This window comes from Micromonospora sp. WMMD729 (genome assembly GCF_049315225.1).
Classification (GTDB): domain Bacteria; phylum Actinomycetota; class Actinomycetes; order Mycobacteriales; family Micromonosporaceae; genus Micromonospora.
The window spans coordinates 4809839-5040524 of record NZ_CP186059.1; the positions used below are offsets into that span (position 1 = coordinate 4809839).

Consider the following 230686-nt stretch of genomic DNA (forward strand, 5'->3'; position numbering starts at 1 on the left):
TGGACAAGACGACCTTGACCAGTGCGAGGAACGCCAGCGACGGCACCGCGGCCACGGTCCAGCCCCACACCGACGCTTCGGCCTCCGCGACCTGGGCGGCGAGGGACAGCAGCGCGAACGCCACCAGGAGCGACCCGACCAGGCCGACCGGGCGACCGGCACGCCGCCGGGCACGGATCTCCAGCCCGAGGTAGATCGCCATCAGCTCGACCGCTACCGCGTTGGCCCAGCCGATCCAGTCGGGCTGGCCGTGGGCGACGGACAGGTCGTGTACGTGGGTGAAGGCGGCGGCACCGGCCATGGTGCCGATGGCGAGCAGGATCAGCAGGCGTACCGCCGATTCGGTGCCGTTGCTCATCGCCATTCCTCCAGCGGCTTCTCGCGGATGGTCAGGTCGATGCGGATGCGCCAGCCGTTCATGTCGGGCCGGCGGTTGACCATGTGCGCCACGCCGTGCAGGGCGGCGGCGGTCTGGTCGGAGGGGCCGACGAGCCGGATGCGCAGCGGTCGCCGGAGCCGGTCGATGATGCGGGTGAGGGGGTTCACGGCGGTTACCTCCGGGCCGGTCGGATGTCGGTGCGGATGTAGTCGGGTGGGGTGCCGAGCGCGGCGACCGCTTCGGAGAGGCAGCGCCACAGCGCCCATGCCTCGTCGGGGGTCAGGGCCATGCGTCGCCGGCCGGCACCGACCGCCAGATAGACGGGGTACGGGTCGGGCCGCTCCGGGTCGACGCGGACGGAGACGGCGGTGACCGGTTCGGGGGTACGCAGCCGGTAGAAGCGCCGGCCGTTCGTCGTGGCGGTCATCGGGGATCACCGCCGGTGTCCCGGTCGAGCAGGTTGCGCAGGGATTCGGGGAGCAGCGGCCCGGACGGCTTACGGGGCAGCGGGAGCCGGACCGGTTCGGTGGCGGTTTCCCGGCCGACCTGGGCGAGGATGTCCGACGCGTCGACCGGGGCTGGATACTGCCGGGCCATGTCGCGGATGTCGTCGTCGCTGACGTACGAGAACCGGACCCGCATCGGGTCGGGAGTGCCGTCGAGGATGACGTACCCGACGCCCTTCGCCCATCGGGGCATCTGGTCCGCGAGCGCGCCCCGCTTGCGGGCACCGTCGCCAAGAACCATGTCGACCTGCGACGCCTCGGTCAGACCCAGCGCGATCCGGGTCGGGAACAGGTCCCGGAACGGCAGTACGTCCTTGCGCGGGTCCTGCAACGCGGCCACCACCAGGACGCCGACGCCGGCACCCTGAGACAGCAGCAGCCCCAGCGACGACGCGATGCGCTTGCGCAGCTCAACATCTTGCAGGTACGCGGTCAGCGCGGCCATCTCGTCGATGACGACCACGACCAGCGGGTCAGCCTCGGTCGGGGCGTGGACGCGAACCCGGCCGGCAAGGCGGTTCTGCCGCTCCCGCAGCACCTCCACCGCTTCGTCGAGCAGGTCGGCCATGGCCTCGAACGACCTGCCGGCGAACCGGGCGAACATCGGACGGCCGAGAGCGAACTCCATCCCGCCCTTGGGGTCGATCACCCACAGCCGAACGAGGCCGGAGGCGATCCCCCCACCGAGCACCCGGACCAGCGACCACAGCACCGAGCCCTTACCGGACCGGGTCGCCCCGCCCACCAGGACATGCGTGGAAAGGAGGTGCAGCGACCAGGTACGCAGGTCTTCTCGCCGCGCCAGCGGTAGCGCGGTGAAGTCCGGCACCGCCGGCACCGCGAACGGCGGGACCACAGTCCGCAGCGCATCGGTCCGGACCAGCGCCAGGTAGACCAGCGTCGGACGATCCCGGAACCGGACCCGGTCGACGAGCCGCAGCACCCACGCGCCCCGACCGGTCCGGGTCGGAGGGTCGCCGGGACGCTCGGAGTAGACCCGCGCGTGCCGCCGGCCGAACGCGTACGCCAGGTTGGCGCTCACCGCCTGGAACTGCTCCGGTGTCTGCCCCCGGACCATGCGGACGGTCAGCACGTCGAGCGCCTGATCCGAACGCACCCGCAGCAGCTCAGGCAGGACCGGACGATGGTCGTACATCTCGGATAGTCCGCAGAGAGTCACGGCCTCCCGCCACGCCCGCCGGTAGACGAACACCCGCCGCCACGAGCCGAGCAGCGGACCCGCCAGCCAGGCCCACCAGGACGACTCGTCACGCCACCGCCACACCGCCGACGCCGCAGCCGCCAACACGAGCGGCACCACCAGGCCGGGCCAGTCGAACTCGACGTAGAGCCAGCACGCCAGCACCACCGCAGCCGTTGCCACCGGGTGCCGCACGCACCACCAGAGGATTCGCCCGGACCACCTCAGCAGCAGGCCGAGCAGCACCATCCAGAACGGCAGCTTGAGCTTCTTCGACCGGATCACCAGCAGATCCCCGGCCGAGGTCATCAACACCTCACCCCGAGGCCGCCCGATCACTTGGCACCACCGGCCAAGTTGAACCGGGCCTGACACACACCGCACCGGGGCCAGCCACGGCCAGCCCGACACCTACCCTTGGACACGTCTGCACCTCTCTCGACAGAGCAGGGGAAGAGACACCGGGGCGGGGCTGCCGTCCGCCAAGACCTGACAGCCCCGCCCTGACCAGAACCGGCTACGCCGGCGCCTTCTGGTTGACGCCCGCCGGGGCACGCAGCCCGGTCGCCCGCAGCGAGTACGCCATCCGGCCGTTATTCGCCACGTACGGCGTGACGGTCATCCCGTCGAACTCGACCGCCTCGAACAGGCCACCCGTGGGCGGCACCGGCTGGTAGTTGGCCGAGATCTTCACCGTCGTCTCCCGGGACCGCTTGCCAAGCTCAGGGTCGAGATCCATCACCCGGACCTGCCACACCCGCTGGCCGGTCACCTTGTCCTTGGCCGGCGACCGTCGGCCCGTCTTCTCGTCGTAGTCCTCGACCTTGCCCAGAGACTCGGGCACCAGCGCGCACCCAGCCGGGAACACGTCTTCGAACCGCACGGCGAACCGCGTTCCGCCTCGCAGAGCCATCGCTCAACCTCCACTTGTTAGCTTGTCTGCCAAGTGCGTTCCAAGGTAGAAGGCACTTGGCAGACAAGTCAACAGGCACGCGAGCGCGTCTGAGTTGCAGCAGATCGCGGCTGGACCGCCTCGCAGAACACTGGGCGCAGCCAAGCCGCGAACGACGACGGGCGGAGCCTCAAGGTCTATTTCGGATGGCGCTCACGCAGCCAGTGGCCCCGTTGCGCACGAGGCGGTCGAAGAAGTCGAGGAACAAGCCCGTGCACTCAACCAGGAACAGAACTCGCACTTAGTTGCGTAACTTGGTAGATGTAACGTCGGCGTGTTTGGCGACTTGCTAAGGAGGACTGCGTAAGGTGTCTTACGCGGCGAAGCTTTAGTTCTGAACGTTAGACGTTGAACGTTCAGCGCAACGCAATGCAGGAACAACTTGCAACCTGCCTAGCTGCTGCCGGTCGTCGCAGGCCGGCCCGGAGGAAGCCCTCGCGCGACGTGTAGCGACGATAAGCGAGGGCTCCCCCCGAGGAGGGATGGGCCTTTCTAGACGGAGGGCTCATCCCCCTCACCCTGGGCGTCGACCCCGACCGCCACCAGCGTCAACAGTCTGATGATCAGAGCAATCAGCTCGATCAGCGCGCCAACTCCAGTCGTTCGGGGTTTCCGCCGCCGGCTAGGTCCGCACGCTCTGCGGCCCCGGCCTTTTCGGTTTGGCATAACAATGACCTCCAATGAGTCGGCGAGACACCGGTCGCTTACTGCGGGGTAGTAAGCGACCGCTCGCCAGGTTGGTGATCACTGAAGTGCCATCGTCATGCTAGCGGTGCATCCGAAATTGACGGCACCGACTCGCGCGTGAAAGACGATGACTTATGAAGCCGCCGAGGCACCGACTCGGCGCGTGTACCGCGCACGACGGCAGGGAACAGAGATCACATGAACAACAAAGGCCGATCCGTCGACGAGAAGCATTCGCGTCCAGCGCATGTCGATGCCACGACGATCGAAGCGCTCGGCGAGTTGAGCAAAGCGCTGGAGACGATCCACCGCGTGCGCGGTCACCTGTACTCGGCGCATCAACTCGTCGGCGGTGCGGATCTCACGCTTGATCGGGTGGTGGGACTGCTACGTGAGGCTGGACATGACGAGGTGGCCGACCGGGTCGAGCACGAGCTGGTGGGCCGCAACGTCCTCCCGGGACGGTGGACGTTCCAGATCGTCGAAGAGTTCGACGATGGGTACTACGCCGCGTTCCAGGAGATCGAGCGAGATGCGCGGGAGAAGCTAGCCGGCGGTCGACGGCACATCTACGAGGCGGAGATGAAGGAGCGGCGGCGTACCCATGGGATGCCGGGTCACGAGGTTACGCCGCAGGAGTGACCGGCAGCCCGTTCGGGAGCATCGAGGCCAGGGCTTCGGCTCTGGCCTCGATGATCTTCATCCGACCCTCGTACTCGATGGGCTCGCGGTGGGCGGCTTGGCTGGTGACCTGACCCGGCCACTTGCGGTAGAGCAGACCGTGTTCGCGGGTGAAGTAGCCATCGCTGACCGCGCTCGCGGCCAGGAGTAGGCCGGTGTCCTCGGAGGCGGGCAGCGCCATCCAGCCGCCGAGCGCCAGGAGCAGATCCCTGCGGATGCACAGGGTCGCGGGGTGCACCTGGGACCGGTACCCGTTCGCCTGCCAGAAGGCCAGGACGGCACCGCGGGCGATGGTTCCGCCTTCCGGGTCCTTGTCCCAGCCGAGGGTGGACCCGTCCGGCATCAGGTCCAGGACGCGGGAGGTCGTCCAACCGATCTGCGGATGCGCCTCAAAAGCGGCGATGTCCCGGGCAAGGGCACCCGGCGTGAGCTGGTCGTCCGCGTCCAAGACCTTGACGTGTTGACCGGCGACACGGGAAAGAGCGAGGGTACGGGCAACACCTGGCCCGCCGGGACGACCGCCGCCGATGCTGATGCGAGGGTCGTCCGGCAGGACGCCGTTCAGCGCGCCGGTCTGCCCGTCCTCCTGGACGAGCCACTGCCAGTCCCACCCGTCCGGCATCTCCTGCTTGACCAGCGAGTCATACGCGCCGGTCAGATGCTCGATGCTCGGCGCGTGGACGGGCGTGATGACCGAGACGAGCTGCGTCAAGTTTTCCACCGTTGAAGTTTGTGGGAGTAGACCAACTCTGTCCGGTCCCCCGGCATGACCACGTCGGCCACCTCGACGACGCGACCCCCTGTGTCGATCGAGGTCTTGCGCACGGTAAGCACCGAGACGCCCGGGTCGATGTCCAGCAGCTCGGCCTCGTCCGGCGACGGCGGGCGCGCACGGATCTCGTCATCGATCCGGTCCACCTCGATACCGAGGGTGTGAAGCTGGTGCTGCGTGCCGCCCGGCCAGGGCTCCTTGCCCGCGTCGAGCAGGTCCGGGTTCGCCGCCACCAGGTCATAAGGCAGATAGGAGTACGACATGGTCAGCGGCGCGTTCTCATGCCGCGAGGTCGTCCAGTAGACCCGGCGCAGCAACGGCGTACCCGGTTCGACCTGCAAGGCTGCCGCCATGTCCGAATCCGCTTCCACGCGGGCGTACTCGGCGTGAAACTTCAGATCATCGACGGTCAGGCCGGTGTCGTGCTCGGTGGCCCCGGTCTTCAGCCGCTCCGACTCGTCGAGCACTGCCCGGTCCTTCTCCCACTGGTAGCGCTCGGCGTTGCGCCGCCGTACTCGCTGACGGGGTGCCCGTACGTAGGTGCCGCGCCCCTGCTCCGCGCGGACCAGGCCCCATTCCCGGAGCTGCCGGATGGCGTTACGGACGCTCGTGCGCGACAGGCCGGACGAGTCGGCCAACTCTGTCTCACTCGGCATCAGCGTGCCGGGGGCCAGCTCACCGCCCACGATTTTGGCCCGCAACTCTTCCGCGAGTTGCAGGTAACGAGGGCGCCAGTCCCGGCCTTGCACACCGGTCACCGTACCCCCTAGACGTTCCAACGTCTGCCAGGCGGTCCCGCCTGCGGGCCGCTCCGGCACCGGGGGCACGACGGGCACCGGGCGCTTCACGGGCCGGGTACTCGTCGACGGCATCCGACCGTTGGGCCGACGCTCAGAGGTGTTCATGGCACCCTTCCAGAGGCTGCCCCTTGGTCATCATCACCAGGCGGGCGTAGGTCAACTCGTAGATGAGCCGGTCGAGCTGAGTCCGGGAGAGCAAGACCGACTCGGTGGCACCGCTGCGGCTGGCGTCGAGCTTCACGGCCAGGTCGCGGCGGGAGAATCGGTCCGTCAGCAGTTGCACGCTGATCCAGCCGGTCCGCTCCCGGCCGATGGTCCGCAGCAGGCCCCGATGCATCGGGTCGTTCGGGCCGCACCCTCGGCACCAGCTCGGGCAGTCGGCGGGATTCACGGACGGAGTCGATCCGCGCTCGTTCGTGGCCTCGGGTTCAGTCACCGGTGGCCTCCGTGCGGTCGATCGCCTGTGCCGACAGGGAGCACAGTTGCTCGGCCAGTTCGACAGCCTGTGACAGGGAGAGTTCCACCCAGGCGATCCCGCCCCGGCTCGTCACGTGCATAGCGACGAGGGGCACGCGAGCGTCGGAGGCGACGAGGTACGTGACGACCTGGCCGCTCTGCCGGCTGTCGCCGAGGCGGTGCATCGCGCCACGGTGACGACGCTGCATGTGGGCCATCACCGGCGGCACCAGGTGGCCGCATCGCTCCGGCGCGCACCAGGCCGGATGACTGCCTCCGGTCGGCTTGCCCCCGTTGCTCACCGCCCCCACCGCCCACCGTTGCCCCGGTAGATCTGAGCCGGAGTCATCAGCGGCGCACTCCTAAGCAGCGGCAGTTTCCGGGTCGGCGCGTTGGCCCACGCCTGCAACGGCGTCAGGCAGGGGGCACAGCGGCCCGAGGTGGCCGCGTTCCCGCCGGGACTGGACGGCGGACCTGTGCGGGACCTCCAGACCGAGAACCAACGCCGACGATGAGAGCCAGACATCGCACCTCCACGGGTAGGCCGGGACCGGCGGTCAGCCACGGGGTGCGCAGTCGGCCACCGGTCCCGGATGAGGGCACGGCGCACCGTCCGACGCAGACGGGTCGGGTATCGCCGAGCCAACTTGTACGCGCAGCTACCGCAACCGGTCCGACAGGACGCCGCGCGTCACGTGCGACCAGGAGCAGCGCGACACCACCCCTGATACGAGCCGTCATCCTGACCGCACATCCGGAAACGTACCTACAAGTGGATGAGTTGTCTAGACATCGAAACGGGCTCCATGGTTGACACTTGATACGACAAGTGCCAGGTACGGTGGCCAGGTGCCCACCCCGCACTACGGACAGCCCCGTTACCGCGTGATCGCGGATCAGCTTAGGGAACGCATCGAAAGCGGCAGCATCCCACCGGGCGCGCTCCTGCCTACGGAGAGCGCCCTTACCGCTGAGTTCCGTGCGAGTCGGGGCACCATTCGTCAGGCCATAGCGGTCCTACGCAAGGAGGGCTTGGTCACGACCGAACACGGCCGGGGCACCTCCGCGAGTTCGATCATCCACGGGCACGGCGCAGAGCAGACCCACGAATCGGACACCGAGCAACGTGAGATTGCTGCCGATCCGGAGCTCGCAGCACTCTTCGGCGTCGAGACCGGCGCAACCCTGATCGGACAGCAGCGCGTCACTCGCCGCAATGGGATCGTCGAATCGGTCATCAGGAGCTATCGACTAGACGGCACCGCCGAGTAAATCTCCAGGATCCGGATGCCCCTCGGAAACTCGTCGAAGTCCCAGAATCGCCAAATCTGCCTGCCCGCGACGGCAGCGATGGCCGACTCTTATCAGTTGGTCGAACTAAGGTTCGGCATAAGAAAATGCGTGACCAAGAACCACATAGCAGCCATTGAGGCAATGATAAATGCAATGATCCACGTCTCATACCATCTAAGAAAGCTTCTCCACTGCGGCGGCGCTCGGAAGCTTTCCCCCACAATGGAGTTTACCAGTTCACATTCCTCACGCCTGTAATCCATCCAAGAGAACATCCCAGCGAGAATCAGGAGGATAGCGAAAGCCGCAGTAATGGAAAGAAGTAGCATTAGAGCGATAAGTCCCGCGTACGCGAAGCCCTGCGCAATACCCCAAGAGTCATAGCCGAGAAAGAGTCCGACAGTTGCTGTAGCTAGAGCCGTCGCGATCGTCTGATAAAGCGCTAGAAAGCGATAAGTGTTCTGGTTTGTCGCCTCGATCTGGCGAAGAATATAGCGATATCTCTCAAGTCGGACTTCATCACCCAACTGAAAGTCTTCTAGATTAGACCTGCTCATTAGCTTCCTCAATAAAAGCCACCTATAAGGACAGGCACAGGTCCAACTACGGCCGGTGCATCCGGTACGCGTCTACCCGAGCCTCCCCGACGCCGTCCACACACTCAAGAACTAGACGCTGGTCGCCTGATTCACCGAAATCCAGGCACTCAAATCCGTCAGCTAGAGCCAGCGGGTCGCAACCCCAAGCCATAAGTGCCGCCTCCAAAATTATTTTGGTTGAACCTACCTTCCCTGAGTAATACCACCACCTACGCGGATTCCACTTCCCTCGTTCCACTGACCCAAAGTCAGAAAATCGGTCATCTTTGGGCCGCTTCAAGACTTCCTCCGGGAAGAACCAATGAGGATAGTCGTATACAATCGCATGGCTAGGAAGCGTCACCTGCCTGCCCCTCGTCTGGTCGATATATACTGCCGTTCCATCTTCTCGATGGAAAACGTGCAACTCCCAGCTGGGAATCATGATGAATTCGTCGCATTCTCGAAGCATCGCGACGAGCGCAGCAGGAAGGATCTCGCCACCGTCCACAAAACCACAAGGCAGTAGGGGAACATCCGCGCCAACCGATCGAGCAAGATCGCCTGCGCCGTACCTGCTTCGCGCCGTCGCGAACTTGCTCCTGCGGACCAGTTCCGCTTGGGATTCAGCCCACCGCCGCAACTCGTCTGTCGTCGCCATTGGAAAGGCTGAAAAACGATCCGCTTTCAATGGCGCCCCACAGAAGGCCCCCAAGCAGTCATAGATGTGATATGCGTGGAAACCTCCGACATACACCTGCGCCCTAGGAGACGGCCACCACCAGAGATCCTGCACCGTTTCCGACTCTAGACCAGCGGCCAAAATGGCGCGGCCGATGATGTCCCCGTTATCATCCCGCAAATCACGCACGTGTTCGGCGAAGACATCCTCATACGCGTTATACATTGCCTGATCAGATGGAGAAAGCTCGCTACTCTGATATAGCCTGCGGAATAGCTCGCGCGGGGGCAGAGTCTTCCAATCATTACCCCGAAGCAACGTTTCGACAGCCTCCGACTCTTCGTCTGGCCCCTCGAGCTGAATGTCTACATCAGCAAGCGCGCAGAGTTCAAGGAGTAGGTTCCGAAGCATTCGGGTCCGAGATTCGTAGAGAATATCGGTTTGAAAGAGCCCGTCTTCGGATAACGGGTCGTGCTTCAGTTTTGCTCGAAGGACGGTGCCGCCACCATTTAGCCGCTCATTCTCGTCAGCGACTCGCAGAAGCGGCCGAGTGCTTAGACCATTCGGAAAAACAAGAATATGAGTCTCGGTAGCAGCCTCGAAGTGTTTGAGACTTTTGACCTCAACGTAGTCCGCAATCATAAATATAGAGAAGAAGCCAATCCCGAATTGCCCGGTAGACTTAAATCCACGAGACATGAGGCCCGGATACTCACTTGCCATTTCGGTAGATTGCCAATGGGAGTAACCGAAATCGGTAAGCGTTGAAACCAGTTTCTCTGCACTCATTCCTATGCCACGGTCTTCGACGGTCAACCAGTATGAGTCATTCTCCTTTTTCATACGAACTACTACGGATAGATCACTTCCCCCGAACAGACGCGATCTAGCGCGCACCGCATCAGCCGCGTTAGCAACCGCCTCCCTCAAGGCAACTTCAGGGCGATTTCCATACAACTCTTTGCCACCGAGACGGCTAACTACATCGCTAACTTGCGATACCTTAAGCGTTGCGTCTATCGGCCGCCACCCGGAGGTAGGAATGAACCGAGCAAGCCGGTCGGGAGACTCGGCTCCCGCGACCGATTTAACAAGGAATCTCGGCCTGTCCAGATCCGCACATAGTGCATCTACCTTGCCAAGTTCGCGATCGATAGTACCGATTGCGTCGAATGCCAGCCACCATGCTGCCGCTTCGCTTACCTGGAATACCTGATTTGACGTGTATTCCAAGCGGTCAGCAGTCACGCGCGGTCTAGTTAGGCGCTGTTGGAAGTACCAGTGATGACTTGATTCGCCCGTCGGTCGGCGGAATGCATGGAGATAGGTGGGAGCTCGCCTGCTATCGATGTGAACAGCGTCGGCTAAACGTAGTACACAGGCGATCTTCAGCGCGTCAACGTGCCAGCCGTCAGGATGTCGAGAGTACGAGCCTAGAACATTCGGGAAGTGGTTAGGGAGATCATCCACGTCGAACCAATGGCTGTGGGCTATTCGGCCAATGATTGGACCGAACGCAGTTCGGAGCTCAGTGTTCTCCAGGAGAGGAAATTCTCCACCACCTGGAATGCGAAACCGTTGAGAGGCAAGGCGCTCGGCCTGTTTCGCATGACGCAGTCGAAGTACAGTCGATATGGCCTCCTCGCGTGCCAACCTACGCAGAGATTCGTCGTCGGCATCAGCGGCGCTGACGCTTTTCAATTTCGCTAACGCCATTGTTGCAAGATCGTCGAAAATAGGGTCGGCGACAACATCTTCCACTCCGCCTGGCAATGCCGCCAGTCCCATCCCGAGATCATGCAGAAGAAACGCTCCTCCCATGACAAATGCTTCTGCCGGGTTAATTGGGAAGTCGTCGCCAGTCAGCAGCGAGGCTGTGTCCCACAGGGCGTCGATGTGATCGATCGAGTGATCGGTAAACATCGGCATCGATATTGAGATTTCTCCGGCAAGGTCGCGCACAACGGACCTAAATTGCAGGTACGAGGCACGAAGTTGTTCGCGCTCCACACTCCCAACCCCAGCACCCTCCGCACCTAAGGTTCTAAGCCATAGCTTCGACTGCATAAAATCAGTTGTCATATCGTCCCTGTCGATGCTGAAGCGAAATAACGATCTTAGGCGTCTCATCTTGGGATGGGTGTCCTTGATCTTCCTCCTTTGGGCCCTGAATCCCGGAGAGCTTTGTGGTATCAGACTCATCTTCGACGCGACTGAACTTGCGTGGCGGCAGGGTTGCAGCGGCCAGCGAAGGTAACTAACCGCCATCGCCATCGAGGACGGCAGCGGGAAGCTCCGTGGGAAGCTCCGCTGTTGCCGATTTGCTCTGTTCTGGATCAAGGCACCGCGCTTCGCGCGGTGCGGGGCGGCAAGCCCGGCCGGCGGCAAGCCGCCCCGGACGCCTACGGCACCGGGGCGGTAAGCCGCCGACAGCCACCGGGACACCGCCCCATCGACCAGAGGGACCAGGCCCAGCGAGGCCGTGACGGAAGCCGGCGGGTCGGACTGGTCACGTGGTCGGGGCTTCCGGCTGCCGCGCCAGTCCAACCCCGGGACTGGCTTGCCACTGGCTCATCCCATCGCGGCACCCAGCTCCACGGCCAGGACATGCCCGACCCTCCCCCGCCGCCGCCGGTCGCCTACACGGAACCCCACGCCCGGCCCCGTAGAGCCCCCACGACGGCGCAGCCCGGCCGACCCAAGGCTAGGCCAACTGAGCCAGCGCTCAGGCCGTCTCCAGGCCGTCCCAGGCCGTGGCCAGGCCGTCAAACGCCACCCAACGATGACCAAGGTCAACCAACGACGCCAGATAAACGGCCAGCTCAGAGCCTTGATCAGATCTCTGAACTGGTGGGCGACGGACGAGTCGACCTGTACGCCGGATTCTGTGGCCGGCGCGTACCCCGAAAGGTTTCGCGCCGGCGGCGGTCATCCATCTCGGCCTGCCGTTGCCGACAGGCTCTAGCGGCCTACCCGCAGACATCGGGCGGGCAGCCCTCAAGCGTCTGCGCCGGGTCGTCATCTTGCGGTGACGGCCCTTGCTTGGCCTTGCTCCGGGTGGGGTTTACCGAGCCACCCCGGTCACCCGGGGTGCTGGTGGGCTCTTACCCCACCGTTTCACCCTTACCGTCCCCGTTGGGGTCGGCGGTCTGTTTTCTGTGGCACTGTCCCGCGGGTCGCCCCGGGTTGCCGTTAACAACCACCCTGCCCTGTGGAGTCCGGACGTTCCTCGGCGACGGGCCGCAGCCCGCCGACGCGACCGCCCGGTCGACTCGTCCGTCGCGCCCCCATCCTAACGACGCCGCCGGCACGCCTATTGCCGCCCCGCGGGCGGGTGCCCGCGCAGACCTGCCCCGCAGTCGGGCGTTCGACAGACCCCGCCCGCAGGGCAGCGCGCCGTGGAGACGGCCATTGGGTAGCGAGCAATCAGTTCACGCTGATCGTCACGACACCGGTTCCGGCGTACGCCTTCGGCAGCTCGGTGAGGACCGGACGCCCGCTGGGCCACTCGGCGTCGGGACGTCCCAGCGCGGCGGCGTGGGCTAGCTGCCAGTCCACACCTTGACGTAGCAGACGCCCCACCAGCAGGGCGGTCGCGTAGCCCAGCTCGACGACCTCCAGCGCTGGTAGGGCACCGATGTGCTCTCCCAGGGCCGGGCGGGCGGAGGTGGCTGCGGCAAGGCAGAGTGCCGGCACTTGGACGTGCCGCCCCGCACCCCTGTGTGCGGTGACCACAAGCCCGGAGAGCGCCGGGTTGCCTGCACCGAGCGCGAGCAGCGCCGTGTGGTCGAGGATGACCGCGGCCTCGTTCACGCCGCCCGCCGGCCATCGTCGGTTAGAGATTCCGGGACGTTGCCGGCCTCGACGGCCGCCCAGACGTCCTCGCCCCGGGTGAGGTCGTCGGCGCTGAGGTCGGAAGCGATCTTGAGCCGGACGTACTGCTCAGCGCGCTCCGCGCGGTCGCGCAGTTCGTCGGCGGTGAGTGCCGCCTGGGTAAGCTGGGCGACGAGGTCCCGCATGGTCGTTCCACGCTCGTTCGCTAGGAGCGCCAAGCGGTCGCGTACCTCGGTGTCGACTTTGATCGTGGTATCCACGACCGGAGTATACGACCGGTATACCGCTGCCCTGTTCCTCCTCGCCGGTCAGCTCACGACGGGTTCGGCGCGCGTACTAGCCTCGTGGGGCTATGGATCTCTCCCACGCCGCGCTGCTGCTCGCCGCCGGTCTCGCCGCTGGCACGGTCAACGCGGTGGCCGGTGGTGGTTCGCTGATCACGTTCCCGGCGATGATCGCGATCGGGTTGCCGCCGGTGCCCGCCAACGTCAGCAACTCGGTCGCCGTGTTCCCCGGGTACGTGGCCAGCGTGGCGGGCAGCCGGCAGGACCTGCCGCGCCCCCGCGCGCTCGCCACCTTGGTACCCACCACGATCGTCGGCACGATTGTCGGGGCGCTGCTGTTGCTGGCGACTCCGGCCCGCGCGTTCGAGCTGGTCGTACCCTTTCTGGTTCTCGGCGCGACCGCGGTCCTGGCTTTCCAGGATCCGCTGCGCCGCCTGGTCGGTCACCCGCGGGACCTGTCGCCACGCCGGCGGACGGTCGCGGTCCAGACGATGGTCGCGCTCGGTGCGGTGTACGGCGGGTACTTCGGCGCGGCGCTCGGGGTGATGCTGGTCGCCGGCCTGGCGCTGGTGCTCGACGCGACCCTCGCCCGGGTGAGCGCGATCAAGAATCTGCTCTCGGCCGTGGTGGGCTTGACCACGCTGGTGATTTTCGCCCTGTTCGGCCCGCTGAACTGGGCGGCGGTCGCGGTGGTCGCGCCCGCCACCCTCCTTGGGGGGTACGCGGGCGCGCGGCTGGTCCGCCGGCTGCCGCCGGTGGTGCTCAAGACGCTGATCGTGGTGTTTGGTACGACGATCGGCCTCTACCTGCTCTACCGCGCCCTGCGCTGACGCGCCCCCAAGATCTGCGCAACTACCGGGAAACTGCTGCCTCGGACGGCGCTGAGGCAGCAGTTTCCCCGATAGTGCGCGGATCTTGCAGCGAGCCAGGCCCCTCAGTAGGCCTCGCCCACCGGCTCCTCGGGAGCGTGCTCGCTCTCTGCGGCGGCGCGGTTCCAGCGGGACCAGAGGACCCGCTCGCCGTAGCCGGCGGCCATCAGGTGCGCGAACGCCAGGTAGACCAGCACCCCGACGGCGAGCACCCCGAACCCGACCCAGAACGGCAGCGCCAGGGACTGCTCGGCGAGCTTGCCGGAGATGATCGGCGCGGGTGCGGCGGCGCCCCAGCGGACCAGGTTGAACGCGCCGGTGGCGAGCCGGCGGTCGCTGGAGCCGAGGCCGAGCGCCAGGTCGGTGAGGTTGGCGTTGGCCAGGCCCATGCACAGGCCGGCGAGCACCAGCACCACCAGCGCCTCGGCGGTGCTGGAGGACGTGGCGAAGAGGACCATGCAGACCAGCAGCCCGGCGATGGCCACACCGACGGTCTGCACCGCGCCGATCCGGTGGGCGAGCCGGTGTCCGATCACCAGGATGCCGGTGGCCAGACCGAGCCCCCAGCCGGTGAACGCGAGCCCCAGCGGGATCACGTCGAGGCCCAGGAAGAGCGGCGTGTAGCCGAGCACGACGAAGAACACGAAGTTGTACGCGGCGGTGACCGCGCAGAGCGCGACGAACGCCGGGCGGCGGTAGGTGGCGAAGATCTGGCCGAGGCGTACCGGGGCCTGGCGGTTTGTGGGCTCGCGCAGCTTGCGGGCGGCCACGCCGAGGGCGAGGACCATGAACACGCCGCACACGAAGAACGGCAGCCGCCAGCTCACCTCGCCGAGCAGGCCACCGATCAGTGGGCCGACGGCGAACCCGAGACCGAGGGCGGTCTCGAAGAGGCCGACCACCCACTCCCGGTCGACGGCCAGGTTGACCAGCACCACCATGGCGGTGGCGAAGAACATCGCGTTGCCGAGACCCCACACGCCGCGCAGCACGGAGAGCTGCACGATGTTGTCGCTGAACGAGGCGAGGATGGCGGCCAGGCCGACCACCGAGACGCCGGTGACCAGCACCGGCTTGAAACCGAACCGGCCGCTGGCGAGCGTCGCCGGGATCATCCCCAGAGCCATGACCGCGATGTACGCGGTGAACAGCAACTCGACCTGCCAGGCGGTGACCCCGATCGCCTCGCCGATGGCCGGCAGGATCGGGTCGACGACGGCGATGCCGGCGATGGCGAGGAAGGCCACCAGTGTGGTGGCGTAGATGGCACTGCGGTTTGGTTCGGATGACCGATCCACTCCGACTCCCCAATTAGCTGTATCGTACAGGTATTTACCCTGTATCCTACAGCTATGAGCGACGACGACGAGAGCACCCTCGGACTGATCGAGACCGAGGTGGCCCTGCTGATGCGCTTCGGCGAGGCCACCCGGCGGGCCACCGGCACCGCCGAGCACCGGGTGCTCGACCGCGCGGCGTACGTCATCCTGCGGCACCTCGACGCCGCCGGCCCGCAGAACGTCTCCGCGCTCGCCGCGCGCCTCAACCTGGACGGCTCGACGGTGACCCGACAGGTCTCCGCCCTGCAACGCGACGGCCTCATCGCCCGCGCCCCCGACCCCACGGACGGGCGCGGCACCGTCATCTCCCCCACGACCGCCGGCCTCCAGCGGATGGCCGCCGTGCAGGCCGCCCGCACCCGCCTCTACGGCGACATGCTGTCCGACTGGACCTCCGAAGACCGCGAAACCCTGGCGCGACTCCTAGGCCGCCTCAACCAGGCCCTGGTAAACCGCAACCGCCCCCGCTAACCGTCCCCCGCCTCGCCCCGCCCCGCCCCGGCCCGGCCCGGCCCGGCCCGCCCCGCCCCGGCCCGCCCCGGCCCGCCCCGGCCCGGCCCGGCCCGGCCCGGCGATCTTGCACTTTCTGTGCCGACAAATGCCGCACAATGCCCTATATCGACAACCGAAAGTGCAAGATCGGCGCGTGGGGCGCGGAGCGTGTGGCCGTGTTGGGGCTTGGGGGTGGTGGACGAGCGCTTTGGAGCTGATGCCGGCAACGAATCACTCCCGGGAGAGACCATCTCGATTCGTTTGTGACATCAGCTCCAAAGCGTCCTGCGCCCACCCGCCGGGCCGGCCCAGCCCGAGCCAGGCCAGCCCAAGCCGAGCCGGACCAGCCCGGACCAGCCCGGGTCAGGCCGGACCGGGCCGACACTCCAGACGCACCCGCCCGGCGGACCACGACCTGAGCAGCGGCAGCCGGGCGGGTCAGTGGTCAGGCGACCGGCTCGCGGGCGGAGTCGGCGTCGCGGTCGGCGCCCGGGGTGACCCGCGGGTCGCCCTCGTCGGCGAAGTAGTCGTCCGGTTCGGTGCCGTCGACGCCCTCGGGTGCCTTCACGGCCCGCAGGATCAGCGTCAGCAGGGCGGCGACGGCCAGGTTGACCAGCACCGCCACGATGCCCACGTAGATCGTCTTGGGCGTGTCGAACCCGAACTTCTCCAGCGGGAACGCCGAGCCGCCGAAGTGCTTCTTCGTCGGGCTGGCGACCTGGTACAGCATCCACATGCCGAGGCCCATGCCGGCGACCCAGCCGGCGATCAGGGCGGTCCGGTGGAACCAGCGGGTGTAGAGGCCCAGCGCCACCGCCGGCAGCGTCTGAAGGATGATCACGCCGCCGATGAGCTGGAGGTCGATCGAGAACTGCGGGTCGAGGAAGACGATGCAGGCGACCGCGCCGACCTTGACCACCAGTGAGGTGATCTTCGAGACGTTGGCCTCCTGCGCGGCGGTGGCGTCCTTCTTCAGGTACTCCTTGTAGATGTTGCGGGTGAACAGGTTCGCCGCCGCGATCGACATGATCGCCGCCGGCACCAGCGCGCCGATGCCGATGGCCGCGTACGCCACCCCGGCGAACCAGTCCGGGAACTGCTGGTCGAACAGCAGCGGCACGATCGTGTTGTTGTCCACGCTGCCGGCCGAGGCCCCCGGCAGCGGCTTCACCCCGGCCGCGATGGCCATGTAGCCGAGCAGCGCGATGAGCCCCAGCAGCAGGCTGTACGCGGGCAGCGCCGACATGTTCCGCTTGATCACGTCCCGGTTCCGGCTGGCCAGGACCCCGGTGATGCTGTGCGGGTAGAGGAACAGGGCCAATGCCGAACCGAACGCCAACGTGACGTACTGGAGTTGGTTGTTGCCGTTGAGCAGGATGCCGTCGTTCGGGTTCGGTGAAGCCTGGAACTTCGCGTCCGCGGCGTCGAAGATGTCGCCCCAACCACCGAGCTTGTACGGCAGGTAGATGACCGCCACCAGGATGACGATGTAGATCAGGCTGTCCTTGACGAACGCGATCAGCGCGGGCGCACGCAGCCCCGACTGGTAGGTGTACGCGGCGAGGATGGCGAACGCGATGATGATCGGCAGGTGCCGGGCCAGGGCGCTGTCGCCCGTCACGCCCATCGTCTTGAGCACCGCCTCGATGCCCACCAGTTGCAGCGCGATGTACGGCATGGTGGCGACGATCCCGGTGATCGCGATGAGCAGCGCCAGCACGGGCGAGTCGAACCGCCGCCGAACGAAGTCGGCCGGGGTGACGAAGCCGTGCCGGTGCGAGACCGACCAGAGCCGGATCAGCACCAGGAAGACCATCGGATAGATCACGATGGTGTACGGCACGGCGAAGAACCCGGCCGCCCCGGCCCCGAACATCAGCGCCGGCACCGCCACGAAGGTGTACGCGGTGTAGAGGTCACCGCCGACCAGGAACCAGGTGATCCAGCCGCCGAAGCTGCGCCCGCCCAGGCCCCACTCGTCGAGGTGTGCCATGTCCTTCGGCGCGCGCCAGCGGGCGGCCACGAAACCCATCGCGCTGACCAGCAGGAACAGCAGCGAGAAGACGATGATCTCGGTGAGATGGTCGCGCCACATCAGCAGACCCCTTTCGTTCGCGACTGCGGGGCTCGCAAACCCGGCTCACTCCTCGCGCTCACCGCATCCCCCGCTTCTTGGTCATCTGGTAGACCAGCGTCGTGGTGGAGACGCCGAGCAGGATCCAGGCCAGTTGCAGCCAGTAGTAGCGGGGGAAGCCGAAGATCCGGGGCGCGTCACTGTTGAAGAACGCCGGGACCAGCGGCACCACGATGGGGATCAGGAGCAACCAGTTCCAGGGGCTGTGGTCCTTCGCCCTGGACGACGCCGTGCTGGGCGCCTCCGGTTCGGGTGCAGCCATCTGACACACCTCCGGGGAGTCGAGGCTCTCGATGTAACGGCCGGAGGCTACGACTCTGTGACCGCCGTCACGATCAGGGTGCGGACGGCGCTGCGCCGAACGGCGCACGGGCTGCGCCGAACGGTGAAGGGAGGGTGGGTGCGCTGCTCAGGCAGCGGGCAGGTGCGCGGTGTCGTTGACCGTGCGGACGGCGATGCCGCCGTCGGGCCACAGGTCGAGCACCGAGATGCCGGCCGCGTCCAGGAACAGCCGGTGCAGGAAGCCGTCGGTGGCGGCGAGGGCGTCGCGCAGCGCCAGCTTGATCGGCGAGACGTGCGAGACGACCACCACGGTCTCCCCGGGGTACGCCTTCGGCAGCGCGTCGACGACCCGACGCACCCGTTCGGCCACCTGGGTGAACGACTCGCCGCCCGGCGGGGCGATCCGCGTCGAGGCGAGCCAGGCGTCCATCTCACCCGGCCACTGCTGGCGTACCTCGGCGAAGGTACGCCCCTCCCACTGCCCGAAGTCGCACTCGATCAGGTCGGCCTCGGTGCGCACCGGCACGGCACCGATCGCGTCGGCGATCGCCGCTGCGGTGGCCGTACACCGGGACAGGGGTGAGCTGAGCACGGCCGCGACGGACGGGGCGAGGGCGGCCACCCGCGCGCCGGTGGCTGCGGCCTGGGCCCGGCCACGCTCGGAGAGCGGCACGTCGCCGCGGCCGGAGTAGCGGCCCTGCTCGGTGTACGCGGTCTCGCCGTGCCGCACGAGGATCAGCCGGGTGGCGGTGAAGCTCGGGCGGGGCTCCCAGGAGGCCGGCGCGGTTGCCGGGTCGCTGCCGGTCGAGGTGTCGCCGGCCGGGGCGCTGGCGGATGCCGGGGTGCCGACGGCGGCCGGCGGAGCGGCGGGCCGGCCGGCGGCAGCGTCCATCGCGGCGTTGGCGAGCGCGTCGGCGTGCCGGTTCTCCTCGCGGGGGATCCAGGTGAAGCGGACCGCGCCGAAGCGGCCCACCAGCGCGGCCGCCTGCGCGGCGAGCGGACGCAGGCCGGGGTGCTTGATCTGCCACCGGCCGCACATCTGCTCGACCACCAGCTTGGAGTCCATCCGGACGTCCACCTCGGTGGCGTTCAGCTCGGCGGCGGCCCGCAGACCGGCGATCAGCCCCTGGTACTCGGCGACGTTGTTGGTCGCCGTACCCAACGACTCGGAGCGCTCGGCGAGCACCTCGCCGGTCTCCGGGTCACGGACCACCGCGCCGTAGCCGGCCGGCCCGGGGTTGCCCCGGGACCCGCCGTCGGCCTCGACGACGACCACGCGCGGCGCCACGACCTACAGGCCCGACTCGTTGGTACGGACCATGATCCGGCGGCAGTCCTCGCAGCGGACCACGTCGTCCGGGGCGGCCTTGCGGATGCGGGCCAGGTCGGCGCCGGAGAGTTCCAGTCGGCAGCCGCCGCAGCGGCCGGCGGTGAGCAGCGCCGCGCCCAGCCCGGTGTCCTCGCGGATCTTGTCGTAGAGGGTGACCAGCTCGGCGGGGAGGTCGGCCGCGAGCGGCTGCCGGGCGCTCCGCTTGAACTCCTCCTCCTTGGCGATCTCGGCCAACGCGTCGTCCCGGCGCTGCTCGGTGGCGGCCCGCTTCTCCCGGGCGTCGGCCAGGCGCTGCTCGACGCCGTCCAGGACGCCCTGGGCGGTCTCCCGCTGCTCCATCAACTCCAGCTCGGCGTCCTCCAGGTCACCCTGACGCCGGTTGAGCGAGGCCAGCTCGTGCTGGAGCGCCTCCAGCTCCCGGGCCGGGCCGGTGCCGGCGGCGAGCCGGTTCTGGTCCTTCTCCTTGCGGGCGCGGACCTGATCGACGTCCTTCTCCAGCCGGGCGATGTCCCGGTCCAGGTCGTCGACCGCCACCTGGGCGCGTACCCGCTCGTCCTCCAGCGCCGACAGTTCCCGGGCCAGTGCCTCCAGTTCGGCCCGCTCCGGCAGCGACCGGCGACGGTGCGCGAGCTGGGCGAGGTTGGTGTCGAGCGCCTGCAGGTCGAGCAGGCGGCGCTGGACCTGGGGGTCAGCCTTCACGGTCGGGCTCCTTGTCGTCCACAACGGGTGCGGCGGCGTGCACGGTCCACGGGTCGGTGTCCAGGTCGGACACCAGCGTCTCGACGCCCGGCGCCTCCCGCAGGAAGGCGGCCAGGTCGTCCAGCCACGGTCGTTCGGTCGCCCAGTGGGCGGCCTCGATCAGGGCGGGACCATCGGCGGCGACGTGCTCGCTGGCCGGGTGGTGCCGCAGGTCGGAGGTGAGAAACGCGTCCACCCCGGCGGCGGTCGCGGCGCCGAGGAAGCTGTCCCCCGACCCGCCGCTGACGGCGAGGGTACGAACCATACGCCGGGGATCGCCCGCGGCGCGAACTCCCCAGGACGTGACGGGAAGCACGGCGGCGGCGTGCCGGGTCAGCTCGGCGAGGGTCATCGGGGCGGGCAGGTCGCCGATCCGGCCGAATCCACGGTCGTCGCCGTGCGCGGGCGAGCCGGGCGTGGGCCGTTGCAGCGGGCGCAGCCCGGTCAGCCCGAACCGGGCCGCGAGGGCGTCCGAGACGCCCGGGGAGGCCACGTCGGCGTTGGTGTGCGCCGCGTACAGCGCCACACCGGCCCGGATCAGCTCGTGGACGATCCGGCCCTTGACGGTCGTCGGCGCGACCGACGACACCCCGCGCAGCAGCAGCGGATGGTGCGCGATGATCATGTCGGCCCCGACGGTCAGCGCCTCGGCGACCGTCTCGGGCACCACGTCGACCACGCAGAGCACCCGGCGGACCGGGCTGGTCGGCTCGCCCAGCACCAGGCCGACGCGGTCCCAGTCCTCGGCCCAGGCCGGCGGGTAGCGGCGCTCCACCTCGGCCACCACGTCGCTCACCGTGGGCGCGGATCGGCTTGTGCTCACGGCGGGCCAGCTTACCGGCGCGGAGGCCCGCAGGCGGTGACACCCGGCCCCGGCCGCGCCGGTCGGCGGTCCGGCAGGCCCTCGCCGGGCCGCGAACTGGCGACGCCGTTCGAGCCGCCGGGGCGGCAGCGCCGCCGACGCGCCGGCTCCGGCGGGCAGGCTCAGGCGGCGCGGTACGCGACGGTCCGCAGGGCGGCCAGCGGCATCGCCCAGGGGAAGGCGTGCAGGTGCTGCTCGCCCGTACCGGGTGGGTGCAGGGCGACCACGTGGTCACCGAAGAGCACCGTGATCCCCCAGTCCGCCAGCCGGGCCACGCCGGCCCGGAACGCCGGATGGGCGGCCATCGCGACGTTGGTGTACGGCACGGCGACGATCGGGATGCCCTTGCCCTGCGCCTCGACGAGCAGGCCGAGGGCGAGGGTGTCGGCGATGCCGGCCGCCCACTTGTTGACCGTGTTCACGGTCGCCGGACAGACGACCATGGCGTCGGCGGGCGGCAGCACGTCCGGGTCACCGGGATTCTTGTAGTGCGTCCGCACCGGGTGGCCGGTCTGCCGGACCAGGGCGGCCTGGTCGACGAACTTCGCGCCGTCCGGCGTGGTGACCACGCAGACGTCCCAACCGTCGCCCTGGGCCAGCTCGACCAGGCGGCCGACGTGCCGGGCCAGCGGCGACCCGCAGGCGATGACGTAGAGCACCGCACGGTGCTCGCTGGTGTGTGGTGCGCCGGTCGTCACACCGGCTCCGCGCTCATACCCCTACTCCCATCTGCTCAGCCAACTCCGCTATCGGAGAAGGTGGCGCACCCCGTGTGCGACGAAGGACGTCGGACATCACCTCGTGGGCGATCGGCCGGCAGCGGATCTCGGACGGCGCGAGCCGGTCACCGAGCAGCAGCATCTCGCCGGCGTTGGCCACGTCGCCGATCTGGGCGTACCCGCGGGCGATGTCGAGCAGGTGGTGGGCCCGGCGCTCGGGCAGCAGAGCGTTGAAGTCGGGCTCGGCGATGCGGAGCTGGTGGACCTCCACCGCGCGTCCCCCGTCGCCCAGCTCGACGGCGGCGGCGGCCCGGTGCAGCTCGACGTTGGTCGGGCCGAACGAGGTCCAGTAGTGGTTGTGGTCGCCGCCGAGCAGGGTGGCGGCCTCCTGCGCGCAGCTGATCAGGTCGTCGACGCTGGCCGAGTCGCCGATCCGGGACGCGGCCATCGCGCCCTGCAACAGCAGCATCCCGTAGACGGAGAGTCGAGCCGGTGAGACCTCGTTGCTGCCGCCGGGCGCCAGCCGGTTGGCGATCTGGACGTTCAGCTCGAGCGCCGGCCGGGCCCGGCCCATGGCGACCAGGGCGTTGCAGACCCGGGTGGTGGCGATCCCGGCCAGCAGCGGGTCGTCGGCGCGCTGCGCCACCGCCATCGACCGGTCGGCTGCCAGCCAGGCCAGCTCGAACTCGCCGAGCTTGCGCAGCACCGAGGAGGCGATCTGGTAGACCTGCCCGAGCAGGTGCGCGGCCTCCGGGGCCTGCGCGCCGGCGTACGCGGCGTCGGCCGCCTGCGCGTCGCGCAGCAGCTTGGGCAGCGCGCGGGTGAGCATCCCGTACCGGCCGTACTGGTAGGTGAGCCAGGCGTGGTTGACGGCCTTGCGCATGTCGTCCAGCGGGGGCGGGTACGGCACGGCGTCGAAGTACGCGCTCATCGAGTCGTACCGTTCCAGGGCGGCCCGGATCTCCTGCACCTCGACCTGGTCGATGCAGTTCAACGCGTCCGTACGCCGCTCCGGGTCCCGGCCCATGAGCAGTTGCACGTCCATCTGGAGGATGTCGGCGATCTCGTAGAGGACGGAGAACTTGTCCAGCCGGCGGACGCCCCGCTCGACCTTGTCGACCCAGCTCTTCGACTTGCCCAGGCGGTCCGCGAAGACCTGCTGCGACATCTTGCGCCGCCCCCGCCAGTAGGCCACTCGCCGGCCAATGGGTAGCTCGTCCATCTCCCCATCCCTCCCCCTGCCGCCGCCGTTTCGGGCGGGGCGCTGTCCGCGGGTGCGGCGATCAGTCGTTCGTCTTGCAGTTTTCGCTGGTCGCACAGCCTGTACGTCAGCCGGACAGCCAGTCCTCGTACTTTTCGTGCAAGTTGCACGAGCCGTTCGTCAACCTCAACGATCGTGGGTTACGGCAGTGACGGCGCTCGAACTGCGACCTGGCGTCCGCCGGGCCCGACCGAGGGGAGATGGCACACATGTGGGGGAACGTCGGACCACGCGTCGCCGAACTGTCGCCGCTGGAACGCGTCCGGCTGCGCCGGGTCGCCATCCGGTACGCCGTACACGGTTGGGAGGTGACGCCCGGCGCCTGCCTCGCCCGCAGCCGCTTCGTGTGCGGTCGGGCCGGCTGTCCCACGGTCGGCTGCCACCCTGCGCTGGAGAACTGGGAACTGGCCGCCACCACCGACCCGGCCCGGGTGGCCACCTGGTGGCGGACCCGCCCACACGGCGTGCTGCTGCCCACCGGGCGCACCTTCGACGTGCTGGAGGTGCCGGCACACCTCGGCCGGCACGTGCTCGACGCGGTGCAGACCCACCCCGCCGGCACCGGCGTACGCGGGCCCGTGCTGGTCACCCCCACCGGCCGATGGATGTTCCTGGTACGGCCCGGTGACCCGCTGCGGCCGGAGTTGGAGCACTGCTTCCACGTGGTCCGGCACGGGCCGGGTTCGTGGATCCCCGCGCCGCCGACCCGGCTGCCCGAGGGAACCGTGCGCTGGGCGGTCGCCCCGGAGCAGGCCCGCTGGCAGCTTCCCGACTCGTACCTCGTGCAGAACACCCTGATCGAGGCGCTGCGCGCCAGCGGGGTGACCCTCACCCACGACCTGCTCCCCGGCCACCTGCCGCTGCCCCGCCGGGGCAGGTGAGCCGGAGCCGGCCGACGATCCGATCCGGTGACCGACAACGTCGCCGGGCCACCGGTCCTCGTTGAGCAGGCGACGGCGCGAACGCGCGCCACGAACGGGGGAACGATGCCCACACACGACCGCTCGCCGTATCCCGGCGGCACCGAGCCGCCCCGCCGCGGCCAACGAGGGCACCGCTGGGCCGGCACCCGCCCGACGGGCTCCCGCCCGGGCCGCCCACGCCCCACCGGCACCCGCCCCGCCACCACCCACCGCCCCCTCCGCTAAACCCGCCCCACCCCCACCCCGCCGATCTTGCACTTTGTGTCGCGGCATTCCCCACCACAAGGGACGGATCGGCAACCGAAACTGCAAGATCGCGGGGAAAGGGGTGGGTCCGCGGGGGCGGGGAGAGGGGTGCGGGTCAGACCGTCTGCGGGAGGGTGGCGGAGTGGTACTGGCGGGCGTCGTCGGTGATGACCGCGTAGGTGTGGTCGGTCAGGCGGTCCAGCCAGCCGATCCCCGCCGCGCCCATGGCCAGGGCGGCGGTGGCGTAGGCGTCCGCGACACCCAGGTCGCTGCCGACCACGGTCACCGAGCGCAGCCCGCCGGCCGGGGCGCCCCGGCGGGGGTCCAGCACGTGCCGGCCCCGCTCGTACACCCCGGAGGTGGCCACCGCCAGGTCGGTGCCGGCGAGCACCAGGCAGGCCGCCGTCTCGTCCCACGGGTGCCGGATGCCGATGCGCCACGGCTCGCCGGTGGGCGAGAAGCCGCGTACGCGCACGTCGCCGCCGGCGTTGACGCAGTGGTTTGCCGCGCCGGCGGCGAGGAGCCGGTCCGAGGCGACCTGGGCGGCCCAGCCCTTCACGAACCCCGACGGGTCGAGTCCGCCGGTGGCGTACGCGTCGAAGAACCCGTCGGTGACGCCCCACAGGTCGGCGCACGCCTCCAGCACGAAGCGCAGGTCCGTCGACGCCTCGGAGAGCAGCACCTCGCCCTGGTCGAACCGGCACACCTCGCTGTCCGACTTGTACGTGCTGAACCGGCCGTCCACCTCGTGCATCCAGGCGAAGACGTCGTCGGCCAGTTCCCGCAGCCGCGCGGGACGCAGGTCCTCGGCGAGGTCCAGCGTGATGGTCGTACCCATGATGTGCTCGACCCGGCACAGCCCGGGCCGGGTCATCGCGGCCGGCACCTCAGAACGCCTGCTCGATGGCGGCCCGCAGGGACGTCTTGTACGCGTTGCTGGTGGCCGTCGCGCCGGACACGGTGTTGAGGTTGGCGCTCTGTTTCTTCACCACCTCGCCACCGGTGCCGTTGTAGGCGTTGCGGACGTCGCCGCTGTGGATGTCGGACTCGCCGCCGCTGGGCAGCGACAACGTCACCGCGTCGACGATCTTGTTGCCGGAGACCACGATCTGCACCTGCACGTACCCGTAGTCGTCGGCCGTGTCCACGGTCGGCCCGGTCACCCGGCGGGTGGTCGACTGCGGCGCCTTGGTGGTCTTCGGCGCGGTCGGCGCCTTCGCGGTGGTCTTCGTGCCGGACGGCTTGGCGGTCGTCTTACCGGGCTTCGGCGACACCGACGCGTCGGCGGTCTCGGACGGCTTCGGCGCCGCACCCGACGGGTCGGCGGCCGGGGCGACGCTCTCCTCGACCCCCGGCCCGCTGGGGTTGACCGGTTGCGCCGTCGGCAGGTTCTGGGCGACCTGGGTGGTGCCCGGCGAGCCCTTGAGCACCACCAGGGCGGTGGTGCTGGCGGCCAGGCCGGTGATCGCGAGCAACGCGCGACGCATGCGATGCCTTCCTACAGTTCGAAGGTGGCCAAGTGGATCTGCCGGCGAGGTACGCCGGCGCGGCGCAGCGCGCGCACCGACTGCTCGACGAGGCCGGACGGCCCGCAGAGGTAGACGTCGCGCCGGGCCACGTCGGGTACCAGTTGGCGCAACCCGTCCGGGCTCATGAGCTGGCGTGGGCCGGGGTCGTCGCGGGAGCCGATGACGTACCAGACCGAGGTGTCGCGTTCCTGGGCCAGCCAGTCCAGCTCGCGGCTGAGCAGCACGTCGGCCGGGGTACGGGCCCGGTAGATCAGGGCCGCGCCCGGCGGCAACTCCTCGAGCATGGCCCGGATCGGCGTGATGCCGCTGCCGCCGGCGATCAGCAGCGCCCGTTCGCGCAGCCGGTGCGCGGCGGTGAAGGTGCCCGACGGGCCCTGCGCCCACACCCGGGTACCCGGGTCGAGGTCGCGCAGGTCGGCGGTGTGCCGGCCGACGACCTTGACGGTGAGCCGCAGCCAGCGGCCGTTCGCGGCGGCGGAGACGGAGAACGGGTGCGACTGCCACCAGCAGCCGGAGGTGAGGAAGCGCCAGCGGAAGTACTGCCCGCCGAGCATCGCGAGCCGGCCCAGCCGCTCCCCGGTGAGGTAGATGGAGATGGTGTCCGGGCTCTCCGCGACCACGTCGGCGACCCGCAGCTGGTACCGCAGGTTGAACGCCAGCGGCGCGATCACCCGTCCCCACAGCAGCGCGGCGACCACCAGCAGGTAGAGCGCGATCCAGCCGGTGCGTACCGGGCCCGGCTTGTAGAGCTGCGCGCCGTGGCTGAACTGGTGCCCGTAGCCGAGCAACAGCACCAGATAGCTGGAGCGGTGCAGCAGGTGCCACAGCTCGTAGGGCAGCGCGCGCCGGATGGCCCGGACGCTGCTGAACCCGACCACCATCATGATGCCGGTGGCGACGAAAGCCGAGAGCATGTCCTCGTACCCGCCGAGCAGTGTGCCCACCTCGGCGAACACCGAGTGGTTCCGCAGGTCGGCGTACCCGACGAGGATCAGCGACAGGTGCGCCAGCACGGCGACCAGCAGCGTCGCGCCGATGTCGCGGTGCCAGCGGCCGATCTGCTCGCCGCCGATCCACCGTTCCAGCACGGGCAGGCGACTCATCATCAGCACCTGCACGAGCAGCAGGTACCCGGCGATCAGCCCGGTGATCCGGCCGCCGGCGGTGAGGGTCGAGGCGGTGCTGCGCAGCGAGCCGGCGGGGGTGCCCAGCCACCACGGCAGCACGCTGGCCACCAGCCCGACCAGCAGCAGCACGGCCAGCAACCGCCGGCCGCCGGGTCCGCGCCGCTCGGGGACCTGCGGGGGTACGGGAGCAGCCGACCGGCCGCCGTGCCGGGACGAGGTCCCGGTGCGGCGGCCGGCGGCGTGGGTGCCCGGGTACGTCACGCGTACAGCTTCATCGGGGCGTACTTCATGCGCGGGAACACCTTCTGCACCTCGGCGTTGGTGAGCCCGAAGCGGCCCTGCGCCAGGGAGCCGTAGACGTTGAACATGTTGTTGTATTCCGGCACGTCGCCGGAGTCCAACTTGCTCAGCCCGTTCCAGGTGCCCAGCAGCGATCCGGCCAGCTTCTTGCCGGACAGGACGGTGACCACACCGCCGTGGCCGTGGTCGGTGCCGCCGGTGTTCGAGCCGACCCGGCGACCGAACTCGCTGGACACCATGATCGTCACGTCGGCGGCCTGCGGGCCGAGGTCGGTGAAGAACGCCGCCATCGCGCTGGCCAGCTCGTTCAGCCGGCGGTGCAGCTGGCCGCCGCTCTGGGTGCCTTGGTTCTCGTGGGTGTCGTAGCCGCCCATGCCGACGGTGGCGACCCGGACGTTGGCACCGCCCTTGATGAGCTGGGCGAGCTGCTGGAACGCGTTGCCGACGCCCTCGTACTTGACGCCCTCGGCGGGCTGGTACGGCTTGGCGGCGAGCTTCTGCGCGGTGGCGAGCGCGCCCATGCCCTCCTGCACGGCCTCCTCGACCGGGTGGTTGATCCCGGTGAAGAGTCCCTTGATGGCCTTCTCGGTGGCGGCCCGGTACTTGTCGTCGCCGTTGAGCCGCAGCGAGCCGACGCTGTTCAGCGAGAGCGCGCCGTTGTTGCCGACCAGCGAGCGGGGCAGCGTGCTGCCGATGCCGACGCTGCGGAACGCGGTGCCCTTGCCGAGGTGGTCGACCAGGCCGTCGAGCCAGCCCCGGCCGCCGGTCTCGTTGGGCAGACCACCCAGGTTGCAGGCGTCGGCGGCCTGGAAGTGGCTGCGGGACAGCCGCTCGTCGGAGACCGCCGGGATGAAGCCGAGCTGACCGGCCTTGAGGAAGCTCTCCAGCGGCTTGAACGCGCTGGTCAGCTTGAAGCCGCGGCTCAGGGCCAGCGAGTCGTTGCCGAGCAGCAGGTCGGGCCGGGCCTTGGCGAGCACCGGGTCGTTGTCCGGCGCGACGAGGCTGAGCCCGTCCAGGCCGCCGTAGAGGAAGACGTGGATCAGCGTGCCGGTCTTGGTGGCCGCGAACGACGCCGAGGTGGTGACGAACTGGGCGGTGGCCAGTGCGGTGGCGGTGGCCGCGGCACCGGCGACGAACGTGCGTCGGGTGACGCCCCGCCCGTCCTGCTGGGCCTCCTCCAGGTCCTCCAGCCGGCGGTAACGGTCGGCCTCGGCCGCGTTCTCGGCGGCCACCAGGTCGGCCTCGGCGCGCAGCAGCGCCTCGGCCGGGTTGTCGGCCAGCCGTCGCACGTCGGGGCATTCGGGGTGCAGGGGGAAAGAGTTGTACACAGTCTTCTCCATCGGGTGCCTCACCGGAGGTGGTGCTGGGGGGAAGCGAGGATCGCCCGCGCGACGGCGGTGATGGCCCCGTTGAACGTGGCGTCGACCTTGGCGGTCGCCGCCACACCGGCCACGCCGAGGATGAGGTTCTTCTCCCGGGTGCTCAGCTTCTGGCCCACGAGCCGCAGGGACAGCGCGTCCACGTACGCCCCGGCGGTGGCCGGCGCCTTGACCAGCTTCTCCGGCGCGGTGTACGTGAAGACGGTGCGGTAACCGGCGACGATCTCGCCGGCCTCGTTCCAGCCGTTGACCATGGTGCCGGCCGAGGTCCACGCGACGTAGACGTCGGGGTAGCCGTCCGGGGTGGGTTGACCCATCGGGTACTGGCCCAGCTCGCGCAGCTTGTCGTGGATCTGCCGCAGGCCCCGGGCGAACGGGGTGCGCTTGTTGTCGCCGTTGTTGTTCTTCGGCGACGCCTCGGGCGAGACACCCAGGGTGCGGTACGTGGCGACCAGGTACTCCATCGGCCGGCGGACCTTCTGCCCCACCGCCGCCCAGAACTCGGACGAGCTGAACAGCGTCATCAACACCGGCTTGATCATGCCGTTGTTGCTGCTGTACGTCTTGGCCAGCCGGTCCACCAGGGACTTCGGCGGGGTGTCCGAGACGAACCGGGTGGCGAGGCTCTGCGCCACGTACTTCGCGGTCGAGGGGTGCAGCGCGATGTAGGTGATGTACTTGTCGATCGCCGCGTCCACGGCGGCGATCTCCTTGGCCGTCGGGTTGTTGACGTCCTTGATGCTGAACGTGTTGGCGTGGGTGAAGCCGAGGATCTTCACCTTGCCCATGTAGTGCTGGTTGACGCGCAGGACGTACTGGCCCTTGTCGTCGACGCCACGGCCGGTCTGGAGCATGGCGGCCTGCCGGACGTCACCCTCCTTGTAGCCGCCGTCGACGCCGACCGAGTACAGCTCGAGGTTCTCCCGGGCGAGGTTCTCGTTGATGGCGTCCTTGCGGGAGTCCTTCTGGTTCAGGTAGATCAGCAGCGCGGGGTGCTTGTTCGCCGCCACCAGCATCTCGGGGTAGCTGCCCAGCGCGTGCTTGCGTACCACGTCCTTGTCGAACGAGGTGCGGTAGACCTCACCACCGTCGAAGTCGGCGGCGACGTGCAGGAAGTCGTTCCAGAAGTCGACCATCACCTCGAAGAGCTGACGCTTCGACCAGATCTGCCGGGCCAGGGTGGCGTCGACCACCTCCCGCTCCGGCTGGGCGCCCATGTCGTTGAGCTTGTCCCGCTGGTCCCGCAACTGCTGCACGGAGAGCGACTGGGTGGGCAGCTCGGAGAGCTTCAGCTCGGCCTTGCTCGGCTCGATCTTGTCCGGGTCGAGCTGCGACCGGATCCACGCGTCGATGCCCTGCTTCTTGATGTCGGCGACCACCGCGGGCGTCGCGCCGAAGGTGGCCCGCCGGGCCAGGTGCAGGACCGGGTCCTTGGCGAGCACGGTCTTGACGGTCACCTCGGTCGCCGCGGCGGCCGCGGCCGGACCGGAGAAGGTACGACCACCGGCGGGGGCGTTCTTCTTCAGCGCCTCGCCGGCCCGCGAGCCCATGTAGCTCTCGTTCTGCTCGGTGTAGGTACGCACCGTGCTGGGCTGCTGGCCGCTGGGGCGCGCCGCGGTCCCGTCGGTCACCGTGTTGCCGGTCGCGTCGGCCGCCGCCTCGTCACCGAAGAGGTCGCGGAACTGCGGGGTCATGGCGAGCGCCGCGCCACCGGCCACGACGGCGGCGGTACCACCGATGGCGGCCATCGCCTTGCGCCGGCCGACCTTGCGGCCCGGCTCGTCATCATCGTCCAGAGTGGGCAGTCCGGCGCCGGCCGGGCGGGCCGGGGCGGGACGACCGAGGCCCTCCGGGCCGACCCACTGCGGCCCACGCGGGCCGGGGGCGGGCTGCGCGTTGTACGCGTATCCGTCGACGTACTGCTCGCGCGGGTCGCCCTGCGCCCGGTAGCCGCCCTGGTAGGGGTGGGGCGAGTCGTATCCGTACGACCCGGACGCGGAGGGGTCGCCGTACGTGTCCGGGGTGTGCTGCTGGCGTCCGTCCCAGCCGCGGTCGTCCCGCGGTCGACGTGGTGGCACATTCTGGTCGGCCATGTACCAATCCCGATTTCTGATGAGCGCCGGAAAGCTGCGACCGGGCAGGTGCGGCAGGTGCGGCGACTGTTGCCTGAGGGGGTTGCTACGGCAAGGTAACCAAGCGCTCAGGTGCCTTCAAGGTGGGCCGCACACGCCCGTGGGGGCACTTAAGACAGCCCTCACCACGGCATTCGTGGTCGGCGGGCAACGTGAGTCGGGCTCCGACCTTCTCAGCAGGGCCGACGCGCGGCAGCCGGGTACGGATCGGACCGCGCCGCCGTACGCGCCACGTTCACCGCTGTTCACCACCACAGGCAAACTTAAGGTTCGGATAAGCCGGACGTGAGGTGCTCTCACGCTGGGGAAAAGTAGGACGAGCAGGAGCGTGAGCCGCCGTCGCAGCGGGTATGCCGCCGAACCGCTGAACGCGTGAGGGGAAGGCAGCGCCATGCTCAGCAAAGAGGATCAGCGCAGGTTCGACCAGATCACCCGTCAGCTCCGGGAGAGCGACCCGGCGTTCTTCGCCCGGCTCGACCATCGGGTCCGGGCCCGTCGGGGCCGTTATCTGATGTTGTTGACCATCCTGCTGTGGGCGTCGCTCCCGGCGATGGCCGTGTTCGCCGGACGGCTGGCCGGTGCGATCTGCGCGGTGGTGCTGGTGGCCAACGCGGCGATCATGTGGCGGTTCCGCCGCCGCTGGACGTGACGGTTCACCCCGGGCCGAAGGCCCGGTACGCGCGGCGCAGCCGTTCCAACAGGCCCGGGCCACCGATGGCCGGCGCCGGCGGACCGAGCTGGCGCAGCAGGAGATCCGGCCCGGTCGCCAGCCGGGGTGGCCGGTCGGGCAGCGGCACGGGCGCCGTCCAGAACCGGTCCACCGCGTCCGTGACGGGCGTGCCGGCCAGCCCGGCGAGCGCACGGGACGCGCCGGCCGGTGGCCGGACGTCGACCGCCGACGGGCCCGGGTCCACGATGGAGACCGGCGCGGGCGACGCCGGGGCGCCGGTCGCCTCGGCGCGGCGGGCGCGCAGCCGGTCCAGCAGGTCCGCACGCGATCGACCCCGCCAGTGCAGCAGCTCGAACGGGTCCGCGTCGAACGCCTCGGCGAGCAGGTAGAACGTGGCCGCGAGGTGCTTGCACGGCACCGCGAAGTCGGGGCAGTTGCAGCGCTGCGTCAGCTCGTCCACGGCGGCGGGGAAGAGCGGGGCGCCCGCCGCGGCGAACAGCTCCTCCAGCTCGTCGGGCAGGTCCCCGGCGAGCAGTCGGGCGCTGAAGAACGCCTGCCCGGCCAACTCGTCCTCGATCCGGGACCAGAGCGCCTCCGGGAACGCCGCCAACGCGATGGCGACCTCGTACGGCCGGGGTCGGGAGCCCTGCACCTGGGCGGTGACCCGGCCGGGCGTGACGTCGAGCCGGAGCACCTGACCGGCCCGCGCGTACGACCGGCCCCGGGTCAGCCGGGTGCCGAGCGCGAACGACTCCAGCACCTCCAGGAAGCGCCGGGACCACCAGGACCGACCGATCGCGCCCCGGGTGCTGCGCGCCTTCAGTCCCCCGTCGACCTTGCGGGGGCGGCCGTAGTCGGCGAACCGGTCGCTCACTCCACCACCGCCCCGGCCTCCAGGGCGAACAGGTCCCGGAGCTGACCCGTGGACAGCTCGGTGATCCACTGCTCGCCGGTGCCGACCACCCGCTCGGCGAGGCTGCGCTTGTCCGCGATCAACGCGGCCACCTTCTCCTCGACCGTGCCCGCGCAGACGAACTTGCGGACCTGCACGCGTCGCCGCTGCCCGATCCGGAACGCCCGGTCGGTGGCCTGGTCCTCCACCGCCGGGTTCCACCACCGGTCCACGTGCACCACGTGGTTGGCGGCGGTCAGCGTGAGGCCGGTGCCGCCGGCCTTGAGGGAGAGCACGAACAGCGGCGGACCGTCGGCGGACTGGAACCGCTGCACCAGGGCGTCCCGCTCGGCCTTGCCGACGCCACCGTGCAGGAACAGCACCTCCCGGCCGAACCGGGCCGACAGGTGCCCGCGCAGCATCGCGCCGAACTCGGCGTACTGGGTGAACAGCAGCGCCCGCTCCCCCGCCGCCAGCACCTCCTCCAGGATCTCGGTGAGCCGGGCCAGCTTGCCCGAGCGCCCGTCCAGCGGGGAGCCGTCGCGCAGCAACTGGGCCGGGTGGTTGCAGACCTGCTTGAGCCGGGTCATGGTGGCCAGCACCAGTCCCCGTCGCTCGATGCCGTCGCTGGTCTCGATCCGGGCGAGCATGTCGTCGACCACCACCTGGTACAGGGCGGCCTGCTCGGCGGTGAGGTTGCAGACCACCTCCATCTCCAGCTTCTCCGGCAGGTCCGAGATGATCGACGAGTCGGTCTTGAGCCGGCGCAGCACGAACGGCCCGGTGATCCGGCGCAACCGCTCGGCGGCCTCGGCGTCACCGTGGCGCTCGATCGGCTCGGCGAACCGCTTGCGGAACGTCGCGGCCGGGCCGAGCAGCCCCGGATTGGCGAACTGCATGATCGACCAGAGGTCGGCGAGCCGGTTCTCCACCGGCGTGCCGGTCACCGCGACCCGCTGCCGGGCGGGCAGCGCGCGGACCGCCTCGGCCTGCCGGGTGGAGGCGTTCTTGATCGCCTGCGCCTCGTCCACCACCACCCGGTGCCAGTCGATGCCGGCCAGGTCGAGGGCGTCCCGGGCGGCCACCGAGTAGGTGGTCAGGACCAGGTCCGCGCCGTGCGCGGCCGTGGTGAACTCCGCCCCCCGCGCGCGCTCCGCGCCATGGTGTACGTGCACCCGCAGTCCCGGGGTGAACTTCGCCGCCTCGCGCTGCCAGTTGCCGACCAGCGACATCGGACAGACCAGGAGTGTCGGCCCGGCGTCCGGCGGGTCTCCGGCGAGCAGCGCGAGCAACTGCACGGTCTTGCCCAGCCCCATGTCGTCGGCGAGCACCCCGCCGAGCCCCAACGACCGCAGGAAGGCCAGCCAGGCCAACCCCCGCTGCTGGTACGGCCGCAGCGTGCCGGCGAATCCCGGCGGCGGGTCGAGCGGGGTGAGCCGGTGTTCGACCGCCCCGGCGAGCAGGTCCCCCAGCGCGCCGTCGGCGCTCACCTCCAGCACCGGCAGCGCCCCGGTGTCCTCGCCGTCGCTGAGCCCGAGACGCAGCAGGTCGGCGACGGTCAGCTCGCCGGCCGAGCGGAGCAGGCGCAGACCGGCGGCGAGCCGCCCCGGGTCCAGCTCCACCCACCGGCCGCGCAGCCTTACCAGCGGGGTCTTCAGCTCGGCCAGCGCCGCCAACTCCTCGGACGACAGCGGCTGGTCGCCGAGCGCGATCTCCCAGCGGTAGTCGACGAGCGCGTCCAACCCCACGCCGGCCTCGGTGCCGGCCACCGTGCCGGGCGCGGTACGGCTGCGGGCGCGCAGCCGAGCGCCGAGCCGCGCCGACGGGCGCTGCCACCACGAGGGCAGCAGCACCCCGAACCCGGCGGCGTGCAGCACCGGCGCGCCCTCGCTGAGGAACCGGTGCGCGCCCTCGATGTCCAACTCCATCGCCTCGGGAGCGGCGGTGCGCAGTGCGGCGTCCAGGTCCGGCCAGAGCCGGCTGGCCCGGCCCAACTCGGCCAGCAGGGTCTCCTGCGGGCTGCCCGTCCGACCGGCCAGCGGGTCCGACGTGTCCGCCCGCCAGACCTCGGCGGCGTCGATGTGCAGGCCCGGCTCGTCGGCGGCCTGCAACCCGAACTCCAAGCGCCAGCGGGCAGTGTCGGTCGAGGTGACCGGTGTTGGGATGTCGCCCGACGTACGGGTGGCCAGGATCGGTTCGGTGACCTCGTCGGGGGCCGGCTCGACCAGCCGGAAGCTGGCCCGTACCGCCCCGCCGGCCGCGTCGCGCTGCCACCCGTCCAGCTCGGTACGCAGCAGGTCCAGCGCCGCCTGCTCGACGGTGAAGTCGCGGTGGGGCCCGGCCAACGCGGCCAGCCAGGCCGGCGCGGGCCCGGTCGGGCGCACTCCCCGGCCCAGGGTGGTGCTCGCGAGGGCGGCCCGTGCGGCGGCGTCGGTGAGCGCGTCGAGCGCGTCCGCCACCAGGTCGGCGGCGGTCAGCTCGCCGTCGCCGGCCCCGGTCACCGAGGACGCCCCCACCTCGGCGGGCACGCGGGCAGAGGCGGCGCCGGCCGGCACCCGGGCAGCGGCTGAAGCGGCAGCGGGAACTGTGGCTGCGCGGGTGGCCGGCGGCAGGGCCAGGGCCAGCGAGCGGGCCCAGGCGGCGTCGGTGCCGGTCAGCAGTGGACGCCACACCGCCCGCGCGACGACCTGGGCCGGCCGCTCGTCGCCCGGGCGGGCCGCGCCGGCACCAGCCACGGCGACACCCGCCGGGCCGGCACCAGCCTCAGCACCCGCCGCGGCGGCACCGGCCAGGGCGGCGGCACCGGCCAGGGCGGTCGGGTCGGTCGGGGCGTGGACGCCGGGCAGGACGCGGCCCCGGGCCACCAGGTCGGCGGCGAAGTCGGCCAGCTCGGCGAGGTGGCGCAGGGTCGCCCCGCACACCACCGGGAGATCGTCCACGGCGCGGAGCAGGGGCAGGGCGTCGTCCGGGGCGTACCCCAGGGTGGGCACCCGCCACACGGCGAGGGTGAGCCGGCCGCGGACCGGGGGTGCGACGGTGGTCCGGATCAGCTCGGGTGAGTCGGTCGGCGCGCCCGCCCGGGTGGGCAGGGTGAGCAGCGCGGTGGCCGGGCGGGCCGGCTCGGCGGCGTCGGCGAGGGCCGCGACCAGGTCGGCGTGCCCGGCGGCGAACGGGTGCGGGCGCTCCCGGGGAGGCCGCCCGGAACGCGCGACGGCTACCGGCGCCGCACTGTCCTCGGCCCACACGGCGAGCCCGGAGCCGGGCAACCACAGCCCGTGGATGACCAGCACGTACTCCCCCTCGTCGCCGCCCCGGCCCAGGATAGGCGGCCCGGCGCGACAAGCCCGCGCCGATCTTGCGGTTGCTGTTGTCGAGATGCATGGTAATGCCCGTTACGCCGGGACAGAAAGTGCAAGATCGACGGGTCGGGGGCTACGGTCGCGTCGTGGTCGATCTTCTGGTGCTGGGTGGGTTGGGGGTGGATGTGCGGGTTCGGGTGCCCGCGCTGCCGCTGCCGGCCGCCGACTCGCACACCGTCGAGCCGATCGAGCTGCGGATCGGCAACACCGGGGCCGGGGTGGCGCTGGCCGGCCGGGCGCTCGGGCTGCGGGTACGGGTGGTGGACACCCTCGGCACGGACCCGGCCGGCGACGTGGTGCGGACGGCACTGACCCGGGCCGGGGTGCCGGCGGTGCTGGCCGAGGACCGGGGCGGCACCCGGCGATCGGTGAACCTGGTGGACCCGGACGGTGCCCGCACCTCCCTGTACGACCCGCGCCCGTGGCACGGCGACGGCCCGCCGTTCTCGCCGACCCAGCTGGCCGAGGTGGTCGTGGACGCCCGGCACGTCCACGTCTCGATCATGGACTGGACGGTGCCGCTGCTGCCCGCGGTGCGGGCCGCGCTCGCGCCGGGCGTGTCGCTCTCCACCGACCTGCACGACTGGGACGGCACCAACCCGTACCACCGTCCGTTCGCCGAGGCCGCCGACCTGGTCCTGGTCAGCGGGGTACGACTGGCCGACCGGGCCGGGACGCTCGCCGACGCGCTGACACCCCGGACCGTGGTCGTGACCCGGGGCGCGGACGGCGCGGAGCTGTACCCGGGCGACGGCACGCGGGTGCCGGTGCCGGCCGCCCCGCCGCCCGGGCCGGTGGTGGACAGCAACGGGGCGGGCGACGCCTTCGCCGCCGGGCTGATCGCCGGCCGGCTGCGAGGAGAGCCGCTGACGCAGGCGGCCCGGTACGCGGCACGGGTCGCCGCGGCGGCCTGCACCCACGACGGCATGGAGTACCCGTCGGGCCTGCTACCTGTCCACTGACCCGCCCGGGTCAGAGCGCGCCGGTCGAGCCGTCGGTCAGTTCGCGCAGGATGTCGGCGTGGCCGGCGTGCCGGGCGGTCTCCTCGATGAGGTGGACCAGGATCCAGCGCACCGACACCTCGCCGAGCTGCGGGTGCGGCACCACGTGGTCGAGGTCGAAGCGCGCGACGACCGTCCGGGACCGCGCACAGGCCCGCTCGTACGCCTCGACGAGCCCGTCGACCGTGTCCCGCTCGTCGAGGGTGAAGCTCGCCACCGCGTCCTCTTCCGAGGTCAGGTAGACGTCGCCCGGCTCGGGGGCCAGCAGCACCGGGAACCAGTTCCGCTCGACCAGGGTCAGGTGCTTGACCAGCCCGGCGAGCGTGGTCGCGGAGGGCACCAGCCGACGGGCGGCCTCGTCGTCGGACAGACCCCGCACCTTGCGCAGCAGCACCGCGCGGTGGAAGTCGAGGAACGACTCCAGGACGGCGCGTTCGTCGCCGACGCGGGCGAGCACCGGGCCGAGCGTCGGATCGATGGTCTGCTCTGCCATCCGCCGACACTAACCACGCGGCCGGTCCCGCGCTGCCCCGCATCCCGCTGCGAGGTGGCCGCACGACAGGCAGGATGGGCGCATGGCTTCATCCGTGCAGATTCCCCTCGTCGGCGGCACGGCGGACGGGCAGACCGTGACCGTCGAGCTGGACACCAACGGCCGCCCCCCGCTCACCCACCACCACCTCGGTACCGGTGGACTGGCCGAGGCGCAGATCTACGAGTTGGAAGCCGCCCGCGAGGAGTCCCGCGAGTGGCGCTACCGCTGGACCGGGCCGGCGGTGTGACCGTCGGTCAGGCCCGGGTGAGGGTCTGACTGCGCAGCTGGTCCAGCACCCCACGGGTCACCTCGGAGGTGCCCCGGGCCTGCTCGCAGACCTCGGCGACCCGGCGGGCGGTGGCCTCGGCGCGCTGCTCACGTTCGTCCCACAGACGGTCGACCTCGGCCAGCAGCGGCCCCTCCACCTCCCGTTCCACGCCCCGCAGGGCCGGCACACCGAGCCGCTGAGCCAGGTCGAAGACCTTTCCGGCGTACGGCAGCGGCAGGAACGGCGTACCCACCATCGCCGCGAAGATCAGGAAGTGCAGGCGCATGCCGACGGCCAGGTCGAAGTGGCGCATCAGCCCGAGCACCTGCTCCGGCGAGTAGGTGCCGTGCAGGATCCGCCCCCGCTCGGCGGCGACCATGTGCGACAGCACCCCGTGCGAGTGCCGGATGTCGTCGCGTTCCATCGGCACGAACAGCACGTACGCGTCGATCCGGTGCACCAGGAAGTCACCGATCTGGGCCAGCAGCCGGTGGTACCCGTCGACGTCGAGGCGTTCGGCGGCCCGTCCCGGCTCCCGGACGCTGATCCCGACCAGCCGCTTGCCCACCGGCACCCCCTCCTCGGCGAGCAGGTGCGCCGGGAAGTCGGCCGGCTGCAACAGGAACGCCGGGTCGGCGGTGACCGTGATCGGGTTGAGCAGTCCCGCCTCCTCCAGGACCATCCGGGACTCCTGGTCCCGGACGGTCACCTGGGTCGCGCCGGCCAACGTCTCCCGGACCATGCCGGTGTCGACCGCGTCGCTCAGCGGTCCGACCCCCACCGCGTACGTGATCAGCGGCAGGCCGCGTTCCTGGGCGACCCGGACGACCCGCAGGTAGCGGCGGGCCTCCCGGTCGTAGAGGATCCCGCCGCCGCCGAGGATCAGCAGGTCGAGCTGGGCCAGCACCAACGCGGAGTCGGTACGGCTAACGCCCTCCCACGGCACCGCCTCGACGTCCGGGTGGGCGGCCCGGGTGTGTTCCGGGTGACGGGAGAAGACGATGATCCGGGCGTTCGGCTCCTGCGTACGGAGATCGGTGAGCAGGCCGGTGAGGATCGCCTCGTCGCCGAGGTTCCGGCCGCCGTACGAGCCGAGCACACCGATGGTCAGTCCGGCGCCATGCGTCATCTCCTCGCTCCTCCCCAGGTGCGGTCCGCGCGGGTTTCCCGCTGGGCAGGTGAACACTCCCGGTTCAGCGCGGCGGGTCGATCCGCTTCGCCATCTGCTGCGACCTGACCTCGAAGCCCAGACTCCGGTAGAGGCCGATCGCCACGGTGTTCGTGCCGAAGACGTTCAACCCCAGCTCGGGTACGCCGAGTTCGGCCAGTTCGGCCTCGATGAGCTGGATCATCCGCCGTGCGTGGCCGCGTCCCCGGTGCTCCGGATGTACCTCGATGTTGTTGATCCACGCCTGTCGGGTGTCGGCGTTCGCCGGCAGGGCCACCCAGATCCAGCCGACCTCGGCGTCGTCGACCCGGGCCACGCGCAGCAGCACCCGCTCGGTGGCCGCGCCCGCCGGCAGCAGCTCGCGGAGCTGCTCCGCCGACCGCTCCCGGGCCGCCTCCGGCGACATGCTCCGGTGCGCGGCCAGGTCCTCGGCGTAACCGACCTCCAGCGGCTCCCGCAGCCGGGCCAGTTCCCGCTCGGTCATCGGCGTCAGTGTCAACTCCACCGCAGCCTCCCCTTCGATGTCTGATGCGGCACGTAGTGCAGCAGACCCACGCGGGACGTCGCCAGCGGGATACCCGCCACGGGGCCTCGACCCGCCCGATCTGCCGGTAAGTCCCGGGAAATGGGTTGTTCGTCGGGCCGGGCCCGGCGCACCGTAGCCGGATGCAGGGGACAGCGACACGGATCGGTTGGGGTGACCTGCCGGCGGCGGTCCGGGCCGCGGTGGAGGGCATCATCGGTGACCGGGTGGTCGAGGCGGTCTCCCAGCCGGGGGGCTACTCGCCGGGCACCGCCGACCGGGTTCGCACCGCCGGCGGGCGGCGAGCGTTCGTGAAGGCGGTCAACCCGGCCTTGAACCCGGACAGTCCGGTCATGCACCGCGCCGAGGCGCGCATCGCCGGGGCACTCCCGGCGTCCGCGCCGACGCCCCGTCTGCTGGGTTGCCACGACGACGGCGACTGGGTGGCGCTGGTCTTCTCCGACGTGGACGGCCGGCACCCGGCAACCCCATGGCGGTCCGACGAGCTGACCCGCGTCCTCGGCGCCCTGGAGGCGATGGCCGTCGCGCTCACCCCGAGCCCCGTCGCGCACGTGCCGACCGCCGCCGACCTGCTGGCCCGGGACTTCGCGGGCTGGCACCGGATCGCCGCCGACCCGCCGCCACGGCTCGACCCGTGGGCCCGCGCGCACCTCGACGAACTCCGCGCGGCCGCCGACGAGGGCGTCGCCGCGCTGACCGGGGACACTCTCTGCCACGTCGACGTACGGGCCGACAACCTGCTTCTCGACGCCGCCGGCAGGGTGACCGTGGTCGACTGGCCGTGGGCCTGCCGGGGCCCCGCCTGGCTGGACACGGCGCTGCTGCTGGTGAACGTACGGCTGCACGGCGGGCACGACACCGAGGCGCTGCTGCGCCGGCTGCCGCTCACCGCCGACGTCGACCCCGCCGCGCTCACCGGCGTGTACGCCGGGCTGGCCGGCTTCTTCACCGACAGCGCCCGCCGACCGCCGCCCCCCGGCATCCCGACGGTACGGGCGTTCCAGCAGGCCCAGGCCGACGCCCTGCTCCCCTGGCTGGCCCAGCGCCTGCCCTGACCCCTCGGCGGGTCAGCGTGCCGTGGCCGACCCCGACAACCCGTACGTGAGCTGCGTCAGGTCGACCAGCCGCAGGTCGCCGTCGAGTCCCTTGAGCGCGGCGGTCATCGCGCCGGCCGCACGGCCGGCCTGCAACCCCACCTCGGCGTCCTCGACGACCAGACAGCGCCCCGGTGGCACGTCGAGCAGCGCGGCGGCGCGCAGGTAGCCGTCCGGGGCCGGTTTGCCCTCGTCGACGTCCTCCACCGTCACCAACACCTGTGGCGCGATGCCGGCGGCACCGAGTCGGGCCTCGGCCAGCCGCACGTCGGCGCTGGTCACCACCGCCCAGGGCACCCCCGACCGGGCCAACGTCGACAGCAACTCAAGGGCACCCGGGGTGGCGGTCACGTCGGACAGGTCGTCGTACTGCAACGCCAACTGCCGGGCCGCCGCCACGGCGACCGCCGCGTCGTCGAGCGCGGGAAGGAGCCGGCGAATCGTCTGGTCGGCGGGTCTGCCGTGCGCGATCGCGAGCGCCGCCGCCGGCTCGACGGCATACTCGGACGCCCACCGCTCCCAGGCCCGCTCGACGGCGGCGTCGGAGTCGACCAGGGTGCCGTCCATGTCGAAGAGCACCGCGCCGATGCCGGACAGATCCACGTGTCCGAGCATAGAGCGGTGCCAAGCTGAGCGGATCACGCACGGTCCGCGCATCCCCGCCTCAACCATCCGCCGGGCGGGAGGCGTTTGTCCTGTGCGAGGGGGTGGGCATGGTCGAGTCGTTCCACGATTTCGTGGTGCACCGCACGGCGGCGCTGTCCCGGACCGCCTACCTGCTCACCGGTGACCACCAGCTCGCCGAGGATTTGGTGCAGACCGCGCTGGCCCGGACGTACCGGCACTGGCGGCGCGTTCGGCACGGCAATCCGGAGGCGTACGTGCGGCGGGTGATGTACCACCAGCAGGTCTCCTGGTGGCGGCGCCGTCGGATCGTCGAGCGGCTGGAGGCCGAGCCCACCGAACGCGCCGACGCCGATCACAGCGAGACCACGACGCTCCGGCTGACGCTGGCAGCGGCGCTGAACCACCTCACCCCACGTCAGCGGGCGGTGATCGTGCTGCGCTACTACGAGGATCTGACCGAGGCGCAGGTCGCCGAGGCGCTGGGCTGCTCGATCGGCACCGTGAAGCGGCACGCCCACGACGGACTCAGCCGGCTGCGCTCGGTCGCGCCGGAGTTGGTCGACGCCGCCACACAGAGGAGCACCCGATGACCGCCCGGCTCCGCGACGCCCTCCGCACCGCCGCCGAGGGCGTGCCGGCGTACCCGGTGTACGAGCGGGCACTCGCCACCGCCCGCCGCGACCGTCGGCGTCGGGTGGCGGCCGCAACCGGGGCGCTGTTGGTGCTCGTAGTGGCCGGTGTGGCGCTGCCGTTGGGGCGTACCCCCGCACCTGAGCCGGCCGCCACCGCGGACGCCGCGCTGCCCGACCGGATCGCCCTGCCGCCGATCGGCACGCTGCACGTCACCGACCGTCCCCGGCTCGGTCCCGCGTCGGTGATCTTCAGCGGCCCGGCACCGCGTCTGCACGGGTGGAACGACGTGAACGTCGTCGGCGTCGTCGACGCGGACTCCGACCGCTACCGGATCATGCGGATGGGTGGGGAGTCGCTGGCGGGCGGGTTGGTCCACCTGTCCCCGGACGGTCGTTACCTGGCCCGGCCCGAAGGGGAGCAGGACGATCCGGGCGTCGAGGTCATCGACCTGGTCACCGGGCGCACCCGGCGGCTGACGTCGAGAGTCGACGACAGCGTGGCAAGCACACCTGTCGCCTGGTCCGCCGACGGTGGATCGCTTGTGGTCCGCGACGACGTGCCTGTCGCGTTCGACGGGGCCACCTACACCTCCGTGCTGAGCGCGGTGACCGTCCGCGATAACCGATGGACCAGGCTGGCCGCCGGCGCGCAGGAGGCGCGCGTCGGGTCGGTCGTCGCCGCGGCGCCGGGCCGGCTCGCCTACCAGTACGGCCGCACGGTCGCGGTGACCGGCCTGGACGGCCGGGAGCGGTCCTCGTTCGCCCTGCCCGACGGGACCTGGCTGGCCGGTAAGGGCGCGTGGAGCCCCGACGGCGCGACGTTGACCCTGGCGAACCGCCGTTCCGGCACCGACGAGTGGACCCTGCGCCGCGTCGATCCCGCCACCGGACGGGACGTCGGGGCACTGCGCCTGCCCGCCGTCTCCGGGGTCGTGGCCATCCGGCTGCTCGGTTGGGCACCCGACGGGTCGGCGCTGGTGGCGGCCTACCAGCCGGAACCCCTCGCCCCTGACCGGCCCCTCGAGGAGTCGACGGACCCGCCGTCCACGCGTGACGGGGGCGTACGCACCGTACGGGTGCTGGCACTGACGCCCGGCGCCGCGGCGCCCCGAACCGTGCTGACCGCACCGGACCAGGTGGTCGACGTCGACGTCGCCGACCAGGTGCTCCGCAGCGGGCGCATCCGCGACGCGCGGCCACCCGGCGGGGTGGGTGGCCGCTTCTGGCTCTGGACCGGTCTCCTTGCGGTGCTGGTCACCGCGACCGTGCTGTATCAGAGCCGCCAGCGGATCGCGCTGTGGCTCGACGATCGGCGGGTCAGGCGGGCGCGCCGACCTGGTGCGTGAGGAAGGGCAGCACGGCGGCCGGCAGCGCCGGCGCGCCCACGATGTCGTAGTGCGTGTGACCGGGCAGCACGGCCAGCCGGGCCGCCGGCCGGTCGGTGCCGTCCCCGCCGGCGTCGCGGTGCCCGCCACCGAGCAGCCCGTAGAACTCCGCCATGTGCCCGGTCGGAATCGAGTCGGCGTCGGCGAAGACCAGCATCGTCGGCACGCTCAGCCGCGCCACCTCGGCCGACCAGTCGTAGTCGCGGCGCAGCAGGTCGCCGCTCTTGGCCCACAGCCGTGGCCAGTCCTGCGGGCGCGGGGCGACGCGTTCGTAGCGCAGGTGCGGTGGCGTGCCGCGCATCTGCGCGCCGACCCGCTCGTCCTGGCCGGCCATGGCGGCCAGCACCTCCGGATACCAGCCGGCGCGCTTGCACGGTGTGGAGACCAGCACCAGCCGGCGTACCAGCGCCGGGTGCTGGATGGCGGTCCGCAGCGCGACCCCGCCGCCCAGCGAGTAGCCCAGCATGTCGGCCGTGGCCAGGTCGAGGTGGTCGAGCAGCGCGGCGATGTCGTCGGCGAGCGTCTCGTAGCGCAGCGGCCGGTCGACGTCGGCCGTGCGCCCGTGCCCCTGCAGGTCGACCGCGAGGACGCGACGCCGCTGGGCCAGCGCCGGCAGGATCGGGGCGAACATCTCCCCCGAGCCGTAGCCGCCGTGCAGCAGCACCAGCGGCCGACCCGAACCGTGCGACTCGTACCAGAGCTGCAGCCCGTTGATCTGCGCGTAGACCACCCAGCCTCCCGCTCGTCGGGGTCACCCGTCCCGATCCAACACCGGACGCACGACGTCGACGAACGAAACCCGGCGATTCGTCCGTACCTCGATGGCCGCGAGCCAGCGTTCCCGGTGCCGGTCGCGCAGCGACGCCGCCGCGTCACCCGGCTCGGCCGCGAGCCGGCGCTGTTCGGCGTACTCCGTCGTCAGGCTGGCCACCACCGACCGGCCCGCCGCCGCGACGTCCGCCGGGCCTTCCAACAACACCAGGTTGTACGCCTCGTCCACGGCGCGCATCGCCGCGTACGTCTCGTCGTAGCCGGGCGTGCCCGCGTCCGCGCCCGGCTCGATCCACCGCCGGTCCAGCTGCCGGTAGGCCGCGTCGCAGGCGCCTAGGAACCCGACGTACGCGTCCCGCCGCAGCTCCTCGCGCCGGGTCGCGGCCCGGTCGACGCTCTCCTGTCGGGCGATGGTGAGCTGATGGGCGAGCTGCCGGCGGGTGCTGCGGGCGGCGATCAGCCCGGTCAGGGCGGCGGCGGCCAACGTGGACAGTGACGTGATCAGCGCAACGGCGACGGTGTCCTGCACGCGCCCATTCTGACGGTGCCCCGCGTGGCGCTCAGCGGGGCGGGTCCTCGCCGGTCAGCCCGTCCACCGACTCGCGGATCAGGTCGGCGTGCCCGACGTGCCGCGCGTACTCCTCGATGAGGTCGACCAGGACCCGCCGTAGGCTGGGCACCCGGCCGTCGGGCCACTCGTGCCGGGCCAACTGCTCCGGGCCGCCGTCGGCCAGCAACTCGGCCGCGGTGGCTCGGGACCGCGCCACGGCCTCCCGCCACAGCGTGTAGAGCTGGTCCGGGGTGTCCTCGGCGGCCGAACGCCACTCCCAGCCCGGGTTGGCGTCCCAGTCGACGGTGTCCCACGGGGGTCCCGGTGAGCGCCCGGCCAGCTTGAGGGAGAAGTAGAGGTCTTCGACCAGGGCCAGGTGCTTGAGCAGCCCGCCCAGGGTGATCGACGACGGGCCGAGCGTCGCCCGTAGGCCGGCGGCGTCGAGCCCACCGGTCTTCCAGGCCAGGGTGGCGCGCTGTCGGTCGAGGGAGCCGAGCAGGGTGGCGGTCTCGTCGCCCGCGATCGGCGGCTCGGGGTGACCGTTCCCGTCCACGTAGGTCATGGCCGTTGACAGTAACGGGCCGACCGGGAGTCAGCGGCGGTTGCGCTTGCGGAGTACGGCCCAGACGCCGCCGGCGACTGCCGCCGTGAACGGCAGCAGGCAGCAGAGGCTGAGGACGGCAAGGTGCCACGGTTTGATCGCGCCCATAGCCGCGAAGGCTATCGGGTGCGGTCAAATGGTTCCGCGCGGCGGTACGGTCGGCACCGAAGCCGACACGGACAGGAGCGCGAGCGATGCCGGGAACGCCAGCCGCGAGTCGTACGGCGGTGCTCGTCTGTCAGGGCCGCGCGGCGGCGGACGGCCTGGTCGCTCCCGGCCGGTTCGCGGATCCGACGGCCATGCGCCTGCTCCGCGCCGACGAGCGCGAGGCCGTCGATTGGGTACGCAACGACGCCGCGCCCCGGTCGTGGCGGCAACGGGTCGACTACGAGACGGTACGGGCCTGCGCCGAGATGATCGTGCCCCGCACGGTGGCGATCGACGACGCCGTACGCGCCCACCACAGCTCGCAGGTGGTGATCCTCGGGGCCGGGCTGGACGGTCGGGCCTGGCGGATGCCGGAACTCGCGGGTAGGTCGATCTTCGAGGTCGACCACCCGAACAGCCAACGCGACAAACGCGAACGCGCCGAGGGTCTGCCGGGTGCCCCGCCGACGTTCGTGGCGGTGAACTTCGGGCGTGACCGGCTCGCCGAGGCGCTGGCAGCCGCCGGGCACCGCCCCGACGAGCCGACGACGTGGATCTGGGAGGGCGTCGTGCCGTACCTCACGGTCGCCGAGGTCTCCACGACGGTCGCCGCGCTGGCCGCGTGCTCGGCCCCGACGAGCCGCCTGGTCGTCAACTTCCAGCTGCCCGGGACGGCCCTGACGCTGGGTCGCCTCGTCGCGCGGATGCTGATGGCGTCCACCGGCCGGCGCAGTTTCTGGGCGACCGAGCCGTGGCGCTCGACCTGGACACCGGCCGCGATGGCCGCTCTGCTCGCCCGACACGGCTTCACGGTCACCGACGACCACGACCTGCTCGCCACGGCGCGGGCCCTGGCCGTGCCGACCCGCAGGACCACGTCGCTGGCACGCAGCCGGGTGATGGTCGCCGATCGCGCGTGACGCTCGTCCCGGTCAGTCGACCAGCCGACCGACCAGCGCGGCGAGCGTGTCGGGATGCTCGTCGGTGACCAGGTGACCGGCGGCGGGGACGATGTCGACGCCGGCGTGCAGCCGCTGTTCGGCCGCCCTGCGCAGCCGGTCCGGAGGCAGGAACACGTCGTGGTCACCGCTCGCGATCACGACCGGTGCCCTGCTCGTCGCCGCCGGCACAAGATCATCGGTACTCACCGGACGGGCGTGTCGGGCGACAAGGGTCATCCACTCCACCAGTTCGGCGCGGGGCGTGCGGCCGGGCGCGGACAGCAGCCGCAGCAACCGGAGGCTCGACGCGGCCCGGGGCCGCGCCAGCCAACCCAGGAACGCCAGCAGGACACGAGGGGTGACCCGGAGCCGGCACAGCCCTCCGGGCGCCACCGCGACCGCGCCCCTGACGCGGGGATGTTCGGCGGCAAGCGTCACCGCGCCGCCGAACGAATGCCCGAAGGTCACGACCGGTCCGGTGGTGGCCTCCTCGACAACCTCGGCCAGCCACGCGCCGTACCAGGCGAGCCCGCCGTCGGCGACGTCCGCCGCGTCGGAACTCAGACCGGGCTGACCCGGGATATCGGCGGCCACCACCCGGTACTGCCGGGCCAGGGTCGTGAGCAACGGCAGGTAGGCGGCCGTGCTGAAGCGGTCACCGGCGACCAGGACGACCGTCACCGGACCCGCGCCGGCGGTGAGGAGGTGCGTGTCGTGACCGTGGGCGCGGATGACGCGTCGCTCGTGCGGAGTCGACCACGCGTCCACCTGTCGCGCACACCACCGGCGGATGCTGTCTCTGCCCTCGGGAGTGCGGTAGATGGACGTCACCGTTGCATCCTGCACCACGGTCGGTCCATGGGGGCACCACGCCGCCGCTGATCGCCATCGACCTACATCGACAGGAATGGATGTACATTGATGAGCGAATCGGTTCGGACGGTGGCGGGTCGCCGCCCGCCCACGGAAGGACGAACGTAGTGATACGCAACAGACTGCTTCCATCCCTGGTGGCGGCTCTCACCCTGGTCGGAACGGCGATCGTGGCGGTCACCACCCTGGCCGCCGCCCCGGCCCAGGCCGCGCCGGTCACGATCCCCAACGGCACGCAGTTCACCGACACCGCCGGCAATCTGGTGCACGCGCACGGTGGTGGGGTGCTCAAGGTCGGCGACTACTACTACTGGTTCGGCGAGAACCGCAACGCCAACAACACGTTCCGAGCGGTCTCCGTCTACCGCTCCACCAACCTGCGTGACTGGGAGTTCCGCAACAACGTGCTGACCCAGTCGTCGGCGGCGGAACTGCAATCGGCCAACATCGAGCGGCCGAAGGTCATCTACAACGCCAGCACCAACCGGTACGTGATGTGGATGCACAAGGAGAACGGCAGCGACTACGGCGAGGCCAGGGCCGCCGTCGCCTCCTCGGCCACCGTGGACGGCGCCTACACCTACCACGGCAGCTTCCGGCCGCTGGGCAACATGTCGCGGGACATCACGCTCTACAACGACGGCGGTACCGCCTACATGATCTCGGCCGGCGACGAGAACCGCGACCTGCTCATCTACCGCCTCAGCGCCGACTACCTCACCCCGGCCACGCTGGTCGGCAACTTCTGGAACGACGGCAACCGTGAGGCACCGGCTCTGTTCAAGCGCGGTAGCACCTACTTCCTGCTCACCTCGGGTCTGACCGGCTGGAGCCCGAACCAGGCCAGGTACGCCACAGCGTCCAGCATCTCCGGTCCGTGGAGCGGCATGACCAACGTCGGGGACTCGACCACCTTCCGCTCCCAGTCGGCCTTCGTGCTCCCCATCCAGGGCACGTCGACGACGAGCTACCTCTACCTGGGCGACCGCTGGGCCGGCGCCTGGGGTGGGCCGGTCAACGATTCCCAGTACGTGTGGTTGCCGATCGCCTTCCCCACCGCCACGACCATGAACCTGACCTGGTATCCCACCATCACCATCGACACCGCCGCGGGCACCGTCACCGGAGAGGCGCCGCTCTCCTACCGCATCACCAACCGCAACAGCGGCAAGGTGGTCGACGTGGTGAACATGTCCGTCAGCGACAACGCCGAAGTCAAACAATGGTCCTGGAACGGGGGCGCGAACCAGAAGTGGGAGTTCCGCGATGCCGGTAGCGGCTACTTCCGGATCGTCAACCAGAACAGCGGCAAATGCCTCGACGTCGCCGACGCCTCCACCGCCAACAACGCCAACATCATCCAGTACACCTGCGGCGGGGGCACCAACCAGCAGTGGCAGTGGGTCGCCACCGGCGACTACTACCAACTGCGCGCCCGACACAGCGGCAAGTGCCTGGACGTGGTGAGCAGCGGCACGACAGACGGCACCGACATCACCCAGTACACCTGCGGCACCGGCGCCAACCAGCAGTGGACCCGCACCCAGTCCTGACACCGCCGCCTGCCCTCGACACCGCTGAACGCGTACGGCAGGCTGCGCCGGTGGCGATCGACAGGAGCGGCGAGTTCTGGCGGGGCGAGGACTTCACGGACCTTGCCGACTATCTCCGCGAGTTCAAGCCCGGCGGTTACCCGGTGGCGCGGATCAGGGAGATGGTCTGCGCCCGGTGCGCGGGCAGGAGCTTCGACGTCCTTGTCGACGACGAGGAGGGTTGCGCCGAGGTGAGCTGCGCGGCCTGCGGTGCACGTGCCTTCGTCGCGGACAGCGCCGACTACTGGGAGGACGCCGAGCCGGGCGACTGCGCGTGCCCATGCGGCGGCGAAGTCTTCCACGTCGCCGTCGGCTTCGCCCTCTACGAGGACGGCGAGGTCCGCTGGATCAGCGTCGGACTGCGTTGTGTGCAGGACGGCACGATGGGCGTCTACGCCGACTGGCGGATCAACTACAGCCCCACTGATCATCTTCTTGACGGTGCCACCTGACTGTTCGCGGCAGGTTGCAGACACCTCAGACGAGCCATTCATGAACCGTCACAGGTCTTCATCGTCCTCGTCTGGTGGCAGGTCGCTCTGCCACCAGATCCGCATCAGGTACTGCTCATGCCAAGAATGTCACCAACCTGGCGGCTGGCTCACCGAGTCGGCTTCCGCTCCGCGCAGTCGGCGTACCGCCAGGTTGCGGCCAGGTCCTGGCTCGTGACGATCAGCCGTCCCGAGAGACAGACGACCTCGTGTCGGCACCCGTCTTCGTCCGGCAGCACCTCGTCCAGCATCACGTCCTGAAGCCGGGTGACATCGAGCCCATGGTCGGCGGGCTCGACGGTGACGCTGTGCACGCCGCTGTAGCGGATCGTCAGGTCTTCCTCGTGCTTCCAGCAGTTGTGCCGTAGGTGAAACTCCAGCCAGCGACTTCCGTCCGTCTCACCAGAGGTCAGGCGCGCGGGCTTCAGGTTCTTGACGCACCGCTGCCCGAAGAAGTCGTAATGGTTGGGGTCCACTGCGAACCTGCGCGCTCCTTCGGGCAACGAGTCGGCGAACGACGGCAACTGGCGCAGGTATGCCTCCGGATCCAGCGCCACGCCGTGGCTGGTCCGCTCCACGCTGACGTACCGCACTGCTGAACCCTCCCATTCCCAGCCGTCGCAGCCCTTGCGGCTGGCCTGCTCCTGCAGTCGCCCTGCGTCAGTTCGGGCCCACGGCCGTCGACCGGCTTGGCTGTACGGGTGGCTCTACCGGTTGCAGGGCCGGCGGCGTCTGTCAGTCGCGGTAATCCTCGAACTCCCACAGGCCGATCCGGCCGATCTTCTCCGCGAGCTCGGCCCGGCTGGTCTCTTCGACATTGCCGATCAACTTGCGCAAGGCTGCCTCGACGAGCGCTGGCGAGAACTCTGCCACGAACAGCCAGTGCCGCCCCACCTGGAAGGGCTGCCGGACCAGTAGGTCGGCCAAGGCGGCAGGGGTGCACGCAGTCATCTGGTACTGATCCTCACCTGGTTCGCCGACGACGCCGACGGACACCTCGACCAGTTGCAGGGTGTTCCGAGGATCGAAGAGTTCGTCGAATCTCAGGTCAGGGAACCGGACGCGTCGCACTTCCGCACGCATGCAGGCAAGCTACCGCCCCGTCCACCGATCGACACGCGGATTATCACTCGGTCAGTCACCCGCCCCGGTAGCTGTCCGCGTCGACAGCTACCCTCAGATCACGTTGTGCCAGGGGCCTGGGGTGCGGGGGAACGGCAATGATGATCGTGCTCTTCGACGATGACCGAGAGTGGTACATCCAGGGCCGCGTCTTCGAAGAGATTGTCGATTCAGTGCCCGCCGGGATGCTCCAGGACGATGATCTGCTCATGCACCTGCGGCCCGCCCGAGCGATGAGTTTTCTAGATCTGCGCCGCAGGGAACCAGATCGAGCCGAGCGTATCGGCGCCGCTCTCGCTGAGGGCGTCATCGAACGCATGCGGAACATCGACCAAAGCGATAGTGAGCTCGTCGGGTTCTACAAAGGTCTGTTGAAGACCGCTGCCAGGCGAGATGCCGACGACTGACGGCAGAGCCCACCGTCCTATCCCGAGGCTCTTGTCAGCGTCATGATCTGCTGGCCTTCCACCTGCCGGTGAGGGCACGGTTCGAAGCTGTCGCCGACCCGTTTCGTAGGCGAATCAGTAGCTGTCGGGGCTGACCTCGTGCATCGTTCCGTCTGGTCCCATGCGGTACCTCCGAGGCGGTCCCATGGTCTGGAGTGCCCGCGCATATGCGGCCGCACGGGCTGTCTCTTCCTCGCCGGCCGAGTCGGTCACGCGAAAGCCATGCAGATGAACGGCATCAGCGTGGATGTCGTCGGGGGAAGAACGGCCCTCGATGACGAACCCGAACAGCGCACGTAATGCTTCCTCGCCGAGGTCGAGGGGATGGAACGGCAGCGGGTAGGGGCCTTGGTCATGCCAGCCTGGTACGGGCTCGACGGGATGTTCACCGGCCCAGTACGGCAACTCGAAATCGTAGGGCTTGCCGATGTTCTCCTGGATGCCGCCATCGGGCGACAGGCTCAGCGATCTGATCAGCACGCCGTCCTCCCACACCGCGAAGCCGAGCCAGTCCACGACCGAGTGCATGCCGTGGACGATGATTCGTCGGCCCGCTCCAGCTCCGCGCAGGTGCTCCGGTAGCTCAGACGGGCGATCGAGCATGAACCGTCGGTCGCAGTACAGCTCCGCCCCGGCCAGCACCGTGGCGTACGTGAGGTCATCTGGCGGGTAGGTGCCGTCGAGCAACGTGTTGTCATCAGCGGGTTCGACCACGTAACCGGGGTGAACTTGACGTACCAACGCCTCAGTCTCGGCCCACTCCGACCGCGTTGCACCGCGCAGCGCCGGACGGATGTCGCCGTCGGCGAACGCCAGTAGGGCTGTCTTCGCGCCCACGTCGGTCCCTCCCGTTCTGCGGCAGGCCGCCTCTCGCACGCCGCCTGGCGGACATGATCGTCTAGCCAAAGGTGTCACAGACGTCCTGAGACCGATCTGTAACCGAGGTCCTCAGACCCGACATCGCCGGCAGCCCGGCCGCCCTGCCATGGGACTGCACGACCTGCGACACACCGTCGTATCCCTGCTGATGGAGTCGGGCGTTCCGCCGCACGTCGTCCAGGCCATCGCCCGGCACGCCGAGGTGAAGCTCACTCTCACGCCAACCTTGACGCGAGCCGTCAGTCGCTCGGCAACTCGACGGGGCGGCTCTCGTAGACCCGTTGCTGTCATCGCCCCAGGGAGTGATCTCTCCCGGGGCCTGCGGCCGCATCCGCGACGCCCGACCAGCCTCCCCAGTCCCACCACCGGCCACCGCCCCGACGGTCGAGCGGATCCTGTCGGTCAATGGCAGCTTCCAAATCGCCGGACAGAAGATCCAAGTCGGGAAAATCCACGCCCGCAAACTCGTCACCGTCGCCCTCGACGAGCACACCGTCACCGTCTACGACGCCGACACCCCGATCGCAGCCGTGCCTCGCCGCAGCACCACCGACCTGAACCGCACCAGAGCCAAACACCAGATCACCATCCCGGCTCAGGCTCAGGAGCCTCGCCTTCGTGCGTGACCCGGCAACGTGTCGTCAGCTATCGGGTTGACCTCAGCCCGAGCGCGCCGTGTTCGATGACGCCCGCAGGGAAGTCGGTGCGTCCTGACTCCTGCGTTGTCAGCGCGACCAGCTCGGCGCGCAGATCCACGGCAGGTTCACCAAGCACGATCGCGCTGAGCACAAGCTCGACCATCACCCGGTCGTATCGATCGGAGCTGCGACGGTAACGCGACGGGTCGGACTCCACCATCGCCGCTGAGATACGCCAACCACCGCCACCAACCGGCGAAAACGACGCTTCGAAGACCCCGTTGCCGGTCCAGCTGCGATGCAGGAAGGCGACCTGGTCCTCAACGAACACGTTCCACTTCTCGTCCATGTCGCGAGCCTCGTAACCGAACTTGATCCGTTCCCACTCCTCGTCGGACCACGTGCGAGTAGGTAGCTCGGCCATCGGCATCGGCGCCACGATCGGCAACACGTGCCGCAACGACGACCGGGTGACCAGGGACGGTTCGATCATCATCAGATCCTACGGCGGAGCGGCACTCGGGGCCTGACACCCTTACCACCGACCGCAAGCACCCGACCTATCGATCACGGCCCGACGTCAAACGTCCTGCGATGCCGTTCCGTCAACCATCATGCGAGACCAGGCATCGCCGGCAGTTCGGTTGTCCCGTCACGGCTGATGCTTGACACTCGCGTCCCACCTGATGCCTGACATGATCCTTAAGACGTGTCGCGGAAGCCTTCACGGTCCGTGCAAGGCGCGCATCGTGGCTGATCAGCTCGATCGATCAGTTCTGCGGTAAGGGCAAGAGTTGAACTAGGCCTACCGCAGCTTCCTCATTCGCCCAAGTGTGAACGGCGCGGACGGCCCACCGGCCAGCTGGTGTCGGAATCGGGGCTTGGTCGGGCATCGTCTCTTCACCGGGGTACGCAACCGTCAGCTCGGTTCCAGGGGTGACGGAATCTATAAGCACCGCCGGTCCGTCCGTCTCCCAGATGCCACATTGCGCCCAGTCGGCGGCCGGGTCGTCGAGAATGGACTTCGCGACGTTGATCAGCTCAGCCTCGGAGTCGGCGGCGAGCCAACGGACGAACGTCCGCCACTCCGGCAGATAGCAGGTTCTGGCGGGTTCGTCCGCCAAGACAAGTCCTTGCCGGCCGCTGCTACCGATAGCGATCACGCCTGCAAGGCCATCAACCTCGCAGGCGCGGTCGTAGTCATCCAGGGCGTCCCCGGTACCCGCGATCGTCCCGGCGGCCGTGCAGCCACCCCACTCGCTCAACACCGAAACCGGTACCGCGAGCAAAGGACCGCCCATCGACTCGACCCAAGCGGGGGAGGACTCTACCGAAGGCGTTGAGGTGGACCAGATGGCTTCCATACCGCTCAGTCTCCCGACCGACCGACGACGATGCAGCATCAGTCTCTGCAGAGACAGACGTCCGACCACGACTGGCTGTCAACGCACCGTCACCGATTGTACCCAGAATGACCGAGCACGCCGGCCTGCTGTCGTGCATGTGCTGGGGCGGATTCGTCAAGCATGTGGTGGGACTAGACACGCCGGCAGTCGGCTGTCGGTCCCGGGACCTGCCTGACACATCGGTCTCACGACCTGCGTGACACTCCGCCGTGGGCTTGCCTGTCGCCAGGCATCAGGGTGCCTACTGCCGGTCGACTCTTCCTAGCTCTGAGCGAAAGTCGCGTAGCTCGCGCGAGTTCCCTTCTTGGACCATCACGGCTTCTGCGATGCGGTGAGCGAGAGCCTCGTCTCCTGCCACCGCCGCCGCGAACGCTGCCGCCTGCAAGGGCGCAGTGCCGCCCGGGTATACCTGCCGGAACGGTCCCCAGGACCCCTGTTGGGCATGGACCTCGACCGCCCACCTGCCGAAGGCGTGGAGGTCTGCGGCGTGACACAGAAAGGCGACGCCAGGTCCGGCGACGTCGTCTACCAACTCTGCCAGCAACGGCCTCTCAGACGCGGGACGCGGGTACTCGTTGAGTTGGCGGATCGGCTCAAGGTGAGTCCACAGCGCCTCGCGGCGAAACTCCACCAGTGGTTCCGGCAGGCCCATGACCCGCACGCTGAGGAACACCTGGATCCCCTTCGTGGCAGGGTCGCCCCATCGAGGGGCATAGAACCGGATCTCTCGGAGGAGTCCGTTGTCCGTTCGTGTGCAGCTGTTGCCGTGGCGCTCGAAGCCAATCGGCGCCAGGACATCGCGATGAAGGCGGTTCACGGCACGTGGGACGCTCCAGCGACCGGGCACCCACAGATGTTAGGCCCCAGCCAACTTCTAGCCACGGCTGTCACCCAAGTCCCGCGACTGATCTTCACCGAGGGCCCGAGACCTGACAACGCCGGCAGTCGGCCGGCCGTTACCCAGCCGTCGTCTGACTGTGTCGGACTGCCTGGACGACCAATCCGGCGGCGACATCGGGGGAAGACCTGGGTCTCGTAGACTCGTTGCTGTCATCGCCCCGGGGAGTGATCTCTCCCGGGGCGTTCTGACTGGTGGGCGCGGCAGGTTTCGAACCTGCGACCCCTCGCTTGTAAGGCGAGTGCTCTCCCGCTGAGCTACGCGCCCCGGATCGCCCCGTGTGCGGCGGGCCGGTGGCTGGCAAGCCTACCTGCTCGCCTCCGACCCGACCGCACGCGTACCCCTATTGGGCCGTCGCGTCGGCGATGGCCTTGCGCCAGCCCTGCTGGTCGCGGGCCTCGCCGGGGCGGTTCATCTCGGCGAAGCGGACCACACCGGCCTTGTCGATGACGAAGGTGCCCCGGTTGGCGACGCCGGTCACGTCGTTGAAGACCCCGTACGCCTGGGCCACGCCGCCGTGCGGCCAGAAGTCGGCCAGCAGCGGGAACTGGTAGCCCTCCCGGTCGGCCCAGATCTTGTGGCTGTAGACCGAGTCGACGCTGACCGTCAGCACCTGGACGTCGTCGTTGGCGTACTCGTGGAGGTTGTCCCGCACCTCGGCCAGTTCGCCCTGGCAGGTGCCGCTGAACGCGAGCGGGTAGAAGACCAGCAGCACGGCGCGCCGGCCACGGAAGTCCGCGAGCCGGACCTGCTGGTTGTTCTGGTCCTTGAGCACGAAGTCCGGCGCTTCGGCGCCAACCTCGATGGGCATGCGGCTCTCCTCGGTGGCGTCAGGGTGGCGGGGCGAGCTTGTCACCCGGCGGGGGCGGCCGCCGGGCGTACGAAGCGGCGCGGGCTACTTCTTGCCCTTGGCCCCTCGGCGCAGCACCAGGCGGGCGCCGCTCCAGTCCCGGCCGGCGTTGACGGTCGAGGTCTGCTGGAGGCCGGCGGTGGGCGCGGACTCCGCGACCTCGCTCGGCTCGACGTGCCCCTCGCGCCCCGCCTTCGGGGTGAGCAGCCACACGACCCCGTTGTCGGCCAGCGGGCCGAGGGCGTCGACGAGCAGCTCGAAGAGGTCACCGTCGCCGTCGCGGTACCACACGAGCACCGCGTCGACCACCTCGTCGGTGTCCTCGTCGACCAGATCTCCACAGCGGTCGGTCAGGGCGTCCCGGAGATCCTGGTCGACGTCGTCGTCGTACCCCATCTCCATGACGACCATCCCCGGTTCGATGCCGAACCGGTCCGCCAGGCTGCGTACCCCGTCGGCGGCCTGACCAGCGGTCGCGCTCACTGTCGCGTGCCTCCTCATCTCGTCCCTGCTCGCGGCGTCGGACCGACGCCGTCAGGCAAAGTCCACACAGTTGTGGGTCTGCGCGCAAGTGGCGCACCGGGTGGAACGGAATTTACCGTGCCAGCAGCGTACGGGCACCGTCGGTAATGGCTTCCGGGGAGACCAGAACATGACGCGCTGCCGGACCTAATGGTACAAACGAGTCAACTCCGGCCACCCGCCGCGCTGCGCCCACATATCCACCATCCACCAGGGCGGCGATAACTCCCTCGCCGACCCCGCCTGACCGGCGTGTCTCGTCCACCACCAGCACCCGGCCGGTCGCCGCGGACTCCCGGATGATGTCGGCCACCGGCAGGGGCGCCAGCCAGCGCAGGTCCACCACGCGGGTGCCGACGCCCTCCTCGGCCAGCACGGCCGCGGCCCGCAGCGACATCCGCACCCCGTTACCGAAGGTGATGATCGTCAGGTCGTCGGCCGAGCCGACCCGGTAGACCCGGGCCCGGCCGATCGGCACGTGCCCGGCCACCCACGAGCCGGGCTCGGGATAGCCGGCCAGCCACTCACCGTCGCCTTCGGCGTACAGGTCACGGGTGTGGTAGAGCGCGATCGGCTCCAGGAACACGCACACGCTGCCGTCCACCGCCGCGCTCGCCAGACAGGTCCGCAGCATGGGCGCGGCGTCGTCCGGCCGCGCCGGCACCGCGACCACCAGACCAGGAACATCCCGGAGTACGGCCACCGAGTTGTCGTTGTGGAAGTGCCCGCCGAATCCCTCCTGGTACGCCAGACCGGCGACCCGCACCACCATCGGGTTGCGGAACGCGCCCCGCGAGAAGAACTGCATGGTGGCGGCCTCGCCGCGGAGCTGGTCCTCGGCGTTGTGCAGGTACGCCAGATACTGGATCTCCGGCACCGGCAGCATCCCGGCCAGTCCGGCGCCGAGGCCCAACCCGAGCACCGACGTCTCATCGAGCAGGGTGTCGAAGACGCGGGCCGGCCCGAACCGGTCGCGCAGGCCCTTCGTCACGCCGTACACCCCGCCCTTGGCGGCCACGTCCTCGCCGAAGACGGCCATCTGGGGGTGATCGAGCAGCCCGTCGGCGAGCGCCGCGTTGATGCTCTGCGCCAGGGTCATCGGTCCGACCAGCTCGGGCGGCTTGCCGCCGAACGCCTCCTCCCGGGCCGCCGCGCCCGGCCCGCTGGCCCGGGCGGCCGCGTCGGCCACGGCCCGCGCCACCCGCACCGGGCGGCGGGGGGCCAGCGCCGACACCACGTCGGCCGCGGAGGCCAGCTTGGGCTCGCCCAGCACCTCCTCGGCGAGCCGGCGTACCTGCCAGCCCGTCTCGTCGTACCGGGCCAGCAGTTCGTCGGCGGTCGCCACGCCCGCGTCGACGAGCAGCCGCGCGGTGGCGACCACCGGGTCCCGGTCCAGGTCCTCGGCCAGCTCGGCCGGGCTGCGGTACGCCGACTCCGCGTCCGCCCCGGCGTGGCCCATCAGCCGGACCGTGCGCAGGTGCAGCACGGCCGGCCGACGGTACCGGCGGACCCAGGCGGCGGCCTCCTGCGCCACCGTGTACGCCCGCACCGGGTCGGCACCGTCCGCGCTGAAGTAGCGGATGCCCGGCTTGGCGCGCAGCGTCGCCTCCACCCAGCCCTCCGGCGACCGGACGCTGATGCCCAGCCCGTTGTCCTCGCAGACGAAGAGCACCGGGATACGCAGGCCGCCGTGGTCGTACCAGCCGGCGGTGTTGAAGGCGGCGGTGGCGCTGGCGTGGTTGACCGACGCGTCGCCGAACGAGCAGACCACGATGGCGTCCGGTGGCCACGGGACGTGCGCCGCGCCGGCGCCGCTGCCGACCCGCACCCCCGCCCCGGTACGCCGCCCGGCGGTGTCCAGCCGGCGCAGCCGCTCCACGGCCAGCCCCATCCCGACCGCGCGGGGCAGGTGCGAGGCGATGGTGGAGGTGGTCGGCACGACGGCCAGGTCGGCCCGGCCGAACACCTTGTGCCGGCCGCCGGCGATCGGCTCCTCGCTGGACGCGACCATCCCCCGCAGCACGTCCCGGGCCGCCTCGGCGTACACCTCGAACCCACCGGTGGGGGTCGCGGACCCGGCCGGCTCGGCGTCGGAGGCCGGCTCCGGAGCCTCGGCGGCGGGTCCCGGATCGTCCGTGGCGGGCGGCGGGGCGGCGGTGGCGGCCTGGGCAGCCCGCACGCAGTAGAACGCCCCGGAACGGTAGTGCAGCAGCGCCGGGTCGGTGGGGCGCAGCGCGGCGGCGACCGCCGCGTTGCCCTCGTGCCCGGCCGAGCCGATGGTGTAGAAGCCCTCCCCGAAGCTGCGCAGCCAGCGCCCGGCCAGGTCGAGCTGCCGGCTGGCCACCTGCGCGTCGAACAGGTCGAGCAGTTGGGCGCCGGTCAGCGGGGCGTCGTCGGTGACCGGTTCGGCGAGGTCACGCCGTTGGGGTGCGGCGGGCAGCGCCGCCAGCGTCTCCCGGAACCGGTCGTCGAGATCTTGCGGGGTGGTCACGTCCGACAGCATTACCGACGCGGGCCACCGTCGCCCAGTGGGACACGGCCGGCGCGGGTCGACTCACTGCGGGTCGCAGGGCTCCGGACAACCGCCGTCGGACACCTTCCACACCAGGTCACGCAGGGTGGACAGCTCCTCGTCACGCAGGCCGGCAAGAAGTCGGGAGTCGGACATCACCTCGGCCACCCGGTCCCGTACGACGCGACCGTCCCCGGTCACCACGAGCGTCTTCTGCCGGCGGTCGGCCGGGTCGGTCCGGCGCTCGACCAGGCCGGCCTGCTCCAGCTTGTCGACCAACGCGGTCACGTTGGAGCGGTCACAGCTCAGTCGCTCGGCGAGGTCCCGTGCCGGCAGGGGACGGTCCGGGTCCAGCTCGTGCAGCGCCCGGGCCGCCGCCGGGGTGAGCCCCAGGTCGGCGAAGGCGGTGCCCTGCCGATGCCGCAGGGACGCCGTCAGGTGCGCCATCCGACGCATCACGTCGGCGGCCAACCCGTCGCGGTCCACCTGCCCGTCCGCCGTCTCCCCCGCCACCGCCACATCGTACGCACCGCGACGACCGCCCAGCTCAGCGATCAGGTCTTGCCGCGCCCGGGCTCCCGTCGGCGCATCCGCAACGGCCGTCGGGGCGGTCAAGATCCGCGCAACTTCGGTGAAACTGCTGCCTCGGCGCGCCTGGAGACAGCAGTTTCGGGTTAGTTGCGCGGATCTTGGACCGGGACCGTGGGGGCGTCAGGCGGGCAGGAACGAGAAGCGGACCTGGCGGGTCGGGTTGTCGCCGTTGGTGTCGACGAGGCAGATCGACTGCCAGGTGCCCAGGGCCAGCCGGCCGCCGAGCACCGGCAGCGTGGCGTACGGCGGCACGAAGGCCGGCAGGACGTGGTCCCGCCCGTGACCGGCCGAGCCGTGCCGGTGCCGCCAGCGGTTGTCGGTGGGCAGCAGCGCGTCGATCGCGGTGAGCAGGTCGTCGTCGGAGCCCGACCCGGTCTCGATGATCGCCAGTCCGGCGGTGGCGTGCGGCACGAAGACGTGCAGCAGACCGTCCCCCTCGGCGGAGACGAAGCTCTGGGCCTCGGCGGTGATGTCCCGGACGGCCGGCCGGGACCCGGTCTGGACGGTGATCACGTCACTGCGCATACGTCGCATTCTGCCGCAGCCGGCGGTCAGGAACCGCCGCCACCGCCACCGGAGTCCCCACCACCGCCGGAGAAGCCACCGCCACCGGAGTCGCCGCCGAAGAAGCCGCCGCCACCGGAGTCGCCGCCGAAGAAGCCGCCACCGGAGTCGCCGCCACCGGAGTCGCCGCTCCCGGGGTCGCCGCTGCCGGGCCAGTCACCGGCGCCGTAGTACGTCAACGGGACGCTGGTGTCGGCGTGCCGCCTGCGCGGACCGGGCACCCGACGAGGGCCCCGTCGGGGCGCGGGCGCGCGCAACCCGCCGCGCAACTGGACCGCGCCGAGGGCCATCGCCGCGACGCCGAGGATCGTGATCGGCAGCACGGCGGGATTCCCCGCCAGCAGCACCGGCGCGGAGACCAGCGCTCCGAGCGCGCCCACCAAAAGGATCATGCCGCCGCTCACCACCCGCCGACCGTTCATGTCCCGGACGGTAGCGAGCCCGGGCAACCGGTCGGCCGGAGCGGCCGTAGCGCTAAGTTACCGGCGGGTATCTGTGTTCAGCATCGCGTCCGGGGGACCTAGACGTGACGACGGGTGCCACCAGGGGGCAGGATGGCGCTAGAGACCTATCCCACACACAACCGAGGGAACGCCTGTGGCTACGGAACGCAAGCGCCCGGTGATCAGCGACGGCCTACCGAGCCAGCTTCCGGACATCGACCCTGAAGAGACCAGCGAATGGGTCGAGTCGCTTGACGGTGTCATCGACGAGCGGGGGGCCAAGCGCGCCCGCTACGTGATGCTGCGCCTGCTGGAGCGGGCCCGTGAGCGCCAGGTCGGGGTTCCGCCCCTGACCACCACCGACTACATCAACACCATCACTCCGGAACGCGAACCGTGGTTCCCGGGTGATGAGCACGTCGAGCGGCGCATCCGGGCGTACGTGCGGTGGAACGCCGCGATGCTCGTGCACCGGGCGCAGCGTCCGGAGATCGGCGTCGGTGGACACATCTCCACCTTCGCCAGCTCGGCGTCGCTCTACGAGGTGGGCTTCAACCACTTCTTCCGGGGCAAGAACCACCCGGGCGGCGGCGACCAGATCTTCTACCAGGGCCACGCCTCGCCGGGCATGTACGCGCGCGCGTTCCTCGAGGGGCGGCTCAGCGAGCACGAGCTCGATGGGTTCCGGCAGGAGCTGTCGCACCCCGGCGGTGGGCTGCCGTCGTACCCGCACCCGCGGCTCATGCCGGACTTCTGGGAGTTCCCCACCGTCTCGATGGGTCTCGGCGGTCTGAACGCGATCTACCAGGCCCGGTTCAACCGGTACCTGCAGCACCGCGGCATCAAGGACACCTCGCAGCAGCACGTGTGGGCGTTCCTCGGCGACGGTGAGATGGACGAGCCGGAGACGCTGGGCGCGATCGGCGTGGCCGCCCGCGAGGAGCTGGACAACCTCACCTTCGTGATCAACTGCAACCTCCAGCGCCTGGACGGTCCGGTCCGCGGCAACGGCAAGGTCATGCAGGAGCTGGAGGCGTTCTTCCGGGGCGCCGGCTGGAACGTCATCAAGGTGGTCTGGGGCCGTGAGTGGGACCCGCTGCTCGCCGCCGACACCGACGGCGCGCTGGTCAACCTCATGAACACCACGACCGACGGCGACTACCAGACCTACAAGGCGGAGTCCGGCGCGTACGTGCGGGAGCACTTCTTCGGGCGGGACGCCCGTACCCGCAAGATGGTCGAGCCGCTGAGCGACGACGAGATCTGGAACCTCAAGCGGGGTGGGCACGACTACCGCAAGCTCTACGCGGCCTACAAGGCGGCCACCGAGCACACCGGTCAGCCGACGGTCATCCTGGCGAAGACGATCAAGGGTTGGACGCTCGGCTCGCACTTCGAGGGCCGCAACGCGACTCACCAGATGAAGAAGCTGACGCTGGAGGACCTGAAGACCTTCCGCGACCGGCTCTACCTGGACATCCCGGACAAGGCGCTGGAGGACAACCCCTACCTGCCGCCGTACTACCACCCGGGTGAGAAGTCCGAGGAGCTGGCGTACCTGAAGGAGCGCCGGGAGCAGCTCGGCGGCTACCTGCCGTCCCGGCGGACCAGCACCAAGCGGCTGACCATCCCCGGTCCGGAGCGGTTCGCCGACGTCAAGCGCGGCTCGGGCAAGCAGAAGGTGGCCACCACGATGGCCTTCGTCCGCCTGCTCAAGGACATCATGAAGGACAAGGAGTTCGGCAAGCGCTGGGTGCCGATCATCCCGGACGAGGCGCGCACCTTCGGTCTCGACTCGATCTTCCCGACCGCGAAGATCTACTCCCCGCACGGTCAGCGGTACACCTCCGTCGACCGGGAGCTGTTCCTGTCGTACAAGGAGTCGACCACCGGGCAGATCCTGCACGAGGGCATCAACGAGGCCGGTTCGGTCGCCTCGTTCACCGCCGCGGGCTCGGCGTACGCCACCCACGACGAGCCGATGATCCCGATGTACATCTTCTACTCGATGTTCGGGTTCCAGCGGACCGCCGACGGGCTGTGGGCCGCGGCCGACCAGATGGCGCGGGGCTTCCTGCTCGGCGCGACCGCCGGGCGGACCACGCTCAACGGTGAGGGTCTGCAGCACGAGGACGGTCACTCGCTGCTGATCGCCGCCACCAACCCGGCGGTGGTCGCGTACGACCCGGCGTTCTCCTTCGAGATCGCGCACATCATGGAGAACGGCCTGCACCGGATGTACGGGGACGCGCAGGAGAACGTCTTCTACTACCTGACGGTGTACAACGAGCCGATCCTGCAGCCGGCCGAGCCCGAGGGCGTGGACGTGGAGGGCCTGCTCAAGGGCATCTACCGCTACTCGCCCGCGCCGCAGGTCGACGGCCCGAAGGCCAACGTCCTCGCCTCCGGCACGGGCATGCAGTGGGCGCTCAAGGCCCAGCAGCTCCTCGCCCAGGACTGGGGGGTGGCCGCCGACGTCTGGTCGGTGACCTCCTGGACCGAGCTGCGCCGCGACGCGGTGCAGGCCGAGGAGTACAACCTGCTCAACCCGGGCGCCGAGGCGAAGGTGCCGTACATCGCGCAGAAGCTGGCCGACGCGGACGGGCCGAAGGTCGCGGTCAGCGACTGGATGCGGGCCGTACCGGACCTGATCGCCCGTTGGGTACCCGGCGACTACACGTCGCTCGGCACCGACGGCTTCGGGATGTCGGACACCCGGCACGCGCTGCGCCGGCACTTCCACGTCGACGCCGAGTCGATCGTGGTCGCCACGCTGCGGCAGCTCGCCCGCAGTGGCGCGGTCGACGCCACCGTGCCGGCCGAGGCCGCCAAGAAGTACGCGATCGACGACGTCAACGCCGCCCCGGTCGGCGAGACCGGCGGCGACAGCTGATCCACCAGCACGACCGCAGAAGGGCCCGGCGCTGACGCGCCGGGCCCTTCTGCGTCGCCCCCCGCCGTTCACCGGGTCGATCATGGAGTTGTGGTGGGGGACGAAGCGGTGAAGTCACCTCGTTCCGGGCACCACAAATCCATGATCGACCCGATTCGGGGGCGGGCGCTGGGCGGGTGGGCGGTGGGCCGGCGTTCCTGGTGGGGACGCCGGGCCACCGCCGGGGCGGGTGGCGCGGGGAGGACGCGGCTCGTCAGCCGACGGCGGCCAGGTCGGTGAGCCGGGCCAACGAGTCCTCCAGGTCGGCGCCGACCCGACGCAGTCCGAGGCGCAGCAGGGCCGCCTTGACGGGCCCGGCCGGCCAGCGCACGACGATGAGCCGCACGATCGTCCCGCCCTCCTCCTCGTCCTCGGTGAGCTGGACGTAGATTTCGGTGCGCGCCTCCGCACGAGCACCGGCACCCTTGGCCCGCTCCCGCCAGCCGATCAGAGTCGGCTCCTGATAGGCGATCACCTCGGCCTCATGCGCCGAACCGCGCCCCGCCTGGACCAGTTGTCGCCGCCCGAAGCCCTCTCCCGAGAGCACTTCGGCCGCGCGAACCCCCGCCAGCCAGGCCGGCAACTGCTCGGCCCGCTGCACGACGTCCCAGACCACTTCCACCGGCGCCACCACGTGCGCACTACGTTCCACGAGGATCATTTCCGTCTTGCCTCCAGTGAGGACATCCCACGATATCGGCACTCTATGCGCCAAATCGGACTTACCTGGACGGGTTCGGAAAAAGACACGCCGATCAACCATTGCGGATTACGCCAGCCCGGCCTATGGCGCATTCATCGACAGCGTCCTAGAGTCCCGAACACGTTTCACGTTCACCGGGAGGGCGCATGTCGACCGCACCGATGCCCGAGTTCCCCGCCGGCTTCCGCTGGGGCGTCTCCACCTCGGCCCACCAGATCGAGGGAGCCACCACGGCCGAGGGACGAGGAGAGTCCATCTGGGACACCTTCGCCCGCGAACCGGGCCGGATCAGCGACGGCAGCAGCGGCGAGGTCGCCTGCGACCACTACCACCGGTCCGCCGAGGACGTGGCGCTGATGACCGGGCTGGGCGTCGGGGCGTACCGGTTCTCCATCGCCTGGCCCCGCGTACAGCCGGACGGCTCCGGGCCGACCAACGCCGCCGGACTGGACTTCTACGACCGGCTGGTCGACGACCTGCTGGCCGCCGGCATCGACCCGGTGGCCACCCTGTACCACTGGGACCTGCCGCAACCCCTGGAGGACGCCGGCGGCTGGCTGCACCGCGACACCGCCGCCCGCTTCGCCGAGTACGCCGACCGGACCGCCGCCCGCCTCGGTGACCGCGTCCGGCTCTGGATCACCCTCAACGAGCCGTTCATCCACATGAGCCTCGGCTACGGCATGGGTGTGCACGCCCCCGGCCGGGCGCTGCTCTTCGACGCCTTCCCGGCCGCCCACCACCAACTGCTCGGCCACGGGCTCGCGGTCGCCGCGCTGCGCAGCCGGACCACCAGCCCGGTCGCGATCGCCAACAACTACTCGCCCGTGCGGGTGCTCGGCGACAGCGACGCCGACCGGGCCGCCGGGGCCGCCTACGAGGCGTTGCACAACCGACTCTTCACCGATCCGCTGCTCGGACGCGGCTACCCCGACCTGCCCGGCGCCGACCCGGCCGTCGTCCGCGCCGGCGACCTGGACACCATCGCCGCCCCCATCGACGTGCTGGGGGTCAACTACTACAACCCCACCGGGGTACGGGCAGCCGAGGCCGGCTCGCCCCTGCCGTTCGACCTGATGCCCCTGGACGGCTACCCGCGCACCGCGTTCGACTGGCCGGTCGCCCCCGACGGGCTGCACGAGTTGCTCGGCTGGCTCCGCGACACGTACGGCGACGCCCTGCCACCCATCGAGATCACCGAGGGCGGCTGCGCGTACGACGACGAGCCGGACGCGCACGGGCAGGTGGCGGACCCGGAGCGGATCACGTACCTCGACGGGCACCTGCGGGCGGTCCGGGCCGCCATCGACGACGGGGTGGACGTACGCGGGTACTTCGTCTGGTCGCTGCTGGACAACTGGGAGTGGGCCGAGGGGTTCACCAAGCGCTTCGGTCTGGTGCACGTCGACTACGCCACCCAGCGTCGTACGCCGAAGTCGTCGTACACCTGGCTGCGGGACGTGATCGCGGGCCGCGCCCCGGGGTCGGCGCGGTGACCACCCTCGACCCGACGCCGGCGGCACTGCCGGCGGCGCTCGCCGAGCCGACCGTGCCGGTCCGGCGCGGCTGGATCGGCCTGGTCTTCGCCGCCAACCTGGGCGTGTGGATGGCGTTCTTCACCCCGATCCAGGTGCTGCTGCCGCAGCAGATCGAACGGATCGCGCCGGGCGACAAGGAGACCATGCTGGCCGTGGTCACCGGCCTGGGCGCGCTGGCGGCGGTGCTGGCCAACCCCCTGGCCGGCGCGCTGTCCGACCGCACCTGCCTGCGGATCGCCGGCCGGGAGTTCGGTCGACGGCACGTCTGGACCGCCGGCGGCGCGGTGCTCGGCGCGGCGGCGCTGGTGCTGCTGGCCCAGCAGCGCACCATCCTCGGGGTCGCCGTCGGCTGGGTCGCCGCGCAGGTGTGCTTCAACGCGATGCTGGCCAGCCTCACCGCCGCCATCCCGGACCGGGTACCGGTGACGCAGCGCGGCGGCGTCTCGGGCTGGGTGGGCATCCCGCAGGCGCTCGGGCTGGTCCTCGGCGCGGTGCTGGTCACCGCCGTGGTCACCGGGAACGCCGCCGGCTACCTCGCCATCGCGGTGGCGATCCTGCTGCTGTCGCTGCCGTTCGCGCTGTTCACCCCCGACGACCCGCTGCCCCGCGCGCACCGCCCGGCACTGCGGGTCCGCGCGTTGCTGGCCTCGATGTGGATCAGTCCGCGCCGGCACCCCGACTTCGCCTGGGCGTGGATCACCCGGTTCCTGGTCCAGCTCGGCAACGCGCTGGGCACCCTGTACCTGCTGTACTTCCTCACCGACGGGGTCCGGTACCCCGACCCCGAGGGCGGCCTGCTGGTGCTGATCCTGCTCTACACGCTCGGCATGATGCTGACCGCCGTGATCGCCGGCCGGCTGTCCGACCGCTCCGGACGGCGCAAGATCTACGTCATCGTCTCCGGCCTGATCATGGCGGTGGCGGCGCTGCTGCTCGCCGTCGCGCCCACCTGGCCGATGTCCATCGTCGCCGCGCTGCTGCTCGGCGCGGGCTACGGCGTCTACCTCTCGGTGGACGCCGCGCTGATCACCCAGGTACTGCCCCGGGCCACCGACCGGGCCAAGGACCTCGGCGTGATCAACATCGCGAACTCAGCGCCGCAGGTGCTCGGCCCGGCGCTCTCCGCCCCGCTCGTGGTCCACCTGGGCGGCTACCCCACGCTGTACGCGGTCACCGCGGCGGTCACCGTGCTCGGCAGCGCCCTGGTCGTCAAGATCCGCTCGGTCGCCTAGGTCCTAGCCGCCGGCAGTTGTCGCCTAGGGCCGCCGGCAGCTTTGGCGCACGCCCAGAGTCGGGGGGCCGTGGCCGAAAGCGGTCGCGCGCCGCCGTAGGCTGGGGGACGTGACGGTACGTGTGCGCTTCGCCCCCTCCCCGACCGGTATGTTCCACGTCGGCGGCGCCCGCTCGGCGCTGCAGAACTGGATCTACGCCAAGCAGCAGGGCGGGGTGTTCGTGCTGCGCATCGAGGACACGGACGCGGCGCGCAACAAGCCCGAATGGACCGAGGGCATCCTCTCCGCGCTGGACTGGATCGGCATCTCCCGGGGCAGCTACGAGGGACCGTACTTCCAGTCCGAGAACGCCGGTGAGCACCGGGCCGCCGCCACCCGGCTCTACGAGTCGGGGCGCGCCTACTACTGCGACTGCACCCGCGAGGACGTACAGGCCCGCACCGGCTCGCAGTACCAGGGCTACGACGGCTACCACCGCGACCGTGGCCTCGGCCCGGGGCCGGGGCACGCGCTGCGCTTCCGTACGCCGGACGAGGGCGTGACGGTCGTGGTCGACCTGATCCGCGGCGAGCCCACCTTCGAGAACAAGCTCATCGAGGACTTCGTCATCGCCCGCGGCGACGGCTCGCCGGTGTTCCTGCTGGCCAACGTCGTGGATGACATGACCATGGGCATCACCCACGTGATCCGGGCCGAGGAGCACCTGCCCAACACCCCCAAGCAGCAACTGCTCTGGGACGCGCTCGGGGTCAAGCCGCCGGTCTGGGCGCACGTGCCGGTGGTCGTCAACGAGAAGCGGCAGAAGCTCTCCAAGCGCCGCGACAAGGTCGCCCTGGAGGCGTACCGCGACGAGGGCTACCTCGCGGGCGCGATGCGCAACTACCTCATGCTGCTCGGCTGGGCGCCCTCGGGCGACCGGGAGATCGTGCCCTGGTTGGTCATCGAGGACGAGTTCCGCCTCGACGAGGTCAACCCCTCCCCCGCCTTCTTCGACGAGAAGAAGCTGCGTGCCTTCAACGGCGAGTACATCCGCGCGTTGCCGGTGGCCGAGTTCGTCGAGGCCTGTCAGCCGTGGCTGACCGGTACCGGGACGATCGCACCGCCGCCGTGGCAGCCGGACGAGTTCGACGCCGACGCGTTCGCCGCCGTGGCGCCGCTGGCCCAGACCCGGATCGCGGTGCTCAGCGAGATCGTGCCGAACGTCGACTTCCTCTTCCTGGCCTCGCCGATGATCGATGAGGCGGCCTGGACCAAGACGATGAAGGACGGCTCGGGCGAGCTGCTGGATGCCGCCGTGACGGCCTTCGAGGCACTGGAGTCCTGGGACGCCGAGTCGCTGAAGTCGACGTTGGAGGCGGTCGGCGCCGAGCGCGGCCTCAAGCTCGGCAAGACGCAGGCACCGGTCCGGGTCGCGGTCACCGGCCGCACCGTGGGCCTACCCCTGTTCGAGTCCCTCGAGGTCCTCGGCCGCGAACGCACCCTAACCAGAATCCGCGCCGCCCGCCTCCGCCTCCCCTAACCCCCACCCTGCCCCTGCCCTGCCCCTGCCCCTGCCCCTGCCCCTGCCCCTGCCCCGCCCCGCCCCGCCCCGCCGATCATGGAGTCGTGGTGCCGGGTTAGGCACCTTTACAGGGGATTTGCCCCGACCACAAGTCCATGATCGACCGTCCGCGCTCCCCGCCGCGTCGATCTTGCACTTTCGGTTGCCGATATGAGTGGGATGTACGCTATGTCGCCACAGAAAGCGCAAGATCGGCGCCGGGGTGGAGCGACTATCGCCGAGCCACGCCCCGCTTCCGCCCACCGCCGCGCCGATCTTGCAGTTTCGGTTGTCGTTATGGGGCTTTGTGCCCGTTACGTCGCCGCAGGAAGTGCAAGATCGGCGGGGTCCGGGGGCGGGGTCCCGCGGGGGGGTCCCGGGGGGCGGGGCGGTTAGCGGGGGCGGCGTCGGAGTAGCAGGGTTGCTGTCAGGCCGGCCAGTAGCACCGCGCCGCCGAGGGCCCAGGGCCACCAGGGGCCGTCGGAGTCGGATCGCTCCCCCGCTGCCGGTACGGCGGACACGGTGTCGGTCGACGGCGAGACGGGCGCGGCGGGGGGCGCCGTGGGCGAGCCGGCCGCTGACGGGTCGGCGGCTGAAGGGCTGCCGGCCGCAGAGGGGCTGGCGGAGGGGTCGGCGGCCGTGCCGGTGGTGAGGGTGAACCGCACCTCGCCCTTGATCGGGTGACCGTCGGACGACGGGAGCTGGTAGCCGACGACGTACAGCCCCGCCGCACCGGGCGTGAACGGCACGCGTACCCGGGTGCCGTCGAAGGTGGGTCGCCCGCCGGCGACCACATTGTCCGGTCCGGTTATTGTGATCTTCGTCGTAGCGGGGGGCGGCTTGGCCAGAAAACGGAGCTCGATCCGGGTGGGCGCGGTGGCCACCCGGGCGCCGTCGCGCGGATCGCTGCCGGTCAGCGAGTTGTGCGCGGCAGCGGGCGTCGCCGGGGCCAGTAACGACACACCGAACGCCACGCCGAGTACCACTGGCACGAGGCGTGCCATTCGTGTAACCCTGCCCCCCATGAACCCCTCCGTAAGGGTACGATCCGCCCGCTGATCAAACAGCTCCTCGTTAGTCGAGCAGAGATCGCAGATAGTTCCAAATACTGTTCCACAAGCTGCAATCCATCGACGTTCTGCGGAGTCTGTGAGAGTGGGACCGACCCGGTCGGTGCCGTCACCGGCCGACCGACCCGGACGTCACGGCGAAGCCATCCATCGAACGGGGCGAGGAGGCGGGATGGTCCGACAGATGAGGCGCCGGCTCGCCGTGCTGGCGGGCACGCTGGCTGCGGCACTGCTGGTGCTCGGCATCGCCGGCCCGGCCGGCGCGGCACCCAAGCCTCCGCCCGCCGGTGTGGACGTCACAGGTGAGGGGCTCACCGAGCCGCTGCGGCTACGGTCCGAGACCCAGCCCGCGCATGTTCTCGCGGTCATCGACCAGGTCAACTTCTTCGGTCGGACCGGGATGCCGACCGGCCCCAAGGCGGCCGACCTCGGTCCTAAGTACACGGTCGTGGTGCTGGCCGGGGAGACCCCCAAGCAGATCTTCGACCTCTACCCCAAGGCGGCCGGCGGCCCGCGGGTCTACCGCCCGGCCAAGCAGCCGGACGGCCGCAAGACCAGCGCGGGCTGGTTCCTGGGCCGGCTCAGCATGTCCGAGACGCTGCGCACCGCCGGGGTGCCGCTGGAGCGGCAGTTCGACACGGTCAGCGGCGGCGTGGGCGGCGGCGAGCGGGTGCTGCCGGACGACACCATGGATCCGGTGCGGGACATCGACGAAGCGCTCGGCGAGTTGCAGCGGTTGCTGCTGCTCAACGTCGGGGTGATGCTGACCATCACGGTCGGCCTCGCCGGCATCGCCCTGCTGATCCGCCGCCGGACCCGCTGACGCGACCGCCGGGGGCGGTGGCGCGGTTCAGCGGACCATAGCGCCTGGCCCCCGTGGGGTCAGCACCAGCGGCGCGGCGGGCGCTCCCGTCGGGTGCCCCGCTGACGTGGCCGGACCGGGCCGTGCCGGTGGGCACCTGCCCATCCAGGAAGTTCACTGAGGCAACCAGCGGGGTCACCCGGCTCCGGCTCGCCCAGAGCCGCCGGCTCACCGGCCCGCTGGCGTGGGATCTCCTCGTCCGGCCGCCCGGCGGGCGCCTCGGTCGGGTGCGCCGCCGCCGGGCCGACCGGCCGCCGAGGCTTGCCGGTCGCCTGCGGGTCGTGGTGCCCCAGGCGGCAGGCCTCACCCTGGGCGCAGCCGTGCTCGGCCTCCCCGTGCGCCATCCCCGGTCTCCTCACGCTCGCACTCACGCGCAGGTGCTCCCCCCGTACGTGCCCTGTCACCGTACTGGCCGGGACCGACGGGGTGTGCACGGCGTACCCCGGGGTCAGCGCTTCGGGCGGCGCGGAAAGACGGTCTCCCAGACCGGGAAGGCGACCAGCCAGATCAGGATCACGATGGTCAGGTTGCGGATCCAGTTGCCCAGTTCACGGGTTCGTTCCGCGTCGTTCACCCAGAGGATGGCCGCGCCGAGCAGGCCGCACGCGACGGCCCAGCCGAGGAGTGCCTTGGCCCACTCCCGCCACTCGTGCCGGGCGCGGGCCCAGCCGTACCGGGGTGGTCGCACCGGCGGCGGGCCCCCGGCGAACCGGTGGGCGAAACGCTGGTCCGCCCACCGCACCATCGAGTGCCCGAAGGCCACCGAGAAGCCGAGGTAGGCGGCGGCCAGGCCGTGGGTGACGTCGGCGGTCGCGCCGCGCCGCAGGTCGAGGACCGACGCGGCGAGCAGTGCCAGATCGACAAGTGGTACGCAGACCAGCAGCACCGCGCCGAGCCGTGGCCGGCGCAGCGGATAGCGGGCCACCAGCCCGGCGGCGATCAGCACCCAGAACGCGATCTCACAACCGATGATCACCGCGACCAACATGGCGGCCTCCCCCCGTCGTCGCCACCAGCGTCGCCTACCGGCAGGGCCCGGACCTCGACACCGGAGACGAGATCGGGGTCCTCCCTTCGATGGACCGGCGGTCCGGCGTACCCCTTTCGGCGCATGTCGGAGCGACCGGGCTCCTCCTCCGGTCGGAGCCGGAGGGCCGGCGGTTGTGGTGGGATCGGGGCATGCGACCGCCACCGTGGCTCGGGTCCGGTACGCCCGGCCGCGACCTCACGCTGGCCGGCGCGTCGCTCGCCGGCGGCCTGGTGCTCTACGGCCTGGGCATGCAGCCGCAGATCGTCCCGCACCCGGACGTGCCGCCCGCGCTGTTCCTGGTGCCGCTGCTGGCGGTGTGCGGGGCTGTCGGCCTGCGCCGGGTCGCTCCCCGCACCAGCCTGGCGGTGGGCACCGGGGCGCTGGTGGTGGACACGGCGCTGGGTAACTCGCTGGGCACGGTGGTGGTCTACACCCAGGTGCTCTACGACGCCTGCGTGTACGGGCCGCCCCGACTGTGGCGGTGGCTGCTGGGGATCACGGTGACGTTGAGCGTCATCGGCGCGGTGGCCGGCGTGCTCGGCTTCGGTCAGTGGCGCGGGGCCGCCGTCGGGGTGCCGGTGGTGCTCGCGGGGCTGCTGCCGGTGCTGACCGGGATCAGCGTGCGGCAGTACCGGGACCAGGCCGCCGCCGAGCGCACCCGAGCCGAGCAGACCGCCCGGCTGGTCGAGTTGGACCGTCGGCAGGCGGTCGGCGCCGAACGGGCCCGGATGGCCCGGGAGCTGCACGACGTGGTCGCCAACCACCTGAGCGCGGTGGCCATCCACGCCACCGCCGTGCTGTCCGTACCGGGGTTGGGGCGTGGTCAGGTGGAGTCCGCGTTGCGGGTGATCCGGGAGAGCAGCGTGCAGGGCCTGGCCGAGATGCGACAGATGATCGAGCTGCTGCGCGATCCGGACGGTGGTGAACATCCGGTGGTGGGCGCGACGCCGGAGGCGGTCACCGCGCGGCTCGCCGAGGCCGACGGATTGATCGAACGCATCCGCGCGGCCGGCCTCGCGGTGCGGTTCCGTACCGACGGCACGCCGGGCCCGCTGCCGGTGGCGGTGGACCTCGCCGCGTACCGGATCGTGCAGGAGTCGCTGACCAACGCGCTCAAGCACGGCACCGGTGAGGCGGAGCTGACGATCGCGTACCGGCCGGCGGAGGTGGTGCTGACGGTGGAGAACCCGGTGCGTCCGGACGGGTCGGGGTTGCCGGGCGCCGGAGCTGGACTCATCGGGATGCGGGAGCGGGCGGCGCTGCTGGCCGGCCGGTTCACCGCCGGGCCGCAGGACGGCCGCTGGCAGGTGCGGGCCGCGCTGCCCACCGGGGAGGGCGGGTGAGCACGCCGGTACGGGTGGTGCTCGCGGACGACCAGCCGGCGGTGCGGGCGGGGCTGGTGCTGATCCTGGCCGGCTCGCCGGGGATCGAGGTGGTCGGCGAGGCGGCCGACGGCGACGAGGCGGTCCGGCTGTGTCGGGAGGTACGCCCCGACGTGGCGGTGCTGGACGTGCGGATGCCACGCCTCGACGGCATCGCGGCGACCAGGGCCATCGTCGCCGACCGGCTTGCCGACGTGCTGGTGCTGACGACCTTCGACCGGGACGAGTACGTCTTCGGCGCGCTCCGTGCCGGCGCGGCCGGATTCCTGCTCAAGGACACCGACGCGGCGGGGCTGGTCGCGGCGGTACGCACCGTGGCGCGCGGCGACGGCTTCATCGCCCCCGGGGTGACCCGCCGGTTGATCACCGCCTTCGCGGCCACCGCGCCGGGCGCGTCGGGCGCCACCCGGGCCGCGCTGGACACACTGACGCCGCGCGAGCGCGACGTGCTGGCCTGTCTCGGCCTCGGCCTGTCCAACCAGCAGATCGCCGACCGGCTGGTGCTGGCCGAGAGCACCACCAAGACGCACGTGAGCCGCATCCTGGCGAAGCTGGACCTGCGCAGCCGGGTGCAGGCCGCGATCCTGGCCCAGGAGCTGGGCCTGCCCACACGTCCGCAGCCCTGAGCCCGGTCGGCTGACCGGTGCCGGCGTTCGTGGCCTGCTCACGACGTGTCAGGCTAGAGCGGTGAGCACGCCGGAGGGTGGGGAGCTGGCGGCCACGCTGCGCCGGATCGAGCGTTCGGCGGGAGCGCTGGCCACCGCCAGCGTGGCCCGGATGGACGAGACGCTGCCGTGGTTCCGTGCCCTGCCGGCCGATCAGCGCTCCTGGGTGATGCTGGTGGCCCAGGCGGGCGCCCGGTCGCTGGTGCAGTGGCTGCGCGAGGGCGGCGGCACGGCGGACAGCACGCAGGAGGTCTCCGACGACGTGTTCGACGCGGCGCCGCAGGCGCTGGCCCGGTCGATCACCCTCCAGCAGACCGTGGCGCTGATCAAGGTGACCATCGACGTCGTCGAGGAGCAGGTGTCGCAGCTCGCCGCCGAGGGCGAGGAGCAGTTGCTGCGCGAGGCGGTGCTGCGCTTCTCCCGGGAGATCGCGTTCGCCGCCGCCCGGGTGTACGCGCGGGCCGCCGAGTCGCGTGGCGCGTGGGACGCCCGGTTGCAGGCTCTGCTTGTCGACGCGCTGCTGCGGGGTGACTCGCCGGACGTGCTGGCGAGCCGGGCCGCCGCGTTGGGCTGGGCGGACGCGCCGCCGGTCGCGGTGGCGGTGGGCCACTCCCCCGGCGGGGAGGTCTCGGCCGTGCTGCACGTGGTGTACCGGCTGGCCCGGCGGATCGGTGTCGAGGTGATCGGCGGGGTGCACGGCGACCGGTTGGTGATCGTGCTGGGCGGCGCGGCGGACCCGCTGAGCGCCACCGGCAAGCTGCTGGACGCGTTCGGGGACGGGCCGGTGGTGGTCGGTCCGGCCGTACCCAGTCTGGACGAGGCGACGGAGTCGGCGCGGTCGGCGCTGTCCGGCTTCCGGGCGGCACCGGCCTGGCCGGCCGCCCCCCGGCCGGTGGCGGCGGCCGACCTGTTGCCGGAGCGGGCGCTCGCCGGTGACGCGGAGGCCCGCCGGCGGCTGCGGCACGACGTGTACGCGACGCTGGTGCGCGCCGGCGGCGAGCTGTTGGAGACCCTGGACGCGTTCCTGGCCGCCGGTGGCACCCTGGAGAGCGCGGCGCGGGCGCTGTTCGTGCACCCGAACACGGTGCGGTACCGGCTGCGCCGGATCGCCGAGGTGACCGGTTTCTCGCCGCTCACCCCCCGGGACGCGTTCGCCCTCCAGGTGGCGTTGACCGTGGGCCGGCTGGACCCGGTGGTCCCGGTGGCCTCGTCGGTCCCGACCCAGACATTGACCCCGGCCGCCCGGAAATCTACCCAAACCAGTGATGATCCCCGCCGATCTTTGTAAGAAACCTCCAAAGGTTCTAGTGCGGTTTGGTCGGCCCCGGCACAGCTTTACCCACGCGTATCCGGGAGAGTCATAGGCGTGCTCGCCGTACTTAGTCCCGGCCAGGGTTCGCAGAAACCCGGCTTTCTGACCCCCTGGCTCGACCTGACCGGCACCGAGGCGCGCCTGCGCTGGTGGTCGGCACTGGCCGGCGTGGACCTGGTGCACCTGGGCACCGCCGCCGACGCCGACGAGATCAAGGACACCGCCCGCACCCAGCCGCTGCTGGTCGCGGCGGCGCTGCTCGCCGCCGAGCAGCTGCCGCTGGACGGCGTGGCGCTCACCGCCGGCCACAGCGTCGGCGAGCTGGGCGCCGCGGCGGTCGCCGGGGTGCTGTCGGCCGAGGCCGCGATCACCCTCGCCGGAATCCGTGGCCGCGAGATGGCCGCAGCCTGCGCGCTGGAGCCGACCGGGATGGCCGCCGTGCTCGGCGGCGACCCGGACGAGGTGCTGGCCGCGATCAGCGCCAACGGGCTGCACCCGGCGAACCGCAACGGCGCCGGCCAGATCGTCGCCGCGGGCGCGCTGGACGGGCTGGACGCGTTCGCCGCCGCGCCGCCCGCGAAGACCCGGGTCATCCGGCTCCAGGTGGCCGGGGCGTTCCACACCCCGTACATGGCCCCGGCCGAGACCGCGCTGGCCACCGTCGCCGCCGGGATCGCGCCGGTCGACCCGGCCCGGATCCTGCTGTCGAACCTCGACGGCACCGCCGTCACCGACGGGCACGAGCTGGTGCGACGGCTGGTCCGCCAGGTCACCGCGCCGGTGCGCTGGGACCTGTGCATGCGCGCTCTGGCCGAGCACGGGGTGACCGGCGTGATCGAGTTGCCCCCGGCCGGCACCCTCGCCGGGCTGGTCAAGCGGGAGCTCAGGGGCGAGGGCGCCCCGGAGATCGTCACCCTGAACACCCCGGACGACCTGCCGGCCGCACGGGACCTGATCGCCCGCCACGCCACGCCGGGCCAACCGCTCGCCCGCATCGGAGGACACTCATGACCGGCAGTCGCATCGTCTCGATGGGGCACTACCAGCCTTCCCGGGTGGTGACGAACGACGACATCGCCCAACTGGTCGACACCAACGACGAGTGGATCCGCGACCGGGTGGGCATCGTCACCCGGCGGATCGCCGACAGTGAGACGGTGGCCGACATGGCCGCCGCGGCCGCCGACAAGGCGCTGGCCAACTCGGGGCTGAGCGCCGCCGACATCGACCTGGTCGTCGTGGCCACCTGCTCCTCGATCGACCGGAGCCCCAACGTGGCCTGCCGGGTCGCCGGCAAGCTGGGCATCACCGCGCCGGGCGCGTTCGACGTCAACACCGCCTGCTCGGGCTTCGCGTACGCCCTGGGCACCGTCGACCACGCCATCCGCGCCGGAGCGTCCCGCAACGCGATCGTGATCGGCGCCGAGAAGCTGTCCGACTTCACCGACTGGACCGACCGCTCCACCTGCATCATCTTCGGCGACGGCGCCGGCGCCGCGGTGGTCACCGCCACCGCCGACGACGAGCCCGCCGGTATCGGCCCGGTCGTCTGGGGCTCGGCGCCGGAGAAGAGCGACGCGGTACGCATCGAGGGCTGGCGCCCGTACATCCAGCAGGAGGGTCAGTCGGTGTTCCGCTGGGCCACCACCGCGCTGGCGCCGCTCGCGCTCCAGGCGTGCGAGCGGGCCGGGGTGGACCCGTCGGAGCTGGCCGCGTTCGTGCCGCACCAGGCCAACGCCCGGATCATCGACGGCATCGCCAAGCGGCTCAACATCCCGAACGCGATCATCGCGAAGGACATCGTCGAGTCCGGCAACACCTCGGCGGCGAGCGTGCCCCTGGCCCTGTCGAAGCTCGTCGAGCGGCGGGAGGTGCCCTCGGGCGCCCCGGTCCTGCTGTTCGGCTTCGGCGGTGGCCTGACCTACGCCGGTCAGGTCGTCCGCTGCCCCTGAAGCCCCCTTGAGGCGCGTACGCCCTCCAGGAGCGGCGGTCGGCGCGGCCGGCCGCCGGAGAACCCCCTATGAGAGGAACCAACCGCAATGACCCGTGACGAGATCACCACCGGCCTCGCCGAGATCCTCGAAGAGGTTGCCGGGGTGAACCCGGACGACGTGGCCGAGGGGAAGTCCTTCACCGACGACCTCGATGTCGACTCGCTCTCCATGGTGGAGGTCGTGGTGGCCGCCGAGGAGAAGTTCGGCGTCAAGATCCCGGACAACGAGGTGCAGAACCTCAAGACCGTCGGGGACGCCGTCAGCTTCATCGAGGCGCAGTCCTGATCATGAGTCGTCCTGACGTCGTCGTCACCGGGCTCGGCGCGACGACCCCGCTTGGCGGGGACGTCGCGTCGACCTGGGACGCCATGCTCGCCGGCCGCTCCGGGGTGAGTGCCCTCACCCAGGAGTGGGCCGCGCAACTGCCCGTCCGGATCGCCGCCCAGTTGGCCGTGGAGCCGTCCGAGGTACTGGACCGGGTGAAGCTGCGCCGGCTGGACCGCTCCGAGGCGATCGCGCTCATCGCGGCGCAGCAGGCCTGGGCGGACGCCGGTCTGGCGGACGCCGGCCTGGACGCCGAGCGGCTGGCGGTCAGCGTCGGCTCCGGCATCGGCGGCGCCACCACCCTGCTCGCCCAGGACGACATCCTGGAGGCGTCCGGGCCGCGGCGGGTGTCCCCGCACACGATCCCGATGCTGATGCCGAACGGTCCGGCCGCCTGGGTCGGGTTGGAGCTGGGCGCCAAGGCCGGCGTGCACACGGTGGCCAGCGCCTGCGCGACCGGCGCGGAGGCGATCGCGCTCGGCCTGGACATCATCCGCGCCGGCCGGGCCGACGTGGTGGTGGCGGGCGGCACCGAGGCGGTCATCCACCCGCTGCCGATCGCCGGCTTCAGCTCGATGCGGGCCATGTCGACCCGCAACGACGAGCCGGAGCGGGCCTCCCGCCCGTGGGACACCGGCCGCGACGGCTTCGTCCTCGGTGAGGGCGCGGGCATCGTGGTGCTGGAGCGGGCCGACCACGCCGCGGCGCGGGGCGCCCGGGTGTACGCGCGCCTCGCGGGTGCCGGCATCACCTCCGACGCGTACGACATCGTGCAGCCGCACGCCGAGGGTGAGGGCGCCATCCGGGCCATCGCCAAGGCGATCGCGGACGCGGACATCGCCAAGCAGGACATCGTGCACGTCAACGCGCACGCCACGTCGACCCCGGTCGGCGACATGCTGGAGATCGGCGCGCTGCACAAGGCGCTCGGCGACCACCCGGTGCTGGCGGCGACGAAGTCGATGACCGGTCACCTGCTGGGCGCGGCCGGTGCGTTGGAGTCGATCGCCACGATCCTGGCGATCCGTGACAGCGTCGTGCCTCCGACGATCAACCTGGATGACCCGGAGCCCGGGCTCAGCCTGGAGGTCGCCGCGCACAAGGCACGTCACATGGAGATCCCTGCCGCGCTGAACAACGCGTTCGGTTTCGGCGGTCACAACGTCGCGCTGGTCTTCGCGCGGCCCTGACCCGACCGATCCGCGGCTACCCCGAACGGGCCCCCTCTCGCCGAGGGGGCCCGTTCGCGTGCTCAGCGCCGGTTGCGGGGATGCTGGCGGGCGGTGCGCTCGTTGCCGTGGCGGTAGTTGCCGGTCCAGCGGGCCATCACCAGTTGCGGGTCGTCGTCGACCTCGGCGAGGAACTCCGTCGCCCGGGCGCCGCGCAGCGTGCCCGCCACCCGGCCGTGATGGGTGATCACCACCGTGCCGTCGGCCCGCTGGTCGTACCGGAAGCCCTGCGCCTGACCCATGCCGACACGCTGCCAGCGCGGCCCGCGCGGCGCGACCGAATTCCTCAGCGACCGGCCGCTTCCGCGACGATCGGATCGCCAGTTCCATAGATTGTGAATATAAAATGGCTATGCTTCACGCATGAGCCGTCCGGACACCGCTCCTGGCGCGTCCGCCGCCGTCGGGGCAGCCCTCTACGGGCTGGCCACCCGGGCCGCGAGACGCCTGCCCCGGGACATGAGCCTGACGTCCGCCGCCACCCTGGCCACCCTGGACCGGACCGGCCCGCGACGGATCACCGACCTGGCCGCGGCCGAGGGCATCACCCAGCCCGCGATGACCACCCTGGTCCGGGTGCTGGAGCAGTCCGGCCTGGTCGAGCGGCGGGGTGACGCGTCCGACAAGCGGGTCACGTTGGTGTGCCTGACCGAGGCCGGCGCGTCCTACGTCCGGGCGCGACGCCGGGCGGGGGTCCAGGCGTTCGAGCGGTTGATCGACGAGCTGACCGGCGACGAGGTCGAGGCGCTGATGGCAGCCCTTCCGGCGCTGAGACATCTGGCCGAGCTCGAGAGCCAGGACCGCGACGGGCCCACGCGGTGACCGGGCAACCGGTCGGTGACGTCGCGGCGCGGGCTGTCCCGGGGACGCGCTCCGAGGCGCGGCTGCTGGTCCCCGCCCTGATGTTCGTCGCCCTGGTCGTGGCGACTGTCGCCAGCCTCGGGACGCCACTCATCACCAGCGTGGCGACGTCGCTCCACGTCCCGCTCGGCAGCGCGCAGTGGACGCTGACCGTCCCGCTGCTCAGCGGCGCCGTCGCCACGCCGGTCCTGGGCCGGCTCGGAGCCGGGCCGCACCGGCGGGCCGCGATCCTCGCCACGCTCGCGGTCGTCGTCGCCGGCAGCGCGCTCACCGTGCTGCCGCTGCCGTTCGGGTGGCTCCTGGCCGGCCGGGCCGCCCAGGGCATCGGGCTCGGGCTCACGGCACTGATGATGGGGGTGGCCCGGGACCACCTCCCCGAGGAGCGCAGCGCCGCCGTGATCGCCCTCCTCTCGGTGGTCTCAATCATCGGAGCCGGCATCGGCTATCCGCTGGCCGCGCTGCTCGCCGAGGTCGGCGGGGTACGGGCCGCCTACGGTCTCGGCCTGGTCGTCACCGCCGCCGCCCTGCTGACCGCGTGGCGCTCCGTGCCCGACGCCCCCGAAGGCCGCTCCGCCCAGTTGGACGTCCCTGGGGCGGTCGTCCTGGCCGCCGCGCTGCTCCTGGTGCTGTTCCTCGCCGGTGACCGGGACCTGTGGGGCCGGCACCTCGCCGTGGCGGCGGGACTCGCCGTCGTCGCGGTCGTGCTGCTCTGCGGCTGGACCATCATCGAGCTGCGCAGCGCGGCACCCCTGGTCGATGTGCGGGCGGTGCGACATCCGGCCGTCGCCGGGGCGAACCTCGCCATGTTCGTCGGCGGCATCGGCATGTACCTCCTGCTCACGCTCATCACCCGGTACGCGCAGGCGGCACCGGTCGCCGGTTACGGCTTCGGGCTCACGACCTTCGTCGCCGGGTTGGTCCTCGTCCCGTTCTCGGTGCTGGGGTTCGTCGCCGGCAAGCTCACCCAGAAGGTCCGGACGCGGATCGCCGACCCGCTGCTCCTGGCCGGTGGCGCCGTCGTGGTCGGCGTCGGCTTCGCCCTGTTCGCGGCGGACCGGTCGAACCTGACCGAACTGTTCGCGGTGATGGGCGTACTCGGCTTCGGTGTCGGCGGCTTCTCGGCCGCGATGCCCGGCGTCATCCTGGCCGTCACCCCCAGGAGCGAGACGTCGAGCGCCATGAGCGTCAACTACGTCGTCCGCAGCGTCGGGTACTCCCTGGGCAGCGCCGTCGGCGGCCTGATCCTCGCCACCGGCACCGGCCCCGGCCACCTCTTCCCCGACGACCGCGCCTACACCACGGCGGCGCTGGTCGGCATCGGCGCGATGGCGATCACGACGCTGACCAGCCTCGGTCTCGCCCGCCGGGGGACCGGCTGACCGGGATCCGGTCGGATTCCCGGTGCCGTCAGCTCTTGCAGGTGGTGGCCGGCAGGCCGGGCACGGCCACCGGTGACCGGCCGCCCGGGCGGGCCTTGCCGGCCAGCACGGCGGCGAGCGCGGTCATCGACGCCCGGCTGGAGGAGTACGTGGCCAGCAGCGTCGGCGACGTGGCCTTGGCCAGCACGTACGGGGTGTCCATGGCGACGGTGACCGCCGCGTCGGCGCTCAGGTCCTTCTCGCCGTCGCCGTAGCCGACCAGGTGCACCACCGTCCCGCCGCTCGGCTTCACGGTCACCCCGGCCGCCTTCAGCGCGGCGGTGAGCGTGGCCCGGGTGCCGTCCCGCCCGCCGGAGGAGGTGACGGTGACGGGGCCGGGCACCGCGCCGCCGCAGGCCCCGCGCAACACGGTGACCGCGCCGGCGGCCAGCGCGTCCGCCGCCGCCCGGTGCGCCGGGGTGTTGAGCGTGGACATCGGCTCGGTGGGGGCCGCCGCCAGCCGGAACTTCATGGTCAGGATCCGGGTGACCGCGTCGACGAGCCGGGCCCGGGGCAGCGACCCGCCGCGCAGGGCGGCGAGCAGCCCGTCGTACGCCTGACCGACGTTCGGGGTCATGAGGATCAGGTCGTTGCCCGCGTTCAACGCGCGGACGGCGGCCTCGCCGGGCGCCCACCGCTTCGCCGGCGGCATGTTCATCCCGTCGGTGATCACCACGCCCTTGAAGCCGAGCTGACCGCGCAGCACGTCGGTGAGCAGCTTGTGCGAGAAGGTCGCCGGGGTGCCGGGGTCGATGGCCTGCGCGTCGAGGTGGCCGGACATCACGGCCATGGCACCCGCGTCGAATCCGGCGCTGAACGGCGGCCACGCGCCGCTCCGCAACGCCGCTTCGGACTGGGTGAGCACCGGCAGGTCCTTGTGCGAGTCGTCCGCGCTGTGGCCGTGCCCCGGGAAGTGCTTCAGGGTGGCCGCCACCCCGCTGGCCTGCAGGCCCCGGACCGCGCCGCCGACCTGCGCGGCCGCGATCTTCGGGTCGGCGCCGTACGACCGGGAGCCGATCACCGTGCTGCGGGTGGCCAGCACGTCGGCCACCGGGGCGAAGTCGATGTTGATGCCCATGGCGGCGAGTTCCGCGCCGGCGGCCCGCCAGGCCGCCTCGGTCAGCTTCGGGTCACCGGCCGCGCCCGCGGCGAGGGCACTGGGCAGGATGGTGACCCCGTCGGTGACGCGGGTGACCACGCCGTACTCCTGATCGGTGCCGATCAGGAAGGGCGCCGGGCCGGCGGTCAGCCGCCCGGCGGCCGCGCGCAGCCCGGTGGTCAGGTCGTGGACCTGCTTCGGGTTGTCGACGTTCGTGGTCTCCTGATTGCCCTTGGTGGGGTCGTCGGCGCTGAAGCCGACCAGGATCAGGCCGCCGAGGCGGTACTTGGCGATCATCTCGGCGGGGGTGTCGACACCGGCGAGCGCCTGGTTGCCGGCCGCCGAGCCGGTGGAGACCTTCGTGGCCGAGTCGCCGTACGCGTACGGCATCAGCACCTGCCCGACCAGGTCCTCGTCGGAGAGCGTCGCGACCAGCGCGGCGGCCCGGGCGGCCGGGTCGTCGGTCGACGGCGAGGCGGGAGCGCTCGGGGCCGCCGACGTGCCGGTCGGGCCGGGCGTCGGATCGGGACGGTCCGGGGTACCCGAGCAGCCGGAGACGAGCAGCGCGGTCAGGGCGGCGACGGCGACACCGGCGTGTCGCGGGCGAATCGGCACGCCGACCATCCCACCAGTTCCCCCTTATCGGGGCAACTTGACCTTACCGGTCGCCGCCGTACGGGTGACGCGACTCGCAGGTGGGCGGCGCGCAAGGCCCGGCCATCAGCCGACCCGGGTGAGCAACGTCACCGGAGCACCGTCACCGGCGTACCGGTACGGCTCCAGGTCAGCGTCCCACGCGGTGCCCAGCGCCTTGTCGAGGGCGTGCGACAACGCCTCCGGGGCCCGGGCGGAGGCCATCAGGGCCCGCAGCCGGTCTTCGCCGAGCTGGATGTCCCCGGCCGCGCCGACGGTGGCCCGGAACAGGCCACGGGCGGGCACGTACATGAAACGCTCACCGTCGGCGCCCGGACTCGGCTCCTCGGTGACCTCGAAACGGATCATGGGCCACTGCCGGAGGGCAGCAGCCAGCTCGGCGCCCGTCCCTGGACGGCCGGTCCACCCGCACTCGGCCCGGCGGGCGCCGGGGTCGACGGGCTGAGCCGTCCACTGCAGGTTGACCGGCGCGGCTAGGACGCGCGCGATCGCCCACTCGACGTGCGAGCACACGGCGAGCGGGGTCGAGTGGACGTATACGACGCCACGCGTTGGCACGGTGACCTCCCGGAGAGCGAGGTGCGTCTTCCCCTACGACCTCGTCCACCCGAGTGGTTGCTGGAACACATGATGACTGCTGTGACGGATGGTGCGCCAGGGAATCGGAAAAAACGCCTCCCGGAATAGCCGGACGGGTGGTCTCCGTTGCCTCACAGGACACCGCGACGACCAGCCTGATGTCGTGGTCCTGTACAGTTCCATCGGCGGCTTCTGCCGCGTTACACCTCTGCGGGCCGACGCAGTGTCACCCGCACACAGCCCCCGGACGTTCCAGTCCTCCCGTACGTCTTGCAAGGAGTACCTCCGTGGCGAGCAACACCTCTAAGACCGCGCGCGCGTCAGTCCGGGCCGGCCAGGCTGGCCAGGGTGGCGCCCTCAGCGTGCTGGGCGAGTTCAAGTACCTCATCCCGCTCAACGGCGGCAAGCACGCCTACGTGCGTAACCTGACCAACGGCAAGACCGCGCACCTGCGTACCGACTCCGACGCCTTCGTCGAGGAGATCCGGACGCTGGCCGCCGCCGGCCACGCCGCCAAGATCCGGGCGGAGATCAACAACCTGGCCACCGTTCACCCGAACGACGGCTGGGAGGCCACCGAGAAGCGTCTGGTCGCGGCCGGCGTCTTCGAGGGCTGAGCCCCTCCCCCACCGCATCACCGACCGCCCGCCGGGATATCCCGGCGGGCGGTCGTTCGTTTCTCAGCACGGCTCGAGCAGGGCGACCTCGCCGGTGCGCAGGTCGTAGAGACCGCCGACCACCGCGACCCGGCCGGCCGCCACGGGCTCGGCCAGCAGGTCGTCCGCGCGCAGCGTCTGGACCGTACGCCGGACATGCCGGCGGATCGCCAGAGGATGCGCCTCCGGATCGTCGAGCCCCACCTCGATGACCGCCGGGGCGATCTCGTCGACCAGGTGGGCCAGCGAGCCGCCCGGCCGCTCCCCCGCCCGCAGCGCGTCCACGGTCGCGCCGACCGCCCCGCAGCGTTCGTGGCCGAGCACCATGACCAGCGGCACGCCGAGCTGACCCACCACGTACTCGATGGAGCCGCACACCGCGCGGTCGAGCACGTGCCCGCCGGTGCGGATCACGCAGATCGCCCCGAAGGTCTGGTCGAAGATCGCCTCCAGCGGCACCCGCGAGTCGATGCAGCCGAGGACCACCGCGTACGGCTGCTGGTCGCCGGAGGCGGCCGCCGCGGCAGCGGTGACGTCGTGCCCGTGGATCGGCTGGCCGCTGACGAACCGCCGGTTGCCACCGAGCAGAGCGGCCAACGCGTTCCGGGGCGTGCCGCCGGCCTGCCGTCCCCACCCCCCGGGCCCACCCATCGGCGGATGCGGACTCCCCTGCGCCGGCTCCATGCCGTCCAGCCTGGCCCGCCGCGCACCGGCGCGGGCCGGGTCGGGAATGTTCCGCCGGGACGATTGGCGTGCTGTCAGGGCGGGTAGCCGGTGTTACCGCCCGGTATCGGAGGTGCGGGTGGTGCCTGGGCGACCCTGGGAGGTGGCGATGCCGGAGCGGTTCGAGGTCGGTATGCCCGACAGAGTACGGCTGCACGTCGAGACCACCGGTCCCGCGGACGCCCCGGTGACCGCGGTCCTGCTGCACGGCTGGACGCTGGACGGACGGAGCTGGCACCGGCAGCTCGACGCACTCACGTCGTCGTTCGGCGACGCGCTGCGGGTGGTCACCTACGACGCACGGGGCCACGGCCGGTCGAGCTGCATGGCGCTGCCCACGGCCACCCTGGCCCAGCTCGGCGACGACCTGGCCGCCGTCCTCGACACGGTCGCGCCGACCGGCCGGGTGGTCCTGGTCGGGCACTCGATGGGCGGCATGACGATCATGGAGTACGCGCACCGCCACCGGCAGCACTTCGCCGCCCGTACGGCTGGCCTGGTCTTCGTCTCGACCACCGCCGAGGGGCACACGCACACCGTCTACGGGCTGTCGCCGCGGATCGCCCGGTTGATCCGGCTCGCCGAGACGACCGGCGCCGGCGTGCTGGCCCGCTGCGGATCCTGGCGGGCGCCCCGGGCGCTGCTCAACGCACTGCGACCGAGCATCCGGTGGATGCTCTTCGGCGACCGCTGCGACCCCGCCGACATCCGCCTGGTCACGTCGGCGGTGGCCCGCGCCTCGCTGCGCTCGATCGGCGGTTTCCGGGCCTCGATCGGCGCCCAGCACCGGCTGGACACCCTCGCCGCCCTCGCGCACCTGCCGGCCGCCGCCCTGGTCGGTGACCGGGACCGGCTGACCCCGCCGCCGTGCGCCGAGTCGATCGCCGCCGTCCTGCCGGCCACCGAGCTGACCGTCTGCCCCGGCGCCGGCCACATGCTGATGATGGAGCGCCCGGACGAGGTGAACGCGGCCCTGACCGGCGTCCTGGGTCGGGTGTACGCCACGCCGCCGCCCGGGCCCGACGTGAGCGCCGCGCCGCCGCCGTCCGGGCCGGACGTGAGCGCCGTCGCCGCGGGTCGCTGAGCACGTTCGCGCACCTCGGGCGCGGCGGGTCGGGTCGGGGGCCGTACCCTTCTGCGGTTGGCCCGCGCGGTTCGCGCCGCTTGCCGGCGACATCGAAGGAGCGTGCGTTGACCGACCAGACCGCCCTGGAGCAGGAGATCGCCGTCGAGCAACGGCACCTCGACCGGGTGTACGCCCGACTGGCCGAGCTGCGGCAGTCGGCGGTACGCGCCGAGCGGGACGGCTACCGGATGGCGCGGGTGGGCACGTTCGGCGCGCTCGTCGAACGCGACGCGATGGTCTTCCACGCGGCACAGCGGCGGCACACCCTCGACGCCGAGCACGAGGGGCTGGTCTTCGGCCGCCTGGACCTGCGCGACCGGCAGGTGCTGCACGTCGGACGGCTCGGCATCCGGGACGAGGACGCCACCACGCTTGTCGTCGACTGGCGGGCACCGGCCGCGTCGGCGTTCTACCAGGCCACCCCCGCCCAGCCGCTGGGGGTGGTGCGCCGCCGTACGATCCAGTCCCAGCGGGAGCGGGTCACCCGGATCGAGGACGACCTGCTCGATCCGGACGCCGCGCCGGAGGGGATGACGGTCGTCGGGGACGGCGCACTGCTGGCCACCCTCTCGCGGGCCACCGGCCGGGGCATGCGCGACATCGTGGCGACCATCCAGCGGGAGCAGGACGAGGCGATCCGCTCGCCCGGTTCCGGGGTGACGATCGTCGCGGGCGGCCCGGGCACCGGCAAGACCGCGGTCGCCCTGCACCGGGCGGCCTTCCTGCTCTACTCCGACCGCAGCCGGTACGCCGGCGGCGGCATCCTGGTGGTCGGCCCGTCGACCGTCTTCGTCGAGTACATCGCCTCGGTGTTGCCGTCGCTGGGCGAGGACACGGCGACTTTGCACTCGCTGGGCACCCTGTTCCCGGGGATGACGGCCACCCGCACCGATTCGCCCGAGGTGGCGGCGGTGAAGGGCTCGCTGCGGATGCGCCGGGTGCTGGAGCGGGCGGCCCGCGACGCGGCCCCGGGGGCACCGGGTGAGCTGCGGCTGCTCTACCGGGGCGGGCTGCTGCGGTTGGATCGCCGCGAGCTGGACGCGATCCGGGACCGCGCGCTGCACCGGGGCGCCCGGCGCAACGAGGTGCGTCGCGCCGGCTTCGACGGTGTCTTCGCCGCGCTGTGGGCGCAGGCCCGGCGGGTGAACATCAGCCGGCTGCCCGAGCAGCGGGCCTTCGAGGACGAGATCGCGGAACGGCCGGAGTTCCGCGAGTTCCTCAAGGCCTGGTGGCCACGCCTGCACCCCCGGCACGTGCTCGGCTGGCTGGCACGACCGGACCGGTTGCGCCGGTACGCCGGGGGGATCCTCTCCGGTGCGGAGATCCGACTGCTCGGCACGGCGTACCAGAGTCTGGAGAGCGAGGGCCCGACCATCGCGGACGTGGCGCTGCTCGACGAGCTGGACGCGCTGCTCGGCAAGCCGGTGAAACCGGCGCGGGCGCGGCGCGACCCGTTCCAGCTCGCGGGCGGCGTCCGTGAGCTGAGCACCGCGGCCGACCGGCAGCGGGCCGCCCGCGCGGCGGCCCGGGAGCGGCCGGAGGACTACCGGGAGTACGCGCACGTGGTGGTCGACGAGGCGCAGGACGTCTCGCCGATGCAGTGGCGGATGATCGGTCGGCGCGGGCGGTTGGCCTCGTGGACGGTGGTGGGCGACCCGGCGCAGACCGCGTGGACCGGCGACCCCGAGGAGCTGACCCGGTCCCGTGACCAGGCGCTGGGCCGGCGCAAACGACACGACTTCACGCTCACCACCAACTACCGCAACTCGGCCGAGATCTTCGCGGTGGCGGCGGCGGAGATCCGCCGGCTCTACCCGGATCTCTCCCTGCCGACGGCCGTCCGCTCCACCGGTGTCGACCCGGTCGAGCTGGTGGTGCCGCCCGCCGGGCTCCGGGCCACGGTGGTGGAGGCGGCCACCGGCCTGCTGGGCGAGGTCGACGGCACGGTCGGGGTGATCACGCCGGTCACCCGCCGCGACGAGGTCGCCGGTTGGCTCGACGCGCTCGGCGCGGCGCGCTTGCAGGTGGTGACCAGCCTGGAGGCCAAGGGCATGGAGTACGACGGGGTGGTGCTGGTCGCCCCGAGTGAGATCCGGGCCGATCCGGGCTCTGGCGTCCGCACGCTCTACGTGGCGCTCTCGCGCGCCACCCAGCGGCTCACCACCATCGACCCGACCGGCTGACCGTCGCGTTGGCGGTACCGGTCGGACGGGGCCGCCCGTACAGTTGCACACATAGCGATGTGAGCATACATTTGACCCGGTCCCGGGCGGCGTCGGAGGGTGGGTTTCGTGGGAGCAGGACATGACCACCACCACGCGTCGGTCGCCAACGCCGCCCACCAGCACCGGGGACGGCTCTGGGCCGCCTTCGGGCTGCTCGCCACCCTGATGGTGGTCGAGGCGGTGGCCGCCTTCCACACCGGCTCGCTGGCCCTGCTCTCCGACGCCGGACACATGTTCACCGACGTGCTCGGCATCGGGATGGCGCTCGCCGCGATCACCGCCACCCGACGGGCCACCGGCGATCCGCAGCGCACGTTCGGGCTCTACCGCCTCGAGGTGCTCGCCGCCCTGGCCAACGCCGTGCTGCTCTCCGGCGTGGCGGTCTACGTGGTGATCGAGGCGATCGGCCGGTTCGGCGACCCGCACGAGGTGCTCAGCGGGCCGATGCTCACGGTGGCTGTCCTCGGCCTGCTCGCGAACGTGATCGCGTTCGCGCTGCTGCGCGCCGGCGCCCGGGAGAGCATCAACCTCCAGGGCGCCTACCTGGAGGTGCTGGGCGACCTGCTCGGCTCGCTCGGCGTGATCGGCGCGGCGCTGCTCATCACGGTCACCGACTGGTGGTGGGCCGACCCGCTGGTCGCGGTCGCCATCGGCGTGTTCATCCTGCCGCGCACCTGGCGGCTGGGGCGTGCCGCCGTACGCATCCTCGTGCAGGCCGCCCCGGAACACCTCCAGGTCACCGCCGTGCACGACCGGCTGGCCGCGGTGCCCGGCGTGGTCGAGGTGCACGACCTGCACGTCTGGACGCTCACCTCGGGCATGGAGGTGGCCTCCGCGCACCTGACCATGGCGCCCGGCGCGGAGGTCGGCGCGGTGCTCACCGCGGCGCGCACCGCCCTGCGGGAGGACTTCCGCATCGAACACGCCACGTTGCAGACCGAGCCCGGGGCCGCCCCGGGGGCGTGCGGCTCCATCGAGTGGTGAACATCTGCGTCACCACGCCCGCACCGTCCGTCACAACGGCTGCACAGACCCCACCAGCACCGGTAGGCTCTGTCCCGGCCACCACCCGGCGGCGCCTCCCGGCGCCGGTGGCGGCCGCCGCCTAATCGCCCGACAGGGCGAACCGGGGAACCATGTTCCTGGGGTGCATCCGCGTCAGCGGTAGGGATCTTCCGTCCCGAACCCGTCAGCTAACCCGGTCGGCGGCTGACGGAAGGACATGCGTAGTGGCACCAGCACGACCTCTGGCCGCCCGACTGGCGGCACTGATCGTCATGATGGTCACCCTCGGCGTCGCGCTCCCGGTCGGCGCCGCCAGCGCCGCTCCCCCCGGCGGCCTGCGGGCCGCGATGGCACCGGACGGTGACGAGGAGGGCGGCACCCCCGCGCTGCGGGCCCAACTCGAGGCCGCCAGCAAGGGCTACCTGGACGCGAAGCGCGCCCTGGACACCTCCGTCCAGCGGCAGCAGCAACTCGCGGTCAAACTCAAGGACACCGAGGCCGAGATGACCGTCCGCAACGGCAAGGTCGGCGAGATCGCCGGCGTGGCGTACCGCACCGGTCGACTCAGCACCGTCTCGGCCCTGCTCAACAGCAACACCCCCGAGGGCTTCATGGACCGGGCGGCCGCCCTCGACGTGGTGGCCGCCAACGAGGACCGGGTGCTGCGCGACCTGCACGCCACCCGGGACGAGGCGAACCGCACCCGCGTCGCCCTGGACGGCGAGATCCGGGAGCAGCGTAAGCAGGTCGAGGTGATGGCCAAGCGCAAGGAGCAGGCCGAGCGGGCCCTGACCGTCGCCAACGACAAGGCACGCACCACCGCCGCCGACACCGGCTCCAACCGGGGCACCTCCACCGCCAACGCCCAGCCCGCCCCCCGCAACTCCGACGGCTCCTGGCCGTCCGAGTCGTGCAGCGTCAACGACCCCACCCCGGCCAGCGGCTGCATCACCCCCCGCACGCTGCACGCGCTCAACCAGGCCAAGGCCGCCGGCTTCACCCGGTACGTCTCCTGTCACCGCAACGGCGGCTCGGGCGAGCACCCCAAGGGCCGGGCCTGCGACTTCGCCGCGCAGAAGGGCGGCTTCGGCGGGGTCGCCAGCGGCGGGGACAAGACGTACGGCAACAACCTGGCCGCGTACTTCATCCGCAACGCCGACCGGCTCGCGGTGCTCTACGTGATCTGGTTCAAGCAGATCTGGCTACCCAGCAGCGGCTGGAAGGCGTACAGCGGGGGGAACGGCGACCCCTCCAGCGACCACACCAACCACGTACACCTGTCGGTGTACTGACCGCCGAGGCCGTCCGGGGTACGTCAGCGGGCGTACCCCGGACGTCGTCGGCGGTCGGACGACGCCGCCGGGTCGGGTCGGCAGCATTCGGGGTATGCCGCGAATCGCGCCCACCACCCGCAAGGCCCTGCTCACCCTGCACCTGGTCACCTCCCTCGGCTGGCTCGGAGCCGACCTGGTGCTGCTCACCCTCGGCATCGCGGCCCAGCGCGGCGCCGATCCGGCCGTGGTCTACCCGGTCGCCGGACTCGTCGGCACCGTACTCTTCGCGCCGCTGAGCGTGCTCGTGTGGCTCGTCGGTGTCGCCAGCGCGCTGCTCACCCCCTGGGGACTGCTGCGCTACCGGTGGGTGGTGATCAAGCTCGTGATCACGACGGTGATGGTCGGGCTGGTGCTGTTCCTGCTCACTCCGAACCTGCGGCACGCGGCCGCGCTGGGCGCCGCCCTACCCGCGCGGGACCGCGCCGACCTGGTGATCGCGCCCGCGGTGTCGACCAGCCTCATGATCATCGCGACGGTGCTGTCGACGTACAAGCCCTGGGGACGCCGATCCGCGCGACCCCGCCGCACCGGGGCCGCACGAGCCGCGACGCAAACTCCTCGCGCTGGCAGCACCGGGCACGATCGCGCGATGACGCGGTGAGCAACGCCGTCGCCATCACGATCAGGCTGCTCACCGGCGAGATACCCGCCTGATCACGACGGCCGCGCGCCGGAAGCCAAGGGGGTGCGCACGTCCTTTGCTCTGCTTCAACCGACGCAACATAAAGCGGCGCGAACCGTTGCGTCCGTTGAAGCAGAGCAAAGGGTCATGCTCAGGCATCCGGGTCGGGTCGGGCCACGCCAGACCGGGCCACGCCAGACCGGGCCACGCCAGACCGGGCCACGCCAGACCGGGCCACGCCAGACCGGGCCACGCCAGACCGGGCCACGCCAGACCGGGCCACGCCAGACCGGGCCCGGGGGCCGCGTCGATCGTCTGCCTGCGACGGGTTGCGCAATCAGGAGGCCAGAGTGTCGAGGGCCGCGCCGAGCCGCGCGGCCAGGGCGAGGTGGGCGGCGCGGGCCTGGCGGAAGGCGTACCGGAACAGCGGGGTCGGTGCGCGCAGGGTGATGTCGACGTCGATGCGGACCAGGCCGTCCGGCTCGGCGCGCAGCCGGGTGTGGTTGCGGACCGTGGTGGCGGGCCACTGGTGGGCCACGGTGACGATCTCGTCGGGCTCGCTGACCAGCACGTCCGCGTGGTACGTGGTGCGGAAGCGCAGTGGGCCGGCGGCCAGCCTGTCGTTGATCGTGTAGCTGGCGCGGGCACCCGGGCGGGGCGTCACCTCACGGACCCGCACGATCAGGGGATGCAGCTCGCCCTGACGGGTCAGGTCGCTCAGGAACGCGGCCGCCTCGGCTACTGAGCAGCGGGCCTGGACCGTGTAGCTGAAGGTATCGCTGCTGAGCACACCGTCTCCCGACGTCGCTGGTCGCACGATCGTCCCGTACCCCGCCCGGGCTGGCAACGGCCGGACGGACACCGTGCGTTGTCCCGGCATTCGCGCAGCGTTCCCACTACGGTCGGCTGATGGGAAATCACCGGCTGTGACGAAGGGTGGACGTATGAACGGTGCCGACCGGTGAGCGGGCACGTGATGGTCTTCGCGCCGACACCGCAGTTGACGGTGACCGTGGACCAGCCGAGCGACCAGCCCGAACTGCACCTGCACCCCGGCGGTCAGGGCGTCTGGCAGGCCCGCATGGTGCTGTCCCTCGGGGTCGACGTGGTGCTCTGCGCCGCGCTCGGCGGCGAGATCGGCCAGGTGTTGGAGCCGCTGCTGGTCAGCGAGGGAGTGGACCTGAAGGTCGTGGTACGCGACTCGGGCAGCGGCGCGTACGTGCACGATCGGCGCGGCGGCTCCCGGCGGGAGGTCGTGGACGTGCCCGGGGACCGCCTGAGCCGCCACGAGTTGGACGAGTTGTACAACCTGGCGCTCGGCGAAGGGCTGCGCGCCGAGGTGAGCGTCCTCAGTGGCCCGAACGCGCCGTGGCTCGTGCCGGCCGACCTGTACCGGCGTTTCGCCGCCGACCTGGGCGCCAACGGCAGCCGGGTGGTGGTCGACCTCTCCGGTGACCACCTCGGCGCGGTGCTGGACAGCGGCGTGTTCTTCCTGAAGGTGAGCCACGAGGAGCTGATCCGGGACGGTCGCGCCCGCGACGGCAGCGGCCCGGAGCTGACCCGGGCGATGTACGACCTGCACGCCGCCGGCGCCGAGACGGTGGTGGTGAGCCGCGCCGACCAACCGGCGCTGGCGCTTGTCGACGGGGAACTCTTCGAGGTGGAGATGCCCCGGCTGGAGGCCGCCGACCCGCGCGGAGCGGGCGACTCGATGACCGCGGGTGTGGCGGCCGTCATCGCCCGGGGCGGCGACATCCGGACGGCCATCCGCACCGGCGCGGCGGCGGGCGCGTTGAACGTCACCCGGCACGGGCTGGGCACCGGACGGATGGACTCGATCACCGGCCTGGTGGAACGGGTCCGACTCGTCCCGGCGGACAGTCGACAGCAGGAGCGGACCACCCCCGACGAGTTGGCCGACCGGGTGGTCGAGCGATGACACTGCGGGTGCTTGTCACCAACGACGACGGGATCGGCGCACCCGGCATCCAGGCGTTGGCCCTCGCGGCCACCCGGCGCGGGCTGGACGTGGTGGTCGCGGCACCCCTGGAGGAGGCCAGCGGCACCAGCGCCGCGATGAGCGCCGTGGAGCGCGACGGCCGGGTGGTGGTGAACCGGCACCCGCTGCCCGACCTGCCGGACGTGCCCGCGTACGGGGTCGGCGGCTCGCCGGGTTTCATCACGTTGATCGCGCTGCACGGCGCGTTCGGCCCGCCGCCGGCGGTGGTGCTGTCGGGCATCAACCGGGGTGCCAACGCCGGCCGCGCCGTGCTGCACTCGGGCACGGTGGGCGCCGCGTTCACCGCGGCCTCGAACGGGTGCCGGGCCATGGCGGTCTCGCTGGACGTGCTGAGAGCGGGCGAGGCGACGGCCGCCAGCGGTGGCGCCGCCGTGGACGCCGCCGGCCGGGTACGCGACGCCGAGCGACACTGGAGCACCGCCGCACGGGTGGCCCTGGACCTGCTCCCCCGGCTGACCGCCGCGCCGCCGGAGAGCGTGCTGAACGTCAACGCCCCCGACCTGCCGCACGAGCGGCTGCACGGGGTACGCCGTGGCGCGCTGGCCAGCTTCGGCCAGGTGCAGATGACGGTGGCGGAGTCGGGGCACGGCTTCGTGCGTACCTCGTTGGAGGAGCCCGGGGAGGCCCCGCAGCCCGGCAGCGACGTGGCGCTGCTGGCCGCCGGGTACGCGTCGGTCACGGCCATCCGGGCGGTCACCGAGGTGACCGACGTGGACCTGACCGGTCTGGACGAGCAGCCCTGACGGTGGTGTGGGGCGCTCAGGCGCCGGGAAGCACCTCGGGGGCGCCGGCCCCGGCGAAGTAGGGCTCCGGCGCGCCGAAGAGGCCGAGCAGGCCGGTCACCCAGAGCTGACGGTGCACGAACCGGCTCGGCTCGGTGACGACCAGCTTGACGCCGCTGACCTCGGCGGTCTGGAAGCCGGCGACCATGGCGCTGATGCCCACGGAGTCGATGAAGGTGACCAGCCTCATGTTCAGCTCGATGCGGAGCGGACGGCCCTTGGCCAGCACCTCCGCAATCGCCTCACGCACCTCGTACGCTGTGTCGACGTCGATCTCACCCCGGGGGGCGATCTCGACGACACCACCGGACAGGACCGACTTCACGATCGACAGGCTCACGCGAGCACCTCCACCCGCCCGTCCCCCGGGCGCCTCATCAGTACGCGGGCCGCGACCGAGAGTATTCCTCCAACGGCCTCGGTCGCCACCCCTCGGGATGAGCAATTCACGGATCCGAGCGCACAAAGTCGCCCATATCCCCACTTTTCGGTATCTGATCATTCAATACTTTTCGTTATCTGATCAGTCGACGACCGGTCGGAACCGACGCGTCGCCGGACCAGGGTAGCGGTCGCGGCCCGGAGAGCCCGACATCCGTCCCGCCCGGTCGGCCCGTCCCGCGTGGACCCGGCGTGTCGCGCCGACCCGGCACGGCGCGGTCCGCCCCGGTGGTTGTCGGCGCTGCCTAGCATCGGCCGGGACACCCACCGTGACGGAGAGGACCTTCGATGATCAAGCGACTGGCCGGGCTGGCCGGCGTCGGCCTGCTGCTCGCCCTGGTACTGGCCTGCGGTTTCGGCGGCGGAGACGACGATGACGATGACGACGACGACTTCGCCCGTGGTGTGGCCGCGGTGGCGGTGCGCTGACCCAGGGCGTACCGGACCGGGTTTGCGCGCGGCCGGGCCGGGGCACTGCGCAGTGAGCGAACCGTGTCGCGCTGGACGGACGCCGAGGTCCGAAGTGGCCGGCGGCTTCGGCACCTGAGGAGGTAACCACGATGTTCGGAACGAACCTGCTGGACCGGCGCAGCAAGCCGGAGCGGATCGCGGACCAGGCGTGGGAGCAGCTGCTCTCCGCCGTCAGCTCCGCAGGAGACAGTGTCCGGGACACCGCGCGGACGGCCCGGCGCAGCGGCGGCGACCTCGCCGACGGCGCCGGCGACCTGGTGGGTTCCGCCGCCGAGGAGGCACGGCGTCGGGCAACGCGCGCCTTCGACGCCCTCGCCGGTCGCCAGCCGGCGCTGCCGTGGACGCTGCTGATCGGGGTCGCGCTGGTCGGCGCGGCGGTCGGCTGGGCCGTCGGCTCCGCCGCCCGGGCCGCCGGCAGCCGGGACGACCGCGCGGTGGACGACGTCGAGTTCGTCGACGTCGACCGCCCCAACTCCCCCGTCGGCCTGGACGACTAGTCGAGCGGTACACGAGCGGGCCTCGTCGACATCACGTCGGCGGGGCCCGCTCGCATCGGGTGGCGGCACCAGGGCTTAAGCCCGGTCCGCCGGGGTGCCGGACCCCTCAGGCAGCCCCGGCGGACCGGTGTTCTCGGGTGGCCCGGCCGACGCCGGGCCACCGGGTCAGCGACTCGTGCAGGTCACCGTGCTCGGCGGCGAGTTGGTGCCGGTCCAGGTACCGAGGAAGCCGATCGTGGTGCTGGTCCCGGCGGCGAGCGCGCCGTTCCAGCCGCTGTCCACGACCGAGACGACCGCCCCGGTCTGGGTGTGGGTGCCGCCCCAGAGTTGGCTGACGCGCTGGCCGTTGGGGAAGGTCCAGCCGAGCGTCCAGCCGGCGATGGGCCGGGTGCCGGGGTTGCTGACCACGATCTCGGCCTGGAACCCGCCCGTCCACGAGCCGGTCACCCGGTAGGTCGCCGCGCACCCGCCGACCGGAGGCGGCGTCGTCGGAGGCGGCGTGGTCGGAGGCGGGGTGGTCGGAGGCGGCGTGGTCGGAGGCGGCGTGGTCGGAGGCGGGGTCGTCGGAGGCGGAGTCGTGGGAGGCGGAGTCGTGGGAGGCGGGGTGGTCGGGGTGCCGCCGGTGCGGTCGGCCACCAGGATGCCGCGGCCGTTGGTGCCCAGGTAGACGCGGCCGTAGACGCGGGGGTCGCCGGTCAGCGCCTCGGTCGGGTTGCCGTACTGGTGGCGGTCGTCGTTGATGCGTACCCAGGTCGTGCCGCCGTCGTCCGAGCGGTGCACGCCGGGTTGGCCGTCCACCGTGCCGTACAGGAAGACCGCCGGGTTGGTCCGCCCCGGTGCGGCCTTGCCGAAACCGACGTTGCCGGAGGCGCTGACGCCGCCCAGCTTGGTGAAGCTCGCCCCGGAGTCGGTGGACCGCCAGAGCCCGCCCGGACCGGCCAACCACAGCTCGCCCGACTTGCCGGGCAGCGCCTTGAACCGCACATCGGTGCTGGGCAGGCCGGTCGCCGCCGTAGCGGTGAAGCTCGCGCCGCCGTTGGTGCTCAGGTAGAGCCGGCCGCCGCTGAAGCCGTAGAACCGGTTGGGGTCGACGCGGTCGGCTTCGATGATCGCGTTCGCCGGGATGCCGGTGGACGGTGACCACGAGTTGCCGAAGCCGACCGAGTAGACGACGCGTTGACCCGCGTCGCCGGGCGCCCAGACGAACCGGCTGCCGTCGGCCGCCGCGCCGACCGTGCCGCCGGCGTTGACGCCGGACGGCTCGGTGCCCTGGAACCAGGTGGCCCCACCGTCGGTGGAGAAGGCGACGTGGCTGTCGTTGGGCCGGTCGGAGTCGGTGAAGTTGCCGGCGCGTACCAGCACGGCGGGCTTGCTCTCGGCGTAGTCCAGGCTGGTGGTGCTGGTGAAGACCGGCTGGGTGAACAGCATCGACGGAATGGTGTCCAGGTCGACGTGCCGGAAGCCGCCGACGTCGCCGAGCGCGCTGATCAGGGGTGCGCCGCTGGGCGGGCTGACCAGGTCGAGGACGGCCGTCTCCTCCAGGCCCCGGACCATCGGCCGGATGGTGAACTGGCCGCCGGTGTCCCACTTGGTGAGGTCGGTGGTGCCGTAGATGGTGGCCCCGGTGCCGTACATCATCCGGTTGGAGTCGTGCGGGTCGATCTCCACCGACTCGTTCATCCAGCCGAGCTTGGGGCTCTCCTCGGGCGGCGCCGGGTTGGTGCCGAAGGTCAGCCAGGGCACCGAGCTGATGTCCATGGTGTAGCGCTTGGACCGCTGCGGGTAGCTGGTGAAGTCCCAGATACGGGTCCAGCTCGCCCCACCGTCGGTGCTGCGGAAGAAGATCGCGTCCGGCCACCAGGAGACCTGGGTGGCCACCATCAGCGTGTTCGGGCGCTGCCGGTCGATGGTCAGGCCGCTGTAGCCGAAGTAGTCGTCGCCGCTGGTGGAGGGGATGGGGCTGATCCGCGTCCAGGCCCCGGTCGACCGGGTGAACTTCCAGACGTCGCCCTTGCCACCGTCGTACGGTCCACCGGTGTCGCTGGTGGCGATGTAGAGGTGACCGCCGACCGGGTCGACGACGCCCTTGTGCGCCAGGTAGCCGGTGGGTTGCCCGGAAATCCGCGCCCAGGTGACACCGCCGTCGGTGCTGCGGTAGACCGGGTTGTCCTTGTCCGCCACACCCACGTAGATCGTCTGGGTGGTGGTGCCGGCGGTGCCGGTGCTTTTGTCGAAGCTGACCCAGGTGAGGCCCTGGTTCTGCCCGTTGTAGCCGTTCGGGTCACTGGGGTCGGCCCGGTAGTTGCCGACGTTCGGGAAGGCGGTGACCTTGGCCCAGGTCGCCCCGTAGTCGGTGCTGCGCCACAGCCCGTTGCCGCCCTCGGCGCCGTAGTAGAGGACGCTGTTGCGGTTGGGGTCGACGGCCAGCCGCTCGCCCATGCCCCGCCCGGGCATGTTGCCGCCGTTCTTGAACGGCAGCTCGGTGACCTGCCAGGTGGCGCCCTTGTCGGTCGAGCGCAGGATCGCGCCGTTGTTCGGGTCCCAGCCGTTGGTGTACATGCCGACGGCCGCGTACACCCGGTTGGTCTGCACCGGGTCGGTGGCGAGGCTGACCACGCCGTTGTAGCCCCAGCGGTCCGCGCCGACCCAGTCGAGCAGCGGCGTCCAGGACTGGCTGCCCTGCTCCCAGCGGTAGGCCCCGCCGATGTCGGTCCGGGCGTAGATCAGGTTCTTCTCGGTGGGGTTGAAGACGATACCGGGCACGAAGCCACCGCCGCCGACCGGGACGTTGCGCCAGGTGTACGCCTCGGCGGCGGCCGGTGCCGGCGCCGAGCCCGCGGCGGTGATCGGGACCGCCACGACGGCCGTGGCGACGGTCAGCGCCGCGACGACCACGCTGGCCAGTGATCTGGGCATCTGTGTTCCTCTCGGGGGTGGGGACCCGGGAGTCGGGGATCGACCGGGGTGGCGTCGCGGCCCGGGGGACGAGCACGGCGACGCGGGGACGGATCGACCGGAAGGTGGTGCGTCGCGGCCCGGGGGACGGACGACGACGCGGAGGACGGATCGGAGCTGCCCTGGCTCCAACCACCCGACGCGAGGCTCCCGCGATCGAGGAACGCACTCACACTAACCGATTCGACGCCGCTATGGAAGCGCTCCCATCATGGTCGACACACCTGCCGGGCACGCCGGATCCGCACGGGCCCACCCGCATCGGGTGAGGACGGCTAACCCGCGCGACCGGCAGGATCGGACCTCGGCGGGCCGGTCACGGCCAACAGCCCGGTCCGCCAGGCACGCGAGCCGATGGGAGGGGCAGATGGCCATCGCGACGATCGCGCGTACCGACCAGGACATCCAGTCCGCCGTCCTCGACGAGCTGACCTGGGAACCCCGGGTGCAGCCGCACGAGATCGGCGTGACCGTGGCCGAGGGCGTCGTCACGCTGAGCGGACGGGTGGACAGCTACGCGAAGAAGTGGGCCGGGGAACGAGCCGCGCACCGGGTCGCCGGGGTCCGGGCGGTCGCCAACGACCTGACCGTGCAACTGGCCGGTAGCGACGAGCGCGCCGACCCGGACCTGGCCGCCGCGGCCGGCGACGCCCTGGAGTGGGACGCGTTCGTGCCCATCGAGAAGCTCCAGGTCACCGTCTCGGCCGGGTGGGTCACGCTGCACGGTGAGGTCGAGTGGGAGTACCAGCGCCGGGCCGCCGAGCGGGCGGTGTGTCGACTGACCGGCGTCCGTGGGGTCAGCAACGGCATCACCGTCCAGCCGAACGCGTCGTCGGACGGCGTGAACCTGGCCGGCAGGATCGTGGACGCCCTCGCCCGGGCCGGCGCCACCGAGGCCGAGCGGATCACCGTCCGGGTGCACGGCGACACGGCCGTGCTCGCCGGGCTGGTGCACTCCATGCCCGAACGCGCCGAGGTCGAGCAGGTGGCCTGGTCCGCGCCGGGCATCCGGGAGGTGCAGAACCACATCGCGGTCGCCCCGGTCCTGCGCTGAGCGCGGGTACCACCCGGAACGGGTGAGCCCGTCTCACCCGTTCCGGCGGCAGGCTGGTGGCATGAGTGATCCGAACGGGCTGATCCAACCCGGGAACCCCGCCCCCGGCTTCACCCTGCCAAGCACTCCCGACGGGCGCCGGATCGGCCCCGAGCAGTTCCGGGGTCGCCCGGTCGTCCTGGCTTTCTATCCGGCCGACTGGAGCCCCGTCTGCGGCGACCAGATGTCGCTCTACCAGGCGGCGGCGCCGGTGTTCGACCAGTACCAGGCCATGGTGCTCGGCATCTCGGTGGACAGCATCTGGTCGCACCGGGCGTTCGCCGAGAGCCGGGGCATCGCCTTCCCGCTGCTGGCCGACTTCGAGCCCAAGGGCGAGGTGTCCCGCCGGTACGGGGCGTACTCGTCGCGGGGTGAGTCGGCCCGCGCGCTGGTGGTGATCGACCAGGCCGGGACGGTGGCGTGGAGCTACCTGTCGGCCCCCGACGTCAACCCGGGCGCGGACGGAATCTTCGACGCGCTGGACAACCTGACAAACGAGCGGAAGGTGATGGCCGGATGACCACGCCACTGCAGGTCACCGCGCGGCTGCGTGAGCCGCTGACCGTCGAGGACCACGTCCGCGGGCCGTCCGACGCCGCGGTGACCATCATCGAGTACGGCGACTTCCAGTGCCGGTTCTGCGGCGCCGCGTACCCGAACCTGCACGAGTTGCTACGCCAGCGCGCCGACACGGTGCGACTGGTCTACCGCTACTTCCCCATCGCCAACATCCACCCGTACGCCGAGCGCGCGGCGGAGACGGCGGAGGCGGCCGCGGCGCGGGGAAAGTTCTGGGAGATGCACGACTGGCTGTACGAGCACCAGGACCAGTTGGACCCGGTCCACCTCTCGCTCGGCGTCGAGCAGCTCGGCCTGCCGACGGACGAGGTGAACGGCGAGGTGGAGCGCGGGACGTACGCCGACCGGGTACGCCGTGACTTCGTGGGCGGCATCCGCAGCGGGGTCAACGGCACGCCGACCCTCTTCGTCAACGACGTCCGGCACGACGGCGGGTACGACCTGCCCGACCTGCTGGCCGCCGTGGACGCGGCGGCGAACGCCTGACGGTCGATGCTCCGAGCGGCCTCAGATCAGCCGCAGCTCGCGCGCCCGCCGGACCGCCTCGCGCCGGCGGGTCGCGCCGAGTTTGCGGTAGATGTTGCGCACGTGCGTCTTGACCGTGTTGACCGAGAGCGACAGTTCGCCGGCGATCTCCACGTTGGACAGGATGCTCTGCAGGTACCGCAGGATGGTCAGCTCCCGCTCGGTGAGCGGCTCGTCGAGCCGGCCACCCGGTTCGACCGCCGGCCGGGGAGCACTCTCCTCGACGCCCCGGACCAGGTCGCTGACCAGCGGGAAGTGCGCGGTGCCCGCGTCCAGGTGGGCGGCCAGCAGGTCCCGTACCGACGGTTGCGCCCGGGTGAACGCCCGCCGGGCGCCCTGCGGACCGGCCAGGTCGAGCACCTGCTCCAGGACCCGCCCGGCCCGGCGGACGTCCCCGGCCCGTTCGGCGAGCAGCGCCTCCAGCAGGCCGGCGTCCAGGCGTACCGACAGGGGCCAGGCGGCGGCCGGCGGGCCCGACCAGTCCGGCAGCGCCCGCCCGGCGGCCCCGAGGTCGCCGGCCCGCAGCTCCACCCGGGCCAGGGCCACGTCGAGCGCCGGGGCACCCGGGTCGCCGGTGACGCCCGCCAGCAGGTCCCGGGCCGCGTCCAGGTCACCCCGCTCGGCGCGGGCGTCCGCCTCGGCGGCCCGGAGCAGACCCGACAGTTCGGTGGCGGCCGGCTCGTCGGGCAGTGCCTCCCGCGCGTGCACCAGCAGCCGCTGGGCGGCGGCCGGGTCACCGGCGTCCCGGGCCAGCGCCGCACGGCACAGCGCGGCGACCGCCGCCGCCACCGGCTCACCGCCGGGCGCGTCGGTCGCCCCGGCGGCGAGCGCGAGGTTCGCGGCGGCCTCCTCGGGCTGGTCGCGGTGCAGGGCCACCAACGCCAACGCCAGGTACGCGTGGCCGCAGTCGAGCCGGCAGGACCAGCCCCGGCAGGCCGGCATGGCGAGGGCGTCCCGCGCCGCCTGCTCCGCCGCGCGCAGGTCACCGCGCACGGCGAGCAGCAGCGCGGCGCGACTGGCGGCGACCAGTTCGGTACGCGGCCGGCCGGCCTCCCGGGCCGCCGCCCGGGCCCGGACGAACCGCGCGTCGGGCAGCCCACCGGCGGACATCTCCACCAGGCCCAGCGCGGTCCCGGTGAAGGCCCGCAGATCGGCGTCCTCGGGGTTCGGCGGGTCGGCCAGCGGCCCGGCGGGCGGGCCGTCCGGTGAGCCGGCGGTCGGGGCGGCGGTCGGGCGGGCCCGCAGCAGTCGGGCGGCGGCGGAACGGGTCTGCGGCAGGTCACCGGCGAGCCGGGCCAGGCTCAGCTCCAGCGCGGTGGCCAGCCGCAGGAACCGGTCCCGCCGGGGCGTCGGCAGCGCGTCCGCGTGCGCCGCGGCGGTACGCAGGTGGCCGGTGGCGGCGTCCAGGTCACCGGCGTACGCCCGCTCGGTGGCACTGGCCAGCGCCACCTCCGGGTCGGCCTCGACCGCCTCCGCAGGCGGGGACGGTGGGGTCGGGCCGTCGACCGGCTCGTGGTCGTAGCGGGTCAGCTCCGGCCAGTGCGCGACGAACAGGTCGGCGGCCAGGTCCCAGCGGCCGGCGGCGAGGGCGTGCCGCAGACCGTCGGCCGGTCGGCCCTCGCCGGCGTACCAGTCGGAGGCGCGCGTGTGCAGCTCCCGCACCTCGTCGACGGACAGCCGGGCCAGTTCGGCGCGGAGCAGGTCGGCGAGCAGGGGGTCGCAGCGGTACCAGGGTGGCCGGCTGTCCTCCCGGCGCAGCAGGCCACCGGCGCCGGCGAGGTCGGCCAGCACCTGCCCGGCGTCCGCGCGGCCGGTCAACGCCTCGGCCAGTTCGGCGCAGACGGTCTCGGCCAGGGCGGTACGACGCAGCAGGTCCCGATCGGCCGGGTCGATCGCGGCCAGTACCTCCTCGTGCAGGTAGCCGGCGATCTCCGGCTGGTCGCCGCCGAACTGCCCCAGCCACCGTTCCGGGTCGGGCTGCCCCCGCAACGCCAGCGCGGCGATCCGCAGCGCGGCCGGCCAGCCCCCGGTGCGCTCACGCAGCCGGTGTACCGCGCCGGCCGGCAGCGGAGCGCCGTGCGCGGTCAGCAGGTCGGCCACCTCGTCGTCGGTGAAGGCCAGCTCGTCCCGGCCGATCTCGGTGAGTTCGCCGGCGAGGCGCAGCCGGTGCAGGGCCAGCGGCAGGCCGGCCCGCGCGCCGACCACCAGGCGCAGCCGCTGCCCGGAGTGCCGCAGCAGGAACTCCAGTCCGGTCAGCGCGGCCGGGTCGGTGATCCGGTGCAGGTCGTCCAGGACCAGCAGCACCGGCTGCGGCGCGGCGGCCAGCCCGGCGGCGAGCAGTTCCAGCTGGTCGGGGCGCGGCGGGCCGGTGGGCAGCGGCGCGACCAGGTCGTCGTCCGCCGCGCCGGTGGCCGTGCGCAGGGCCGCCGCCAGGTACGCCCAGAGCCGGTCGCCGTCGTCGCCGGCCTCCACCGACACCCATGCCGGCGTCGACGCGTACGCGGGTTCGGTCAGCCGAACCCAGGAGGCGAGCAGGGTGGTCTTGCCCCATCCGGCGGGGGCGACGACCAGGGTGACGGGTCCGGCGCTGCCCTCGTCGAGGCCGCGCAGCAGGCGGGGCCGGGCCACCACCGGCTCGGGCGGCACGGTCGGCGTCAGCCGCGACGACAGCAGCGGCGGGTGCTCCCCCCGCCGCACCGCCGCCGTGCCGACCCGTGCGGAATCCTGCTGTTCCGGCACCCGGCCCACCCCCACCGCCCGCGTTCCACCCCCCGGTCGGCGAGCGGTTACCCGACGCGGGCCGGTTCACCCCTTCCGGGCGAGCCCGCTTCACCCGGCTCCGACCGAGGATCGGGGGACGTGGACCGGGAGGACCGATGGGACCCAGGAGACGCCTGAGGCGGGCGGGATCGACCCTGACCGGGGCGGCCCTCCGGCTGCTGCGCGTACCTCGTCGCCGGGACCGCTTCGACGCGGACCGCGAGCTGGCCGCGGCCGGCTGGGAGGTGGTGACCGTGGACCGGCCGCCCGGGCAGGTGCTTCCCGACGGCCGGTGGCCGGAGCCGTTGCGCCGCCTGGACGGCGTGGTGGAGGTGCGGGTGCGACCGGCGCCGGGTGACCGGGGCACCGAACTGGCCGCCCGTCCACTGGCGCGTGCCACCGCGCCGGCCGGCCTCGCCGCCCACCTGGTCGGCGACGACCCGCACCTGCTCATCCGGCGGACCCTGCGCCAGGTGAAGCAGCGCGCGGAGGCCGGCGAGGTGCTGCGCGCGGACCGTTCGGCGCTGGACCGCCCGAGGTTCCGCGGGTGAGGGCGCTGTGCTGGGTGGCCGCCGACGAGCTGGCGGTACGCGAGGTGCCCGACCCGGAGTTGCGCAACGAGCGGGACGTGATCGTGCGCGTACGCCGCAGCGCCACCTGCGGGGGTGACCTGCCGCTGCTCGCGGGACCGGACCCGCTGCTGCGCACCGGTGACGTGCTGGGGGCGGAGTTCGTGGGTGAGGTGGTCGAGGCCGGCCCGGCGATCCGGGAGCACCGGATCGGCGACCGGGTGGTGGTCGGCGCGGGCGTGGCGTGCGGCGGCTGCTGGTACTGCCGCCGGGGACGGCACTCGTGCTGCGACAACGCCGCCGTCGACGTGCCGAGCGTCGATCCGGGCTGGGAACGTCCGGACGCCGGCTGCTTCGGCCGGCCCCGGGCGGCGGGCGGTTTCGCCGGTGGGCACGCGGAGTACGTGCGGGTGCCGTACGCCGACGTGGGCGCGTTCCGGGTGCCGGACGCGGTCGACGACGACCGGGCGCTCTTCGCCGCCGACGCCGCGCCGACCGGTTGGCTGGCGGCCGAGCTGGGCGAGGTGCGGCCCGGGGACGTGGTGGCGGTCTGGGGCGCCGGCGCGGTGGGCCAGTTGACCGCCCACGCCGCCGTGCTGCGCGGCGCGGCCCGGGTGCTCATCGTGGACCGGTACGGGGAGCGGCTGCGGATGGCCGAACGGCACGCCGGGGCGGAGCCGCTGGACTACCGCCGTACCGACGTGGTGGCGGAGCTGCGCGAGCGCAGCGGCGGGCGGGGCCCGGACGTGTGCGTGGTCGCGGTGGGACCGCCGCCACCCCGCGCGGTCGCCGACCGGTGGACCGGCGGCGACCGCCCGGACCCGGTGCGCGAGGCGGTGCACGCCTGCCGCAAGGACGGCGTGGTGGTGGTGCTCGGTGGGACCGACGGGTCCGGGGCCGGGTTCGCCCTGGGCACGGTCACCGACAAGCGGCTCACGGTACGTGGGGCGCGCCGGCCGGACCTGCGGGACGTACCGATGCTGCTGCACCGGATGGCCCGCGACGAGCTGCGGACCGAGCACCTGGCCACCCACCGGCTGCCGCTCGCGGACGGCCCGTCGGGGTACGCCCTGTTCGCCGACCGCGCCGACGGTTGCGTCCGGGCCGTGTTCACGCCGTGACCCGCGTACGGGATCGGCGCGGGACGATGACCGGTGGCAGACTCGGGGAATGACTGGTGAGCGGGCGTACGACGTGGTGCTGTTCGGCGCGACCGGCTTCACCGGCGGGCTGACGGCCGAGTACCTGGCCCGGCACGCGCCGCCCGGGTTGCGGTGGGCGCTGGCCGGGCGCGATCCCGGTCGCCTCGCCGCCGTCCGGGACCGGCTCGCCGCGATCGACCCCGCCCTGGCCGACCTGCCGCTGTTGCCCGCCGACGTGACCGACGCCGGGTCGCTGCGCGCGGTCGCCGAGAGCGCCCGGGTGGTCGCCAGCACCGTCGGGCCGTTCGTGCACCACGGGGAGCCGCTGGTCGCGGCCTGCGCCCGGGCCGGCACCGACTACCTGGACATCACCGGCGAGCCGGAGTTCGTCGACCTGATGTACGTCCGCCATCACGCCGAGGCGACCCGCACGGGCGCCCGCCTGGTGCACGCCTGCGGGTTCGACTCCGTACCGCACGACCTGGGCGTCTGGTTCACCGTCAAGCAGCTGCCGGCGGGCGGACCGGTCACCGTGGACGGTTACGTGCGCGCCGGCGCCCGGTTCTCCGCTGGCACGTACCACTCCGCGCTCACCGCGTTCGCCCGGACCGGGGAGGCGAGCCGGGCCGCCCGGGCCCGCCGGGCGGTCGAGCCGCGTCCCACCGACCGTCGGGTCCGGGCGGTGCCCGGCCGGCTGGCCCACTCGGCGGAGCTGGGCGTCTGGGCCGTGCCGCTGCCCACCATCGACCCGCAGGTCGTTCGCCGGTCGGCCGCGGCCCGCCCGGAGTACGGGCCGGACTTCCGCTACCGGCACTTCGCGGCGTTGAAGCGGCTCCCGACGGTGCTCGTCGGCGCGGTGGGGCTCGGCACGCTGATCGGCCTGGTGAAGGTGCCGCCCACCCGGCGGTGGCTGCTCGGGCGGCTCGCCTCCGGGCAGGGGCCCAGTGCGCAGCAGCGGGCGTCATCCTGGTTCCGGGTCCGGTTCGTCGGCACCGGGGGCGGGCGACGCGTGGTCACCGAGGTCGCGGGCGGCGACCCCGGCTACGACGAGACGGCGAAGATGCTCGCCGAGTCGGCGCTCTGCCTGGCGCTCGACGACCTGCCGCCGACCGCCGGCCAGCTCACCCCGGTCACCGCGATGGGGGACGCGCTGCTCGACCGGCTGGTCCGCGCCGGGCTCACCTTCCGGGTGCTGAAACGGGACGAGCCGGCGGCAGAGGCGGCCCCGGGCCAGCCGGCCCCGGAGGCGGCGGAGGCGGCCCAGGCCCGGCCGGCCCCGGAGGCGGCCCAGGCCCGGCCGGCCCCGGAGGCGGCCCAGGCTCGGCCGGCCCCGGAGGCGGCCCCGCCTGCGGCGGAGGCGGCGACGCGGGGCACGGAGCCCGCCGCTTGACCCTCTACCAGGTCGAGGGGGCAGGATGCCGGACGTGGTGAGCGACCTGCACAGCATCGGCGAGTTGGCCCGGGCCAGCGGCCTGACCGTCAGCGCGCTGCGCTTCTACGACTCGGCGGGCGTGCTCACGCCGGCCCTGGTCGACCCGGTGACCGGCTACCGCTGGTACACGGACGAGCAGATCGCCCCGGCCCGGCTGGTCGCGGGGCTGCGCCGGGTCGGGATGCCGGTGCCCGACATCGCCGCCGCCGTCCGCGCCGAGCCGGCCGAGGTGCACCGGCTGCTCGACGCGCACCTGCGCCGGCTGGCCGACGGGCTGGCCGACGCGCGCCGCGAGATCACCCGACTGCGCGCCCTGGTCGATCCGGCCCCGGCCGTGGCGACCACGCTGCTGCTCTCCCCCGCCGAGCTCGCCGCCGCCCTCGACGCGGTGCGCTTCGCCGTCGGCGTCGACCCGGAGCTGCCGGCCCTGTCCGGGATGCTGCTCGACGTCGAGCCGGACGGGGTACGGCTGGTCGCCACGGACCGGCACCGCCTCGCGCTGGCCCGGGCCGGGGCCGCCGTCGACGGGCCGCCCGCGCGGGTGCTGGTGCCGGTGGACCTCGTCGACCGGCTGCGCCGGCTGCTGGACACCGACGACGGGCCGGTACGTCTCACGGTGACCGGCGTCGACCTGCGGGTGACCGTGGCCGGTCGGACACTCACCGGCACCGCCCTGCCGTACGACTTCCCGGACTACCGGCGGCTGCTGCGCGAGGCGGTCGGCGCGCGGCCGGCCGCGTACCGCATCCCGGTGGACGTGGTGGCCCTGCGTGCCGCGCTGCGCGACCCGGCCGCTCCCACGCTGGCCCGCGAGTACGCGGGCACCCCGCTGGCGGTCTCCGTCCTGGGCCTCGACGACGCGGGCGGTCTGCGGCTGCTGCACCCGGCCGAGCTGCCCGGGCCGCCCGCCGACGCGGACGGCGGACTGCGGTTCGGGGTGAACGGCGAGTACCTGCTCGACGCGCTGGACGCGGCCGGTGGCCCGCAACTGGTGCTGGAGCTGGACGGGCCGATCGCCCCGCTGGCCGTACGCCGGCCGGACGACGAGGACACCTTCTCCGTGCTGATGCCGATCCGGCTGTAGAAACCGGTCGCGCTCCCCGTAGTCGGGTGGAAACGTGCGCGACGGTAACATCTGATGGTTCACCAGTGAACCCCGGACGGAGGCGTACGGAGCAGCATGCTCGACATGGAGTTGATCCGGAAGGATCGCGAGGCGGTGGCGACCGCGTTGGCGAAGCGACTGGATCCCGCCGAGGTCACCCGTTCCCTGGACGAGATCCAGCGGCTCGACCAGGAACGCCGCGCCCTGATCACGGAGATCGACGCCGAGCGGCAGCGCCGCAAGGCCGAGGCCCGGGCGTACGCGCAGGCCAAGCGCGCCGGCACCGAGCCGCAGGTCGCCGCCCCCGAGGCGGAGCGCAAGCAGCTCGCCGAGCTGGAGTCCCAGCTGGACGAGGTGCAGGCACGGCTGCGGGACGCGATGAGCGAGCTGCCGAACCTGCCCGCCGACGACATCCTCCCCGGCGGCAAGGAGGCGAACCGTGTCGTCAAGACCTTCGGTGCGCCGCCGGCGATCGAGAAGGTCCGCGACCACGTGGAGCTGTCCCGCGCGCTCGGTCTGGTCGACTACGAGCGCGGCGTCAAGCTCGGCGGCTCCGGCTTCTGGATCTACACGGGGATCGGCGCCCGGCTGGAGTGGGCGCTGCTCAACTACTTCGTGGACCAGCACATCAAGGCCGGGTACGAGTTCCTGCTCCCGCCGCACCTGCTGCTCGACTCGGCCGGCTTCGCCGCCGGCCAGTTCCCCAAGTTCTACGACGACGTCTACCACCTGGACGCCGCGTCCGCCCCGCGCGGGCAGTTCCTGCTGCCCACGTCGGAGACGGCGATCCTCGGCGCGTACCAGGACGAGATCCTGGAGACCGCGAAGCTGCCGTTGAAGGCGTTCGCGTACACGCCGTGCTACCGCCGGGAGTCGGCCGGGTCGCACTCGGACGAGCGCGGCACGGTGCGCGGGCACCAGTTCAACAAGGTGGAGATCTTCCAGTTCACCCTGCCGGAGCAGGCGGACGCGGCGTTGGAGGAGATGCTCGCCCACGCCGAGAGCCTGGTCGAGGGGCTGGGCCTGCACTACCAGCGCACGCTGCTCTCGGCCGGTGACGCCAGCGCGTCGATGAAGAAGACCCTCGACATCGAGGTGTGGATGCCGAGCACCGGCAAGTACAAGGAGGTCTCGTCGGTCTCCTGGGCCGGCGACTACCAGGCCCGCCGGGCGGCCATCCGCTACCGCGAGCCGGGTGGCAAGCAGACCCGCTTCGTGCACACCCTCAACGGGTCGGCGCTGGCCACGAGCCGCCTCTTCCCGGCCATCCTGGAGCAGTACCAGCAGGCCGACGGCAGCGTCCTGATCCCCGAGGTGCTGCGCGACCGGCTGGGCACCGACCGCCTGACCCCGCGCTAGACCCACTCACCCCGCCGATCTTGCACTTTCTGTCGTCTCGATGCCCCGATCCGCGCCTTTTGCGGCGACAGAAAGTGCAAGATCGCGGATGTGTCGACGGGGGCGGGGCTGGTGCGATCCGCACCAGCCCCGCCGGCCGTTCGAGCCTTCAGGCTCCGAACACCTCTACGAAGGTCAGCCGGGCGTCACCGGGCTGCCAGTCGGCGACCGCGACCGCCAGGTACCGCGCGGAGGACGTCGTCGAGATGGTGGTCTCGGGTTTCGGCTTCGAAACCGAGGCGACCGTCGGGTAGCCGAGCCCGTCGACCGAGGTGGATACCGTGATCGGCCGGCGCCGACCGGGAGTCCAGGTCAGGCGGACCGAGGCCAGTTCCTGCGGCGATCCGAGGTCGATCACCATTCGGCCGTTCGGGCCGGGTTGCCAGGCGGTCCCCGGGTCGCCGTCGACGGCCGCCGACGGGTCGGTCATGCCGGCCGGCAGCGGTGACGTCGGGTAGGTCGTCCGAGACCGGGCCAGGTCTCTGGTCGGTGTCACCGTTCCACCCGCGAACGCGACGTCCTTGCGGTGTCCGGCGGGAACCGTCACACGCTGTCGGGCGCCGTCGACCGCTGACTCCAACTGCACCTTCACGATCTGCCCGGCGGGTGCGGTGATCCGGACCTGGTGCGAGTCGGTGACCTCGAACCGGGTACCGGCGGGAATCGCCTTCTCCGGGTGTGCCGCGGTCACGGCGAACCGGGGCGGCTCGATGCGTGCGGTCGCGGCGGCGAGGTCGACCTGGTAGGTCGTGGTCCCCGCTCCGGTGACCTGACTGCCGTGGTACAGCCGCAGGGTGGCGCCCTGCGACAGCGTCACGGCCGCCGCCGTGATGGCGTTGTCGGACAGGTTGAACAGGCTCAAGTAGCCGTCCGCGTCACTCACCCGCAACGCCTCCGGACCACCGCTCGGCAGGGTGCGGGACGCCGCGGCGGCCAGGGCCGACCGGCTCGTGCCCGCGTACCCCTCGACGATCAGCCGAGCGCTGCCGGCGGCAGGTCCGCTGGACAGGGTGACGGTGGTGGCGGTCACGGTGATCGGATTCTGGGCGTTGTGAACCACCAGACCCGCTCGTCCGTCGATGTCCAGCCAGGAGCCCGCGATGGTCGGGCTGTCCGGCACCACCACCGCCTCGCTCCAGTCGGTGCCGTCCAGAGAGGTCTGGACGACGTAGCGGGTGCCGTACGCGGCCTCCCAGTCCAGGCGTACGCCGCTGATGTCGATCGGCTCGCCGAGGTCGACGGCGAGCCAACTGTCCGCGCGAGCCCGTTCCTCCCGGGCGACCGCCCAGCGGGTGGCGGGGTTGCCGTCGGTCGCGCGCGCTGCCGGGTAGGCGGGGTCGGCGGACGACGCCGTGGTGGGCCGGCCGACGGCACGGTCGACCCCACCGGTGTCGAGCACGGCGAAGGCGAACAGCGAGTAGCCGTACTGGTTGGCGGCGGATCGGCCGAGCATCCGCACGTACCTGGCCGACCGGGGCGCGAAGCTGAGCTGGTCCGTTCCACCGTCGCCGACGCCCGATTGTCCGGCCAGGGTGACGGACCCCTGTTCGCCGGTGAAGGTACGGGTGCCGGTGAGCCCGGGTACACCGGGCATCTTCAGGTTGAACAGGGTGAGCACGCCCTCGTCGGCACTGATGCCGGTGGTGGCGTACACCACCGTGCCGGTGGGCAGCGTGACGTATCCGGCGGTGCCGCCGGCGACGCGGAGAACGGTCGCCGTGGCGTCGACGCCGTCCCGGGCCACGGTGTACGCGGCGGAGGTGCGGCCGAGGACCGGCGCGGACTGCCTCGGCAGCAGCGAGGCGGCCCGGGTGTCGAACAACCAGTTGTCGTGGGCGGGGGCCCACTGGAACGAGACGAATCCGGTCTTGCTGACCGCCGCGGCGAAGGCGGCCGGGGTCTGGTGGGCGGTCAGCCCGGCCTGCTCCCCGAAGTCCCGGGTGCCCGCCGCCGCCGCGAAGAACATGGTGCTGGCGACCGGCTGGACCACGCCGCCGTTGGCCGCCCGCCAGGCGTGGAAGAGGTAACTGATGGCGATCTCGGCCCGGGCTTCGGGCTCGTACTTCGGCTCGCCGCTGAACTTGGTGAGCCGGTTCTCCGGCGGGTAGTTCAGGTACGGCATGAGCCGCTCGGCGAGGTCCGCCTCGGCGCGGGCGGCGTGCCGGTCACCCTGGACCTGCGCGAGGAAGGCGAGCGGTAGGACATCTCGGCCGTACAGGTGGTAGCGGTCCGCGACCATCGGCATGAAGGGTTCGCCGGCGTCGCTGGCCAGCAGCCGCATGGTCCGCCACAACTGGTCGCCGCTGGGTTGCCGGCTGAGTGCCTCGGGGACCGGTTGGCCGGCGGTCAGGAAGTGCGCCGCGGTACGGCCCGCGGTGCGCCACAGTTCTTCCTGGTAGTGCGGGCCGAAGGAGCCGTGGTTCTCGACGAGGAACGTGTCGTGGATGTTGTGGGCGGTGTTCCAGTCCGCGATCGCCCGCCCGTCGACGACGGCGGGGTTGGCCCGGTCGGCCGCCGGGAGTCCGCTCGCGTTGAGCGTCCACATCGAGAACCGCTCGCGCCACGCCGTGGCTGCGGGGTCGTCCGGCGCCCAGGCCAGGCCGGGTGCGATCGCCTGGGCGTAGACCCCCATCTCCTCGAGCTTGGTGTCACCGCTGAAGCCACCGGTGAGGCCGTTCGGCGTCCAACTGCCACTGAGCGGGTCGTTACCCGTGCCGAGGGAGTGGGCGTACGCGGCCTGCCCACGGGCGATGCGGTCGACGTTGGTGCGGGTCACCTCGTCCAGGTCGGACCAGAGCAGGCGGGCGGCCAGGACGAAGTACAGCTCGAAAGTGCTGTCCCAGAACAGCTGTCGGCCCCACTCGGTGCCGCCGGTGAGCCGGTTGGTGGCCGCGAACCGGCGAATGGTGGCGATGGTACGGGCGTGCAGCGTGTCCCGGTCGACACCGGCGACCGTCGCGTCGTACCCGGGCGAGATGAGCAGGACCGCGTTACCGAGGACGACCGCGAACCGGAAGTCCGCGAGGCGGTACGCGTTGATCGCCGGATCCCACTGCTCCTCGGCCCACCGGGTGTGGGCGAGCAGCAGCGCGTGGTAAGTGTCGGCAACCGGGCCGGTGGCCGCGGTCGGTGGCGTGACGGCGGCGGGCGCGGCCTGGGCGGCGGCGGGTCGGGCGATGGCGAGTCCAGCGCCGATGGCGCCGCCGAGCATGAGCAGCCGCCGCCTGCTCAGCTCGAATTCGGAGATACGCATGGTGGCCCTTCGGTGGTGACAACGTTGTCAGAGAAGGCTCTGATGATCGCTCCCAGATGTCAAGACCCACAAAGCCAGACCGACTCACCCCGCCGATCTTGCACTTTCTGTCGTCTCGATGCCCCGATCCGCGTCTTTTGCGGCGACAGAAAGTGCAAGATCGCGGGCGGGACGGCGGCGGGAGCGTGCGGTGCGGGCTGCCAGGAGGAGCAGCGCTGCCAGGGTGGCCAGGAGCACCGCTGGGCCGGCCCGATCCACGGTGTTCGACAGGGCGTGCTGGATCTGCGCGGCCACCAGAATGACCGGGTCGTGCAGAGCATCTCGGCGGCCGGCGGCGAGCCGTAGCTCGTACCAGCCGTACCAGGCGACGTAGCCGCCGGCGAGCAGCAGCACCAGGCCACTGAGCCGGGGCACCAGCGCACCGGCGACGCGCAGCCGGGCCACCAGCGAATCGCGCAGCAGCGCCACACCGACTGCGGCGACCGCGACCACCAGGCCCATCCCGAGGGCGTACGCGCCGAACAGCGCCAGCCCGCGTCCGGTCGAGCCGGCCTGGAGGCTGGTCACCACGATGGCCAGGAACGGTGCGATGGCGCAGCCGAGCGAGGCCAGCGCGTACGCCGCGCCGAACAGCGCCATCGACGGCCAGGACCGGGTCAGCCGGGGTGCCCGCGCGGTCCAGCCCGGCGCGGGCAGCCGCCGACCGGCGAGCAGCCAGCAACCGGCCGCCACCAACAGCAGCCCGAGCACCACCGTCAGCCACGGCAACCGGGGCCGCAGCCAGCCGGCCAGCGGCGCGAGCGCCAGACCGAACGCGCCGAAGACCGCCACGTACCCCAGGGTGAGCCCGGCCGCCGCGATGAGCGCGCGGCCGACCGCACCGCGGGCGTCCGACGCCCCGGCGACCAGCAGGGAGAGGTACGCGGGCAGCAACGCGAAGCCGCACGGGTTGACCGCGCCGAGCATGCCGGCGGTCAGCGCGAGCAGCAGCGGGCCGGTCACGCCCCGGCCAGCGCGGCGACCCGGGCGGTGAGCGACTCACCGTCCAGGAAGCCCTGGTGGACGACCTTGCCGTCCCGGTCGATGATCACGAAGATGCTCTGTTCGGTCACCTTGAACCGCTTCCAGAGCGCGCCCTTGCGGTCGTCGATCTGGGGCGTGTCGCCGAGGTCGAACTCGGTGACGAAGTTCTTCATGTCGCGCTGCTCGCCCAGTCCGGCGACGCCGACGATCGGCACGGTGTCCCGGTACTTCGGCGCGATCTCGGCCACCGTCCAGGCCTGGCTGGCGCAGGTGGCGCACCACGGCGCCCAGAACCAGAGCACCACCGGCCGGCCGGCCAGTCGCGTCGCGTCGAAGGCGCTGCCGGTGAGGGTCGTACCGGTGAAGCGCAGGGTGTCCGGGACCGGGGCCGCCGGGGTCGACGAGGCGCCGGCCGAGGGGGTTGCCGAGGGGGTCGGGGCGCTGGTCGAGGTCGGCGCGGCCCCGGCGGCGGCAGCGTCGGGCGGCATCGTGCCGGTGCAGGCCGCCGTGGCGAGCAGGGCGGCGACGAGCGCCCCCACGATGGCGACCCGGGGCGGGTACGCCGCCGCTGTCCGCCCGATCCGCTTGCGCATCCGCAGCTCCGTTCGGCAGGTGTGCTGGTCAGTGCCTTTCCCTACTCGGCCTTGGCGAGACGCAGGGCGAGTTCCGGGCAGACCTTGACGGCCTTGAGGGCGCCCTCGCGCAGCCAGGTCGGCACCGGCGTGGCCGGGAAGGCGGGGTAGCCGTTGGCGTCGAGCCGGATGAAGTCCGGCACCACGTGCGCGCAGAGGCCGTGCCCGTCGCAACGGGACCAGTCCAGGGTGAGCTTCTGCGGGTTGGGGTCGGGCGCGCCGGGCAACCCCATGACGCCCTTGACCCGCCGGCCGCAGCCGTCGCCGGTGCTGTGCAGCCGCAGGTCGTCGGCGAACACCTCGATCGCGGAGAGCGCGAACCGGGCCGTACCGTCCGGGTGGCTGCACGCGCCCCGACCCTTGACCTCGCCGGCGGCGGCGCGTACGACGTCGGCCGGTTGGCTGCCGGCCACGGCCAGGTCGACCGCGCGGGCCAGGTCCGGCAGGCCCATCTTGCACGGGCCGCACTGGCCGGCGGACTCGCCGGCCAGGTAGCGCACCACCTGCGCGGCCTCGCCGAGCGGGCAGGTGTCGACGCCGACCGGGATGATGATGCCCGCGCCGAGGGTGCCGCCGACCGCGGCGAGACCCTTGCGGGAGACCTCGGCCTTCTCCGCCGCCTCGGCGGTGATCCACTTGCCGTGGTAGCCGCCCATCAGGATGCCCTGGACGTCCGGGACCTCGCACAGGTCGAGGACGTCGCGCAGCGGCATGCCGGCGGTGCACTCCACCACGGCCGGCCGGCCCGCCGCGCCGGTCACCGTGAGCAGCACGGTGCCCGGCTCGTCGTCGGTGCCGAGCGCCGCGTACTCGTACGGGCCGAGTCGCGCGCCGACCGCGAGCTGGGCGTACGTCTCGGCGTTGGACAGCAGGGTGGGCAGGCCGCTGACCCCGGAGTCGCTGGAACGCTTCTTGGTGCCGGGCGGGATGTGCGGCAGCCCGTTGATCCCGTTGACCAGGGCACCGCCCTCGCCGGAGATGAACCGGTGCGGCACGGTGACGATGGTGGTCGGCACCGGCATGCGCCGCTCGTCGAGGGCCTCCATCAGCGAGTCCCGACCGACCCCGTCGTCCGCCACACCGATGACGATCTCGTCGGCGTCCAGCGCGTACGCCGCCAACGCCGCGCCGTCGAGGATCAGGTGCGGGGCGCGGGTGAGCAGCACCTTGTCCTTCCAGCTCGCCGGCTCCCCCTCGGTGGCGTTGACCACGACCACGGCGGAGAGGTCCTGCCGCTCGCAGGACTCCAGCACGGCGCGCATCTTGCGGGCGAACGGGAAGCCCGCGCCGCCCTTGCCCTTGAGCTGCATGCCCTCGGCGAGCCGCAGCAGCTGCGCCGGCTCCATCGGGCCGATCGGGCCGTGCACCTCCTCGTGTGCGGCCAGGTCGAGGCGTCCGAACTCGGCGAAGCCGGCGGTCAGCCGAGGCTCACCGACGCAGGCCACCGGTGGGACGGTCGTCCGCATCACTTGGCCTCACCCCGCAATCCGGCCCAGTACGCCCCGTCCACGGCGTCCGCGCTGGCCTTGCGGCGCTTGGACCGGCCCTCGCCGGCGGCCCGCTTGGCGCGCCGTGACGCCAGGTCGACCAGGGTCGGGGTGTCGTCGACGGGCGGCACGTCCTCGGGGACGTACCGGGCCGGCGGGCGCCAGTAGTCCGGCTCCTCCGGCAGGTCGTCCTCGGCGCTGTGCCGGCCGCTGCCGCTGCGCGGGGCGGCCGAGATGGGACCGCTGGAGATCGGGCCGCTGGAGATCGGGCCGCTGGAGATCGGCTCGGCGGAGACCGGGCCGGCCGAGATCGGCTCGGCGGCCTGCCAACGGCGCGGGCTGTCCCACGGCTCCTCGGGCTCGTCGGCGGCCCGCCGGGGCGGGGCCGAGTACCGGGTGCCCTCCTCCTCGGTGCGGGACCGGCGACCGCTCCGCTCGGCCACCGGCTCCTCGGCACGCCGCCGCCCGGTCTGGGTGGTCTCCTCGTCCCGGTCGCGGCTGCGCGAGGCGCGCCGCCGGGTCACCGGCGCCGTCTCCTCCTCGGCGCTGCGGCGGGCGGAGCGGCGGGTCGCCGTCGTCTCCATCTCTTCGCGGCGGTCCTGCCGGGCGGCGGGCTCCTCGTCCCGCCGACGCCGGCTGGGTCGGGTCGGCTCGACCAGCGAGCCGGGCTCGGGCACCACCGGAACGGTGAACCGTTCGGGGTCCCGCCGCCGGGGGCCGGTCGGCGCGGTCCAGGTGGCGGTGGTGGCCTCCGCCCAGGCCGGGCGCTTGTCCTCGCTCTTCTCGCGGCGGCGACCCAGCCCGGCCAGCAGCGCCCGCCCGCGACCCTCGTCGGTGCCCCGCCCGGCCAGCGCCGCGTTGCGCACGGCGGCCTGGTGCTGCTCGCGGCTGCGCCGGCCGATGGTGACCGAGAGCCGGACCAGCAGGGCCAACACGACCAGCAGGACGCAGGCGAGGTAGCTGAGGACCACCCAGGACGCCGCGGCCCGGCCGGCGTTGAGGCCGTGCACGAGCGCGAACGGCCAGGAAACGTAGGCGGCCGAGTGCAGCGTGCGCCACAGCCACTTCGGACCGACGCCGGCGAAGCGGGCCCGGATGATGCCGGTCCAGATCACGCTGACCATGAGCAGGGCGGCCACCGTGCCGAGGCCGACGTAGAGCCCTCGGCCGCCGATGAACGGGACGAGCGAGTCGCTCGCCGCGGCCCGACCGGTGGCGATCTTGGTGAGCACGTGGAAGACCAGTCCGGCCGTACCCAGGACGCCGGTGGCCCGGTGCGCGGACTGCATCAGCACGCGGTGCGAGATGTTCAGCACCAGCCGGTCGGTGGCGAGCAGTCCCAGCATCACGGTGAGACTCAGCGACACCAGGGCGACCACGCCCGCGAAGAACTCGGTGAAGAAGAAGCCGTACGCGTACGCCATCTGACCGGCGCCGGTCAGCATGGTCGCCGCCCAGAACGCGGCGAGCATCGACGCGATCAGCAACATCGTCGCCGAGCGGGACCGGGTCCGCACCCCGCGACTGCTGGTGCTGGTCCGGACCTCGGTGGCCTTCTGGTTCTGCTTTGCCCGGGCCATCTGCTCCTCGATCGTCTCGCGGCGGCGTACCACCGGCCGACCCCTGCTCCCCCATCCAGTACGGACCGGCGGGGCGTGCGGATCACCCGGGGACGGAAATTTCTGGCCCGGATCGAACCGACCCGCGTCGGGACGCGTGTAGCGGCCCCACCGGACAGTGATCAACGTCCATGCATTGACAGTCCTTGCAACACGCTTGTAACCTTTCGGCAAATTTCAGCATGGGTTGCAAGATTCGAGCAGCCCTGCGTTCCCCCGCCGCATCACCACCCCCGCCCCGCTCCCGACAGGAGTCCCGATGCGCCACCGTCGACGCAGCTCGGCGATCCTCGCCCTCGGCCTGGTCGCCAGCCTGCTGGTCCCCCTCACCGCGACGGCGCCCCCGGCCGTCGCCAGCCCGTCCGGCACGAAGAAGGTCATCGTCCAGCTCTTCGAGTGGAACTGGCCGTCGGTCGCCAGCGAGTGCCAGAGCACCCTCGGCCCCAAGGGTTACGGCTACGTGCAGGTCTCGCCCCCGCAGGAGCACGTGCGGGGCAACCAGTGGTACATGGCGTACCAGCCGGTCAGCTACCGGATCGAGTCCCGCAAGGGCACCCGGGCCCAGTTCCAGTCGATGGTGAACACCTGCCACGCGGCCGGCGTGAAGGTGATCGTCGACGCCGTCATCAACCACATGTCCGGCCAGGACAACGGCGGCACCGGCTGGGCCGGCTCCTCGTACTCGCACTACGACTACCCGGGCATCTACCAGACCCAGGACTTCCACCACTGCGGGCGCAACGGCGGCGACGACATCGCCAACTACAACGACCGGTACGAGGTGCAGAACTGCGAGCTGGTCAACCTCTCCGACCTGAAGACCGAGTCGGACTACGTCCGTACGAAGATCGCGTCGTACCTCAACGACCTGCTTTCGCTCGGCGTGGACGGCTTCCGGCTGGACGCCAGCAAGCACATGCCGGCCGCCGACATCGCCGCTATCAAGGGCAAGCTGTCCCGCTCGGCGTACCTCGTGCAGGAGGTCATCTACGGTGCCGGTGAGCCCGTCCAGCCGACCGAGTACACCGGTAACGGCGACGTGCACGAGTTCCGCTACGGCAAGGACCTGGCCCGGGTGTTCCGCTCCGAGCGGCTCGCGTACCTGAAGAACTTCGGTGAGGGGTGGGGTCACCTGCCCAGCGGGTCGGCCTCGGTGTTCGTGGACAACCACGACACCCAGCGCGACTCCAGCGGTGTGCTGACCTACCGCGACCGGGGCATCTACGCCCTCGCCAACGCGTTCATGTTGGCCTGGCCGTACGGGTCCCCGACGGTCATGTCCAGCTACACCTTCAGCAACCGCGACGCCGGCCCACCCTCGGACAGCGGCAACAAGACCCTCAACACCACCTGCTACTCGGGCTGGGAGTGCGAGCACCGCTGGCCGGTGATCGCCAACATGGTCGGCTTCCGCAACGCCACCGAGGGCGCGGGCGTGGCCAACTGGTACGACAACGGCAACAACCACATCGCGTTCAGCCGCAGCGGCAAGGGCTACCTCACCGTCAACGACGAGGACTCGGCGATCAACGGCCGCTCGTACTACACCGGACTACCCGCCGGCCGGTACTGCGACGTCATCCACGGCACGTACGCGAACGGATCGTGCAGCGGTCCGGTGATCACCGTGGACGGTAGCGGCTGGTTCGCCGCGAACGTGCCGGCGCACGACGCGGTGGCCATCCACATCGGCGCGCGGGTCTGACCGACCCTGGGGCCTCCGGACGGCGGGTATCGCCGAACCGGGGGCCCCGGACCGTCCACCGCCATAGAGTAGTTTCGTGCAGTTTGACCGAATCTCCCCGTACCGTCGTCGCGCCGGCTGGATCGCCGGCGCGATCGCCGTACCCGTGCTGCTGGTCGCCGCGCTGCTGGTCGGCCAGGCTCTCACCCCACGCTCGACGGCCCCCGACGAGCAGAACGTGGTGGTCGCCGACCCGACGCCGAGCAGCGTCGACCAGAGCCCGGAGGAGTCTGTCCCGCCGGCCTCGCCCGCCCCGGACGGGCTGCCGGTGCTCGACTACGACCCCGCGCCCAAGGGCTTCCCCGCCGACCCGGCCACGATGGACACCACGCCCCTGACCGAGGGCGTGCACCCGACCCGGCGGATCGCCGCGTACGACGCCCCCGGCGGTCGACCGCTGGCGTTCGTCGAACCGACGCTCGCCGGTGTCGAGCTGACCGTGCCGATCGCCCAGCGGCGGGCCGGCTGGACGGCCGTCCTGCTGCCGTCGGCGAACCGGAAGCTCGCCTGGCTGCCCCCGGGTGGCTTCGACACCGTGCCGCTACGCGACCAGATCGTGGTCGAGCGCACGGTGCACCGCCTCACCTGGTACCGGGCCGGCAAGGCGGTGCGCTCGTGGGAGACCAGCCTCGGCCAGTCGGGGCAGGAGACCCCGCTCGGGCGCACCTTCATCCTGGGCCGCACCCCGCCACCCGAGGAGGTCTACGGCGGGGTGGACATCTACGCCCTCGGCTCGGTGCCGGACGACCCGGAGGCGGTGCCGACCGGGCTCAGAGGGGCGCACATCGGCCTGCACACCTGGCACAACGACGACGAGCTGGGCGAGAACACCACCAACGGCTGCATCCGGGTGACCCGCAGCGGTCAGCGGGAACTGCTCGCCGAGGTCCGGCCCGGCAGCAGCCTGGTGGTCGTCGACAAGCTGCCCACGCCACCACCGACCGCCTGAGCCGGGCCGCTCACTCGCCCAGCAGCCAACCGTTCTGCTCGGCGATACGCACGGCCGCGGCCCGGTTGCGCGCGCCGGTCTTGCCGATCGCCGCCGACAGGTGGTTACGCACCGTCCCCTCGGACAGGTGCAGCGCCTTCGCCAACTCGGCGACCGCGCCGCCGCCCCGGGCCGCCCGCAGCACCTCGGTCTCCCGCTCGGTCAACGGGCTCGCCCCGGTGGCCAGCGTCTCCGCAGCCAGCGTCGGGTCCACCACCCGCAGGCCGGCGTGCACCCGGCGGACGGCGTCGGCGAGCTGCCGGGCCGGGGTGTCCTTGACCACGAACCCGTTCGCACCGGCCTCCATGGCGCGACGCAGGTAACCGGGCCGACCGAACGTGGTCACCACCAGCACCCGGCAGGACGGCAGCGCGGCCCGCAGCGCGGCGGTGGCGGCGATGCCGTCCAGGCCGGGCATCTCGACGTCCAGCAGGGCCACGTCGGGCGTGTGCCGCAGGGCCTCGGGCACCACCTCGTCACCCCGGCCGACCTCGGCCACGACGGTCAGGTCCGGCTCCAGCGACAGCAGCGCGGCCAGCGCGCCCCGTACCAGCGCCTGGTCGTCGGCGAGCAGCAGCCGGATCGACGGCGACGCGCCGCTCACCGGGCCTGCCCCGGGGCGTGCACCCGCAGCAGGAAGCCGGTGCCGTCGCCGCGCCGACCCACGGTCACCACGGCGTCCAACCGGCGGGCCCGCTCCCGCAGGCCGACCAGCCCGTACCCGGCGGCATCCGGGGTGGACGGTCCCCGACCGTCGTCGCCGACCTCCACCCCGTCCGGGCTCACCCGGATCGTGCAGCACCGCGCCCCGCTGTGCCGGACCACGTTCGTCACCCCTTCGCGCACCGTCCACCCGAACAACCGGTCCCACTCGCGCGGTAGCTCCGGCGTCTCGGCCGGCACCTCGGCCGCGATGCCCGCGGCGGCGAGCGCGGACCGCGCGCCGGCCAGCTCACTGGCGAGGGTGACCTCCCGGTACGCCCCGACGGTCTGCCGCACGTCCGCCAGGGCCTCCCGCGCCAGCCTCTCCACCTCGGCGATCTCGGCGGCGGCCCGGTCGGTGTCTACCTCGATCAGTCGACCGGCCAGCTCGGCCTTGATCGCCACCACGGTCAGCGAGTGCCCGAGGATGTCGTGCAGGTCGCGCGCGGCGCGGGCCCGCTCCTCGGCGACCGCGAGCCGGCCGATCTCCTGCTGGGCGGCCTGGAGCTCGCTGTTGCGCTGGGCCAGCCGCGAGACGCCGAACATGGCGAACGAGGCGAGCAGCACCGCGAAGACGATCCCGTTCTCCGCCTCCCAGCCGGTCACCAGCCAGGACGCCAGCGCCGGCGTTACCGCGCAGAGCGCCACGGTGGCCGCCGCCTCCCCCGCCGGCAGCAGGAACACCCCGGCCGCCGCCACGTAGACCAGCGTGGCCAGCCAGTCTCCGTCGGTGCCCGGAATGCTGGCCACGCCCACCGCGAGCAACAGCAGCAGGCCCAGCCGCGCCCGACCCGCCGGGATCGGCAGCAGCGACTGGCGCAACCGGCGGGCCCACTGGAACAGCAGCACGTAACCCAGGCCGAAAACGACCAGGGCGGTCACCCCGACGACCCGCCGCCACGGCTCCGGCTGGTGCAGCGCGGTGGCGAGCGGCACGTTGAGGAAGAACAGCCACACGGCGGCCAGCAGCCAGCCGATGTACCGCCAGTGGCGGGTCATCGGCCGGGGCTGCCCCGTCGGGAGGTCCATCGTGTCCACGCTAGCGGTCGGGACGCTCAGACCCGCGCGGTGTCCCGGCGGAACAGCCGGGTCGCGCCGACGGCGAAGGCCAGGGTCCAGACGACGACGTTCGCCACCGCGGCCATGCTCACGCCGTCGCCGGTCAGCGGGGCGCGGGCCAGCTCACCCATGCCGTACACCGGGGTGAAGGTCGCTACCTGCTGGAGCACGTGCGGCAACACCTCGACCGGCACGAACAGCCCACCGAACATGGCCAGCACCGCCAGGATCGGCCCGAGGAACTGCATGACGTTCTCGGCCGGCACGAGGTAGCCGATGAACAGACCGAACGCGGCGAACACCAGCGAGCCGATCCAGGCGGCCAGCCCGGCCAGCAGCCAGACGTCCAGCGGGAGGCGGACGCCGGCCACGGCGCCCACCAGGAACTCCACGACGACCGCGAGCAGGCCGAGGGTCATCGCGGTGGCGACCTTCATCGCCACGTACGCGCTCGGGCGCAGCGGGGTGAGCCGTAGCTGCCGGCTCCACCCCAACGCCCGCTCGGTGGCGACCGCGCCACCCGCGCTGGTCGTCGCCACCATCGCCGCGTACACGGCGAGGCTGATCATGATGTACGCCGTCACGGGCCGGCCGTTGTCCAGCGTCTGCCCGCGCTGCGGCAGACCGAAGATGAGGAAGAAGACGCCCGGCATGATCAGCGTGAAGGCGAGGGTACGACGGTTGCGCAGCACCCGGCGCAACTCGATGCCGAGGACGGCCGGGGCGGGCAGGGTGGTCATCTTCAGGCTCCGATCGGCTCGGTGGTCAGGGCGAGGAAGGCGTCCTCGAGGTTGCGGGAGGTGATCTCGACGTCCCGAGCGGCGGTCCGGGTGAGCAGGTGCCGGGCGATCGCGTCCGAGTCACGGGTACGCACCAGCACGCTGTCGCCGCGTACCTCCACGGCGTCGACCTCCGGCAGCGCGGCGAGCGCGGCCTGGTTTGCGCCGGGCAGGGTGGCCCGCACCGTACGACCGGCGGCCAGGTTCTTGATCTCGGCGGTGGTGCCGTCGGCGACCACGCGTCCCCGGCGGACCAGCACGATCCGATCGGCGTACGCGTCCGCCTCGTCGAGGTAGTGGGTGGCGAAGATGACGGTCCGGCCGTCGCGGGCGTCGCGGCGCAGGGCCTGCCAGAAGTCCCGCCGGCCCTCGACGTCCATGCCGGTGGTCGGCTCGTCGAGGACCATCAGGTCCGGGTCCGGCAGCAGCGCCAGCGCGAAACGCAGCCGCTGTTGCTGACCGCCCGAGCACCGCCCGACGATCCGGTCGGCGATGTCGGCGATCCCGGCGCGCTCCAGCACCTCGGCGGCCGGGCGGGTACGCCGGTAGAAGTGCGCGGTCATCCGCACCGTCTCACCCACGGTCAGGTCCTTGAGCAACCCGCCGGTCTGGAGTACTGCGGCGACCCGTCCCCGGGCCACCGCCTCGTCGGCCGTGCCGCCGAGAACGCGCACCGTGCCCGCGTCCGGCCGGGCGAGGCCGAGCAACATGTCGATCGTGGTGGTCTTGCCCGCCCCGTTGGGTCCGAGGAACGCCACCACCTCGCCGGGCTGCACCCGCAGGCTCAGTCCGTCGACCGCGGTGACCGTACCGAAGGTCTTGGTGAGGCCGCTCAGTTCGACGGCCGGCTGCGTACTGGTCATGGAATGAATGCTGGGGTGTCGCGGACCGCAAGTCCTGAAGCGGCCGTCACGTTCCGGCCGTGACATTTGTCAGGGCACGGACGGCACGGCTCCGAGCCCGGCAGGCACGCAGCGTGACGGGCCGGCGGGCGAGGACCGCGACGAGCGTGATGCCTCTGCGTCATCAAGATGCCCCTGAGGCATCACGCCCACCGGCACATTCGCCCCCGACCAGGCATTCCGAGAGCGGCAGTGGGTAAGCGCGCCGCCGGACGCCGCGACACCGGGAGGACGCGATGGGTGCCACGCCGCAGGGCCAGGTCGACACGGTCGTGCTGATCCACGGGCTCTGGATGACCCCACGGAGTTGGGAGGGGTGGGCCGATCGCTTCACCGAGCGCGGCATGCACGTCATCGCTCCCGCCTGGCCCGGCATGGACCGCTCGGTGGAGCAGTTGCGCGACGACCCCAGCCCGATCGCCGAGCAGAGCATGGCCACGATCGTCGCTCACTACGACCGGATCATCCGGGCGCTCCCCCGCCCACCGATCATCATGGGCCACTCGTTCGGTGGGCTCTTCGCGCAGGTCCTCGCCGACCGGGGCCTCGGCGCGGCGGTGGTGGGTGTGCACCCGGCGGCGATCAAGGGCGTGCTCAAGGTGCCGTTGAGCCAGTTGCGCTCCGGCTTCCCGATCCTGCGCAGCCCGGCCAACCGTGGCAAGGCCGTCCCGTTCACCCCGGACGACTTCGCCTACACCTTCGGCAACACGCTGAGCCGCGAGGAGTCCGACCGGGCCTGGCAGCGGTACGCGGTCCCCGGAGCGGGCCGGGTGTTCTTCGAGGGCGCGTTCGCCAACGTCGACCCGCGCTCACCCGCCCGCGTCGACACCGGGCGCATCGACCGGGCGCCGCTGCTGCTGATGGCCGGCGGGCAGGACCACGTGGTGCCGGCGTCGGTGGTCCGCGCCAACGCCGGGCTCTACCAGAAGTCCCGCGCACTGACCGCGTACGAGGAGTTTCCCGACCGGTCGCACTTCACGGTCGGGGCGCCCGGCTGGGAGAAGATCGCCGACTACGCGCTGGACTGGGCGATGCGAGCGGCGGCACTCCCCCGCGAGGCGACAATCGCCAGCGAGACACCGCGCCGTTGAGGCGTCAGAGCCGCGCCGAATGACCAACCGAACGCTGGGAATTCAGCTCCAGTCGAGCGAGATGTCGAGGATTTCCAGGTCCGGCGGTGCCGCTGGCGCGACCCGCTTGGGCTCACGCGTGACCAGGTAGCAGCGGTACAGCACAGCGGTCGCCACGGCGTGCGCGACGTCCAACGGCACGGCGAACCGTGCCGCGATCCGGGCCACGCGGCGACTGGTCGGCGCGTCGTACACCGCGACCTTGATCTCCCGTTCCTCGCTCAGGAGCAGGTCGAGGAGGTGAGCGGCGGGCGTGCCGGCCACCTCGAGCTGCGCCTGCCCCAGGCAGAGAGCCGGGATCCACACCTCCTGCGCCGGGTCCTCCTCGGCGAGGGTCAGGATCGCCCCCGGTTCGACGCTGGTGCCGGAGGCGTACGCGAGCAGGGCGGACGTGTCCAAGACCAGGCCATTCACGCGGCGGCCGATCCGTCCTGGTCGAACTGACGGAGCCACTCGGCGTTGCGCGCGTGCTGCTCGTCGGAGATCGGCGTCAGGGTAGCGAGGTGAGACCGGGTCCGCTCGACGTCCTCGTCGGTGACCACGTAGCCGAGCCGCGCCCACCGGGCCCGGAGGACGTCGGCGCGCATCTTGCGGCGCAAGATCCCGGCGATGAAGCCCGAGGTGTTGCCTTGCGTACGCTCCACGTACGCGGCCACGTCGTCGGGCAGGCTGATGGTGATCCGGCGAGTCATACTCTGACTCTATCCGTTGCATACTTCGACCGACGACCTCGGCACGGCGTGTCGCATGGCTCGGCCGACCGTGGGTATGAGCCCGGGATGAGGGCGAGTTTCCGGATCGGTCGGATCGCAGGGGTGCCGGTCGGCGTCAACTGGAGCGTGCTGGTCATCTTCGCGCTGATCGCGTGGGGACTGGCCGCCAACCAGTTTCCCCGCTCGTACCCGGACCGCTCGCCCGTCGCGTACACCCTTGCCGGACTGGCCGCGGCGGTGGTCTTCTTCGTCGGCCTGCTCGCCCACGAGGTGTCGCACGCCGTGGTGGCCAAGCGCAACGGGCTGACCGTCGACGGGATCACGCTGTGGTTGTTCGGTGGGGTCGCCGAGTTGAAGGGCGAGCCGCGCGACCCCGGTGCCGAGTTGCGCATCGCCGGCGTCGGCCCGCTGGTCAGTCTGCTGCTCGGGGCGTTCTTCGGCGTCATCGCGCTGCTGTTCGCGCTGGCCGGGCAGGGTGGGCTGCTCTTCGGCGCGATCGCGTGGCTGGCCGGCATCAACGTGCTGCTGGCGGTCTTCAACGTGCTGCCGGCCGCGCCGCTGGACGGTGGCCGGCTGCTGCGCGCCGCGGTGTGGAAGGCCACCGGCGACCGGACCCGGGCGTCCGTGGTCGCCGCGCGGGCCGGCTGGGTGCTCGGCGTACTGCTCATCGGCCTCGGGTTGTGGCAGTTCCTGTCCGGCATCGGTTTCGGCGGCCTGTGGTTGGCGCTGATCGGCTGGTTCCTGATCGGCGCCGCCGGGGTCGAGGAACGGCAGGCCCGCACCGGTACGGCGCTGCGCGGGATCCGGGTCGCCGACGTGATGACACCACAGCCGCAGACCGCGTCGGCGGACATGACGGTCGCCGACTTCGTCGACCACTACCTCTTCGCGTACCGGCACTCGGCGCTGCCGCTGACCGAGCAGGGGCGGCCGACCGGCCTGGTCACCGTGGACCGGGTGCGGGGCGTACCGGCCGACCGGCGCGCGTCGACCACCCTGGCGGCAGTGGCCTGCCGGGCGGACGAACTGGTGCTGGCCCAGCCGGGTGAACAGCTCAACGACCTGCTCCCCCGCCTCAGCGAGTGCGCCGACGGCCGCGCCCTGGTGGTCGGCGACGACGGCCGCCTGGCAGGCATAGTCTCCCCCAGCGACATCGCCCGAGCCGTCCAACGCAACACCCTGCGCACCGAGGCGGCTTCCCGCTCCTCCTCCCGCTGATCATGAAGTTATTGCGCCGACACGCCGAGCCGGAAGGCAATAACTTCATGATCACCGGGCGAATGGGCCCGGGCCGGTCAGCGGGGGAAGTAGTGGTTCAGCTGGTCGGTGTGGAACTTGGCGGCCAGGTCCAGGGTGGTCAGCAGCGCGGTGAAGTCGGCGTACTTCGGGTAGCGGGCCGACAGGTCCTCCGGGTCGGTGACGAAGACCTTCCCCCAGTGCGGGCGCGGGTCGAACGGGGCCAGTCGCGCCTCCACCTCGGCCAGCACGGGCAGCACCGCGTCGGTGTCGTCCACCCAGGTGAAGTGGACGACGAAGCTGGCCCGCCGATGGTTCGGGCTGAGCCACAGCTCGTCGGCGGCCACCGTCCGTAGCTCGCACACGTGCAGGACGGGGGCGATCAGGTGCGCCACGTCGGCCAGCGCGGCGAGCGCGTCAGCGGCGGCGGTACGCGGCAGGTGGTACTCGGACTGCAACTCGTCCCCACTGCTGGGAGTGAAGCCGAGCTTGAAGTGCGGCAGTCGCTCGTGCCACGGTCCCGGCTCGCCGAGCTGCGGGGTGCAGTTCTCCGGCGGCATCCCGAGCACCGGGTGCCGGGGCTGGTCGGCGGCGGTGGTGCCGAGCCAGTCCGCCGCCGGCGGCGGCTGGTCCGCGAGCTGCTTGCGCCACACCTCCCGCAGGCGCGGCGTACGCCAGTCGGTGAAGACACTCACGCTGTACGCCGAGTCGAGCGCCTCGTCCAGCGCGGCCGGGTCCAGGTCGAGCCGCACGTACTGGCGCAGCTCGAAGGCCGGCACCAGGTCCAGGGTGACCCGGGTGACCAGGCCGAGAGCGCCGAGCCCCACCACCATCCCGGCGAACGTGTCGTCGTCGCGGTCGACGCGCAGCAGGTCGCCGTCGGCGGTGACCAGCTCCAGGCCGGCGACGGCGCTGGCCAGGTTGCCGTGGGTGGGACCGGAGCCGTGGGTGGCGGTGGCCACCGCGCCGGCGACCGAGATGTGCGGCAGCGAGGCCATGTTGGCCAGCGCGTACCCGTGGGGGTGCAGCTGCCGGGCGAGGTCGCCGTAGCGCATCGCGCCGCTCACGGTGACCTGTCCGCGCTCACGGTCCACCTCGACGCTCGGCGGCAGGCCGGCGAGGCTCACCAGGTCGCCGTCGGTGTCGCCGAAGCGGTTGAAGGAGTGCCCGGTGCCGAGCGCGCGGACCCGCCGGCTGCCGGCGACGAGGCGGCGCACCTCGTCGAGGGAGGTCGGCCGGTGGAACGCCCGGGCCGCGTACCGGACGTTGCCGGCCCAGTTGCGGCGCGGCACCTCGGGGGCTGCGGTCGACGTGGCGTTCGGTCCCGGGGTGGTCACGTGGCGGTCTCCCGATCGGTGGACTGCTGGTCGCTCAGAGCGGCGAGGAGGGCGTTTAGCACCGTATCCACCTGGACCGAGTTGTAACCACGTTGGGCGCGCGGCAGACCGGCGGCGGTGGCACGTTCGATCTCACCGCGTGCCGCCTGCCGGGCCGCCGCGTCGCCGGAGAGCAGGGCGTCCTGGCCGCGCCGAAGCAACCGGTCGACCCGGTCCATGGCGTAGCCGCGCAGACCGACCGTGATGTCCGGAACGGCGAAGGCGGCACGCCGCCGGGCGAGCAGGTCGACGAAGCGGTCTCCGGCGTGCCGGGTGAGGGCTTCGGACACCTGCTCGGGCTGCTCGCGGACCTGGTCGAGGACGAGCAGTTCGATGGCCGGTCGGCCGTCGAGCGGGTGGCGGGCGGTCACCAGCTCACGCGGCATCGCCTGCACGGGCACCAGCAGCAGCCTCGGCGGCGTCGGGTAGCCGTCCCGGCGGGGCGGCTCGTCGAGGACCACCGTGTCGACCTCGGCCCAGCGGAACTCCCGGCGCAGGCCGGGCCGCCGAATGCTCAGCCCGTCCGCGTGGATGCCGAACCGGAACGGCCGCAACGCGCTGACCAGCGCCACCGCGCCGAGCGCGATGGCACCCAGCGCGATGATCGTCCGTAGCAGGGCGCGGTCGCTGGGATAGGCCAGCAGGATCACCCCACCGAGTACGCAGGCCAGGGCGAGCGCACGGGCCCCCCGATTCCGGCGCAATTCCACCCGTGGACCCCCGTTTCATGACCGTGGCGTCGGTCCCGACATCTTCCGCCACACCGGGCACCGAGGACACCCGACAATCGGGCACGGTTGTTCCCGTCGTCGTCGGGGAACCCTACGCCCATGAGCAGCTACCGTGATCCGGCCCCGCGCGGCGACGTCTTCCCGTCCGAGGAGGAGCTGGACCCGACCGGCAGCGCGGTCGAGCCGGCCAGCGCGCCGCCGGAGGTCCGGATGCCGAACCACCCGTCGCCCACGCCCGGTCCCCGGCCGACGCCCGCTCCCGCTCCCGCGCCGACGCCCGTACCGTCGCCCGGGCCGCCGCCCCGCGAGCCCGGCGGCGGGTCGCGGTCGATCGTGACGCGGCATCTGGACGGGTCGGTCGAGATCGTCACCGACCTCGACGGTGACGGCGTCGCCGACGTCGTGCAGATCGACGTGGACGGTGACGGCGTACCGGACATCACCTATGTGGACAGCGACCGCGACGGCCGATTGGACACCGTGCTGCGCGAGCCGGACCGGCCCGCGCAGCACCGCGCCTGACGACTCACAGGTTCGCCAGCACCTCGCTCGCCACCAGGTCGAGGTGGTCGAGGTCGGCCAGGTCCAGCACCTGGAGGTAGATCCGCTGGCTGCCGATCTTGGCGTACCGGTCGATGGTGTTCAACACCTCGTCGGGCGTGCCGGCCAGGCCGTTGGCCCGCAGCTCGTCCGGGTCGCGGCCGATGGCGGCGGCCCGGCGGGCCACCTCGGCGTCGTTCCGCCCGCAGCAGAGCACCAGCGCGTTGGACCAGACCAGCTCCGCCGGGTCCCGGCCGATCTCGGCGCACGCCGCGCGGACGCGGTCGAACTGCGCCGCCGAATCCGCCGCCGACGCGAACGGCAGGTTGAACTCGTCGGCGTAGCGGGCGGCCAGCCGGGGCGTGCGCTTCGGGCCCATTCCGCCGAGCAGGATCGGCGGGCGGGGCTGCTGGACCGGCTTGGGCAGGGCGGGCGAGTCGCTGACCGGGTAGTACCGGCCCGGGTGGCTGAACAGCTCCCCCGCCGGGGTGGACCAGAGGCCGGTGATGACCGCGAGCTGCTCCTCCAGCCGATCGAACCGCTCGCCCAGGGCCGGGAACGGGATGCCGTACGCGGTGTGCTCGTCGCCGTACCAGCCGGTGCCGATGCCCAGCTCCACCCGACCGCCGCTCATCTGGTCGACCTGCGCCACGGTGATCGCCAGCGGGCCGGGCAGCCGGAACGTGGCGGCGGTCATCAGCGTGCCGAGTCGGATGCGGCTGGTGTCCCGGGCCAGACCGGCCAGCGTGGTCCACGCGTCGGTGGGGCCGGGGTCGCCGCTCACCGAGCCCATCTTGAGGTAGTGGTCGGAGCGGAAGAACGCGCCGAAGCCCGCGTCCTCGGCGCGCCGGGCCACCGCGAGCAGTTGGTCGTACGTGGCGCCCTGCTGGGGTTCGGTGAAGATCCGCAGTTCCATGCTCCGAGCATAGATAGCGGCCTCCGGTGCCGCTCCGGGACGGCGGCCACAGTCATATGCCTTGACAGACATATGACTGGCTAGGCATATTGGGCGGGTGTCCACCGACGCGTTCACCGTGCTCGCCGAGCCCACCCGCCGCCGGATCCTCGATGCCCTCCGCGAGCGCGACCAGAGCGTGAACGAGCTGGTCCACGGGCTCGGCGTCAGCCAGCCGGCCGTCTCCAAACACCTGCGGGTGCTGCGCGAGGCCGGTTTCGTCTCCTGCCGGGTGGCCGCCCGGCAGCGGATCTACCGCCTCGACTCCGGACCGCTGCGGGCGGTCGACGGCTGGCTCGACCCGTACCGCCGGCTGTGGAGCCGGCACCTGGACGCCCTGCAACGGCACCTCGACAGTCAGGAGCAGTGACATGGACCGCGACGCGTTCCGCCCCAGCCCGCCCGGCACGGCGTACACCGAGCACGCCGACGGCGGCGCGACCCTGGTGTTCGTCCGCGACCTGCGGCACCCGCCCACCGCGGTCTGGGCCGCGCTGACCGACCCGGCCCAGCTCGCGCAGTGGGCGCCGTTCCTCGCCGACCGTGACCTCGGCAGCCCCGGCGCCGCCGTGCTCACCCTGGTCGACGGCGAGACGACCGCCGACCAGACCGCGGTGGTACGCCGCGCCGAGCCACCCCACCTGCTCGAATACACCTGGGGCGAGGACCTGCTGCGCTGGGAGCTGACGCCCTCGGGGGACGGCACCCGGCTCACCCTGCGCCACACCGTCGCGGACCGGGGCGTGCTGCCGATGGTCGCCGCCGGCTGGCACCTCTGCCTGGACGTGGCCGACCGGCTGCTCGACGGCGATCCGGTCGGCCCCATCCGGGGTGCGGAGGCCAAGGACTTCGGGTGGCCCGAGCTGCGCGACGCGTACGCCGAGCAGTTCGACGCCGAATGACCGCCGCCCCTGCTCAGACGTACGGCCGGGTGGCGTACGCGGTCCGCAGCGCGGCCAACCCGGCCGCCTTCGGCGACAGGGTGCCCCACCCGGAGTTGAAGTAGTTGGTCCGTGCGATCAGGGGCCCCCGCTCGGCGTTGAGCTGCGCGATCGCCGCCGGAACGGTGGCGATCCAGGCCGCCTGGTCGGGGATCTCGGCGGACCGCACGCCGTACTCCGCGATGATCACCGGTCGGGACAGCGCCACCGGGCCGAGATCCGCCACCGCCCAGTCCTTGGTTCTGCGGAAGCGGGCCAGCGCGGTCTGGCCGGAGGCGGTCGCGTAGGCGTTCCACTGGAGGTAGTCCAGTCGGGACATCAGCGACTCGGGGTGGGTGCGCTGGTAGCACGCCCGGTCGAAGCCGCCCAGCCCGACCGAGAAGGTGGTGCCGGCGGGCAGCGTCCGGGCCTTGAACCAGGTGAGGATGTAGTTCACCGCCTGCACCGCCCGTGCGTCCGACTCGGCCCAGGTGTAGGCCTTGCCGTCCTCCGTGGTGCCGAACTCGTGATCGGTGTCCAACTCGGAGGCGATCTGGATGTTCACTCCGAAGCCGAGCAGCCGATACTGCGCCAGCGCGCGGTGGAACAGCCCGTCACACTGCCCTCTGAGGACCTGGCCGTACCCGTACGCCTTCGGCCAGGTCGTCCCGGGTCGCTGCTGGATGGTCATCGACGGCGCCGGGACGGTGTAGTCGGTGACGTCCACCCGGAAGCTCTGCGGCCCGGCGGTGCCGGCGCCGTAGTGCTTCAACTCCAGGACCATGTTGATCTGCATGCCGGCCTTGCCCAGGTCAACCAGCCAGGGCCGGTTGTAGCCGGGGAAGATGTAGCCGTCGGCGAAGCTGCGGTACTGGGTCAGCGAGCGGAAGTTGCCGCCGGCCATGTCGGCGGTGGGATCGGCCCCGCCGGACAGGTAGTAGCCGCCGAGCACGGGTTGGCGCAGGGTGTAGTCGGCCCCGGTCGTCGCCGTGTTGCCGGCGGCGTCGCGGACCTGAACGGTGACCCGGGGCATCACGCCACCGCCCGGTACACGGCCACGGAGCCGTTGTCGGAGACCCGGGACCAGGTACGCCCGGAGTTGTCGGAGACGGTCACGGTGAGCGGGTCGATCACCGCGGTGACCTTGACCGGCGCGCTGCTGTTGCCCTGCGCGTCGGTGACCACGATGGTGACGGTCAGCGGTTTGGTGTCGGCGTCGGAGTACGTGACGGTCAGCAGCATCTGGTCACCCGGCGCGAAGACGGATGCGTTCAGGGCTGCGGTCGCGGTAGGAGCCGCCATGACAGGGCCTCTCTGCTTTGGTCGCCCGGCCCGGGCGCGCGGGTGAGCGACGCCGGACCGGGCGGGATCCACGATGCGTGTGGTCGACGGGGCACGTACGCGACGTGCCGGTGGGCGACGTCGCCGGCGGTGGACGGGTGACACCGCTGCGGGCGCCTCCAGCGGTGCGGTTCGGCCGAGCCGTACGCCTGGTCGGGGCCGGCGGCTGTGCCGGGCCCGTACCGGCGGGGGCCGGGCCGGCGAGGGCGGCACCGGGCACGGACCGTGCTGTCCGTACCGGGCGCACGAGCGGGGATGTGGCCCGACATCCACCGCCCCCTCGCCTGCCCTAAGCGTCCTCTACCAGGGGCTTTACCGTCTTGTCCGGTTAGCGACATAGGCCCGGTGTCGGGGCATGCGTCGGCACCGGAGATAGCCGATCGAAAGCCTGTCGACAGCGGGTTGTGCTCGACTACCCGCGTGCCGCGAGCCGACGACAGGTGCCTGCACGACCTGGTGACCGAGCAGGCCGCCCGGACGCCCGACGCGGTGGCGGTGCTGGCCGACGACGGGGTGTTGCGCTACGCCGAGCTGGTGGCCCGCGCCGACCGGCTCGCCCATCGGCTGCGGGCGCGCGGGGTCGACGTGGACACTCCGGTCGGAGTCGTCGCCGAACGCGGGGTCGACCTGGTTGTCGCGCTGCTCGGGGTCCTGGTCGCCGGTGGCGCGTACGTGCCGCTCGACCCGGATCTGCCCGCCGATCGGCTGGACTACCAGTTCGGCGACGCCGACCCGCCGGTGGTGCTGGCACAACGCCACCTGCTCGACCGGATCCCCGGCGTCGATCCGGCGCGGTGGTGCGTCATCGACGACGAGTCGGCGCAGCGGGAGCCGGACACCCCGCCGGAGCAACGCGCCACCCCGGACAGCCTCGCCTACATCATCTACACGTCCGGCTCCACCGGCCGACCCAAGGGCGTGTGCGTGCCACACCGCGGCATCGTCAACCGGATCCGCTGGATGCAGGACACCTACCGCCTGCGCGCCGACGACGTGGTGCTGCAGAAGACTCCGTACGGCTTCGACGTGTCGGTGTGGGAGTTCTTCTGGCCGCTGGCCGCCGGTGCCCGGCTGGCGCTGGCACGTCCGGGCGGGCACCGCGACCCCGCCTACCTGGCGGCGACGGTCGTCGAGCGGGGCGTGACCACGCTGCACTTCGTGCCGACGATGCTGGCGCAGTTCCTGGCCGAACCCGACCTGCCCCCCATGCCGACGATACGCCGGGTGATCTGCAGCGGTGAGGCCCTGCCGGTCGCCCTGGCCCGGGAGGCGACCCGGCTGCTCCCCGGTGACCTGCACAACCTGTACGGCCCCACCGAGGCGTCGGTGGACGTCTCCGCCCACCGGGTCCGGGCACCGCTGCTCGGGGCGAGCGTGCCGATCGGCGCCCCGATCAGCAACGTCAGCCTGCACGTGCTGGACAACAGCCTGACCCCGACGCCCACCGGCGTCGTCGGCGAGCTGTACATCGGTGGGGTCGGCCTGGCCCGCGGCTACCACCGCCGTCCGGCGCTGACGGCCGAGATGTTCGTGCCCGACCCGGGCGGCTCCGGCCGGCTGTACCGCACCGGAGACCTGGCCCGCCGCCTGCCCGACGGCGAGTTCGACTTCGTGGGCCGCCGCGACGGGCAGGTGAAGATCCGCGGCAACCGCGTCGAGCTGGGCGAGATCGAGCAGACGCTGCTGGCGCACCAGGGCGTCCGCGAGGCGGCGGTGACCGTACGGCAGCTCGCCTCCGGCCATCCGCAGCTCGTCGCGTACGTGGCACCACCGGACCTGGTCGTGGACGAGCTGCGCGCCGGACTGGCTCGTCGGTTGCCGGACTACATGGTGCCCGCGCTGTTCGTGCGGCTGGACCACCTCCCGGTCACGCCGAGCGGCAAGACCGACCGTCGGGCGCTGCCCGAACCGCCCGACGACGCGTCCGGCCCCGACGAGGTGCCGGCCGACGAGGTGCCGGCCCGGCTGGCCGCCCTCTGGTCGCAGGTGCTGGAGCGGGGCGGGGTGGGTCCGCACGACGACTTCTTCGCCCTCGGCGGTGACTCGGTGCTGGCCATGCGGGTGGTGGCGTCGGCGCGTCGGTCCGGGCTCCGGTTGACCACCCGGCACCTGTTCACGTACCCGACGATCGCCGCGCTCGCGCCGCACGTCCAGGTGACCGGGCCGCCGCCGGAGCTGCGCGACGGTCCCCCGTTCGCGCTGTGTCCGGTCGACCCGGCCCTGCTGGCCGGCCCGCCGGGCGGCCTCGCGCGGCTGGTCGACGCGTACCCGTTGACACCCATGCAGGAGGGCATGCTCTTTCACACCCTGCTCTCCCCCGGCGAGGCGGACTATCTCCAGCAGCACGTCTACCGGCTGACCCGGCCGGTCGACGTGGCCGTGCTGGCCGACGCGTGGCGCGAGGCGGTTCGCCGGCATCCGTCGCTGCGCACGACCGTCCGCTGGGACGACGTCGCCGAGCCGGTGCAACTCGTCCACGAGGGGCACCCACCCGACGTACGGGTGCTCGACGGGCCCGTCGACCTGGGACGGCTCCTGGCCGACGAGCGTCGGGACGGGCTCGATCTGGTCACCGTGCCGCCGGTACGGCTCACTCTCATCCGACGGACGACGGACGCGATCGACCTCGTGCTCACCTTCCATCATCTGCTGCTCGACGGCTGGAGCCTGGCCGTCCTGCTCGCCGAGGTGCTGGACGGCCGGCGCGAGCCGGTGGCGCCGCTGCGACGGCACCTGCGCTGGCTTGCCGACGCGAACCGGTCGACCGACTACTGGAAGCGGCTGCTCGCCGGCTTCGGAGAGCCCACGGCGTTGCCGCACCCGCCGGTGCCCGCGCCGGGCAGCCCCGCCGCCGCCGACCCGCCCGCCGAGGCCGCGGCGCAGGTGGGACTGCCGGGCACCCGGGTGGCCCGGCTGCCGCTCAGCGACCGGCTGCGGGCCGCGCTGGCCGCCCGCGCCGCCGACGCCGGCGTGACGCCGTACGCGGTGACGCTGGGCGCGTGGGCTCTGGTCCTGGCCGGGCACGCCGACCGCGACGATGTGGTGGTCGGGGTGACGGTCGCCGGCCGGCCCGACGACCTGCCCGGCGCGGAATCGATCGTCGGCCTGCTCATCAACACGGTGCCGCTACGGGTGCGCCTCGACCCCGCCGCACCCTTCGTCGAGACGTTGCGGGCCGTGCAGGACCAGCAGGTCACCAGCCGGGAGTACGAGCACCAGTCGCTGACCGACATCACCCGGGCCGGCGAACTGCCACCGGGCACACCGCTGTTCCACAGCATCGTGGTCTTCCAGAACCACCCACCCCTGCCGGCGGGACTGTCCCCGGTGGACGTGGTCGAGAGCACCGGCTACCCGCTGACCCTGGTGGTGGAGCCGACCCCGGAGCTGGTGCTCCGCCTGCTGATCGAGGGCGACGCGGTGAGCCCGGCCGAGGGCGCGCGTCTGCTGGCCGACCTGCACCGCGTCCTCGACGTCGTGGTGACCCGCCCGGACGCGACGACGGGCGAGGTGCGGGCCGTGCTCAGCTCCGGCTGAGCACCCCGTCGATCACCGTGAGCGCACGGTCGACGTCCGCGCTGGTCACCCCCGAGTGGGTGACCGCCCGGATCCGACCGTGCCCCAACTCGGCCAGGGCCACCCCGGCCGCGTGGGTCTCGGCGAGGAACCGTGTGCGGGTCAGCCGGTGCTCCGGCACCCGGAACATCACGATGTTCGTCTGCACCGACGCCGGATCGACCTCGATCCCGTCGATGACGGCCAACCCGGCGGCGAGCCGGCGGGCGTTCGCGTGGTCCTCGGCGAGCCGGCCGTGCTCGCGGATCGCGATGATGCCGGCCGCCGCGATGACGCCGGCCTGGCGCATCCCGCCGCCGAGCATCTTGCGGAGCCGGCGTACCCGCTCGACGAGGTCGGCGTCGCCGACCACCATCGAGCCGATCGGCGCGCCGAGCCCCTTGGAGAGGCAGAACTGCACCGAGTCCGCGTGCCGGGCGATCTCCGCGACGTCGACGCCCGCGCCGACCGCCGCGTTGAAGATCCGGGCGCCGTCGAGGTGCACCGGCACCCCGCGCTCGTCGGCGAACCGGCGGACCTCGGCCAGGTAGTCCATCGGCAGGATCGCCCCGCCACAGCGGTTCTGCGTGTTCTCCAGGCAGATCAACGCGGGGACGGCGAACTGCGGGTCGTCCGGGTCGTCGGGGAAACCGGCGGCCAGGTCGCTCAGCAGCAGCCGGCCGTCGGGCTGGTTCGGCACCGGCAGGTAGGTCACGCCGCCGCAGACCGACGCGCCGCCGGCCTCGTAGATGTAGATGTCGCTCTCCGTGCCCACCAGCATCGCCGCGCCGCGTGGCGCGTGCGCCATGATCGTCGCCAGGTTGGCCATCGTGCCACTGGGCGTCAGGCACGCCGCCTGCTTGCCCAACGTGGACGCGGCCAGCTCCTCCAGCTCGCGGACGGTCGGGTCCTCGGCGTACACGTCGTCCCCGAGCGGGGCCCGGACCATCGCGTCGCGCATCGCCGGCGTGGGCAGGGTGAAGGTGTCGCTGCGCAGTTCGATCACGGCACGTCCAGCCGGACCGTGAGCAGGGCACCGGCCTCGGCGAGGGCGGCGAGCACCTGTGCGGCGTCGTCCCCGACGGCGATCAGGTGCCCGACCCGGTCGTACGCGTTCTCCGGTGGTCGCACCCGCGTGCCCGGGGCGGCGGTGATCCGCACCGCCCGTATCCCCGCACAGCGGCCGGCCTGCTCCACCCCGTCCACGCCGGCCAGGACGCCGGCGCGGTCGGCGGTCAGGAAGCGGATGCCCGCGTACCCCTTGCTGGTCGGGGTGAGTGTCACCGGCAGGCCGGTCGCCGCCCGCAGTTGCGCGTCGAGCAGTTCCACGCCCGTCGCGGCCCGGATCAGCTCGGGAATCATGCCGCCGGCCGGCCGCGGATTGATCTCGACCAGGGCCGGCCCGGCCGGGGTGAGCCGTACCTCGGTGTGGGTCGCCCCGACGCTCATGCCCACCGCGCCCAACGCCCGGCGGACCAGGTCCGCCACCTCGGCGGCGGCCTCCGCGGGCAGTCCCGCCGGGAACACGTGCTGGCGTTCCACGAAGTACGGCGGCGGATCGACCCACTTGTCGGTGACGCCCAGGCAGTGCTGGGTCTCGCCCGTGCCGAACAGTTCCACGCTCACCTCCGGTCCGTCCAGGTACGCCTCGACGAGCACCCGCCGGGCGGTGGGCAGGCCCCGCACGTTGTGGCGTACGGCGAGGACGCGCTCGGCCTGGGCGAGCGCCTCGGCGACGGTGGCACAGAGCCGGACGCCGTTGGACCCGGAGTCGTCGACCGGCTTCACCACGCACGGCAGGCCCACCTGCTCGACCGCCGCCGCGACCCGATCGGCGAGGGTCGCCTCCGGACTCTCCTCGACGATGGCGTACCCGGGTTGGCGCACCCCGGCGGCGTCCAGCACGGTCCGCAACCGGCCCTTGTCCCGGCAGGTCAGCACCGCGTCGACGGGGTTACCGGGCAGCCCGAGCCAGCCGGTCAGCTCGGCCACCGCCGGGACGAAGAAGTCACTGGTGCTCATCACCCCGGCCACCTCCTCCCGCCGGTAGCGGGCCTGCACGAACGCGCGCAGCGCCGGCACCGACGCGGTGTCGCAGACCAGGACCTGGGCGCCCGTCTCGGCCAGCCCGGCGTAGCGGGTCGGGTCGGCGGTCAGCAGCACGGGATGAAAGCCCAGGTCGGCGGTGCGGCGCAGGGCGAGCATCCCGGTACCTGTGGTGTTGGACTCGACGAAGAGCAGGTGCCGCTGGTCGGCCGGCGGGGCGAGGGCCGCCCGCGACCACGAGGTGACCACGGTGTCCGGCTCGACCACGGCCGGCTCGGCGGCCAACGGGAGCGCGGCGACGCCGGTGGCGGCCCAGTACCCGTCGTCGTAGACGGTGTCGGCGTACCGGTCGCCACGGTCGGGGAAGATGCCGACCACCCGCCCACCGGGCGGCGTACGGCGGGCCACGTCGCACAGCACCCGGTAGACCGAGCCGGACGTGTTGCCGGCGAAGATCTGCTGCTCGCGGGCCAGCTCCCGGGTGGCCACGAACGCCTCGTGGTCGTTGAGCCAGTGCACCTCGTCGATCAGCCGACGGTCCAGGTTGCCCGGCAGCAGGCTGTTGCCCAGGCCGCTCTGGAGCCGACCGGGCTGGTCCGGCTGACCGAACAGCATGCTGCCCACGCAGTCCACCCCGACGACCCGCAGCTCGGGCAGGCGGCGGCGCAACGCCCGGGAGCTGCCGCAGAGCGACCCGCCACTGCCCACCGAGCCGACCAGCACGTCGAACGGGCCGAGGTCGGCGAGCAGTTCGTCGGCCAGCCAGCGGTACGCGCCGGGGTTGTCCGGGTTGCTGTACTGCTGCGGCCAGAACGCCCCGGGCAGCCCGGCCAGCAGCTCCTGGAGCCGCTCGATCCGGGCGCTCTGCCAGCCGTGCGAGGTCATCGCCGACACCACGTGCACCTCGCAGCCCAGCGCGCGCAGCTTCGCCAGCGTCACCCGGTCGACGCGCGGGTCGGTGACGATGTGCACCGGATGCCCGAGCGAGCGGCCGACCAGGGCCACCCCGAGGGCCATCGTGCCCGACGAACTCTCCACCACCGGGTCGCCGTCGGCGAGCACACCGAGCCGGCGGGCTTCGAGGATCATGGCGCGGGCGACCCGGTCCTTCATCCCGTACAGGTTCTGCGACTCCAGCTTCGCGTACACCTCGACGGCCGGCGAGTCGGGCATCCGCAGTCGGACCAGCGGGGTGTGGCCGATGGCGTCGCGGATCGTGTCGAAGCGCATCAGCCGCCCCCGGAGAGTTCATCGGCGCCGAGCGACCGGTGCACGGTCACCTGGCCGGGCAGCCCGGCACAGGCCCGGCGCACGTGGTCGATCTTCGCGGCACGCTCCGGGTCGTCCTCGGCGAGCAGGACACCGAGGGCGGTGCCGCTGTGCGCGATGACCAGGCCGTAACCCTCCACCTCACGGCAGAGCCGGTGCACCACGTCGAAGTACCGGCGCGGACGCAGCTTGCCGTTCAGCTCGGCGCTGCGGGTGGTGACCCGACCCACGGCGGGCAGGTCGCCGGCGCGTACCGCCGCGGTGAGCGCGGCGAGCAGCCGGGCGTACTCCTGCTTGTCGGCGTCGTCGAACGGCTTCGGAATTCGGTTGAAGCGGATCGTGTCGACCGCGCCGCCCTCGTCGTGCGCCACCACGGTGAGCGGGGGCAGAACGCCGATCCGTTCCCGCAGCCGGACCTCCCGGTGGTAGAAGGCGACGATCCCGTCGTACATGACGCCGTCGGAGGGCTCGATCTGACGCAGCAGCGACTCGATGGTGCGCTCGCTCAGCGGCATGCCGAACGCGTCGCCGACCGCCCGCGCGGTGGCCACCAGGTCCGCCGACGAGCTGGCGAAACCCTTGCCCTCGGCCAGCTCCCCGCCCAGCTCCAGCACGCCCCCGCCGGACAGGCCGAACAGCTCCATGATGGTGGCGGCCAGCCGGGCCGACTTGCGCTTGTGCCCCGGGAAGACCCGGATGTGGTCCAGGTCGTTGGTCGGCCAGAAGGTGGCGGTGGCCCACTGGGCCATCGGGAACGTCACCAGGAAATCCCGGTCCGCCTCGGGCAGGACGCCCTGCAACAGCTCGCCGAAGGTGCCGAACGCCGTGCCGACGCCGAGCCGGCCGGTGGCCGCCAGCAGCGCGTCCGGGTCGGCGGTGCACGCCCCCTCGCCCATGCCGTCAGCCGATCCCGTGGGCGGCGACCGCCGGGACCAGCCCGAGCAGCCGATCGGTCTCCTCGACCGCGGCCCGGTCGACCGCGGCCCGCCGCTCCCACTGCGCGCGCAGCTCGTCGTAGTCGTGCGCCTGCGTCGACAGCAGGTCGACCACCGCGGACGGTTGGGTCGAACCGGTGGTGCGCCGGGCGGCCAGCCCCGCGTGCACGTCGAACGCCTCGCGCAGCAGCGTCGCCGGATCGACCAGCCGGTACCCCTCGGCGGCGGTGGTCGCGGCCAGCAGCTCCGGATCGGTGTCGCGGGGCGCCCGACCGGCAGCCGCCGCGGCCACCACGTACCGGCCGGCGAGCACCTGGGCCCGCCGCCACGGCACGCCCTCGCGCAGGGTCAGCAGGTTGGCCAGCGCGAACCCGCCCAGGAACTCGCGCTCGCAGGCGGCCAGCATCCGCTCGGGACGCAGTCGCAGGCCGTCCACCACGGCGGTCAGCAGCCGCAGCAGCGACCGGGTGGCACCGATCGCGGCGTGCAGGTGGGCGCCGGCCTCCTTGGACACCTCGACCAGGTTCGCGTACGGGGTGTTGCGCTGGCCGAGCAGCGCGTCGGTGTGGAACGCGCCGAGGTGCGCCGAACGGCCCCGGATCCGTTCCAGGATCGGGAAGTTCTTCTTCTGCGGCATCGCCGAGGAGATGCCGCTCAGCTCGTCGGGCAGGTCGAGGAAACCCAGGTCGCTGCCGCCCCAGGTGATCAGGTCGGTGACGAACCGGCTGGTCTCCGCGCCGAACAGGGACAGCTCGGCGGTGACCTCCAACACCCACCGCCGGGACGCCACGGCGGTCAGCGCGTGCGGCTGGGCCGCCCGGAAGCCGAGCAGCCGGGCCATCCGGTCCCGGTCCCACGGCAGGTCCTGACCAGCCATCGCGCCCGCGCCGAGCGGGCAGGCGTCGATCGCGTCGTACGTGCTCAGCAGCCGGCGCAGCGTGTGCAGCACGTGCCCGGAGAACGCGGCCAGGTGGAAGCCCGGCGTGATGACCTGCGCGGCCTGGAAGTGGGTGTAGCCGGGCATCGGCGTCGTGGTGTACGCGCCGGCCCGGCGGTGCAGGGCCGCCCCCAACCCGAGCAGCGCCTGCGCCACACCCACGACCTGCTGCCGGCCGAACAGCAACTGCGCGGTGGCCTGGAGGTCGTTGCGGCTGCGGTCGACGTGCCACAGCGGCAACGGTTCGCTGAGCGTGGCCTCGACGTGCCGTTCCAGGGCGAACGCGAGATCCGACAGATTGGCGACCGGGTCCGCGCTGAGCGCGGTCGGGCCGGCGCTGTCCAGCCCGGCTGCCACGGCTGCCGCCTGGTCGGCGGTGAGCAGCCCCATCCGCTGGTACTCCAGGGCCAGCACCTTCTCGACCGCCACGTACGACCCGAGCAGATGCTCGACCTCGAAACGGAACTGCGGCGCCAGCACCTCGTCGTGGAGCAGCCGGCCGGGTGGCTCGTCGATCCGTCCGGTCAGGCCGGACGGCGCGCTGATATTCACGTTCGGCCTCCCCGTCACGCCGGCCGCAGAAACATACCCAGCCCCGCAGCGACGTGACAACCCCCGTCGATATCTGCCGGTCCGCGACATACCGCGGCGAAAGCGCATCGATAGCGGCCTCTGGCACGGTGGCTGACGGCGAGGAGGTGCCGTGACATCACTTGACGAGATGTTCGCGCGACAGGCCCACCGGACACCGTCCGCGACGGCCGTGGTGGACGACGACGGCACGCTTGACTACGCGACCCTGGACCGGCGGGTGGGCGAGCTGGCGGCCGCCCTCCGCGACGCGGGGGTACGCGCCGACCAACCCGTCGGGCTCATCCTGGACCGGTCGGCGCACATGGTGGCCGGTGTGCTGGCCGTGCTGCGTGCCGGCGGCGCGTACGTGCCGATCGAGCCGGAGACGCCCGCCGCCCGCCGGGAGGCGATCCTGACCGACGCCGCCGCCACCGTCTGCGTGGTGGGCCCGGCCCTGGTCGACGAGGTGCGCGCCACCGGCCGGACCGCCGTGGTCCCCGACGCCACCGTCACCGGCCGCGCGCCGCTGGCACCGACGTCACCGCACCCGGACCAACTCTGCGCCATCTACTACACCTCCGGCTCCACCGGCCGGCCCAAGGGCGTCGCCTGCACCCACGGCGGCTGGGCCAACCGGATGCGCTGGATGCAGGAGCGGCATCACCTCCAGCCCGGCGAGACCGTGTTGCAGAAGACGACGCTGACCTTCGACGACGCGGCGGTCGAACTGCTGTGGCCGCTCCTGCACGGCGGTCGGGTCGCCATGCTCGCCCCGGGCGCGCACCGCGACCCGCGCGCCATCATCGACGCGGCGATCCGGCACCGGGCCGTGCACCTCCAGTTCGTCCCGAGCGTGTTCGACCTCTTCCTGGAGACGCTCACCGACGCCGACGTGGCCGGGCTGACCCGCCTGCGCAGTGTGCTGTGCAGCGGCGAGGCGCTGCGTCCGGAGCTGGTGCGGCGGTTCTTCGCCCGGTTCCCGGACGGGGTCTCGCTCGACAACACCTGGGGCGCCACCGAGGTGTCGATCGACTCGACGTACCACATCTGTCGACCCGCCGACGGCCGCGCCGACGGTGCGAGCGTGCCCATCGGCCAGCCGATGACCGGTAACCGGGTGACCGTGCGGGACGCCCGCCACCAGCCGGTCCGCGCCGGCGACGTGGGCGAGCTGTGCATCGGCGGGGTCGGCCTGGCCCGGGGCTACCAGGGTGACCCGCAGCGCACCGCGGCGGCGTTCGTGCCGGACCCGGACGGCTTCGGCGCCCGGATGTACCGCACCGGCGACCGCGGCGCGCAGCGCCCGGACGGCACGCTGACCTTCGTCGACCGGGTCGACCACCAGGTCAAGATCCGGGGAGTACGGATCGAGCTCGGCGAGGTGGAGACGGCGCTGCGCGGCCACCCGGAGGTCGCCGACGCGGTGGTGCTCGCGCTCGGCACCGCCACCAGACACCTCGCCGCCTACCTGGTGCCCCGACGGGTCGACGGCATCTCGGTGGACGACGTACGCGCCCACCTGCGTACGGTGCTGACCAGCTACGCCGTGCCCACCCACCTGACCGTCCTCGATCGGCTGCCGCTGCACCCCAACGGCAAGGTGGACCGGGCGGCGCTGGCGGCGCTGCCGGCACCCGGCGCTGACGAGGGCGCCCTGGTGGCACCCCGGACGGTCACCGAGGAGACCGTCGCGGAGATCTGGTGCGCGGTGCTCGGCGTCGACCGGATCGGCGTCGATACGGACTTCTTCGCCGCCGGTGGGCACTCGCTGCTCGCCGTACGCGTGCTCAGCCGGTTGCGGCAGGCGTTCGGCCTGGACATCCCGCTGCGGCTGATCTTCGACCACCCGACGATCGCGGCGTCCGCGGCCGAGCTGGAACGGCTCGTGCTGGCGGACCTGGAGGGAGCAGCGCGGTGACGAGCGAAACCGACGAGCTGTCGTACAGCGTCGTGGTCAACCACGAGGAGCAGTACTCGATCTGGCCGGCCGACCGACCGGTGCCGGCGGGTTGGCGGGCCGAGGGCACCACCGGCAACCGGGAGGAGTGCCTCGCCCACGTCGAGCGGGTCTGGGTGGACATGCGCCCGGCCAGCCTGCGCCGGCACATGGACGGCGAGCCGGACGACGTGGCCTGACGTGTCGAGCACGGCGGAGCTGCTGGCCCAACGACTGCGCGCGGCGCGCGAGGCGAGCCGGGCGGCGTCCTCGCCGACCCGACCCCGCTGCCCCGACGACCAGTTCGTCGCCTCGCCGGGCCAGGAGTCGGTGTGGCTGGCCGACCGGTTCCTCGACGGCGCACCGGACTACAACGTGGCCGAGGTGCTGCGGGTGCACGGCCCGCTCGACGCCGCCGCGCTGCGGCTCGCGTTCGGCATCGTGATCGAGCGCCACGAGGTGCTCCGCACCAGCTACCCGGAGGTGGCCGGCCGACCCAAGCCGGTGCCGCACGAGCTGGGCGAGATCCCGGTCGCCGTGCGCACCGTCGAGGACCCGCTTTCGCGGGCCCGCGAACTGGTCCGGCAGCCCTTCGACATCGCGACCGGGCTGCCGCTGCGGGCCGAGGTGCTGACCGCGGGCGACGCCGAGTGGTACGTCGTGCTGGTCGTCCACCACATCGCGGTCGACGGCTGGTCGATGGCGCTGCTCTGGGCGGAGCTGGCGGCGGCGTACCGGGCGCTGCTGGCGGGTACCGTGCCGGCCCTGCCGGAACTGCCCGTCCGGTACGTGGACCACGCGTACCACCAGCGGGAACAGCTTCGTGGCGACCGGCTGGCCCGGCAGCTCGACTACTGGCGTACACGGCTGTCCGGACTGGCACCGCTGGACCTGCCGGCCGATCATCCCCGACCGCCGGTGTTCACCGGCCGGGGCGACCGGTACGACTTCGCGGTGCCCGACGCGCTCGCCGACGGCGTACGGGAGCTGGCCACCCGGCACGGCGTAACCCTGTTCCACGCGCTGCTGGCCGGCTTCACCGCCGTGCTGCACCGCTGGAGCGGCGGTACCGACGTCGCGGTCGGCACCCTCTTCGCCGACCGGGAGCACCCCGAGCTGGAGTCGGTCGTCGGCTTCTTCGGCACCACCGTGGTGATCCGTAACCAGGTGCTCCCGGGCCGACCGTTCGCGTCGCTGCTGCACGACGTCCGCGACGCCGTCGTGGACGCCCACGAGCACCGCGACGTGCCCTTCGAACGGCTGGTCGAGGAGCTGAGTCCGACCCGGGACCTGTCCCGCAATCCGCTGTTCCAGGCCATGTTCACCGTGCAGGACGAGGAGACCGCGCCGTTCGAGCTGCCCGGCTGCGTGGTCGAGCCGGTGCCGGTCGACACCGGCACGGTCAAGTTCGACGTCGAGCTGGTGCTGACCCGCCGGGACGGCCGGTTGCGCGGCTTCGTCGAGTACGCCACCGACGTGTTCGAGCCGGCCACGGTGGCGCGCCTGGTCGACAGCTACCTGTCCCTGCTGGCCGACGCGGTGGCCCGTCCGGGCAGTCCGGTCGGCGCGCTGGCGGTGCTGCCGCCCGACGAGCACGCCCGGATCGTCGGCCGATGGAACGACACCGCCGCCGCGTACCCGCACGACGAGCTGCTCTCGGACCTGATCGGCGCGCAGGCCGGACGATCCCCCGACGCGGTCGCCGTCCGGTGCGACGACGCCGAGCTGACCTACGGCGAGCTGGAGCGCCGCGCCAACCGCCTCGCCCACCTGCTCGTCGACCACGGCATCGGCCCCGACGTCACAGTGGGCGTCTGCCTGGACCGCACACCGGACCTGGTGATCGCGCTGGTCGCGGTCCTCAAGGCCGGCGGCGCGTACGTGCCGGTCGACCCGGACCACCCGGCCGAGCGGGTGCGGCACGTGCTCGCCGACAGCGCGGCCCGGCTGCTGCTGACCACCGGCGACGTGTGGGACCGGCTCGGCGCGCCGCCCGGTCCACGGCTGCTGCGCCTCGACCGCGCGGGTGACCGGCTCGCCGAACTGCCGGACACACCGCCGGTCACCACCACGACCGCCGACGACCTGGCCTACCTGATCTACACGTCGGGCTCCACCGGGCGCCCCAAGGGCGTGATGGTGCCGCACCGGGCGATCGTCAACCTCACGGTGGCGTTCGGGCGACTCTTCGAGGTGACCGACACCGACGTGGTGGCCGCCGTCGCCTCGCACGCCTTCGACCTGTCGCTGCCGGAACTGCTCAGTCCGCTCACCGTCGGCGCGACCGTGCTGCTGGCGTCGCGCCGTACGGCCACCGACGGCGGGGCGCTCGGGCAGCTGCTGACCGACGGCGGGGCCACCGTCATGCAGACCACGCCGACGATGTGGCGGATGCTCGTCGACGCCGGCTGGACCGGTGGGCCGCTCCGCGCCGGCGCGTCCGGCGAGACGGTGCCGAGCACGCTGGCCGCCGCGCTGCTCGGGCGCGTGTCCCGGTTCTGGTGCCTGTACGGGCCGACCGAGACGACGGTGTGGTGCACGGCGTACGAGGTGCACGCCGTCCGACCGGACCGACCGATGCCGATCGGCCGGCCGTTGCCCAACAACACGGTGTACGTGCTGGACCCGGCACTGCGACCGGTTCCGGTCGGGGTCGTCGGCGAGGTGTACGTCGGCGGGGTGGGGGTCAGCCGCGGGTACGCCGGGCAGCCTCGGCTGACCGCCGAACGCTACCTGCCCGATCCGTTCGGCTCCGGTGGCCGGCTCTACCGCAGCGGCGACCTGGCCCGGCTGCTCCCGGACGGGACGATCGAGTTCGTCGGCCGGGCGGACACCCAGGTGAAGGTGCGCGGCAACCGGATCGAGCTGGGCGAGGTGGAGGCCGCCCTGGCCGCCCACCCGGCGGTGGCCGCGGCGGCGGTGACCACCTGGGGCGAGGACGCCGACCGGCAGCTCGTCGGGTACGTGGTGTGGCGCGACGCGCCGCTGGCGGTGGCGACGCTGCGGGCGTACCTGCGCGACGTCCTGCCCGACGCGTTCGTGCCCAGCCTGGTGGTGGAGCTGCCGGAGCTGCCGCTCAGCCCCAACCGCAAGGTGGACCGGGCCGCGCTGCCCCCACCGGACGTACGCCCGACCCGTGCCGCGCACGTCGCGCCCCGGACCGACCTGGAGCGCCTGGTGGTGCAGACCTGGACGGCGGTGCTCGGCCGGGACGGGATCGGCGTGCGGGACGACTTCTTCCAGTTGGGTGGGCACTCGCTGCGCGCGTTGCAGGTGGCGGCCCGGCTGCGCGCGGCGACCGGGGTGGACGTGTCCCTGCGGACCCTGTTCGCCCATCCGACGGCGGCCGCCCTGGCCGCCGCACTCAGCGCCGAGGGCAGCGGTGGCGCCGGGGTCGTCAGCGGCGCCGGCCCGGCCGAGGTCACCGCCGACGCGGCACGTCCACCGCTGACCGCCCGGCCGGCCGGGGCCGCCGCCCCGCTGTCGTACGCGCAGCGTCGGCTGTGGTTCCTCGACCGCCTCAATCCCGGCGACGCCAGTTACCTGGTGCCCAGCGTGCTGCGCCTGCGCGGGGCACTGTCGACGCGGGCGTTGACCGAGGCGCTCCGCACGGTGCTGGCGCGGCACGACGCGCTGAACGCCCGGTTCGTCGCCGACGGGACCGGTGACCGGCAGATCCCCGGCCCGCCGGTCGAGGTCGTATGCACCGACCTGCCGGACGCCGGGGACGCCACGGTGCTCCGGCTCGCCGGTGCGGACGCCACCCGACCGTTCGACCTGGCCAGCGGCCCGCAGGCTCGGGCCCGGGTGATCCGGGTCGCCGACGACGACCACACGGTGGTGCTGGTGCTGCACCACGCGGCGGTGGACGGCTGGTCATTGGACGTGCTGTGGCGGGAGGTCGGCACGGCGTACGCGGCCCTCTCCGCCGGCCGGACGCCGGAGCTGCCGGACCTGCCGTTGACGTACGCCGACCACGCCTACTGGCAGCAGCGGCGCGGCCCGGCGGCGTTCGCCGACCAGCTCGACCACTGGCGGGAACGGCTCGCCGACCTGCCGCACTGCTCGCTGCCCACCGACCGGCCCCGGCCGGCCACCTGGTCGGGGCGGGGCGACCGGGTGGACTTCGCGCTGCCCGCCGACATCGCGCGGGCGGTGCGGGAGCTGGCCCGCCGGCGCGGCGCGACGACCTTCATGACCCTGCTCGCCGCCTTCCAGGTGGTGCTCGCCCGGTTCACCGGTCAGGACGACGTGGTGGTCGGCACCCCGGTGGCCGGCCGGGACGACGCCGACCTGGAGCCGGTGGTCGGCTGCTTCGTGAACACGCTGGTCCTGCGCGGCGACGTCGGTGGCGACCCGACCTTCGCCGGGCTGCTGGATCGGGTACGCCGCGCCGCCGCCACCGACTTCTCGCACCGCGACGTGCCCTTCGAACGCCTGGTGGAGGAGCTTCGGGTCGCCCGGGACCCGTCGCGCAACCCGCTGTTCCAGGTGGGTTTCCGGCCCGAGGAGCGCGACGGCGCGGCGTTGCGGCTGCCGGGGGTGGCCGTGGCGACGCTGGACCTCGGACCGGGCGGCGCGAAGTACGACCTGAACGTGTCGGTCATCGACGGTCCGCACGGCCTGCGCGGCACCGTGGAGTACGCGACCGACCTGTACGACGCGTCGACCGTCGAGGCGTTCGCCGCCGCGTACGCCCGGACGGTGCGGGCGGTGGTGGCCGAGCCGGATCGGCGGCTGTCCGAGCTGGGCCCCACGGTCGACGAGCGGCGACTGCTGGCCCGGTGGGGCGGGACCGCCGAGCCGGCGCCGGATCGGCCGTCGCTGCCGGAACTGGTGGCCGAGCAGGCGCAGCGCGCTCCGGACGCCGTCGCGGTCTGCCTGGCCGCGCCCGACGACGGTCCGCACGAGCTGACCTACGCCGAGTTGGACGGGCGGGCCAACCGGCTCGCCCGCTGGCTGCGGCGACACGGCGTCGGCCGGGACGTCGTGGTCGGCGTGGCGCTTCCCCGCTCGATCGACCTCGTGGTGGCGCTGCTCGCGGTGCTGCGTTCGGGTGGCGCGTACGTCGCGCTGGACCCGGCCGCGCCCCCCGGGCGGCTCACCCACCTGGTCGCGGACAGCGCGCCCCGGCTGATCCTGACCTGCCGCGACGCGCTGGCCCGGCGCGGGCCGGCCGCCGCCGCCGAGGGTGTCCCGACGTACCGCCTGGAAGAGGAGTGGCCGTCGGTGCTCGCCGAGCCGGCCACCGATCCCGGGCATCTGCCGCACCCCGACGACCGGGCGGCGATCTACTACACCTCCGGGTCGACCGGCGCGCCGAAGGGCGTACCGACGCCGCACCGGGGCATCACCAACTTCCTGGCGTACCTGAGCGGGCCGATCGGGTTGACCGACCGGGACGTGGTTCTCCAACTCGCGGCGATCTCCTTCGACGCGTCCATCCGGGACATCTTCGGCCCGCTGGTGGTCGGTGGGCGGGTGGTGCTGCCTCCGGACGGCGCGACGCGCGACCCGTACGCCCTGCTGGCAGCCATCGAGCGGCACCGGGTGACGGCGCTGTTGACGCTGGTGCCGCCGATGCTCACCGCGCTGGCCACCGCCGCCGGCAGCCGGCCGGGCGCGGCCGGGTCGGTACGGCTCGGCCTGGTCAGCGGCGAGGCGCTGGGCGGGCAGCACGTCCGCGCCGCCCGCCAACTCTCGCCGACCATCGCGCTGGTCAACCAGTACGGCCCGACCGAGGCCACGATGACCTCGACGTACCACGAGGTGGGTGACGAGGTCGGCGCGGTGCCGATCGGACGGCCCATCCCGTACGTGCGCTGTCACGTCCTCGGTCCGCGCGGCGAGCTGCTGCCCCCGGGCGCGCTGGGCGAGCTGTACCTGGGCTCGCCCGGGCTGGCCCGGGGCTACCAGCGGACGCCGGGCCTGACCGCGCAGCGGTTCGTCCCGGACCCGTTCGGACCGCCCGGCGGCCGGTTGTTCCGCACCGGCGACCTGGTCCGCTGGCGTGCCGACGGTCGGCTGGTCTTCCACGGTCGCCGGGACCAGCAGGTGAAGATCCGCGGCGTGCGGGTGGAGTTGGGCGAGGTCGAGGCCGCGCTGGCCGCCGGCCCGGGTGTCCACGCCGCCGCCGCGGCCGTGCACGACGGTGACCTCGTCGGGTACGTCGTGGCCGACCCCGACGTCGACCTGGGCGAGCTGCGTGACCGGCTCGCCGACCTGCTCCCCGAACAGTCGGTGCCGGCCCGGCTCCAGACGCTGGACGCGCTGCCGCTGACCCCGCACGGCAAGCTGGACCGCGCCCGGCTGCCCGCACCGGCCCCGGTGGCCGGCGCCGACGCGCTGCCGCCGCGCGACATCCTGGAGCTGGCCCTGGTACGGATCTGGGAACGGGTCCTCGGGCACGGCCCGGTCGGCGTACGCGACGACTTCTTCGCCCTCGGCGGCCACTCGCTGCGGGCGGTCGACCTCGTCGAGGCGATCCGGGTCGAGCTGGACGTCGCCGTGCCGCTCAGCGTGGTCTTCACCCACCCCACCGTGGAACGCCTCGCCGCGGTGCTCGGCAGCGCGTCGACCGCCGCGGACCGCCTGCTCGTCCCGTTGGCCGACGGGCCGGCCCCGCAGCCGCCGCTGTTCCTGGTCCACCCGCAGGGCGGCGACGTGGCCTGTTACGCGCAGCTCGCCCGAGAGCTGGCCGTCGTCTGTCCGGTGCAGGGCATCGAGGCGGTCGGTTACAACACCGACGACCCGCCGTTGGCCACCATCGAGGAGATGGCCCAGCGGTACGTCGACGAGATCCGGGCGGTGGCGCCGGACGGGCCGTACCGGCTGGCCGGCTGGTCCTTCGGCGGCAATGTGGCCTTCGAGATGGCGTACCTGCTGGAGGCGGCCGGTGAGCGGGTCGACTTCCTCGGCGTCCTGGACGCGCGGGCGTTCGGCCGGGAGGAGTTGGAGTCCTGGTTCACCGGGCGCAGCGAGCTGGAACGGTACGGGCTGATCGCCGAGCTGGCCCCGGAGCAGGTCGCGGAGCTGGCCGCCGCCGAGGAGCAGGAGGCGCTGGCCATCCTGTTGCGCGACGCGCAGCGGCGGGGCCGGGTGCCCCGGGGCGCGGACACGGCCACGCTGCGCCGGATGGTCGCGGTGTTCACCGCGAACGGCCGGGCCGCCGACCGGTACGCGCCGCGCGCCCCGATCCGCGCCCCGATCCACCTGTTCACGGCCACCGACCGGCATCCCACGCTGACCAACCCGGAGGTGAACCCGGCCAGCTGGCGGGCCCGCACCCGAGGCCCGGTCTACGTGGTGCCGGTGCCGGGCAACCACCACGACCTGGTGTACGCGCCACACGCGACCGTGCTGGCGGCCCGGATCTCCGACGCGTTGCGGGAGCGGGGTTGGACATCCGCCGACTAGGCGTGGTGGGTGGGGTGGGGCCGCTGGCCGTCGCCCACTTCTACCAACGCCTCATCCAGCTCACTCCGGCCATGGAGGACGACGAGCACCTGGAGGTGGTGCTCGTCGCCGAGCGGGTGCCCAGCCGTATCGCGTTCCTGCGGGGTGTCGGGCCCAGCCCGGTGCCGGCGCTCCTGCGGGCGGCCAAGCACCTGGAGGCCGCCGGGGTGGACGCGATGGTCATCCCGTCGGCGACCACCCACGCCTTCCGCGACGACATCGTGCGCGCGGTGACCGTACCCGTGCTGGATCTGCTGGCCGAGGTGGGCGCGGCGCTGGCCGGGCGGGGGTTCCGCCGCCCGGTGTTCCTGGCCACCGCACCGACCGCGCGGCTGCGGCTGTACGAGCCGCACCTGACTGCTGGGACTTGGCCGCTCTACCCGGGCGCGGCGGCGCAGCGCCGGGTGGACGCGCTGATCGACGGGGTGAAGCGGGGTGAGCCGGTCGAGGCGCTGCGCGCCGGCCTGGCCGCGCTGATCGCGGCCGGGCCGTGGCCGGTCGGGGCCGACTGCGTGGTGCTGGCCTGCACCGAGCTGCCCGTGATCGCTCCGCGCGCCGGCTTCGGGCCGCTGCCGCTGGTCGACGTGACCGAGGTGCTGGCGGACGCGGTGCTGGCCCGCCACCCGCTACCCGCCCGGCGTCAGACTGTCTGACAGATCGGGACGGAGGCGGCTCCCGTCCTCTGCTCTGCTTCCGTCCTCTGCTCCGCTTCCGTCCTCTGCTCTGCCCCCGTCCTCTGCCCTGCCCCCGTCCTCTGCCCTGCCCCCGTCCTCTGCCCTGCCCCCGTCCTCTGCCCTGCCCCCGTCCTTTGCTCCGCTTCCGTCCTCTGCTCCGCTTCCGTCCTTTGCTCTGCTTCAACGGACGCTACGGAAATGGCCTGTCAGTGTTGCGCCGGTGTAAGCAGAGCAAAGGATGTGCGACAGCCACCCAACCCCCACCCACGGAACGGGTCTCAGGCGGATTCGGCGGGGGCGAGTCCGGTCGGCTCGTCGCTCGCCAGCCGCTCCGCCGCATAGAGCCGGATCAGGCCGGACAGCCGGTACCGGGTCGGGTCGACTCCGACCTCGACGAGTTGGGCGTCGACCAGTTCCTCCAGGGCGTCCTCGACGGAGTGCCCCGCGCAGCCCGGCAGTCGGCCGGTGAGCGCGACCGGCAGGTCCGCGTCCGGTAGGGCGCCCAGCGACCGGAACAGCAGCCGGGCCGCCGGGGAGAGCGTCGCGTAGCTGGTGGCGAGCCGGGCCCGCACGTCGAGCCCGCCGAAGGTCAGCTCGTCGAGGCGGCGAGCCTCGTCCCGCAGCCGCCCGGCGAGCTGGGCGACCGTCCAGTGCGGCCGGGCGGCGAGCCGGGCGGCCACGATCCGCAGCGCCAGCGGGAGCCCGTCGCAGAGCCCGGCCAGCGCCGCCGCGCCGGCCGGATCGGAGGCCAGTCGGGGCCGGCCCAGCGCGGTGGCGAGCAGCCGTACCGAGTCGTCGACGCCGAGCGGGTCGAGGTGGATCAGGCGGGCCCCGGTCAGGCCGGTGAGCCGCCGCCGGCTGGTGATGAGCACGCCCGCGCCGGTGGCGCCCGGCAGCAACGGCAGCACCTGCCGCTCGTGGGTCACGTCGTCGAGCACGACGAGTACGCGTCGACCGGCGATCCGGTCCCGGTACCGCTCGGCGCGCTCGTCCAGGCCGTCCGGAAGGGCGTCGCCGGACAGGCCGAGCGCGCGCAGGAACCGCTCCAGGGCGGCCTCCGGGGGCACCGGCCGACCGTCGGCGTCGAGCAACCGCAGGTAGAGCTGCCCGTCCGGGTACTCCGGCGCGAGCGCGTGCGCGGCGCGGACCGCGAGGGTCGACTTGCCGACGCCCACCGGGCCGGAGATCGCCACCACCGGCACCGACGTCGTACCGCCGTCGCCCAGCGCGGTCCGGACCATCCGCAGGGGCTCGTCCCGCCCGGTGAGTTCGGCCGGGTCGGCGGGCAGCAGCCGGGGCACCGCCGGCGGTACCGGCACGTCGTCGGCCGGCTCGTCGGCCCGGCCGTCGGTGAGGATGGCCCGCTCCAGGCGGCGCAGCTCACCGCCGGGCTCCAACCCCAGCTCGTCGAGGAACGTCCGTCGGGCCGCCCGGTACGCGGCCAGCGCCTCGGCCGGCCGGCCGGCGCCGGAGAGCGCCCGCATGTGCTGTGCGTGCAGCCGCTCCCGCAGTGGGTGGGCGGCGAGAAGTTCCCGCAGCTCACCCACCACGTGCTGGTGCCGTCCACGGTGAAGTTCGACGTCGAGCCAGTCCTCGGTGACGGCGAGCCGCCGCTCGTCGAGCCGGGCTGCGGCGGCCCGCACCGCCGGGCTCTCCACCCCGGCCAGGGCCGACCCCCGCCACAGCGCGAGAGCCGCGCTGAGCGCTTCCGCCGCGTCGTCGAGCCGCGACTCGGCCAGCGCCTGCTGCCCGGCCAGCACCAGCCGGTCGAAGTAGTGCAGGTCCAGGTCGCCGTCGGCCACCTCGATCAGGTAACCGGGCGGGCGGGTGACGATCCGGTCCGGCAGGCCGAGGCCGGTGAGCGTCTTGCGCAGCGCCGACACGCAGATCTGCACCTGACCACGGGCGGTGGTCGGCGGGGCGTCGTCCCACAGCGCGTCGGCGAGCTGCGCCGTGGAGACCACGCAGTTCGCGTCGAGCAGCAGGGTGCCGAGCACCACCCGCTGGCGTGCCGCGGTGACCGTCAGAGTGCGCCCGGCGCCGGAGATCTCGAGAGGTCCGAGGATCCGGAAGCGCACGGGTCAGCTCCGCGCCGACGCCGCGATCTCCAGTCGCTGGCGCAGCGGATGGCGCAATGGCTTGCCGAGCGCGTTCTTGGGCAGGATCCGGACGAACTGGAGCCGGTCCGGCCAGAGCACCCGGGCGACGCCCTCGGCTTCCAGGTAGTCGTGCAGGCCGGCGAGCGTCGGGGTGTCACCGCCCCCGGGGACCACCACGGCGCAGACCAGGTCCGCCCCGGGTACGGCCGGGTCCGGGTAGCCGACCAGGACGGCCTCCACCACATGCGGGTGCCGCTGCAACACCGCCTCGATGTCGAGAGTGGACACCCGGAGGCTGTTCGCCCGGGTGATCAGGTCGACCCGCCGACCGGTGATCCGGATGCCGCCACGGCCGTCGTCCCGGGCCAGGTCACCGGTGTCGAACCAGCCGTCGTCGTCGAGCAGCGACTCGTACAGGTCGCGTTGGTTGAGGTAGCCCAGGCACTGGGAGGCGCCTCGGGCGTACAGTCGGCCGGCCTCCTCGCCGGGGTCGGTGTCGATGCGTACCTGCATCCACGGCACCGGCCGGCCGTCGCTGTGCGCCGCCCAGTCGTCCGGGTCGTCCAGCCGCGTCACCGTGACCGCGCCGTTCTCGGTCATCCCCCACAGCGCCCGCATGGGCACCCCGAACGCCTCCCGCACGTCGGCGATGAGCTGCGGCGCGATCGGGGCCGAGCCGGAGACGATCTGACGCAGCGTCGGGGTCTGCACCGGCGTACGACGCTGGGCGGCGAGCATCCCGATGACGAAGCCGGGCGCGGCGTACACGAAGGTGCCGCCGTGCCGGGCGATCAGCGCCACCATCAGCGCCATGTCGTCGCCGGAGTCCATCACCACGGCGGTGCAGCCCAGGTGGACGGGGAGGTAGACGGCGTGCGTGACCCCGGCCATGTGGGTGAGCACGCTGGGCAGCAGCACCACCTCGTCCGGGGCGAGACCGAGCGGCTCCGCCGACGCGCGGACGCACGCGTACATGGTGTTCTGGCTGTGCACGACCCCCTTCATCGGCCCGGTGGTGCCCGAGGTGTGCAGCACCAGGGCCGGTTCGTCGGGGCCGAGGGCGTCCCGACCGTCGTCCGGGAAGCGCTCCTCCCACGGGGTGTCGACGAACACCTCCTGGAAGTCGATCGCGCCGACCCGGGCGGCGTCGCCGATCACCACCCGGTGCTCCAGCGTCGGCACGTCCAGCTCGGCGAGTCGGGCGGCGTAGTCGGTGCCGGCGAAGGTGTCCAGGGTGATGCAGACCCGGGCCCCGGTCGACTCCAGCACCTGACGCAGCTCCCGGGTGCTCAGCATCGGGAAGCCCGGCGAGCTGACCGCCCCGATCTGGTTGCAGGCCAGGTAGAGCGGGGTGAGCACCCAGCGGTTCGGCAGGTAGATCATCACCACGTCGCCCCGGCCGACGCCGAGCGACCGCAGCGCGCCGGCGAACCGGGCGACCATGGTGGCCAGCTCCGCGTACGTCAGCGTGCGCGCGTGCTCGCCGCCCTCGTACGTGATGATGGCCGGGTGGTCCGGGCGGTCGCGTGCCGCCACGGCGAGGTCGTCGAGGAACGTCTCCGACCGCCACCAACCCGCCGCGACGTACTCCTCGGCCCGCTGCTTGTCGACAGGTGCCAATGAATCCCACATGTTCGGTCGCCTCCCGGCCATGCCCCGTCACGTCCACATGAGATGTGTCTGCCGGCGAAGCTACCACCCGGATCCGCCGCTGTCGCGTCCACAAAATGGCGGTTACACAGAGCAAACCCGCAGCTAGCGAGCATCATCCAGTGACCTTGACAAATGATCAGACATGGACGACTCTCACCAGAGTCATAGATGCCTGTCGGGGTGCGCGGAAGCGTGGAGGTGTCATGAGGATCGGTGTTCTTGCCTGGGATCACGGCGAGGAGGACGACGACTCGCCGGTCATCGCCGAGCTGGGCCGCGAGCGCGGCCACGACACCTCCCTGTTCACCGTCGAGGAGATCGACGTGGCGGCGGCACCGGGCGGCGGCCCGGAGGTCATGTTCAACGGCGAGCTGGGGCGCTCCTTCGACGCGGTCATCTCCCGGGCCCAACTGCACGGCGACTGGCGCGACCGGGTGGAGCGGCTGATGCTGGCCAGCAACATCCCCGGGGTGGCGATGTTCGACCCGATCGAGGTGTGGCAGGCCGCCTACAGCAAGTTCCGGATGATGCAGGTGCTCGCCGACGCCGGTCTGCCGGTGCCACCCACCCGGGCCTGCCGGACGCCCGCCGACGTCGAGGCGGCGAGCCGGGAGTGGGGCACCGTCGTGGTGAAGCCGTCGTACGGACGCGCCGGCATCGACGTGGAGCGGATCACCAACGTCGCCGACGACCTGCCGCTGATCGAGACGCTGCTGGCCCGCTACGGAGTCCTGGTGTGCCAGCCCTACTACCCCACCCAGTACGGCGAGTACCGGCTGACCGTCTCGGGCGACACCATGCCGATGAACATGGTGAAGTATCCGGCCGTCGGGCAGTGGAAGACCCGGACCCTGCTCGGCGCCAGCTTCGAGCGGGTGGAGATCTCACCGGAGCTGCGGGACATCTCGATCCGGGCGACCCGGGCGATGGGCATCACGCTGTCCGGACTGGACATCCTGCCCACCGACGACGGTTACGTGATCCTCGAGTGCAACGCGATCCCCGGCAACCTCAACATCCTCGGCAAGGAGTCCCAGCGGCTCGCCTTCGAGGCCATGTACGAGTGGGTGGAGGCCCGTACCCCCTGCTGAACTGCCCCGCGCGACGGACGGAGTGTCGATGCAGCATGCCCTGGCCGACTACGACCTGACCGAGCACGGCCCCGGTGAACAGTTCGCCCGCGCGGTGCTCGCCGCCGAAGGTGGCGACGTCGACGTGCCGATCGCCGCGTCGCTGCCCACCCTGTTTCCGCTGGCCAAGCACCGACCCCGCTACACGGTGCGGCATCTGCTCAAGAGCGCGACGGTGTCCGAGGAGCCGGTCAGCTACGTCAGCGAGGCCCCCACCCCGGGTACCCCGGAGATCGCCGGCACCAGCTACCGGGCCAGCCCCGAGGCGACCTTCGTACCCCGGCTGGTCGAGACCAAGCTGACCGAGGTGACCGCCGCGGTGGCCGTCCCGCCGGAGCTGCTGCGCGACCCGACGCTGCTGGCCGGCTTCGTCGACTACCGGGTGCTGGTGCGCCTCGGCACCATCGAGAACGAGGTGCTGCTGCACGGCAGCGCCGACGGGGTGATCCCCGGCCTCATCGGGCTGCCCGGCGCGCGGCGGCGGGCCGCGCCCGGTGAGCTGACCGCCGAGGTGATCACCGCCGCCGGCGAGGTCGAGGAGATGGGCGGGTCGTGCGACGCGATCGTCGCCCACCCCAACCGTTACTGGGACCTGCTGGGCAGCGGGATGCTGGCCCGGCTTGGCGAGGTCGGCATCCGGGTCAGCCGAACCAGGATGATCGCGCCGGACCAGGTGCTGCTGGGCGACTTCCGGGCGGCGGTCACGCTGCTGGAGTCCGGCACGTCGCAGCTCACCCTGCGCCGGGGCGTCGGCCCGGACGGCGCCGACGTGATCAGCGCGGGTCTGCGGTTGGGCCTCGCCGTGCACCTGCCGCAGCATTTCCTGCTGCTGGACCTGCGATGAAGGTGGTCTACCTGACCGGCTGGAACCGCAGTGGCTCGACGGTGCTGGGCAACCTGCTCGGTGAGCTGCCCGGCGTCGTGCACGTCGGCGAGCTGTACTACCTGTGGCGCAACGGCGTCCTGGGCACCGGCACCAATACCTCCTGTGGCTGCGGCGAGACGCTCACCGCCTGCGCACTGTGGAGTCGCGTCGTCGACCGGGTCGCCGGGCACGACCCCAGCCGGGAGGCCCGGCGCATCGTGGGCGAGCAGCAGCGGCACGTCCGGGTCCGGCACACCCGCGTACGGCTGGCCGAGGTCGCGGGGCGGCGGCCCCGAGCGGCGGGGGTGAGGGAGGTGGCCCGCCGCATGGTCGACACGTACCGGGCGGTGGCCGAGGAGACCGGGGCCGAGGTGATCGTCGACGGCTCCAAGTACCCGGCCGAGGCGGCCGTGCTGCTCGGCGACGGCGGGCTGGACCTGCGGGTGCTGCACCTGGTCCGCGACCCGCGTGCGGTGGCCCACTCGTTCGCCCGCCCCAAGCAGTACCTGCCGCGGATGAGCGCGGCCCGCAGCACCGGGATGTGGACCGCGATGAACGTGGCCTCGGACCGGATCGGCCGCGCCGCCGGAGAGCGTTACCTGCGGCTGCGCTACGAGGACTTCGCCGCCGCGCCGTACGACGTGCTGAGCCGGGTGCTGCGCTGGGCCGACCTGCCCGGCGAGCCGCCGGTCGGGCCGGACGGGCGGGCTGTGCTGGGCGTCAACCACACGGTGACCGGCAACCCGGACCGACTGCGACAGGGCCCGACGACGATCCGACCCGACCTGGCGTGGCGGGACGCGTTGCCGACGCGCGCCGCGGCGGTCGCCACCACACTCGCCGCCCCGGTGCTGCGCCGGTACGGCTATCCGTTGCGACCGTAGGGAGGGCGACCGCCATGGATCTGGGCATCGCGGGACGGGTGGCGCTCGTCGCGGGCGCGAGCAGCGGCCTGGGCCGGGCCACGGCCCGCGCGCTCGCGGCCGAGGGCTGCGCGCTGTCGGTGGGGGCACGCGACCCCGGGCGGCTCGCCGAGGCGGCGCGGGAGCTGCGGGACGCCGGCGCCCCGGACGTGCTGGCCCGTCCGGTGGACATCACCGACGAGGCGGCGGTGGCCGACTGGGTCGCCGCGACCGTCGCGCACTTCGGCGCGCTGCACATCGTGGTCGCCAACGGCGGCGGCGCGGCCGTGGGCACGGTGGACAGCTTCGGGCTGGACGCGTACCGGCAGGCGTTGGACGCGGCGTTCCTGCCGCACGTCGGCCTCACCCTGGCGGCCCTGCCGCACCTGCGCGCGGCCGGCTGGGGGCGGGTCCTCATCGTCGCCTCGGAGACGGTCCGCCAGCCGATCCCCGAGTACGGGCTGTCCAGCGCGGTCCGGCCGGGTCTGCTCGGCTTCACCCGGGCCCTGGTGCAGGCGCTCGGGCCGGGCGACATCACGGTCAACGTGCTGGCGCCCGGCTACCACGACACCGAGGGGGTACGCGCCGAACACGGCTCAGCGGCCGACGCCCGGCTCGCGGAGATCGGCGCGGGCATCCCGCTGGGCCGGGTGGGCCGGGCCGGGGACTTCGGCGCGGTGGCCGCCTTCCTGGCCAGCGAGGCCGCCTCGTTCGTCACCGGCACCTGCCTGCTGGTCGACGGCGGTAAGACGCGCGGCATCGGTTGACCCGCCCGGGGCGTACGCGTCCATGGCGTGCAACGACCGGCCGGGCAGCGCCACGGCGACCAGCAGCAGGTACGCCCCGCCGAAGGCGGCCAGCGTGGGCACCAGCCCGACCGTGTCGACGGACCAGCCGGCCAGCAGCACGCTCAGCGGCGCGCCGCTGAGGGCGACGGCGCTGCCCAGCCCGAAGACCCGACCCCGGGCCTCCTCCGGCACGTGTTCCAGGGTGACGGTGGTGAGCAGCGGGTTGAGCGGGCCGGCCGCCAGGCCCAGCAGCAGGCAGATGCCGATCATCACGGCGGGCGGCGGGGTGGTCGCCATGGACAGCCGCAGCGCGCCGATGACCACGAAACACCCGAACATCGTGCGCCGCCGGCTGGCCAGCAGGCGGCGGCTGGCCGGGGCGTACAGGAAGGTGCCGAGTACGGCTCCGCAGCCGGACGCGGCGATCAGCCAGCCCAGGTACCGCCCGTCGCGCAGCACGTCATCCGCGTAGACCGGCAACAGCACCGGGGTGAACGCCGCGTCCAGCAGGTTGGTGACGAACACGAAGGCGGTCATCGCGGCGATCACCGGCATCCGTCGTACCAGGGTCATGCCCTCGAGAAGTTGCCGCACGAAGCCGGCGCGGCCGGTCGCCGGCGCGGCGGCCAGGGCGGGCACCCCGGCGGCGACCAGGACGGCGGCGAGCAGCAGGCCGGCCGCGTCGACGTAGAGGCCGACGGCCGCGCCGAGGGCGGCGACCAGCAGCGCGGCGAGCGGCGCGCCGACCACCAGGCCGAGCCGGGGCGCGGCCTGGTACCACGAGTTCGCGGTCTCCAGGCGTACCCCGGCCGCGGTGGCGACCGGCCGGATCAGGCTCACCCGGGCCGCGTTCGCCGGTGTGGCGACCAGGCTGCGGGCGAACAGCAGCACCAGCAGGGCGGGCAGCGGGAGTCCGACGGTGGCGTCCAGCACCGGCACCAGGCCGGTGAGCAGCCCGGCGACGGCGTCGGAGAGCACACTGACCCGCCGGCCGCCGAGCCGGTCGATCCACACGCCGCCCACCGCGCCCGCGAAGATCAGCGGGAGGGCGCCGGCGAACCCGGCGAGGCCGGTCGCCGCCGCGCTGTCCGTGCGCGCCAGCACGTACAGCGGCACGGTGACCACGGTGACCGCATTGCCGAAGGAGGACAGGTAGTGCGCGGTGAGCAGCGCCACCAGGCTCCGGCGTTCGCCCCGAGGGTTCATCGCAGCGCCGCCACCGCCCGGTCCACCACGGCGGCGGCGGTCACCCCGGCGCGTTCGAGCAGGTACCGCTGGTCGCCGGCGACGGCCACGAACCCGTCCGGTACCGCCACCCGCAGCACGCGGGTGGGCCGTCGTTCGGTCAGCGCCTCCGCGACGGCCGAGCCCAGTCCGCCGCTGGGCCAGTGCTCCTCCACCGTGACCACCGCCGGCCGGCCGGTCGCCCGGACTGCCGCGTCGATCGTCTCGACGTCGAGCGGGCGGACGGTGTGCACGTCGAGCACCGTCGCCCGCACACCGCGACGGGCCAGCTCGTCGGCCGCGCCCAGCGCGGCCAGCACCGGGTACGGGCCGCAGGCGGCCAGCACGATGTCACCACCAGTGCGCAGGTGCCGCGCCCGGCCCAGCCGGACCGGCGGGGCGTCCGGGCCGCCGGCCGTGGCGAGGGCGGCCGCCACATCCGGTGTCGCGGCGCGGCCGAGCCGCAGGTAGACCGGGCCGGGCAGTTCCAGCGACTGCCGGAACAACCGGGCGCAGGCGTCGGCGTCGGCCGGCACCACCACGGTCATGTTCGGCAGCGTACGCATGATCGCCACGTCTTCGAGGGCGTGGTGGGTCGGTCCGAGGTGACCGGCGGCCAGCCCACCGTGGGTGGCCACGATCCGCACCGGCAGGTCGTTGAAGGCGATGTCGACCTTCACCGCGTCCAGGGCGCGGGTGCTGGCGAAGGTGGCCATCGTGTTGACCATCGGGATGCGCCCGCTGCGGGCCAGACCGGCGGCGACGCCCATCAGGTTCTGCTCGGCGATGCCGAGGTTGACGTAACGCTCGGCGGCCGACCCGAAGTCCACACCGCTGAACAGCCCGGTGTCGGTGTCCAGGCAGACCAGCCGGTCGTCCGCCGCCATCAACTCGACGAGCAGGTCCCGGTAGACGTCCCGGCCGGCGCGCGGCCCGGCCGCCGGGTCCGCCGCCCTCACCGGATCCCCCGGCGTACGGCCCGCAGCGCCCGCCCGCGTTGGGTCTCGCCGAGCCGGGCGAAGTGGCTGCGCACTTGTCCCTCCACGTAGGGCAGCCCTCGGCCCTTGACGGTCCGGGCGATGACGGCCACCGGTCGGCCCGAGCCGGACGCCGTCAACGCCTCCCGCAGCGCGACCCGGTCGTGCCCGTCCACCTCGCGGACCGTCCAGCCGAACGCCCGCCACCGGTCGGCGAGCGGTTCCAGCGTGATCACGTCCTCGGTGCCGCCGCCCAGTTGCAGTCCGTTGCGGTCGATGACGGCGATCAGCCGGTCGAGCCCGAGGCTGCTCGCGGCCATCGCCGCCTCCCAGACCGAGCCCTCCTGCAACTCCCCGTCGCCGAGGACGACGACACAGCGCCGGTCACTGCCGTCGAGCCGGCCGGCGAGCGCGTGCCCGACGCCGAGCGCCAACCCGTGCCCGAGCGACCCGGTGGGCATCTCCACGCCGGGCACCGCCCGGTTGGGATGGGCCAGGAACGGCCCGCCCGCCGCGGCGTACCCGTCGAGCCACTCCACCGGAAAGTAACCCCTGGTGGCGAGCACCGCGTACAGCGCGATCGCGCCGTGGCCCTTGCTGAGCAGCAGCACGTCCCGCTCCGGCAGCTCCGGCCGGGTCGGATCGACCCGCAACACCTCGTGATAGAGCGTCACCAGGATCTCCACCAGCGACATCGACCCGCCCAGGTGTCCGCCGTCCGAGCTGGCGCACATCTGCACGATCAGCTCCCGTACGCGGACCGCGACCGCCGCCAACTCGACGGCGTCGTCGGCCTCAACAGCGGCGGCCTGGGCGGCGCTCGTGGCGGCCTGATCGCTCGCTTCGGCCACGGCGAGCCGTTCCCGGGGCGGCACGTCAGGCCCCGCTCGGGGCGAGACGGAACCCGTTGACCCGGTTGGCCGCCGGCGGTGACGCGGGGACGTCCAACTCGCGCAGCGCGTGCCGCAGCACGGCGATGCCGCGCAGGTAGTCGGCCAGCACGATGTGCTCGTCGTCGGAGTGGTCCAGGCTGCTGTCCCCGGGGCCGTAGGTGGCCATCGGAACGTCCCACTGCTCGGCGAGCACGTTCATGTCCGACGTGCCGGTCTTCACCTTCAGGGCGGGCCGGGCCCGTTGGGCGCGGATGCCGGCCGAGAGCGCGCGCACCACCGGGTTGCGGTGGTCGGCCCGGCAGGCGGCGACGCGGTTGACCACGGTCAGCTCCCCGTCCGGCGTACGCCGCGTCAACTCGCGCAGCAGTCCGTCCACGTCGTACCCCGGTGGGGTGCGGACGCTCAGCTCCGCCTCCGCCTCGATCTGGTCGGCGCGCAGCGAGATGAGGGTCGCGCCGGGCCGGTCGAACGAGCCGTTGCCGCTGTCCGGGCCGAGCAGCTCCAGCAGCGTCGTCCAGCAGCGCACCGCCAACTCGGACGCCTTGGCAACGGGGTTGCTGGGATGGGTGGCCGGCACCGACACCCGGTAGCGCAGGTCGAGTTTGCCCTTGTAGCCGAGCGTGATCGTCGACCAGCCGCTCGGTTCGCCCACCACCACCGCGTCCGGCCGGGGTAGCCGACGTCGGATCTCCCGCGACCCGCGCGACGCGATCTCCTCCTCGACCGCGCCCACCACGACGATCCGTCCGCCGAAGTCCGCCGACGCGGCGGCGCACACCATCGCCGCCAGCGGTCCCTTGGCGTCCACCGCACCCCGGCCGTAGAGCCGGCCGTCCTCCGCCCGGACCACCGGCCCGCCCGGCACCGTGTCCAGGTGGCCGATCAGCAGCACCACCGGCCCGTCGCCCCGCCCGATCTCACCGACCACGTTGCCGACCTGGTCGACGTACGCCGCGAAGCCGAGCTGCCCCATGGCGTCCACCAGGGATCGGGCCAACGCCGCCTCGTGGTACGACGGCGAGGGCGTCTCGACCATGCAGCGCAGCAGCCCGGCCGCGAAGGTGTCGGTGACGCCGCCCGGCCGCGCCTGCGGCGGATCGGGCGCGGGCCGCGCACCTGACGGATCGGGTTCCGTGGCGTCCTCAGGCATCTGCGCTCCTCGTGGTGATCTCGGTGGCGGCACCGGCGAGCGCCGCCCGGACGGGGCCCTCCCGCCGGCCGTCGGCGATCAGCACCCGGCCCACCCCACCGAGTGCCGCCTCGCGGGCGGCGACGAGCTTCATCGCCATCCCCCGGCCCACGCCGGGTGGCAGTCCTGTCGCCGGTACGGCGTACCGGCCCAACACCGACCGTTCGTCTCCCGGGTCGGCGAGCACCCCCGGCGCTCCGGTGAGCAGGACCAGCGTGCGGGCGTCCAGCGCGGCGGCGAGGGCGGCGGCGGCGCGGTCGGCGTCCACGTTGACCGGCCCGCCGTCCTCCCCGAGCGCCGGTGGCGACACCACCGGCACCGCGCCGGCCGCGAGCAGCGTCCGGAGCAGGTCGACGCGTACGCCGATCAGTCGGCCGCCGTGGTTGTCGCGCAGCACCATCCGGCGGCCGTCGACGACCGCCCGGTGTGCGGCGGTACGACGGGCCCGCAGCAGCCCGGCGTCCAGCCCGGTCAGACCGACCGCGTCGACGCCGGCGCGGGCGAGCGCGGCGACCAAACGGGGCTTGACCGCACCGGCGAGCGCGAGCACGACGACCTCCAGGGTGGCCGGGTCGGTGTAGCGGGTGTCCATCCCGTCGTCGGTGACCATCCGCCGCTGCGGTACGCCCAGCCGGTCGCCGAGCGTGGCGATGTCGGCGGAGCCACCGTGCACCAGCAGCACCCGTTGCCCGGCGCGGACCAGTTCGGCGACGTCGGCGCAGACCGCGTCCGCGTCCACCCCGGCGGTGCCGCCGCACTTGACCACGGTCAGCTCGCCCGGCGGGGCGCTCGGGGCGCTCACGCCGGATGCAGGCCGGGGAACTCCAGCCCCAGCCGCTCGGGCCAGCCGTAGCGGACGTTGAGGCACTGCATCGCGTTGCCGGCGCCCCCCTTGACGAGGTTGTCCAGCGCCGCGACGAGCAGCGCCGAACCGCCGTCGGGGTCGACGGCGAACCCCACGTCGCAGAAGTTGGAGCCGGCCAGGATCTTCGGCTCCGGCAGCCGGTACGTGCCGCGCCGCCCGGCGACCACCCGCATGAACGGCTCGTCCCGGTAGTAGCGGCGGTACACGGACCGGGTGGCCACCTCGTCGACGCCGTCGGCCAGCGGTACCCGGCACAGCACCTGCACACCCCGGACCGCCTCCACCCCGGTCGCGGTCATCCGCGCCGGTACGCCCACCGCCTGGGCGATCTCCGCCTGGTGCCGGTGGCCGGTCGGGGCGAAGACGCGCATCGCGCCGCTGCGTTCGGCGTGCACGTTCGCCGCCGACGGGGCGCTGCCGGAACCGCTGGAACCGGTCCGCCCGTCGACGGTCACCTCCCCCGCGCCCAGCAGGCCGGCGTCGGCGAGCGGGTGCAGGGCGAGGATCGCGGCGGTCGCCATACAGCCCGGCACGCTGATCCGGTCGGCGTCGCGGAGCTGCTTGCGGTGCAGTTCGGGCAGCCCGGTGACGAACTCGGGGAGAAGGTCGGGCGCGGCGTGTGGACCGCCGTAGTACCTGGCGAAGACGTCGGGATCGCGCAGCCGGAAGTCCGCCGACAGGTCGACCACCGTGTCGGCCAGGTCGAGCAGGCCACGCATCGCACCCATCGCCAGCCCGTGCTCGGTCGCCAGCAGCAGCACGTCGTGCCGGCCCAGGTCCTCCGGCGCGCTGAAGGTCAGCTCGGTGAGGCCGCGCAGGTTGGGATGGGTGCTGCTGACCCGCCGGCCGGCGAGCCGGCGGGACGTGACGGTGACCAGCTCCACCCTCGGATGCCCGAGCAGCAGGCGGACCAGCTCGCCACCGATGTAACCGGCGCCGCCGACGACCGCCGCCCGGACCGGGCCGGCCCCGGCGGTCACGCGAGCCTCGCCAGGACGTGGTCGACGATCCGACCGGCGACGTCGACGCCGCTGGCGTGCGCCTGCTCGAAGCCGGCGAACTCCACCCCAGAGTTGACCTCCAGGACGTACAGCCGACCCTCCTCGTCCTCGACCAGGTCGACGCCCGCGAGGTCCGCGCCGACCGCGGCGGCGGCCGTGGTGGCCAACTCGACGATCCGATCGGTGAGCCCGCACCGCTCGGTCCGGGCGCCCCGGGCCACATTGGTACGCCAGTCCGCGCTGTGCCGGTACACCGCGCCGAGCACCTCCCCACCGACCACCACGACCCGGATGTCCCGATCCGGTTTGCGGACGTACTCCTGCACGTAGACGATGTGCGCCTGTGGGCCGGGCAGCGCGGCGACGTACTCCAGCACCGTGCGGGCGAGGTCCGGGTCCGGCACCGTCGTGACCAGCCGGCCCCACGATCCGACCAGTGGTTTGACGACGGCCGGGTAGCCGATCGCGGCCAGCGCGGAGAGCGCGGCGTCCGGTGTGGCGGCGAGGGCGGTACGCGGGGTGGGCAGGCCCGCCGCGCGCAGCGCCAGGGACGTGTGCCACTTGTCGGCGCAGGTCTCGATGGCCGCGGCGGAGTTGACGCCGATCACGCCCAGTCGTTCCAGGGCGCGGGCGGCGTAGCCGGCGCGGATCTGGCCGATCTCCCGGTTGAGCACCAGCCGCCACTCGGGCGCCACACCGTCCAGCGGCCACCAGGCCGTCCGGGTGTCGAGGTGGGCCACCGCGACGCTGCGGCGTTCCAGCGCCTCCAGGATCCGCTTGTCGTCCACCCGCAATCGGGACGTGAGCACCGCCACCGAGGCCGGTTCACTCACCCCAGTCCTCTTCGACCTCGGGGGCCGGCGCGAGCGTCACCGGCTGCACCGTGACGACCTCCAGCTCGACCTGGCACTCCGCACACTCGACAAGCTCGCTGAGCCGGGGTGGCTGGGCGAACGACACGTCGGCGGCGCACTCGGGGCAGCGGGCGCTGGTCTGTTCCTGGACTGTCACGGGAGGCTTCCGTTCCTTCGTGGGGGCCGGGGACCGCTCCGACCATAGGAATCCCACCCCTGGTCCCGCGTCCGCGCGCCGTCGACACCCCGGTCAACGCCACGATGACCCGCAGGCGGCGGCGTAACACGGCTGTCGCAGCCGCGTTCGACCGAGTAACATCGCGATCATCGATGTGTTGAATTCACCGGCGGCAGTACGTAAGGCGGGGGAATGTCAATCCGGGTTCTTGTCTGCGACGAATTGCCAATTGTCAGAGATGGCCTCCGTACGCTGCTGGGCAGCGAGCCCGACGTTTCCGTGGTCGACACCACGGATAGCGGCAACCACGCGATAATGTTGGCTCGAACGCACCGGGTCGACGTCATCGTGACCGGCCTGAAATTGCGCGGCATATCTGCCGTCAATCTCATTCACAAAATCAACGCCGAGAAATTGACTCCGCGACCCCGTTTCGTGGTGTTCACCACCGACGACAGCGACGACCTGGTCAGCAGCGTCTTCCAGGCGGGTGTCAACGGGATCCTCATGCCGGACGCGACCTGGGAGGAGGTAGCCGCCGCGGTGCGCGCGGCCGCCGCCGGGCAGACCACCCTCGCTCCCCCGATCGCCGACCGCCTGGTCGACTGGTTCCGGCGTCGACAGCCGTACCCGGAAGAGGTCTTCCAACCGGCGGTGTCCACCCTGACTCCTCGGGAGCGGCAGGTGCTGCTGTTGATGGCGGACGGGAAATCGACCGAGGAGGTGGCGACCGAGTTGTCCATCGGCCTGACCACCGTGCGCACCCACGTCTACCGTCTGCGGTGCAAACTCAACGTCAAGGACCGGGCCCAGTTGGTGTCCTTCGCCTACCGGGCCGGCCTGATGCAGCCCGCCTGAGTGGCTGCGGCGAGCGTCAGACGGTTCCGTCGAGGTGGTCGGCGGGTGCCGACTGGAGCAGCCACGCCAACGGCATCTTGGCGTGCTCCTCGTACGACCCGTCGGCGCCCAGCCGGTGCAGAGTCACTGTCTGCGCGCCATCACGGTCGACCACCCAGTACCGCGGGATGCCCGCCGACGCGTACTCGCGGACCTTGGTCACCGAGTCCATCGCCTCGGAGCCCGGTGACACGATCTCCACCACAAGCGCGATCTCGGTCACCGACGCCCAGACGCTGCGGCCCGGCGGCTTGCGCCACACGCTGAGATCGGGAATCCGGCCACCGTCACCGTCTGGTCCGGAGATGCGGACACCGACGGCCTGCAACACCTGCTCGGCGGGCCAACCAGCCATGATCAGCCAAGCGAAGAGCCGACTGGCGATCGTGGCGTGTTCCGAATCGGGCGGCGGCATGACCGACAGGACCCCCTCGGGGCTGGTCTCGTAGCGGTGGCCGTTCGGGTCGGCGGAGTTCATCGCCGCGACGTCGTCAAGCGTCACGACGGCGGGCATGTGCATGCCAACGGCCTCGGCGCTCATGGCCCACATCCTAACGGCCGGTAGTGGGATCGGCGGTCAGCTCACGCCCGGGCTGCCCGTTGCGCCCGGGTGGCACACTGCCGCCGTGACGACGACCCGGACGACCACCGAGCCGAAGGTGCACGCGTGGCAGCGAGCGCTGGTGGCGGCCGGACTGGTGACCGCCCTGGCTCTGCTCGCCTGGTCGTACCTGACCCGGGGCGACACCATCGTCTTCCGGTTCCTGTGGTTCCCGGTCGCGCTGACCGCGGTGCCGCTGCTGCTCTCGCGGCGGCGGCAGTTCACGTACGCCTGTGTGGCGGTGGGGATCCTGCTGCTCGTCCTGGCCTGCGGGCCCGTCCCGGCCGCGATCCTGCCGGCGGTCCTGGTGCTGCTGGCGATCACCGCGGACCCTCGGTCGTCGCCGTGGCGGGCCCGACTGTCGGCGCTGCTCGGCGCGGCGCTGTTCGCCGCTCCGGTCGTGGCGACGGCCGGAGAGGTGCGCGACTCGCTGACGTCCCCGGCGGTGGGCTTCGTCGTGCACCGCAGCGCGGGTTCCGGGTTCACCGACCTCGTCGAGCGGGGAGACCTGAGCGTGCGCGGCGTGGAGACCCGGCACGCCGACGGCGGCGAGGGTCCGATCAGCTTCGTCGAGTTCGAGCCCGGTCTGTCGACCGACGGGCAGGAGCAGCTCCGTCGTCGACTGACGCAGGGGCCCGGGGTGACGAGGGTCTGCTCGTGGTATCGGAACAACCACCTGCGTTCCGCCTGCTGACCGCGCCGGATCAGCCGCGCGCCGGCTCGTCGCGCATGCTCAGGGCCGTGGCGAGCCGACCTTCCAGGGTCGCGCGTTCCAGGTCGACGCCGGCCTCGTCGGCGACCACGGCGAGCGCCGCGACCACCCGGGAGTGCCCCGCCAGGAGCAGGGCGACCCGGGGCCGCAACGGTCCGTCGGCGTAGACCGCCCCGCCCGGCTCGAACAGCTCGGCCGTCCGCCCGTCGACCACGTCACGGACGATGACCATCCCGTCGCCACTCTTGGTGACCTGGAGCAGACGGGTGCCCTGCGACAGTCGGGCGATCGCCAAGGTCCGGTTCGCGATCGGCGCGCGGTCCTCGAAGCAGTAGACCCCGCCGTCGTACGCGCCGAGGCGCAGCAACGCCCCCGGCGCGCTGATCGGGTGGGCCTCTTCGGCCTCGGCCAGCGTCAGCTCCCGCAGCGCGTCCGCGCCGAGCTGAGCGGCGACGGTCGCCGGCGTTCGACCCCGGACGAGGGTGAGGCAGAAGCCCGGATAGCGGTCCTGCCCCGCCCACGCCCACCGCCGCACGTTCACGCCGCCACGATATCGACGGACCGGGCGGATGCCGGCCGCACGCCGAGCCGCGCGACGCGCGCGGCTACTGTCGAACCATGTCGCTGCGTCCTGACGAGGTCGAGGTGTTCGAGCGCTCCAGGCCCCGGCTGGAGGCGATCGCCTATCGGCTGCTGGGCTCGGCCAGCGACGCCGAGGACGCGGTGCAGGACACGTTCCTGCGCTGGCAGGCCGCCGACCGGGAGCGCGTCGAGACGCCCGAGGCCTGGCTGACGAGGGTGCTCACCAACCTGTGCCTCAACCAGCTCACCTCGGCACGCGCCCGGCGGGAGACGTACGTGGGCACCTGGCTGCCCGAGCCCGTCCTCGCCGGGGACCGGATGCTCGGCCCGGTCGACACCGTCGAGCAGCGCGAGTCGGTCTCGATGGCGATGCTCACCCTGATGGAGCGGCTGTCGCCCAACGAGCGCGCGGTGTACGTGCTGCGCGAGGCGTTCGGCTACCCGCACAGCGAGATCGCCGAGATCCTCGACCTCACCGAGTCGAACTGTCAGCAGATCTACCGACGCGCCAAGCAACGCGTCGCGGTCGACCGCGCGCGGGCCGCCGTGGACGACGCGGCCGCCCGGACGATCGTCACCGAGTTCCTCACGGCGGCCAACAGCGGGCAGATCGAGCGGCTGGTGGAGTTGTTGACCGGTGACGTGACGAGCGTCGGTGACGGCGGCGGCAAGATCCCGGCCCGTACGACGCCGGTCGTCGGCGCGCTGGCGGTGGCGAAGTTCCTGCGCGGCCTCTTCCGGCCCAGCGACGTCAAACGGCACCTGGTGGGCGGCAGCAGCCCCGCCGTCTACGCCGAGGTCGTCAACGGCGGTCCCGGGGTCGTGGTGGTGACCGGCGAGCAGGTCGTCGGCGTCATGGCGCTGGAGGTGACACCCGAGGGAGTCGCGGCGATCCGCGTCCAGGTCAACCCCGACAAGCTCGAACGCGTCACCCGCCAGTGGTCCGTCACCCCACACTCCGAGCCGCTCCTGCACGTCTGGTGACCCAGGTCATAGCCGCCCGCTGTCAGCAACAGCGTCGCCGCCCGGTTCAGGTAGCGACCATCGCCGAGACAGGAGCGCCGCCATGAAGCACCGCATCGTCGTCCTCGGAGCCGGCTACGCCGGAGCGACCGCCGCCGGGCGCCTCGCCCGCCGGTTGCACCCCGACGACATCGAGATCACCGTCGTCAACGCCGAGGCCGACTTCGTCGAGCGGGTACGCATGCACCAGCTCGCCGCCGGCCAGGACCTTCCACGCCGCGAGCTGAGCCGGGTGTACGCGGGCACCGGCGTGCGGGTCCGTCTCGCCCGGGTCACCGGCGTCGACGTCGACCGCCGCACCGTCGCGCTGACCGACGAGCACGGCAGCGACGAGATCCGGTACGACACGCTCGTCTACGCCCTCGGCAGCACGGCCGCCGAGCACGGCGTCCCCGGCGTCGCCGAGCACGCGTACGACATCGCGGGCCGACCGTCGGCGCTGCGGTTGCGGGACCGCCTCGCCCACCTGGCGGCCGGTCAGCGGGTGCTCGTGGTCGGCGGGGGGCTCACCGGCCTCGAGGCCGTCACCGAGATCGCCGAGTCCCGGCCCGACCTCCAGGTCGCGATCGCCGCCCGGGGCGGCCTCGGCGACTGGCTCAACGACCGGGCGCGACAGCACCTGCGGGGCGTCGCGGACCGGCTCGGGATCACCGTCCACGAGCACACCGACGTGGTCCGGGTGGAGCCGGACGGGGTGGTCACCGCCGACGGTACGACGATCCCGGCCACGGTGACCGTCTGGACGACCGGCTTCGCCGTCCATCCCATCGCCGCCGCCAGCGGTCTGACCGTCGGGGCCACCGGTCAGATCGTCGTCGACGAGACCATGCGGTCGGTCTCGCACCCCGACGTGTACGCGGTCGGCGACGCCGGACTCGCCGCCGGGCCGGGCGGCAAGCCGCTACGGATGTCCTGCGCCTCGGGGACCCCGATGGCCTGGCAGGCCGCCGACGCCATCGCCGCCCGGCTGACCGGTCGGACGAAGATGCCGAACGCTCCCCTGCGCTACTTCAACCAGTGCATCAGCCTCGGCCGGCGCGACGGGATCATCCAGTACGTGACCGCCGACGACCGGGCCAAGCCTTCCCTGCTCACCGGCAGGCTGGCGGCCCGCTACAAGGAGGTCGTCTGCAAGGGCGCGGCCTGGGGCATCTCCCACCCGATCCCGTACCCGGTGCGCCGCCACCGCGTCACCGCGACCCGCCGCGAGGCCACCGCGACGGTGTCGTGACCGTCAGGAGAACGTACGGCCTGCCCACGTACGGAAGAAGGTAGGCGCGCACATCAGCTCCGGCGACGCCAGAGCCTGCGGCTGGTACCCGCACACGGACGGACCGCGACGGCTGGCCCCAGCCGTCGCGGTCCGCGTGCGATGTCACCGAACTGGTGACGCCTCAGTGGTCGGTGGCGCAGAGCGCCGTCTCGACGCTCTCGTTCACCGCGGCGAGCATCTGCTCACCGGTCGGCAGGCCGGTCACGGCGATCACGGCCCCACGACCGTCGCGGGTCACCAGGTTGCGGGTCTCGAAGCCCTGGATGTCGCCGCCGTGCCCCCAGGCTTCACCACCGCAGGGCAGCTCGTGGCTGGCGATGCCCAGCCCGTACGCGTACTCGCCGGTCGGCTCGAAGCCGGGCGCGGGCACGGTGGTCATCATGGCCTTCTGCTGCGCGGGCTTGAGCAGCCGGCCGTCGACCAGCGCCTGGAAGAAGGTCCGCAACTCGTCCGGGGTGGAGACCAGTTGGCCGGCGGCCCAGCCCAGCGACGGGTCCATGTCGGTGACGTCCACCCACGGCGCACCCGGGGCCACTGCCACGTAACCGTGCGGGTGCGTACCCCGAAGGGATTGCTCCCCCACGCCGGGCCAGTAGGTGTCGCGCAGGCCGAGGGGCCTGATGATCCGGTTGGTGATCTCCTCGCCGATGGGACGCTCGGTGACCTGCTCGACGATGAGTCCGGCGATGACGTAGTTGGTGTTGCTGTACTCCCACTTCGCGCCGGGCGTGAAGTGCGGGGCGTTGGTCAGCGCGGCGTCCACCAGCCGCCGCGGCTGGTAGTACGAGTGGCTCTTGTCCACGAGGTCCTGCGCCTCGGTGAACAGCACGTCGTCGTAGTCCGGCAGGCCGCTCGTCTGCTGCAACAGCTGCCGTACGGTGATCGTCCTGCCGTCGTTGCCGTGGCCCCGCACGACCCCGGGCAGGTAGTGCTCGACGGTGGCGTCGAGGTCGATGCGACCCTCCCCCACCAACTGCAGGACGACCACGGCGGTGAAGGTCTTGGTGTTGCTGCCGATGCGGACCTGGCCGTCCCGAGGCACCGGGCGGCCCGTCCGAAGGTCGCCGACCCCGGCGGTGTAGTCGCGGACCCGCCCGTCGGGTCCCCGCACGGAGGCGAGGACGCCGGGGAAGCCGCTCTCGCTGACCAGGCCGTCCAGTTGCCGCTGAACGGCATCCCGTGGACCGGCCGGCCGGCCGCTGTCGGTGGCGGCGAACGCGGAGGAACCGGTCAGGACGGTGACGGCGGCCAGGGTCGCGGCGACCGCCCGCAGGGCCCGGCGGCGCGTGGACGTGACGGCGTGCGGCGGCATGACTGCTCCTCTGTTTCGGAAACGCTTCACGCCATCAAGGGTTCAAGAATTCCGATACAGGGACGATCCCCCCAGCTACCCACCTTCGGGTACAGCCTGCGCTACCCGTGCGCGCGGGGCGTTGACCTGGTGAACGGTATACCTCAGGGGAATGTTCATACCGCTGAGGTATACCGCTCTTCGGTGCACCTAGAACCACCCGCTCCAGGGGCGGGTCGAGCACTTCCACGTCCTGCCGGCGTCGTGCGAGACGCAGACCACCAGGATCTTCCCGATGAAGGGAAGGCCGAGGGTGAAGATGTGGATGGTGGTCTTCCGGTACGGCACGCCGGACTTCTCGGCGACGTCGGCCAACGCCCAGCCGGTGTCCGGCGCCGGCACGGTCGCCACCCGGCGCAGCGAGTCGACGTCCTTGCCGTCCAGCAGCGCCCGGATTTCGTCCGCCGTGGGCTCGGCGTCACCCGTGAGCGTGTCGACGGCGTACGGACCCTCGACGGCCATCCCGTTGACCTTCTCGAAGGCCGTCTTCGTCGCGCCGACCGTCGTGTCGCCGGCGAGGTCGAGGGTGCGGATCAGCTCGCCCGTCCGACGCGACAGCAGGCACTCATACACGGACTTCCCCGAGGCCACGCACATGGTCAGGCACCACTCGCGGCCGCCGGGGACGGCGGACGCGAAGAGGACGGTACCGCCGCCGTCCCTGCCGTCGTACGCGCCGTCGGCCAGGTCGGCCATTGTCGTGCCGAGGATGTCCCGGCTGCCGGGCATCGTGCCCAGGACCGTGACACCGTCGACCTTCTCGCCCCCGACGAGCGCGGCGAACTCGTCGACCGTGACGTTCCGACCGCCGGTGTCGACGGCCAGCACGGTGTTCAGGTCACCGACGCTCCGGCCGGTGAGGTCCTCGAACTGTCGGAGCATCATTCCCGGAGCACCGGGCTGGTCGACGACCGTCGTCCGGGCCTCCCCCTCGGCGGCCCGCGACGGCGCGTACGACGCGACCAGCCCGACCACGAGGGTCAGGGCGACGATTCCGACGCGCCTGGTGATGTCCCGCGCTACCAGCGACATGTGACCACCACGCCCAGGCCGGTGGGGGAAAGCCCCCAGTCGCAGTGGCGTTCGAGCCAGTCACCGATGTCGCTGATCGTGTCCGCGACCCACGCGAACACCGACTTGATCGCACCCAAGATGCTGAAGTAGACGACGGTGCCTTCGGGCGTGCCGCCGGCCTCGTCGATGACGTCCTTCGCCGACATGGCGGCGTCCGGCTTGTCGATCGTGCCCAGCACCCGTACCCCGGTGTCGTCCTTGCCGGCCAGCAGTGCCGCGATCTCCTCGGGGGTCCGCTGCTTGCCGTCGTCGACGGCCACGATCGCGCGGTCCACCATCACCTCCGCGCTGCCGGTGACGGCCTGGGCGATGGCGGTGATCTCGCCGATCGTCAGGTCGTTGCCGAGCGCCGGACCGGTGAACCGCCGTACCGAGACGGCACCGGACGGGTCGACGACCACCTCGTCCGCCATGATCGTGTCGTCCGCGCCGTACGGCTCCCAGGCGAACGTCCACTGTCCGCCGGCGCAGCGGAACCGGCCGTACTCCCGGCCCTCCGGCTCGGTCCCGGTGCGGACGACCCCGCCGCGCTCGTCGACGTACTGGACCACGCAGTCGGCGCCCTTGGTCGGCGGCTTGTCGGTCTGCGCCAGCGCCGTGGTGGACGTGGCCAGCACCGTTGCGCCGGCCACTCCCAGCACCGCGAGGCGGCGTGCCAAGCGACTCATCGAACACTCCATTCCTGGTGGGAAACTCGTGTCCGAAGAGTGCCGAGCCGCCCTGAAACGGCCCGGAAACCGCGCGGAAAGCGGGTCGTCAGCCCGACCGGGTGGCGTCGAGCTGCCCGAGGTCGGCGCGGACCGCGTCGGCGCCGGCGTCGCCGAGTTCGTCGAGGATGCGCAGCGCGCGGTGCCACGCGGCACGTGCGGCGGCCAGGTCGCCGAGGGCCCGATGGCTACCGCCGAGGTTGACGTACGTGCTCGCCTCGGCGTACCGGTCGTGGACCTGGCCGAAGAGTTCCAGGGCCCGCTCGTAGCACGCGACGGCCTGTCGGTCGTCGCCGAGTTGGTGGTGGGCGTGGCCGAGGCTGTCCCAGGTGTCGGCCTGACCCTGGACGTCGTCCACCTCCTGCAACATCCGCAGCGCCTCGCCGCAGGAGGTGAGGGCGCGGTGGTGGTCGCCGAGCAGCCCTTCCTGCCAACCGACCGCGTTGAGGGTGTACCCCTGCCCGGCCCGGTTCCCGGCCCGCCGGAACAGGGTCAGCGCCCGTTGGGAATGGCCGAGCGCGTCGCGGATGTCCCCCCGCCGCTCGGCGAGCTGACCGAGGTTCAGGCAGGTGTGTGCCCGTCCGGCGTCGTCGCCGACCTCGCCGAACAGGTCGAGCGCGCGCCGCAGGTGGTCGTCGGCCTCGTCGTAGCGGCGCAGCCGGGAGCAGGCGAGACCGAGGCTACGGTGCGCGTGCCCCTGCCCGGCCCGATCCCCGATGCGGGACGCGGCGGCGAGGGCGATCCGCTGCGTCCCGAGCCAGTCCTGCCAGTGTCCCTGCCGGTGCAGGTAGCCGGCCATGCACCAGGCGAGTCGCCAGGCGTGCCCCTCGAACCCGGACCGCGCCGCGAGCGGCACGGCGGCCAGCAGGACGGGGATCTCGGCGGCGAACCACGCCGACGCGGCCGACCGGTTCCGCGGGGCCTCCGGCGTCACGCCCGCGAGCGGCGCCGGCAGGCTGATCGTGCTGAAGTGCGGATGCAGCGCCAGGTCGGCTACGTGCGCGGCGTGCAGGCAGTGGTCGAGCAGCCGGTGGACGGCGGCACGGCGGTCGGCCGCCGGCTCCGCCTCGTCGGCGAGACCGGTGGCGTACGCGCGCAGCAGGTCGTGGTACGCGTACCGCCCGTGCCTGTGCTCGGCGAGGAGATTCGCCCGGGTCAGCTCGGTGAGCAGGGGGCCGACCGCCTGCGGGGTGCAGCCGGCGAGGCTGGCCACGGCCGGCGCGGCCACGTCCGGTCCGGGGTGCAGGCTCAGCAGCCGGAACAGCCGGACCGCCGGTGGGCTGAGGATCCGACACGACCAGGAGAAGACCGCCCGGACGTCGGTGGTCGCGTCCCCGCCGTGGAAGGCGTCCAGACCGCCCAGCTCGTCCGCCACCGCGGCCAGCGAGAAGCGCGGGTTGGTGGAAGCCCGGGCGGCGACGATGGCGAGGGCGAGGGGCAGCCGCGCGCAGCGGTCCGCGATGTCGTCGGCCGCGGCGGGTTCCTCGGCGACCGGACGCGCGCCGAGTCGACGGACGAGCATGTCGCGGGCTTCGTCGGGGCTCAGCAGGTCGAGGACCACCGGCTGGGCGCTCTCGGTGACGACAAGTGGGACGAGCTGGTCGCGGCTGGTGACGACCACGAGGCAGTCCGGCGAGCCGGGCAGCAGCGGCCGCACCTGGTCCGCGTCGCGCGCGTTGTCCAGCACCACCAGCAGACGCCGGCCCGCCACGACCGTCCGGTACCGGCTCACCATCGAGTCCGCATCGCTCGGCATCCGTGCGGGCGGAACGCCGAGCGCTTCCAGGAACCCGCGCAGCACCCGCATCGGATCGGTCGGCGTTGCCGCCGGATCGAAGCCGCGCAGGTTGACATAGAGCTGCCCGTCGGGGAAACGCTGGGCCACGCGGTGCGCCCAGTGCACGACGAGGGCGGTCTTACCGACGCCGGCGGTGCCGGACACCACCACCGCGCCGCCGCGGTCGAGCAGCGCGTCCAGGGCCGCCAGCTCCGCCGCACGTCCGGTGAACGTGGGTACGGGCGGAGGCAACTGTGCCGCCACCGCCCGTACGGGCACGGTCGGGGCCGGGATGGCCGGGGCCGGCGCGGCGATCGCGGCGTCCTGGCGCAGGATGGCCGCCTGGAGCTCCTTGAGCCGTGGGCTCGGGTCGATGCCAAGCCCTTCCCGGAGGGCGTCGCGCAACCGCCGGTACGTGGCGACCGCCTCGCCCTGCCGCCCGTCCCGGTACAGCGCGAGCATCAGGTGGGCGTGCAGGTGCTCGTCGAAGGGGTGCTGTCGGACGAGCCGTTCGAGTCCGGGGACGAGTCGCGCGTGCTCCCCGGCGCCAAGGCGCGCTTCGGCAAGTGCTCGCTCGGCCTCCAACCGCAGGCTGGCCAGGTGTTCGGCCTGCTCCTCGAGCCAGGGCGAGCCGGTGACGTCGGCGAGCGGCGGGCCACGCCACAGTGCCACCGCGGCGGTCAGGCGGGCCACCCGCTCGGCCCGATCCGTCGTACGCCGAGCCAGGTCGAGCAGATGCTCGGCGGCCTGGACGTCCGTCGACTCCGGCCCGGTGTCGAGCAGGTAACCGGGCCGACGCGCCACGATCGATCCGGGCTCGCCGAGCACCCCGCGCAGGTAGGAGACGTGGCGTTGCAGCGTGTTCTCGGCCGTCGCGGGTGGACGCTCACCCCAGACCACGTCGACCAGTCGGTCGACGCTCACCACCCGGCCCGCGTGCAGCGCCAACGTCGCCAGGACCGCCTTGCGGCGTACGCCGTTCACCGCCTGCGGACCGTCGGCGACGACCACCTCCACCGGCCCGAGCAGCCGGACGCGTACGCCCGAGCCCGCGATCGATGTCACCGGCTCAGGCTAATTCCGCAGGCCGCAGCCCCGATCTGTTCGTCGCGCACTGGACACGAGGTCAGCCTCGGCGGGCGGCCCGGCGGATCATCTCGTCCGTCTCCGGGTCGGCCATGAGCTCCCGGACCTCCTGGGCGCAGCGGCAACCCGCGGCGATCCTGGCAGCCCAGGTGAGCGCCTCATCGCGGGTGGGCACCTCGACGACCGCGAACCCGCCGATGACCTCCTTGGTCTCCGGGTAGAGGCCGTCGGTGACCGACCCGTCCGTCGCGACGATGCTGGCCCGCTGACGTTCGAGGCCGCCGCCGAAGACCCAGACGCCCGCGTTGACGGCCTCCTGGACCACGGCGTGCGACGCCTTACCCACGTCGGGCCAATCCTCGGCGGGGATGTGGTCCATCGCGCCGTCGTTGAACGAGATCAGGTACCGCGCCATGTCGGAACTCCCCTCTTCCGGGCGGCCCTCACCGGCCGCCTCCACCCTTACCACGAACGACCCGACCTCGATTCGACAGCGGCGCCGCGCCCGTGACGAGGCCCGGATCGCCGCCGCACTGGCCGCGAGTGGCCGGCTGGTCCCTGACGCGTACACACCGACGTGGAGGGTCCTGGCCGACGTGGAGGGCAACGAGGCTGCGTCGCCACCTGGGTCGGCCGGTCGGTTGCGGAGCCCGAATTCGAAACCGCGACTAGGCGCGCCGATACCGGGCGAACAAGAAGCCGGAATCTGTGAGGAGCCCGTCGAGTCGCATTGCCCGGAATCCCCCCGCCGCACCGGCCAGGAGAGACGTTGCCCCGCCCACGAGGTGCGGCGACAGCGTCAGGCAGAGCTCGTCGACGAGTCCCTCATCCACCAGTTGAGCGAGCACCCGGGGGCCACCCTCGCACAGGACCTTGATGAGACCGCGCCGTTTGAGCGAACCGAGGGCCACGGACAGCTCGACCCGCTCCTGGCCCGCAATGAGTAGCACGGCACCCGCGTCCTGAAGCCGGCGCCGCCGCCATGCGGGTGCTGATTCGGTGGTGATGACAAGAGGGGCCGCCGAAGCGCCGGAGAACACGGGCGACAGTGGATCGAGGTCAGCGCGCGCAGTGATGATCGCTAATGGTGGAGCTTCATTGCCGCATCGGCGCATTCTCCTCTCGCGCAGCTCCGGCGGAAGTCGCACGGTCCCGTACTGTTCACTTCGTACGGTGCCAGAGCCAACCACAACGACGTCCGCCAATTGACGGAGTTCGTCGTACACCGCGCGATCGCTCCGCGAGCCGAGCGGCCCACTGACACCGTGAACCGCAACCGCCCCGTCCAAGGCCATGATTCCATTTACGCGGACGTACGGCGCGGCGAGACCATCCGGGTAGGCATACACATCGGAAAGCTCCTCTTCCCGCACGAACCTCGGCTCGGGACCTCGGTGCCACAGTAGATCCATACGGCACATCCAAGCACAGGCCAAAGCACGAGTGAAGCCAGTACCAAACACTTACACCGATACGCCACACAACCAACTCGCTGGATGATTCGCCACACTTTACAATCCCCACCGTCGCCGACCGAGGGCGACGCGTTATAATCCCAAACGCCCGAAAGTCGGCGGACTGGGCGAAACAACAAGCCGGGTCGTGATCGTGCCCCACTTTCGCGGTTCTTATGTTGCAGGAGAAAGTGACGTGATGGACGCGATGGAACTACTATGGCCACTTGAATCTGACTCGACGGCGTCGACCCTGTCCGATACGGATCTCCTCTCATTCTATTCGTATCCGGAGCCGTTGAATGCGCCATACATCCGCGCAAATCTCGCGAGCACCGTCAACGGAAACGTGGCCGCCGCCGGGCAGTCGGCCGGAATAGCATCGCACGCGGACAGGATTCTGTTCGGCCGCCTACGGCGGCTCGCCGACGTCATCCTCGTAGGCGCCGAGACGGTCCGGGCCGAGGACTGCCGGGGCGCGAGAAGGCGGGACGACGTCCGTGCATTCCGTCTTGCCCGCGGCCAGTCAGAGGTTCCGCCTGTCGCCGTGGTGAGCGCGTCGGCAAACCTACGACCCGACAGCCGGCTGTTCACCGACACCTACGTGCCTCCCATAGTTCTCACCACCGAGGCTGCGCCCAAGGAGAATGTTGCTCGACTGCGGGCAGCCGGCGGAGACGTGCTGATCGCTGGGGAGACACGCCTTGACATCGACCGCCTCAACGAGATCTTCGCGGCTCGCGGCCTGATGAGGGTCCTGTGTGAAGGAGGGCCGACTCTGCTCGGTTCGCTGATAGCCGCACGCGCGGTGGATGAGCTGTGCCTGACGATCACACCCTTCGTCGGCGGCGCACAGAACCTGTCCGCCGGGCCGGAGGTTGAACCGTCGGCGATGCAACTCGTCTCGGTGCTCACTTCCGAGGGAAGCCTGCTGCTGCGGTATCGCCGTGACGACGAGGCACCGTCGCCTCAACGGGCCGGCAAGTGACGGGGGGTGGCATCGTGATCGTCGCGGAAAACGGGCCCTGGGACCGGTCCTCGTCACGTCTCAGGGGCCGACGAAGCAGGACGACCAGCTTGCTGACTCCGCATCCCAGGTGAACCGTCGGCAGCGGTGCTGCCACTTCACCACGTCCGCCTCCCAGAACTCGAACGTTTCCGGAAGCAGTTGGAACGCCCGCCACTTGCCGGGCCGAGGAACCACCACGTCCGCATACCGGGAACGGCAGTCCTGATAGGCCACGTTGAGTTGATCTGGGGTCTGCGGGCGTCCGTCCGCCGAAGCACGGACCAGCAATCGCTCCGGCAGCGGCGCCTCGGAGAACAGTGTGTCGGCGAGTTCTTCCGACGCGAGACGGGCCGGGCCCTCGGCACGCCACTGCCTGACCTTCATCCAGAATGCCGACATTGCGGCGTAGGGCACCGCCATCAGATCGCGACCTTTCCGTGACTCAAGCGACGTCGCGAAGTAAAGTCGGTCGTCCCGAAGAAACAGCAGCACCGTGCGGCAGCCGACCTTGCCTGCCGCATCCGCAGTGGCCAGACTCACGGCGTTCGACCAGGGCCCGGTCCTCGCCGCGTCGGCGATCCACGCGCGGGTGAGCCGTATCGGGTCCGACGTGGCGAGCAGAGCGTCCTCGTCATCGGCAGGGTCGATATTCAAGAGCCATTCCTCCAGACATACGTCCTGACACCGGCCGCCGGAGTTATTCGGGGTCGGGCCGAACCTCGTCAGGCAGCGCCCGCAGTTCCGCACGTACCATCGCGGCTTCGGGCGCCCCGAGCCGCTCGAATATCGCCAGACTCGTCGTCCAGTACGGCACTGCATGCCGGGGTCCCAGTCGAAGGCTCGCAACGTGGCCCAGATTGTACAGAGTTCCACCTTCGCCGTACACGTCATTCACCTCGCGCCGAATAGCGAGCGCCTCCAAGAAATACCGGTACGACTGCTCGGCGTCGTTGCTGTCGCGGTAGAGCTCGCCGAGACTGTCCAAGGTGAAACCCTCTGCCATCCGGTTGCCGGTGGCTCGCCAGATCTCAAGGGCGGCCCGGCAGCTGGTGATGGCTTCCTGCCGATTTCCGAGATGAGCTTCGGACTTGCTCAGGCAGTAAAGCGCCCATCCCTTCCGGTAATCGTCATCCAGTTCGCGCGCGATTCGGAGCGCTTGCCGGGCGCTTGATGCCGACATTTCGTATCGCGTGGCGTGCAGATATGCGAATCCGAGGTTGTTGAGCGTGCGCGCCTCTCCGGATCGGTCTGCGGCCAAGCGGTGCAGTTCAAGGGCCAGATTCAAGCTCTCGACGGCCCGGTCCAGGTCGTGCCGTTCCCACAGCACACCGCCCAGCCCGGTGAGCATCCATGCTTCGCCCTGCCGGTTCCCGGCGAGACGGGCGGCGTCCAGACCGAAGGTGTGGCTCTCCTCCCAGTCGGTCCAGTACTTTCGCAACTGATAGAAGCCCCAGGAAGCATCGGCGATCTGCCAACAGAGGTCGTACGACCCCGATCGCAGCGCATCCTCGCAGGCCGCCAGCAGGTTCACGCGCTCGGCCTCGAACCAGTCGAGTGCTGCGGCCCGGGTCAGGTCGGGCACGACGCCGCCCCGCGTCGCTGCCCGCCAGGGCCGGATGCGGGTCGGGATCAACCGTTCCTCGGCCGACGTCGCCATGGCGAGGTACCACTCGAGCAGCCTCTGCCGAGCCGCCCGTTGACTCTCCTCAGGTTCTTCGTCGGTGCAACGCTCCCAGCAGAACTCGCGGATCAGGTCGTGCATCCGGTAACGCCTCTCGGTGCCGGGAACGATGTCCACCAGGTGCACGTCGACGAGACCTTCGACCGTCTGCTCCGTCCGCTCGGACGATATATCGAGCAAGGCCGCTGCCGCGGGCAGCGAGAAGTCCGGCCCCACGCACAGACTGAGAAGCCTGAAGATGTGCCGAACTTCGTGGCCCAGGGTCTGGTAGGAGAGGTTGAAGCCTGCCCGAACCTCGACATCACCCACGGCCAACTCGTTGAGCCGGCCCCCCTCCACGAGCAGGCGGTGCAACAGGTCGGCGATAGCCAGATTCGGTCGGACGACGAGTCTGACCGCTGCGATCCGCAGAGCCAGTGGAAGATAGCCGCAGGCCGCAGCGAGACGCTCGGCCTCTTTGCGTTCAGCGGCCACACGTGTGGCGCCGCAGATGTTGGCCAGCAGGTCGACCGACTCGGCGACACTCAGTCCGTCGAGCATCATGAGATGAGCACTGTTGCTCACCGCCAGTTCAGGTAGGCGAGTTCGGCTGGTCACCAGTACCAGGCAGCGGCCGCTGTTCGGCAGCAGCGAGGTCACCTGCGCGGCGGCGGCCACGTTCTCGATCAGCAGCAGCACACGTTTCCCGGCAAGAAGACTCCGGTAGAGATTGAGTTGGTCGCTGAGGCTCGCCGGGATCACCTCCGGTGCCACGCCCAACGCTCGTAGGCACGACTCAAGCGCATGGTTCTCGGACGCCGTGTACGACGGACCGTACGCATTCAGATCCAGATAGAGCTGAGCGTCCGGGAAGGAGGGTGTCAACCGGTTCGCCACATGGATCGCGAGAGCGCTCTTGCCCATGCCGGCGATCCCACTGACAGTGAAGATCAGATTGCCGGTCCACTCCGACTCGACCGCCGTGAGGACCCTGTCGATCTCCGGCTGCCGTCCCACGAAATGTCCCGTGTCCGGCGGCAGTTGGTGCATCGCGGTAGGCCGGAAGGGTGGCGCCGCACCAAAGTACTGATGGACCGTGTGACCCTCGCCGATCACAACGCCCTGTCCTTCGGAGGCGGCGATCTCATAGCGAGGGCCGCCGGAGTGGTCGTCAGCCAACACCGCGCTCCTCAACAGAAGGCTTCTAGTCGGAATTCCAGACCCCGCCGCGTATCACGGCGCGGCGAATTTTGCCGGTGGGTGTGCGCGGCAGCCTCGTTACGAAACGGACCTCGCGAGGAATCTTGTGGCCCGCCAGGCGCTCGGCCAGATAGGTCCTGATCGAATCCTGATCCTCCACGACCGGAGTCCGGTGAAAGGACGGGATGACGAAGGCCACGAGCATTCGTGCTCCCCTGGCGTCTGGAATGGTCGCAACCGCCACCTCCCGCACCGACGGATGGCTGGCGAGCACATTCTCGACCTCGATGGGTGAGATGTTCAGACCGGCGACTATCTCAAGATCGTCTGAACGCCCCAGGTGGATATATCGTCCGTCCCGCCTTCGGCGCGCCATGTCGGCCGTCGCCAACCAGCCCTCCACCAGGACGCTCTCGGTCTCAGTTTCCCGGTTGAGATATCCCTGCATGACGGTGGAACCTCGGACCCAGAGATGCCCCTCACACTCGCCACCGTCCGGCGGCGCAGGACGGCCGCTGTCGTCGCGCAGCTCCACCTCGTATCCGGCCAGCGGAGACCCGACCGTGCCCAGCTCGTTGTCCGCAACGGTATTGGCGCAGAATGCACCGCCCACTTCGGTGGAACCGAGCATGTTGAGAACGGGTGCGTCGATCAGACCACTCGTACGCTCACCCAACGCCACGGTGAGCGGCTCGCCCGCCGAGATCGCCACCCGCACAGTGGCGAACTGGTGCGGATCCCCCCGTGACAGGAGCGTGGAGTAGACCGATGGAACTGCGAACAGCACGGTGACACGTCGGCGCGCGATGAGGAGAGGAACGTCGCTGACATCCAGCCACAACCGGCGCAACACCACCGCGGAGCCAGAGTGCAACGGATAGACGAATGAATTTCCGAAGCCGTAGGGGAAATACAGCTTCGACGTTGACAGCAGCACGTCACCCTCGGCGAGTCCGAGCATGCCGTCCCCCACGGCGGCATGATAGGCGACCAGGTCCGAATGTCGGTGGATGGCGCCTTTGGGTGTTCCCGTCGTGCCCGACGTGTACTGCACGTACAGCGGCGCGTCGGCGCCGACCGGTGCGGCGACCTCCGGACTTGCGTCTTGGGCCAGGCCCACCAGGCGCTCGGCGCTGATTGTCGGAGCATGCGGCATGAACCGGCCGCTCAACGCGCCCTCGGAGACGATCAGGTCCGGCTTGCAGTCATGGACATAAAAGGCATGATCATTCGCCGGCAGGTCCGGGTTGACGGTGATTGCCACAGACCCGAGGCGAGCAGAGGCGAGAAACGTGACGATCCACTCGACACCGTCCGGCAGCACCACGAGAACTCGGCTTCCGACGGTTACCCCCTGCGTCTTGAGCACAGCCGCGACCCGTGCGGCCATGTCATGGACCCAGCCGTGCGTGTAGGTCCGGTCGTCGACGTGGTAGGCCGGGCGACTGTGCCAGCCCTTGCTGAGCATGAGGTTCGCCAGGTCCTCGGCGGCGTTCATCCCGCTTCACCCGCGTCGGATCTGGTATCGAAGGTCTGCGTCACCTGCGCATGATCGCCCACGACAACCCCTTGACCGTGCCGGACATCGACCACGTACTTGGCGTTCGCCGGCGCAGCCTCGTCCACCCGGTCGGAAGAGGCGGGCTCAGCAGCGGCCGCGACACGCCACCGCGCCAGGTCCTCGCGCACATGATGTCGGACCACGTCAGCGGTGCAGTTTCCGGGAGCTGCGGGGTCGAGTATCGAAAAGTGATTTCCGACCACGGTCGAGGCTCCGGGGAAGGCGCCCTGCGCCGAAGCAGGGAGAACAATTCGGTCCGCATCACCGGCATATACATGAATTGGGATGGGACACTCATGGTCAGTGACCTGATCGGCGTTGACAATGCGTTGGACCACCGTTCTGGTGGTGTTCGCCACCTGCCTGTCGAGGACCTCCAGGGAGGCGGCCTGAGGATGCCGGTTGTACCGGAACGCGCGACGCACGGAACGCATGTAGTCGGAGCCGTTGTTCGGGCAGGCCAGCATCACCACGGAGAATATTCGGGACAGCTCGCTTGCCCGCCCCTGCGACACCATCCACGCGAAAAAACGCTGGAGAATCAGGCCGCCCTGGCTGTGCGTCACGATTGCGACAGCATCTTCGGCCGACAGATTGACGGCGTACTGTGTCGCAAAGGTCTGAGCAATGTCGTCATGGTCCGGTACCCGGGTGGGGGAGAACGGCAGGACCGGACGTTTCGGTGAAGCGTAACCGAAAGGCCGGATCCGCAGCCCCTGGAGAGCCTCGTCACGGGACCAGACGTCAACGAGCTTGTCCCACGTGGAGGGCGACGACCAGAAGCCATGAATCGTTACGAGGGTCGCGTCCATGTCTTCCGGCTCCTCGTCCGCAACGGCGAAGGCGCCGGTGAACGCCACCGCGATGTTGACCTGTCGTGATGACCGCCACGTTTTTGGAGAGCATACTCAGCCGCGAAAGACCTGACCATCCCCCGACGAACCGCTGGCCGGACCGGGAAAGCGTGGGAGCAAATCGATGGGGCGACCCCGCCACCGGCGTCGCACCTCGTCTGCGCCGACGGGACCTGTACGCAAGCCGCTGAGCGGCGGACCTGTGGGGCGGGCGGGACTCGAACCCGCGACCGAGGGATTATGAGTCCCCTGCTCTAACCGGCTGAGCTACCGCCCCGGAACCGCGCGGATCTTATCCCGCCCGGTGGATCACGGGCCAGCAGCGACCTGACCCCACCTCATCACCGCCGTCGTTTCAGCAGCACGATGGGCATCGCGAGGATAACAGTGAGCACCCATCCGACCGCGATGACGCCCCAGAACCATGCCTCGTCCGGATCGGTGTCGTCGGAGAGGGTGGCGAAGGTCAACAACAGGGTGAAGCCGCCCATGACCAGGGTTCCGAGTCCGCTGAGCACCATGACCAGTTTCTCCCACCACGGACGTCGGGCGGTCCCGGCTTCTCGGGCGATGGGCCTCGGCTGCGGGATCTGGTCGGGGGTGCGGGCCGGCATGGCGACGTGCCGGTCGGCCGGCACTCCGGCGTCGATGGCCGCCATCGTCCCCGGCGACAACTCGAGCATGGTCGGTTCGATGTGCAGCGTGATGGCATCGGCGCCGATCAACTGTCGCGCGCCGTCCGGCCAGGTGAGCATGACGGAGCAGTCGTCGTACCGGACGGTGAGCGGTCCTTCCGCCCCCAGGTGGCTCACCCCGAGGTCGCCGACGCGGAGGCCGCCGGCACCTTCCCTGGCGCGGTACGTGGTGCCGTCCACCGTGTCGGTGGAGTGGGTGGGCGCGGCGACGAAGCCGGCCCAGTCAGCGGTGAGCCCGCGCGGCACCATGAGCAGCGCGGAGCCCATCACCTCGCCGGCGACCGCGTGCAGGTCGGCGAGGTCGACGGCCTTCAACTCGGCCCGGTGCTCGTCGATGGTGAGGTTGGGTTCCCCGGTGAGCACGTTCAGGGCGTACCCGGGAAGTCGCGCGGCATCGACCTCGGCGGTGCCGAGCAGGTCCTCGCGCTTGGCCACGGTGGCGTCCAGGTCGGCCTGCTCGATCCGGCCGACCCGCAGCTTGGCGAGTACGTCGACGAAGCCGCCGAGAACGGCGTCCTGCTTCTCTGCCAGCGCGTCGGCGAGCGCCCGCAGCATGGCGTTGCCGTCGCCGCGCGGGTCGTACCCGGTGGTGGTGGTGTAGGAGAGGCCGGACTCCTGGCGTAGCGACCGGTACAGCTCCCGTTCCAGCACCCCGGAGAAGACGGCCGCGGCGGCGCTGCGCCGCACCACGGCGTCGAGCACCACGGCCCGGGTGCCGTGGACGAAGTACGCGGGGGTCTGCGGCAGCGCCGACGAGGCAGCCGGGACCGGTTGGCGTGTCCCGCTGGGCAGCGACAGCCGAAGGTCGGCGGGCACCTGGTCGCCGCAGATCCACAGCACCGCGTTCTCCCGGGTGAACCAGCGGGCCGTCCACTCGCGCAGGTCGTCGGCGGTCAGCGCGTCCAGCCCCCACTCCGGGTAGCTGCTGAGCCCGAAGTCCCGGGCCCCGTGTCGCCACAGCGGGATGTCGTCGATCGCAGCGGCGCCCCGGCTGCTCCACTCGGTGCGCAGGATGTCCTTCTCGACGTCGAGTCGCCCGACCGGCAGGTCGGACAGGTGCCCGCAGACGGCGGTCAGGAACGCCGCGATGTCGGCCTGGGAGCCCTGGGTGTGGAACATGGTGAACGCCGGGGCGGTCACGCCGTTGACGTGGTAGTCGGCCAGGCCGAGCGGCGCGAGCGCCAGGTGCTCGACGAGGTGGGTGATGCCGGCGCGGGCGAGCGTCTCGTCGGCGGTGCCGACCCGGAAGGTCAGTCCGGCGCGCATCGGCCCGCCGGTGGGGGCGAGCAGCGTGGGCACCCCGTCCACGTCCAGGTGCTGGATCACGACTGACCACCCTTCGCGTACGCCTTCGCGCGGTACTTCGTGTAGCCCTCGGCGTCGTCCGCGTACGTCCAGGGGAATTCGGAGCCGAGGTTGCCGAGTGCTCTGAACTGGCTGGCCGCCGCGGACCACTGCTCGGTCAGGCTGAACATCAGCGCGAACGACGAGCGGACCCAGACCCAGCCGGGCCGGTCGACGAAGTCCGGGTGCAGCACGGACCGCTGCCCGGCCTGCATGATCTCGTCCACGACGGCTGCGCTGCGTACGTACGCGGTGCGTTCCCGCTCCGTGTCGAAGTCGAGCCAGCGTTCCAGGTGCGCCTCGGCGAGCACCACGGCGTTGGGCGCGCCGTCGGGCGCGGCCTGCGCGCACTCCCGGGCGAACGCGAAGGCGCGGTCCCAGTCGCCGCTCCACTTCGGGCAGAGCTGCTGCAGCAGCGTCGCCTGGGCGGGCGCGTGATGGGGGTGGTGCGCGGCGAGTCGGTCGTAGCGGCGGCGCGCCTCGTTGTGCCCCAGTTGCAGACCCCGGGCGATGGTGATCCGTTGGGTCCAGGCGGCCGCGTCGTCGGGGAACCGGGCGGTGACGTCGATGAGGACCCGCTCGGCACGGCGCAGGTGGTCGTGGAACTGGTCGAACTGCTCCCGGCTGACGTACCGGGCCCGGTAGGCGCTGCGGATCCGCCAGCCGGCGCGGATCAGGTGGTTACCCAGCAGCGTCCCGGCGAGCGGGTCGGTCGGGTCCTCGTCGTACACCCGGCGCAGGAACGGCTCGGTCCCCTGCTTGTCGCCGGCCGCTGCGACGAGCAGCGTGCGGCCGTCCGGCGCGCGGTCCGCGAACACCGCCCGCACCGCGGGCCAGTCGGCGGCGTCGAGCGCCTTGTAGAGGTCGCTGACCTCGGGGTACGCGTCGGCGACGTCGAAGGTTGGCGCCGGGAGGGTGGCGGGCATGGCGGGGATCATAAGTGATCAACTACGGCTGCGGTGCCCCCGTTTTCGGCGTCAGGTCAGCCGGCGCGCAGCTCCCCGAGCACCGCGCCCGCGGCACGCCAACCACTGGCGAGAGCGCCCTGGATCGATGGGCTGTCCCGGTGGTCACCGGCCACGAACAGCCCCTGCCCGAGCGCGACGGGCTTGCGCAGCCGCCCCTGCGGGGGCGGGGCGGCGGGCAGCGCGTCCGGTATGGACACGGTGGTGAGGTGCGTCCAGTCGGCGGTGGATCGTCCGTACAGCCGGGTCAACTCGGTCCGGATGGTCGGTTCGGGCGGGGCCGTCGGACCGACCACCGAGGTGGCCACGAGATGCCGACCCGCCGGGGCGTAGGTCGGGCCGGCGTTGCTGAGTACCACCGTGTTCGCCACGATCTCCCGGCGGTCGCCGTCGACGAGCAGGATCGGCTCGCGAAGCGGCGGTTCGGGAGCGCTGTGGTAGTACGTGGTGTAGCTGTCCATCCGTACCGTCGACAGAGCCGGCAGCAGCGCGGCCGCGGCGGGCGGGTCGACGGCGACCACGACGGCCCGGCATCTGATGTCGCCGGCCTGCGTGCGGACCAGGCCGGGCGCGACCTGCGCGACCGGGGTGTCCAGGTCGAGCAGGTCGACCGGGAGCGGCTCGGCGATGGCCCGGGGCAGCGCGGCCATTCCGTCGGCGGGCAGGCCGATGCGGCCCCGGGCGAACGAGCGCAGCACCATCGCGAACACATGGCTGGAGGTCGCCAACTCCCGGTCGATGAACACACCGGACAGGAACGGCCGCAGCAGCTCCTCGATGATCGCGTCGGAGAGACCGGCCCGGCGCAGCGCCGTCTCGGTGCTGGTCTCCGGCGCGGCGAGCAGCCGGGACGTCGGCAGCGTGGCGGCCCCGGTGGCGAGCGCGGCGAAGCGGAGCCGGTCGAGCAGCGAACCGACTCCGGCGAGCGCGCTACGCGGGCCGCCGCTCGGCTCGCGCAGCGGGTTGACCAGCCGCAGCAGGTCGTCGCCCTTACGGACCAGCACGCCGGAGGTGAAGTAGCCGAGGTTCAGGCGGTCGGTGTCGAGCAGCGTGCCGAGCTTCGGGTAGGCGGTGTTGAGCACCTGGAAGCCACGATCGATCAGGTACCCGTCGACGACGTCGGTGGCGACCCGACCGCCGAGCCGACCGCCGGCCTCCACCAGCCGCCAGGGCACGCCGGCGCGGTGCAGCCGGCGGGCGGCGGCGAGGCCCGCCAGGCCGCCGCCGACGACCACCACGTCGGTCTCAGCCAGCATCGCGCGCCTCCCGCTCGCCGTTCGTCCGGGACAACCGGCCCGGCCACCAGATCTTCGGCCCGATGTCGTACGCGAGCGCGGGCACCAGCAGCGACCGGACGATGATCGTGTCGATCAGTACCCCGATCGCGACCGCCGTACCCAACTCGACGAGCACCACCAGGGGCAGCACGGCGAGGGCGGAGAACGTCGCGGCGAGCACGATGCCGGCGGAGGTGATCACCCCGCCGGTGACGGCGAGGCCGGCCAGCACACCGGCCCGGGTACCCCGCTTGACCGACTCCTCGCGGACCCGGCTCATCAGGAAGATGTTGTAGTCGATGCCGAGCGCGACCAGGAACACGAACGCGAACAGCGGGAACGACGAGTCCACGCCGGGAAAGCCGAAGACGTGTCGGAACAGCAGCGCGCAGAGCCCGAGGGTGGCCGCGAAGCTGAGCAGCACGGTGCCGATGAGCAGCAGCGGCGCGAGCAGGGCGCGCAGCAGCAGGGCCAGGATCACCGCGATGACCACCAGCACCACCGGGATGATGACGTTCTGGTCGCGCTTCGCGGCGTCCGAGGTGTCCACGTTGATCGCGGTGAAGCCGCCGACCACGGCGTCCGCGCCGGGCACCCGGTGTACGGCCTCCCGCAGCTCACGGATGGTCCGCTCCGCACCGTCACTGTCCGGTGGGTCGGTGAGGGTCGCCTCCAGCTGCACCCGACCGTCGACGACCTTCGGGGCGGCGTTGCGGTCGGGCGGCCCGCCCTGCTGGCCGTCGCTGAACGGGCGGACGTCGGCCACCCCGGGGACGCGCTGCGCGATTTCTGCCACCCGCTGTGCGGACTGCTCGGTGGTGAAGATGGTGGCCGGGCTGCCGGTGCCGGCCGGGTAGTGCCGGGCGATCACCTCCTGACCGTCCACCGAGTCGGTGCGTTGGGTGAACAGGTCGGACTGCCCGAGGATGGTCGCGCCGAGCTGGGTGAGGCCGAGCGTGAGCACCGCCAGCACGACGGCGGTGCTCAACCAGATCGGACGGGCGTGCCGGGCCACGAACCCGGCGACCCGGCTCCAGATGCCGTGCTCGGCCTGCGGGTCCGCCCGGTCGACGCGGGGGCGTCGGGGCCAGAACGCCCACCGGCCGCCGAGCACCAGCAGCGCGGGCAGGAAGGTGAGCATCACCAACAGCGTGGCGGCGATCCCGATGGCGGCGACCGGCCCGAGCGCCCGGTTGGAGTTCAGGCTGGACAGCAGCAGGCACAGCAGGCTGACGATCACCGTGCCGCCGGAGGCGATGATGGCCGGCGCGGCACCCCGCCACGCGGCCCGCATCGCGCTCCACGGCCGGTCGTGGCGGTGCAGCTCCTCCCGGTAGCGGGCGATCAGCAGCAGCGCGTAGTCCGTCCCGGCACCGAAGACCAGCACGGTGAGGATGCCCTGTGCCTGCCCGTTCAGCTTGAGGACGTCGGCGTCGGCGAGCAGGTAGACGAAGACGGCGGCGAGGGCGTACGACATCCCGGCGGCCAGCAACGGGAAGATCCACAGGACCGGGCTGCGGTAGACGATCAGCAGGATGATCAGCACCACCACGAGCGTCACGAGCAGCAGTGGCCCGTCGATGGCGGAGAAGACCTCGATCAGGTCGGCGAGCAGACCGGCCGGGCCGGCGACGTCCACGGTCAGACCGTCCCGATCGCCCCCGGCGATGTCGCGCACCTGTTGGACGACCGAACCGATCTGCTCGCCCTCGGCGTCGTCCACCGGCACTATGACCTGTAGCGCCTGACCGTCCTCGCTCGGGATGGGCGGCGGCAGCGGGGTGACCACGCCCGGCACTTGGGCGAACCGGGCGGCGTCGGCGGCGACCCGCTGCCGGTCGGCGTCGGTGATCCCCGACGACCGCTCGTAGACCACCAGCGCCGGGGTGGTCTGCCGGTCGACGAAGCCACCGGCGAGATCCTGGGCCCGGGTCGCCTCGGCGTCGGTGGGCAGGAAGGCGGCGTTGTCGTTGGTGGAAACCTCGCTGAGCCGTCCGGCGTACGGGCCGGCCACCGCGCCGATCACCAACCAGGCCAGCACGACCGCCACCGCGACCAGCGTGGCCCGACCGAAGCCCCCTCGTCCGGACATCCGCCCTCACCCCAAGAATCGACGCATCAATCGACGCAGCGGGAGTCTAAGTCGACACCGACCATCCTGCCGGCCAACCCACCCCCAAGAACCCCAAACCAACCCATTCCGCCCCGGCACGGGTGCGCACGCCAAGATCCTCACAACATCAGGGAAGTTGCTGCATCCGCCGCGCGGGAAGCAGCAACATCCCCGAAGTTGCTGCCACGAACGCCAACCTGCCCACCCCACACACCCACGCGCGGCCGCGCGGCCGCGCGGCCGCCATGATCGCGTCGATCTTGCAGTTTCGGTTGTCGAAAGGCGCACTAAATCCCGATATGCCACCGCAGTAAGTGCAAGATCGGCGGCGCAGGGGTGGGCCGCGAGGGCGGGGTCGGGCGGGAGGGTGGGTGGGTGGGTATGCGGGAACGCCCGTCGGCGTGGGCCGACGGGCGTTGGTGTGGAGCAGGAGCTCCCCCGATTGGACTCGAACCAATAACCTGCCGGTTAACAGCCGGCTGCTCTGCCAATTGAGCTACAGGGGATCGTGCACCGCTCGAAACCGGATCTCGCCGGCACCGTGCGACGGGGACAAGAGTACAGGACATCCCCCGGTGGTGGTCCAGTGGGTTCCACCGGTAACCCGCCATGATCCAGGTTCGCAGGTCAGGGACGGCGGTGCGATCACAATCAGGGCAAATCGTCATCCGGGCACAAGCAGGCTTGAGCGGGGAGCAGGATGGGTAGTTAGCTGCGGACAGAGGACGCAGGCGCGAATTGGCCGCGCCCGGCGGGGCGACCCGACGGGGGCGACGGCGCGTCAGGTACGGAAGGAGCCGCCATGCGCGGAAAGATCATGTTTCTTGGCGGGCTGGCTGCGGGATTCGTCCTGGGCGCCCGTGCCGGCCGGGAGAAGTACGAAGAGCTCGTGGTCCGGGGCCGCAAGGTGCTCGACCACCCGACCGTCCAGGAGGCGGCCGGGGTCGCGCAGGCCCAGGCCAACCGGCTCTACAGCGAGGGCAAGGACAAGCTCGGCCAGACCAAGCTGGGCGAGAAGCTGGGCAACGGCAGCACCGGCAAGCAGGAGCTGACCGCCGCCGACGACGCGTTCGCCGGCACGCCCGCCACGGTAGGCGCCAAGGCGGGCAGCAGCCCGGTCGGCACGACCTCCGGGTCGCCGTCGGCCACCACCCCCCGCACCAAGCCGTCCGGCTCGGGCACCAACGCAAGCACGCTCTGACCCACCCGCACGTCAACGGGCCGGCCGCCGCGAGGCGACCGGCCCGTGGTCTGTCCGGACGATGCTCCGACCGACCTGCCAACCGGCCCGTCGGCCCGCCGGCCCGCCGGCCCGCCGGCCAAGGATCCCGACCGGCCGCGAAGGTCCACCGACCAAGGCTCACCGGCCAAGAAGGCCAAGCGGCCCACGGGCCAAGAAGGCCAACCGGCCAAGCGGCCAAGAAGGCCCAGAAGGCCAAGCGGCCCACGGGCCAAGAAGGCCAACCGGCCAAGAAGGCCGACCGGCCAACGGGTCAACCGGCTAAAAAGGCCGACCGGACCGCTGCCCGGCCCGGTGGTCGTCGGGCCGGGCAGCGGCTCGTCAGTCCTTGCTGCTGAACGCCGCGTCGAAGGCGGCGCTCGGGGCGTCGAAGGCGAGTCGGCGGACGAACTGCAGCGCCTCCGGGGCACCGAGCAGGCGGTCCATGCCGGCGTCCTCCCACTCGATCGAGATCGGGCCGTCGTAGCCGATCGCGTTCAGCGCGCGGAAGCAGTCCTCCCAGGGCACGTCGCCGTGGCCGGTGGAAACGAAGTCCCAGCCGCGGCGCAGGTCGGCCCAGGGCAGGTGCGAGGCGAGGCGGCCGCGCCGGCCGTCGCCGGTACGCACCTTCGCGTCCTTGCAGTCGACGTGGTAGATCCGGTCGGCGAAGTCGAAGATGAAGTTCACCGGGTCCAGCTCCTGCCAGACGAAGTGCGACGGGTCCCAGTTGAGCCCGAACGCGGGCCGGTTGCCGATCGCCTCCAGCGTCCGCTTCGTGGTCCAGTAGTCGTACGCGATCTCGCTGGGGTGCACCTCGTGCGCGAACCGCACCCCGACCTCGTCGAAGACGTCGAGGATCGGGTTCCACCGGTCGGCGAAGTCCTGGTAGCCGCGCTCGATCATCGACGGCGGCACCGGCGGGAACATCGCCAGGGTGTGCCAGATCGACGAGCCGGTGAAGCCGACGACGGTGTTCACCCCGAGCTTCGCCGCCGCCCGCGCGGTGTCCTTGATCTCCTCGGCGGCCCGCTGGCGGACGCCCTCGGGCTCCCCGTCACCCCAGATGCGGCCGGGCAGGATGTCCTGGTGCCGCTCGTCGATCGGGTGGTCGCAGACCGCCTGACCGACCAGGTGGTTGGAGATCGTGAAGACCTGGAGGTTGTGCTTGGCCAGGGTCTCCTTCTTGCGCTCGACGTACGAGTCGTCGGCGAGCGCCTTGTCGACCTCGAAGTGGTCGCCCCAGCAGGCGATCTCCAGACCGTCGTAGCCCCACTCGGAGGCGAGCCGGCAGACCTCTTCGAACGGCAGGTCGGCCCACTGGCCGGTGAAGAGCGTGATGGGTCGCGCCATTGTCCTTCTCCCCTGATGTGATGGGGATTCCGTTGTGCGGACCGGGGCGAGGGTGACCGGTCAGACCGGTACGCGGCACCGGGGCGGAACGCCGGTGGGTGCCGAGCGCACCTGAGCCCGGCGGGTTGCGCCTCCCACCGGGTCACCGGCCACCGTCACGGTCGCCGCCCCCCACCCTATTTCCGCCGGGCCCATCGCGAAAGCCCCGGATCGCCAGCCGGCCGCATCGCGAGAGCCCCAGCCACCACTCGACCGCATCGCGAATCCCCCGGACCGCCACCAGGCCGCATCACGAAAGCCCCGGATCGTCACCCGGGCCCATCGCGAAAGCCCCCGACCACCACCCGACCGCATCGCGAATCCCCCGGACCGCCACCAGGCCGCATCACAAAGCCCGGGACCGTCATCCGGCCACTTCTTCGGGGGCCGGCAGGACCGCCCGGACGGTGAAGCCGCCGTCGGGGTTCGGGCCGGCGCTCAGGGTGCCGCCGACCCGTTCGACGCGACGGCGTACCGCGAGCAGGCCGCCACCGGCACCCGGCGTGTGCCCCACCGGTGGCCCGCCGTTGTCGCGTACCTCGATGGTGATGCCCTCGTCGTCGTAGCGCAGGCGGACCGCGACCGCCGCGCCCGGCGCGTGCCGGCACGCGTTGGTCAGGGCCTCTTCGATGACCCGGTACGCCGCCACGTCCACCGCCTCGGGTAGCGGCCGGGGCGCCCCGGCCAGGCTCCAGCGCACGGGCTGACCTGCGGCGAAACCCTCCACCAGGGCGTCGAGGCGGTTCAGGCTGGGTGTCGGTCCGGTCAGCGGGTCGGGCTCGTCGACCTGACGCAGCGCGTCGTGCAGCCGGTGGCCCTGCGCCTGGACCATCCGGAGCCATCGCGCGTAACGCCCCATGCCGGTCAAGGTACGGCAGCCGGTTGGGGGTCGGCCGGCGGCGTCCACCCGACGCGCGGGACGCCGTCGGCGCGGCGGCGGTGAGGTACCGCCGCGCCGGCGGCGTCATCGGGTGGTACGCCGGGGCCGCCGGTCATGTCCGACGGCCCCAGCGGGCTCGGTGGGTCAGGGCAGGGTCCACTTCTGGTTGGCCGCGCCGTTGCAGGTCCAGAGGTGCACGATGGTGCTGTCGGCGGAGTTGTTGCCGGACACGTCGAGGCACTTGTTCGAGGACGTGTTGCGCAGGCTGCCGTCGGACTGGGCCGCCCAGTTCTGCGCGCCGGTGCCGTTGCAGGTCCAGAGCTGGATCTTGGTGCCGTCCGCGGTGCCGGCGCCGTTGACGTCAAGGCACTTGCCGAGCGCCTTGATTGTCGAGTTCGGCGTCACGGTCCAGGTCTGCGCCGTACTGCCGTTGCAGGTGTAGATCTGGATCTGGGTGCCGTCGGCGGTGGCGGCGTTGCGGACGTCCAGGCACTTGCCGGCGAGGCCCTTGACCGGGCCGACGCCGGAACCGCCACCGGTGCCCTTGACGAGGGTGAAGTCGTCCACGTCGAAGAGGCCGGTGCCGCTGCCGTTGAACGTGAGGTACAGGTTCTGGGTGCCGGACGGAACGTTCGACAGCGTCGTGGTGACGTTGGCGTACGTGTCCCAGCTACCGGTGTTGGGAACCGTGACCGTGCCCAGCACCGGGCCGGTGGCCGAGCCGGTGCGGACTCCGATGGTGCCGCCCGCGCCGCCGGAGACGACCCGGGTGGTGAACGAGGTGACGCCGGTCAAATTCACGCCGTTGTACGCGGCCCAGTCACCCGGGTCCACGTAACCGAGCGTCTGCCCACCGTTGGCGCCGGCCTTGGTGAACGCGCTGACGCCGTTGGCCGAGCTGAACGCCTCGGCCTGGACCGTGGTGTTGCCGGTCGGCGGGTTGCTGCCGCCCAGCTCCTTGATCCGGATGTTGCGGAAGTAGGCGTCGTCACCCGTACCGTGGTTCTGGATGCCGATGTGGCCGGCCAGCGACCGTACCGGATTGGTGTTGGTGAAGTCGTTGATCTTCACCCCGTTGAGGAAGACCTGGAGCCGCTCCCCCTCGACCAGCAGCTCGTAGGTGTTCCACTCCCCCGGCGCGTTCAACGCCGCGTCGCGGGCCGCGATGTCGGCGGCCTTGTACGTGTAGACCGCGCCGGTGGTGCGGTCTACCGCGTCGGTGGCGTCGATCTGGACCTCGTAGCCGTTGTCGATCGCCGACTGCGGGTCGTTCGACGGCGGGAAGCCGATGAAGACGCCCGAGTTGTCGTCGCCGGCCAGCTTCCAGTCCAACTTGAGCGAGTAGTTCGTGAACTGCTTCGCGCTGTACCAGTACAGGCCCATGCCGCCGACGGAGGTGAGGGTGGCGTCGGAGTTGGTGAAGTTGCCCGGGCCGGCCTGCGACCAGCCGGTGGTGGAGCCGTTGTAGAGCGGGGTGTAGCCGGTCTCGGGCCGGCAGTCGGCCTTGCTCCGGCCGGCCGCGTACCGGATGCCGCCGAGCAGGTGGTTGCGGAAGGCCGGCTCGGCGTACGACGCCTGGGTGTGCCCGCTTCCGGTGTAGAAGGAGCGGCCACCGCTGTAGCTCTTGCACCAGGAGTGCGGGTGGTCGGCGCCCATGCCGCCACCGGAGTACGACGACTCGTCGAGCGTGGCGAGCACGTGTGCGGTGGACCGGGCGTTGGTGCGGTAGTTGTACCACTCGTCGGTGCGGGTCCAGGTCTGCGGCAGGTGCCCGGTGGCGGCGTGCCCCCGGTCCTCCACCTTGACGTTGGCCTGCTGGATGGCCGGGTGCGAGGCGAACCACGCGCCGACCAGGTTGCCGTAGAACGGCCAGTCGTACTCGGTGTCGGCGGCGGCGTGCACACCCACGTACCCGCGGCCCGAGCCGATGTACCACTCGAAGGCGGTCTGCTGGCTGGCGTTGAGCACGTCGCCGGTGGTGTTGAGGAAGACGACCGCCTCGTACTGGGCGAGGTTCGCGGTGGTGAAGGCGGCGGCGTCCTCGGTGGCGGTGACCGTGAAGTTGTTGGCCGCGCCCAGGTCACGGATGGTCTGGATGCCGACCGGGATGGCGTCGTGCCGGAAGCCGGCGGTCTTGGAGAAGACCAGCACGTCGTACGGGGCGTCGGCGGCGCTGGCCGGGGTGGCCGGGGTGGTGCAGGCGATGACGGCGAGGGCGGCGGTGCTCACACCGACAACGGATCGCAGGAGTCTGCGCATGTCGCTCTCCTTCGGGCGGTGGGAGGGGCTCCCGGGACGGTGGGAGCCCCTCCGCTCAGCTCAGGGCAGGGTCCACTTCTGGTTCGCCGCACCGCTGACACAGGTCCACAGGTGGACCACCGTGCTGTCCGCGGAGTTGTTGCCGGAGACGTCCAGGCACTTGCCGGACGTCGCGTTGCGGATCGTGCCGTCGGCCTGCGCGGACCAGTTCTGTGCCCCGGTGCCGTTGCAGGTGTAGAGCTGGATCTTGGTGCCGTCGGCGGTGCCGGCACCGGAGACGTCGAGACACTTGCCCAACGACTTGATGGTGGAGTTCGGCGTGACCGCCCAGGTCTGGGCCGCGCTGCCGTTGCAGGTGTAGATCTGGATCTGCGTGCCGTCGGCGGTGGCGGCGTTGCGCACGTCCAGGCACTTGCCGCCCAGGCCCTTGATCGGGCCGGTCCCGCCGGTCGGGGCCGAGCCGGTGGTGAAGGTGAACGCGTCCAGGTCGTAGAGCGCCCCGGTGCCGGTACCGGCGAAGGTCAGGTAGAGCGTGGTGGTGCCGGTCGGCGGGTTGGTGATCGCCCCGGTGACGGTGGTGAAGGTTTCCCAACCGCCGGTCACCGGAACGGTCGCGGAGCCGAGCACCGTGCCGGTGGCCGAGCCGGCCCGCACCTGGAGGGTGCCGCCGCTGCCGGCGGATGAGACCCGGGCGGTGAAGGACGTGACGTTGCCCAGCCGGTACGGCTGGAAGGCGATCCAGTCGCCGTTGTTGATGTCACCGACGGTCTTGCCGCCCTCGGCCGGGGTCTTGCTGAACACGTTGATGCCGGAGGAGCTGCCGAAGAACTCGGCCTGGCGGTGGCGCGGCGGCAGGGTGTGCTGGGTGTGCGTGGTCAGGCCGCCCGCGTCGGTGTACTCGGCGTCGAAGATGGCGAAGATGTTCGCCGCGTCGTCGTGCTCGCCGTCGACCGGGATGGTGATCGAGCCGGAGCAGCCGGTCTTCGAGGTGATCTGGTGCCCGTGCTGGTCGTGGCCGAGCACGTAGGTCATCTTGACCTTGGTGCAGTCGATCGTGCCGTCCTCCGGGTCGGTCACCGTGATGCTGTACGGCACGGTGTCACTGAAGCTGAACAGCTGGCCGTTGCCGGGGTTGTTGATGGTCACCGTGGGCGCGGTGTTGCCGACGTTGATCTGCACGCTGGCGCTGCCGGTGGCGCCCTGCGGGTCCCGGACGGTCAGCGTCGCCGTGTAGGTGCCGTTGGTGCTGTACGTCTTCGTCGGGTTCGCCGCCGTGGAGGTGGTGCCGTCGCCGAACGCCCACGAGTAGGTGAGCGCCCCGCCCTCGGGGTCGGACGAGCCGGCCGAGGAGAACGTCACGGTCAGCGGTGCCGCGCCGGAAGTCTTGTTGGCGCTCGCCGCGGCGCTGGGGGCCCGGTTGCCGCCGCCGACGTAGTCGAAGCGGTAGAGCGCCGAGTTGGCGTCACCGTTGAAGTAGCCGGTGCCGTAGTCGAGCACGTAGTACGAGCCGTCCGGGCCGAAGGCCGAGTCCATCACCTGCTTGCCGACCCACGGGAAGGTGTCGATGGTGCCCCGGGAGCCGTCGGAGTTGACGTGGATGGGCTTGATCCAGCCCCGGCCGAACTCGGTGGCGAAGAACTGTCCGTCGAACGACTGCGGGAACTTGGTGGTCGACGTCGACGAGGCGTTGTACCGGTAGACCGGGCCGCCCATCGGCGACTCGGAGCCGCCGCCGAACTCGGTGGGCGTGCCGGCGTCGCCGGCGTACCGGATCCACGCCGGCTGGGCCGGCGGCAGGGTGGTCAGGCCGGTGTTGCGGAACGAGTTGTTGGTCGGACCGCCGGTGCAGTTGTACTTCGCCCCGCTGGTGTTGGTGGCGAAGTCCCACTCGTTGTACGTCTCGGTGCTGGTGTTGGTGCCGGTGCAGTACGGCCAGCCGTAGTTGCCCGGTGCCGCGACCCGGTTGAACTCGACCTGGCCGGACGGGCCACGGGTGGCGCTGGTGGAGCCGGCGTCCGGCCCGTAGTCACCGACGTAGACGACCCCGGTGCCCTTGTCCACGCTGATCCGGAACGGGTTGCGGAACCCCATCGCGTAGATCTCCGGCCGGGTCCTGGCGGTGCCGGGGGCGAACAGGTTGCCCGACGGGATGGAGTACGTCCCGTTGGCGTTCACCTTGATCCGCAGGATCTTGCCCCGCAGGTCGTTGGTGTTGCCGGCGCTGCGCTGCGCGTCGTACGCCGGGTTGCGGTTGGTCCGCTCGTCCAGCGGCGAGTAGCCGGCGGACTCGAACGGGTTGGTGTCGTCGCCGGTGGACAGGTAGAGGTTGCCGGTAGCGTCGAAGTCGATGTCCCCGCCGACGTGGCAGCACAGGCCGCGGTCGGCCGGCACGTCGAGGACGTCGACCTTGCTGGCCTGGTTGAGCGTGAAGTCGCTGTTGAGGGTGAACCGGGAGAGGCGGTTCACTCCCTGCCAGGCCGAGAAGTCGGTGCCGGTCGCGGGGGCGTCGCCGGCGGGGGTGGACAGCGGCGGCGCGTAGTAGAGGAAGATCTGCCGGTTGCTGGCGAAGTTCGGGTCGACGCCGACGCCCTGCAGGCCCTCCTCGTCGTGGTTGTAGACCGACAGGGTGCCGATCACCGAGGTGGTGCCGTTCGCGTCGGTGCGGCGCAGGGTGCCGTTGCGGGCGGTGTGCAGGACCGAGCGGTCCGGCAGGACGGCCAGCGACATCGGCTCACCCATGTCGGTGACGCCGCGGGCGAGTTCGACCTGCTGGAAGTCGCTGGCGTTGATGGTGTGCGCCGAGGCCGGTGTCGCGCTGGCGGTGAGGGTGACCGTGCCGGCCGCGGCCACCAGGAGCAGGGCCGATCCGGCGGAGAACCATCGTCGGGACCGTTGGGTGGATCTGTCCTTCGTGGACATCTGTGGTGTCCCTTCCTGACGAAGAGGCCAGGGCGGGGCGCGCGCCGTCGCGCCGGATGCCGTAGCGGGTGGTGGGGTCGATGGGTTACCGCGCCGCCGGTTCACCTCGACGAAACATTGTCGTGTTGGCCCCGACACTAAGTCGCAAGCGTCGATGTGTCCATACCTTCCGGTAGGACAGCATGAACTTTCGTCGATTTGATCGAAAGTCGGCGGGTCAGGCGCGCCGATCGATGGCCTGCGCGGCCAACGCGACCAGGGCGGCCCGGGCCTCCTCGCTGACCGCCGCGCTCTGCAACGCGGTCAGCGCGGCCTCGGTGCGTACCCGGATCATCTGCTCGATCCGGTCCCGCGCGCCGGTGGCCTCGATGATCTCGCGCAGGTCCGCCGCGCCGTCGGTGTCCAGCGACGGGTTGCCGAACAGCTCCCGCAACCGCGCGGTCTGCGACCGGTCCGCGGCGCTGCGGGCCAGCGCCATCATCACCGTGGGCTTGCCCTCGCGCAGGTCGTCCAGGATCGACTTGCCGGTGACCGCCGGATCACCGAAGACGCCCAACACGTCGTCGCGGAGTTGGAACGCGTCCCCCAACGGGTCGCCGAACTCGCCGAGCGCGGCGATCAGCTCCGGGCCGCCGCCGGCCAGCGCCGCCCCGATCTGCAACGGCCGGGTGACCGTGTACCGGGCCGCCTTCATCCGGATCACGGTGAGCGCGCTGGCGACCGAGCCGTCGCCCACCCCGGAGACCAGGTCCAGGTACTCCCCCGCGATCACCTCGGTACGCATCAGCGCGAACACCGCGTACCCCCGGTGCACCTGCTCGGTCTCCAGCCCGCACTCGTGGAACATCTGGTCGGACCAGGCCGCGCAGAGATCGCCGCAGAGCAGCGCGGTGTTGCGCCCGTACGCCTCGGGGTCGCCGCGCCACGACGAACGGGTGTGCAGGTCGGCGAAGAGCCGGTGCACCGACGGTTCGCCCCGGCGGCGGTCACTGCCGTCCAGGATGTCGTCGTGGATCAGCGCGAACGCGTGGAACAGTTCCAACGCCGCCGCGGCCACCACGATCGGGGTGGCGTCGGCTGCCCCGGCACCGCGCCAACCCCAGTAGCAGAACAGGGGGCGTAGCCGCTTCCCGCCGGCCAGCACGAACCGTTGCAGCGCGGTGAAGACGCCCCGGGGCGCGCCGTCCGGCCAGTCCGGGCCCTGCCGGTCGAGGAAGGCGGCCAGTTCCGCGTCGAAGCGCGCCCGCAGACCGCTGGTGTCGGTGGGCGCGACGGTGACGGTCACGTCCGATCTCCCGGACCCTGCGCACCGGCACCGCTTAACCCGGCCAGCTCCAGTAACAGCCCCTTGACCTCGGTGGCCGCGATCCGGTCCCGGGCGGCGGAGGGGTCGGAGCAGAGCAGCACCGGGGCGTCCGCCGGGTCGCTGGGAAGCCGTCCGTGCGAGCCACGGATCGCGCGGGCGCCGGCGTCCAGGCCGACGGCGCTCATCAGGTAGCGCATGCCGAGCTTCTTGCGGGCCAGCGCCACCCCTGCGCGCGCCTTGGCCGCGCCGGGATTGGCCGGGTCGAAGAAGAGTTCGGCGGGGTCGTACCCCGGCTTGCGGTGGATCTCGACCAGCCGGGCGAAGTCGGGCGCGCGGGCGTCGTCCAGCCAGTAGTAGTAGGTGAACCAGGAGTCCGGCTCGGCCACCAGCACCAGCTCGCCGGCGCGCGGGTGGTCCAGCCCGTGCGCGGCCTTGCCCTCGGCGTCGAGCACCTCGGCCACGCCGGGCAGCCCGGCGCAGAGCTTCGCCACCGTCGGCACATCGGCCGGGTCCTTGACGTAGACGTGGGCGACCTGGTGGTCCGCGACGGCGAACGCCTTCGACGTCCACGGGTCGAGGTACTCCATGCCGGCCTGGGTGTGCACCCGCAGCAACCCCTCGCTGCGCAGCAGCCGGTTGACGTCGACCGGCCGGGACACGTCGGTGATGCCGTACTCGGAGAGCACCACCACGGTGGCGTCCCGGGCGCGGGCGGCGTCCAGCAGTGGCCCGAGGACGGCGTCCAGCTCGGCCGCCGCCGTGGCGGCCTGCGGCGACGAGGGACCGTACCGTTGCAGGTCGTAGTCCAGGTGGGGGACATAGACCAGGGTCAGGTCGGGTGACACGTCGGCCAGGATCTGCTCGGCCGCCTGGCAGATCCACTTCGACGACGGCAGCGCGGCCGTCGGCCCCCAGTAGGTGAACAGCGGGAAGGTGCCCAGCCGCCCGGTGAGCGCGTCGTGCAGCTCCGGCGGGTCGGTGTAGCAGTCCGGCTCCTTGCGGCCGTCGGCGTAGTACACCGGGCGGGGCGTGACGGTCCAGTTGACGTCCGCGCCCATGGCGTACCACCAGCAGACGTTGGCCACGGTGTAGCCCGGCTCGGCCCGGCGGGCCGCGTGCCAGAGCTTGTCCCCGCCGACCAGGGCGTTGTGCTGCCGCCACAGCAGCACCTCGCCCAGCTCCCGGAAGTACCACCCGTTGCCCACGATGCCGTGCCCGCTGGGCTGCTCGCCGGTGAGGAAGGTGGACTGCACCGAGCAGGTCACCGCGGGCAGCACCGTGCCCAGTTCGGCCCGGAAGCCGCCGTCGGCGACGCCACGCAGCCGAGGCATGTGCTTCAGCAGTCGCGGGGTCAGCCCCACCACGTCGAGGACCACCAGTCGCCGGCTCATCGCGTCACCTCCATGCTCTCGGTTCGGTAGGTGGTCAGCCCGAGGCCGACCAGTTCGTCGCGGGCGAAGGCCAGCTCGGCGGCGATGCCGGCGGCCAGCTCCGCGTCGGTGCCGGGCCGCCGTGCGGCCGGCAGGACACCCCAGGTGTACGTCTCGACGTCGAGGTGGTCGCAGCCGGCGACCGGCCCCTCGAAGAGCGCTCTCAGGGCCGCACGGAGAACCGGCAGGGTCGAGCCGAGCGGCTCCTCGGGCGGGGCGTGCAGGGGCACGTGGTAGTGCACCCGCCACGGGCCGGGCACCTTCCGGTCCAGCGCCTCGTCGAGGTCGTCGGCGGCGTACGCCTCGTCGGCCGGGTCGGCCGCGCCCGCGCAGCCGGCGCCGCGGGTCTGGTGCAGGAAACGCGGCTCCACCCAGCGGCGCAGCGCGTCGGCGCCACCGTCCGGGTCGGCCGCCTCGACGGCGGCGGAGACCTGCACCTTCACCACCGGCAGCCCGGCCGTCCGCAGCCGGTCCAGCGCCGCCGCGGGCTCCTCCCACGCACAGGCCAGGTGCGCGAGGTCGAGGCAGACGCCCAGCCGATCGGTGTCCATGCCGGACAGCAGCGCGGCGGCCTGCCCGGTGCTCTCCACCACACAACCGGGCTCCGGCTCGAACGCCACCCGTACCTCGCGGCCGGTGTCCCGCTGCACGGCGGCCAGACCGGCCGCGAGCGCATCGAGCCGCCGCCGGGCGGCCTCCGCCATGTCTGCGCTCCACGGCCGCCGCCAGGCCAGCGGCAGGGTCGAGATCGAGCCCCGGGCCGCGTCGTCCGGCAGCAGGTCCGCGAGCACCCGGGCCAGATCCAGGGTGTACGACAGCCGCTGCTCGGTCGTCCAGTCCGGGTGGTACACGTCCTGCTTGACCACCGGGGCCTGGAAGGCCGCGTACGGGAAGCCGTTGAGGGTGACCACCTCCAGACCGCGCGCGTCCAGTTCGGCGCGGAGCCGGCGGCGCAGCGTCTCATCGGCGGCCAGTTCGGTGGCGACCGGGGCGGCCAGCCACAGACCGAGCCCGAGCAGGTCGCTGCCGAGCGCCTGCCGCACCGGCACGGCGTAGGTGTCCAGTTGGGCGAGGATGCCGGCCAGGTCCTCCGCCGGGTGCACGTTGGTGCAGTAGCCGAGGTGCACGGTCTCGCCGCCGGAATGTCGCAGCCGCATCAGCTGCCGCCGCGCAGGATCGAGTTGCCGGTCTGCGGGTCCACGGCGGCGGGCTCCGCCAGGTCGCCGAGGTCGAGCCGCCCCGACTGCCCGTAGAACTCCACCGGGTTGCGCCACAGCACCTTGTCGACGTCGTCGTCGCTGAACCCGGCCTGGAGCATCGCCTCGCCGGTGGCCCGGGTCAGCAGCGGATCGGAGCGTCCCCAGTCGGCCGCCGAGTTGACCAGCATCCGTTCCGTGCCGTACTCGCGCAGCAGCTCGACCATCCGCGACGGGGTCATCTTGGTGTCCGGGTAGATGGAGAAGCCCAGCCAGCAGCCGCTGTCCTTGACCAGCTTGACGGTCACCTCGTTGAGGTGGTCGACCACCACCCGACCCGCGTCGATGCCGGACTCGGCGACCACGGCGAGGGTGCGTTCGCAGCCCCGGGCCTTGTCCCGGTGCGGGGTGTGCACCAGCGCCGGCAGGTCGTACGCCACGGCCAGGGCGAGCTGCGCGGCGAACGCCTCGTCCTCCTCGGGCGTCATCGAGTCGTACCCGATCTCGCCGACCGCCACCACCCCGTCCTTGTCCAGGTAGCGGGGCAGCAGGTCGAGCACCGGACGGCAGCGCGGGTCGTTGGCCTCCTTGGGGTTGAGCGCGATGGTGGCGAAGTGGCGCACCCCGAACTGCCCGGCCCGGAACGGCTCCCAGCCGATCAGCGAGTCGAAGTAGTCGACGAACGACGCGGCGCTGGTGCGCGGCTGCCCCAGCCAGAACGCCGGCTCCACCAGCGCGCGCACACCGGCGGCGGCCATCCGTTCGTAGTCGTCGGTGGTGCGCGAGGTCATGTGGATGTGTGGGTCGAAGATGCGCATGTCACGCCTCCCGGGGCAGTGCGGCGGTGAGCCGGTGGAGCAGGTCGGTGGCGTCGGCGGGCAGGTCGCGGCCGGCGGCGTGCCGTTCGGCGGCGAGCGCGGCGAGCATCGCCGCCAACTCACCGTCGGCCCGGCTGTCCAGGTCGGCCACCGCGGCGAGGGGCACCCCGCTGAACACGCACTTGAGCACCGCCTGCCGCCAGGCGGCCGGATCGAGGTGCCGGGCGTACGGGCCGAGGGCGGCGGCGACCAACCGGGTGTCGTTGGTCCGGATCGCGTCGTGCAGCAGCGGCACCCCGGCGTCGCCGATCGGCAGCAGCGGCAACGCCCGCAGCACGGCCCGCCGTTCGGCGGCGTCACCGTGCTGGTAGAGGCTCACGGCGTGCTCGGCGTGCTCGCCGGGCAGGCTGGTCAGCAGCAGCACCCGGGCCGCGTCATCGGCGGTCCAGCCGGGCGCGTCGGGCAGCGCGGCCCGACCGCAGCGCCGGCCGACGGCCGGAAAGAGCCGGGTGATCGCGGTGGGCTCGGCCGCGACCCGGCGCAGCGCCGTGTCCAGCCAGTCGGGATCGGGTACGCCTCGCAGCGCGGCCCGCAGTGAATCCGGTGTCATCCCGTCTCCTCCCCTTGTGCTGCTGTGCTGCTGCGCAGGTGCCCGAGCGCCCGAGCGCGTCCTTTGCTCTGCTTCACTCCACGCGTCGGTCGGTGTCCGGATCTGTTGCGTCCGTTGAAGCAGAGCAAAGGGCGTCGGTGGGTACCTTCTGTCGCCGGCGGTCACCGATTGTTGAGGCGACCGCCGCGGCGCGCAGGAAATCAATGGACCGGGCAGCCACGGCGGGCGCGGCGTGCGAGTCGCGAGGTAGCTCCACCGCCACCAGGCCGCGGTAGCCGGCATCGGCCAGGGCGGCCAGCACCGGCGGAAAGTCGATCTCGCCGGTGCCGAACTCCAGGTGCTCGTGCACGCCCCGGCGCATGTCGTCGATCTGCACGTTGACCAGGTGCTCGGCCACCTCGGCGACGCACTGCGGCACCGGCTGCGGCTCGAGGCACCGGCAGTGGCCGATGTCGAGGGTGATGCCGAGGCGGGCCGGCCCGCCGAGCGCGGCGTGCAGACGACGCCAGTCGGCGATGTCCTGCACCAGCATTCCCGGCTCCGGTTCGAAGCCGAGGGTCACGCCCGCGCTCTCGGCGGCGTCGACCACGGTGGCGCAGCCGGACACCAGCCGGTCCCAGGCGCACTGCGGCGACACCGTCTCCGGCCGCACGCCGGCCCAGAACGAGACGGCCTCCGCGCCCAGGTCGGCGCCGATCCGTACCGCCCGGCGCAGGAACTCGATCCGCCGGGTGGGGTCGTCGTGCAGCAGCGTCGGGGCGTGCTTGTGCCACGGGTCCAGCAGGTAGCGGGCCCCGGTCTCGATCACCAACCCGAGGCCCAGCGCGGACAGCCGCCGGCCGACCGCGGCGATCCGGCGGGTGAGGCCGGGCGCGAACGGGTCCAGGTGGTCGTGGTCCAGGGTGAGCGCCACACCGTCGTAGCCCAGGTCGGCGATGACGGCGAGCGCGTCGTCGAGCCGGTGGTTGGCGAAGCCGTTCGTGCCGTACCCGAGGCGCAACGTCGTCGCGTCGGCCGGCGCGGTGGCGGGCCGCCCGGCGTCGGCCAGCGCAGCCTCCGGCTGCTCGACGTCGGGCTGGGCGCGGCGGGGCTGGGGCACGGTCATGTCGGGGAGACCTTCCGGGCCAGCCGACGGCCCAGCGGCGCGGCCGCCGCGACGGCCAGCCCGAGCAGGCCGGCGCCGCCCCGGGCGGTGAGCGCGCCCTGGAGGGCGGGCAGGCCGGTGATCCCGGCGCCCACCGCCGCGCGGACCTTCGGAGCCGACGGGTCCCGGACCACCTGGGCCTGGGCCGCGCCGTAGCGGGCGGCGTACCACCCGGCCAGCACGGCGGGCACCGCCGCGGCGATCCCGCTCGACCAGGCCCGGCCCACACCCACGTCGGCCCGCTCGTCGGTCCGCCCGGCCTCGACATCGGCAGCGCGGCGGGCGCCCGTGTCGGCGGGCCGGCGCGCGCCGGGAACGGCGACGGCGGCGCTCGCGGCCACCACGGCGGTGCCGGCCAGGGTACGCATTGGCAGGGCGGCGTCCGCGCCGCTGACCTCGCGACGGGACAGCGCGGTGACCGTCCAGGTGTGGGCCGCGACGGTGGCCGCCGAGGGCAGCGCCCGGGCCAGCCGACCGCCGGACGCCCCCAGCAGCACGTCCAGCCCTCGGCAGGCGGCCATCACGGCGGGGCCGGCGGCGGTGTTCTTGGCCAGCAGGTCGTACCCCCAGATGGTGGCGGCCAGCGGCACCGCGAGCGCGGCGGCGCGGCGACCGCCCACGGCGGCGGCCAGGCCGACACCGGCGGCGGTGAGGCCGGCGGCGAGGCCCAGCGCGGCGGTCGGGGTGACCCGGCCGCTGGGGATCGGCCGTTCCGGGCGTTCCTCGGCGTCGAGCCGCCGGTCGGCCCAGTCGTTGGCGGCCATGCCGGCCCAGTAGAGCAGCACCGACGCGCCCGCCAGGGCGGGGGTACGAGGGCTCAGTGCGCCGGCCGCGGCCGCGCCGGCCACCACGTCCCCGGGGACCGAGAGCGCGGCCGGCGCGCGGACCAGCTCGGCCAGGTCAGCCAGCGTGGTCATGGCCACCGTCCGGACCGGCGTGCAGTCGCCGCGCGAAGTCGGTCAGCCGGGCCCACTGCTCGGCCAGCGAGTGGGTCGGCGTGTCGAGCGGGTCCTTGAAGAAGAAACCCAGGTCGGCCAGCGGCCCGACGTGCCCGGCGGCGTGCGCGGCGGCGGTGAGCCGGGCCAGGTCGAGCACCAGTGGCGCGGCCAGCGCCGAGTCGCATCCGTGCCAGGTGAACTCCATCCGCATGCCGGTGCCGAGGAAGCCGGCGAACGTGATCAGATCCCAGGCGGTCTTGAAGTCGCCCAGCTCCTCGACGTACTCGATGCGGGTGTTGCCCTGCGGGACGTAGCCCAGCGTCTCGCCCAGCACACGCTGCTTGCTCTGCACCTTCGCCGCGTTGGCGCCCGGGTCGGCGAGGGTGGCGCCGTCGCCGCCGCCGAGCAGGTTCATCCCGGACCAGGAGCGGACGGCGAGGTTACGCATCGCGAACATCGGCGCGAGCACCGACTTGATCAGGGTCTCGCCGGTCTTGCCGTCGTGTCCCGCGTACGGCAGGCCGCGTTCCTGGGCCAGGGCGGCGAGCGCCGGCAGCCGCAGGCCGGTGGAGGGCGTGAAGTCGACGTAGGGGCAGTCGGCCAGCAGCGCCGCGTACGCGTACAGCGAGCTGGGCGGCAGCACCTCGTCGGGGCCGTCGAGGGCGGCGCGCAGCGCGGCCGGCTCGGCGTGTCCCGGGTGCGGTCGCGGCGTCGGTTCGGTGGCGGAGACGTTCACCACCACCACCCGGTCCAGCTCGTGGCGCTCCCGGAAACTGGTCAGGTCCCGGGCGACCGCGGCGGCCCGGTCGGCCTGGGTGTCGCCGACCGGCGCGGGGCGCACCTCCTGCTCGACCACGCTCAACTCGTCGCGGAGCGCGGCGACCAGCCGCCCGGGGATGACACCGGCGTCGGCCAACGCCTCGGCGCGCTTGCACAAGGGCGTGGTGGCCACGTCGTGTCCACCGAAGACGAGATCGGCGAAGGCCGGTAGGGCCGGCCCGCGCAGCTCGGGAAGCTCGGTCACGCAGCCGGTCGGCCCGGCCAGGCCGGCTCGCAGCGCGAGCCCCCCGACGATGCTGGTGGTCGCGACGGAACCGCGCGCTCCTACCAGCCAGACACCTGTTCGCATGGTGCTCCTTCCCCACTACCGAGGAACCGTCGGTACCGCTAAATATAGGAATATCAGAATATGTTTCGGAAAGATACGGCCCGGTTTCGGGAAAGTTTCGGGCCGGATGGATGGGCCCCGCCCGCCCGACCCGTACCGGTACGACGCCGGTCCGGCGTCGGCGTCGGCGGCGACGACGACGGACCGGATCTCGGCACGGGTACGGGCAGACGGGGCTGGCAGGCAGGGTCGGTCGGCGTCTCGACCCTGCCTCCCCCGCATCCGCCGGCCGGGGCGTTGGCATGCCCCGACCGGACGTCTCAGGTTGCCGCGCCCACCGGATCGTCGACCGGGGTGCGGTCCGCCGGACGGTGGCGGACGGAAGCGGTGCGGGTGGGGGCAGCGGCGGGCGATGTCATCGGGTCCTCCGGATCGCCAGGGGTGGTGGCGGTCCTCCGGTGCGGCCGGGGAATCCCGGTCCGGTCGCACCGGACGACCGTCCTGCTCGTGCGCCACCGGGCCGTGGGGCCCGGCTGCACACTCTCCGGAGCCGACCTCGTCCCGGCCGCGGGGCGCAAACCGCGGCCGGTCCCTCGCCGGTCGGCTCCGGAAAGCCGGTCGGGCGACGGCGGCGCGAACACCGCCGTCGCGGATGGTCAGGGGTCAGACGGCGACCACGGTCAGCGCCGGTTCCACGTCGGTCCACGAGGAACCGGTCTCCGCCGAACGGGTCACCGCGTCCAGCACGAGCTGGACCTGCAACGCGTCGGCGAAGGACGGCGCCGGGTCGGTGCCGGTGGCGATCGCCTCGATGAGATCGCGCATCTGGTGCGTGAAGGAGTGCTCGTAGCCGATGATGTGGCCCGGCGGCCACCACGCCGACATGTACGGGTGGTCGCCCTCGGTCACCAGGATCCGGCTGAAGCCCTGCTCCAGCGTCGGCCGGGTGGCGTCGTAGAACTCCAACTCGTTGAGCCGCTCCAGGTCGAAGACCACGCTGCCCAGCGAGCCGTTGATCTCGACACGCAGGGCGTTCTTGCGGCCCGTGGCGAACCGGCTCGCCTCGTACGTGGCCAGGGCGCCACCGTCGAGCCGGGCCACGAAGACCGCGGCGTCGTCGACGGTGACCGGCCCGGTGGCCGGAGCGCCGCCGTCGGCCGACTCGCCGTCGACGGTGGCCGCCAGCCCGCTCGACTCGGCCGGCAACGGCCGCTCCTTGACGAACGTCTCGGTGATCGCACTGACGCCGGTGATCTGCTGGCCGACGACGAACTGCGTCAGGTCGATGATGTGCGCACCGATGTCACCGAGCGCGCCGGAGCCCGCCCTGTCCTTCTGCAACCGCCAGACCAGCGGGAACTGCGGATCGACGATCCAGTCCTGCAGGTACGTCGCGCGGACGTGGCGGATCACCCCGAGTCGTCCCTCGGCGACCATCTGGCGCATCATCGTGACCGCGGGGACCCGGCGGTAGTTGAACCCGCACATCGATCGCACCCCGGCGGCGCGGGCGGTGTCCGCCGCGGCGGTCATCGCCCGTGCCTCGGCCACCGTGTTGGCCAGCGGCTTCTCGCACAGCACGTGCTTGCCGGCGGCCAACGCGGCGAGGGCGATCTCGGCGTGACTGTCACCCGGGGTGCAGACGTCGACCACGTCGATGTCGTCCCGGTTGACCAGGTCACGCCAGTCGGTCGTGTACGCGTCCCAGCCGAGCCGGTCCGCCGCGTCGGACACCGCTGTGGTGTCCCGGCCGCAGATCAGCGCCATTCGGGCCCGCGCCGGCAGGTCGTACACGCGGTTCACGGTGCGCCACGCCTGCGAGTGCGCGGCGCCCATGAACGCGTAACCGACCATGCCGATCCGCAGTTCTCTGTCTGTCGTGGACAAGGTGGGTCTCCCCCCGGTATGTCAGAACCCGAGCTTGTCGTAGCTGCTCGCGTTCTCCTTGGTGATCGTCTCGGAGGCGAGGGTCACTTCCTTGGGCACCTGCAGCTCCGTCAGGTCGCCCAGGCCCCGGCCCTGCGCGATGAGCCGCGCGAGCGAGATCGCCGAGGACGCCATCGACGGGTTGTAGGTGACCGTCGCCTTCAGCACCGAGTTGTCGGCCTTGATCGCGTCGATCGCGAGCTTGGAGCCCGCGCCGCCGACCATGAAGAACTCCGACCGGTTGGCCTGCTTGACGGCCGCGAGCACACCGATGCCCTGGTCGTCGTCGTGGTTCCAGATCGCGTCGATCTTCGGCAGCGCCTGGAGGAGCTGGGCCGCCTCGCGCTGGCCACTGTCCGAGGTGAACTCGGCCGAACGCCGGTTGCTCACCTTGAACCCGTAGGTCGCCAGGGCGGCCTTGAAGCCCTCGCTGCGCTCGACCGTCAGCGGGATCTCCAGACCGGCGATCTCACCGATGACCGGGTTGGCGACGCCCTTGTCCTTGAGCATCTTGCCGATGAAGTGGCCGGCGGAGACGCCCATGCCGTAGTTGTCGCCCTTGATCACCAGCCGCGAGGCCAGCGCGTCGGGGAACGCCCGGTCGAGGTTGACGATCGGGATGCCGGCCTGCATGGCCTGGAGGGCAACGGCGTTGACCTCCTTGCCGTCGTGCGGCAGCACGACGATGATGTCCGGCTTCTGGGCGATCAGGGTGCCGAGCGTGGAGCGCTGGGCCTCCGAGTTCGACCCGCCGTCGACCTCCTTGAACTCCACGTCCGAGTACGCCGCGGCCTGCGCCTTGGCGTTGGCGTGGATCGCGCCCATCCAGCCGTGGTCGGCAGCCGGGGCGGAGAAGCCGATGACCACCTTCTTGCCCGGAGCGTTGTTGCCCTCGGCGTTGCCGGCGGCCTTGGTCTGCGTGCTGGCGGCCGGGGTCTCGTTGCTGGTGCAGGCGGTCAGCAGGGTGGCGGCGCCGACCGCGGCACCACCGAAGAGCAACCGGCGGCGCGACAGGTCGCGACTGTTCTGGGTCATGAACGACCTCCTGGGAGCGGGTTTTCACATGGGTGAGGGTGTGCGAGGTCCGGCCACCGTCGAAGATCTCGACGTCGCCAGGACAACGGTGCGGTGCGTCAGGTCGTGGTGGTGACCCTGTTCCGCGCGAGGAGCCGGGTGACTGACTTGAACTGGAACTGCTGGATCAGGACGGCCGCGACGATAATGCCGCCCTTGACCATGTTCTGCGCCTCGATGGAGAGGCCGTTGATGGCGAAGAGATTCGTGATCGTGGCGAAGATGATGACGCCGAGCAGCGAGCCGACGATCGTGCCCCGACCACCGCTGAGCAGCGTCCCGCCGATGATCGCGGCGGCGATCGCGTCCAGCTCGTACAGGTTGGCCATCGCCGCCTGCGCCGAGGTGGCCTGCGAGGTGAGCATGATGGCCGCGATGCCGCAGCACAGCCCGGAGAGCGCGTAGAGCAGCATGGTGTGCCGGCGGACGTTGATACCGGCCAGCCGGGCCGCCTCCGGGTTACCACCGACGGCGATGGTCCGCCGGCCGAAGGTCGTCCGGTTGAGCAGGACCCACCCGGCCAGCACGACCGCGCCGAGGATGTAGACCAGGATCGGGATGCCGATCACCTTGCGGGCGGCGATGTCGTTGATGAACGTGCTGCTCGACACCTGCGTCTGCTTGTTGGAGATCGAGGCCGCCAGGCCGCGCGCGGCCACCAGCATCGCGAGGGTCGCGATGAAGGGCACCAACCGGCCGTACGAGATCAGGACGCCGTTGACCAGGCCGACGCAGATGCCGACCACGAGGGCCGTGAAGATCATGCCGCCGGCGCCGTAGCTCTGGGTGGCGACCGTGGTGCACCAGACCCCGGCCAGCGCGACGATCGCGCCGACCGACAGGTCGATGCCACCGCCGATGATCACGAAGGTCATGCCGACCGTGACCACGCCGACGACCGAGGCGAGCTGGAGGATCGCCAGGACGTTGTTCCAGACCCAGGTCGGGTCGCCGTACAGGTCCGGCTTGGTGATCGCGCCGACCACGATGAGCGCGGCCAGCACGCCGATCAGGCCGAGGTTGCGCTTCGCGCCGTCGCCGCCGTCGCCCCGCCACCAGGAGAGCTTGCCGGTGGCTGCCGCCTTGTCGCTGGCCACCGCCGTCTCCGCCGGGTCCACCGGCGGCGACTGGGCCGGAAGCTGCGGGCGCTCCGGTGTCGCGGTGGGTGTGGGAGTCGCGTCGCTCATGCCGGTGCGCCTTCCATCAAGGACCCCGCCATCACGAGGTCAAGCACAGTGTTCTCGTCGAGTTCGCCGGCCGCGGCTTCGCGGACGACCCGGCCTTCGCGCATCACCAGCACCCGGTCGGCCAGGCCCAGCACCTCGGGTACCTCGCTGGAGACCAGCAGGACGCCGACGCCCTGCGCGGCCAGTGAGCGGATGACCTGGTACAGCTCGGCCCGGGCACCCACGTCCACACCGCGGGTGGGCTCGTCCAGCAGCAGCAGCTTGGTGCCGCCGAGCAACCACCGGCCGACCACGACCTTCTGCTGGTTGCCGCCGGACAGGGTGCGGACCGGCCGGTCGACGTCCCGGGGCCGCAGCTCCAGGGTCTCGGCGATCCGGTCCGCCTCGGCGCGTTCCGCCGCCGCGTTGGTGAAGCCGAGCCGCGCGTACCGGCCGAAGGTGGCCAGCGTGACGTTGCGGTAGATCGGCTCACCGAGCAGCAGCGCCTGGCTCTTGCGCTCCTCCGGGGCCATGCCCATGCCGGCCCGTACCGCGGCCCCGACGCCGGGGCGCAGCACCTTGCCGTCCATCCGCACCGTGCCGGCCTCCGCCAGCCGGGCGCCGTAGATCGTCTCCAACAGCTCGGAGCGGCCGGAGCCGACCAGGCCGGCGATGCCGACGATCTCCCCGGCCCGCACGGTCAGCGAGACGTCGGCGAACTCGCCGGTACGGGTCAACCCCTCCACCTGGAGCAGGTCGGCCCCGGCGGTGTCGTCGGCCGGGCGGTCCGGGAAGACGTACTCGATGGTCCGGCCGGTCATCCGGCTGACCAGGTCGCGGGTCGGGGTGTCGCGCGCCGGCAGGTTCGCCGCCGTGGTCCGGCCGTCCTTGAGTACGGTGACCCGGTCGCCGATCTCGCGGATCTCCTCCATCCGGTGGGAGATGTAGATGACGGCGATGCCCTGCGCGGTCAGCTCGCGGATGATCCGGAACAGGTTGCCGACCTCGTCGTGGGCCAGCACCGCGCTCGGCTCGTCCATGATGATCAGTCGCGCCTCGTGCGACAGCGCCCGGGCCATGCTGACGATCTGCTTGCCGGCCGCCGGCAGGGAGCGGACCATCCGACCGGGCGGGATCTCGCCGTGACCGAGCCGGCTGAGGATCTGCCGGGTGTGCCGGGCCATCCGGCCGCGCCGGACGAAGCCGAGGCTGCGGTACTCGTGCCCGAGGAACGCGTTTTCCGCGACCGAGAGGTCTTCGACGAGGTCGAGTTCCTGGTAGATGGTGGCGATGCCGGCCTTCATGGCGGCCTGCGGGTTGGCGAAGGTGACCGGTTCGCCGCGCCACTCGACCAGCCCGGAGTCCGGCTGGTGCACGCCGGCCAGCACCTTGATGAGGGTGGACTTGCCGGCGCCGTTCTGCCCCAGCAGACAGTGCACCTCTCCGGCGCGTACCTCGAGCTGGACCCCGTCCAGGGCGCGTACGCCGGGGAAGGTCTTGACCACGTCGGTGAGGCGCAGGACCACCTCGCCCGCGACGGTGTCGGGCGGAGCTTCGACCAGCGGCGCGGCGGCGTCGGCGTCGGCCGACCCGGTGGTGGCGGTCTCGTCGGACAGGGCCACGGTCTCCTCCTCGCTCATGATGCTTCCCCGAAGGCGACGTCGCTGGCGAGCACGGCCGCGCCGGCGACACCGGCCCGGCCACCCAACTCGGACAGCACGACGGGCAGGTTGCCGGTAGCCAGCGGCAGTGACCGGCGGTAGACCACGCTGCGGATCTCGGCGAGCAGGATGTGCCCGAGGTGGGCCAACCCACCGCCGATCACGATCATCGACGGATTGGTGAAGCTGACCAGGCCGGCGAGCACACCGCCGACCCGCCGTCCGCCGTCGCGGATCAGCTGGATGCAGGTGACGTCCCCCTCGACGGCGCCCTCGGCGACGTCCTGGGCGGTCACCGTGCCGCGCAGACTCAACCGCTCGGCCAGCGCCGGCGACGCTCCGCTGCGGGCCGCGGCGGTCGCCTCCTTGGCCAGCGCGGCACCGCTGAACAGCGCCTCCAGGCAGCCCGCGTTGCCGCACGAGCACATCGGACCGTGCGCGTCGACCTGGATGTGGCCGATGTCCCCGGCGCAGCCGTCGGTGCCCCGGTAGACCTCGCCGGAGAGGTAGATGCCGCAGCCGACACCGGTGCCGATCTTCACGAAGAGGAAGTCGTCCACCGAGTGGGCGACCCCGCCGTGGCGTTCCCCGATGGCCATGATGTTGACGTCGTTGTCCACCACCGCCGGGCAGGCGTGCTCCCGGCTGAGCAGCTCGCGGACCGGGAACCGGTCCCAGCCCGGCATGATCGGCGGCGACACCGGCACGCCGTCGCGGAAGCTCACCGGCCCGGGTACGCCGATGCCGACCGCGTCCAGCCGCTCGTACGCCCCGTCGACCCGGGCCTTGTGCAGCAACTCGTTGACCCTCTGCAGGGTGACCTTCGGGCCGCTGCGGATGTCGGCCGCCTCGGCGTAGTGGGCCACCGGTTCGAGGCGGCCGTTGACCACCTCGACGTCCATCGAGCTGGCGCCCAGGTCGACGGCGGCGAAGCGCAGCTTCGGGTTCAGCTCGACGAGCGTCGAGCGACGCCCGCCCCGGGAGGCGGCGAAACCGGCCTCGGCGACGTACCCCAACGCGACCAGGCGGTCCAGCTCGGCCAACAGTCGCGGGCGCGGCATCTGGAGCCGGTCACCCAACTCGGCGCGGGACACGGCCCCCTCGTCGCGGAGCAACCGCAACAGTCGGACGTGCAGGGGGTCGACGGTCCGCACGCGCGGTTCACCTCTTCATCGGACTCGTTCACATCGACGCAATGCCGATGTGTTGTGTCCGACACAGTAGGAGCGCGCCGCGCCGCGTGTCCAGAGCTTCAGCCGTTCCGTTCCCAACTTTTGTCCGAAGGAACAAAAGCTAAAAGTGGATCAAGAAAAGGATAACGGCGTGCCCGCAGGCGCTCGCGTGCAGTTTCATCGACCGACACGAACCCGCCCCGCCAGCGGGTCTGTGCTGACGGGGCGGGTGCGGGTGTCTCAGTTGGTGTGCGCGGCGCCCTTCTTGCGGAGCTTGCGGTCGTCGCGCAGCTCCACGTACGGCTCGTCGTCGACGGGATGCCCCGCCGAGATGGCCCGACCGCGCTCCAACTCCGCGTCGAACTCGGCCCCCAGCAGGATCGCGATGTTGCTCAACCAGAGCCAGATCAAGAAGATGATCACGCCGGCCAGCGCCCCGTACGTCTTGTTGTACGAGCCGAAGTTGCTCACGTAGAACGCGAACAGGCCCGAGATCACCAGCCAGATCACCACAGCCAGCACGCCACCCGGGCTGACCCAGCGGAACCCGCCGTGCCGGGCGTTCGGCGACGCCCAGTAGAGGATGGCGAACATCAGGCTGACCAGGATCAGCAGCACCGGCCACTTGGCGATGTCCCACACCGTGACCGCCGTCGAGCCGAGGCCGACGACGTCCCCCACCGCTTCGGCGAGCCGACCGGTGAACACCACGATCACCGCGCTGGCCAGCAGCAGCACCCCGATCACCGCGGTCACGCCGAGCCGGATCGGCAGCGTCTTCCAGATCGGCCGGCCCTCCGGCACGTCGTAGATGGTGTTCGAGGCGCGCATGAACGCGCCCACGTACCCGGACGCGGACCAGAACGCCGCCAGCAGACCGATGATCGCCGCGACGCTGGCCAGCCCGCCGTTGTCCTGCGCCGCTCCGATCGCGTCGTTGATGATCGTCTGGATGCTGTCGTTCGGCACCGCCTGGCTGACGGTGTCCTTGACGCCCTCGGTGGCGCTCTCCCCGAGCAGGCCGAGGATGGAGATCAGCACCAGCAGCCCGGGGAAGATGGACAGCACCCCGTAGTAGGTCAGCGCCGCCGCCCAGTCGGTCAGGCTGTCGTCCTGGAACTCGCCGACCGTGCGACGGATCGCCGCCTTCCAGCCGCTGCTGGGCAGGTCGGTAGGGCTGTCCGGGCCGTCGTCGGGCCCCACCGGCCCGACCGCCGCGCTGGCACGGTCACGCTCGGTGCCGCGCCTGCGGGGGTCGTGCTCGCTCCGACCGTACGTGCGATCGGGCGCGGCCCGCGCGATCCGGTCGCGCTCGCCGCGCTCGGGCGCGCTGCGGTCACCTGCGGTGCGGTCGCCCGCGGCGCTGTGGTCGCGCTCGCGCTGGGCGGAAGACTCGTCCGAGGTCATCGCCCCTCCTCGTCGTCGGCGGTGTCACCTGCGGACATGCCCCGTCGACGGCCTCGGATAACCAGTTACTTGTAGAGCATCCGGCCCATCCGGCGCGACGCCACCAGCAGACCGACCGCCATCATCGCCAGCAGGTAGAGCACGTCGAGCAGCCAGAGCCAACCGCCGGCGCCCACGGTGACCCCGCGGATCAGGTGCACGGCCCGGTACAGCGGGGTGACCTCGACCAGCCAGTGCAGCAGGGTCGGATACGCCTGCGCCGGCACGAACGTGCCCGAGAAGAAGAACAGCGTGAACTGGGCCGACCCCACCAGGTCGAAATCCTGCCAACTCCGCATCACGGTGGCAACCGCCATGCCGAGCGCGCCGAACGAGAACCCGACCAGCACCGCCGCCGGCAACGCGGTGACCGCCCGGGGCACCGTGGTCAGGTCGAGCACCACCATGATCACGAGGAATGCCGCCGAGTACGCGCTGCCCCGCAGCATCGCCCAGCCCAGCTCACCGAGGGCGATCTCGAACGGGCGGACGGGGGTGGCGATCATCCCGTCGTACAGCTTCATGTACTTCATCTTGCCGAAGAAATTGAACGTGGTCTCCGAGATCGCCCCGGTCATCGCGGAGGAGGCCAGCATCGCCGGAGCCACGAACTCGGCGTACGACACCAGCCGTCCGTCGGGCAGTGGCAGGTCCCCGACCAGCGTCCCGACACCGAGACCGATGGAGAACAGGTAGAGCAGCGGCTCCACGAAGCCGGACAGCAGCAACAGCCAGTAGACCGCCTTCAGGGCGGTGACGTTGCGCCCGATCACCGACGCCGACCGACGGGACGCGCCGGAGACGTCGACCAGCCGGGGCAGGACCAACGTGACCACGGGACTCCCTAGACGACGAGCTTGCGACGGAAGGTACGCAGGGCGAGCAGCCACCCGCCGACCGCCCAGGCGGCCAGATAGAGCAGGTGGCCGACGATCGACCACTGTGGGGCGACGCCGAGCGTGGCCGCCCGGCACAGGTCGACGGCGTGCCAGAGCGGCGTCGCGTACGCCACCCAGCGCAGCCCGTCGGGCAGCGACTCGACCGGGAAGAACACCCCGGCGAACAGGCTCATAGGGATGATCGCGAACCGGAACAGCATCGCCAGCCAGTTGTCGCTGGACACCACCGCGGCGTACGCGAAGGTCGGCGCGGCCACGGCCAGCCCGAGCAACGCCACCACCGGCAGGGTGACCACCGCCCACGGTGACCGCAGCGCCCCGAACAGGCCGGTGACCAGCACGAACACCGCGATCGTGGTGACCACCCGGAACACCACAAAGGCCAGGTGCCCGGCCAGGATGTCGCCGACGCGCAACGGCGACGCGCTCTGCGCCTGATAGCTCTTGACCCACTGGAAGTTGCTGAACACCGGCCACGTCGAGTCGCCCACCGTCACCTGGAGCGCGGTCGAGGCGATCAGCCCGGGGACCAGCCAGTCCAGATAGCGCACCCCGTCGACGCCCTGGTCGATGTAGCCCCCGACACCCACCCCGAACCCGAGCACGGTCAGCACCGGCAGCAGGAACGACGAGAACACCCCGGCCCGCCAGGTACGCCGCAGCCCGACCAGGTAGTAGCCGAACACCGCGGACGCCGGCGCCCACGGCGGCCGCGTCCGCACCGCCACACTCACCGCGCCACCTCCGCCCGCATCGACCACGACCTGTCTACCCCCGGGGTACGACAGTCCGCGACCCCTTTACGCCGCCCCCGGCCCGGCCCCGGCGCACCCGGCCCGACGTCCCGGCGTGCCCGGCCCGACGCTCGCGTGCCCGGCGCTCGCGTGCCCGGCGCTCGCGTGCCCGGCGCTCGCGTGCCCGGCGCTCGCGTGCCCGGCGCTCGCGTGCCCGGCGCTCGCGTGCCCGGCGCTCGCGTGCCCGGCCCGACGCCGGCCTGCCCGGCGCTGGCGTGCCCGGCGCTGGCGTGCCCGGCGCTGGCGTGCCCGGCGCTGGCGTGATCGACTCGGCTACCCAGAAGTCGGGGTGTCGACGGCCGGGGGAAGCCCCGACATCCGGGAAGTCGAGTGGATCACCTCGCGCCGCGCCGGCCGAGGGCTGCCCGCCCGATGATCCACTCCAGATCGGCGACGTGGCGGTATCCCATCGCCCGGACACCCCCAGATCGGCGATCTGGTGTGGATCACGCTCGACGGGCGGAGTCGGACCCGACGAACGCGCGCCATGCGTCGGCCGTGAACACCAGCGCCGGACCACTCGGGTCCTTCGAGTCGCGTACGGCCACCAGCCCCGGAAGGTTGTCGGCCACCTCCACACAGTTGCCGCCGTCCGGGCCACTGCGAGTGCTCTTGCGCCACCGCGCGCCGGTCAGCTCCATGTCTCCGCCACCTTCTCCGCCTCCGTCGCTGCTGCGGTAGTGCCTCATGGCAGATCAACTCGGGCTCCCGGAAAGCGGGGTGTCCCGGTTCCGCAGACACCCCGATTCGCAGGAAGCCGAGTGGACCTTGGTGCATCGCGGGCCCAGGCCGCCGGGCCACGCGGGGGTCCAGGGACCGACCGGCCCCGCGAACTACCAGCCCGGCGACCTACCGGGCCGAGCATCCACCGGTGCGGCGACCTACCGGACCGAGGAGCTACCGGGCCGGGGACCTACCGGACTCCGGCACCGAGCCCGACGAACGCGCGCCACGCCCCGGGCTCGAAGACGAGCATCGGGCCATCCGGGTCCTTCGAATCACGCACGGCCACCAGGCCCGGCAAGTTGTCGGCCACTTCGACACAGTTGCCGCCGCTGCCATTGCTGCGAGTGCTCTTGCGCCACCGGGCACCAGTCAGTTCCATGTCTCCGCCATTTCCGCGATCAGGTCGAGGGACTGTTGCTGCGATAGTGCCTCACCCCGGATCGACTCCCACACCTCGACCATCTGACGGACGTACTCGGACCGGTCGATGACCTGCCCGTGGCGTTGCCCGTCGAGGTAGACGACATCCTCACCGGTTGCCGTGGTGGCGATCACGAAGGGACCATCGAGCCCAGCGTAAGCACCGGTGGACAACGGCACGACCTGGATTCTGACCCGCGGCAGGGCCGAGCCGAGCTTGACCAGGTGTCGCAACTGCTCGCGCATCACCTCCGATCCACCGACACGGCGGCGCAGCGCGTACTCGTCGACGACCACGCTGAGCAGCGGCGGTCGGTCCCGGGTGAGCACGCCCTGTCGGTCGAGCCGGGCGGTCACCTGCTGCTCGACTTCATCCGCCGCGAACAGCCCGGCACCGGCCAGGATGGCGCGAGCGTAGCCCTCGGTCTGTAACAGGCCCGGCAGGTAGAGCGGCTCGAACGAGCGCAGGGCGGTGGTTTCCTGCTCGATGCCGGCCCAGTCGCGGAACCACGGCACCACGGTCTCGCGGCTGATCCGCCGTTGGATGCGCTCGAACCGACCGTCGGCGGCCAGCACGACATCACAGCGACGCGCGAAGTCCAGGCTCGGCCGGCGCTCGGAGGTCTCCACCTTGGCGACCAGCGCGCCCGAGTAGCTCAACGCCTCGGCCAGCGCCGCCTGTGACAGGCCCCGGTCGGCCCGGGCCAGCCGTAGCTCCTCCGCGAAGTGCTCCAGCATGGACGAACTCTCCACGGACAACCTCCGTACATCTTCGTACCGTGCCGGGCCAACCGTCGTACGCGCTGGTCGTCGGCGCGCGGAACCTCCCACCGTAGTCGCGCCATCACCAGACTGTCACGCAGCGGGACCGCTCACGGGATCGGACGGCGGGCGGAACCAGGCCGGGAGCGCCCCGTGACCCCCGATCCGGGGCGCTCCCACCCATCCTTTGCTCTGCTTCACCGGACGCAACACCGGGAGCCCTCGGGTGTTGCGTCGGTGTAAGCAGAGCAAAGGACCTGCCCGACCCGAGCACGTCCGCTCACGACCGAGGGAGGCGTTCATGCCCCGCTACCGTCCGCATGTGGCGGCCCGCCCGTCGTGGCGCTGCCGGGTCTGCGGCGCCGCGTGGCCCTGCTCCCCGGCCCGGCTGGCGCTGCTCGGCGAGTACCGGGAGAACCGGACCGGCCTGCTCATCCACCTCGCCACGCTGCTCGACGAGGCCACCGGAGACCTCGCGGACACCGCCCCGCTGACCGACCGCTTCCTCACCTGGGCCAGAGCCCGGTAGACGAAGCTCGGCGGCACACCTGAGGCCACCTCAGTCGACGAGGGTGCGGCCGGTCAGGTGCAGGAAGACGTCCTCCAGGCTGCTGCGTCGCACCAGAGCGTTCGCCGGTTGCAACCCCAGCGCGGTCACCTCGGCGACCGCCGCGTCGCCGTCGGGCACGTAGAGCAGTACCCGGTCGGGCAGCACCTCGACCCGCTCCCCCACCCCGTCGAGCTTGTCGGCGAACGGCGCCTGCGACTCGGCGGCGAAGCGCAGCTCAACCACCTCGCGGGTGGAGTACCGCTCGATCAGCGCCCGGGGTGAGCCCTCGGCGACGATCCGCCCGCCGTCCATCACCACCAGCCGGTCGCAAAGCTGCTCGGCCTCGTCCATGTAGTGCGTGGTGAGCACCAGCGTGACGCCCTGCTGCTTCAGCCGGAACAGGCGCTCCCACACCAGGTGCCGGGCCTGCGGGTCGAGCCCGGTGGTCGGCTCGTCCAACAGCACGATGTCCGGCTCGTTGACCAGGGCACGGGCGATGGTCAGGCGGCGCTTCATCCCGCCGGAGAGCGGATCGACCTTGCTGTCGGCCCGCTCGCTGAGCTGGACGAAGTCCAGCAACTCGTCGGCCCGCGCCCGTGCCGCCCGGCGTGCAATGCCGAAGTAGCGGGCGTAGACGGTCAGGTTCTCCCGGACGGTCAGCTCCGGATCGAGGTTGTCGAGCTGCGGGCACACCCCGAGGCGGGCCCGGATCGCCGGTCCGTCGACCACCGGGTCCAGGCCGAGGATGCGCAGCTCCCCATCGCTCGGCGGGGAGGTGCAGCCGACCATCCGCATGGTGGAGGACTTGCCGGCACCATTCGGCCCGAGGAACCCGAACGCCTCGCCCGCCTGCACCTCGACGTCGATGCCGTCCACGGCGGTGAAGTCACCGAACCGCTTCACCAGCCCGCGAGCCTGAATCAGTGGTCGCCCGGTAATCACCGCCCGACCCTAACCGCCCGGTCCGACACCTCTCCACGCAAATACGTGTACGCCCGGCCCGCCGGAGGCGAAACGCCGATCGATGCCCCACCCCATCGGCCGATCGACAGGTATCGTCCCCCTGTGCCGCCCGCCAGCTCGCCCGATGGCCCGTCATCCCCCGCCCGACCAGCCAACTCATCCGGCGACGGGCCACCCCGGCCACGCTCGGCGACCACGGAGCCAGCCGAGACCACGGAACCAGCCGAGACCGCAAGACCGACCGCGACCGCAGAGCCGCCCCTGACCGCAGAGCCGACCCGGGCCGCAGAGCCAAACGAGACCGCAGAGCCGACCCGGACCGCAGAGCCGACCGGACCGGCCGGTGCCGCCGAGCGGGCCACCCGGGACATGGCCGCCCAGTTCGAGGACGAGAAGCCCGGCCGGGTGTTGGCCGGTCCGGCGGCGCTGCTCCTCGGCACGGTGGCACTGGCGGTCGGGGCGCTCGCGCTCTGGCAGGTGTTCCGCCCACTCGCGGAGGGCAGCAAGTACTACCTGATCATCTTCTTGGCCGGTGTCCTCCCGCTGGTCTTCCTCGCCTACCCGGCCGACCTGCCACGCTGGGCCCGCCCGCGCCGACCCCGCCGAGCCACCGACCGCACCGACCACGCCGCCAGCACGGAACTCACCGACAGCACGGCACGCACCGACAGCACGGAAAGCACCGCCAGCACCCGGCCCACCGTCGCCGACTGGCTGCTGGCCGCCCTGACCGTGGCGGCCTGCCTCTATCCCGTCCTACCGATCCGGATCGGTACGGGTGGCGGCGGCTACAACGCGTTCCTCGACCGGCAGGGCCTGCTCGCGCCGACCGATCTGGTGCTCGGCACCGTACTGCTGGTTCTGCTGTTGGAGGCGTGCCGGCGTACGACGGGTTGGATCCTGCCGGCTGTCTGCCTGCTGTTCCTCGGGTACGGCTACTACGGCGGGTTGCTGCCGCAGTCCTGGCCGGTCGCGCACGCCGGACTCGACTTCGGGCAACTGGTCGACGCGTTCTACAACTCCGACAGCGGTTTCTACGGCACCCCGTTGGACGTGGCCGCCTCGTACATCGTGCTGTTCACCATCTACGGCGCGGTGTTGGAGCTGTCCGGGGCCGGACGGTTCTTCGTCGACCTGTCGGCCGCCGCGTTCCGCCGCTCCCGTACCGCCGCGGGTCGGACCGCGGTGGCCTCGGGCTTCCTGCTCGGCACCGTCTCCGGCTCGGGCGCGGCGACGACGGTGAGCATCGGCGCGGTCACCTGGCCGCTGCTGCGTCGGGCCGGCTATCCGCCGGAACGGGCCGGCGGCATGCTGGCCGCGGCCGGGGTGGGCGCGATCCTCTCCCCGCCCACCCTGGGGGCGGCGGCGTTCATCATCGCCGAGTACCTGGGCGTCTCGTACCTTCAGGTGCTGGGCTGGGCGACGGTGCCGACCGTGCTCTATTACCTGGGCATCCTGCTCTCCGTGGAGATCGACGCCCGCCGGTCCGGCGTACGGCCGGTGGTGCTCGACGTCGGCTCACCGTGGCGGCTGCTCGGTCGGTTCGGCTACCACTTCGCCTCGCTGATCGCGATCATCGTGTTGCTCGCGGTGGGGGTATCGGCGACGCGGGCCGTGGTCTTCGCCATCGTCCTCACCGCCGCGCTGTCGTGGCTGGACCGTACACACCGGCTCACCCCGGCCCGGCTGGTGACCGCGCTCGTCACCGGCGTACGCGGGGTCCTCGCCGTCACCGCCGTGTGTGCCGCCGCCGGCATCATCACGGCGACCACCACGAAGACCGGACTGGGGCCGCAGGCGGCGGCGCTGCTGATCGGCGGGGCGAAGGCGGCCACCTCGGACCCGACGCTGGTCCTGGTGCTGACGGCGCTGCTGGCCGCCGTCGCGCTCAGCCTGTTGGGCCTGGCCGTACCGGTCACCGCCTCGTTCGTGATCGGCTGGGTGATCGTCGGCCCGGCCCTGCTCGACCTGGGCGTGGCCGCGCCCGCCGCGGCGATGTTCGTCTTCTACTTCGCCGTGCTGTCCGAGGTGTCCCCGCCGACCGCGCTCGCCGCCGTGGCCGCCGCCGCCGTCACCGGGGGCCGGCTGGTGCCGACCATGTGGCAGACCCTGCGGTACGCGCTGCCGGCGTACCTGACCCCGATCGCGTTCGTCATCACCCCGGCCGGCCTCGGTCTGCTCGGCATCGGCGGCGTGCCACGGATCGCCTTCGCCGCCGTGGTGACGGCGCTCAGCGTGGCCGTGCTCGCCGTCGCCGCCGGTGGCTGGCTGCCCGGCGTGGGTCCGGCCGGCGTCCCGGAGCGGGTGCTCGGCGCGCTCGGCGGGGTCACCCTGCTCTGGCTCGAACCCGTGCCGGTCAGGGTCGGCGTGGCGCTGGCCGCCGTCGCGGCAGCGGGAGTGCTCGTCCGACGCGGATCCACCGGCCGACCGCGAACACCTACAAAGGTCCGACCGCGAACACCAACAGAGGAGAAACTGTGAGACGAACCGACGTACGGCTCGCGGCGGGCCTGGGCGTGCTCGCCCTCGTCCTGACGGGCGGCACCGGCTGCGGGGGCCAGCAGGGCGGCGCGGGCACGGACGACACGGCCAGTGCGGTCACCTGCGAGGTGACCCGGGAGACCCGGGTGGGCATCGCCACCGGCAACGCCACCGGCGTCTACTACGTGGTCGGCAACGCCCTGGCCGGGCAGCTCTCCGATGCGACCGGCGGCAAGCTGACCGGCACCGCCGCCGAGACCGGCGCGTCGGTGCAGAACGTCGAGCAGTTGGTCGGCGGCCAGTACGACGTGGCGTTCTCGCTGTTCGACACGGCGGTCAACGCGGTCGAGGGCAAGGGCAGCTTCACCACGCCGCAGCCGGTGCGGGCGTTGGCCCGCCTCTACGACAACTACACGCAGGTGGTGGTCCGCAAGGACTCCGGGATCACCTCGGTCGCCGGCATGCGCGGCAAGCGGATCTCCACGGGCTCCCCGAAGTCCGGTACTGAGGTGATCGCGAACCGGCTGCTGGAGGCCGCCGGGCTCGACCCGGCCAAGGACGTCCGGGCGCAGCGGCTCGACCTCGCCAAGACCGTCGACGGCGTCAAGGACGGCAGCGTCGACGGGTTCTTCTGGTCCGGTGGCCTGCCCACCGGTGGCCTGACGGACCTGTTCACCACGGCCGGCGACACGGTGACGTTCGTCGACATCTCGCCGCTGCTGCCGAAGCTGACCACGCTGAGCCCCGGCTACCAGGCCGGCACGATCGGTCGGGACGTGTACCGCACGGCGACCGACACCCCGACCGTCGTCGTGCCCAACGTGCTGCTGGTCCGCGAGGACCTGGACGCCAACGTCGCCTGTGCGATCACCCGGACGGTGTTCGACAAGCGCGACGTCCTGGCCCAGGCCAATCCGGCGGCCAAGGGGATCTCGCTGGAGAAGGCCCGCAGGACCCTCCCGGTGCCGCTGCACCGGGGCGCCGAGAAGGCGCTGAACGACCTCGGCGCGAGGTGATCGGGGCGGTCAGCTGTCGGCCGGCGCGGTGGCGGCGCGAGCGACGCTGACCAGGCGGTCCGTCTCGGCGAGCAACGCCTCGTCGTCCGTGGGGGTGCCCGGTTCGGGGCGGACCGTCCAGGTCAGACCGTCCACTCCGGGCACCCGGCGGGCCGCGACGCGCGCCGCGCCGCCGGGCACCGGGTGACGTTCGGTGTACGCGACGGAACGGGTCACCCGGGCCCGCACCTGGTGTGGCAGCTCCCCGGGGTCGAGCAGCAGGTACGTCTCGGCGGGCCCGTCGGTGACCACGAGGTAGCCGTCGCGCTCGACGACGGTCTGGGCGGGCGTGACGGTCAGCTCCCGACCGGACCAGACCGCCTTGATCAGGTCGTGCCAGCCGATGCGGTGCCCCCGGCCGGGCAGCCACAGCCCGAGGTTGCTGGCCACGATCACGCCGTCGCCCTCGCCGTTGCCCACCGCCGCCCAGGCGAGCACCCGCTCGTCGGCGGCCAGTGGTGGCCGGTCGGCCGGGGGCAGCTTCGGCTTGCGGCTGAACAGTCCCATCTCAGAGCCCTCCCGCGGCCTGCTCGCGCAGCGCCCGGGCGTGCTGTTCCAGCGACAGCAGCTCCCCGAAGGCGGCGAAGTACTCGTCCTTGTTGTTGACCGGGTTGATCCGCTGAATCCGCGACTTGAGGTCCCGGATGCGCGCCGTCACCGAGCCGAACTGCACGCGGGCCATGGTGATCGACACGTAGCGCGGGTCGGCCTCACCGTCGATCCGCAGCGGCTCCACCGCCAGCTCGCCGACCAGCGCCGCGGCGGCCAGGTCCTCGCAGGCGTCGCGGACCTTCTCGATCCAGACCGCGCCGCCGGTCGCCGACGCGGCCCCGCCGGCCGCCGCCACGGCCGTACGCACGGCAATGTGCACCGGGTGGCGGTACTCGGTCGCCTCCACCGCGTCGAACATCGGCCCGGCCAGCACCGGCTGTTGCAGGGCGAGCTTCAACGCCTCCCGCTCGACCATCGACTGCGGGCTGTCCACCGACGGTTCGGCCTGGGCCGGGGCGGGCCGGGGAGCGGGCGCGGCGTCCCGGGCCCCGGACGGCGGAGTGTTGGCGGCGGCGAGCACGGCCCGCTGCACCGGCTCGATCTCCATGCCGAGGTCCATGGCGAGCTTGCGGACGTACTCCGGGCGCTTTTCCCGGTCTTTGAGCTGCGCGACCAACGGCGCGGCCCGGCGCATGGCCTCGACCCGGCCGTCGACGGTGTCCAGGTCGAAGCGGCTGATCTCGTGCCGCAGCGCGAAGTCGACGAGCGGTTCGCGGCGGGCGACCAGGTCCCGCACGGCCAGGTCGCCCTTGGCCAGGCGCAGCTCACACGGGTCCATGTTGTCGGGGCTGACCGCGATGAACGTCCGTCCGACGAAACGCTGATCGTCGGCGAACGCGCGCAGCGCCGCCTTCTGGCCGGCGGCGTCCCCGTCGAAGGTGAAGATGATCTCGCCGGCCACCGAGTCGGTGTCCAGCAGGAGCCGGCGCAGCACGCCGATGTGGTCCGCGCCGAACGCGGTGCCGCAGGTCGCCACCGCCGTGGTCACCCCGGCCAGGTGACAGGCCATCACGTCGGTGTAGCCCTCGACGATCACCGCCCGGCCCTGCTTGGCGATCTCCCGTTTGGCCTGGTCGATGCCGTAGAGGACGTGCGACTTCTTGTAGATCGGCGTCTCGGGGGTGTTCAGGTACTTCGGGCCGTCGTCGTCGTCGAAGAGCTTGCGCGCCCCGAAGCCGATCACGTCACCGGTCAGGTCGCGGATCGGCCAGAGCAGCCGGCGGCGGAACCGGTCGATCAGCGTGCCCGACCGCGACTCCCGGGACAGCCCGCCGGTGACCAGCTCCTGGTGGGTGAAGCCCTGCTGGCGCAGGTGCTTGGTGAGCAGGTCCCAGGCGTCCGGGGCGAACCCGCACCCGTAGCGCTCGGCGGCGGCCCGGTCGAAGCCCCGGCGGGCCAGGAACTCGCGTGCCGGCCGCGCTCCGGCCGTGCTGAGCTGCGCCCGGTAGAACTCCACGGCGGCGGCGTGCGCGGCGACAAGTCGCTGCCGCTGGCCCTGCTGGGGGCGTGGACGCGGGGCGCCCCGGTCGTCCTCGACGTAGCGGAGCTGGATGCCGGCCCGCCCGGCCAGCCGTTCGACGGACTCGACGAAGCTCAGGTGCTCGGCGTCCATCAGGAACTTGATCGCGTCGCCGCCGGCCCCGCAGCCGAAGCAGTACCAGACGTTGCGGGCCGGCGAGACGTTGAACGACGGGCTCTTCTCGTCGTGGAACGGGCACAGGCCCTTGAGGTTGCCGCCACCTGCGGACTTCAGGGTTACCGTCTCGGAGATCACATCGGCGATCGAGGTGCGTTCCCGGACCAGCGCGATGTCCTCGTCCCGGATCCGCCCAGCCATGCGCCACCCCCTCGCCGTACATCCTGCCCTGCCCGACCGGCGACACGCCGGCCGGGGGACGCCGGTGTGGCGGGGACCGCCGTCGGGCTCACCCGTTTCGGCCCGGCCGCCGGGCCCGCGCGGGGACCATGACCAGATGCGCAGGGTACGCGCCAACGGGCCCCGGCCGCCGCGATGGGTGACCGGTCGGCTGCGCATGCGCGGGCCGGGTCCGCAGACCGACGACACCGGTGAACGGCACGCGACCTGGTTGGAGCTGTTCCTCGACCTCATCTTCGTGTACGCGCTGGCGGCGGTCACCCGTCGGCTGGACGACGATCCGACCCCGTCGGCGAGCGCCGTGCTGGCCGTGCTGGGGCTCTTCGTGGTGGTCCAGTGGGCCTGGTTGGGCCAGGTGTTCTACGACACCCGATTCGACCCGGACGACGTACCGCACCGGATCCTGGTGCTGGTCGCGCTGGTCGGCGCGGGCACGATGACGCTCGGTGTGGACGAGGTGCCGGAGAGCGTGCTCCTGCCGGTGGGCTACCTGGTCGTGCGGGGGGTGCTGCTCCTGCTGTACCTGCGGGCCCGCCCGACCAGCCCGCAGGCCCGTACGGTGACCACGATCTACCTGTGTGGCTTCGGGTCGGGTTGGCTGATCTGGCTGGCCTCGCTGGCCGCCCCGGCCGCCGCGCGTCCGACGTGGTGGATCGTCGCCATGATCATCGAGCTGTCCACCCCGTGGGTCGGCAAGCGCTGGCTCAACCGGTTTCCGGTCGACGACCAGCACCTGCCCGAGCGGATCGGGCAGTTCACCATCATCGTGCTGGGCAGCGCGCTGGCCAGCCTGCTCTTCGCGGTGCCCGACCATCCCCGGCCGCACATGATCGTGACGGCCGGACTGGCGTTCCTGGTGCCGGCGGCCGTCTGGTGGGTCTACACCACCTTCGTCACCACCCGCGAGTCACAACGCCGACTGCGCGGCGGCCAGACGTACGCCTACCTGCACATCCCGCTCGGCGGCGCGCTGCTGCTGCTCGGCTGGGCGCTCGGGCAGATGGTCCGGCTGGCCGACGACGAGGTGATGCGGCTGCCGATGGAGCTGCGACTCCTGCTGGCCGCCTCGATCAGCGTTTGGATGCTCTGCGGGCTGGCGTTGCACTGGGTGTGGAACCGGCCCAGCATCGGACGCCTGGGCATCGCCGGCTACGGCGTGGGTTCGGTCGTCCTGATCACCACGGCGGTGCACGAGCCGAAGCTGATGCTGTCCCTGCTCTCGGTGGCGGTCGTCGGGTACGCGGTGCTGCTCACCCGACGACTCGCCGCGACGGCCGAGGACTGAGCCGGCCGACGCTCAGGCGGCGGCCGGCTCCTCGGCGGCGACCTGCCGGTTCCACTCCTGCTTCGACGAGCGCCAGCCCTCGTCGTCCATGCCGCGCCGCCAGTAACCGGAGATGGAGAGCCGGTCGAGGGGCACACCGCGCTCGCCGCGCAGCAGTCGACGCAGGTCCCGTACGAACGTCGCCTCGCCGTGCACGAAGGCGTGCACCTGGCCGGCCGGGAACTCCAGCGAGCGCACCGCCTCGACCAGTGCCTCGCCCACCGGGCGTTCGCCACGGTGCAGCCAGGTGAGCGTGACCGCTCCGGGGCTGAGCAGCTTCTGCTCGTCCGCCGGGTCGGCGATCTCCACGAAGACGTGTGCCGGCGCGCCCACCGGCAGCCGTTCCAGCGCGGCGGCGATCGCCGGCAGGGCGCTCTCGTCACCGACCAGCAGGTGCCAGTCCGCGTCCGGGCTCGGCGCGTACGCCCCGCCGGGGCCGACGAAGTGCACCGGGTCGCCCGGGCGCAGCGCGGCGGCCCACGGGCCGGCCAGCCCCTCGTCGCCGTGGTGCACCACGTCCACGGTCAGTTCCCCGGCGCGCGGGTCCCACCGGCGCACGGTGTACGCCCGCAGCCGGGGCCACTGCTCGCGGGGCAGGTCCCGACGGATCGCGGCGAGGTCCAGCGGCTGCGGGTACGCGACGCCGGGCTGCGGAAACACCAGCTTGATGTAGTGGTCGGTGAACTCGCCCACCGGCAGGCCGACCAGTTCGTCCCCACCGAGGACGAGCCGGATCAGGTGCGGGGTGGGTCGTTCGGTGCGCAGCACCCGGACCGAGGTGACGTTCCTGGGGCGTTCCGTCATGTAGTTAGGCTAGCCTAAGTTGTCGAGTTGTCCACCAGGCGGGTGTGCCAGCTCACCGCTCCCGGGTCGGTGAGCGAGGCGACCTGGTCGATCACGACCCGCAGTCGGGCGGCGTCGTCCGGCGCGGCCCGCCACAGCGGCGCGAAGATCGGGTCGAGCCCGTCCGGCGCCCGCCGGACCAGCGCGGCCACCAACTCGGCCAACATCGTGCGCTGCCGCTCGTAGCGACCCCGGAAGCCGCTGCGCCGCATCACATACCGCAGGGCGATGCCCTTGAGCAGCGCACACTGCGCCCGCACCAGCCTCGGCACCACCAGGTCGGCGGCGTACCGGCGGTGCGGGCCGGGGCCGTACCGCTCCTCGGTGGCCTCCACCGCCGCCGACACGAACCGGCCGGTCAGCCCACTCGTGGTCGCCTTCAGCGCGACCTGGGCGCGGTGGCTGCCGTCGTACGCGGCGAGGGGGGCGAGCAGCGGGTCGGCCAGCAACGCGACGAGCACCTCGGCCAGGTCGGCGGCCGACTCCCCCGAGTACGTGGCGGCCACGTCGGCGCAGAGCGCGGCCCGTTCGTCGGCGTCGCCGAGTAGCGGGCCCAACGTGACGTACCCGCCGTGGATGCCGTCCTCGACGTCGTGCACCGAGTACGCGACGTCGTCGGCCCAGTCCATCACCTGCGCCTCCAGGCAGCGCCGGTCTCCCGGCGCACCGGCCCGGAGCCACTCGAAGACCACCGTGTCGTCGGCGTACACCCCGAACTTGCGCTGCCCCGGGCGGCGCGGCCAGGGGTACTTGCCGATCGCGTCGAGCGACGCCCGGGTGAGGTTCAGCCCGGCGGACGACCCGTCCGGGGCGAGCACCTTCGCCTCCAACCGGGTCAGCACCCGCAGCGTCTGCGCGTTGCCCTCGAACCCGCCGCAGGGCGTCGCGAGCAGGTCCAGCGCGGCCTCACCGTTGTGCCCGAACGGCGGATGCCCCAGGTCGTGGGCGAGCCCGGCGACGTCGACCACGTCCGGGTCGCAGCCCAGCCGGGCGCCCATCTCGCGGGCGATCTGGGCCACCTCCAGCGAGTGCGTCAGCCGGGTCCGCAGGAAGTCGTCGGTGCCGGCGGTGTGCACCTGCGTCTTGGTGGCCAACCGACGGAACGCGGCCGAGTGCAGCACCCGGGCCCGGTCCCGCTCGTACGGCGACCGGCGGTGGCCGGTGTCCTTCGGCGGCTCCGCCACCAACCGGTCGGCCGGATCACTGCTCACCGAGCAGGGAGCACGCAGAACTCGTTGCCCTCCGGGTCGGCGAGCACCGTCCACTCCACCTCGCCCTGGCCGATGTCGACGTGCCGGGCGCCCATGTCGACGAGCCGTTCGACCTCGGCCTCCTGGTCAGCCGGGCGCAGGTCGAGGTGCAGCCGGTTCTTGCGCACCTTGCCCTCGGCGACCGGGCCGAAGAAGAGGGCGGGGGACCGATCCGCGGACTGGCGGATCTCCACGCCACCCGGCTTCTCGGAGATGATCTGATAGCCGAGCGCCTCGGCCCACCAACGGGCCAGCCGCGCCGGATCACGGGCGTCGACGGTGAGGCTCTCCCAGACGCTTGTCATTCAGTCACCCTTCCCGTTCGACGGCGTACGCAATCAGCCGTTTGCGAGCGAGCCAAGGTTACGCCCGTCACGGCTCCTTGACGTGCCCCCGACGCGGCGACGGGTGGTGAACGCGATGGCGGCCCGGTCGCCCGGGCCGCCGTCGACGCCGCCGGTCAGCGGCTGTCCGAGCCGTCCGTCTCCACGGCCGCCCGGCCGGCTTCCAGGCGTGCCACCGG

At 72.0% G+C, this 230686-nt stretch carries 204 protein-coding genes, 3 tRNA genes, 1 other RNA gene, 8 pseudogenes and 1 riboswitch (2 of these 217 cut by a window edge); of the genes and pseudogenes, 74 read left to right on the forward strand and 142 right to left on the reverse strand.

The genetic code is table 11. The features are described 5' to 3' along the window. The 5 genes from ACN263_RS21870 to ACN263_RS21890 all read right to left on the reverse strand — a co-directional run. Nucleotides 1-358, reverse strand: partial view of a DUF2637 domain-containing protein gene (locus tag ACN263_RS21870; RefSeq protein WP_422736222.1) — the 5' portion only. Its footprint begins 182 nt before the window's first position; only the first 358 of its 540 coding nucleotides appear in the window; it begins with the start codon at nt 356-358; its stop codon lies off the left edge, out of view. Then, nucleotides 355-546, reverse strand: coding sequence for a hypothetical protein (locus tag ACN263_RS21875; RefSeq protein ID WP_422736223.1), 192 nt, complete (start codon nt 544-546; stop codon nt 355-357). The genes ACN263_RS21870 and ACN263_RS21875 overlap by 4 nt, the downstream gene beginning before the upstream one ends. Before the next feature lie 5 nt (nt 547-551). Further along, nucleotides 552-806, reverse strand: coding sequence for a hypothetical protein (locus tag ACN263_RS21880; RefSeq protein ID WP_422736224.1), 255 nt, complete (start codon nt 804-806; stop codon nt 552-554). Further along, nucleotides 803-2395: a cell division protein FtsK gene (locus tag ACN263_RS21885; RefSeq protein ID WP_422736225.1), complete on the reverse strand. Its 1593-nt coding sequence runs from the start codon at nt 2393-2395 to the stop codon at nt 803-805. The genes ACN263_RS21880 and ACN263_RS21885 overlap by 4 nt, the downstream gene beginning before the upstream one ends. Nucleotides 2396-2603: 208 nt before the next feature. Beyond that, on the reverse strand, nt 2604-2999 hold the full coding sequence (locus ACN263_RS21890) for a transcriptional regulator (RefSeq protein WP_422736226.1): 396 nt from the start codon (nt 2997-2999) through the stop codon (nt 2604-2606). Between the two features lie 924 nt (nt 3000-3923). On the opposite strand from ACN263_RS21890, the gene ACN263_RS21895 reads away from it, so the two are divergent. Further along, the gene (locus ACN263_RS21895; protein WP_422736227.1) at nt 3924-4367 is read left to right on the forward strand and encodes a hypothetical protein; all 444 of its coding nucleotides are present in this window, start codon (nt 3924-3926) and stop codon (nt 4365-4367) included. Here ACN263_RS21895 and ACN263_RS21900 read toward each other — a convergent pair. The 4 genes from ACN263_RS21900 to ACN263_RS21915 form a co-directional block, all read right to left on the reverse strand. After that, nucleotides 4351-5127, reverse strand: a complete 777-nt coding sequence (locus ACN263_RS21900) for a glycosyltransferase family 2 protein (protein ID WP_422736228.1) — start codon at nt 5125-5127, stop codon at nt 4351-4353. The genes ACN263_RS21895 and ACN263_RS21900 overlap by 17 nt on opposite strands. Continuing rightward, nucleotides 5115-5996, reverse strand: coding sequence for a GntR family transcriptional regulator (locus ACN263_RS21905; protein ID WP_422736229.1), 882 nt, complete (start codon nt 5994-5996; stop codon nt 5115-5117). The genes ACN263_RS21900 and ACN263_RS21905 overlap by 13 nt, the downstream gene beginning before the upstream one ends. A 73-nt stretch (nt 5997-6069) precedes the next feature. Further along, on the reverse strand, nt 6070-6414 hold the full coding sequence (locus ACN263_RS21910) for a hypothetical protein (RefSeq protein ID WP_422736230.1): 345 nt from the start codon (nt 6412-6414) through the stop codon (nt 6070-6072). Next, the gene (locus tag ACN263_RS21915) at nt 6407-6736 is read right to left on the reverse strand and encodes a hypothetical protein (protein ID WP_422736231.1); all 330 of its coding nucleotides are present in this window, start codon (nt 6734-6736) and stop codon (nt 6407-6409) included. The genes ACN263_RS21910 and ACN263_RS21915 overlap by 8 nt, the downstream gene beginning before the upstream one ends. Nucleotides 6737-7283: 547 nt before the next feature. Here ACN263_RS21915 and ACN263_RS21920 point away from each other — a divergent pair. Continuing rightward, entirely contained in the window at nt 7284-7706 is a 423-nt protein-coding gene (locus ACN263_RS21920; protein WP_422736232.1) for a GntR family transcriptional regulator, read from the forward strand. Between the two features lie 92 nt (nt 7707-7798). Here the strand turns inward: ACN263_RS21920 and ACN263_RS21925 are convergent, their stop codons facing one another. The 5 genes from ACN263_RS21925 to ACN263_RS21945 form a co-directional block, all read right to left on the reverse strand. Then, nucleotides 7799-8254 carry a hypothetical protein gene (locus tag ACN263_RS21925; RefSeq protein ID WP_422736233.1) on the reverse strand — a complete coding sequence of 152 codons (456 nt, stop codon included), beginning with the start codon at nt 8252-8254 and terminating at the stop codon, nt 7799-7801. 76 nt (nt 8255-8330) lie between these two features. Further along, on the reverse strand, nt 8331-10997 hold the full coding sequence (locus ACN263_RS21930; RefSeq protein WP_422736234.1) for an HD domain-containing protein: 2667 nt from the start codon (nt 10995-10997) through the stop codon (nt 8331-8333). Nucleotides 10998-11845: 848 nt separating this feature from the next. Beyond that, an RNA gene (rnpB, locus tag ACN263_RS21935) (RNase P RNA component class A) lies at nt 11846-12262 on the reverse strand. Nucleotides 12263-12413: 151 nt separating this feature from the next. Then, on the reverse strand, nt 12414-12800 hold the full coding sequence (locus ACN263_RS21940; protein WP_422736235.1) for a hypothetical protein: 387 nt from the start codon (nt 12798-12800) through the stop codon (nt 12414-12416). Beyond that, the gene (locus tag ACN263_RS21945) at nt 12797-13081 is read right to left on the reverse strand and encodes a hypothetical protein (protein ID WP_422736236.1); all 285 of its coding nucleotides are present in this window, start codon (nt 13079-13081) and stop codon (nt 12797-12799) included. Before ACN263_RS21945 ends, ACN263_RS21940 begins: the two co-directional genes overlap by 4 nt. Before the next feature lie 92 nt (nt 13082-13173). Here ACN263_RS21945 and ACN263_RS21950 point away from each other — a divergent pair, with 92 nt between their 5' ends. Then, nucleotides 13174-13935: a sulfite exporter TauE/SafE family protein gene (locus tag ACN263_RS21950; RefSeq protein ID WP_422736237.1), complete on the forward strand. Its 762-nt coding sequence runs from the start codon at nt 13174-13176 to the stop codon at nt 13933-13935. Between the two features lie 104 nt (nt 13936-14039). Here ACN263_RS21950 and ACN263_RS21955 read toward each other — a convergent pair whose 3' ends face one another. Next, nucleotides 14040-15272: an MFS transporter gene (locus ACN263_RS21955; RefSeq protein WP_422736238.1), complete on the reverse strand. Its 1233-nt coding sequence runs from the start codon at nt 15270-15272 to the stop codon at nt 14040-14042. Nucleotides 15273-15326: 54 nt separating this feature from the next. On the opposite strand from ACN263_RS21955, the gene ACN263_RS21960 reads away from it, so the two are divergent. Further along, nucleotides 15327-15785 (forward strand): MarR family winged helix-turn-helix transcriptional regulator, encoded by a 459-nt coding sequence (locus ACN263_RS21960; protein WP_422736239.1) that lies wholly within the window; start codon nt 15327-15329, stop codon nt 15783-15785. Between the two features lie 466 nt (nt 15786-16251). Here the strand turns inward: ACN263_RS21960 and mctP are convergent, their stop codons facing one another. From mctP to ACN263_RS21995, 7 genes are all read right to left on the reverse strand, one after another. Then, a complete protein-coding gene (gene mctP, locus ACN263_RS21965) occupies nt 16252-17901 on the reverse strand; it encodes a monocarboxylate uptake permease MctP (protein ID WP_422736240.1) in 1650 nt (549 codons plus the stop codon). Between the two features lie 58 nt (nt 17902-17959). After that, entirely contained in the window at nt 17960-18202 is a 243-nt protein-coding gene (locus ACN263_RS21970) for a DUF3311 domain-containing protein (protein WP_422736241.1), read from the reverse strand. 147 nt (nt 18203-18349) lie between these two features. Then, nucleotides 18350-19510, reverse strand: a complete 1161-nt coding sequence (locus ACN263_RS21975; RefSeq protein ID WP_422736242.1) for a bifunctional RNase H/acid phosphatase — start codon at nt 19508-19510, stop codon at nt 18350-18352. Nucleotides 19511-19513: 3 nt separating this feature from the next. After that, entirely contained in the window at nt 19514-20251 is a 738-nt protein-coding gene (locus ACN263_RS21980; RefSeq protein ID WP_422736243.1) for a zinc ribbon domain-containing protein, read from the reverse strand. Beyond that, nucleotides 20241-21077, reverse strand: a complete 837-nt coding sequence (locus ACN263_RS21985) for a Nif3-like dinuclear metal center hexameric protein (protein WP_422740781.1) — start codon at nt 21075-21077, stop codon at nt 20241-20243. Before ACN263_RS21985 ends, ACN263_RS21980 begins: the two co-directional genes overlap by 11 nt. Before the next feature lie 197 nt (nt 21078-21274). Next, nucleotides 21275-21850 carry a flavoprotein gene (locus tag ACN263_RS21990; RefSeq protein WP_422736244.1) on the reverse strand — a complete coding sequence of 192 codons (576 nt, stop codon included), beginning with the start codon at nt 21848-21850 and terminating at the stop codon, nt 21275-21277. Nucleotides 21851-21863: 13 nt separating this feature from the next. Then, a complete protein-coding gene (locus ACN263_RS21995; RefSeq protein ID WP_422736245.1) occupies nt 21864-23093 on the reverse strand; it encodes a helix-turn-helix domain-containing protein in 1230 nt (409 codons plus the stop codon). A 248-nt stretch (nt 23094-23341) separates the two neighbouring features. Between ACN263_RS21995 and ACN263_RS22000 the strand changes: the two genes are divergently transcribed. Then, nucleotides 23342-24013, forward strand: a complete 672-nt coding sequence (locus tag ACN263_RS22000; protein WP_355051440.1) for a bifunctional DNA primase/polymerase — start codon at nt 23342-23344, stop codon at nt 24011-24013. Between the two features lie 403 nt (nt 24014-24416). Here the strand turns inward: ACN263_RS22000 and ACN263_RS22005 are convergent, their stop codons facing one another. The 5 genes from ACN263_RS22005 to ACN263_RS22025 are packed head-to-tail and all read right to left on the reverse strand — an operon-like array spanning nt 24417 to nt 30729. Continuing rightward, nucleotides 24417-25139: an FAD:protein FMN transferase gene (locus tag ACN263_RS22005; RefSeq protein ID WP_422740783.1), complete on the reverse strand. Its 723-nt coding sequence runs from the start codon at nt 25137-25139 to the stop codon at nt 24417-24419. A 49-nt stretch (nt 25140-25188) separates the two neighbouring features. Next, nucleotides 25189-25788 carry an FMN-binding protein gene (locus ACN263_RS22010; protein ID WP_422736246.1) on the reverse strand — a complete coding sequence of 200 codons (600 nt, stop codon included), beginning with the start codon at nt 25786-25788 and terminating at the stop codon, nt 25189-25191. Between the two features lie 11 nt (nt 25789-25799). Next, nucleotides 25800-27218: a ferredoxin reductase family protein gene (locus ACN263_RS22015; RefSeq protein WP_422736247.1), complete on the reverse strand. Its 1419-nt coding sequence runs from the start codon at nt 27216-27218 to the stop codon at nt 25800-25802. Continuing rightward, complete coding sequence (locus ACN263_RS22020; RefSeq protein ID WP_422736248.1) at nt 27215-28597, reverse strand: DUF1501 domain-containing protein; 1383 nt, start codon at nt 28595-28597, stop codon at nt 27215-27217. The genes ACN263_RS22015 and ACN263_RS22020 overlap by 4 nt, the downstream gene beginning before the upstream one ends. A gap of 8 nt (nt 28598-28605) precedes the next feature. Further along, the gene (locus tag ACN263_RS22025) at nt 28606-30729 is read right to left on the reverse strand and encodes a DUF1800 domain-containing protein (protein WP_422736249.1); all 2124 of its coding nucleotides are present in this window, start codon (nt 30727-30729) and stop codon (nt 28606-28608) included. A gap of 430 nt (nt 30730-31159) precedes the next feature. Between ACN263_RS22025 and ACN263_RS22030 the strand changes: the two genes are divergently transcribed. Further along, nucleotides 31160-31417, forward strand: a complete 258-nt coding sequence (locus ACN263_RS22030) for a DUF3040 domain-containing protein (RefSeq protein ID WP_422736250.1) — start codon at nt 31160-31162, stop codon at nt 31415-31417. A gap of 4 nt (nt 31418-31421) precedes the next feature. Here ACN263_RS22030 and ACN263_RS22035 read toward each other — a convergent pair whose 3' ends face one another. The 3 genes and pseudogenes from ACN263_RS22035 to ACN263_RS22045 form a co-directional block, all read right to left on the reverse strand. Beyond that, on the reverse strand, nt 31422-32312 hold the full coding sequence (locus ACN263_RS22035; protein WP_422736251.1) for an SWIM zinc finger family protein: 891 nt from the start codon (nt 32310-32312) through the stop codon (nt 31422-31424). Further along, nucleotides 32309-34459: pseudogene (locus tag ACN263_RS22040) on the reverse strand (DEAD/DEAH box helicase); the annotation flags it as partial. The gene ACN263_RS22035 and the pseudogene ACN263_RS22040, both read right to left, overlap by 4 nt. A gap of 77 nt (nt 34460-34536) precedes the next feature. Further along, a pseudogene (locus ACN263_RS22045) lies at nt 34537-35620 on the reverse strand (ATP-dependent helicase); the annotation flags it as partial. Nucleotides 35621-35775: 155 nt separating this feature from the next. Here ACN263_RS22045 and ACN263_RS22050 point away from each other — a divergent pair. Next, nucleotides 35776-36651: a carbohydrate kinase family protein gene (locus tag ACN263_RS22050; protein WP_422736252.1), complete on the forward strand. Its 876-nt coding sequence runs from the start codon at nt 35776-35778 to the stop codon at nt 36649-36651. 10 nt (nt 36652-36661) lie between these two features. Here the strand turns inward: ACN263_RS22050 and ACN263_RS22055 are convergent, their stop codons facing one another. After that, nucleotides 36662-37183 (reverse strand): DinB family protein, encoded by a 522-nt coding sequence (locus ACN263_RS22055; RefSeq protein ID WP_422736253.1) that lies wholly within the window; start codon nt 37181-37183, stop codon nt 36662-36664. A gap of 82 nt (nt 37184-37265) precedes the next feature. On the opposite strand from ACN263_RS22055, the gene ACN263_RS22060 reads away from it, so the two are divergent. Beyond that, nucleotides 37266-37472, forward strand: a complete 207-nt coding sequence (locus ACN263_RS22060) for a hypothetical protein (protein WP_422736254.1) — start codon at nt 37266-37268, stop codon at nt 37470-37472. Nucleotides 37473-37479: 7 nt separating this feature from the next. Here the strand turns inward: ACN263_RS22060 and ACN263_RS22065 are convergent, their stop codons facing one another. Together ACN263_RS22065 and ACN263_RS22070 are read right to left on the reverse strand one after the other, a co-directional pair. After that, nucleotides 37480-38622 (reverse strand): polysaccharide pyruvyl transferase family protein, encoded by a 1143-nt coding sequence (locus ACN263_RS22065; RefSeq protein ID WP_422736255.1) that lies wholly within the window; start codon nt 38620-38622, stop codon nt 37480-37482. Nucleotides 38623-38686: 64 nt separating this feature from the next. Next, nucleotides 38687-39166 (reverse strand): GNAT family N-acetyltransferase, encoded by a 480-nt coding sequence (locus tag ACN263_RS22070; protein ID WP_422736256.1) that lies wholly within the window; start codon nt 39164-39166, stop codon nt 38687-38689. 161 nt (nt 39167-39327) lie between these two features. Between ACN263_RS22070 and ACN263_RS22075 the strand changes: the two genes are divergently transcribed. Next, nucleotides 39328-40260, forward strand: coding sequence for an aminoglycoside phosphotransferase family protein (locus ACN263_RS22075; RefSeq protein ID WP_422736257.1), 933 nt, complete (start codon nt 39328-39330; stop codon nt 40258-40260). Between the two features lie 12 nt (nt 40261-40272). Here ACN263_RS22075 and ACN263_RS22080 read toward each other — a convergent pair whose 3' ends face one another. Continuing rightward, the gene (locus ACN263_RS22080; RefSeq protein ID WP_422736258.1) at nt 40273-40902 is read right to left on the reverse strand and encodes an HAD-IA family hydrolase; all 630 of its coding nucleotides are present in this window, start codon (nt 40900-40902) and stop codon (nt 40273-40275) included. A gap of 110 nt (nt 40903-41012) precedes the next feature. Here ACN263_RS22080 and ACN263_RS22085 point away from each other — a divergent pair, with 110 nt between their 5' ends. Next, nucleotides 41013-41516, forward strand: a complete 504-nt coding sequence (locus tag ACN263_RS22085; RefSeq protein WP_422736259.1) for a SigE family RNA polymerase sigma factor — start codon at nt 41013-41015, stop codon at nt 41514-41516. Continuing rightward, nucleotides 41513-42904: a hypothetical protein gene (locus tag ACN263_RS22090; RefSeq protein WP_422736260.1), complete on the forward strand. Its 1392-nt coding sequence runs from the start codon at nt 41513-41515 to the stop codon at nt 42902-42904. Before ACN263_RS22085 ends, ACN263_RS22090 begins: the two co-directional genes overlap by 4 nt. On the opposite strand, the gene ACN263_RS22095 is transcribed toward ACN263_RS22090, so the two are convergent. The 3 genes from ACN263_RS22095 to ACN263_RS22105 are packed head-to-tail and all read right to left on the reverse strand — an operon-like array spanning nt 42876 to nt 44826. Further along, the gene (locus ACN263_RS22095) at nt 42876-43673 is read right to left on the reverse strand and encodes an alpha/beta fold hydrolase (protein WP_422736261.1); all 798 of its coding nucleotides are present in this window, start codon (nt 43671-43673) and stop codon (nt 42876-42878) included. The two genes, ACN263_RS22090 and ACN263_RS22095, sit on opposite strands and share 29 nt — an antisense overlap. Before the next feature lie 21 nt (nt 43674-43694). Beyond that, nucleotides 43695-44243: a hypothetical protein gene (locus ACN263_RS22100; RefSeq protein WP_422736262.1), complete on the reverse strand. Its 549-nt coding sequence runs from the start codon at nt 44241-44243 to the stop codon at nt 43695-43697. A gap of 31 nt (nt 44244-44274) precedes the next feature. Further along, nucleotides 44275-44826, reverse strand: a complete 552-nt coding sequence (locus ACN263_RS22105; protein ID WP_422736263.1) for a DinB family protein — start codon at nt 44824-44826, stop codon at nt 44275-44277. 233 nt (nt 44827-45059) lie between these two features. Here ACN263_RS22105 and ACN263_RS22110 point away from each other — a divergent pair, with 233 nt between their 5' ends. Further along, nucleotides 45060-45932: a class I SAM-dependent methyltransferase gene (locus ACN263_RS22110; RefSeq protein WP_422736264.1), complete on the forward strand. Its 873-nt coding sequence runs from the start codon at nt 45060-45062 to the stop codon at nt 45930-45932. A gap of 12 nt (nt 45933-45944) precedes the next feature. Here the strand turns inward: ACN263_RS22110 and ACN263_RS22115 are convergent, their stop codons facing one another. Then, entirely contained in the window at nt 45945-46784 is an 840-nt protein-coding gene (locus tag ACN263_RS22115) for an alpha/beta fold hydrolase (protein ID WP_422736265.1), read from the reverse strand. 176 nt (nt 46785-46960) lie between these two features. On the opposite strand from ACN263_RS22115, the gene ACN263_RS22120 reads away from it, so the two are divergent. Beyond that, nucleotides 46961-48379, forward strand: coding sequence for an RICIN domain-containing protein (locus ACN263_RS22120; RefSeq protein ID WP_422740784.1), 1419 nt, complete (start codon nt 46961-46963; stop codon nt 48377-48379). Between the two features lie 50 nt (nt 48380-48429). Continuing rightward, nucleotides 48430-48870, forward strand: coding sequence for a hypothetical protein (locus ACN263_RS22125; protein WP_422736266.1), 441 nt, complete (start codon nt 48430-48432; stop codon nt 48868-48870). Between the two features lie 149 nt (nt 48871-49019). Here the strand turns inward: ACN263_RS22125 and ACN263_RS22130 are convergent, their stop codons facing one another. Both ACN263_RS22130 and ACN263_RS22135 read right to left on the reverse strand, forming a co-directional pair. Beyond that, a complete protein-coding gene (locus tag ACN263_RS22130; RefSeq protein ID WP_422736267.1) occupies nt 49020-49487 on the reverse strand; it encodes a hypothetical protein in 468 nt (155 codons plus the stop codon). A 157-nt stretch (nt 49488-49644) separates the two neighbouring features. Then, the gene (locus tag ACN263_RS22135; protein ID WP_422736268.1) at nt 49645-49992 is read right to left on the reverse strand and encodes an Imm8 family immunity protein; all 348 of its coding nucleotides are present in this window, start codon (nt 49990-49992) and stop codon (nt 49645-49647) included. Nucleotides 49993-50129: 137 nt separating this feature from the next. Between ACN263_RS22135 and ACN263_RS22140 the strand changes: the two genes are divergently transcribed. After that, nucleotides 50130-50438 carry a hypothetical protein gene (locus ACN263_RS22140; protein WP_422736269.1) on the forward strand — a complete coding sequence of 103 codons (309 nt, stop codon included), beginning with the start codon at nt 50130-50132 and terminating at the stop codon, nt 50436-50438. 114 nt (nt 50439-50552) lie between these two features. Here ACN263_RS22140 and ACN263_RS22145 read toward each other — a convergent pair whose 3' ends face one another. Next, nucleotides 50553-51314, reverse strand: coding sequence for a DUF6928 family protein (locus ACN263_RS22145; protein WP_422736270.1), 762 nt, complete (start codon nt 51312-51314; stop codon nt 50553-50555). A gap of 344 nt (nt 51315-51658) precedes the next feature. Here ACN263_RS22145 and ACN263_RS22150 point away from each other — a divergent pair, with 344 nt between their 5' ends. Then, nucleotides 51659-51982, forward strand: a complete 324-nt coding sequence (locus ACN263_RS22150; protein WP_422736271.1) for a hypothetical protein — start codon at nt 51659-51661, stop codon at nt 51980-51982. A 19-nt stretch (nt 51983-52001) separates the two neighbouring features. Here ACN263_RS22150 and ACN263_RS22155 read toward each other — a convergent pair whose 3' ends face one another. The 11 genes and pseudogenes from ACN263_RS22155 to ACN263_RS22205 form a co-directional block, all read right to left on the reverse strand. Further along, a complete protein-coding gene (locus ACN263_RS22155) occupies nt 52002-52487 on the reverse strand; it encodes a hypothetical protein (RefSeq protein WP_422736272.1) in 486 nt (161 codons plus the stop codon). 277 nt (nt 52488-52764) lie between these two features. Next, nucleotides 52765-53358: an Imm21 family immunity protein gene (locus ACN263_RS22160; RefSeq protein WP_422736273.1), complete on the reverse strand. Its 594-nt coding sequence runs from the start codon at nt 53356-53358 to the stop codon at nt 52765-52767. Nucleotides 53359-53641: 283 nt separating this feature from the next. After that, a complete protein-coding gene (locus ACN263_RS22165; protein WP_422736274.1) occupies nt 53642-54073 on the reverse strand; it encodes a hypothetical protein in 432 nt (143 codons plus the stop codon). A 417-nt stretch (nt 54074-54490) separates the two neighbouring features. Next, nucleotides 54491-54565, reverse strand: a tRNA-Val gene (locus tag ACN263_RS22170). Between the two features lie 76 nt (nt 54566-54641). Continuing rightward, the gene (locus ACN263_RS22175) at nt 54642-55109 is read right to left on the reverse strand and encodes a peroxiredoxin (RefSeq protein WP_422736275.1); all 468 of its coding nucleotides are present in this window, start codon (nt 55107-55109) and stop codon (nt 54642-54644) included. A gap of 84 nt (nt 55110-55193) precedes the next feature. Continuing rightward, nucleotides 55194-55631 carry a DUF3052 domain-containing protein gene (locus ACN263_RS22180; RefSeq protein WP_132237238.1) on the reverse strand — a complete coding sequence of 146 codons (438 nt, stop codon included), beginning with the start codon at nt 55629-55631 and terminating at the stop codon, nt 55194-55196. 112 nt (nt 55632-55743) lie between these two features. Then, a pseudogene (locus tag ACN263_RS22185) lies at nt 55744-57714 on the reverse strand (thiamine pyrophosphate-dependent enzyme); the annotation flags it as partial. A gap of 113 nt (nt 57715-57827) precedes the next feature. After that, a pseudogene (locus tag ACN263_RS22190) lies at nt 57828-58173 on the reverse strand (transketolase); the annotation flags it as partial. Nucleotides 58174-58224: 51 nt separating this feature from the next. Further along, nucleotides 58225-58638, reverse strand: coding sequence for a MarR family winged helix-turn-helix transcriptional regulator (locus tag ACN263_RS22195; protein WP_422740785.1), 414 nt, complete (start codon nt 58636-58638; stop codon nt 58225-58227). A gap of 255 nt (nt 58639-58893) precedes the next feature. After that, nucleotides 58894-59298, reverse strand: coding sequence for a YjbQ family protein (locus tag ACN263_RS22200; protein WP_422736276.1), 405 nt, complete (start codon nt 59296-59298; stop codon nt 58894-58896). Nucleotides 59299-59324: 26 nt separating this feature from the next. Then, a complete protein-coding gene (locus tag ACN263_RS22205) occupies nt 59325-59759 on the reverse strand; it encodes a hypothetical protein (protein WP_422736277.1) in 435 nt (144 codons plus the stop codon). Nucleotides 59760-59934: 175 nt separating this feature from the next. Here ACN263_RS22205 and aceE point away from each other — a divergent pair, with 175 nt between their 5' ends. Beyond that, nucleotides 59935-62673, forward strand: a complete 2739-nt coding sequence (gene aceE, locus ACN263_RS22210) for a pyruvate dehydrogenase (acetyl-transferring), homodimeric type (protein ID WP_422736278.1) — start codon at nt 59935-59937, stop codon at nt 62671-62673. Between the two features lie 253 nt (nt 62674-62926). On the opposite strand, the gene ACN263_RS22215 is transcribed toward aceE, so the two are convergent. Further along, entirely contained in the window at nt 62927-63373 is a 447-nt protein-coding gene (locus ACN263_RS22215) for an SRPBCC family protein (protein ID WP_363683366.1), read from the reverse strand. A gap of 188 nt (nt 63374-63561) precedes the next feature. On the opposite strand from ACN263_RS22215, the gene ACN263_RS22220 reads away from it, so the two are divergent. The 3 genes from ACN263_RS22220 (at nt 63562) to gltX (ending at nt 67704) form a co-directional block, all read left to right on the forward strand. Beyond that, a complete protein-coding gene (locus ACN263_RS22220) occupies nt 63562-64911 on the forward strand; it encodes a GH1 family beta-glucosidase (RefSeq protein ID WP_422736279.1) in 1350 nt (449 codons plus the stop codon). Further along, nucleotides 64908-66185: an MFS transporter gene (locus tag ACN263_RS22225; RefSeq protein WP_422736280.1), complete on the forward strand. Its 1278-nt coding sequence runs from the start codon at nt 64908-64910 to the stop codon at nt 66183-66185. The genes ACN263_RS22220 and ACN263_RS22225 overlap by 4 nt, the downstream gene beginning before the upstream one ends. Before the next feature lie 109 nt (nt 66186-66294). Continuing rightward, nucleotides 66295-67704: a glutamate--tRNA ligase gene (gltX, locus tag ACN263_RS22230; protein ID WP_422736281.1), complete on the forward strand. Its 1410-nt coding sequence runs from the start codon at nt 66295-66297 to the stop codon at nt 67702-67704. A 413-nt stretch (nt 67705-68117) separates the two neighbouring features. Here the strand turns inward: gltX and ACN263_RS22235 are convergent, their stop codons facing one another. Continuing rightward, the gene (locus ACN263_RS22235) at nt 68118-68729 is read right to left on the reverse strand and encodes a copper resistance protein CopC (protein WP_422736282.1); all 612 of its coding nucleotides are present in this window, start codon (nt 68727-68729) and stop codon (nt 68118-68120) included. Between the two features lie 238 nt (nt 68730-68967). On the opposite strand from ACN263_RS22235, the gene ACN263_RS22240 reads away from it, so the two are divergent. Continuing rightward, nucleotides 68968-69618 carry a hypothetical protein gene (locus ACN263_RS22240; protein WP_422736283.1) on the forward strand — a complete coding sequence of 217 codons (651 nt, stop codon included), beginning with the start codon at nt 68968-68970 and terminating at the stop codon, nt 69616-69618. A 59-nt stretch (nt 69619-69677) separates the two neighbouring features. Here ACN263_RS22240 and ACN263_RS22245 read toward each other — a convergent pair whose 3' ends face one another. Both ACN263_RS22245 and ACN263_RS22250 read right to left on the reverse strand, forming a co-directional pair. Continuing rightward, nucleotides 69678-70001 (reverse strand): hypothetical protein, encoded by a 324-nt coding sequence (locus tag ACN263_RS22245; protein ID WP_422736284.1) that lies wholly within the window; start codon nt 69999-70001, stop codon nt 69678-69680. A 104-nt stretch (nt 70002-70105) separates the two neighbouring features. Continuing rightward, nucleotides 70106-70645: a hypothetical protein gene (locus ACN263_RS22250; RefSeq protein WP_422736285.1), complete on the reverse strand. Its 540-nt coding sequence runs from the start codon at nt 70643-70645 to the stop codon at nt 70106-70108. 191 nt (nt 70646-70836) lie between these two features. On the opposite strand from ACN263_RS22250, the gene ACN263_RS22255 reads away from it, so the two are divergent. The 7 genes and pseudogenes from ACN263_RS22255 to fabF all read left to right on the forward strand — a co-directional run bounded on the left by ACN263_RS22255 (nt 70837) and on the right by fabF (nt 77554). Continuing rightward, on the forward strand, nt 70837-72030 hold the full coding sequence (locus ACN263_RS22255; protein ID WP_422736286.1) for a sensor histidine kinase: 1194 nt from the start codon (nt 70837-70839) through the stop codon (nt 72028-72030). Then, nucleotides 72027-72695, forward strand: a complete 669-nt coding sequence (locus ACN263_RS22260; protein ID WP_422736287.1) for a response regulator — start codon at nt 72027-72029, stop codon at nt 72693-72695. Before ACN263_RS22255 ends, ACN263_RS22260 begins: the two co-directional genes overlap by 4 nt. Nucleotides 72696-72732: 37 nt before the next feature. Beyond that, nucleotides 72733-74022, forward strand: a pseudogene (locus tag ACN263_RS22265) (PucR family transcriptional regulator); the annotation flags it as partial. A gap of 78 nt (nt 74023-74100) precedes the next feature. Then, nucleotides 74101-75057, forward strand: coding sequence for an ACP S-malonyltransferase (locus tag ACN263_RS22270; RefSeq protein WP_422736288.1), 957 nt, complete (start codon nt 74101-74103; stop codon nt 75055-75057). Beyond that, nucleotides 75054-75998, forward strand: coding sequence for a beta-ketoacyl-ACP synthase III (locus ACN263_RS22275; protein WP_422736289.1), 945 nt, complete (start codon nt 75054-75056; stop codon nt 75996-75998). The genes ACN263_RS22270 and ACN263_RS22275 overlap by 4 nt, the downstream gene beginning before the upstream one ends. Before the next feature lie 87 nt (nt 75999-76085). Next, a complete protein-coding gene (locus ACN263_RS22280) occupies nt 76086-76325 on the forward strand; it encodes an acyl carrier protein (RefSeq protein ID WP_007463517.1) in 240 nt (79 codons plus the stop codon). Between the two features lie 2 nt (nt 76326-76327). Beyond that, nucleotides 76328-77554 carry a beta-ketoacyl-ACP synthase II gene (fabF, locus tag ACN263_RS22285; RefSeq protein ID WP_421472528.1) on the forward strand — a complete coding sequence of 409 codons (1227 nt, stop codon included), beginning with the start codon at nt 76328-76330 and terminating at the stop codon, nt 77552-77554. Nucleotides 77555-77616: 62 nt separating this feature from the next. Here fabF and ACN263_RS22290 read toward each other — a convergent pair whose 3' ends face one another. Then, nucleotides 77617-77835 carry a hypothetical protein gene (locus ACN263_RS22290; RefSeq protein WP_422736290.1) on the reverse strand — a complete coding sequence of 73 codons (219 nt, stop codon included), beginning with the start codon at nt 77833-77835 and terminating at the stop codon, nt 77617-77619. A gap of 121 nt (nt 77836-77956) precedes the next feature. Between ACN263_RS22290 and ACN263_RS22295 the strand changes: the two genes are divergently transcribed. Together ACN263_RS22295 and ACN263_RS22300 are read left to right on the forward strand one after the other, a co-directional pair. Then, on the forward strand, nt 77957-78415 hold the full coding sequence (locus ACN263_RS22295) for a MarR family winged helix-turn-helix transcriptional regulator (protein ID WP_422736291.1): 459 nt from the start codon (nt 77957-77959) through the stop codon (nt 78413-78415). Then, a complete protein-coding gene (locus ACN263_RS22300) occupies nt 78412-79833 on the forward strand; it encodes an MFS transporter (protein WP_422736292.1) in 1422 nt (473 codons plus the stop codon). Before ACN263_RS22295 ends, ACN263_RS22300 begins: the two co-directional genes overlap by 4 nt. Nucleotides 79834-79861: 28 nt before the next feature. Here ACN263_RS22300 and ACN263_RS22305 read toward each other — a convergent pair whose 3' ends face one another. Next, the gene (locus tag ACN263_RS22305) at nt 79862-81595 is read right to left on the reverse strand and encodes a glycoside hydrolase family 3 protein (RefSeq protein WP_422736293.1); all 1734 of its coding nucleotides are present in this window, start codon (nt 81593-81595) and stop codon (nt 79862-79864) included. 96 nt (nt 81596-81691) lie between these two features. After that, on the reverse strand, nt 81692-82183 hold the full coding sequence (locus tag ACN263_RS22310; protein WP_007463525.1) for a DUF3145 domain-containing protein: 492 nt from the start codon (nt 82181-82183) through the stop codon (nt 81692-81694). Between the two features lie 308 nt (nt 82184-82491). Here ACN263_RS22310 and ACN263_RS22315 point away from each other — a divergent pair, with 308 nt between their 5' ends. Next, nucleotides 82492-82821, forward strand: a complete 330-nt coding sequence (locus ACN263_RS22315; RefSeq protein WP_422736294.1) for a hypothetical protein — start codon at nt 82492-82494, stop codon at nt 82819-82821. Between the two features lie 63 nt (nt 82822-82884). On the opposite strand, the gene ACN263_RS22320 is transcribed toward ACN263_RS22315, so the two are convergent. Then, nucleotides 82885-83511, reverse strand: coding sequence for a carbonic anhydrase (locus ACN263_RS22320; protein ID WP_422736295.1), 627 nt, complete (start codon nt 83509-83511; stop codon nt 82885-82887). A 181-nt stretch (nt 83512-83692) separates the two neighbouring features. Between ACN263_RS22320 and ACN263_RS22325 the strand changes: the two genes are divergently transcribed. The 5 genes from ACN263_RS22325 to ACN263_RS22345 all read left to right on the forward strand — a co-directional run bounded on the left by ACN263_RS22325 (nt 83693) and on the right by ACN263_RS22345 (nt 89874). Then, nucleotides 83693-84667, forward strand: coding sequence for an alpha/beta fold hydrolase (locus tag ACN263_RS22325; protein WP_422740786.1), 975 nt, complete (start codon nt 83693-83695; stop codon nt 84665-84667). A gap of 107 nt (nt 84668-84774) precedes the next feature. Continuing rightward, entirely contained in the window at nt 84775-86892 is a 2118-nt protein-coding gene (locus ACN263_RS22330; protein ID WP_422736296.1) for a HelD family protein, read from the forward strand. Nucleotides 86893-87000: 108 nt separating this feature from the next. Then, nucleotides 87001-87918 carry a cation diffusion facilitator family transporter gene (locus tag ACN263_RS22335; protein ID WP_422736297.1) on the forward strand — a complete coding sequence of 306 codons (918 nt, stop codon included), beginning with the start codon at nt 87001-87003 and terminating at the stop codon, nt 87916-87918. 108 nt (nt 87919-88026) lie between these two features. Then, nucleotides 88027-88158, forward strand: a riboswitch (cyclic di-AMP (ydaO/yuaA leader). A gap of 5 nt (nt 88159-88163) precedes the next feature. After that, a complete protein-coding gene (locus ACN263_RS22340; protein ID WP_422736298.1) occupies nt 88164-89231 on the forward strand; it encodes a coiled-coil domain-containing protein in 1068 nt (355 codons plus the stop codon). Between the two features lie 94 nt (nt 89232-89325). Continuing rightward, on the forward strand, nt 89326-89874 hold the full coding sequence (locus ACN263_RS22345) for a hypothetical protein (protein ID WP_422736299.1): 549 nt from the start codon (nt 89326-89328) through the stop codon (nt 89872-89874). Between the two features lie 358 nt (nt 89875-90232). Here ACN263_RS22345 and ACN263_RS22350 read toward each other — a convergent pair whose 3' ends face one another. Further along, nucleotides 90233-90685, reverse strand: a complete 453-nt coding sequence (locus ACN263_RS22350) for an SRPBCC family protein (protein ID WP_422736300.1) — start codon at nt 90683-90685, stop codon at nt 90233-90235. Nucleotides 90686-90856: 171 nt separating this feature from the next. Between ACN263_RS22350 and ACN263_RS22355 the strand changes: the two genes are divergently transcribed. Beyond that, a complete protein-coding gene (locus tag ACN263_RS22355; RefSeq protein WP_422736301.1) occupies nt 90857-91834 on the forward strand; it encodes a PfkB family carbohydrate kinase in 978 nt (325 codons plus the stop codon). Continuing rightward, entirely contained in the window at nt 91831-92658 is an 828-nt protein-coding gene (gene surE, locus ACN263_RS22360) for a 5'/3'-nucleotidase SurE (RefSeq protein WP_422736302.1), read from the forward strand. The genes ACN263_RS22355 and surE overlap by 4 nt, the downstream gene beginning before the upstream one ends. Before the next feature lie 16 nt (nt 92659-92674). Here the strand turns inward: surE and ACN263_RS22365 are convergent, their stop codons facing one another. Next, a complete protein-coding gene (locus ACN263_RS22365) occupies nt 92675-93037 on the reverse strand; it encodes an STAS domain-containing protein (protein WP_422736303.1) in 363 nt (120 codons plus the stop codon). 389 nt (nt 93038-93426) lie between these two features. On the opposite strand from ACN263_RS22365, the gene ACN263_RS22370 reads away from it, so the two are divergent. Together ACN263_RS22370 and ACN263_RS22375 are read left to right on the forward strand one after the other, a co-directional pair. Then, the gene (locus tag ACN263_RS22370; RefSeq protein ID WP_355051383.1) at nt 93427-93567 is read left to right on the forward strand and encodes a hypothetical protein; all 141 of its coding nucleotides are present in this window, start codon (nt 93427-93429) and stop codon (nt 93565-93567) included. Nucleotides 93568-93698: 131 nt separating this feature from the next. Further along, on the forward strand, nt 93699-94106 hold the full coding sequence (locus ACN263_RS22375; protein WP_422736304.1) for a hypothetical protein: 408 nt from the start codon (nt 93699-93701) through the stop codon (nt 94104-94106). 165 nt (nt 94107-94271) lie between these two features. Here ACN263_RS22375 and ACN263_RS22380 read toward each other — a convergent pair whose 3' ends face one another. Next, complete coding sequence (locus ACN263_RS22380) at nt 94272-97022, reverse strand: cellulose binding domain-containing protein (protein ID WP_422736305.1); 2751 nt, start codon at nt 97020-97022, stop codon at nt 94272-94274. A 406-nt stretch (nt 97023-97428) separates the two neighbouring features. Between ACN263_RS22380 and ACN263_RS22385 the strand changes: the two genes are divergently transcribed. The 3 genes from ACN263_RS22385 (at nt 97429) to ACN263_RS22395 (ending at nt 99219) form a co-directional block, all read left to right on the forward strand. Next, nucleotides 97429-98115 (forward strand): BON domain-containing protein, encoded by a 687-nt coding sequence (locus tag ACN263_RS22385; protein WP_422736306.1) that lies wholly within the window; start codon nt 97429-97431, stop codon nt 98113-98115. 61 nt (nt 98116-98176) lie between these two features. Continuing rightward, nucleotides 98177-98674, forward strand: coding sequence for a redoxin domain-containing protein (locus tag ACN263_RS22390; RefSeq protein ID WP_422736307.1), 498 nt, complete (start codon nt 98177-98179; stop codon nt 98672-98674). Then, complete coding sequence (locus ACN263_RS22395; RefSeq protein WP_422736308.1) at nt 98671-99219, forward strand: DsbA family protein; 549 nt, start codon at nt 98671-98673, stop codon at nt 99217-99219. Before ACN263_RS22390 ends, ACN263_RS22395 begins: the two co-directional genes overlap by 4 nt. 21 nt (nt 99220-99240) lie before the next feature. On the opposite strand, the gene ACN263_RS22400 is transcribed toward ACN263_RS22395, so the two are convergent. Further along, nucleotides 99241-102012 carry a LuxR C-terminal-related transcriptional regulator gene (locus tag ACN263_RS22400; RefSeq protein WP_422736310.1) on the reverse strand — a complete coding sequence of 924 codons (2772 nt, stop codon included), beginning with the start codon at nt 102010-102012 and terminating at the stop codon, nt 99241-99243. Nucleotides 102013-102134: 122 nt separating this feature from the next. On the opposite strand from ACN263_RS22400, the gene ACN263_RS22405 reads away from it, so the two are divergent. From ACN263_RS22405 to serS, 5 genes and pseudogenes are all read left to right on the forward strand, one after another. After that, nucleotides 102135-102569 carry a hypothetical protein gene (locus ACN263_RS22405; RefSeq protein ID WP_422736311.1) on the forward strand — a complete coding sequence of 145 codons (435 nt, stop codon included), beginning with the start codon at nt 102135-102137 and terminating at the stop codon, nt 102567-102569. After that, on the forward strand, nt 102566-103708 hold the full coding sequence (locus ACN263_RS22410) for an alcohol dehydrogenase catalytic domain-containing protein (protein ID WP_422736312.1): 1143 nt from the start codon (nt 102566-102568) through the stop codon (nt 103706-103708). The genes ACN263_RS22405 and ACN263_RS22410 overlap by 4 nt, the downstream gene beginning before the upstream one ends. Before the next feature lie 49 nt (nt 103709-103757). After that, nucleotides 103758-104921 (forward strand): annotated as a pseudogene (locus tag ACN263_RS22415) (saccharopine dehydrogenase family protein); the annotation flags it as partial. 223 nt (nt 104922-105144) lie between these two features. Then, the gene (locus tag ACN263_RS22420; protein WP_422736313.1) at nt 105145-106245 is read left to right on the forward strand and encodes a MerR family transcriptional regulator; all 1101 of its coding nucleotides are present in this window, start codon (nt 105145-105147) and stop codon (nt 106243-106245) included. Nucleotides 106246-106341: 96 nt separating this feature from the next. After that, nucleotides 106342-107625 carry a serine--tRNA ligase gene (gene serS, locus ACN263_RS22425; RefSeq protein WP_422736314.1) on the forward strand — a complete coding sequence of 428 codons (1284 nt, stop codon included), beginning with the start codon at nt 106342-106344 and terminating at the stop codon, nt 107623-107625. Nucleotides 107626-107773: 148 nt separating this feature from the next. On the opposite strand, the gene ACN263_RS22430 is transcribed toward serS, so the two are convergent. The 5 genes from ACN263_RS22430 to ACN263_RS22450 all read right to left on the reverse strand — a co-directional run bounded on the left by ACN263_RS22430 (nt 107774) and on the right by ACN263_RS22450 (nt 115672). Further along, entirely contained in the window at nt 107774-110917 is a 3144-nt protein-coding gene (locus ACN263_RS22430; protein ID WP_422736315.1) for a discoidin domain-containing protein, read from the reverse strand. A gap of 84 nt (nt 110918-111001) precedes the next feature. After that, the gene (locus ACN263_RS22435) at nt 111002-111919 is read right to left on the reverse strand and encodes a cytochrome c biogenesis CcdA family protein (protein WP_422736316.1); all 918 of its coding nucleotides are present in this window, start codon (nt 111917-111919) and stop codon (nt 111002-111004) included. Beyond that, nucleotides 111916-112533 carry a TlpA family protein disulfide reductase gene (locus tag ACN263_RS22440; protein WP_422736317.1) on the reverse strand — a complete coding sequence of 206 codons (618 nt, stop codon included), beginning with the start codon at nt 112531-112533 and terminating at the stop codon, nt 111916-111918. Before ACN263_RS22440 ends, ACN263_RS22435 begins: the two co-directional genes overlap by 4 nt. Nucleotides 112534-112574: 41 nt before the next feature. Beyond that, nucleotides 112575-114041: an NADH-ubiquinone oxidoreductase-F iron-sulfur binding region domain-containing protein gene (locus ACN263_RS22445; RefSeq protein WP_422736318.1), complete on the reverse strand. Its 1467-nt coding sequence runs from the start codon at nt 114039-114041 to the stop codon at nt 112575-112577. Then, nucleotides 114038-115672, reverse strand: coding sequence for a hypothetical protein (locus ACN263_RS22450; protein ID WP_422736319.1), 1635 nt, complete (start codon nt 115670-115672; stop codon nt 114038-114040). The genes ACN263_RS22445 and ACN263_RS22450 overlap by 4 nt, the downstream gene beginning before the upstream one ends. Before the next feature lie 265 nt (nt 115673-115937). Here ACN263_RS22450 and ACN263_RS22455 point away from each other — a divergent pair, with 265 nt between their 5' ends. Together ACN263_RS22455 and ACN263_RS22460 are read left to right on the forward strand one after the other, a co-directional pair. Then, nucleotides 115938-117383 carry an alpha-amylase family glycosyl hydrolase gene (locus ACN263_RS22455; RefSeq protein WP_422736320.1) on the forward strand — a complete coding sequence of 482 codons (1446 nt, stop codon included), beginning with the start codon at nt 115938-115940 and terminating at the stop codon, nt 117381-117383. A 76-nt stretch (nt 117384-117459) separates the two neighbouring features. Beyond that, nucleotides 117460-118371 (forward strand): L,D-transpeptidase, encoded by a 912-nt coding sequence (locus tag ACN263_RS22460; protein WP_422736321.1) that lies wholly within the window; start codon nt 117460-117462, stop codon nt 118369-118371. Between the two features lie 10 nt (nt 118372-118381). On the opposite strand, the gene ACN263_RS22465 is transcribed toward ACN263_RS22460, so the two are convergent. From ACN263_RS22465 to ACN263_RS22480, 4 genes are read right to left on the reverse strand one after another with little or no spacing between them, the layout of a single operon-like run. After that, a complete protein-coding gene (locus tag ACN263_RS22465; protein ID WP_422736322.1) occupies nt 118382-119014 on the reverse strand; it encodes a response regulator in 633 nt (210 codons plus the stop codon). Further along, on the reverse strand, nt 119011-120141 hold the full coding sequence (locus ACN263_RS22470; protein ID WP_422736323.1) for a sensor histidine kinase: 1131 nt from the start codon (nt 120139-120141) through the stop codon (nt 119011-119013). Before ACN263_RS22470 ends, ACN263_RS22465 begins: the two co-directional genes overlap by 4 nt. Nucleotides 120142-120167: 26 nt before the next feature. After that, on the reverse strand, nt 120168-120911 hold the full coding sequence (locus ACN263_RS22475; RefSeq protein WP_422736324.1) for an ABC transporter permease: 744 nt from the start codon (nt 120909-120911) through the stop codon (nt 120168-120170). 2 nt (nt 120912-120913) lie between these two features. After that, nucleotides 120914-121813 carry an ABC transporter ATP-binding protein gene (locus tag ACN263_RS22480; protein WP_422736325.1) on the reverse strand — a complete coding sequence of 300 codons (900 nt, stop codon included), beginning with the start codon at nt 121811-121813 and terminating at the stop codon, nt 120914-120916. Between the two features lie 275 nt (nt 121814-122088). Here ACN263_RS22480 and ACN263_RS22485 point away from each other — a divergent pair, with 275 nt between their 5' ends. Next, nucleotides 122089-122943, forward strand: coding sequence for an alpha/beta hydrolase (locus tag ACN263_RS22485; protein ID WP_422736326.1), 855 nt, complete (start codon nt 122089-122091; stop codon nt 122941-122943). A gap of 42 nt (nt 122944-122985) precedes the next feature. Here the strand turns inward: ACN263_RS22485 and ACN263_RS22490 are convergent, their stop codons facing one another. Then, complete coding sequence (locus ACN263_RS22490) at nt 122986-123396, reverse strand: type II toxin-antitoxin system VapC family toxin (protein WP_422736327.1); 411 nt, start codon at nt 123394-123396, stop codon at nt 122986-122988. After that, nucleotides 123393-123674, reverse strand: coding sequence for a hypothetical protein (locus ACN263_RS22495; protein ID WP_422736328.1), 282 nt, complete (start codon nt 123672-123674; stop codon nt 123393-123395). The genes ACN263_RS22490 and ACN263_RS22495 overlap by 4 nt, the downstream gene beginning before the upstream one ends. 87 nt (nt 123675-123761) lie before the next feature. On the opposite strand from ACN263_RS22495, the gene ACN263_RS22500 reads away from it, so the two are divergent. Further along, complete coding sequence (locus ACN263_RS22500) at nt 123762-124913, forward strand: site-2 protease family protein (protein ID WP_422736329.1); 1152 nt, start codon at nt 123762-123764, stop codon at nt 124911-124913. Between the two features lie 77 nt (nt 124914-124990). Here ACN263_RS22500 and ACN263_RS22505 read toward each other — a convergent pair whose 3' ends face one another. Then, nucleotides 124991-126268 carry an FAD-binding protein gene (locus tag ACN263_RS22505; protein WP_422736330.1) on the reverse strand — a complete coding sequence of 426 codons (1278 nt, stop codon included), beginning with the start codon at nt 126266-126268 and terminating at the stop codon, nt 124991-124993. Further along, entirely contained in the window at nt 126265-127017 is a 753-nt protein-coding gene (locus ACN263_RS22510; protein WP_422736331.1) for a hypothetical protein, read from the reverse strand. Before ACN263_RS22510 ends, ACN263_RS22505 begins: the two co-directional genes overlap by 4 nt. A gap of 120 nt (nt 127018-127137) precedes the next feature. Here ACN263_RS22510 and ACN263_RS22515 point away from each other — a divergent pair, with 120 nt between their 5' ends. Further along, nucleotides 127138-127560, forward strand: coding sequence for a hypothetical protein (locus tag ACN263_RS22515; RefSeq protein ID WP_422736332.1), 423 nt, complete (start codon nt 127138-127140; stop codon nt 127558-127560). Nucleotides 127561-127564: 4 nt separating this feature from the next. Here the strand turns inward: ACN263_RS22515 and ACN263_RS22520 are convergent, their stop codons facing one another. Continuing rightward, entirely contained in the window at nt 127565-128494 is a 930-nt protein-coding gene (locus ACN263_RS22520; protein ID WP_422736333.1) for an LLM class F420-dependent oxidoreductase, read from the reverse strand. Between the two features lie 97 nt (nt 128495-128591). On the opposite strand from ACN263_RS22520, the gene ACN263_RS22525 reads away from it, so the two are divergent. Together ACN263_RS22525 and ACN263_RS22530 are read left to right on the forward strand one after the other, a co-directional pair. Beyond that, nucleotides 128592-128903 (forward strand): ArsR/SmtB family transcription factor, encoded by a 312-nt coding sequence (locus ACN263_RS22525; RefSeq protein ID WP_422736334.1) that lies wholly within the window; start codon nt 128592-128594, stop codon nt 128901-128903. Between the two features lies 1 nt (nt 128904). Continuing rightward, nucleotides 128905-129435, forward strand: coding sequence for an SRPBCC family protein (locus ACN263_RS22530; protein ID WP_422736335.1), 531 nt, complete (start codon nt 128905-128907; stop codon nt 129433-129435). 13 nt (nt 129436-129448) lie between these two features. Here ACN263_RS22530 and ACN263_RS22535 read toward each other — a convergent pair whose 3' ends face one another. Then, complete coding sequence (locus ACN263_RS22535) at nt 129449-130486, reverse strand: hypothetical protein (protein WP_422736336.1); 1038 nt, start codon at nt 130484-130486, stop codon at nt 129449-129451. Continuing rightward, complete coding sequence (locus tag ACN263_RS22540) at nt 130486-130755, reverse strand: hypothetical protein (RefSeq protein ID WP_234584413.1); 270 nt, start codon at nt 130753-130755, stop codon at nt 130486-130488. The genes ACN263_RS22535 and ACN263_RS22540 overlap by 1 nt, the downstream gene beginning before the upstream one ends. A gap of 459 nt (nt 130756-131214) precedes the next feature. On the opposite strand from ACN263_RS22540, the gene ACN263_RS22545 reads away from it, so the two are divergent. Then, the gene (locus tag ACN263_RS22545; protein ID WP_422736337.1) at nt 131215-134331 is read left to right on the forward strand and encodes an amino acid adenylation domain-containing protein; all 3117 of its coding nucleotides are present in this window, start codon (nt 131215-131217) and stop codon (nt 134329-134331) included. Here the strand turns inward: ACN263_RS22545 and ACN263_RS22550 are convergent. From ACN263_RS22550 to ACN263_RS22565, 4 genes are read right to left on the reverse strand one after another with little or no spacing between them, the layout of a single operon-like run. Further along, the gene (locus ACN263_RS22550) at nt 134318-135355 is read right to left on the reverse strand and encodes a GntG family PLP-dependent aldolase (RefSeq protein WP_422736338.1); all 1038 of its coding nucleotides are present in this window, start codon (nt 135353-135355) and stop codon (nt 134318-134320) included. The two genes, ACN263_RS22545 and ACN263_RS22550, sit on opposite strands and share 14 nt — an antisense overlap. Then, nucleotides 135352-137625, reverse strand: coding sequence for a pyridoxal-phosphate dependent enzyme (locus ACN263_RS22555; RefSeq protein WP_422736339.1), 2274 nt, complete (start codon nt 137623-137625; stop codon nt 135352-135354). The genes ACN263_RS22550 and ACN263_RS22555 overlap by 4 nt, the downstream gene beginning before the upstream one ends. Continuing rightward, nucleotides 137625-138560, reverse strand: coding sequence for a kinase (locus tag ACN263_RS22560; RefSeq protein WP_422736340.1), 936 nt, complete (start codon nt 138558-138560; stop codon nt 137625-137627). Before ACN263_RS22560 ends, ACN263_RS22555 begins: the two co-directional genes overlap by 1 nt. A gap of 4 nt (nt 138561-138564) precedes the next feature. Further along, entirely contained in the window at nt 138565-140088 is a 1524-nt protein-coding gene (locus ACN263_RS22565; protein ID WP_422736341.1) for an argininosuccinate lyase, read from the reverse strand. A 151-nt stretch (nt 140089-140239) separates the two neighbouring features. Between ACN263_RS22565 and ACN263_RS22570 the strand changes: the two genes are divergently transcribed. Genes ACN263_RS22570 through ACN263_RS22585 form a run of 4 tightly spaced genes read left to right on the forward strand, consistent with a single transcriptional unit; the run spans nt 140240 to nt 150153 of the window. Then, nucleotides 140240-142027 carry a non-ribosomal peptide synthetase gene (locus ACN263_RS22570; protein ID WP_422736342.1) on the forward strand — a complete coding sequence of 596 codons (1788 nt, stop codon included), beginning with the start codon at nt 140240-140242 and terminating at the stop codon, nt 142025-142027. Continuing rightward, on the forward strand, nt 142024-142245 hold the full coding sequence (locus ACN263_RS22575) for an MbtH family protein (protein WP_422736343.1): 222 nt from the start codon (nt 142024-142026) through the stop codon (nt 142243-142245). The genes ACN263_RS22570 and ACN263_RS22575 overlap by 4 nt, the downstream gene beginning before the upstream one ends. A gap of 1 nt (nt 142246) precedes the next feature. Continuing rightward, nucleotides 142247-149461 carry an amino acid adenylation domain-containing protein gene (locus ACN263_RS22580; RefSeq protein WP_422736344.1) on the forward strand — a complete coding sequence of 2405 codons (7215 nt, stop codon included), beginning with the start codon at nt 142247-142249 and terminating at the stop codon, nt 149459-149461. After that, a complete protein-coding gene (locus ACN263_RS22585) occupies nt 149443-150153 on the forward strand; it encodes an aspartate/glutamate racemase family protein (protein ID WP_422736345.1) in 711 nt (236 codons plus the stop codon). Before ACN263_RS22580 ends, ACN263_RS22585 begins: the two co-directional genes overlap by 19 nt. A gap of 299 nt (nt 150154-150452) precedes the next feature. Here the strand turns inward: ACN263_RS22585 and ACN263_RS22590 are convergent, their stop codons facing one another. Further along, entirely contained in the window at nt 150453-152252 is a 1800-nt protein-coding gene (locus tag ACN263_RS22590) for a BTAD domain-containing putative transcriptional regulator (protein WP_422736346.1), read from the reverse strand. 3 nt (nt 152253-152255) lie between these two features. Beyond that, nucleotides 152256-153926 (reverse strand): AMP-binding protein, encoded by a 1671-nt coding sequence (locus ACN263_RS22595; protein WP_422736347.1) that lies wholly within the window; start codon nt 153924-153926, stop codon nt 152256-152258. A gap of 203 nt (nt 153927-154129) precedes the next feature. On the opposite strand from ACN263_RS22595, the gene ACN263_RS22600 reads away from it, so the two are divergent. The 4 genes from ACN263_RS22600 to ACN263_RS22615 are packed head-to-tail and all read left to right on the forward strand — an operon-like array spanning nt 154130 to nt 157590. Next, the gene (locus ACN263_RS22600) at nt 154130-155017 is read left to right on the forward strand and encodes an ATP-grasp domain-containing protein (RefSeq protein ID WP_422736348.1); all 888 of its coding nucleotides are present in this window, start codon (nt 154130-154132) and stop codon (nt 155015-155017) included. A 28-nt stretch (nt 155018-155045) separates the two neighbouring features. Further along, entirely contained in the window at nt 155046-155900 is an 855-nt protein-coding gene (locus tag ACN263_RS22605; RefSeq protein ID WP_422736349.1) for a family 3 encapsulin nanocompartment shell protein, read from the forward strand. Then, nucleotides 155897-156805 (forward strand): sulfotransferase, encoded by a 909-nt coding sequence (locus ACN263_RS22610; RefSeq protein ID WP_422736350.1) that lies wholly within the window; start codon nt 155897-155899, stop codon nt 156803-156805. The genes ACN263_RS22605 and ACN263_RS22610 overlap by 4 nt, the downstream gene beginning before the upstream one ends. Nucleotides 156806-156819: 14 nt before the next feature. Further along, nucleotides 156820-157590, forward strand: a complete 771-nt coding sequence (locus ACN263_RS22615) for an SDR family NAD(P)-dependent oxidoreductase (RefSeq protein ID WP_422736351.1) — start codon at nt 156820-156822, stop codon at nt 157588-157590. Between the two features lie 60 nt (nt 157591-157650). Here the strand turns inward: ACN263_RS22615 and ACN263_RS22620 are convergent. The 8 genes and pseudogenes from ACN263_RS22620 to lysW all read right to left on the reverse strand — a co-directional run. Then, nucleotides 157651-158817: pseudogene (locus tag ACN263_RS22620) on the reverse strand (MFS transporter); the annotation flags it as partial. Further along, nucleotides 158814-159794, reverse strand: coding sequence for a transketolase family protein (locus ACN263_RS22625; RefSeq protein ID WP_422736352.1), 981 nt, complete (start codon nt 159792-159794; stop codon nt 158814-158816). The pseudogene ACN263_RS22620 and the gene ACN263_RS22625, both read right to left, overlap by 4 nt. After that, nucleotides 159791-160687 (reverse strand): transketolase, encoded by an 897-nt coding sequence (locus ACN263_RS22630; RefSeq protein WP_422736353.1) that lies wholly within the window; start codon nt 160685-160687, stop codon nt 159791-159793. The genes ACN263_RS22625 and ACN263_RS22630 overlap by 4 nt, the downstream gene beginning before the upstream one ends. Nucleotide 160688: 1 nt before the next feature. Beyond that, nucleotides 160689-161855, reverse strand: coding sequence for a M20/M25/M40 family metallo-hydrolase (locus ACN263_RS22635; RefSeq protein ID WP_422736355.1), 1167 nt, complete (start codon nt 161853-161855; stop codon nt 160689-160691). After that, nucleotides 161848-162696 carry a [LysW]-aminoadipate kinase gene (locus ACN263_RS22640; protein ID WP_422736356.1) on the reverse strand — a complete coding sequence of 283 codons (849 nt, stop codon included), beginning with the start codon at nt 162694-162696 and terminating at the stop codon, nt 161848-161850. Before ACN263_RS22640 ends, ACN263_RS22635 begins: the two co-directional genes overlap by 8 nt. Continuing rightward, a complete protein-coding gene (argC, locus tag ACN263_RS22645) occupies nt 162693-163739 on the reverse strand; it encodes an N-acetyl-gamma-glutamyl-phosphate reductase (RefSeq protein ID WP_422736357.1) in 1047 nt (348 codons plus the stop codon). Before argC ends, ACN263_RS22640 begins: the two co-directional genes overlap by 4 nt. Continuing rightward, entirely contained in the window at nt 163736-164593 is an 858-nt protein-coding gene (locus ACN263_RS22650) for a RimK family alpha-L-glutamate ligase (protein ID WP_422736358.1), read from the reverse strand. Before ACN263_RS22650 ends, argC begins: the two co-directional genes overlap by 4 nt. Further along, nucleotides 164586-164771 carry a lysine biosynthesis protein LysW gene (gene lysW, locus ACN263_RS22655; protein WP_422736359.1) on the reverse strand — a complete coding sequence of 62 codons (186 nt, stop codon included), beginning with the start codon at nt 164769-164771 and terminating at the stop codon, nt 164586-164588. Before lysW ends, ACN263_RS22650 begins: the two co-directional genes overlap by 8 nt. Nucleotides 164772-164984: 213 nt before the next feature. Here lysW and ACN263_RS22660 point away from each other — a divergent pair, with 213 nt between their 5' ends. After that, nucleotides 164985-165650, forward strand: coding sequence for a response regulator transcription factor (locus tag ACN263_RS22660; RefSeq protein ID WP_422736360.1), 666 nt, complete (start codon nt 164985-164987; stop codon nt 165648-165650). 16 nt (nt 165651-165666) lie between these two features. On the opposite strand, the gene ACN263_RS22665 is transcribed toward ACN263_RS22660, so the two are convergent. Further along, nucleotides 165667-166230 carry a Uma2 family endonuclease gene (locus tag ACN263_RS22665; RefSeq protein WP_422736361.1) on the reverse strand — a complete coding sequence of 188 codons (564 nt, stop codon included), beginning with the start codon at nt 166228-166230 and terminating at the stop codon, nt 165667-165669. Between the two features lie 85 nt (nt 166231-166315). Here ACN263_RS22665 and ACN263_RS22670 point away from each other — a divergent pair, with 85 nt between their 5' ends. After that, a complete protein-coding gene (locus ACN263_RS22670; protein ID WP_422736362.1) occupies nt 166316-166984 on the forward strand; it encodes a hypothetical protein in 669 nt (222 codons plus the stop codon). Nucleotides 166985-166994: 10 nt separating this feature from the next. On the opposite strand, the gene ACN263_RS22675 is transcribed toward ACN263_RS22670, so the two are convergent. After that, complete coding sequence (locus ACN263_RS22675; protein ID WP_422736363.1) at nt 166995-167543, reverse strand: DUF6461 domain-containing protein; 549 nt, start codon at nt 167541-167543, stop codon at nt 166995-166997. Between the two features lie 77 nt (nt 167544-167620). On the opposite strand from ACN263_RS22675, the gene ACN263_RS22680 reads away from it, so the two are divergent. Together ACN263_RS22680 and ACN263_RS22685 are read left to right on the forward strand one after the other, a co-directional pair. After that, the gene (locus ACN263_RS22680; RefSeq protein ID WP_422736364.1) at nt 167621-168568 is read left to right on the forward strand and encodes an RNA polymerase sigma-70 factor; all 948 of its coding nucleotides are present in this window, start codon (nt 167621-167623) and stop codon (nt 168566-168568) included. A gap of 82 nt (nt 168569-168650) precedes the next feature. Then, nucleotides 168651-169838 (forward strand): NAD(P)/FAD-dependent oxidoreductase, encoded by a 1188-nt coding sequence (locus ACN263_RS22685; protein ID WP_422736365.1) that lies wholly within the window; start codon nt 168651-168653, stop codon nt 169836-169838. A gap of 163 nt (nt 169839-170001) precedes the next feature. Here the strand turns inward: ACN263_RS22685 and ACN263_RS22690 are convergent, their stop codons facing one another. The 6 genes from ACN263_RS22690 to ACN263_RS22715 form a co-directional block, all read right to left on the reverse strand. Then, nucleotides 170002-171192, reverse strand: a complete 1191-nt coding sequence (locus tag ACN263_RS22690; protein ID WP_422736366.1) for a serine hydrolase domain-containing protein — start codon at nt 171190-171192, stop codon at nt 170002-170004. Nucleotides 171193-171381: 189 nt separating this feature from the next. Next, nucleotides 171382-172263: a hypothetical protein gene (locus ACN263_RS22695; protein ID WP_422736367.1), complete on the reverse strand. Its 882-nt coding sequence runs from the start codon at nt 172261-172263 to the stop codon at nt 171382-171384. Continuing rightward, nucleotides 172251-172973: a hypothetical protein gene (locus ACN263_RS22700; RefSeq protein WP_422736368.1), complete on the reverse strand. Its 723-nt coding sequence runs from the start codon at nt 172971-172973 to the stop codon at nt 172251-172253. Before ACN263_RS22700 ends, ACN263_RS22695 begins: the two co-directional genes overlap by 13 nt. 88 nt (nt 172974-173061) lie before the next feature. Beyond that, complete coding sequence (locus tag ACN263_RS22705) at nt 173062-175854, reverse strand: BTAD domain-containing putative transcriptional regulator (RefSeq protein WP_422736369.1); 2793 nt, start codon at nt 175852-175854, stop codon at nt 173062-173064. 61 nt (nt 175855-175915) lie between these two features. Next, nucleotides 175916-176290, reverse strand: coding sequence for a YciI family protein (locus tag ACN263_RS22710; protein WP_422736370.1), 375 nt, complete (start codon nt 176288-176290; stop codon nt 175916-175918). 253 nt (nt 176291-176543) lie between these two features. Further along, a complete protein-coding gene (locus ACN263_RS22715) occupies nt 176544-177248 on the reverse strand; it encodes a pyrimidine reductase family protein (protein ID WP_422736371.1) in 705 nt (234 codons plus the stop codon). 280 nt (nt 177249-177528) lie between these two features. On the opposite strand from ACN263_RS22715, the gene ACN263_RS22720 reads away from it, so the two are divergent. Continuing rightward, nucleotides 177529-178317 carry a pyrimidine reductase family protein gene (locus tag ACN263_RS22720; RefSeq protein WP_422736372.1) on the forward strand — a complete coding sequence of 263 codons (789 nt, stop codon included), beginning with the start codon at nt 177529-177531 and terminating at the stop codon, nt 178315-178317. Between the two features lie 60 nt (nt 178318-178377). Here the strand turns inward: ACN263_RS22720 and ACN263_RS22725 are convergent, their stop codons facing one another. From ACN263_RS22725 to ACN263_RS22770, 10 genes are all read right to left on the reverse strand, one after another. After that, nucleotides 178378-178992 (reverse strand): pyridoxamine 5'-phosphate oxidase family protein, encoded by a 615-nt coding sequence (locus ACN263_RS22725; protein ID WP_422736373.1) that lies wholly within the window; start codon nt 178990-178992, stop codon nt 178378-178380. A 43-nt stretch (nt 178993-179035) separates the two neighbouring features. Further along, nucleotides 179036-181180, reverse strand: a complete 2145-nt coding sequence (locus ACN263_RS22730) for an ATP-binding protein (RefSeq protein ID WP_422736374.1) — start codon at nt 181178-181180, stop codon at nt 179036-179038. A 22-nt stretch (nt 181181-181202) separates the two neighbouring features. Then, nucleotides 181203-182696, reverse strand: coding sequence for a class I adenylate-forming enzyme family protein (locus ACN263_RS22735; RefSeq protein WP_422736375.1), 1494 nt, complete (start codon nt 182694-182696; stop codon nt 181203-181205). Further along, the gene (locus tag ACN263_RS22740; RefSeq protein WP_422736376.1) at nt 182693-183619 is read right to left on the reverse strand and encodes an esterase/lipase family protein; all 927 of its coding nucleotides are present in this window, start codon (nt 183617-183619) and stop codon (nt 182693-182695) included. The genes ACN263_RS22735 and ACN263_RS22740 overlap by 4 nt, the downstream gene beginning before the upstream one ends. A gap of 197 nt (nt 183620-183816) precedes the next feature. Beyond that, nucleotides 183817-183890: transfer RNA gene (locus ACN263_RS22745), tRNA-Ile, on the reverse strand. A gap of 64 nt (nt 183891-183954) precedes the next feature. After that, nucleotides 183955-185634 (reverse strand): insulinase family protein, encoded by a 1680-nt coding sequence (locus ACN263_RS22750; RefSeq protein WP_422736377.1) that lies wholly within the window; start codon nt 185632-185634, stop codon nt 183955-183957. Next, on the reverse strand, nt 185631-186578 hold the full coding sequence (locus tag ACN263_RS22755; protein WP_422736378.1) for a hypothetical protein: 948 nt from the start codon (nt 186576-186578) through the stop codon (nt 185631-185633). Before ACN263_RS22755 ends, ACN263_RS22750 begins: the two co-directional genes overlap by 4 nt. 56 nt (nt 186579-186634) lie before the next feature. Continuing rightward, a complete protein-coding gene (locus tag ACN263_RS22760; RefSeq protein WP_422736379.1) occupies nt 186635-187873 on the reverse strand; it encodes an FAD-dependent oxidoreductase in 1239 nt (412 codons plus the stop codon). Then, entirely contained in the window at nt 187863-189986 is a 2124-nt protein-coding gene (locus ACN263_RS22765; protein WP_422736380.1) for an MMPL family transporter, read from the reverse strand. The genes ACN263_RS22760 and ACN263_RS22765 overlap by 11 nt, the downstream gene beginning before the upstream one ends. 454 nt (nt 189987-190440) lie before the next feature. Then, nucleotides 190441-190513, reverse strand: a tRNA-Asn gene (locus ACN263_RS22770). A gap of 296 nt (nt 190514-190809) precedes the next feature. Between ACN263_RS22770 and ACN263_RS22775 the strand changes: the two genes are divergently transcribed. After that, on the forward strand, nt 190810-191208 hold the full coding sequence (locus ACN263_RS22775) for a hypothetical protein (RefSeq protein WP_355051320.1): 399 nt from the start codon (nt 190810-190812) through the stop codon (nt 191206-191208). A 360-nt stretch (nt 191209-191568) separates the two neighbouring features. Here the strand turns inward: ACN263_RS22775 and ACN263_RS22780 are convergent, their stop codons facing one another. The 23 genes from ACN263_RS22780 to ACN263_RS22890 form a co-directional block, all read right to left on the reverse strand. Further along, entirely contained in the window at nt 191569-192576 is a 1008-nt protein-coding gene (locus ACN263_RS22780; RefSeq protein ID WP_422736381.1) for a sugar phosphate isomerase/epimerase family protein, read from the reverse strand. 403 nt (nt 192577-192979) lie between these two features. After that, complete coding sequence (locus tag ACN263_RS22785; RefSeq protein ID WP_422736382.1) at nt 192980-193474, reverse strand: sensor histidine kinase; 495 nt, start codon at nt 193472-193474, stop codon at nt 192980-192982. A 165-nt stretch (nt 193475-193639) separates the two neighbouring features. Continuing rightward, a complete protein-coding gene (locus ACN263_RS22790) occupies nt 193640-195754 on the reverse strand; it encodes a ThuA domain-containing protein (protein ID WP_422736383.1) in 2115 nt (704 codons plus the stop codon). A 60-nt stretch (nt 195755-195814) separates the two neighbouring features. Continuing rightward, on the reverse strand, nt 195815-198673 hold the full coding sequence (locus ACN263_RS22795; RefSeq protein WP_422736384.1) for a PQQ-dependent sugar dehydrogenase: 2859 nt from the start codon (nt 198671-198673) through the stop codon (nt 195815-195817). A 217-nt stretch (nt 198674-198890) separates the two neighbouring features. After that, nucleotides 198891-199958 (reverse strand): polyprenyl synthetase family protein, encoded by a 1068-nt coding sequence (locus ACN263_RS22800; RefSeq protein ID WP_422736385.1) that lies wholly within the window; start codon nt 199956-199958, stop codon nt 198891-198893. Next, a complete protein-coding gene (locus ACN263_RS22805; RefSeq protein WP_422736386.1) occupies nt 199955-201370 on the reverse strand; it encodes an alkaline phosphatase family protein in 1416 nt (471 codons plus the stop codon). Before ACN263_RS22805 ends, ACN263_RS22800 begins: the two co-directional genes overlap by 4 nt. After that, a complete protein-coding gene (gene eboE / locus ACN263_RS22810; RefSeq protein WP_422736387.1) occupies nt 201367-202566 on the reverse strand; it encodes a metabolite traffic protein EboE in 1200 nt (399 codons plus the stop codon). Before eboE ends, ACN263_RS22805 begins: the two co-directional genes overlap by 4 nt. After that, on the reverse strand, nt 202566-203423 hold the full coding sequence (locus ACN263_RS22815; RefSeq protein ID WP_422736388.1) for a TatD family hydrolase: 858 nt from the start codon (nt 203421-203423) through the stop codon (nt 202566-202568). The genes eboE and ACN263_RS22815 overlap by 1 nt, the downstream gene beginning before the upstream one ends. A gap of 1 nt (nt 203424) precedes the next feature. Beyond that, nucleotides 203425-204033, reverse strand: coding sequence for an EboA domain-containing protein (locus tag ACN263_RS22820; protein WP_422736389.1), 609 nt, complete (start codon nt 204031-204033; stop codon nt 203425-203427). Nucleotides 204034-204106: 73 nt separating this feature from the next. Further along, entirely contained in the window at nt 204107-205138 is a 1032-nt protein-coding gene (locus ACN263_RS22825) for a sugar phosphate isomerase/epimerase family protein (protein WP_422736390.1), read from the reverse strand. Continuing rightward, the gene (locus ACN263_RS22830) at nt 205135-206094 is read right to left on the reverse strand and encodes an SCO3242 family prenyltransferase (protein ID WP_422736391.1); all 960 of its coding nucleotides are present in this window, start codon (nt 206092-206094) and stop codon (nt 205135-205137) included. Before ACN263_RS22830 ends, ACN263_RS22825 begins: the two co-directional genes overlap by 4 nt. Beyond that, on the reverse strand, nt 206078-207244 hold the full coding sequence (locus ACN263_RS22835) for an inositol-3-phosphate synthase (RefSeq protein ID WP_422736392.1): 1167 nt from the start codon (nt 207242-207244) through the stop codon (nt 206078-206080). The genes ACN263_RS22830 and ACN263_RS22835 overlap by 17 nt, the downstream gene beginning before the upstream one ends. Nucleotides 207245-207886: 642 nt before the next feature. Beyond that, nucleotides 207887-209077: a Gfo/Idh/MocA family protein gene (locus tag ACN263_RS22840; protein WP_422740787.1), complete on the reverse strand. Its 1191-nt coding sequence runs from the start codon at nt 209075-209077 to the stop codon at nt 207887-207889. A 54-nt stretch (nt 209078-209131) separates the two neighbouring features. Further along, the gene (locus tag ACN263_RS22845; RefSeq protein WP_357175797.1) at nt 209132-210184 is read right to left on the reverse strand and encodes a substrate-binding domain-containing protein; all 1053 of its coding nucleotides are present in this window, start codon (nt 210182-210184) and stop codon (nt 209132-209134) included. A 98-nt stretch (nt 210185-210282) separates the two neighbouring features. Next, nucleotides 210283-211410, reverse strand: coding sequence for an ABC transporter permease (locus ACN263_RS22850; protein ID WP_422736393.1), 1128 nt, complete (start codon nt 211408-211410; stop codon nt 210283-210285). Further along, the gene (locus tag ACN263_RS22855) at nt 211407-213029 is read right to left on the reverse strand and encodes a sugar ABC transporter ATP-binding protein (protein ID WP_422736394.1); all 1623 of its coding nucleotides are present in this window, start codon (nt 213027-213029) and stop codon (nt 211407-211409) included. Before ACN263_RS22855 ends, ACN263_RS22850 begins: the two co-directional genes overlap by 4 nt. Further along, nucleotides 213026-214204, reverse strand: coding sequence for an ROK family protein (locus ACN263_RS22860; RefSeq protein ID WP_422736395.1), 1179 nt, complete (start codon nt 214202-214204; stop codon nt 213026-213028). The genes ACN263_RS22855 and ACN263_RS22860 overlap by 4 nt, the downstream gene beginning before the upstream one ends. A gap of 258 nt (nt 214205-214462) precedes the next feature. Further along, nucleotides 214463-215629, reverse strand: a complete 1167-nt coding sequence (locus ACN263_RS22865) for a YihY/virulence factor BrkB family protein (RefSeq protein WP_422736396.1) — start codon at nt 215627-215629, stop codon at nt 214463-214465. A 65-nt stretch (nt 215630-215694) separates the two neighbouring features. Beyond that, nucleotides 215695-216504, reverse strand: a complete 810-nt coding sequence (locus ACN263_RS22870) for an ABC transporter permease (RefSeq protein WP_422736397.1) — start codon at nt 216502-216504, stop codon at nt 215695-215697. Between the two features lie 8 nt (nt 216505-216512). Next, the gene (locus ACN263_RS22875; protein WP_422736398.1) at nt 216513-217301 is read right to left on the reverse strand and encodes an ABC transporter permease; all 789 of its coding nucleotides are present in this window, start codon (nt 217299-217301) and stop codon (nt 216513-216515) included. A gap of 506 nt (nt 217302-217807) precedes the next feature. Further along, entirely contained in the window at nt 217808-218002 is a 195-nt protein-coding gene (locus tag ACN263_RS22880) for a DUF397 domain-containing protein (protein ID WP_422736399.1), read from the reverse strand. Between the two features lie 272 nt (nt 218003-218274). After that, nucleotides 218275-218466 carry a DUF397 domain-containing protein gene (locus ACN263_RS22885; protein ID WP_422736400.1) on the reverse strand — a complete coding sequence of 64 codons (192 nt, stop codon included), beginning with the start codon at nt 218464-218466 and terminating at the stop codon, nt 218275-218277. Beyond that, the gene (locus ACN263_RS22890) at nt 218457-219260 is read right to left on the reverse strand and encodes a helix-turn-helix domain-containing protein (protein WP_422736401.1); all 804 of its coding nucleotides are present in this window, start codon (nt 219258-219260) and stop codon (nt 218457-218459) included. The genes ACN263_RS22885 and ACN263_RS22890 overlap by 10 nt, the downstream gene beginning before the upstream one ends. Before the next feature lie 310 nt (nt 219261-219570). Here ACN263_RS22890 and ACN263_RS22895 point away from each other — a divergent pair, with 310 nt between their 5' ends. Continuing rightward, nucleotides 219571-219798, forward strand: a complete 228-nt coding sequence (locus tag ACN263_RS22895; RefSeq protein ID WP_422736402.1) for a flavin reductase — start codon at nt 219571-219573, stop codon at nt 219796-219798. A gap of 30 nt (nt 219799-219828) precedes the next feature. Here the strand turns inward: ACN263_RS22895 and ACN263_RS22900 are convergent, their stop codons facing one another. After that, nucleotides 219829-220761, reverse strand: a complete 933-nt coding sequence (locus ACN263_RS22900; protein ID WP_422736403.1) for an ABC transporter ATP-binding protein — start codon at nt 220759-220761, stop codon at nt 219829-219831. Nucleotides 220762-221151: 390 nt separating this feature from the next. Between ACN263_RS22900 and ACN263_RS22905 the strand changes: the two genes are divergently transcribed. Beyond that, entirely contained in the window at nt 221152-223263 is a 2112-nt protein-coding gene (locus tag ACN263_RS22905) for a TRAP transporter permease (protein ID WP_422736404.1), read from the forward strand. Then, nucleotides 223260-224279: a TAXI family TRAP transporter solute-binding subunit gene (locus ACN263_RS22910; protein WP_422736405.1), complete on the forward strand. Its 1020-nt coding sequence runs from the start codon at nt 223260-223262 to the stop codon at nt 224277-224279. Before ACN263_RS22905 ends, ACN263_RS22910 begins: the two co-directional genes overlap by 4 nt. Nucleotides 224280-224288: 9 nt before the next feature. Here ACN263_RS22910 and ACN263_RS22915 read toward each other — a convergent pair whose 3' ends face one another. Together ACN263_RS22915 and dnaG are read right to left on the reverse strand one after the other, a co-directional pair. Beyond that, the gene (locus ACN263_RS22915) at nt 224289-224825 is read right to left on the reverse strand and encodes a hypothetical protein (RefSeq protein ID WP_422736406.1); all 537 of its coding nucleotides are present in this window, start codon (nt 224823-224825) and stop codon (nt 224289-224291) included. Between the two features lies 1 nt (nt 224826). Beyond that, nucleotides 224827-226729, reverse strand: a pseudogene (gene dnaG / locus ACN263_RS22920) (DNA primase). A gap of 114 nt (nt 226730-226843) precedes the next feature. On the opposite strand from dnaG, the gene ACN263_RS22925 reads away from it, so the two are divergent. Further along, complete coding sequence (locus ACN263_RS22925; protein WP_422736407.1) at nt 226844-228031, forward strand: low temperature requirement protein A; 1188 nt, start codon at nt 226844-226846, stop codon at nt 228029-228031. A 12-nt stretch (nt 228032-228043) separates the two neighbouring features. On the opposite strand, the gene ACN263_RS22930 is transcribed toward ACN263_RS22925, so the two are convergent. From ACN263_RS22930 to ppdK, 4 genes are all read right to left on the reverse strand, one after another. After that, entirely contained in the window at nt 228044-228874 is an 831-nt protein-coding gene (locus ACN263_RS22930; protein WP_422736408.1) for a siderophore-interacting protein, read from the reverse strand. 14 nt (nt 228875-228888) lie between these two features. Continuing rightward, nucleotides 228889-230124: a deoxyguanosinetriphosphate triphosphohydrolase gene (locus ACN263_RS22935; RefSeq protein WP_422736409.1), complete on the reverse strand. Its 1236-nt coding sequence runs from the start codon at nt 230122-230124 to the stop codon at nt 228889-228891. Continuing rightward, nucleotides 230121-230468 carry a VOC family protein gene (locus ACN263_RS22940; protein WP_422736410.1) on the reverse strand — a complete coding sequence of 116 codons (348 nt, stop codon included), beginning with the start codon at nt 230466-230468 and terminating at the stop codon, nt 230121-230123. Before ACN263_RS22940 ends, ACN263_RS22935 begins: the two co-directional genes overlap by 4 nt. A gap of 155 nt (nt 230469-230623) precedes the next feature. Continuing rightward, nucleotides 230624-230686 carry the 3' end of a pyruvate, phosphate dikinase gene (gene ppdK / locus ACN263_RS22945; RefSeq protein ID WP_422736411.1) on the reverse strand. Its footprint extends 2646 nt past the window's final position, so 63 of the gene's 2709 nt are visible here — the last part of the coding sequence; its start codon lies beyond the right edge, outside the window; its stop codon occupies nt 230624-230626.

What these genes read in the sequence shown, in the direction of transcription:
- ACN263_RS21880 (WP_422736224.1), bottom strand. Translation starts at nt 806, where the DNA reads ATGACCGCCACGACGAACGGCCGGCGCTTCTACCGGCTGCGTACCCCC.
- ACN263_RS21885 (WP_422736225.1), bottom strand. Translation starts at nt 2,395, where the DNA reads ATGACCTCGGCCGGGGATCTGCTGGTGATCCGGTCGAAGAAGCTCAAG.
- ACN263_RS21890 (WP_422736226.1), bottom strand. Translation starts at nt 2,999, where the DNA reads ATGGCTCTGCGAGGCGGAACGCGGTTCGCCGTGCGGTTCGAAGACGTG.
- ACN263_RS21895 (WP_422736227.1), top strand. Translation starts at nt 3,924, where the DNA reads ATGAACAACAAAGGCCGATCCGTCGACGAGAAGCATTCGCGTCCAGCG.
- ACN263_RS21950 (WP_422736237.1), top strand. Translation starts at nt 13,174, where the DNA reads ATGGATCTCTCCCACGCCGCGCTGCTGCTCGCCGCCGGTCTCGCCGCT.
- ACN263_RS21960 (WP_422736239.1), top strand. Translation starts at nt 15,327, where the DNA reads ATGAGCGACGACGACGAGAGCACCCTCGGACTGATCGAGACCGAGGTG.
- mctP (WP_422736240.1), bottom strand. Translation starts at nt 17,901, where the DNA reads ATGTGGCGCGACCATCTCACCGAGATCATCGTCTTCTCGCTGCTGTTC.
- ACN263_RS21970 (WP_422736241.1), bottom strand. Translation starts at nt 18,202, where the DNA reads ATGGCTGCACCCGAACCGGAGGCGCCCAGCACGGCGTCGTCCAGGGCG.
- ACN263_RS21995 (WP_422736245.1), bottom strand. Translation starts at nt 23,093, where the DNA reads ATGGACGAGCTACCCATTGGCCGGCGAGTGGCCTACTGGCGGGGGCGG.
- ACN263_RS22000 (WP_355051440.1), top strand. Translation starts at nt 23,342, where the DNA reads ATGTGGGGGAACGTCGGACCACGCGTCGCCGAACTGTCGCCGCTGGAA.
- ACN263_RS22005 (WP_422740783.1), bottom strand. Translation starts at nt 25,139, where the DNA reads ATGGGTACGACCATCACGCTGGACCTCGCCGAGGACCTGCGTCCCGCG.
- ACN263_RS22010 (WP_422736246.1), bottom strand. Translation starts at nt 25,788, where the DNA reads ATGCGTCGCGCGTTGCTCGCGATCACCGGCCTGGCCGCCAGCACCACC.
- ACN263_RS22020 (WP_422736248.1), bottom strand. Translation starts at nt 28,597, where the DNA reads ATGGAGAAGACTGTGTACAACTCTTTCCCCCTGCACCCCGAATGCCCC.
- ACN263_RS22025 (WP_422736249.1), bottom strand. Translation starts at nt 30,729, where the DNA reads ATGGCCGACCAGAATGTGCCACCACGTCGACCGCGGGACGACCGCGGC.
- ACN263_RS22030 (WP_422736250.1), top strand. Translation starts at nt 31,160, where the DNA reads ATGCTCAGCAAAGAGGATCAGCGCAGGTTCGACCAGATCACCCGTCAG.
- ACN263_RS22055 (WP_422736253.1), bottom strand. Translation starts at nt 37,183, where the DNA reads ATGGCAGAGCAGACCATCGATCCGACGCTCGGCCCGGTGCTCGCCCGC.
- ACN263_RS22060 (WP_422736254.1), top strand. Translation starts at nt 37,266, where the DNA reads ATGGCTTCATCCGTGCAGATTCCCCTCGTCGGCGGCACGGCGGACGGG.
- ACN263_RS22065 (WP_422736255.1), bottom strand. Translation starts at nt 38,622, where the DNA reads ATGACGCATGGCGCCGGACTGACCATCGGTGTGCTCGGCTCGTACGGC.
- ACN263_RS22075 (WP_422736257.1), top strand. Translation starts at nt 39,328, where the DNA reads ATGCAGGGGACAGCGACACGGATCGGTTGGGGTGACCTGCCGGCGGCG.
- ACN263_RS22085 (WP_422736259.1), top strand. Translation starts at nt 41,013, where the DNA reads ATGGTCGAGTCGTTCCACGATTTCGTGGTGCACCGCACGGCGGCGCTG.
- ACN263_RS22090 (WP_422736260.1), top strand. Translation starts at nt 41,513, where the DNA reads ATGACCGCCCGGCTCCGCGACGCCCTCCGCACCGCCGCCGAGGGCGTG.
- ACN263_RS22105 (WP_422736263.1), bottom strand. Translation starts at nt 44,826, where the DNA reads ATGACCTACGTGGACGGGAACGGTCACCCCGAGCCGCCGATCGCGGGC.
- ACN263_RS22110 (WP_422736264.1), top strand. Translation starts at nt 45,060, where the DNA reads ATGCCGGGAACGCCAGCCGCGAGTCGTACGGCGGTGCTCGTCTGTCAG.
- ACN263_RS22135 (WP_422736268.1), bottom strand. Translation starts at nt 49,992, where the DNA reads ATGCGTGCGGAAGTGCGACGCGTCCGGTTCCCTGACCTGAGATTCGAC.
- ACN263_RS22140 (WP_422736269.1), top strand. Translation starts at nt 50,130, where the DNA reads ATGATGATCGTGCTCTTCGACGATGACCGAGAGTGGTACATCCAGGGC.
- ACN263_RS22155 (WP_422736272.1), bottom strand. Translation starts at nt 52,487, where the DNA reads ATGATCGAACCGTCCCTGGTCACCCGGTCGTCGTTGCGGCACGTGTTG.
- ACN263_RS22160 (WP_422736273.1), bottom strand. Translation starts at nt 53,358, where the DNA reads ATGGAAGCCATCTGGTCCACCTCAACGCCTTCGGTAGAGTCCTCCCCC.
- ACN263_RS22175 (WP_422736275.1), bottom strand. Translation starts at nt 55,109, where the DNA reads ATGCCCATCGAGGTTGGCGCCGAAGCGCCGGACTTCGTGCTCAAGGAC.
- ACN263_RS22195 (WP_422740785.1), bottom strand. Translation starts at nt 58,638, where the DNA reads ATGCGTCGGATGGCGCACCTGACGGCGTCCCTGCGGCATCGGCAGGGC.
- ACN263_RS22200 (WP_422736276.1), bottom strand. Translation starts at nt 59,298, where the DNA reads ATGCGCAGTGACGTGATCACCGTCCAGACCGGGTCCCGGCCGGCCGTC.
- ACN263_RS22205 (WP_422736277.1), bottom strand. Translation starts at nt 59,759, where the DNA reads ATGAACGGTCGGCGGGTGGTGAGCGGCGGCATGATCCTTTTGGTGGGC.
- ACN263_RS22215 (WP_363683366.1), bottom strand. Translation starts at nt 63,373, where the DNA reads ATGATCCTCGTGGAACGTAGTGCGCACGTGGTGGCGCCGGTGGAAGTG.
- ACN263_RS22220 (WP_422736279.1), top strand. Translation starts at nt 63,562, where the DNA reads ATGTCGACCGCACCGATGCCCGAGTTCCCCGCCGGCTTCCGCTGGGGC.
- ACN263_RS22235 (WP_422736282.1), bottom strand. Translation starts at nt 68,729, where the DNA reads ATGGCACGCCTCGTGCCAGTGGTACTCGGCGTGGCGTTCGGTGTGTCG.
- ACN263_RS22240 (WP_422736283.1), top strand. Translation starts at nt 68,968, where the DNA reads ATGGTCCGACAGATGAGGCGCCGGCTCGCCGTGCTGGCGGGCACGCTG.
- ACN263_RS22245 (WP_422736284.1), bottom strand. Translation starts at nt 70,001, where the DNA reads ATGGCGCACGGGGAGGCCGAGCACGGCTGCGCCCAGGGTGAGGCCTGC.
- ACN263_RS22250 (WP_422736285.1), bottom strand. Translation starts at nt 70,645, where the DNA reads ATGTTGGTCGCGGTGATCATCGGTTGTGAGATCGCGTTCTGGGTGCTG.
- ACN263_RS22255 (WP_422736286.1), top strand. Translation starts at nt 70,837, where the DNA reads ATGCGACCGCCACCGTGGCTCGGGTCCGGTACGCCCGGCCGCGACCTC.
- ACN263_RS22275 (WP_422736289.1), top strand. Translation starts at nt 75,054, where the DNA reads ATGACCGGCAGTCGCATCGTCTCGATGGGGCACTACCAGCCTTCCCGG.
- ACN263_RS22280 (WP_007463517.1), top strand. Translation starts at nt 76,086, where the DNA reads ATGACCCGTGACGAGATCACCACCGGCCTCGCCGAGATCCTCGAAGAG.
- fabF (WP_421472528.1), top strand. Translation starts at nt 76,328, where the DNA reads ATGAGTCGTCCTGACGTCGTCGTCACCGGGCTCGGCGCGACGACCCCG.
- ACN263_RS22290 (WP_422736290.1), bottom strand. Translation starts at nt 77,835, where the DNA reads ATGGGTCAGGCGCAGGGCTTCCGGTACGACCAGCGGGCCGACGGCACG.
- ACN263_RS22295 (WP_422736291.1), top strand. Translation starts at nt 77,957, where the DNA reads ATGAGCCGTCCGGACACCGCTCCTGGCGCGTCCGCCGCCGTCGGGGCA.
- ACN263_RS22305 (WP_422736293.1), bottom strand. Translation starts at nt 81,595, where the DNA reads ATGGTCGGCGTGCCGATTCGCCCGCGACACGCCGGTGTCGCCGTCGCC.
- ACN263_RS22320 (WP_422736295.1), bottom strand. Translation starts at nt 83,511, where the DNA reads ATGGGTGGGCCCGGGGGGTGGGGACGGCAGGCCGGCGGCACGCCCCGG.
- ACN263_RS22325 (WP_422740786.1), top strand. Translation starts at nt 83,693, where the DNA reads ATGCCGGAGCGGTTCGAGGTCGGTATGCCCGACAGAGTACGGCTGCAC.
- ACN263_RS22345 (WP_422736299.1), top strand. Translation starts at nt 89,326, where the DNA reads ATGCCGCGAATCGCGCCCACCACCCGCAAGGCCCTGCTCACCCTGCAC.
- surE (WP_422736302.1), top strand. Translation starts at nt 91,831, where the DNA reads ATGACACTGCGGGTGCTTGTCACCAACGACGACGGGATCGGCGCACCC.
- ACN263_RS22370 (WP_355051383.1), top strand. Translation starts at nt 93,427, where the DNA reads ATGATCAAGCGACTGGCCGGGCTGGCCGGCGTCGGCCTGCTGCTCGCC.
- ACN263_RS22375 (WP_422736304.1), top strand. Translation starts at nt 93,699, where the DNA reads ATGTTCGGAACGAACCTGCTGGACCGGCGCAGCAAGCCGGAGCGGATC.
- ACN263_RS22380 (WP_422736305.1), bottom strand. Translation starts at nt 97,022, where the DNA reads ATGCCCAGATCACTGGCCAGCGTGGTCGTCGCGGCGCTGACCGTCGCC.
- ACN263_RS22385 (WP_422736306.1), top strand. Translation starts at nt 97,429, where the DNA reads ATGGCCATCGCGACGATCGCGCGTACCGACCAGGACATCCAGTCCGCC.
- ACN263_RS22390 (WP_422736307.1), top strand. Translation starts at nt 98,177, where the DNA reads ATGAGTGATCCGAACGGGCTGATCCAACCCGGGAACCCCGCCCCCGGC.
- ACN263_RS22395 (WP_422736308.1), top strand. Translation starts at nt 98,671, where the DNA reads ATGACCACGCCACTGCAGGTCACCGCGCGGCTGCGTGAGCCGCTGACC.
- ACN263_RS22405 (WP_422736311.1), top strand. Translation starts at nt 102,135, where the DNA reads ATGGGACCCAGGAGACGCCTGAGGCGGGCGGGATCGACCCTGACCGGG.
- ACN263_RS22420 (WP_422736313.1), top strand. Translation starts at nt 105,145, where the DNA reads ATGCCGGACGTGGTGAGCGACCTGCACAGCATCGGCGAGTTGGCCCGG.
- serS (WP_422736314.1), top strand. Translation starts at nt 106,342, where the DNA reads ATGCTCGACATGGAGTTGATCCGGAAGGATCGCGAGGCGGTGGCGACC.
- ACN263_RS22430 (WP_422736315.1), bottom strand. Translation starts at nt 110,917, where the DNA reads ATGCGTATCTCCGAATTCGAGCTGAGCAGGCGGCGGCTGCTCATGCTC.
- ACN263_RS22440 (WP_422736317.1), bottom strand. Translation starts at nt 112,533, where the DNA reads ATGCGCAAGCGGATCGGGCGGACAGCGGCGGCGTACCCGCCCCGGGTC.
- ACN263_RS22455 (WP_422736320.1), top strand. Translation starts at nt 115,938, where the DNA reads ATGCGCCACCGTCGACGCAGCTCGGCGATCCTCGCCCTCGGCCTGGTC.
- ACN263_RS22470 (WP_422736323.1), bottom strand. Translation starts at nt 120,141, where the DNA reads ATGGACCTCCCGACGGGGCAGCCCCGGCCGATGACCCGCCACTGGCGG.
- ACN263_RS22475 (WP_422736324.1), bottom strand. Translation starts at nt 120,911, where the DNA reads ATGACCACCCTGCCCGCCCCGGCCGTCCTCGGCATCGAGTTGCGCCGG.
- ACN263_RS22480 (WP_422736325.1), bottom strand. Translation starts at nt 121,813, where the DNA reads ATGACCAGTACGCAGCCGGCCGTCGAACTGAGCGGCCTCACCAAGACC.
- ACN263_RS22485 (WP_422736326.1), top strand. Translation starts at nt 122,089, where the DNA reads ATGGGTGCCACGCCGCAGGGCCAGGTCGACACGGTCGTGCTGATCCAC.
- ACN263_RS22495 (WP_422736328.1), bottom strand. Translation starts at nt 123,674, where the DNA reads ATGACTCGCCGGATCACCATCAGCCTGCCCGACGACGTGGCCGCGTAC.
- ACN263_RS22500 (WP_422736329.1), top strand. Translation starts at nt 123,762, where the DNA reads ATGAGGGCGAGTTTCCGGATCGGTCGGATCGCAGGGGTGCCGGTCGGC.
- ACN263_RS22515 (WP_422736332.1), top strand. Translation starts at nt 127,138, where the DNA reads ATGAGCAGCTACCGTGATCCGGCCCCGCGCGGCGACGTCTTCCCGTCC.
- ACN263_RS22520 (WP_422736333.1), bottom strand. Translation starts at nt 128,494, where the DNA reads ATGGAACTGCGGATCTTCACCGAACCCCAGCAGGGCGCCACGTACGAC.
- ACN263_RS22530 (WP_422736335.1), top strand. Translation starts at nt 128,905, where the DNA reads ATGGACCGCGACGCGTTCCGCCCCAGCCCGCCCGGCACGGCGTACACC.
- ACN263_RS22535 (WP_422736336.1), bottom strand. Translation starts at nt 130,486, where the DNA reads ATGCCCCGGGTCACCGTTCAGGTCCGCGACGCCGCCGGCAACACGGCG.
- ACN263_RS22540 (WP_234584413.1), bottom strand. Translation starts at nt 130,755, where the DNA reads ATGGCGGCTCCTACCGCGACCGCAGCCCTGAACGCATCCGTCTTCGCG.
- ACN263_RS22555 (WP_422736339.1), bottom strand. Translation starts at nt 137,625, where the DNA reads ATGCGCTTCGACACGATCCGCGACGCCATCGGCCACACCCCGCTGGTC.
- ACN263_RS22560 (WP_422736340.1), bottom strand. Translation starts at nt 138,560, where the DNA reads ATGGGCGAGGGGGCGTGCACCGCCGACCCGGACGCGCTGCTGGCGGCC.
- ACN263_RS22595 (WP_422736347.1), bottom strand. Translation starts at nt 153,926, where the DNA reads ATGGCCGGGAGGCGACCGAACATGTGGGATTCATTGGCACCTGTCGAC.
- ACN263_RS22600 (WP_422736348.1), top strand. Translation starts at nt 154,130, where the DNA reads ATGAGGATCGGTGTTCTTGCCTGGGATCACGGCGAGGAGGACGACGAC.
- ACN263_RS22605 (WP_422736349.1), top strand. Translation starts at nt 155,046, where the DNA reads ATGCAGCATGCCCTGGCCGACTACGACCTGACCGAGCACGGCCCCGGT.
- ACN263_RS22610 (WP_422736350.1), top strand. Translation starts at nt 155,897, where the DNA reads ATGAAGGTGGTCTACCTGACCGGCTGGAACCGCAGTGGCTCGACGGTG.
- ACN263_RS22615 (WP_422736351.1), top strand. Translation starts at nt 156,820, where the DNA reads ATGGATCTGGGCATCGCGGGACGGGTGGCGCTCGTCGCGGGCGCGAGC.
- ACN263_RS22635 (WP_422736355.1), bottom strand. Translation starts at nt 161,855, where the DNA reads ATGCCTGAGGACGCCACGGAACCCGATCCGTCAGGTGCGCGGCCCGCG.
- ACN263_RS22660 (WP_422736360.1), top strand. Translation starts at nt 164,985, where the DNA reads ATGTCAATCCGGGTTCTTGTCTGCGACGAATTGCCAATTGTCAGAGAT.
- ACN263_RS22665 (WP_422736361.1), bottom strand. Translation starts at nt 166,230, where the DNA reads ATGAGCGCCGAGGCCGTTGGCATGCACATGCCCGCCGTCGTGACGCTT.
- ACN263_RS22680 (WP_422736364.1), top strand. Translation starts at nt 167,621, where the DNA reads ATGTCGCTGCGTCCTGACGAGGTCGAGGTGTTCGAGCGCTCCAGGCCC.
- ACN263_RS22685 (WP_422736365.1), top strand. Translation starts at nt 168,651, where the DNA reads ATGAAGCACCGCATCGTCGTCCTCGGAGCCGGCTACGCCGGAGCGACC.
- ACN263_RS22690 (WP_422736366.1), bottom strand. Translation starts at nt 171,192, where the DNA reads ATGCCGCCGCACGCCGTCACGTCCACGCGCCGCCGGGCCCTGCGGGCG.
- ACN263_RS22695 (WP_422736367.1), bottom strand. Translation starts at nt 172,263, where the DNA reads ATGTCGCTGGTAGCGCGGGACATCACCAGGCGCGTCGGAATCGTCGCC.
- ACN263_RS22700 (WP_422736368.1), bottom strand. Translation starts at nt 172,973, where the DNA reads ATGAGTCGCTTGGCACGCCGCCTCGCGGTGCTGGGAGTGGCCGGCGCA.
- ACN263_RS22710 (WP_422736370.1), bottom strand. Translation starts at nt 176,290, where the DNA reads ATGGCGCGGTACCTGATCTCGTTCAACGACGGCGCGATGGACCACATC.
- ACN263_RS22720 (WP_422736372.1), top strand. Translation starts at nt 177,529, where the DNA reads ATGGACGCGATGGAACTACTATGGCCACTTGAATCTGACTCGACGGCG.
- ACN263_RS22735 (WP_422736375.1), bottom strand. Translation starts at nt 182,696, where the DNA reads ATGAACGCCGCCGAGGACCTGGCGAACCTCATGCTCAGCAAGGGCTGG.
- ACN263_RS22755 (WP_422736378.1), bottom strand. Translation starts at nt 186,578, where the DNA reads ATGCCCGCCACCCTCCCGGCGCCAACCTTCGACGTCGCCGACGCGTAC.
- ACN263_RS22760 (WP_422736379.1), bottom strand. Translation starts at nt 187,873, where the DNA reads ATGCTGGCTGAGACCGACGTGGTGGTCGTCGGCGGCGGCCTGGCGGGC.
- ACN263_RS22765 (WP_422736380.1), bottom strand. Translation starts at nt 189,986, where the DNA reads ATGTCCGGACGAGGGGGCTTCGGTCGGGCCACGCTGGTCGCGGTGGCG.
- ACN263_RS22775 (WP_355051320.1), top strand. Translation starts at nt 190,810, where the DNA reads ATGCGCGGAAAGATCATGTTTCTTGGCGGGCTGGCTGCGGGATTCGTC.
- ACN263_RS22780 (WP_422736381.1), bottom strand. Translation starts at nt 192,576, where the DNA reads ATGGCGCGACCCATCACGCTCTTCACCGGCCAGTGGGCCGACCTGCCG.
- ACN263_RS22785 (WP_422736382.1), bottom strand. Translation starts at nt 193,474, where the DNA reads ATGGGGCGTTACGCGCGATGGCTCCGGATGGTCCAGGCGCAGGGCCAC.
- ACN263_RS22790 (WP_422736383.1), bottom strand. Translation starts at nt 195,754, where the DNA reads ATGCGCAGACTCCTGCGATCCGTTGTCGGTGTGAGCACCGCCGCCCTC.
- ACN263_RS22795 (WP_422736384.1), bottom strand. Translation starts at nt 198,673, where the DNA reads ATGTCCACGAAGGACAGATCCACCCAACGGTCCCGACGATGGTTCTCC.
- ACN263_RS22805 (WP_422736386.1), bottom strand. Translation starts at nt 201,370, where the DNA reads ATGAGCCGGCGACTGGTGGTCCTCGACGTGGTGGGGCTGACCCCGCGA.
- eboE (WP_422736387.1), bottom strand. Translation starts at nt 202,566, where the DNA reads ATGCGGCTGCGACATTCCGGCGGCGAGACCGTGCACCTCGGCTACTGC.
- ACN263_RS22815 (WP_422736388.1), bottom strand. Translation starts at nt 203,423, where the DNA reads ATGCGCATCTTCGACCCACACATCCACATGACCTCGCGCACCACCGAC.
- ACN263_RS22820 (WP_422736389.1), bottom strand. Translation starts at nt 204,033, where the DNA reads ATGACACCGGATTCACTGCGGGCCGCGCTGCGAGGCGTACCCGATCCC.
- ACN263_RS22825 (WP_422736390.1), bottom strand. Translation starts at nt 205,138, where the DNA reads ATGACCGTGCCCCAGCCCCGCCGCGCCCAGCCCGACGTCGAGCAGCCG.
- ACN263_RS22830 (WP_422736391.1), bottom strand. Translation starts at nt 206,094, where the DNA reads ATGACCACGCTGGCTGACCTGGCCGAGCTGGTCCGCGCGCCGGCCGCG.
- ACN263_RS22835 (WP_422736392.1), bottom strand. Translation starts at nt 207,244, where the DNA reads ATGCGAACAGGTGTCTGGCTGGTAGGAGCGCGCGGTTCCGTCGCGACC.
- ACN263_RS22840 (WP_422740787.1), bottom strand. Translation starts at nt 209,077, where the DNA reads ATGGTCGGTTACGCGTTCATGGGCGCCGCGCACTCGCAGGCGTGGCGC.
- ACN263_RS22845 (WP_357175797.1), bottom strand. Translation starts at nt 210,184, where the DNA reads ATGACCCAGAACAGTCGCGACCTGTCGCGCCGCCGGTTGCTCTTCGGT.
- ACN263_RS22850 (WP_422736393.1), bottom strand. Translation starts at nt 211,410, where the DNA reads ATGAGCGACGCGACTCCCACACCCACCGCGACACCGGAGCGCCCGCAG.
- ACN263_RS22855 (WP_422736394.1), bottom strand. Translation starts at nt 213,029, where the DNA reads ATGAGCGAGGAGGAGACCGTGGCCCTGTCCGACGAGACCGCCACCACC.
- ACN263_RS22865 (WP_422736396.1), bottom strand. Translation starts at nt 215,629, where the DNA reads ATGACCTCGGACGAGTCTTCCGCCCAGCGCGAGCGCGACCACAGCGCC.
- ACN263_RS22880 (WP_422736399.1), bottom strand. Translation starts at nt 218,002, where the DNA reads ATGGAGCTGACCGGCGCGCGGTGGCGCAAGAGCACTCGCAGTGGCCCG.
- ACN263_RS22885 (WP_422736400.1), bottom strand. Translation starts at nt 218,466, where the DNA reads ATGGAACTGACTGGTGCCCGGTGGCGCAAGAGCACTCGCAGCAATGGC.
- ACN263_RS22895 (WP_422736402.1), top strand. Translation starts at nt 219,571, where the DNA reads ATGCCCCGCTACCGTCCGCATGTGGCGGCCCGCCCGTCGTGGCGCTGC.
- ACN263_RS22905 (WP_422736404.1), top strand. Translation starts at nt 221,152, where the DNA reads ATGGCCGCCCAGTTCGAGGACGAGAAGCCCGGCCGGGTGTTGGCCGGT.
- ACN263_RS22915 (WP_422736406.1), bottom strand. Translation starts at nt 224,825, where the DNA reads ATGGGACTGTTCAGCCGCAAGCCGAAGCTGCCCCCGGCCGACCGGCCA.
- ACN263_RS22925 (WP_422736407.1), top strand. Translation starts at nt 226,844, where the DNA reads ATGCGCAGGGTACGCGCCAACGGGCCCCGGCCGCCGCGATGGGTGACC.
- ACN263_RS22930 (WP_422736408.1), bottom strand. Translation starts at nt 228,874, where the DNA reads ATGACGGAACGCCCCAGGAACGTCACCTCGGTCCGGGTGCTGCGCACC.
- ACN263_RS22940 (WP_422736410.1), bottom strand. Translation starts at nt 230,468, where the DNA reads ATGACAAGCGTCTGGGAGAGCCTCACCGTCGACGCCCGTGATCCGGCG.